Here is a 167150-nt window from a genome sequence, read left to right as displayed (position 1 = left end):
GCCCAGGATCTGTCACCATTCTCAGTTGTTTAAAATCAAGGATATGTTTTGTGTAGATTTGTCTAAAAAATAGGTACTACACAAATTCAAAATGTCCTTGACAAGGGGTACAGTTTAAACCAAATCTTTAGGATATGCATACCAATGGGATTCCAGTACTCGTTTATTTACTTATCAACAACGATTTTGCAGTGGGTAATAAATGGATATGGAACGAGTATGATAGGGGCTTTTACGGCGACAAGCCAGATAGAAAGTTTAATCCAGCAGCCATTTACTGCATTGGGCACAGCAATAGCAACTTATACAGGGCAGAATATCGGGGCAGGAAATACAGAAAGGATCAGACAGGGATTGGTTGCTGCTTTGAAAATCTGTTTGGTATATTCTCTTATTCTTGTTTTGGTATTCCGGGGCTTTGGGAGAATAGTCATGAATATTTTTGTATCAGATACGTGCATTATTGATAATGCTGTGAAAGGGATTCACATTACCAGTACATTTTTTTTGGCACTCGGCATGGGACAGATACTGCGCTATCTCTTAAATGGTGCAGGAGATTCTGCTTATTCAATGATAAATGGAATCGTTGAAATTGTCTGCCGTTTAGTATTTGTTTTCTTATTGACGAACATCTCATTTATAGGTCAATGGGGGATTTGGTGGACAACGGCATTTACTTGGAGCTGCACGGCATTATTTGGAATATGCCGGTTTATAGGAGGAAAATGGAAAGATAAAGGCATAGTTTAAAAATGGAAAAGAAGTATTGGATATTGTGTCCTGCCTGTCATAGCAAGACCTGCATGAAAATAAGAATTGCTTTTGACAGGCTGTATGTCACGATTCGATGTACACTTAGACTGGTCAGTCATGTACCAGCCAGGTCTTGGCCTCCTCCATATCGGTACAGAAATAAAGCTGTCCGCTATTTAACGCAGCCTTTTTATGCAAGGCTTTCTGTAGTTTCCTCAGACTTCTTTTCTCCGTGGTAATTGCCAGCTTAACAATTCGGGGCCTTATTTTTTCAATATGTTCTGCAAGCGTTTCTGTCAGTTCCTTTGTCAAGTCAGTCTCATATAAATCAATTAATATGCGGCGCTTTTGAGGGGATTTTAATATAAATGCCTCTTCTCTGCCTATCATGGACAGCAGACCTTCGGAATCATCAAAATAACTTCCATAATGAATACCGTGAAAGCTGCCGCCTTTATAGTAGTAAGGGCTCAGCGCCCCGCTTGGGGATTTTGTTATCATAGTATTACCTTTCCCTTTCCAACAGATCTGTCAGCGGTTTCTGCATACGGATATGACGACACCAGCGGATGGTTTCCTCCGTAATGCAGATTCCGTAATAAAGAGTGGAGAGTTTATAATAAAAGCATTCTTTGTTATCCAGTTCGGTAAATCCTTTTTCCAGCTCCCTGAGCTTTTTCAGATAATTTCTGTTATTGATCTCATATTCCAGAAGCTGCTGACTGCGAATTTCAGCCTCCAGATGGTCGAAGAAGTAAACCTTTGCCAAATGGGTATTGGTGCCTTCAAAAATATCCATGGGGGAGGAGAGCCAGTGGAAAAATTGTTTCCGTCCCTCCTCTGTTATATGGTAAAAAATTTTCTTTCTGCTGCCCTGCGGTTTATCCCTGGTTGTCAGATATCCCTTTTCCGTTAATCTTTTTAATGCGGGGTACAGGCTTCCGAAACTTGCCTTATAGAAGACACCGATTCCGTTTTCTATGAACTTTTTTATATCATAGCCTGTCAGGTCCTTTTCCAGCAGCATGCCGAGTGCAATGGATTCCAGCATAATAGTCTCCTCTCATATATATCTATTAGATATATTATAACGCTATATATAGAGATTGTAAAGCACTGTTTCTCGGCGGTAATGTTTCTATGTGAAATGTGAAAGCACATCCGTTGACTTTAGTGCACTGAGGTAATATAATGCTTTTTATAGACTGTTTTTCAGGCTATAGTACATAAAGAGAGGTACAGCTTAGATGAAAGCACAATTGGTGACGGACATACAGAAGTATTCTATTCATGATGGGGAAGGAATACGAACTACCATATTTTTTAAGGGATGTCCGCTTTCCTGTGTCTGGTGTCACAACCCGGAGACACAGGAGTACCGTCAGCAGTTTATGTGGAATCAGGAAAAATGTACAGGATGCGGGGAGTGTGCCGCGGCCTGTCCCGGCGGCGCTGTTTCCATGGAGGGGCCAAGACCGGTGACGGATCCAGAAAAGTGCAGTGTATGCCATACGTGTGAAGAATACTGTCTGCAAAATGCCAGGGAATTTGCAGGCAGAGAATATACGGTCGAGGAGCTGGTTAGGGAGGCATTAAAAGACCAGCCTTTTTACGAGCAGTCCCATGGCGGGGTCACCCTCTCGGGAGGAGAGGTACTGGCCCGGGATAAGGGATTTCTGGAACAGCTCATGCGCGGTCTGACAGAGCGGGGAATACGTGTGAATGTGGATACCTGCGGTTATGTCCCATGGGAAAATATAGAGAGTGTGATTCCTTATACGGATACTTTTTTATACGATATAAAGCTCATGGACTCCGGTCTGCACGAGAAAATGACAGGAGCGGGAAATGAGATGATCCTGGATAATCTCGTAAAACTGTCAAAAAGCGGAGCCGCTGTCTGGATACGGATTCCGGTTGTGGGCGGTGTCAATGATACGGACAGGAACATGAAAGAGACACTGGACTTTCTTGACGCCCATTCCATTGGGCAAAAATGGATTCACCTGCTTCCCTATCACAACACAGGGAGTGGAAAATATTCAAGGCTGGGACAGGAATACAGGGGCAGAGATTTTACGACTCCTTCTAAGGAACGCATGCAGGAGCTGTTGGATATGTGTCTGAAACGGGGATTTCAGGCCAGGATAGGAGGTTGATACAGATGGAACGGGGAATGAACGAGAGAATCCGCAGGCTTCGCAGGGAAAGCCTGGAGACAGAAGCGCATATAGATATGGAGCGGGCAAAAATAGAAACCGAAGTATACCGCAGATATGAGGGCACTGTATCTGTACCGGAATTACGGGCACTGGTTTTAAAACACTATTTTGCCGAGAAGACGCTGTACATAGGGGAAGGCGAGCTGTTGGTGGGAGAGAAGGGAAACGGGCCGCAGGCAGCACCGACCTTTCCGGAATTATGCTGCCATACAGTACAGGATCTCCATGTGATGAATGACAGGGAGCTGATCAGCTTTAAGGTACGTGAAGAGGACTATGGGTTTCAGGAAAAGGAAATGATCCCTTTCTGGGAGAGACGTTCCATCCGGCACCGGATACTGGAAAAAATGACTCCGGAGTGGAAGAAAGCCTATAGATGTGGTATTTTTACTGAATTTATGGAACAGAGAGGTCCGGGGCATACCGTGGGTTCCGAAAACATTTATAAGCGGGGGCTTCTGGACTATAAGGAGAAGATACGGGAAGCGCTTGGACATCTGGACTACAGCCGGGACCCGGAGGCGCTGGATAAAGAGAATGAGCTTCGTGCCATGGATATTGCTTGTGATGCGGTGATCCTTCTGGGAAAACGGTATCATGACTATGCCCTTAAGCTTGCCCAAAAAGAAGAAAATCCGGTACGCAGAGAGGAACTTCTGCAGATTGCCGAAAACTGCAAGGTTGTGCCGGCACATAAGCCGGAGACATACTGGCAGGCACTTCAGATGTATTGGTTTGTGCATCTGGCTGTGACAAGTGAGTTAAACCCGTGGGATGCCTACAGCCCCGGAAGACTGGATCAGCATCTGATATCTTTTTACAGACACGATGTCAAGGAAGGGATTCTTAACCGGGAGCAGGCAAAAGAACTGTTGGAGTGTCTGTGGGTAAAATTCAACAATCAGCCGGCACCTCCAAAGGTGGGGATTACACTGAAGGAAAGCGGCACATACACAGACTTTGCCAACATCAATACCGGCGGAGTGACACCGGAGGGACATGACGGTGTCAATGAGGTGAGCTATCTGATCCTGGAGTGTATGGATGAAATGAAACTTCTGCAGCCCAGCTCAAATGTGCAGATCAGTAAAAAGACTCCTCAGGAGTTTCTCATAAAAGCCTGCGAGATATCCAGAAAGGGATGGGGACAGCCTGCTTTTTACAACACAGAGAGTATAATTCAGGAGCTTTTAAACGCAGGGAAATCCATTGCAGATGCAAGAAAAGGCGGCACCAGTGGATGTGTGGAGACGGGCGCTTTTGGAAACGAGGCATATATTCTGACCGGTTATTTTAATCTGCCAAAAATCCTTGAGATCACCCTTCACAACGGATATGACCCGGCCGCCGGGGAACCGCTTGGCCTGGCGCTTGGAAAAGCGGAGGATTTTAAATCTTATGAGGAGCTTTTTGAAGCCTATAAAAAGCAGATTTTGTATTTCCTGGATATCAAAATGCGCGGCAATCATGTCATTGAGGGGATTTATGCCCGCTATATGCCGGTACCGTTTCTCTCCGTGATCACCAATGACTGTATTGCCAAGGGAAAGGACTACAATGCCGGGGGAGCCAGATATAACACCAACTATCTGCAGGGCGTGGGAATCGGAACCATTACAGACAGTCTTGCTGCCATAAAATACAATGTTTTTGACAAACAGAAATTTACCATGTCTGAGCTGATGCAGGCGCTGAATGACAATTTTGAGGGACATGGGCGAATCTGGAATCTTGTCAGCAATAAGACGCCGAAATACGGCAATGACGATGACTATGCAGATGATATTATGAAGGATGTATTTTCATTCTACTATGAGAGCGTGACCGGACGGCCGAATATGAAAGGCGGAAAGTACCGCATCAATATGCTGCCAACCACCTGTCATGTCTATTTCGGGGAAGTGATGATGGCAAGCCCCAACGGACGTCTGGCCCATAAGCCTGTATCCGAAGGGATATCCCCGGAGAAAGGGGCAGATGTGCACGGCCCTACAGCGGTAGTGAAATCCTGCTCCAAGATGGATCATCTGAATACAGGGGGAACTCTGCTGAACCAGAAGTTTACGCCTCAGGTGGTATCCGGTGAAAACGGACTGATACAGATGGCAAATCTGGTCCGGACATATTTTAACCTGGACGGGCACCACATTCAGTTTAATGTGATTGACCGCCAGACACTTTTAGACGCGCAGGCACGTCCCGAGGAATACAAGGATTTGATCGTGCGTGTGGCTGGATACAGCGACCATTTCCGCAATTTAAGCAAAGCGCTGCAAGATGAGATCATCGATAGAACAGAGCAGTCCTTTGGATGATTTTGAACGCCCCGGAAGGGCAGGAACGGTACATTTTCTGCGGGAACCTTCCGGGGCGGATTTTTGTCTGCCCAGGTATTTTCACACCTTCGGCCTGAAAACACCTGGAAATACAGTGGTATATGGACGGCAGAGGACAGATTCAAAAAACATAAAACTTTTATAAAGTCATTGCATCCGCCGGAAAATAAGAATATAATAAGTCTGCATTTGTTGTTTACATGTAACGATTCAGTGAATACCTGTTGCTGGTACTCTTATGCTCGGTCAGCGAAGCAAATGGGCCGACTTAACTGAACAGTTACATATACATTTCTAAATACAAGTTTCTATTTATCAATGGCGTTTCAGCCAAAAGTTCAGTGTGAAACATATGGAAGGCAGATAGGAAAAACAGAATTGAAATGCAACGTTATATATTGTATAATAAAAGAAAAAAACTGCATGATTTTCGCCATGTCATATCAGCACAAAAACTGTCTGCTTTCCTGAAGGAGGCCGGATGGAAAAACAAAGGTTAGCTGCATCAGTATTAAATGCAAAAGATGAAGATGTTTACAACTGTCTGTCAGATAATGAAGTATTTGCGGATTTGTTTAACGGTGCAGTCTTTCAGGGAGAGCAGGTGATCAAACCTGAATATCTGGAAGAAATGAATGAGAAAAAACAAATGAAAGTACCGGGGAAAGACGGACAGCCGGCAGTGATCAAAAGGCTGCGCGATGTACAAAAAGGAAGCGGACTGGAAGAGAGCATTCTCGGTATTGAGCTTGCTGTTGAAGGGCAGCGAAAGGTCCATTATGGAATGCCGGTCAGACATATGCTCTACGATGCGGTTGATTACACGAAACAAATACAAAACCTGGAGAAAAAGCACAGAAGCAACAGGGATTTGTCACCCGGCGCGGAATTTCTGTCAGGATTAAAAAAGGAAGACAAGCTGCGCCCCATAATAACACTGGGATTATTCTACGGAGAAGATCAGTTGTGGGACGGCCCTATGTGCCTTCATGATATGCTGGAATTTCCCAAGGTATTGGAACCCTGGAAACATTACATTCCAAATTATCCGCTGAATCTGGTGTACAGCGGAAATGTCAATCCCGGGAACTTTAGAACCGGTCTGCAGGAAGTCTTCGAGCTGCTGCGGGTGGCAAAAGATAAAGATGCCATGGAGGAATTCCTTAAGAAAAACCAGGAGCATTACAAAAACTTAGAGTGGAAAAGGGGCAGGCTGGTTGGGAATTTTTTGGATATTCCATTGATCAAAGAAAATGCAGAGGTCATACGAACAGAAGAAGGAGGGATAAATATGTGTACAGCGTTTCAGCAGATGCGTATGGAAGGAGTACGGGAAGGAATCATTGAAGGGGAACGAAGAGGCAGAAATTTTGGAGAAGAAAAATTAACAAGGCTAATACAGCTTCTTTTTCATGATAACAGAATAGATGATTTACAGAGGGCTTCTTTTGATACAGAATACAGAGAAAAGTTATATAAAGAGTATGGACTGGAAAATGAGAATTTATAACCGTTCAGAAAAGCTGAACCGTTACGAGAATTTGCTGAATCAGGACATTAAAATGCAAGATAAAGTATACAAATATTCCTTCCTGCGTTATGATATAAAGGTTAAGAATAAATGAGAAAAGGAATATGATGTAACAATGAAGAAGGATCTGACAACAGGAAATATTATTAAAACCATGCTCATATTTGCAGGCCCCATGATTATAGGAAATCTCCTGCAGCAATTTTACAATATAGCGGATACGCTGATCGTGGGCAGATTTGTAGGAGCCGATGCCATGGCATCTGTGGGGGCGGCCTATACACTTATGACATTTCTGACTTCTATCCTGATCGGATTATGTATGGGCAGCGGTTCTCTGGTTTCCTTTTATTTCGGAAAACAGGATAAGGAAAAGATGGAAGTATGTGTGCAGGGATCTTTTCTGCTGATAGGCGGAGTTACGGTAGTCATAAATGTTCTGGTGTTTGTATTTATAAATCAGATTTTACGGATACTGCAGATACCGGCAGAAATATTAGAGATGTCACATGAGTATGTAAAAATAATATTTGCCGGAATATTTTTTGTGTTCTTATATAATTATTATGCCTATCTTTTGAGGTCTATCGGAAATTCTGTGATACCGCTGGTCTTTTTGGGAACAACATCCGTTCTGAATGTTGTGCTTGATATTATTTTTGTTGTGACTTTTGGCTGGGGTATCGGCGGTGCTGCGCAGGCCACTGTCATATCCCAGGCTATATCCGGGGTTGGTATATCCATCTATGTGTGGATCAAGGAACCCGTATTCAGGCTCCGGCTGTTTGGAAAGAACCGGATATTCCTGACCAGGGAATCTATGCAGGAAATAACAAGATTTTCATTTGCAGCATCTATACAGCAGTCTGTAATGAATCTGGGTATCCTCATGATTCAGGGGCTGGTAAACAGCTTTGGCGTTGCCGTTATGGCTGCCTTTACAGCCGCAGTCAAGATTGATTCTTTTGCCTATATGCCTGCACAGGAATTCGGCAATGCCTTTTCCCTGTTTATTTCCCAAAATCACGGTGCCGGAAAAGAAAACAGGATCCGGAAAGGAACAAGACAGGCGTTTGTGGTTTCGGCACTGTTTTGCGGAGTGATTTCTGTGTTGGTATTTTTGCTTGCAAAAAATCTTATGCTGTTTTTTGTATCTTCCTCTGATACGGAAATCATACAGATCGGTGCGGGATATCTGCGGATTGAGGGCGCATTCTACATAGGTATCGGCATTTTGTTTTTATTGTACGGTTATTACAGGGGAATAAATATTCCTGAGATGTCCCTGGTTTTAACCATCATTTCCCTGGGTACCAGAGTGATTCTGGCTTATATACTGGCACCGATAGAAGCAGTCGGTGTTGTGGGAATCTGGTGGGCGATACCCATCGGATGGTTTTTAGCAGATATTACGGGGATTATTTATATGCGGCACAGAGAACGTAAAAAACTTCTGAACTGAGGATGGAAATCCTGGGGTTAGTTATACAGTTGCGTAAATCAGACACAGAACAAAAACAGGCACACCAATTTATCCATCAATGGTGTGCCTGTCCAAGTTATCCTTTGACCCGTTTAAAACATACACTTCCCTTAGCCTTTTCTCCCGTTATCGTTATGTTATAAGTTCCGCTTTCTTCAATAGGAACCTGAAACGTAGTGGAGAGATCAATCTTATCTTTTTCATATATGGGTGTTTCATCATCTTTTTGTATTTTGACAGAAAGCCTGCCGGAATCACACACGATTTCGGCGTCAATGACATCCCCTTTTTCAAGTTTCAGCGGCTGTGAATCCGTAGTATTGAATATGCGGTATTCCATAATGAGATGATTCTCATTTCCGAGTCTGCTGCCTTCATAAGCCGAGCCAGTACAGGATGTCAAAGCAAAAGTACATAACAGTGTGAAAAAAACGATTATAATTTTTTTCATATCCTCACCCCCATTATGAAAGCATATCCTGATTTCTTAAAGAACCGTATCATATAAATCTAAAGTTTTCCTAAAGAAAGACAGTAAAATTGAATATTTATTAAAATACACAAAAACAATGTTTTTGTGAGAAAAAATATGATTTCTGCAATAATTTTATGGACATCGGAAAATATAATGTTATAATTAATACAAGAAAATGAATGAAAATGCATGGCTTATTCAGAAATGGGGTGTAATTGGAATATGGCAGAATACAGGAATGATATAATGAAAAACGATGATTTTATTTGCCGCTATAAATCTGATGACTTCGCTTACTGGAATTGCAATTACATCTGCAGGGAAGCCTTCCTTTCAAGACAGCAGGCTTTTTTACTTACCCAGCTTCAGGAAACGAAATGGCTGCCGGTATTTCGCCTTGTAGTCTTGTATGAGACAAGCCATATACATGTGCAGGAATATAAAAATGTTTTTTATATGTCCAGCGGAATGGAGACGGAGGAGGAGATAAAGGAGTCAGGGGATAATCTGAATTATTTGTTTCAACTGGGGCTTTTAAAAGCTGATTTTTCAGAGCGGAACCGGTTATACATATATCACTTTTTGGAACAGGGAGATATTTTCCGGACATTTTACTCTAAATATAAGGGAATCCCGGATACGCGTCCCATAGTGGAACGAGGTACGGTTATACTGACAGAAGCGGGGAAAACGGCTGTCTTAGTTGGCAGAGAATAAACGGTGCCGCATAAAAATCCGATTATAAAAATCCGATATCGGTGGATCATAACCGATATCGGATGCATTTTACAAGTCTGAACTCTTTTTCTATTCAGTGAATTCTTTTAGAGCTTTGCCCATACGCATAATTCCATCAGATATTTTGTCTTCCGGCATATTAGAAAAGTTTATCCGAAGGGTATTGCGCTTTTTCGTGTTGGGGAAAAAGGAGTTTCCGGGGACAAAGGCCACGTTGTGTTCAAGACATTTTTCGAGCAGCTTTACAGTGTCTGTTTTTTCATTCAGCTCAATCCAGAGAAACAGTCCGCCCTCGGGCCTGGTGAATTTAATATCTGAGGGAAAAGCGCGGTGTATGGCTTCTATGGCTGTGTCGCGCCGTTTCCGGTATACTTCACGTATTTTATCAATATGAGCGTCAATATCATATTTTTCCAGATAGGCAGAGATGACCATCTGGGCTATGGTGTTGCACTGTAAATCTACGCCCTGTTTTACCAGGACATATTTGCGGATGACTTCTTTTTCTCCCGCGATCCATCCAATCCGGTAACCGGGGCAGAAGATTTTTGAAAAGGTACCGGTGCACAGGACATTGCCTGTTCGGTCAAAGGATTTGATGGAGGGCAGGAATTCACCTTCATATCTCAGCTCACCATAGGGATTATCCTCTACAACTGCCACATTGTACTTTGCGGAGATTTCAGCAAGCTGCTGTCTGCGCTTGAGACTCCAGGTCCTTCCTGTGGGATTTTGGAAATCAGGGACCACATAGATCAGCTTTGCGGTGGGGTTTTCCTTCAAAGCTTTTTCCAGTTCAGATATGATCATTCCGCTGTCATCTGTGGGAACCTCCGCAAAGCTGCATCCATATGCCTTGAACGCACTGATGGCGGCAAGATATGTAGGACTTTCGCACAGTACCACATCTCCTTCATCCAAAAATACCTTTCCCGAAAGATCCAGGGCCTGCTGGGAACCGTGCGTGATCAGTATGTTTTCATGGCAGAAGGAAGTGCCAAGCTGTGCGTTCATACGTGCGGCGATCCACTCCCGGAGGGGCTGATATCCTTCTGTGGTCGCATACTGCAGAGCGTGTTCTCCGTTGTGGTCCAGCACATAATTGTTGGCAGCTTTGATCTCCTCAATGGGAAACAGTTCAGGAGCCGGCAGGCCTCCTGCAAATGAAATGACTTCCGGCTGTTCTGTGAGTTTTAAAAGCTCCCTGATCTCGGAAGCGGTTACATATGACATTCTTCTTGCGTATTTATATTCCATGGAAATACTCCTTTAAAAATAATTATAATATTGGGTTTATTTCGTTTTCTGTTAAGGGATCACTCTCTGCGTGGGCTATGATCAGTTCCCTCATCACATCACATAAAATTTTTACGCCGCGGACGATCCTGTCCCTGGGAGGAAAGGTATAGTTTAACCGGATATAGCCTTCCCCTTTCTGTTTGGTCAGATAGGCAGGCATGCCGGGCAGAATGGCAACACCGTTTTTGGCAGCCTGTGAAGCCAGCTGGTCGGCTGACAGGCCATCCGGAAGTCTGCACCACAGATAGTATCCGCCGTTTGGTATATTCCAGGAAAGCCCGCGGGGAGTATATCGGTTCAGGGCCTCCACCATCATATCCCTTCTTTCCCTATATTCCTTTCGTATGAGTTCCACATACTTTTCCATCTCCCCATTGACAATAAAACGCTCCACGATCTGTTGTGAAATGCAGCAGGAATGTAAATCTATAAGCTGACGGATACCGGAAAAATGGTGGATCAATTTCCTGTCTGCACAGATCCAGCCCAGACGCAGCCCGGGATAGATGGTTTTGGAAAAAGAACTGAGATAAATCACATTTCCGTTGGTGTCCATGGATTTTAAGGGGGCTGTGGTCTGGCCTTCAAAACTCAGTTCACTGTAGGGGTCATCCTCCAGAACGGGCACAGAATATTTGGTCGCCAGCTCCAGCAGCCGGACTCTCTTGGCAGTGCTCATGGTCACGCCGCAGGGGTTATGATAAGTGGGCATGGTGTAGATCAATTTCGGATGGTAGCGCATTAAGAGCTGTTCCAGAATCCTTACATCCATTCCGTCATGCTCCATGGGGACTGCCATAAGCCTGGCACCCATGGAACGGAAGCTCTGAATCGCCGGGAAAAAGGACGGTTCTTCAATCAGCACAATATCGCCGGGATTCAGAAAGGCACGTGCCGCAAGGTCGATACCTTCCTGGGCACCGGAAACGAGCATGATCTCGGAAGGATGGCAGAAACAGGAGCGCTTCTGCATGTATGAGGCCATGACCTTGCGCAGGGATGAAAAACCTGCCACAGGAGAGACCAGCATTCCCTTCGGGTTGGATAACAGCTCATGTTCAATTCCTTTGAAAGCCCGGACAGGCGGATTTTCAAAAGAGGCAATACCGGCGGCAAAGGATATGACATCCTTTTGATTCGCCATTTCCAGATATTTGTTGACATCAAAGGTGTCGCGGTTTTTTAGATAGTCGCTGAACAAATACTCCCACATGGGTTCTCTGCGGGAATCCGTTTTGCGGATTTTTTGGTCAGTTCCTCTGACGGCTGTGGTGCCCCTTCCCACATGGGAGGCCAGCAGACCATCCGCTTTTAATTCTTTATACGCGTTCAGTACAGTTGTCCGGTTCACGCCCAGTGTATCCGCTAACTGACGTTCCGATGGGAACTGAAAGCCATCCGGGATCTCACCGGAAATGATCTGGGCCTGAATTTGTTCTGTGATCTGTCTGTATAAAGGTGTCTTTTTTGATTTGTCTATTTGAATTTGCATGGGTTCCTCCAATTGGTTTGGTCCAATTTGTATTATATACAAGGATTGGTGGGGCATCAACCACCAATTGAACTTAATTTTTTACAACCAATTTGAAAGATGGGAGGGGGACTTTTGTTTTATATGCCGCCTTTATGCAAAAGCAGGACCATATTTTCGCTGAAGAAAGTAAATCCGGACCGGAGTATGACCAGCGTTCTTCAGGGGATTGTTTTATTGCAGACAGAAAATATGTATGCTATATTTTATATAATCCTAAGGATCGTAAATGTAATATATACAGCATGATTTTTTATCCGAAATATGAGTGAAAGGGGTGTATTACCGTTCTCTATGCCGCTGCCGGAATGCAAAGTGCGCTGGTGTATGCGGGGTGAACGGTAATAGTGGTATTTTATTATGTATGAACTGATACAGATCGGAGAGCGGAGTTATTATATCCAGAGTCCGGCAAAAATCGGGATCTATCTGGCAAATGATCAGGAGGTTTATCTGATCGACAGCGGCAATGACAAGGATGCAGGGAGAAAAATCCGTAAAATTCTGGAGCAGAACGGCTGGTCATTGAAAGCTATCCTAAACACACATTCCAATGCAGACCATATCGGCGGCAACCGTTATCTTCAGCAGCAGTACGGCTGTGACATATTTGCAAATGGGATGGAGGCTGCCTTCACAAAATACCCGCAGCTGGAGCCGGCGCTTCTGTATGGCGGATATCCCTTTCAGGATTTAAGGCATAAATTTTTGATGGCAGTCCCCAGTGAGGCGAAAGAGCTGACAGACAGCGGTTTTCCAAAGGAGATAGAAGTGATTCCTCTGCCGGGGCATTTCCTTGATATGGTAGGGTTCAGAACTCCGGACCAGACAGTGTTTCTCGCTGACTGCCTAAGCAGTGCAGCTGCTCTGGAGAAATATCAGCTCACTTTTATTTATGATGTGGAAGCGTACTTAAATACACTGGAACGAGTAGCGGCTATGCAGGCGGAGATATTTGTCCCGTCTCATGCAGAGCCTGTAAAAGATATCCGTCCGCTGGCAGAATGCAACAGGAAGAAGGTTCTGGAGATTGCAGATCATATCACAGAGATCTGCCGGGAGCCAATCACATTTGAAGCATTGCTGCAAAGGCTCTTTTCCGATTATCAGATTACCATGACCTATGAGCAGTATGTGCTGGTTGGAAGTACAGTCCGTTCTTATTTATCTTATTTGAAAGACAGTGGAAAAATAGAGGGATACATTGAGAATAACAGTCTGTTGTGGAGAAAAATTCGGGAGGAAGGATAACCATGTCGGAAAAACATCTGAAGTTCAGATATGCGGAAAGAAAAGACACAGCTCTTATACTGAAGTTTATAAAAGAGCTTGCCGCTTATGAAAAGATGGAGCATGAGGTGATCGCCACAGAAGCAGTTTTGGAGGAATGGATATTTGACAAAAAGAAAGCGGAAGTGATTTTTGCAGTGGTAGATAAGGAAGAGATAGGATTTGCGCTGTTCTTTCATAATTTTTCTACCTTTTTGGGGCGTGCGGGGCTTTATCTGGAAGACTTATATGTAAAGCCGAAATACCGGGGAAATGGCTATGGAAAGGGAATATTGAAAAAACTGGCTCAAATTGCAGTGGAGAGGGGATGCGGGCGCCTGGAATGGTGGTGTCTGGACTGGAATAAACCAAGCATCAACTTCTATTTATCATTGGGAGCGGAGCCAATGGAAGACTGGACCGTATATCGTATTGCCGGTGACACGCTGAAGCAGTTATCCGTAAAATAGAAAAAAGTTACTTTTATCACGGCCCAGAGGGCTGCCGTACCACCACGGCAGTCCTTTTCTCAATGTTTTGGGCACCTCGTATAATGCAGTTATTTTTCTGTGCATGAAATGTCACAAGGAAAATTAAGGCCCAGTATGGTTCATTTTACAGGGAACCGGTATCAAAAACCGGCTCAATATATTCTTTGATCAATCCAATCCTGTCTTTTGCCTTTGGTGTAAAAAGAGCGGCGATGGAAACCACCAAGTTTTTCTCTTTGTTCACATAGATCGTATTTCCCCCGTCTCCCATGGCAGCAAAAGTATTCGCATTCTCGTCACAGAGCCACCATAAATATCCATAGGGAAGATCCTGTTTTTTCCATCGGCTGTGTTCTTTTGTACTCTCGTCTATCCAGCTTTTGGATACGATTTCCCGGCCCTCCCACATGCCGCCGTTTAAATATAATTGTCCTATTTTTGCCATGTCAGCCGGTGACAGGGTAAGCCCCCAGCCCGCTGCGTTGTTGCCGGCTTCATCCGAGACCCAGCCGCTTATATTCGTGGCGCTGTTGAACGCCATCTGTTCCTCTTTGCTGTGAAAAATAATATTTTTTTCAACAGTGATTCCCAGAGGAGAGAATAAATGTTCGGATGCAAAGGCAAAGACAGAGCAGCCCGAGGTCTTTGCGAGGATACCGGATAAAAGGTCCGGCCCGATGAGCGGTGCATAACGGAATTTACCGATCTGTCCTTTGCCGCCCAATTGCTCAAGGCTGAATTTCACCCAGTCATCGCTGGTAAAATATTTTAGGTAGGGGGCAAATTTGTATTTGTAGGGTGCAGTCATTGTGAGCAGGTTTTCAAGGGTAATGTTCCGGATGGAGTCCATAGTATTCTTCACAGTGTATTCCGGGAAAAAATCCAATACCTTCTGATGGATGCTTTTGATATATCCCCGGTCCAGCGCGATTCCGATCAATATGGACAGAATGCTTTTGGTGACTGAGTAAACATGAATGCGGCAGTTGGATGTGCAGCCGTTAAAGTAGTTTTCATATTCTGTTCTGCCGTTTTTTAAAACAACGATGCCTGCAGTATTGCTGTAATCCCTGCAGATGGTTTTTTCAAGTTCTGTAATCTTTTCCTGATTCATTTTTTCTCCTTACTGTTTGGGTGAAATGATGCCTTTTTCTTAACGGGATAATAAATTTCCGTGGTCAGTTCGCTTTCCGATGAGACCTGGGAGGGGTCGGTGATGTACACTTCGCAGAGCGGGCCGTTTCCCTCGTATCCTTCCATCTCTGCCCATCTCCGCTGCTTTGCATAGACAGAGGGCAGCGCGGAGTAGGTACCGTGCAGGACGGTTTTTAGGCAGAGGCCGGGAGTGTGGTTCCTTGTCCCTGTGACATATTCTTTAACCGGAATGGCAAATTCGGTATCCAGGCCAAAGGGACTGAATTCCTCACTGTGGAACAGTACCATTGGGGGCGCGGTGACTGTCAGTTTATTCTCCCGGATCACTTTGAATAATTTTCCGTAGCATTTTGCATATTCCTGTGGATACTCGCCTTCCCGTACCATCTTCCGGACAGACAGAAGATACATTTGGGGAACCTCCGTGAGCTGGATCTCAATGGTATCCAGATAGGACATAATGGATTTTCCCTGCTTTAGGTTTTCTATATCCTGATTCATCTGTTTCAGGGTTTTTTCATATTCCAGGAGCTGTTTTTTCATGTCCTGCTCCTTTTTTATAAGCGCGAGGCAGAGAGCTTCCTCCGGCAGTTCTTCGGAATGAAGAATGGATTTGATCTCATCCAGAGAAAAGCGGTAGGATTTCAGACGGTTGATGAAGAGCATGGTTTCCAGCTGGCTGATAGAATAATACCGATATCCGTTTTCCGGATCGATCTCTTCCGGATGGATCAATCCGATTTCCGCGTAGTAGCGGAGTGTCTTGGCAGACACCTTGCAGATGGATGAAAATTCACCTATTGATAACAAAGCATATCCTCCTTGCGGCGTGTTTCTGATCACCCTTATGTTACACCTTGCCCTAAGGGCAAAGTCAACAGGGAATATAAAAGAAAAGATGTAAATTTCTGCCAATATTTGTTATAATGAATCTGTTACAAATTATGTGGTAAAGTAGATGAGAAGATGGGATTATTAAAGTTTGAATCAGAACCGGAGTTTGGGAAACTGGCGGAATATGTATCTGCCTGTCAGCCCTGCGGCGCATTAGAGGCAGAAGGATACTGTGCGCCGGAGAAAAGGCTTTTTCGGGAATATACCGGGTTTACTGTGGATTTTCTGTATGCATCTGTGCAGTTGGATGACAAAAAGATATTTGAGGACTACGTTTTGTGGTTTTATGAGCTTCTCTGTCCTGTTATGGCAGATATGCCGAAACATAGAGTGCGTGCCCTTCTTCTGAGCCACTTTTCAGTAGTCGAAAACGGCGCGGAGCAGATTTTTGCCGGGGCAGGGCTGAAAAAACTGAAAAGGTTTATCGGGTACGGGAAGAGGGCTGCAGCAGACGCCGAAGTGACAGGGAAATCTCCGGAGCCGTTAAGGTACGGGAAATACGAAAAAGAGCGGCAGCGGTACTTAGATGCGCTTATGCGGTCAGATACAAAAAGTGCAGTCGCTGTGGCAGCGGAGTTTTTACAGACCGGAATTCCTGTTGAGGATATTCTGGTGGAAATCCTGGGGGAAACCATGAGAGGGGTGGGAGAGCTATGGCACAGCCATCAGATTTCCGTGGACATGGAACATTATTGTACATCCACCACCCAGCTTGCGTCAGCGCAGCTGTATCCTGTTATTTTTCGGCAGAGGCGGAAGAAGAAAAAGGTACTGGCAGCATGCGTGGGAAGTGAGCTGCATGAAATGGGAGCCCGCATGACAGCGGATCTTTTTGAATACAATGGATGGGACAGTATCTATCTGGGGGCGGGGGCAGATATTTCTTATGTCCTGAAACAGATACAAGACCACAGGCCTGATCTGGCGGCGTTTTCAGTGACTATGCCTCAGTATTTGGTTCAGTGCCAGGAGATGGTTGACAGGCTGAAAGCATGTTATCCTGACCTGAAGATCGCAGTGGGAGGCAATGCGTTTCAGAGTTTGAGTAAAATACAGGGGAACTGGAGGATAGATGTATATGCCCGGGATGCAAGGGAACTTGTGCGGTGGGCGGATGATACATTTGCAGATGAGATATGATTGGTTATCTTGCATTATGTGATTTGCACTGGAAGATTACGAAAGTAATCCGCAGCATTCCTGTAAGCCTGGCAGAGCCGGGACAGGATGCAAGGGAGATTTTTGCGGACAGGGAGGTTCTGGACAGGCTTTTGGAGCAGGATACAGAACAGATGGTTTCTGCCCGCAGGCAGCTTCGTGGAAAAGAGCACCTATCTGTGTTTGTCACAGTAAAGCCTGTCAGGGAACAGGTACTTCTGTCTGTATACGATATGGAAAATGCAGACTGGCTGCCCCGGATGGCAGAGCTGCAGCTTTCTGCCCTGGATGAATTGGCTTCTCTTGGAACAGGACCTTACGGGGAGTCATATTTTGAAATCCAAAAGGTAAACAACCGGCTCATCAATTCCCAGAGAGCGCTTGCAAAAGCAAATGTACTGCTGAAAGAGACGCTTGAGGAGATGCGCAGGGCGGAAAACACCATTGAGATCCTTAAAAGAGATCCGGTTACCAATCTTCTCACGGAGAAGATATTTTATGAACGGGCACAGGTAATGCTTGAGGAGAATCCGGGACAGGCGTTTGATATAATCGCAGTGGATATAGAGCGGTTTAAAATTATCAATGATGCATTCGGAACGGCTGCGGGAAACCAGCTTCTCAGCGATCTTTCCGTCTGCTTACTGGATATCAGAGTGGACGAAAAGTCTCTGTTTGCAAGGATAAGGGCAGACCTTTTTGCGGTGCTGGTTCCCCGTGAAGAAGGGGTGTATGGAAGGCTGGAACACAGTCTTAACTGTTTTTTGAAAAATTATCCGCTGCCTATGCGCCTCACTGTAAAAATCGGCGTTTACCAGATTGAAGAGCGGGATATTCCTGTGGAAAGAATGTGTGACAGGGCATTTATCGCAGCAGGCAGCATTAAGGGAATGTATGCGAAAAAGATAGTCTTCTACAATAATGCCATGCGGGAAAAAATGCTTTTTGAACAGAAGATTTTAGATACCATGGTTGAGGCGCTTGAACAGGGACAATTTCAGATCCATCTGCAGCCAAAGGTCAGAGTAAACACAGAGGAAGTAGTTGGCGCTGAGGCTCTGGTGCGATGGGAACATCCGGAGCTGGGGCTGCTGTCACCGGCTGACTTTTTGCCTGTTTTTGAAAGGAATGGATTTATCTATTCCCTGGATCTGTATGTCTGGCATAAGGTCTGCTCTGCCATGCAGCGGTGGAGGCAGATGGGAGGAGCGGATATTCCTGTGGCCGTAAATGTTTCACGCATGGACATCTATCATGGAGACCTTCCGTCCCTCTTTACTGAACTGGTAAAGGATTACGGCCTGGAGCCGAAAAACCTTCATCTTGAGATAACGGAATCCGCATACATATCAGATTCCAGGCAGCTTCTTTTGGTAGTGGAACAGCTCAGAAAAACAGGATTTGTGGTTGAGATGGATGATTTCGGAAGCGGATACTCGTCCTTGAATATGCTGTCAGAGCTGCCGGTTGACGTGTTGAAGCTGGATCTTAAATTTCTGCGCACAGGGACAGATGCCGGTCGAAGACACCGGATCATGCAGGCGGTCATTGACTTGGCCCATACGCTCCATCTTCTGGTTATAGCGGAAGGTGTGGAGACAAAAGAAGAATCTCTGCTCTTGGAAGAGATGGGCTGTCAGTATGCACAGGGATATTATTATGGGAGGCCTGTGCCGGAAAATGAATTTGAGAAACGTTTTCTTCATTTGGAGTGCCAAAAGAAAGAGTATTAAATCCCGGAAGGTATATAATAAGAATATGGATTTATTACGGTACCCTGAATAAAAATGGAGGAAACAATGAGTAAGAAGCTTAAAATAACAATACGTTTGGTTTTACTGTTTTTCATATTAGCGGTGGGAGCGGTCATTCTGTATATAAAAAAGACAGCGCCGCCCGGTGAGGAATGGATCGCATACAACAATGATAAGGTCATAGAAGCCATTGACAGACAGCTTCAGGCCATAGATACGGATTCCCTGATCAGAGAAAAAGAGCAGTATGTGGTAGGAAAAAGTATTGAGGAGATCCAGAAGGCTGTAAAAGAAGGGCAGATCACCTATGAGGAGCTTACAGCGGTGTGCTTATACCGTATAAAAACGCTGGATCAAAAGGAAAAGGGGTATAATTCGGTCATATCCATCAATGAACATGCTATGGAGGAGGCAGTAAAAAGAGACTCCGGTATCAGGGAAACAGGGAAAGAGACCTCCGGAATTTACGGTATCCCTGTCATGCTTAAGGATAACATCAATACTTCTGACATGCCGACCAGCGCCGGAGCGGAGGCGTTTTCCGCTTTCCGCCCGTCTGAGGATGCCGAACTGGTAAGAAAGCTGAAGGAAAATGGTGCGGTTATTTTAGGGAAAAATAATCTGTCTGAGTTTGCAAACTATGTATCCAGTGTTATGCCATCCGGATACAGCGGAAATAAAGGGCAGACGGTCAATCCATTCGGGCCGCTGAAAATATCTCCCTCCGGTTCAAGCAGCGGCAGTGCGGTGGCGGTTACAGCGGATTTGGTTCCGGTTTCCGTAGGTACAGAGACGGATGGCTCGATTGTGGCTCCGTCCTCCGCTAACTCAGTGGTAGGATTCAAGCCCACCAGAGACAGCATATCAGGGGAGGGAATCTTGCCCCTGATCAGGAAAATAGATACAGCCGGGCCCATTGCAAAAAGTGTGAAGGATGCCGCCATCGCTTACGAGGGGGCGACAGGTGCACAGATATCCCAGGATTTTGACAAAGATGCTTTGTCAGGAAAAACCATCGGCATTGTCTCATATGAATATAACGATGCCGGGATGCTGTCAGAATTAAAAAAGAAACTGCAGGAACTGGGGGCAGACACTGTTGACGTGGAATTAGATGCCGGTAAGGTTACTGTTTTTAATCTCATCCATCTTACCTTCCGAAAAGATTATGAGGATTACGCGGCAGAGTATGGCCTTCCCATGAAGACTTTAAAGGATTTGCTGAGATACAATGAAGAAGAACCAAAGAGAAGAATCAAATACGGGCAGGACTGGCTGGAAGAAGCGGAAAATGCTCCGGGTACGGATGATGAGATCAGCAAATCCATTCAGACTGCAGATCAGGTATTAGACACACTGTTCCGGGAAAAAAATCTGGACGGAATCGCCTTTTTGAACAGTACGGCTTCCACATACCCCGCAGCGGCCGGATATCCGGAATTGACGGTACCGTTTGGTACGGATAAGAACAACGTACCGCAGGGAATAACCTTTGCGGCTCGGCCGGGAGAGGATGAAAAGCTGTTAAATTTGGGGTATAGTTTTGAGAGCCATGTAAATGGACGTTTAACACTTTAGGGAAGAAAGCCGCCGCGGGGAAGTAAAACATGTCCCCATGGCGGCTGTTTTCATACTGTTTTATCCACGTTCCAGAGATTTTCTGAGGTATCTGGCGGTGATGGTATCGGCGTTTTGGACCATTTCCTGAGGTGTTCCGGTAAATACCACTCGGCCTCCGCCTGTTCCGCCGTCAGGCCCCACATCAATAATATAATCTGCCTGTTTCATCACGTCCAGATTGTGCTCGATCACAATGACTGTGCTGCCGCGCTTTACAAAGCTGTCCAGAAGTCTCATGATATTCTTCACGTCTGAGGCATGCAGACCTGTGGTGGGTTCGTCCAGCAGATAGATGTTTCCCTTTTTATCCAGGTGTTTTGCCAGCTTTACCCTCTGACGTTCTCCTCCTGAGAGGGTGGACAGGGGCTGGCCGAGGGTCAGATAGGACAGTCCTGCCTCTATCATGGCCCGGAGCTGTTTATGGATTTTTTTGTTGTCCCAAAAGAACTCTGCAGCCTCCTCAGCGGTCATATTTAAAATGTCCAGTATGTTCTTTCCCCTGAAGCGGTAGGACAATGCCTCGTCGCTGTACCGGCTTCCCTCGCAGACCTCGCAAACAGTGGTGACAGGGTCCATGAAGACCAGTTCTGTTACAACCACACCTTTGCCCTTGCAGGCAGGGCAGGCTCCCTTGCTGTTAAAGGAGAAGAGGGCGGCATCTACTCCGTTTTCGGCAGCCAGCAGTTTGCGGATATCGTCAAAAAATCCCAAAAAAGTGGCGGGAGCGGAGCGGCCCGTGGCAGTGATGGGAGACTGGTCCACCAGTACCACACGGTCTTCGTACTGCTTTGCGAATACATCCCGGATAAGACTGGATTTGCCGGAGCCGGCCACGCCTGTGACCACGGTCAGTACATTGGTTGGAATGTCAACAGATACATGCTTCAGGTTGTGGATATCCGCGTTCCTTACGGGAAGGAACTCTTTTGCTGTTCTCGGATTTTGTTTGACGGGAATGTATTCTGACATGGCGTTTCCCGTCAGGGTTTTTGACCGGAGCAGTCCTTCATAACTGCCCTGGTAGAGAATCTGTCCGCCGTTTCTGCCTGCCAGAGGGCCTACATCAATGACCTCATCGGCTATGGAGATCACATCCTTGTCGTGCTCCACCACGAGGACCGTGTTGCCTTTGTTCCGCAGGCTCTGCAGAAGTTTGGTCATGCGGTGGACATCCCGCGGATGCATTCCGGTGCTTGGCTCGTCAAAAATGTAGGTCATGCCTGTAAGAGAACTTCCCATATAGCGCACCAGCTTCAGACGCTGTGCCTCACCGCCGGAGAGCGTTGTGGATTCCCGGTTCATGCTCAAATAGGGAAGTCCGATCTCAATCATGCGTGTCAGGGAAGCAGTCAGGGTATTGACAATGGTTTCGCCTCTGGGGTCTTTGATCTCCTGCAGGACGGTGCAGAGTCTGGTAAATTCCATATCACACATTTCATCAATGCTGTACCCGTTTATGCGGCAGGAAAGCGCTGCGGGATTCAGGCGCTTTCCACGGCAGACAGGGCATTCACGTTCTTTTACCAGCCTCTTCAGACGGAGGAGGGAGCGGTCACTGGAGTTTGACAGGTCACGTTTGATGAGCAGACGGTTCAGGTGGTTGTAGATGCCTTCTATCTTTTTGTTTACCTGTGTTCCGCCTTTTTCATATGCTCCGTACAGCAGCAGGTTTTTCTCTTCTTCGGAATAATCCCCCCACTTTTTATCAAGATCAAACAATCCGCTCTGTGTGTATTGCTTCCAGTACCAGTTGCCGGAATGGAAGGCAGGCAGTTCCACCATACTTTCATTCCAGCTCTTATCCGGATTCAATACCTGGTCCATGTCCAGATCCAGGATCTTTCCGATACCGGAACATTCCGGGCACATACCGTTGGGGTCATTAAAGGAAAAATAAGATGCCGTCCCCACGTAAGGTTCTCCGATACGTGAAAAGAGCAGGCGCAGCGCAGAATACATATCACTGATGGTCCCCACTGTGGAACGCGCGTTCCCGCCCAGCCTCGTCTGGTCTATGATAACAGAGGCAGTGAGATTGTCTATAAAATCCACTCGCGGTTTTTTGTATTTGGGCAGCCTGCCCCGGATAAATGCCGTGTAGGTTTCATTCATCTGCCTTTGGCTTTCCGCGGCTATGGTGTCAAATACAATGCTGGATTTGCCGGAACCGGAAACACCGGTAAAGACAACTATCTTTTCTTTTGGTATTTCTAAAGATACGTTTTTTAAGTTATTCTGCTTTAATCCCTGGATGATGATCTTATCCTTATGAGACATATCGTTCCTCACTTTCATTTAGACATATGATCCATTATAACAGCATAAGAAATAAATATCCTGACTTTTTTTGCTGTTTTATGACAAGAGCAGAATAAGCCTCCGGTCAGACAAGGATTCCGTCCTGTACGGTTATGATCCGGCTGCTGCTTTTGGCTGCTTCGGGCGAATGGGTCACCATAAGGATCGTCTGCCCGCTTCTGCGGTTGATATCACGAAGCAGGTCCATGATTTCCGCTCCGGTTTTGCTGTCCAGATTTCCTGTGGGTTCATCCGCAAAGAGGATTTCAGGGTTTCCGATCAAAGCGCGGGCGATGGCCACACGCTGCTGCTGGCCTCCGGATAATTCCCGGGGCGTATGCCTGCGCCGGTCCGTCAGACCTGTGACCTCCAGAATCCGGGAGAGCTGTTCTTGGTGATTCGCTGTCTTTTGGCCGTCCAGAAGCAGGGGGAGCATAATGTTCTCTTCCACATTCAGATTGGGGATGAGATTGTAGAACTGAAAGACAAATCCAATTTTCCGCCTTCGTATCCGGCTCATCTTTTCATCATCAAAGCCTGAAATATCGGTTCCGTTCAGATATACATGGCCGCTGGTAGGCGTGTCCAGCCCGCCGAGAATATAGAGCAGTGTGCTTTTCCCGGAACCGGATGGTCCCATAATGGAAACAAATTCACCGCGTGTCACCTGCAGGGAAATATCTCTCAGCACTTTTGTGACCGCATTTCCCATGGGAAATTCTTTTATGAGATGTCTGCCCTCAATGGCAGTTTCGCTGACTGTATGTTTCATGTTATATCCTCCCGTTAATATATTATTCACTTTTGATCTCCTCCACCAGTTTCATCCGCCTGCTTTTGATGATGGGCACAACTGAGCCCAGCAGTGTGATTACAATTCCCATTGCTGCGGAAAAAAAGAAAGTGCCGGCATTTAGTTTGGGAACCATTGAGATTTTGGGTCCGGCTACCAAAAAGATGGTTTGTATTTCAAGATAAGAGACAAAGACAGCTATGGCAGCACCGATCAGTCCGGAAGAAAAGCCTTCTGTCAGTGTCATTTTTATATTCTGGCGGCTGCTTAACCCTACAGATTTATACATGGCAGTAATTCGCCGCTTTTGGATATAGTTGATCAGCAGATTATTGATGATACCTACGGCGGCCAGCAGTAAAATAAAATAAGTCATGCTGTGCATGGGCTGTAAGAAGGTGCCCACAGTGGAAAGGGCGTCGGTGTTGAATTCCTTCACCGTCCGGCTCCAGTTTGCCGTTTCACCAAACAGACTGCGGATCTGTACCATGACTGCATCCGGGTCAGCGGCAGTGTAGGCGAGAAAGTCATATGCCTGAGCTCCAAAATCCGAAACTGCGCAGACAGAGGGAATGACTGCCTCCGCATCGGTAGCCCTTGATTTGAAACTGCCGATCACCAGATAATGATACCGGTTTGTGCCGTTTGACAGAACAAGGGTATCTCCCTTTGAAAATCCGGTCTGCTTCATACAGTCTTCGCTGAGAAGGATGACGCGTTCAGACCCAAAAGCAGCGGCAGCCCGGGACTGCTCTGTATTTTTCGTATAATGGATGGCAAGCATGGAGCTGTACAGGTCCAGGTCATCCGCCGCCTCCACACGTCCCAGGGCGATACCTTCTGCCTGCAGCCGGTTATCCAGGATATGGAGCGGGAGCACTTTTTCAACCCCATCCAGCCCTTTTACCTGTTCTACAAATGCCGGTTCCATATGCCCGTCAGCAAATCCCTGAAGTTCGGCGCCCCTGAATACATCGCTGACGTAAGTGGTTACAAAATCCCCCACAACGGATATGGCAATCACAGCGGAAATGCTGATGAACAGAAGTGTGATATTTTGTATCACATTTTTATTGCCGCGCATATTGCGGGCAGCCAGTTTCCCTTCGTTTCCTAGAATGATTCCGTAAATACGCTCCAAAACCACGGCAGTCCGATCTGTGAGCAGGGGTACAAGGATAATGGCAGCCGCGATCAGTCCCAGAAGGGATATGCCTCCCATGAGGTACAGCATATTTCCGGAGACAGTCCTTGGAAGGATGACAGAGAACAGGAATAACAGGATGCCGGCCGCGGCAGTCAGGCGTCCGGATATCTGCTTTTCCTCCGTAATACCCAGAACCACTTCTTTTACAGGCAGGCGGTTTGTCCTGTGTATGGGCAGCCACGCAGATAAAAGAGAGGCGCTTACAGCCACAGCAAATGAGAAAATAACGCTGAAAGGGGTGATGACAGCCGGAATCTCAATGCCTTGTGAGAGGGAGCGGCTCATGCCCTGCAGAATGCATTTCAGGACCAGTATCCCTGTCGGAATGCCGAGCAGTCCGCCGATACATCCGTACAGGCTGCTTTCCAGCATGAGAATGCCTGTGAGGTTTTTTTTTGCTGCCCCGATGCTGCGGAAGGTTCCGATTATGGGGAGTCGTTCCAGGGTTATCACTTTGTAGCTGCTGTAAATGATGAATATACTCATGGTCAGCGAGAAAAAGCTGATGAGGAAAAAGGGCATGGACTTTTGCCGTGCATCGGCGGTTACCTGGTCTTCGCTGAACGTTTCGGTTATCCGGTATGTTTCAGCCGGCAGGGCTGTTTCCAGATCTTTTTTCAAAGTTTCTGCGGAAACTCCCTGGGAGGGCTTAATCAGAATCTCACTGTATCCGTCTGTATAACCCAGGAGGCTGTGCAGAAAGGAGAGGGGAAGCAGCGCGGTGGCCCCTCTTGTATGCCGCAGGAAGAAGGTGTCATAGGCGGCAATCTCAGCTACATCCAGTTTTATGGATTCCCCGTTTATCTGCAGGGTTATGGCATCTCCTTTTTGAATGCCGTATTTTGAGGTGAATCGGTCCGGCAGAATGATTCGGCTGCCGGAAAAATCCGAGATATCTTTCCCGTCAGCGAGCCGCGGGGGATTGATCTTTTTAAGTTCTGAAAGCTCGGCGGCTGCCAGGTCAATGGTCTCGTAATAACCGTTTTCGTGGTACAGAGCACTGCCCTTTAGTATACCGGCTTTCGCGTCAATGGACAAAAGATCGGGAATCTCATCGGTATGGATGAGACCTTCTTTTGCGGACACGGAAACCGCCGCGCTTCCCGCCATTCCCCGTGCCATTTTTTGCTGGGCACTTTCATAGGAAGCGCCAATGGAGAAGGAGACAAACAGCAGAGTGGACGACAGGAGTATGGACAGGATCATAACGCCTGTCCTCATCTTTTTTTCTTTCACATTTGTCAGAATGTATTTTATAATAATCTTCAAGATACACCTACTTTCTGCCGGAGGAATCCTTTGATTCCTTCAGAGCGTTTAGAATTGTTGTATGTAGTTTCCAGATGCATACGGCGGTCTTTTTCCATTTCACTTTCTCACCTCCCGGTATTAATGAAAAAGGCTGACAGTTATCATAGATACATGATAAACTGTCAACCTTAACGGGAGTTGCAGATAACCTTAATTAACCTTAATGCAGAGGAAATGCGATCGTAAATACAGTTCCCGTGCCGGGAGAACTGGAGACGGAAATCCTTCCGCCGTGGAGTTCCACAATATCTTTTGCTATGGCAAGGCCAAGCCCGGTTCCTTCTCTTTTCTGGTCTGTGGAGGTTCCACGGTAATACCGCTGGAAGATCTGTTTCGTTTCCGCGGCGGTCATCCCTTTTCCGTTGTCACTTACAGTTATCTGCAGTGTGGAATCGGGGACAGAGACGGAAATGGCAGCTTCCGTATCCGATGTTCCGTGGGCAAAAGCATTGAGAATCAGGTTTTGGAATGCTCTTGTGAAAAGTGTCCGGTCAAAGGAATAGGGAATCGTCTCCGCGGCAGCTTCAAAGCGGATCGTGCGCTGTTCATATTCCGGGGAGTTGAGAAGATCGATCACCAGCTCTTTTAAAAAGCGCACAATATTTTCTTCCCGGGGGTCCATGGGAACCATATTGTTTGTCAGCTGATAAGTGAGCTTCAGGTCATTGATCAGTGTTTCCATGTAGGCGGAGTTTTTCAATATGATGTCTGCATACTGCCTGCACTGTTCTTGGTTTATACTGCCGGAGTCCAGAAGCAGTTCCGCGTAACCTTTTATCGGTGAGAGGGGTGTTTTCAAATCATGGGTGATATTGGCGATCCATTCCTCTCTCATCCGGTCCGTTTCAGCCTGTAGGCGGTCGCTTTCCCTGATTTCTTGGTCCATCCGGTTCAGACTGTCATAAATCTCGAAAAAAGTTCCCTTTCCCTGAACGGGAAGATAGCTGCGCGCAGCGATCTCCCGGATGGAGTCAGTGAGCTGCTTCACGGCCTCAGCGGTCCGAAAGCCGTAGAGCATGCCGGATATAGAGAGGACGAGAAAGAGTATGGCTGTCACCGGCAGGATCACAGCCTTACCGGCAGTAAAATGCTCTCCGTTCAAATACATGGTGACTTTGGAAACTTTCACAGGAAAGAAAAGGATGTAACTGTATTCTCTGTCCTTAAGTGACAGGGTTTTTATAACTGCTGTAAGGCTGCTGCTTTTGAGCCTGCCTGTCTTGGAGATGGAAAGCAGGCTTGCAGCAGAGTAGGATTGCTCAGCCTGACTCGGTTTTTGATAATGAAAAAGCTCAAAACCGGTGGAGTCGAGAATCTGAATGCCGATTTCATTTTCCCGAAGAAGTTCCAAGCCGTTTTGCTTAACCCCGGGGCCATCCTCTTTAAAAATGATCTGCTCCTGGAAGCTGTCGGAAAACTTCACGGGCCAGTCACTCCGCACAAAGGTACCGTCGGGTTTTCGTAAGGTGATAAGCCAGCAGATGAGCGCTGCCGCTGCAAGAAGGGTTCCCAGCAGAGACAGGAAAAAAATGAGATACATATGAAACATGGTGCGGCATCCTGATTTTTTCATCTAATCAGTCCTTTTCCTGAGCTTGTATCCCAGGCCTTTCACTGTGATCAGTTGTCTGGGTCTGGAAGGGGCATCCTCTATTTTTTCCCGCAGATGGCGGATGTGTACCATAATGGTATTGTCACAGATGCTGCTGTACTCCCCCCATACCTGTTCATAGAGACGCTCTTTGCTGATGATTTTATCCGTATTTTCCATAAAATAGGCGAGGAGAAGAAATTCCCTTCCTGTCAAGGGGAGCTCCGCACCGGATTTGTATGCCCGTCCGCTCTCCCTGTCAATGGTAAGAGGACCCGCACTCAGAACAGCGGTGCTGCAGGAGAGACCGGCCGCATATTTCTGCCGGCGCAGCTGAGCCTTGATTCGGAAAACCACTTCCCGGGGACTGAAGGGCTTGGTGATATAGTCATCACCGCCGCAGGAGAGCCCTAATATTTTATCAATTTCATCGTTCTTTGAGGAGAGGAACAGGATGGAACAATAAGAGAATTCCCGGATCTTCCTGCAAACCTCCAGTCCGTCAAGGTCCGGAAGCATAATGTCCAGAATCATCACATCGGGCTGAAATTCCCGGCAGACTGCCAGCGCATCCATTCCGGTACAGGCCTTCCGGATGTTTCGGAAACCGTCCTGTATCAACACCTCTTCCAGCAAATCAGCGATATCTTTTTCGTCATCTACCAATAGGATCTTTTCGTCCATAATTTCCACCTGTTCTTTCTGCGTAGGGATTTGTGCTGCTGTTATGCAATATTATATTTCGTAAATGAAAAAGATACAAGACTAAAGATGCGCGGAATGCAAGACCTGTGGATCAAGCAGAAATTATGCCATAAATCAGGGTATCCGAAGCAGCACGTCTCACGGACTTTCCATGATATAAGTCCGTTTATATCGCGGTGGAATGTCAGGAGAGACTGGATATGAGCTGTTTGGAGACAGCGCGGACGGTTCTGTCATCTGGCATGAGGTGGCAGAAGCAGGAAAAGAATTTGGCCTTCGCCAGCTGGGAATGCGCAGTCTGATGCTGAATCATCTGCAGGCGTATTTTCCGACTATCTGGGTAGATTTTATTCCGGCGGTTGTTCCTGGCGCAGAAGCACTCCATCGCTCTCCTGTGGACTTTGGCTGGGAACATCTGGTGGATAAAACCCGGGATTTTCCGGGTAAGGATGCTGTTTTAGAGGAAGCGGCTGATCCGAAAACAAAATGTGTGACCCTGGAATGGAATACAGAGGACTGTATAACTATCTTCACATCTCTTTTTGATGAAGACGAGGAACCTTTTGAACAGATGGGGCTGCCAGTAAATACCTCTGATTTTTCAAGTGCAATCCCTCAGTTTATTCCGGCATTTAATAAGAAACATGAAATGATAGGTCTTGTATCCAACCGGGGATACAGCTGCCAGTTCAGAAAGGTAATCTCCTTGGCAGACCTTGACATCCGTTATACTCAGGAAGGAACCGAAGTTTATGTGCTGTACGGTTCTGAGGGCTGCCGTCAGATGATGGTCCGCGCAGTAGTTACCCGCACACCGTACAAAAAGGATAATCGAAAATAAAGAATGCAGGATGGGACAGAAAGGCGGATGGTTTGCATCCGCCTTATATGATTTGTAAATGATCAGAGCCCCGTTACTTTTTCCGTCTTTTGCCAGCTTAAGAATCGGCTATGTATCCATTTCAGAACGAATTCCCCAATCGTCATAACCAATAGAGTCTATGCACACTGTTACTGCACATGACTTAACCCGGCATGCCCTGCTGGGTTTTTAGGGGCTTTTTGCTGTTATATCTGCAGAACCATTTCTGCCGGAGCGCCTCATGAACTTGCGGGAGAAAAGCAGAGCATAAAGAAGCCCATAGTATTTCCTCCCCCGTTTTGGTATAATAAATACACTTACATAAAACTAGTTCAGTTAGCTGAACAGTCAGATAATACCAATGAAATATGAAAGTGAGAGCAGAAAAATGATAGATCTGTATTACGCGGAAGATGACGAGACTGTTGCACAGGCGGTAAAAGAATATCTTGAGCAGGAAAACTTCCGGGTAACGGTTTTTTCCATGCTTGCGGGCATGAAACAGGCATTGAGAAGCAGGCAGCCGGACCTGGTCCTTTTAGACTGGAACATGCCGGATGGGCAGGGGAGCGAACTGTGCGGCTGGCTCCGCGCGAGATGGCCCTGGCTGCCTGTGATCTTCCTGACTGTCCGCGGCGATTCCCATGACGTGGTTGGCGGATTTCAAAAAGGTGCCGATGATTATGTTGTCAAACCCTTTGAACTAGAGGTGCTGCACTCGCGTATCCTTGCTTTGCTGCGCCGTACAGGCCAGGTGAAAGTGAACTGTTATCATTGCGATTCCCTGACACTGGATATGGATAAGATGTCTGTTTTCTGTGATGGCGAGGAACTTGTTTTAAGCCAGCCGGAATACCAGATTCTTCTTCTTTTGATGGAAAACAAAGGAAAGACCGTAACAAGGAAACAGCTTCTGGAAAAAGTATGGGACAGCAACGGTAATTATGTGAATGATAACACACTGACGGTGACCATAAAACGTTTACGGGAAAAACTGCATCAGCCTGCATGTCTGAAAACCATAAGGAGTTTTGGCTACCGTATGGAGGATACGCTATGACACAACAAAAGAAACAGATGCTGATGACCATACTCCCCATAGTGGTCTGCGCAGCAGGAATCCTGTTTTTGAACAATATGTGGCAGTGCCGGTATGAGAGGGATTCTTACAGGGGTATTTCAGCGCTTTGCCAGACCATACTGGAAAATGACCCGGGAGCAGAAGAGCTTTTACTTTCTTCTCTGAAAGAATATCAGTCACAGGAAGAGTGGAAAACCGGCGGAAATGTATTCCTGGAGCAGTTCGGATACACGGAGGAGGATTTTTCCGGCAGTAAAGGCTGCGGTGTATTATTTGCAGTCAATGCTGCTGTTTTAATATCGGCAGCATTTTTTCTGTCCTTCCGGTCTGCAAAAAAGCACATTGAGGCGAGGGTATCCGGGCTTACGAAATATCTGGAACAGGTTAATGCGGGAAAAACAGGGACCATTGTTCAAACTATAGAAGATGAATTTTCTCATCTGCAGGATGAAATTTATAAAACCGTCACCAGCTTGTATGTAACAAGAGAAAATGCATTAAAAGCAAAAGAACGTTTTGCGGATAATCTGGCCAACATTGCTCATCAGCTTAAAACACCGCTTACAGCGGCACTTCTATCCCTGCAGCTGATGGAGAAAACAGCTCCGAATACTTATACAAAACCTATCAAGAATCAGTTAGAGCGTCTGAACCGGCTGGAAGAATCCCTGCTGACTCTGTCTAAGATTGATTCCGGGGCACTGCTGCTGGAGCATTCACCTGTGGATGTTTACACTGTACTGAATCTGGCTGTCGAAAATCTGGAAGAGCTGATGCGCAGGGAAAAGGTCATGGCAGACATTCCGGACAAAGGATGCGTGGAATTTCAGGGGGATATGGAATGGACCATGGAGGCTTTGATGAATCTGATAAAAAACTGTGCGGAGCATTCTCCAGAGGGAGGCAGGATTCACTGTGATTATTCCAAAAATCCACTTTATACGGAAATTTTAATCTGGGATGAGGGGCAGGGGTTTGCCCCGGAAGATATTCCCCATCTTTTTGAACGGTTTTACCGGGGGAAGAGAGCCGTTAAGGGCGGAATCGGAATCGGGCTGGCGCTCGCCTGCTCTTTATTTGAACTGCAGGGCGGCACCCTTTCAGCCAGGAATCTGCCGGCAGGAGGCGCTTGTTTTGAAATCCGGTTTTACAGTCACTGAGATGTCATCTTTCTTTGTTATAATATAGCTGCGGGGCAATACAACTGCTTTCCCGCAGTTCGCAGACATATTTTACAGAAGGGAGAGATGAACTTTGGAAGTGTTAAATTGTATTGGAGTAAGGAAAATATACGGCAAAGGCAGCAGTCAGACAGCGGCTCTTAACGGGATTGATCTGTCAGTGGAAAAAGGAGAATTCGCAGCTATCGTGGGGGCCTCCGGTTCCGGAAAATCCACTCTGCTGCATATTCTTGGCAGTGTGGACCGGCCCACAGAAGGGAAGGTCATTGTGGAGGGAACGGATATCTCTTCCATGAATCCCACGCAGGCCGCCATTTTCCGGCGGAGAAAAGTGGGGCTGGTCTATCAGTTTTATAATCTGATTCCAACGCTTACGGTCGAAAAGAATATTCTTATGCCGCTTTTGCTGGATAAAAGAACTGTGGACAGGGAGTATTTTAAACAGGTCATTACCTCACTGGGGATTCAGGACAAACTGGATGCCCTGCCCAGCCAGCTGTCCGGCGGGCAGCAGCAGAGAACGGCCATAGCGAGGGCGTTGATTTACCGTCCGGCTATCCTTTTAGCTGATGAACCAACCGGAAGTCTGGATCGGAAAAACTCCAGGGAGATCATTGATCTGCTGAAATTATCCAACCGGAATCTGGAACAGACGATTCTGCTGATTACCCATGATGAAAAAATAGCACTGGAAGCAGACCGTATCATTGCCATTGAAGATGGCCGCATTGTCAGCGACCGGAAGCGGGGGTAAAAGGTTATGTGGAAAGAATATTCCAGGAGTTACATAAAAAACAACCGGTCATCCGGTATCTCCGTCATGGTGGCTGCTTTTATATCCGCGTTGTTTCTGTCACTGCTCTGCAGCCTGTTTTATAACCTTTGGAAATATGAGGTCGAGAGGATTCAGATAGAGGAAGGAAGCTGGCAGGGGCGTATAGAAGGGAGTTTCGATGAGGATACGCTGGCTGCTGTGAAGAATTTTCCCAATATAGAAAAAGTGGTCATAAATCAGGAAGGGACAGAAGGGGAGAAGGCTGCAGTTGATCTTTATTTTGAAGATATGGGAACGATTCTTGAAGATCTTCCAAAAATTGCCAAATTAGCAGAGGTACCGCCGGAGGCAGTTTCCTGCCATCATTCCCTTTTGGCCATGTATCTCATTCGGGACCCGCAGGATACTGCTCCCAGACTGATCTTTCCGCTTTTTCTGGCGATAACCGCTATGGCCTGTATATCTCTGGTCATGATCATACACAATTCCTTCGCTGTGACTATGAATGCCAGGGTGCATCAGTTTGGCATATTTTCCAGTATAGGAGCTACACCGGGACAGATTCGGACCTGTCTGCTGCAGGAGGCTGCCGCATTGTGTGCAGTACCGGTAGTGTCCGGTAATTTACTGGGTATTATGATTGCAATGGGGCTATTGAAACTGGCAAATATCATGGCGGGAAATCTGGCAGAAGGACGCCATGAAGCAGAATGGGGATATCATCCTCTGGTATTTATATGTACATTTGCTGTTACTGTTTTTACTGTCTGGCTCTCGGCCTGGTATCCTGCAAGAAAACTGAGCCGGCTGACACCACTGGAAGCCATCAAAAATACCGGTGAACTTCCTCTGTACAAGCGGAAGAATTCACGATTATTGTCCTTTTTCTTCGGGTTGGAGGGCGAACTTGCCTCCAATGCGCTGAAGGCACAGAAAAAAGCATGGCGTACTGCTACTTTATCTTTGACCTTTTCTTTTATGGCTTTTACGTTAATGCAGTGTTTCTTTACCCTTACTGATATCAGCACGCGAATGACGTATTTTGAAAAATACCAGAATGTCTGGGATGTGATGGTCACGGTAAAGGATACAGAGATGGATACATTTGGCGGGACAAAACAAATGCAGGAGCTTTTGGATGTGAGAAGCTGTACCGTATACCAGAAAGCGGAAGCAAAACGGTTGATCACAGAGGAAGAAATAAGCGGGCAGTTCCGTGCTGCGGGCGGTTTTGAAAACGCAGATCAGACCTTTGTGTCAGATACAGACAGCGGATGGATGATCCATGCGCCTGTGGTCATATTAGATGATGCCAGTTTTCTTTCGTATTGTGAACAGATTGGTGCAGAACCAAGACTGGATGGCGCTGTGATCCTGAATCGGATCCGGGACAGCAGGAATCCCAATTTCCGCGATCCTGATTACATTCCGTACCTGAAAGAAGACCGGGGAATTACTGTCCTGAGAAGTACAGCAGATGATAAGATGGCAGCAAAGATCCCTGTGATCACCTATACACAGGAGGTTCCTGTTCTGCGGGAGGAGTACGGTACATTGGATTATTATGAACTGGTACATTTCCTTCCGGTTTCCCTGTGGAAGCAGATAAAAACGCCGATTGGCGGAGCAGAGGAAGATTTTTATATCCGGGTACTTGCCGGGGAAAATGCGGCGATGGATGAACTGGACAGATTGGAAAAGGAGGTCACCCGGCTTGTGGGCAGCGGATATACAATAGTAAGCGAAAACCGCATACAGGAAAAGCTTTCCGATGATAAGATGAAAGATGGCATGATGTTGATCTTTGGCGGCTTTTGTGTACTGCTTGCTTTCATTGGAATCGGCAATGTGTTTTCCAATACGCTGGGGTTTGTGCGCCAGCGAAGACGGGAATTTGCCCGTTATATGTCCGTGGGGCTGACACCCGGAGGGATAAAAAAGATGTTCTGTGTTGAGGCTCTGATCATTGCCGGGCGCCCGGTATTGGTGACCCTGCCGCTTACCATCCTTCTGGCTGCGCTTATGCTGAAGGCAAGTTACCTGGAGCCCATGATTTTTATAAGAGAAGCTCCGTTCATACCTGTGCTGGCATTTATAATCGCTGTTTTTGCTTTTGTGGCGCTGGCTTATTATATTGGCGGGAAAAAAGTTCTGCGGTATAAGCTGGCTGATATTTTGCGGGACGATACCATGAACTGAACCGGCAGAGTGTTCACATGATCCCTGTCAGGGTTTCCTCTCGAATCCTGTCAGTCCAGGGAAGACAGCAGGAGTTTTCAGCTGATACCCACCGAAAAAGCGGTGGATTTGGCAGAATACACCTATATGGAGTATTATAAAACAATGGAGAGCATCGCTGTTATTATCAAAATAGCAGCGGTGCTCATTTTATTATCCGCCGGATAAACTCATCCATTGTAACTTCCCTGCCATTATCATATAATGTTAACACAGATACAAGCAGAATGACGACTACATACAGCAAAGGAAGGGCGGAAAACATATGAAAAAATCATTCAGGGGACTGCAGAAATACCGTATAAGATTAAAAATATTTATACTGTTCTTGATATTTGTTGTGATACCATATATTGTTTTGATTTTTGCTACATACAAAGTGTTTCAGGACTATGCGGGGGACAATTTCGGAAGCAGTATGCAGGAGACCATGATTTCCGTATCCAATCAGGTTTCCTCCTCTTTGAAGACATATGAAGACAGTACCATGTCTCTGTATCACAATGGAAGTATCGACCAGCTGGAGTCAGGAAATGCGGACAGGGATTTTATCGAACATTCCCTTGCGGCCTGTTGTTATTCCTACAGTGGTATTAAGGCAGCCTATCTGTCCAGTGGGGACGAGATATATTTCAGCGGAACCAAAGTGTATAAAAATCTGACAGATATCATGAAGAAATACAGCCGGGATATTTCGGAAGGCGGCGGGAAATACATGTGGTTTACATCAAATGAACTGTACGGCAAGGCCAGTACAAGACAATATATCCTTGCCAGGTCTTTAAACGGAAAGGAAGAGAAGAATATAGGTATCTTGTACTATATCATCAGTGACCAGATGATCAGAAGGGCATTTGACCGTCTGCAGATGGAGGATAATACAAAATATATGCTGGATGCGGATGGTACGGTTTTGTACAGTTCAGATAAGTCTGCAGTGAATCAGATAATGCAGACAGAAATTTTGGATTCAAAAAATAAGAATGGATATCAGATAACCGATGACGGCAGTGGAAAAAACGTGGAAGCTTACAGCAGAATGGAGAAGACAGGATGGGTTTTTATGGGGAGCGCCTCCATGGCATCTATGATGCGCTCCATGAAGCCATTGAAACAGGTGGTGGTGGTTATTTCCATTGTTTACTGTCTTTTTCTCATTTTGGTATTTTACACATTTCAAAGGTATTTTTTGAAACCGATCAGCGAACTGAAGTATGCGATGGATCAGTTTGCCAAGGGAAACAGAGAGGTACAGATGGGGGAAATAAGCAGCGGGGAGCTGAAAAGCCTGTCCGGTCATTTTAACAGTATGACAAAAAGGATCAATGAACTTATTCTGAACAATGAAAAAGAAGTAAACGAAAAAAATAATTTTAAAATGCAGGCTCTGGTAGCCCAGTTACAGCCTCATTTTCTGTATAATGCTCTGAACACCATCAAGTGGATGGCAGTGATTAATAAACAGGAAAATATCAGGAATCTGACGGAAGCCCTGATCTATATTCTGATGAATGCTGCGAAAAGTGATAAAGAGAATTATACTTTGAAAGAAGAGATAGAACTGATCAAGCGTTATGCTGTGATTCAGAAAGCCAGATTTATGAATTTTGAGATGGATTTTAACATTGAGGAGCAGGCGCTTTCGTGTCGAATCTTCAGATTTCTTATACAGCCAGTGGTGGAGAACGCTATCATACACGGGTTTAAACGGGGAATGACCCGGGGAGGGAAAATATCAGTATGTGCGTGGGTAGAGGGAGAAATCCTGAAGATCAGGGTTTCGGATAACGGATGCGGGTTCGATATGACAGAATGGAAAAACAGAGGCGCAGTGAGAGAAAACCACACCAATATCGGTCTTACTAATATCGAACAGATTATCAGTCTGGAATATGGCGGGGAATACGGAATGGAGATTACCAGTGAGCTGGAAAGAGGAACTGTGGTGGAATATAGACTTCCGGCTAAAGGAGAGGAGAGCAAATGATTCGTGTAATTATCGTGGAAGATGAAATTTTGTCCAGAATAGGGATTCAGTCTCTTCTGGAGGAACAAAAGGATATAGAAGTTGCCGGGACATTCGGATTTGCAAAGGATGCTCTTGAATATCTAAAAACCAATCTGGTGGATATTGTCATTACAGATATAGAGATGCCGGAGATGAATGGTCTTGAATTCATCCGTGAGATCAGGAAACAGGAACTGGCTGACGGAATTATTATTTTAAGCTGTTATGACAAATTTGAATATGCCAGGGAAGCCATCGCACTGGGGACAGATAACTATATTTTAAAGCAGGACATCAATGAAGAAAACTTAATGAAAGCTATCTGTGAGGTCAGGGAAAAAATATCCGGCAGGACAGGAGAACGGAGGAGGCTGCACAGTCTGGATGAAATACCGGCTGATGAAACAGACATAAAAGCAGTAGGCGTCATCAGATTAGAGCAGGATCATGTAGATGAAAAGATGATTCTGCATCTTTTAGATGGAATCATCAGCAGATATCACATGGGTTCCCTGATAGACTCCTATAACAGAAATCCCTTTATTGTTTTCAGGCTGCCGGCGTCCGTTCCAAAAGAGGAAAGGAAACGTATACTGGATGATTATATAGAAGAAATTCAAAAAAATATACTTCAGTATACAAATAAACATCTTCTAATGGGAATCAGCAGAGAATTCAGGGATATGCAGGGAATCCCCGCAGGATATCAGGAAGCTGATGAGGCGGTGGAGATGAGATTTTATCATGAATCTATATCTGTATATTACAGCGAAGATATCTGCTGGTCCCGGGAGACACCGGAGTTTATGTTCAGCACCAAATCCTTTATGGAAAAATCCGGCCTGGAGATATTTGAAAAAGAACTAAACCAATTTTTAAGTACATGCAGAAGGAAGCAGATATGGGTGAAGACAGCCAGGGATGCGCTGAGTCAGGCTGTGAGCATTTTTGTCTACAGTATTTTGAAGGAATATCTGTATGATATGGCGATTGTCAGGAGATGGAGCGGAAAATACCCCTTTGTAGATGCGGTCACGACATCTGCATCGTGTACAGAAGTGAATAGAAAAGTTCAGGAACTGATCGGGCAGTTCAAAGAGGCGCTCACAGAGATTTTTGAAGAAGATGATTTTGGCAGGATACTTTCCTATATTGACAAAAATATCAGCACAGGTCTTCCCCTGGAGGAACTTGCTGAGCTGGGAAATATGAGTATCTCAGCGTTCTGCAGAAAATTTAAGGATAGAATGGGTGTGACCCCGGTACAGTATATCAACCAGAAGCGGATAGAGAAGGTAAAAGAAATGATAAAAAAATCCGGCTGTACTTTAGGTGAAATTGCTGCAGCCGCAGGCTTTTCCAATGAAAATTATATGGTGCGGGTCTTCAAAAAAATCACCGGAAAGACCATAACAGACTACCGCAGGGATATGGGAAACGTAAAATTTTGAATCAGGAAAGCAGATTTTGAACCAATAGGTGAAAGCGGTATAAATATTTGAATCAGACGGGGAAGATAGTTGATGGTTCTCTGCGTGATATTTTCCTATAATTATCGTAGATGAAAACAAAGGAAAAGTTTAAGGAGGTAAATTATGAACTGGAAAAAAACAGTATCATTCATCTGCGCAGTATCTGTGATGGGGGTTTCCCTGACTGGGTGTGGTGAAAATTCACAGAGTACAAAAGGAAAAGGAAATGCCGATGGTGAATCAAAAGAAAACGATGGCGGGGTGTCAGGTACCCTGACAATCTGGGAACATGGCTACGGTTTTGAGGCCAGCCTTCAGCAGATTATTGAGGGATTTCAGAAAAAGTACCAGGACGTGGAAGTGGAGTATGAAATCAAGGACGGGGACAACTATTACAGTCTTCTGTCAACCGCAATTCAGTCAGGGGAAGGGCCGGACATTTTCTGGACAAACGGAACTGCTACGGCAAATATGAAAGATTATGTATCAAACGAAGTGTGTATGGATTTAACGGATAAGGTAGATTACAGTCTTTTTGGTGAAGATGCAATGAAACTGACTGAGGTAGATGGAAAAAATTATTCAGTACCGTGGCTTACTATGGATACCAGAGCTGTATATTACAACAAGGATATATTCGAGGAAAACGGCTATGAAGTACCGGAGAAATTCAGTGAATTTGAAGAATTGCTGGAAAAGATCAAAAAGGCCGGGTATACTCCCATATCCTTGTCAGGGGTAAATGTCTATTCCCTGCTGTTTACTTTTGAACCGATTCTCTCTGCAATGGATGTGGAATATACCAAGGGGCTGTCAGGCTATTCTGTAAAAGCCACGGACAAGCCTGCAGCGGATGCATTAAATAAAATGCTGGAATGGGCAGACAAGGGATATTTCGGAGATAACTGGCTGGGTGTTGCAGACAATAATGCCCAGACACTGGCGTTTACTTCCGGAGAGGCCGTGATGGATATTGCAGGTTCCTGGGAAGCGGCAACGATCAGTGAAAATAATCCGGATCTGAATTACGGGGCGTTTGAAATTCCATCAGAAGAAGGCATCAGAGGTATGGTAGGAACACCGGCAAATGGTTTTTCAGTCAATACTGCAACAGAAAATGAAGCGGCGGCTGTTGCGTTTATGAATTATTGTGCTTCTCTGGATGCCCAGACTGTCTGGGTCCAGTCTCAGGGGGCAGTGTCTGCCAGTGACGAGATTGAGGCTTCCACTGAAATTGCCAAAGAAATCTCAGAGAGTGGCGCAGGCAATATTTATACAAGCTGGCAGTCTGTTCTTGTAAACCACTCAACAGACGGCACGGCGGTGAGTCTCTGGGACGAGGATTTTACAAAAATTTTCTCAGGGGACATTACAGTAGAAGAATTCATGGACAACATAAGCAAAGTTATGCAGTAAAGGCTGTGCTGCCGGTCCTCAAAAGAGAACCGGCAGTATTTTTAAGGAGACGGATGTATGAATAAAAGACATAAACAGGTTAAATTTATCCTGCCCGGGTTTATTTTTTATACCTGCTTTATTATCCTGCCGATTATCTATGTGTTTTATCTGAGTTTTTTCCAGTGGTCAGGGTTGGGCGAAATGAAGTTTAATGGGATTCAGAATTTTGTCACCATCTTTACGGATGAGAGATTTTCACCGGTGTTTTTTAATGCGTTATGGAACAATATAAAATATCTGCTCTGTGTTTGGCTTATTATCACGCCTTTTCAGTATTTGATGGCATATCTGTTTTTTATCAAAATTCCGGCTTACAAGTACCTGAAATTTATGATATTCATGCCATATGTCATCAGTACAACGATCATAAGCTTTTTTGCAACTCTGATTTTTAACCCCAATATAGGTTTCCTGAATAAATTCCTTGAGGCGGTTGGTCTTGAGCATCTGCAGGGAGCATGGTTCGGAGATCCGAACTGGGCCTTCAAACTGATGATCTTATTGATCCTATGGCAGGGAGCCGGTTCGGGAGTTATGATATTTTACTCGAATTTTATGGATATCTCCAAAGATGTCATGGAAGCCAGCAGGATTGACGGTTGTACGGAATGGCAGCGGTTTACAAGGATTCTGGTTCCGCTTTCTCTGCCGTCCTGTGCGTCGGTCATCACTATGAGCACAATCTGGGCTCTGGCTCTCTTTGACCTGCCCTTCATTCTGGGCGGTGCAAAAGGCGGGGTCAGCGGATCTCTTGATTTTGTGAATCTGGTATTTTACCGTTACACTTTTGGCAGTGCTTTGAATGGTAAGTCCGAAATTGGATTTGGAGCATCCATCTGTGTGGTGATGTTTGCTGTCATGCTGATCATCACGACAATTCAAAACAAAGTCCTTAAAAAGTTTGAATATGACAATTAGGAGAATGGATATGAAAAAGGAGAAAAATACAGAAATACTTTCGCCGGGCGCCAGGGTTGTCAGATGGGTCTTGTCCATTATTCTGATGATATATACCGGAATCACTATTTTTGCACTGTCTATTACAGTGATGGATTCCCTGAAATCAAAAGGGGATATTGTAACTAATTTTGTCGGATTTCCGAAACAATTGACTATGGAAAGTTATTTCCGGGTTCTGAAGGAAGCAAACCTGCTACTGTATCTGAAAAATAGTGTGGTGCTTACGGTAGGCGGCACTCTGGGCTGCATTTTGCTGGCGGGACTGACCGCTTATGGAATTTCCAGATTTGATTTTAAAGGAAAAAATTTTCTGAGCGGATATTTTCTGATGGGTATGATGGTGCCGGTACAGGTCAGTGTACTGCCTCTGTTTCTGATTTTGAAAAGAATCGGCCTTCTGAACAACATTTTTGGAATGATGTTAGTGTATGCTTCAGGTATTTCCATGGCCTGCTTTATTTTCCAGAAATTTTTCCACACGATTCCTGTGGCACTAGAAGAATCAGCGCGGATAGACGGAGCAGGGGACTTCCGTATTTTTTTTCAGATTATTGCGCCGTTATGTAAACCGGTCGTAATGACGGTTGCGTTGATCACAGCAATTTCTCAGTGGAACGATTTCTATATGCCCATGGTGCTTCTTGGGAAGAAGACTTCAAATACCCTCACATTAGTTATCTATCAGTATATCGGCCAGTTCACAAAATATATGAGTGAATCCATGGCAGCCGTAGTTATCACGTTGATTCCTGTCATTGTGCTGTATTTCCTGTTCTCATCTAAAATTGTGGAAGGCCTGACAGGAGGAGCCGTCAAAGGTTAGAGGAAAATATATGGAAAGAAAAGAATTTGCACCGCTTAGCTTCTGGGCATGGAATGAGTTTATGGATGACGAGAGTATATGCCGCCGAATAGAGGAATTTCATGAGGAGGGCCTGCGTGGATTTTTCATGCATTCCAGGGCCGGACTTATGACTTCCTATCTGTCAAAAGAGTGGTTCCATGCCTGCCGGACAGCCGTGAAAAAGGCGGAAGAGCTGGGAATGGAGGCCTGGATTTATGACGAAGACGGATGGCCCAGTGGTTTTGCCGGCGGTCTGGTAAATGGCTGCGGACAGGAATATCAGGCAAAGTATATAAAAATCTGCAAAGCAGATGATGAAACAGCAGGACACCGCATATTGGCGTCCTTTCGAAAAACTTCCCACGGCTATGATTTTACAGAGCCGGCAAAGGCGGATGTGCTGTTTGTTTGTGTCACAGAACCGAATTATGTGGATTTACTGTCTAAAAAAGTTACGGAAAAATTCCTGGAAGTGACACACGAACGTTATAAAGAGGAGTTGGGTGAATTTTTCGGTACAGTAGTCCCCGGATTTTTTACGGATGAACCGCAGTATGACCTGCATGGGTTTCCTTACAGTGATGAATTGGAAGAATATTTCCGGAAACGAAATGGGTATTCCTTTTTAAAGTCCATGTATCTTTTTTTGGAAACAGAATCCCCGGAAACGGGGAAATTCCGGAAAGATTACTGGGATACGGTGCAGGAGATGATGGAATTTCATTTTGCACGGCAGATTTATGACTGGTGCGAAAAAAATCATGTGAAGTTTACGGGACATTTTCCGGGGGAGGACAGTTATATCCAGCAAATGCAGAGCACGGCAGGCGTGATGCCAAAATATAAGTATATGCAGCAGCCGGGCATTGACCATTTGGGAAAGAGAATCACCTCTGTGCTCCTGACAAAGCAGGTTACCAGTGCGGCAAAGCAGTATGGGAGAAATAAAGTGCTTTCCGAGACTTTTGGCTGTGCGGGGTGGAATATTACTTTTGAGGAGATGTGTTATATCTGGGGCTGGCAGGCAGCCTCAGGGATCAATATCCCTGTATTGCATATAGGTGCCCACACAATGAAGGGAATCAGAAAAAGAGATTATCCTGCCTTTTATTCTTATCAGGAACCCTGGTGGGAGCAGTTTCATCATGTTGCTCATTGGATGGAAGGCATAGGCTATTTTATGGAAAAAGGAGAATGGACTGAGGATACATTGGTATTGAGTCCTTTAAAATCCATATATCTGCTCCACAGGGAACGAAGATCAGAGGTGGAACAAGAGTATGCGGCTTCCTACCGCAGCCTCTTGGAGAATTTGATGGATATTCAGGTAGGGTATGATATTGGTGATGAAGAAATCATACGTGACTGCGGAGCAGTGGAAGACGGGAAATTTATAGTTGGCAAATGTGTTTATCATACCGTAATTGTACCAAAGTGCCTGATATTGGAAGAAAATACGGTATGTCTCCTTAAAAAATTCAGGAGCCAGGGCGGAACTGTCTTGTTTACAGGGGAACTACCAAAATGCGGGCCTGCTGATATGACATGGGCCAAAGATTGTCATGTCATTCAAAATAGAAGAGGATTTTGGGATAAATGCTTCGCAGCATTACACAGTAAAAGGGATATGGTTGTCTTTGAGAAAGAAGGACTTCATATAGCGAAAGACCTTTGTGTATCGGTAAAACAGGCAGAAAAAAAATATATTTATATATGGAACCGTCATCAGGACAGCGTAAGGAAGCTGATGCTAAAGATATCCGGACAGCAAAAGGTTTGCGAAATAAATCCGGAGACTGAGGCCAGAACTTTTATGGAGGTGCAGTACAGCGGCGGAGATTCCATGGTGTATTTCCAGATGGAAGGCAGACAGTCCATACTTCTGGAAGCCGTGGAAGGGATGTCACATTACAGGGAGCCGGAAGAAATGTATACCTGTAGCCTCAGAGGAAACTGGAAGCTGTCCGGAAGAAATGCCCTGACTCTGGACTATGCGGCTTTCTCTTTTGACGATAAAATCTATTCAGAAGAAATGCCGATGGTAAAAATGCATCCTGAATTATACCGCAGGGCAGCAGAGGAAAAGGCAGATAAGTTTTATATTCGTTACAGTTTCCATAATGAAATGGAACATCCTGTTACGCTTCAGGCAGCAGTAGAAGATGATGACTGTATAGGAGTGTGGTGCAACGGAACTGAAATCACCTCATCCAGAGCAGACTGGTATATGGACGAAAAAATCCATGAATATTCTCTGGAGGGAAAATTGAAAGAGGGATGGAATACAGTAAAAGCAGCTTACCGTATCCCGTCGGAGGAAGTCAGGGACGTGGACGGACTGTTTGAGACGGAAGTAAACAGATTTTTTTATCCGGTTGAACCGGAGGCCATTTATATACTGGGAGACTTCTGGGTCCAGCCGCAGGCACTGCCTGTTCAAAAGCCGGCATATATACAAGTAAAGCGCTGTACTTTTAGTCTAAGGGACAGAAAAGAAATTTCAGGATTCCAGAACGTAACTACTCAGGGATGCTGGTTTTACAGAGGAAATCTGAAGACCGTGCTTGAGATTGATAAGATGGAGGAATGCATACAGTATCTGAAATTTTCTGACCTGAGGGCAGCAGCCGTTTTGATTCGATGCAACGGGCATTCTGAACTGCTTTATATGTCTCCTTTCAGGGTGAAGCTTACTCCAATGCTGAGAGAGGGGAAAAATCATGTGGAGGTAATACTGTATGGCACCAACAGGAATCTTTTAGGCCCTCACCATCACTGCAAAGGGGAAGTGTGCTTTGTGGGACCCAACACCTTTAAAGGTATTCGGGGATATGAGGATCATGTAGTAAGCCCGGATATAGATTTTGAGGATACCTGGACAGATTCCTATTCATTTCAGCCTTTTGGCGTGGGCAAAATTATACTTGAACAGAAAAAAGCGGTACGATCAGAAGGATGCTGATCAGTTAAGCTTCCGAAACCCCAAAGGCGTGACCCCGGTTATTTTCCTGAAGATAGAGATAAAATGGCTCGCATCCGCAAACCCCACCTTATGCGCAATATCCTGCACTTCCATACGCGGATTTGTGAGCAGATACTCCTTTGCCTTGTTGATCCTGTAAATAGTCAGGTATTCATAAGCGGAGCATCCCAGAAAACGGTGGAACAGCCGTGACAGGTACTGGGGCGAGATGTATACCTGGCGGCTGAGTTTCTGTACGGTCAGCTCGGAATGATAATTTGTTTCGATTTCCCGTATCACCGGGGCCACATACCTCTGATACAGGGAATCTTCCAGAAGGTCGCGGGTATTGATACCGTCTGCAAGAAACATCAGGAGCCGATAGCAGTCTGCAGATAAGGCTTTGACATCCATGGGCGGGTTCTCATATTTCTTTACTATGCCGGAAATAAAAGACGCTATCTCGGCGCCCTGCTCCTTTCCGATAAAGATAAACGGCCTGTTTCCTAAAAGTCTGGGAATGCTGCTTTCAATAGTCCCTGTAAAGGTGGCAAACAGGGTGAGCCATTCCTCTGTCTCCTTTCCATAGGAATGCTGGATGAACGGCGTGATCAATACACCTTCTCCCTCCAGCAGAAGGTATTCCTTTCCCTGTATGGTGATTCTGCCGCTTCCCTTTTCGGACTGGAGATAGTGGCAGAGCGGATAGCCCTTGGGACGGGAAGTGTGTTCCTGTACCCAGTGGTTTCCTATGGAATCAAAAGTAAACGGTTCGCTGACCGGTGTATTTCTAAAATAAATCGGCATTGTTCTCACCTGTTTCAAAATGTTATATTATTTAGCTTAACATATTACACAATCCTTTGTCTATCTATAATATAATTAAACTAACCGTAAGAGAAAGCAGAAGTAACGGTTCAGCTTGTCTGAATTGTTGCAAGCAGAAATAAGGAGACAGGTGACATGAAAGGTAAATTTAAAAGAATTTTATACGGCGGGGATTATAATCCAAACCAGTGGCCAAAGGATATCTGGCAGGAGGATATGAGGATATTTAAGGATGCGCGGATCAACAGCGCCACCATCAATGTATTTTCCTGGGCAAAGATCCAGCCCTCAGAGGAAGTCTATGACTTCAGTGAACTGGACGAGATTGTGGAGATGCTGAGCCGGGAGAATTATGACATTGTGCTTGCCACATCCACGGCTGCGCTTCCCGCATGGATGGTGAAGCGGTATCCTGAAGTTGCAAGAACAGACTATGAGGGAAGGCATCACAAATTCGGACAGAGGCACAATGCGTGCCCGAATTCTCCGGTCTATCAGAAGTATGCGGAGGCGCTTGCAAAAGAACTGGCAAAGAGATACGGAAGCAATGAACATATTGCGTGCTGGCATATTAATAATGAATACGGCGGCGAATGTTACTGCGAGAATTGTGAAAAGGCATTCCGCGTCTGGCTGAGGAAAAAGTATGGAACCATAGAAGCTCTGAATAAAGCGTGGAATCTGGAATTCTGGGGACATACCATTTATGACTGGGATGAGATCGTACTGCCTAATGCGCTGAGTGAAGGGCTGGGGAGCGATAAGACGGCATTTGCGGGGATCTCTGTGGATTACCGCAGATTTATGTCAGACAGCATGCTGGGTAATTATGTGATGGAGCGGGATGCGGTACGCTGTTATGATAAAGAGACTCCGATCACCACGAATCTCATGGGAACCTACAAGGGGCTGGACTATTTCAAATGGGCAAAAGAGATGGATGTCGTGTCCTGGGATAATTATCCCAGCTATGACACACCATGGAGTCAGACCGCTATGTGCCATGATCTCATGCGCGGTCTGAAGGATGAATCTTTTATGCTGATGGAGCAGACACCGAGCCAGCAGAACTGGCAGCCATATAATTCCCTGAAAAGGCCGGGACAGATGCGGGCCCAGAGTTATCAGACCATTGCCCATGGTGCGGATACCATCCAGTTTTTCCAGCTTCGCAGAAGCGTTGGCGGATGTGAAAAGTTCCACGGGGCAGTCATTGCCCATGTGGGTACTGAGGATACGAGAGTATTCAGGGAGGTACAGCAGCTCGGACAGGAACTGGAGATGCTGGGAGACCGGACACTGGATTCCGTCAATGAGGCAGAGGTGGGCATTGTCTTTGACTGGGATAACTACTGGGCACTGGAATATACCAGCGGACCGAATGTGGATCTGACATATGTAGACCAGATACACCAGTATTACCGGTATTTTTATGAGCGCAATATTCCTGTCAATATGATACCCTTTGACGCGGATTTTAGCAGGTATAAAATGGTTGTAGCGCCTGTTCTTTACATGGTGAAAGCCGGTATGCAGGAAGCCCTGGAGGATTTCGTAAGTAAAGGCGGCGTTCTGGTCACTACATATATGAGCGGAATCGTGGACCAGTCGGATAATGTATATCTCGGCGGCTATCCCGGAGTTCTGAGCAAAATGGCCGGAGTGTGGGTGGAAGAGATTGACGCCCTGGCACCGGAGCAGGAAAATACGGTGATCTTTGACGATGGTGTCAGTGTGCCCGGCAGATTGGTATGTGATATCATACATCTGAGAGGGGCAGAATGCATCGGCCGTTACGGAAAAGATTTCTATGCAGAGAGCCCGGCAGTGACCAGGAATCTGTTCGGGGACGGATCCGTATATTACATCGGAACAGAAATGAACTGCCGGGGGCTTGCGAAGGTCCTTGACATGGCAGCAGAAGATGTAAGCGTTAAACCGGTTGTGGAAGAGAAGACAGGTCTTGAAATCACCTGCAGGAAGAAAGACGGACAGAGATATTATTTTGTGATCAATTTTAAGGATGAAGATTTTGAAATTCCCTCCTGCTTTGTGGGAAACACAGATGTGCTGACAGGGGAATGTGTGAAAAGCGGCGAGATGCTTTCAAAATATGATGTTAAGATCATCTGCACAGAAGATTAGATATTAGAATTATTATAAAGTTTCTGCTAAAAGAGGACAGTGGCACTGAGAAGTGTGTGCAGTCCTCTTTTGGCATAGACGATGTATGGCCCAAATGGATTGACAAAACCGAAAGATGGGATATAATGAAAATAGATTTTAACATAAACGAATTTATATAAATACATTTTTAGAGAAGGTGAGAGATTGCCGCGGACACAAATCCCAAAAGAAGCCATATTGAAAGCCGCCCTGAGGAAACTGATCCGGGATGGGTATTCCAGCTTGAACATTAAAAGTATTGCGGAGGAGATTGGCTGTTCCACACAGCCCATTTCCTGGCATTTTGGCAATATGGAGACACTGCGCAGAGCGCTGGCAGAATTTGCTTTGAACTATGCCGATGAGAAAATGTACAGAGGCGGGAAACAGGGGATGGATGCCTTCTTTCATGTGGGCAGGGCTTACATAGAGATGGCATTTGATGAACCTAATCTTTTCCAGTATCTGTTTATGAACGGCGGAAGCGGAAACCGTGGAATCGGATTTAAACAACTTGTAAATACGGATGAGAAAAAAGAGATGATACAGCAGATCACAGTTGATCTGCAGATACCGAAAGAAAAGACCAGCCAGTTTTTTCATAATATGATAATCTACACACACGGTCTGGCCTCTTATATTGCCACAGGACAAATCACAGCACCCAAAGAAGAGGTGTGGGATATGCTCAAAAAAGCCGTCTTTTTGTTTCATGAGGAACAGGCGCAGTCAGAGAAGGGAAAAGAAGGATGAAAAAAACAATTTTATTTGTAATACTGGAGCAGTATGCGGATTGGGAATCAGCCTACCTGGCATCAGCGCTCTATATGCTGGGACAGGGAAAATATGAGGCAAAGACAGTATCCCTGACAACAGACAGGGTGGCATCCATCGGCGGTTTTCATGTGGTACCGGATTATGATATCTGCTCAGTGCCGGAGGATTATGAAGCTGTCATTCTGGTTGGAGGCATGTCCTGGAGAAATGCAGAGGCCGGGAAAATCGCGCCTCTGGCAAAACAGTGCTTTGAAAAGGGAAAGGTTCTTGGTGCAATATGTGACGCGTCAGCTTTTCTGGGAACCATTGGCCTTTTGAACCACGTTGAACACACAAGCAATAATTTAAATGACTTAAAACAATGGGCAGGTGAGGCATATACAGGGGAAGCGAATTACATTGCAAAACAAGCTGTGAGCCATAAAAATGTGGTTACCGCCAACGGCACAGCAGCGCTGGAGTTTGCAAAAGAGGTACTGCTCGCTTTAGAAGCGGCACCGGAGGAGAAGATAGTGGAATGGTTCCAGTTTCACAAACTGGGATATTATGCTTCCGTAGTGCCTAAGGACGCCAATAGCTGGAACGACTAGAGAAGAGGTGAGGTGCGGTGAAACGTTGTATTGCAGCAGCCGGAATAGCTGATAAACCAAATTATGATTACAGGAGGATTTTTTATGACTATTCCGGAGAAAGAAATTTATCCCAGAACAGGCGATAAACAGACGATTTATTTAAAGAACGTGATCCATGATCCCAATATAACGGTTGGGGAATACACGATGTATAACGATTTTGTCAATGACCCGGTGCTGTTTGAGAAAAATAACGTATTATACCATTATCCCATCAACAGGGATAAGCTTATCATCGGGAAATTCTGTTCCATTGCCTGCGGCGCAAAATTTTTGTTTAACAGTGCAAACCACACATTCCGTTCGTTGTCCACATACCCGTTTCCTCTTTTCTTTGAGGAGTGGGAGCTGGATAAAAAGAATGTAACGGATTCCTGGGACAACAAGGGAGATATTGTGATCGGCAGTGATGTGTGGATCGGTTACGAGGCTGTTGTAATGGCCGGCGTAACCATCGGTGACGGGGCAATCATAGGGACCAGGGCAGTGGTGACAAAGGACGTTCCACCCTATACGATCGTAGGGGGGATACCTGCGAAACCTATACGAAAACGTTTCTCGGAGGAAACCGTTCAGGCACTGCTTGACTTAAGGTGGTGGGACTGGCCGAAAGAAAGGATCATGCAGAATCTGCAGGCCATTCAGTCCGGCTGTATAGAGAAGCTTTGAAAGTGGGGCCCTTCGGGGCCCTGCATGAATATCTCTGCCTGCCGGGGTATGGAACCGGCTGCCAGGGAAATATCAGCGAACGGCAGAGCTGTCCGCAGCGTTTTGCAGATATGGAGTGACTATGGAAAATGAGAGAAGAAACAGACTGACGGATCATCTGGATAAACTGCATACAACAGAGTTAGGGGCAATGCGGATCAGAAGGAATCTTGCCCTGGATACGGATCAGGTGACTGCATGGTGCAAAGAAAAAATAAGGTCGCCCCATGCTGTTATCACCAGAAAAGGAAAGAACTGGTATGTAAGCGCTGATGGCTGCGTCATTACGGTTAACGCCGGCAGTTGGACAATCATTACAGCACATCGGGAAAAACATAGAGCGGATACATCCGTAAATTATATCAGCGGAAATAAAGCGGCATGGGAGGAAGCCTTTGAGCACAGGCATCCCGGCTGGGGAGAGGAAAACCATGTAAAATTAATGCATGAGAGGCTGCCGTTTTTCTGTCCGGATGTTATAAAAGAACTGGAACAAATAGATTTTAAAGAGAAAACCATATCCCAGTTTTGCTGCAACAACGGACGGGAACTGCTGTCCCTGATGCAGCTTGGGGCCAAAAATGCGGTGGGGTTTGATATTGCGGAAAATATTATAGAGCAGGCAAGAGACACCGCGGAGAAGGCCGGCATGGACAACTGCCGTTTTGTCTCATGCAATATACTGGAGATTCCTGAAACATATAACGGTCAGTTTGATTTTATTCTGTTCACCATAGGAGCGCTGACGTGGTTTGAGGACCTAAAACCGCTTTTTCGGAAAGTATCAGACTGCTTAAAGCCAGGGGGAATCCTGTTAGTCCATGATTTTCATCCGGTGATGAACATGCTGCCATTGCCGGGGGAACCGGAATTTGACGAGAAACATTTGAATAAAACAGCGTATTCTTATTTCAGAAAAGAGCCATGGAAAGAGAATGAAGGGATGGGATATATGTCAGAGACATACGAATCCAAAACCTTCACCAGCTTTTCCCATACAATGGCTGATATTATCAGTGGGGTAAGCTGTGCAGGGATGCGCGTGCTGAAGCTGGAGGAGTTCGATTATGATGTGGGCTTGACTGAGGCATATGATAAAAAAGGATTACCGCTGTCTTTTCTTCTGACCGCGGAAAAATAACGGCAGGAGTGGGGCAATGCAGGAAAATAAAGAAGCAGAACGAAACAGGATCACATATTTGATATGGATCATAGTGACCATGATACTCGGCCTTTCATCAAGAAAATTCGGTCCTTATCTACCGGCATTTGTCAGGGATTATGCGGGGGATACTCTCTGGGCATTGATGGTATTCTGGGGGATTGGATTTCTATTTGTAAAAATGTCCACAGGAAAGGTGATGGCCGCAGCGCTTCTGCTTTCCTACGCCATAGAATTTTCTCAGTTATACCAGGCAGATTGGATCAACGCACTGCGCCATACCACTTTGGGCGGTCTGGTATTGGGGTTTGGTTTTTTATGGAGTGATCTTGTGTGTTATACTGCCGGAGTCCTGGCAGGCGGGCTGATGGAATATACCGCTGCCCCTTTCTTCTTCCGCAGTATCGTTTGCCTGAGAAGAGGAAAGGGGCGGCGGGAGTAAAACAATATTAGGCTATAGCGTTTCGGAGGCAATGACTGCGGCTCCTATGGCTCCGGCATATTGTGCCATTTGATGGGTATGTACCTCTAATTGCAGATATTCTTCAAGGGTCTTTCGGAATATTTCATATTTAGACAGGCCGCCTGTGAAGAAAACTTTTCCTTCCAGATTCATCTTCTGGGCAAAAAACGAAGTTCGTTTGCAGATGGCGTGTATCATTCCCAGTGCGATATTACCGGCATCCTCTCCTTCAGCCAGGAGACTGACAATCTCACTTTCAGCAAAAACTGTACACATACTGCTGATACTGGCTGGCTTTTTTCCTTGTACAAAAGTATCGATACTGTCCAGCGGTGCATCCAGAGTACGCATCATCATTTCTATAAATCGTCCTGTTCCTGCCGCACACTTGTCATTCATCAAGAAGTCTGCTACCTGCCGCTGTTCATTGAGCAGAATAGCTTTACAGTCCTGCCCTCCGATGTCTATGACAACCCGGATGGAAGGATCCAGCCAGGCAGCTCCTCTGGCATGGCAGGTGATTTCCGTGATTTTCTTGTCCGCCTGCTCCAAAAGTCCCCTTCCATAACCGGTAGATATGGTGAAATCCACACCATTTTGGGATAAGGCTTTGTATACGGTGTTCAGGCTTTCCTTTGGTCTGGCAGTTGTAGGCACCAGCAGGGCAGACACGATTTCGGTTCCGTCAAACAAGATTCCCTTTGTGGTTGTAGAGCCTGAGTCGATTCCTAGACTTAACATATGGTCCCTCCTACAACATTTCAAGAAATGCAGCCATTCTGGTATTCAGCTGTCCGATATCACTGACGGAATAGTCAGTCTCCAGAGACATGTATGGCAGATGATAGGTTTCCGTCACGAACCGCTTGATTCCAATGGTTTCCACATTATATGTATGACATGCCTGCAGTACAACATCAACGACTGCGTCCGGCCGGAATTCTTCGATAAGCTGTCCCATCAGTTTATATCTGCTGGGGTTAGGTGACATACAGGAACATCCTATATTCAGATAGCGTTTTGCCAACGCTTCATATACATCAGGATTTTGTTCATCTACCAATTCCTCCACAGATTTGGCTCCCCCGCAGTTTTCAAATACAACAACCACTCCGCCATTGTCTTCAATGGCCTTGATAACCTTTGAGGCCCCGCCGTTGACAGGGGAACCGGTGATCATGATTCTCGGTCTTTTTTCCAGGTGATTTCCTTCCTCATATTCTTTTTCGATTTTGTCACAGATGGCGTGAATTTCCAGGGCAGACTGTTTTTTGTCAAATTTAAAGGTGGCGCCGTAGAGTACTTTATATAAATCGTCTCCAAGCATGGGGGCAGGGTCTTTTTTCATGAGTTTGTAAAGACGCTTCAGTGCTTCCCGTTCCCGGTTTCTCTCTTTTATGGCAGCTCTGATTTGACCTTCTGTTATGATAACTTCAAATTTTTCCTCCAGGACTTTTTTGAAACGGATGATCTCATTTTTATACATGGTACATCCGTCCTCGCTCTGTCTGTTCGGCAGTTCCATCACGTGCACAGGTTTAAAATTTGCCAGATATTCGTACATCTTCTTTTTTCCGTCGCATGTGGTTTCCCCTACTACCAGGTCGGAGAAATAAAAAAACGGGCACTTATCTGTTTTGGCAAATCCATAACTGGATTTGATCAGCGGACAGAGATTTCTTGGCAGGTCTTTTTCGGCATCGGGAATGGTTTCATCAGAAGTTGAGCATAATCCTACTACAGCGGCGCCCATGGCGGCAGGAATTTCCTGTGGGAAGTAGGTACAGAAAACACCGACGATGGGGACACCTTTTTCCTTTAGACTTTTTATTCCCAGGAAAGATTTCTTTCTCTGCTCTGCAAATTCTTCGTATATTTCCGGTAAATCCTTGATTAATTCCATGTTTTTTCTCCTTCATGTTCTATGTTATTTTTAAGCTGTTCCAATTCGTTATTCTTTTAAAAATATAACGAAGGATAAATAAAAAAGTCCGGTATATGAAAACCATATATTATTCCGAAGCAATTTTCCTGACAGCATCTATGGCTGCCTGCACTTCCTCCTCTGTGTTATAATAGGAAAAGCTGAACCGTACAGCGCCCTGTTCGGCTGTTCCCAGTGCCTGATGCAGTCTGGGGGCACAGTGTGCTCCGGGTCTGGTGGCAATATCATAGACCTGGGACAGTTCATCACTGACTTCTGACGAATCATAATCCCAAATATTCAGAGCTACAATAGGAGCGCGCATCCATGTGGAAAAGTCCCCGTATACCGTTACACCATCTATATCCTTTACCCCCTCATAAAAGGTTCGGGTAAGTCTCTGCTCATGTCTGAAAATACGGTCCATCCCGGTTTTTTCAATAAATGCGGCGCCGGCGCCTAAACCGGCGATCCCATGTCCGTTCAGAGTACCCGCCTCAAGGCCTGTCGGCAGTTCTTTCGGATGTATCCTGTCAAAGGTCCGGATTCCGCTTCCTCCCACTTTTAAAGGTCTGATCTCCAAGTCACCGTACACAGCCAGTCCGCCTGTCCCCTGAGGGCCGAAGAGACTCTTATGTCCGGTAAAACACAATACATCAATGTGCATTTCCTCCATGTCAATGGGGAACACACCTGCAGTCTGGGAAGCGTCCAAAATAAAAAGCGCGCCGTATGTATCCGCAATTTTACCGACTCTGGCAATATCGACTAAATTACCTGTAAGATTTGAGCCGTGTGTACAGACGATCGCTTTTGCGTTATCTTTTACAAGAAGCTCCAACCGGTCATAGTCAATACATCCCCTTTTGTCTGCTTCTGCAAAAGAAAGCCGGATATCCTTTTCCTGTTCCAGCCGATAGAGGGGTCTGAGAACAGAATTATGCTCCAGATCTGTAGTGACAACATGCTCTCCGGGTCCGATCAAACCCTGTATTGCAGTATTTAATGCCTCTGTAGAGTTTAGAGTAAATACAACATTCTGAGCCTGCGGACAGTGAAACATCTCTGCCAGGATCTCCCTGGTTTCGTAAATCCTTCTGGAAGCTGTAAGTGCCTCCTCATGGGAACCTCTGCCGCTGTTTCCCATATGCATCATAGCCTGCAGCACTGCCTCTGCCACCTCCGGGGGTTTATGCAGTGTAGTAGCCGCATTATCAAGATAAATCATTTCCTTCTCCTTTTACCAATATTTTTTGAACAGTTCCTCCACGATCAGGCCGGATTCCCTGTCAAAAGCCTCGTATTTTTCCAAAAAGCTGCGTCCTCTGGGAGTCAATACCGAACCTCCGCCATTCTTGCCCCCACTTTGCTTTTCTACCAGTTCAAACCCAAGCTGTTCCTCTGCATTGTGGAGTATCTTCCAGGCTTTGCTGTATGCGATTCCCATCTTTTTGGCGGCCGCATTCAAGGAGCCTTCCTTATCGATCAGACGGAGAAGCTGAGCGACTCCCTTTCCGAAAATCTTCTCCCCTTCCTCATTGCACAGCCGCAGTGACATACTGATTTTCAAGTAGTGATCCTCCCCTTCCGGTATACTGCTTATTTTTACATTATACCAACATCACCGTGCAGGAAGCAATACCTTTGGCATATTCCTTTCATGATATATTACGATCGTACTTCGTTTGTTTCCTTTAAGTGCTTGACTCTCACCTTACGTGATACAGTATAATCAGAAAAAAGAACAGACACACCGGTGTATGTTTGAAAGGCGGGATGTAATTATGAAGGAAAATCTGGATATGAGCAGGTATTTTGCTGCACTGGAGGCATTCAAAGAAGAACATCATGATGAGGTGATTAAATACTGGAAAACGGAGAAAGCCTTTGACAACATGATAAAACAATTCAGGAAAAAAGAAAAACAGATGGCCAGGGACGCCATAAAAAGCTTTGGGAGCATAGACAAATACACGGATGCCATGATAGAAAATCTCGGGCATCTGACAGAAGTCGTTGAAGAACTCATGCGTATGTGATAAAATAACCCTCCACTATAACACCAGACTTGATATCTATGTTACGGTAGTCTTTGTAAGGAGGCATAAAAAAATGAACACATACAGGACTTCGGAAATCGCAGAAATCATCGGCGTACATCCCAATACGGTGCGTTTGTATGAAGAGCTGGGGCTGATTCCAAAACCCGGACGGCTTCCAAACGGCTACAGAGTATTTACAGAGCTTCACATAGAGCAGTTCCGCCTTGCCCGTCTCGCATTTCAGATAGAAGTGCTGCAGAACGGGCTGCGTAAGAAAATAGTACAGATGGTAAAAGTGTCTGCGGCAGGTGATTATGAGAAGGCACTGGAACTCACACGGGAATATCTGCTGCAGATTCGGCAGGAGATTGCCAACGCGGAGGAGGCCACCCAGATCGCTGAGCAGATTTTAGACGGCAGAACAGAAGAAAATCTGCACACCATGAAACGGAAGGAAGTGTCCGAATACTTAAATGTTTCCATGGATACCCTGAGAAACTGGGAGATGAACGGTCTATTGACAGTCAGACGCAGGCAGAACGGGTACCGCGTTTATACAGATGGAGATATCAAGCGCCTGAAGATTATCCGTTCCCTTCGGTGTGCCAACTATTCGCTGGAAGCTATTTTGACCATGCTCGGGCAGGTATCAAAAAATCCGGGGATAGATATCAAAAAAGCGCTGGATACACCGAAGGAGGATACTGAGATCATTACAGTGTGCGATAAACTGGTGACCTCCCTCACCGCGGCAGAGTTAAATGCGGAAAAAATGATGGAGAAGCTCACGGAAATGAAAATCAGATTTTCTGAACCCTCCATTTAACCACCAATGTTTTTTCCTGTGATATCCTTGTCCTTGATAAAACAAGGAGGTAAAAGATATGCAGGAAGTAATCAAAGTAGAACAGCTCACCAAATCCTACGGTAAGCTGCATGCAGTGGAAAATATAAGTCTGTCCGTTGACAGGGGAATGGTATTTGGCCTGCTCGGAGCAAACGGCGCAGGAAAATCCACCACGATCGAATGTATCCTGGGAACGAAAAAAGCCGACACAGGGACGATTCGCATTCTGGGAGCAGACCCTTTTAAGGACCGGAAAAAACTCTTTGAAAGGGTAGGGGTACAGTTCCAGGAGAGCAGCTATCAGGAGCAGATCACAGTGGCAGAGCTGTGCCGGGTGACTGCCTCATTATACAAAGAAGCCGCTGACCCTTTTGCACTGCTTGCGCGGTTTGGAATTGCGGATAAGAAGAAAAGCCCTGTCAAAGATCTGTCCGGTGGACAGAAGCAGCGTCTGTTTATTGTTCTTGCGCTGATACCTGATCCGGAAGTAGTTTTTTTGGACGAACTGACAACCGGGCTGGACGCAAAAGCACGGCGGGAGGTATGGAAAATACTTTCTGACCTGAAAGAAAAAGGTCTGACCATTTTTCTGACTTCACATTTCATGGATGAAGTGGAAGCTTTATGTGACGGTATCTGTATTTTTAAACGAGGAAAGATCGTTTTCTATGGAACAGTTTCAGAGGCGATAGAAAAAAGCCCGTATGAGAAATTTGAGGACGCTTATCTTTGGTATACAGACGAGGAGGAACAGGCCAATGAAAACATTTAGAACCATGCTTAAGACAGAACTGAAATTATCACTGCGGGGAATGGATATGTTCATATTTGCCATCTGTGTCCCTGTTGTGGTGTTGGTGATACTGGGAATTATATACGGAGAAAAGCCGGCCTATCCGGGGGCAGACTATACCTTTTTGGAACAATCCTTTGGCGCCATTGCCACTATATCTATTTGCGCCGGCGGGGTAATGGGACTGCCCTTGGTGGTCTCGGATTACCGGAGTAAAAAGATTCTGAAGCGCTATCAGGTCACCCCGGTCAGTCCGGCCATGATCCTGTTTGTGCAGGTAGTCATTTATACCTTGTATGCAGTGGTTTCTTTTTTGCTGCTGTATCTTACAGGTGCGCTCTTTTTCGGGTATCGGTTTAACGGGTCAGTGCTTCATTTTCTGGGAGGCTACCTGCTGGTGCTGGTATCCATGTTCAGCATCGGCATGATGGTGGGAGGCATAGCGCCGAATACGAAAATAGCGGGTGTGATCGCCAGTATTCTCTACTTCCCCATGCTGATATTTTCCGGGGCAACACTTCCCTATGAAGTTATGCCGGCAGCCATGCAGAAGGCAGCCAATATCCTGCCTCTTGCACAGGGGATAAAATTACTGAAAGCAGCATCTCTTGGGCAGGGCACAGAAAATGTGACGGTATCGGTCCTCATTATGATCGTGATCGCGGTACTCTGTACAGGGATAGCTTTTCGATACTTTAAATGGGAATAAAGCGGATGCAGCAGTGCTTTGTATAGATTTTGCAGACCGTCTATGATACAATGAAGAATATTAGAAATTCAGAACCCGGTCCTATACAGGAAAAGCCGGTATGACTTTTTGATGTTGGAACTGTGGTATCTTATAGAAAGCGAGACTGCATTATGAGCGAACCTATACTTTTTAAGACACGTGAGGAGTTCAGAGATTGGCTGAAAAACAATTGTATGACCAGCGGCGGCGTCTGGCTGCTTTTCGGAAAAACGAAGGAGCTGGTAACCGTCAAAGCCGGAGAAGCACTGGAAGAGGCTCTTTGTTTCGGCTGGATTGACGGCCTTATGAAACGGGTCGATGAGAAATCTTATGTGAAATACTTTTCTGCCCGCAGAAGCGGCAGCAAATGGTCAGAAAAAAATAAGGCGCTGGCAGAGGCTCTTGAAAAACGTGGTTTGATGACGGATTTCGGAAGAGCAAAGATTGAGGAAGCGAAGAAAAACGGGCAGTGGGAGGGCACTGCCCCAAAAGTGGTTATAGGTAAAGAGCAGATAGACTCTGTGGCGGAACTGCTGAAAGGAAATGAACAGGCATATGCAAACTTCCTGAATATGTCCCCGTCAGTGCAGAAGACCTATACCAGAGCATATCTGGATGCCAGGACGGAGGCCGGACGCGTCAAACGGCTGGCGTGGATGACTGAGAGGCTGGAAAAGAATTTAAAACCCATGTGAAGGTTTTGCTCCGGACTGCCTGATCTGTCAGATAAAAAACTTTTTAATTCTCAGCGGGAATCAAATTACTGTTGTATTTGGTTTTGCCCGACATAACATCATCATAAAAGGTCTGTTTCCAATCTATGTAGTCAATGGAATCCTGAAGTTCCTGCATAGAGAGGAGCAGGTCTTTTCTTTTTTGCTCCAGAATGACTTTCCGCTTAGGTATGGAAGACTGCCCCTGGAGGCACAGAGCGAGATATTCTTTCATTTCTTTCAGGCTCATACCGCATTTCTTCAGACAGGTCAGGCTTTTGATCCATGCAATATCATGCGCATCAAAGACACGGCGATTTGTCTTGTCACGTTTTACATTGGGAATCAGACCCTCATTGCAATAGAATTTCAGTGTTTCATAATGCATGCCTGTTTTCTCACAGGCCTGTTTCATTGTATACATGATAACCTCCGTAAAATAGGAAAACTTAAAAAAGCTATTGACCGGTAGCAGCTACCGGAGAGTACAATGCAAATGATATCAATGGAAATGCAGAATGTCAAGTTTGCAGTATGTTAAAAAACAGGAGGATTTGCTGATGTATAATATTAAGAAAAATTTTGGCTTCGGATGTATGAGGCTTCCCATGATTGACGGGGAGGTGGACCAAAGGCAGTTTTCAGAGATGGTGGACACTTTTTTGGAGGCCGGATTTAACTATTTTGATACGGCACACGGGTATCTGGGAGGCAAAAGCGAATTGGCACTAAAAAGCTGCCTGACCAGCCGGCATCCCCGGGACAGCTATATCCTTACCAATAAACTGACGACGTTTTTCTTTGAAAAGGAAGAGGAGATCCGGCCGTTTTTTGAAAACCAGCTTGCGTGGTGCGGCGTGGAATATTTTGATTTTTATCTGATGCATGCCCAGAGTGCGGAAAACTTTGCAAAATTCAAACGCTGCCATGCGTATGAAACGGCATTGGAACTAAAGAAAGAGGGAAAAATCCGCCATTTCGGCATATCCTTCCACGACCATGCAGATGTGCTGGAACAGATTCTGACGGAATACCCGCAGATTGAAGTCGTACAGATTCAATTCAATTACCTAGATTACGATGACCCTGCAGTACAGAGCCGGAAATGCTATGAGGTCTGCCGCAAATATGGAAAGCCGGTGATCGTTATGGAGCCGGTAAAGGGCGGTAATCTTGTCAATCTGCCGGATGAGGCCAGAGCCGTATTGGATGAGTTAAAGGGCGGCAGTCCGGCCAGCTATGCAATCCGGTATGCAGCCGGATTTGACGGTATGATGATGGTGCTTTCCGGTATGAGCACCCTGGACCAATTGGAAGACAACATCAGTTACATGAGAGAGTTTCAGCCTCTTTCCCAGAAAGAAATGGACGCAGTGGATAAAGTACGGAATATTTTCCGCTCCATGAATCTGATCTCTTGTACTGCCTGTCGGTATTGTACAGATGGATGTCCGAAACATATATCTATCCCTGATTTGTTTGCCTGCATGAATACAAAACAGCTCTATCATGACTGGAACGCGGATTATTATTACAATAACGTCCACACAAAGAAAAACGGAAAAGCATCTGACTGCGTAAAATGCGGAAAATGTGAGGATGCCTGTCCGCAGCATCTGCAGATCAGGAATCTCCTGGAAGATGTTGCAAAAGAGTTCGAGAAAACCTGCCGTTAGGCAGCAATTATCTCCAAGAGACAACAGCGGGTTAGCAGTGTGGCACAGCACGCTGCGCCTGAACCATCCGATTTTTGAGCAGACAGTTGTAGATGGAAGAATAGGATTGCAGTGATTGTGTGTGATAATGTATAATAAAGATAGTAAAAGATAGAAACAGAAATTCAAGAATGGAGTTTTTCGGATTATATGAGTATCTTCAGGACGAATTCCAGAAATTATTTTAGGAGATTGCTCATATGGAGAATTATGGAAGTATTGAAGTGAAGATTGATGAAATGCTCGAAAAGAGAAATTTAAGTAAAAATAAATTATGTTTTAAAGCACAATTAGAACGGAAGCAATTAAATAAACTTTACAAAAACGAAGCGGTAAGAATTGATTTCGGTGTTCTTTGTCGAATATGTTTTGCTTTGGATTGCGACATATCAGATATATTGATATATAAAAAGCCTGAGTAAAGGCCAATAATAAAAAGATGTAAAGAGGGGATTCTACCTAATGAAGATACTAAGTATATCAGCAACCAATATTCAACATTCCAAAAAGAACAGCATGTCACTATTACTATGCAACAAAATAGCGGAATTTTTGAATTGTAAAGAAATACAATGTGAAGTAATCGATTTAAGAGACTATACTTTGCATCCGTGTATTGGATGTGGTAAATGTTTTAGTAGTAAAAGATGTAGTGCTGATTCAGATTTCAATAAGATTTACAATAAAATTACCAGGTCAGACGGAATCTTTTTTATTTCACCTCATTATGCTCCCATTCCTGCCAAACTTAGTATGGTGCTGGAGAAAATGGAGCAGATCACCTTTTTACATTGGTGGAAAGATAATACATATAAGTCTGAATTATATGGACTGCCCGCGGGAATAATTTCGCATGGTGGTGGGTCTGATTGGGCATTAAAAAGCTATAAAGCAATGGTTAATGATACAATCGCAAATGCTTTAGACACAATTCAATGTAAAGTAGTACCATATGACGAAGAATGGAATACTGGAATTTCCATACCAGTACAAAGAGTTATGGAAGATAGCGATATCTTCCCAATACAAGAATATGATTGGCCTATGATCGATCAAAAAATAAAAGATTATATCGAAATTTTCTTGAGAAAGATTTAATATTAATGAAAGACAGATGTTATTGTTGAATGTGTATCAGACGGCAATAATATTTAAAAAGAAGATAGGAATCACCGTTTCTACTGTTAATTGATTCGGTGATTCCTGTCTTGTTTATCTGTAGTTCTCGCTACATAATTCTTTCGGCATCTGTATGAAGAGGTGCAAAAAGTTGTTTTAACCCCATCGGATATATCGGAAATCTTAAGCGGAGGCGCAGGTTCTATTGAGGTAAAATAAAAGCAGGCTATCTATGGGTGGTGTATAACATGGCATAATGCATCTGACAGCGCTTCAGAAAACTCTTTTTTCCTGTCAATGAATGGAATATGTCCGGTGTTCCTTATTGTTATAAATTTCTTATAAGGTGCGGAAATAGCATTAAAATATTTAACTGCCATAGGATAAGGTGTTGTCCAGTCGCAGTCACCGGCAATGATGATAACCGGAGTTTCATACTGCAGTGTATAATCGTACATGGTTGATTTTTGGTCCGCTAAAAGTGTCTCATAAAGCGCACTGTTTGCTGCAATGAGACTACCAAAACTGAACATCCATCTTAAATTTCGGAAGGTCATATACGGAGAAAAAAGCTGTAGGATGAGCATTTTACTGCTGTATTGGGAAGGCAGATACTTCTCTTTTAACTGACGGAATTTCAGCAGTTTTGCTGCTTCCGGTTTATCAAATTTTCGGCACTTCATTATCGGTTCAAGCATTTTTTCTATTTCATATGCATCCTGAGGGCGGCCCGCTGCATAAGCCAAGTGGACGGCTTCCTGTGCGGATACCTGTTCTGATTTTTTAAAATCCAGCATTTGGCTGACGGAAATACAGGCCAATACCTTTTCAGGGTGCTGACCCGCATAAATAGCACCGGGAAAGGTTCCCCACGAGTGCCCCATGAGGATAACCTTTTCTTTTTGAAACTCCAAACGAATATGATCGACAAGCTCATCTAAGTCCGACAGCAGTAAATCCAGAGTAGGTTTTGCGGCTGTTTTATTCTGATAAAAGGTATTTCCACAGCCCCGCTGGTCCCAGTGGATCACGGTATAATCCTGTTCCAGCTCTGCCTGCCAATCATAGGAATAATATGCCATCGGATTGCCTGGCCCTCCGTGCAGCATAAGAATAACCGGATTGGAACTATCCTGTCCCCGGATTTGTATGTACTGTTTTATTTTGCCTATGGTTATATATTCAGATCTTTGAATCCCTGTTTTTGAACGGATTTTATATTGATGGGCAAAAGTGATTTTGCCTGTCATGATCGTGAGTACAAATAATAATATACATCCCATCAATAGGAGCAGTATGCTTTTCATTGACTTTCATCCTCTAATACCCTTAATATTTCTTCAATAAACTGCTGCTGCCTGCGGATAATGGCAAACATGTTTTCTATAGTGATCCTGGAGATTGGAGAAATCGGTTCATTAGCATTTTCGTTACTCTTTTCCCCCTGTTTCAGTTCGCTGTATTCCATTTGCAGCTTCTCTTTTTGTGATTCCAGGGCCTGCCGGGCATTTTCGCGGGGGATTTTATCGATGAGAGATAATCCGCTGTACAGTGTTGTAGGATATAGGACAGAGGAAGCGCCCAGTGCATCAAATATTAAGGATTGCAGATAAGCTGTTCCCTTGTCTGTGATTTTATATACAGCTTTTTGCCGGTGGCCCGTGTATTCCACATCAGCTATCTCAATATAGTTATCCTGTTCCAGTTTTTTTAACGCATGATATATGGAACCAACCAATACACCGCCCCATCTTTCAGCATCTGCCATGCTTATCTTTTGCTGAATATCGTAGCCGGACATAGGGTGTTCCTCTAATAAGCCGAGTACCAGTAACTTTGTCACAGTTTCTTTACCTCCGATTCATATACTCAATATTGAGTATACAATAATGAGGAAATTTGTCAAGGTATTTTACAAGACTGCATTATCCGTAATACTTTATAGGATTACTTGACAGAATCCACATTAGAATTTACAGTTAAAGACAAATGATAAGTTTTTCTAAAGGCTGTTAATATAGTGGAAGAACTGATAGGAAAAATGCTATATGCTTATATTTGACAGAGCATGGAAAAATACGGGTAAAGGATGAATATTATGAAAACAAAACTGGTTTGTTTTGATTTAGATGATACATTGATCAGAGGAATCCATTCAGTTATGCTCCCCTGCATCTTGAACGGCAAAGAGGAGGAACACGCCATAATCCAGAAACAGGAAGAAAACTGAAAAATAAGCAGGAGCAGAAATATATTATATGAATGTTTATGACAATATTTTCAAATTCAAAGGTTCCTGGAGATCCTACCAGGAACGGGTATTAAAACATGCGGATACATATCTTCAGGATGGAAAAATACATATTGTGGCGGCTCCGGGGTCAGGGAAGACAACCCTTGGTATTGAGCTTATAAGGAGACTGGGGTGTCCGGCGCTTATCCTGTCGCCCAGGCTTGTTATCCGGGAACAATGGCTGGAACGTATTCGGGAGGCGTTTTTGACAGAAGATGCGGAACACGGAAATATTCTGTCAAATGATCTGAAGTCTCCGGGATTGGTGACCTCCATAACATATCAGACCCTGTACAGCGGAATGAACCGTTATAAGGGTGAGCTGCAGGAGGAAGATACGGCGGGGGGCAGCCAGTCTGTGGATTTTTCCGGATTTGATCTGCTGGAGGCAGTCAGGACAGCCGGGATACGGGTGATTTGCCTGGATGAGTGCCATCATCTGCGCAGCGAATGGTGGGCTGCGCTGGAACATTTTATGCATGAGATGGAAAACGCCGGGGTGAAGGTCATATCTCTGACTGCAACACCGCCCTATGATTCCACACCGTCCCAGTGGGAACGGTATATACAGCTCTGCGGACCGATCGATGAGGAGATCATTGTTCCGGAACTGGTTCGGGAAGGGAGCCTATGCCCGCATCAGGATTATGTCTATTTTAATTTTCCTACCGGTGAGGAGGAAGAAAAAGTCAGGGACTTCAGAAACCAGGCGGAATCATTGCTTCAGAGCCTGATGGCAGACCGTGAATTTTTAAATATCATGGCTTCCCATCAGAAAATGCTGGATTATGATACATATGCGGAAACGATGCTGGAGGAACCGCCGTATGTATCCGCAATGCTGATTTTTTACACCGCAGCCCGGATTCCTTTTGATACAAGATGGAAAAAGCTTTTAGGCGTCAGGAATTTTCCGGAAATGGATGTGCACTGGATGGAAATATTACTGCAGAAGCTGCTGTTTGATGACAAAGACAGTTTTGTATGCGATGCGTATTACCGGGAAACACTTACGAAACAGCTGAAGAAGCAGCAGTTCCTTGTACGGCAGAGAGTCGGTCTTGTATTCAACAGTGGGATACAGAAATTACTCACAAACAGTCTGGGAAAGCTGGAAAGTATCAAGGCAGTTGTGAAAACAGAATTCAGGTCCATGAAATCAGAGCTGCGGATGCTGATACTTACCGATTACATACGGAAGGAATTTAAAACAATCATTGGAAACCCGGATGCGGAGGTCAAAAGTATCGGCGTAGTTCCCATTTTTGAGATGCTGCGCAGGGAAGTGGCACCGGACTGCAGACTGGGGGTTTTGTGCGGCAGCATGATCATTCTTCCGGTCACAGCGCTTCCCTGCCTGGAGGCCCTTTTGCGGGGAAGCACCGAAAACTGCAGTATGTCTGCCAGGGAGTTCGCAGACCGGGAAGGCAATCCGACGGGATATGCCCAGATAGATATCAGCGGCAGAACCTCTGATACGACAAAATGGATCACACAGGTTTTTGAAGCAGGATATGTGCAGGTTTTAATTGGCACAAAGTCACTGCTGGGAGAAGGATGGGATTCCCCGGGAATCAATTCCCTGATTCTGGCCAGTTTTGTGGGTTCCTATATTTTAAGCAACCAAATGCGCGGAAGAGCGATTCGTGTGATGCAGGGCAATCCGGAAAAGACAAGCAATATCTGGCATCTGGTCTGCATTGAAAACCAGAAAGAAGTGCGTGCAATGCGCAGGCTGGGATGCGATGAAGAAATGCTGTCGGAGGACTTTGCCACACTAAAACGGCGTATGAAGGGATTTATCGGGGTCAGCTATGATGGGACCAGTATTGAGGACGGTATGGAGCGTCTGGATATTATCCAAGGTCCTTTTGACAGGAAACGAGTTTTGGTGATCAATCAAAAAATGGAGGAACTGGCCGGGAACCGTGAGGGGCTGCGGCAGAAATGGAACGATGCCATCTTGATGTATGACGGTATGGAGGTCATGGATGAAGTGGAAGTGGAACAGGGAAGGTTAAAGACAAAAGCTGTATTTTTCAATATTATGGGGCTGGTTTTTCTGGATGTAGCTTCTATGGTTATTATCCAGGGCATCCATATATGGGGAGAAAGTGCCGGCAAAAAAGATGTTTTTTCCCTGCTCCTGTATCTTGCTGCTATGCTGTTTCTCTCAATAGGCATGATTTTTCTGGTGTGGAAAGGGATAAAATATCTGACGCCGCTTCGATATTTACAGCTCATTGGAAATGGGGTGCTTAAGTCCCTGGAGTATAAAGGGCTGATTTTATCAGCGGCGCGGGTGGAAGCCAGTGACTTAAACGGCGCGTTTTATGAAGTATATCTAAAGGGCGGAAGCGTACGGGAAAAAGATATTTTTTCAAACTGTGTGGAAGAGTTTTTTGGTGTAGTGGATAACCAGCGCTATCTGCTGTACAGAAGGCACGCGGGTGTGGGAATGATGAAATATTTCTGTGTGCCGGAAATCTTTGCAAAGTCAAGGGAAGATGCCCTTTTGTTTTCAGAGTGTATGAAAAAGACAATGGGAAGTTATAAGCTTATTTATACCAGAAACCCGGAAGGGCGGAAGATTTTAATACAGGCCAGGGCCCATGCCTATGCAAACCGGGCTGACCGGGAACTGCAAAGGCTGGTAACCGGGAGAAAGCGGAAGGTGAAGAGCAGGCTGGAATAAAAATAACCGATATACGAAAGTTTCCTATAACAGATATTCGTAGAGCATGTAGTCCGTCAATCCGGTGTCTTCATAAAACAACTGAATGGTATCCCTATATTGAAATCCCATGCTGCTGTAAAGTTTCTGCGCAGGGATATTGGTGCCGAGCACGTCTAAGCGGACTGCTTTTTGGCCGTTTTCCCCGGCAGTCCGAATGGCTTCCCGTACCATGAATTTCGCGATGCCCTGTCCCTGAAAAGCGGGAAGTACACCCAGTGCGTGCACTACGGTTACTTCCCGGGGATTGGCGGAAATACTCCACTGTATTTTTTCATATCCCTCTGTACTTTTATGATTTAAGATCATTGCAGCCGCATAAGTGCTGCCGGAGAGAAGTACATACAATTCTTTCCCGCGGATCGAGCGCATCAGAAGTTCATCCGATGGATAAATCCCCTTTTTCCATCCCGGTTTATATAAGGCAGAGTCCATCGAATCAATCAGCTGCCAATAAAAATCCCTCACTTTTTCCCATTCCGTTTCGTTTGCTGTATACAGTTCCATATGCAGAATCCCTGTCCCTTTAATTTTATACAGCAATTGTATCACAACAGGTAATGGCAAAACAAGTACGGAACTTTTTCATTTTGACTGAAAATTGACTTTTCTGTGTTATAAGTCAGGTTATCATTTATAAGAAAAGGAATGTGATAAATATGAGCAGAACATACAAAATATTACTGATTGATGATGAGCAGTCAATCTTAGATATGCTGGCGCTGCAGCTTCAGTCAGAGGGATATAAAGTCTATACAGCGGCAAATGCAGATCAGGGACTGGAAAAGCTTTCCTGTGAGCCGGATATGATTCTTCTGGATATTAATATGGCCGGTATGAATGGGCTGGATCTATGTGCAAAGATCAGAGGATTTGTTGTCTGCCCCATTCTGTTTCTAACAGCGAGAATAACCGAACAGGATAAGGTAAACGGTCTGCTTGCGGGCGGTGATGACTATATCACAAAACCTTTTTCCATGGATGAGCTGCTGGCAAGAATGACAGCACACTTACGGCGGGAGGAGAGATATCACACAAAAACACAGGGCAGGTTCTCAGAAGAAATGATGATCGATTACGGTAAAAGAAAGATTTATATCAAGGGAAGTCCTGTAGAACTGTCAAATAAGGAATTTGAGATCATTAAGCTGCTATCCAGGAATGCGGGACAGGTATTTGATAAAGAACGGATCTATGAACATATATGGGGATTTAACGCGGAGGGTGACTGCAGTGTTATCAAAGAACATATCAGGAAGATCAGGATAAAGTTTGCCGAATATACCGATAAAACTTATATTGATACCGTTTGGGGAGTGGGGTACCGATGGAAAAATTAAACGGAATGATACAAAAAATGTCATTAAAAAAAGCACTTTTATCTATATCAGCCGTCAGTATTATTCTGATAGCGGCTTTATCTGTTGTGACCATCTTTTTACTGCTGAATTTGAATCAGAAAATTTTAAATACCAGGCCCATCACCATCAGAAATTCGGATATACAGTATGAAGCCGGCGAAAAGGAAGAAGGTGATTCACTGCAATATATCGTAAAACCGGATCAGTATGTATATGGAAAACTGACAGCGGAAAATCAATTGAAATATAATGTAATAACGTTTCTCATGGCAGCACTGCCGGTGTTGTATGTGGCCATCGGTTCCCTGGCAGTTGCCGTTTTTTATTATCAGGTAAAGCTGCGCGTTCCCATAGAAACCCTGAAGCGGGGGATCAGTCATATAGCTGACCAAAACCTGGATTTTGAATTGCATTACCATGCGGAAGATGAACTGGGTATGCTGTGCAGTACCTTTGAAAGTATGAGAAAAGAGCTGTACAAAAATAATCAGAGGATGTGGGAGGCGATGCAGGACAGAAAGGCTCTGACAGCTTCCGTATCCCATGATCTGAGAACACCGATTACGGTGATCAAGGGATATCTGGATTATCTCTCTAAAACCATGCTTAGAGAGCAGCTGACCGAAGAAGTATTAGAAATGACGCTTCATAACATGATGCAGTCAACAGAACGCCTTGAAAGATATGTAAGCTGTATCCATGACATTGAAAAAATAGAAGAAATAGAGATTGAAAAATCTTCTGTCTGCATGAAGGAGCTGATGTCATGTCTGGAAAAAGATTTTTCACTTATGGCTGAACAGCGAAATATCACTTTTGTGCTGGATAATAAAGCAAAACAGGAAGTGATATACACAGATAAGAATATGCTGTTTAAAGTACTGGAAAATCTGTTCAATAATGCCTTACGGTTTACAAGAGACAGAATTCTGCTGACCATCACGGAGCATGAGGATGCGATCGCGTTTGTCATGGAGGATAACGGAAACGGTTTTTCACAGGATGAACTGGAGCATGCCGCTTCTCTGTTCTACACTTCCAATGGAAATGCAGATCATTTTGGACTGGGACTGTCAATATGCAAAATCCTCTGCGGGAAACTGGGCGGCAGCTTACATTTGAAAAATTCCCCGGACGGTGCCAGTGTCATAATTAAAATCAAAAAGCAATAGAACTTTTCGAAAAATTGACTTTTCTATGAAAAAATCTCCTTATACAAAGCGTAAGGAGGTTTTTTTATGGAAATCAGAATCGAACATTTATACAAAAAATATGGCGGACAGGAAGTTTTAAGAGATGTCTCTTTCAGGATTCCCGCAGGCATGTATGGCCTGCTGGGGAGCAACGGAGCCGGAAAAACGTCGTTCATGCGCATTCTTGCCACCATTTCAGAACCTACAGCAGGAGCGGTGACAATAAATGATATGGATATCCGAAATAAAAAAGAGATCAGAAAAATAGTAGGGTATCTGCCCCAGGAGTTTTCTGTTTACCCATCCATGAAGGTTTATGCTGCGCTGGATTATCTGGGTATTTTAGCTGAATTACCGAAAGCAGTGCGGAGACAGAGAATAGATACGGTTTTAAAACAAGTGAACCTGGAATCAGAGAAAAATAAAAAGTTTAAAAACCTTTCCGGCGGTATGAAAAGACGCTTCGGCATTGCGCAGGCGCTGCTGAATGAACCGGAAATACTGATTGCCGATGAACCGACAGCAGGTCTTGACCCGGAAGAACGCATACGGTTTTATAATCTTTTTTCCGAACTTGCAAAGGACAGAATCATACTTCTGTCAACACACATTGCCGGTGACATTGAGGCGGCCTGCTCCCGAACGGCGGTACTGGACCATGGAAAAGTCATGTTTGAAGGAAGTATTGCTGAAATGCGGAGGCTCTCAGAGGGAAACGTATATCTGACGGAAATAAAGCCCGGGGAAATAAATGATTTTAAAAAGAAATATAAAGTGATTCATCTGCAGCAGAATGGTCCTGATATCCTGTGCAGGTTCCTTTCCGACACAATACCCGCTGTAACACATGTTTTGTGTGAACCGACAGTGGAAGACAGTTACATGTATCTGCTGAAACAATGCGGGGAGGGAGAATGATATGCTGTACTTCAAAGAGTTGAAGAGAATTTGTTTTAGTGTTGTGTATGGTCTGTTTTTATTTCTGCTTGTTTTCGGATGGTATCAGAATTTTTATCATGTGACAGATAAGGAAATTCTCGCCTCCAAAGATAAGGATACCTCTTACCAGTTACAGATCACTGGAGGCTCCATTCTGGAAAAACCGGATAAAAATGCAGAATCATTCGGCAGGAAGAGGAAGGAGGTGCCGGATACCGTTATGCTTGGCGGAACAGACCATCTGCTGATGGAGTACCGTGAAAATTCTTATGCGGTGTATCCTTTTGGGTACTATAAAGAAGTTGTCTTAAATGACGCGGAACAGGATGAAATATTAAAAATATTATGTGAGATAACAGGACTTGACGAAGAGAGTCTTTGGAATCTTCCGGATGATTATTTCCCGTATGTAAACGGTAATATCGTTCATTTTAAAGAAGATAACCCGGATGAAAACGGAACCATAACCATAGAGGCAGGGGAAAAAGAAGAACGTATACAAGAGGCAGAGGATAAGACAAAACATTTTGTTCCACAGGTATCCTATGACAGGTTTAAAGAGCTTATGAAAAAAGCGGAGGATATGATCGGCAGAGGTTCTAATTACTCCATGGATATGCTTTTGACATATTATGGGCAGGCAGAAATGAATTATGAAGAGGCAGCAGAAGAGTACCGTAAGACGATTTATGAGGATAAAGTCAGCAGAGCTTTTGCAAGATTATTTTGTGATTATATAACGCGGTCTCTGGGGCTGTATCCTGTATTTGTGGCTGTTGTGTTCTGGATGAAGGACAGAAGAAATAAAATGAATGAGCTGATTGACAGCAGGCAGTTCGGTACTGCCAAATTTGTCATGGTAAGGTTTCTGGCTATGCTGACAGCGTGTATGCTGCCTGTATTCTTATTGAGCTTTGAATCCCTGCTGCCGCTCCTGCAATACTCTTCGGAATCCGGGATTTCAATAGATGCGCTTGCTTTTGTAAAATATATTCTCTGGTGGCTGCTGCCCACAGCGGCAGTTGTCCTATCACTGGGAACATTTTTGACGATTCTTACATCTGCCCCGGCGGCTGTTTTAGTCCAGGCCGTATGGTGGTTTATGGATACCGGTATGACCGGATTGTGGGGAGATACAGGGTATTTTACATTGATGATACGCCATAATACACTGCGTGGTTCTGAACTGATAAGGCAAAACCTTACAATCCTGTGGGTGAACAGAGGGATCATGCTCCTTTTTACTTTTATTTTTTTACTGCTTTCCTGTGTCATTTATGAGAGGAAAAGAAAGGGGAAATGCAGTCATGGGTATCAAGGGCAGAGATATTACAGGATTCTTAAAAAGAGATTTTTTACTGGCATTCAAAAGTAGTGTGATACTTGCACTCCTGTATCTTTTCTGCATTCCGATAATAAGAGGAGTGAAAAACCTGGACAGCATACAGTCAGCCCAATGTCTGGAACAGTCGGTATCCCTTATTGGAATCATTCTGTTTGTTCCGGTTACGAGATGGGAACACAGTCTGGAAATTAAGAAATTGATTTTGTCTAAGCCATGGACGTATGCAAAGACAGTTTTTATCCGTCTGCTGTCTGCATTTTTTCTTGTTTCCTCCATGGTATCCGGATTCGCTTTCATGATGTGGCTGAACCATTGTGAATTTCCTTTTTGGAGGTTTGTATCTGTGGTGATCCTGCTTTCCTGTTTTCTGGGAATCTCCGGACTTTTTGTATCACAGATATGTCAGAATGTGGTTGTTGGGTACTTGTGGGCACTCGGATATTTTGCACTGTGCAAAATGGATGTTCTGAGCGAAGGAGATACGCTGTATTTATTTGGGCTGAGCGAAAGTGCGGAATCCGGCGGCAGGTTATGGTGCTTTTTGAGCCTGTCGATACTATTTTTGTTTTCGCTGCTGCTCCTTATCCGAATACAGAAAAGATGAGCTTTTCCTGTGTTCATTTCTTGACGCAGAACGGTAAAAGGATATAGAATGAAAGTAAAGAAAGGAATCAAAAATATGATATACACAACAGAATATAACTCACCGGTGGGACGGATCATGATAGCGGCGAAAGATGAAGCACTGACTGGTCTTTGGATAGAAAATCAAAAATACTATCCGGCATCTGTGAAAGAAGAAATGAAACAATGCGATGATCTGGCAGTTCTCGTACAGGCCAAAGACTGGCTGGACCGTTACTTTGCCGGAGAAAAACCGCAGATCAGGGAATTAAATCTGGCGCCTGTCGGAAGTGAATTTCGCAGAGCTGTATGGGAGATTCTCACAGAGATCCCATACGGTGAGGTCACTACATACGGAAAAATAGCCGGGAAGGTAGCAAAAAGACTGGGGCTGGACCGGATGTCTGCCCAGGCTGTAGGCGGAGCTGTGGGACATAACCCTATCTCTATTATCATACCCTGCCATCGCGTGGTTGGCACAAACGGCAGCCTGACGGGTTACGCCGGGGGAATAGATAAGAAAATAGCATTGCTGACACACGAGGGCATTTCCATGGATCGATTCTTCGTGCCAAAGAAGGGAACTGCTTTGTAGAGAAAGCGAAATGAATAAGGAGGATAAGATATGTCCATAGCAGTTGTATGGTCAAGTGCAAATACAGACGGGCTGACCGCGTCGGCAAAGGATGCATTTATTGAGGGAATCCGGGAAAACGGTACGGATGTGGAGGAAATCTATTTAAATGGACTGAAGCTGGAGCACTGCCGCGCCTGCGGCAATGGCTGGGGCGCCTGCCGGGCTAAAGGCGTCTGCATTATAAAGGATGATTTTGAGGAAACCTATAAAAAACTGGCAGAGGCAGACGGTATTGTGTGGATCACTGCCGTTTACTGGCATGATACAACAGAGGTCATGAAAGCATTTGTGGACCGCCTCAGAAGATGTGAAACGGCACATAACGGCTATTTAAGCCAAAAGAGATGCTTCCTGGCTGCCTGTGCAGGAGGAACCGGGCTTGGGGCTGTGGAATGCCTTCACAATATGGAGGAAGCACTCAAGCATATGGGAATGCGGGCTTACGACCGTGTTCCGGTGATTCGCTTCAATAAGGATTATATGCTGCCTGCACTCAGGGAGGCAGGAAAGATATATGCCGGGCGTCTTGTGGAAGGGTTTGATATGAGATATTAGGACTGCTGTACAGTGGGGGAAACTATGAGGCTATATAATTATGATACAAAGCTTCTCTTAAACATGCAGATACTTGTTGATAACCTGGAAGAGGACTATAATATCTCTTTTTTCTGCAGATGGCATGATGAGCAGAGACTGACCGGTGCTTCTATTTACTATGGGCAGAAGGAGCTGTCTTCCGACCTGGTTTATGTGGCAAAAGCAGAGGTATATGCCCGATTTCCGATTACAGAAAAAGGTATATGCCGGGTTATTGTGGGAAAATCGAAAGAAAAACCGGACGCTCTGTTGTGTTCCGTCATTGAACTTGAGGAATCTGTATGCTGGGAAAGTGTTTTTAACTATATACAGGAAATTTTTATTCGATACGCCTCCTGGTCCCAAAAGCTGGAGGATATATTAAACAGCGGCGGCGGACTCCATGAATTGTGTGTTTCTGCCATGGATTTTTTCCAGAATCCACTTTATATCCATGACAATAATTTTTATGTTCTTGCCATGCCTACTTGGGTCGTAGGTATGGGGAATATTCAGGTAGATGAGAATTCCGGTAATATTTTCTTCTCCCAGGAGAAAATACAAAAGCTGCAGAAGAGTCCGGCCTACATACAGACGCTCTCCACCCGCGGCGCACATATATGGGAACCTTCTTACGGAACCCATCGCATGCTTTATACAAATATCTGGACAAGTGACCATCATTACTGCGGTCGTTTTTTGCTCCATGAGCTGAATCGTTCCCTAAAGCCGGGTGATTTTCTTATGGTCAATCATTTTGCGACCTTTCTGCGCATGGCATTTGACCGCAATCTTTTTAAGCGAAACGATGTGACCTCTTTTGAAAAAATCATATTGAAGTTGATCAAAGGAGAGGCGATCGAACAGAGGTATTTGGTAAAACGTCTGGAAATGCTGGGGTGGGAGCTTACACACGAATATATCTGCTTGAAAATAGAAATACAAAAAGAAAGCAAAGAAATACTAAGACATCAGAAAATATGCAGTTCTGTGAATATCATATTAAAAGATGCACTTTCCATATCCGTAGAAAACGGAGCTTTAACCATCTGCAATCTGACGCTGTCACAATATTCTCGTACAGAACTTCCGGTCAAATTGGAGGGCCTGTGCAGAGAGATGAATCTGACCATGGGGTGCAGCAATCATTTTTATGATTTTACGGAAGTAGGAGAATACAGCCGGCAGGCAGAAAAGGCGATTCAACTGGGCCTGCAGCGGAAGCCCAAAGAATATTTTTTCTATTTCTCTGACTATGTACTTGATTACATTATCGGACATTTTACGGAAGAATTCAGCATTCGTTCCATATGTTCCGATTCTATACTTGCCCTGGTCGAGATTGACCGGCAAAAAGGAACGGAATATATGGAGACTCTGGCCAGCTATTTTAAAAACGGAGGAAACCAGACGCCTACAGCAAATGACCTTTTCATACACCGCAGTACGCTGATGTACCGTCTGGAACGTATTCAGAAGCTGATCGGAATAGATTTGGAGGATTCGGATACCAGACTCTTTATTCAAATCGCTATGCGTCTTCTGGGGTATCTGAATTAATTTATAAGGGATAACAGTTCAGGGGCTGTTGTTCCTTATTTTTTTGACTTTAATGTTCTCCGCATTTTGCGGAAATTTAAAAGTTATTTTAAAAATTCGGCGGATTTACATCGCTTACATGCGAAGATATAATGCAGTTATAAAAATTCGACGAGCGGAGGTAACATTATGGCGATTCCTTTTCATGAAGATGAGCTGACTGTAGTAGAAATATCAAAGGCATTCCGAGATGCCAGTGTACCGGTGTTTCATTATCCGATCACCATGAGAGAGGCCTGGAAAAGAATGGCTTTAGACAAAAAACCGGTATGGATGTGTACCGGTGTGGAAACTTTTAGCTTTTATCCGGATATCATTCCCGATAATCGTGCCAGAGGCTATGTCAATGACGGCGGAAGACGTATCAAAGAGGAAGAAAAGGGCGGAAGAGATATGTTCGGCATTGAATGGATTTATGTTCCTGTGGCAGAAGGTTCTATGGAAAAGCCGGGATGTCCCCACTTATTTGAGGATGCCAATGATTGGAAGGCAGCCGTCAAATGGCCGGATATAGATTCCTGGGACTGGGAAGCAAGCAAAAAAGAGAATGCAGAGTTCCTGAAAAATGACCAGTTCCGGTATATAACATTCCTGAATGGTTTTGGTTTTGAGCGTCTCATTTCTTTTATGGGATTTGAAGCGGCTGCCATGGCACTGGTTGACGAGGAGCAGCAGGATGCTTTAAAGGAGCTTTTTGACAGGCTGTCCGATTTATATTGCAGAATCATTGACAAATGCTGTGAGGCATATGATATTGACGGATTCATAATCCATGACGACTGGGGAACCCAGAGAGCGCCGTTTTTTTCTTTTGATACAGGCAGGGAACTGCTCGTTCCTTATATGAAAAAGGTGACGGACCATATCCATGCAAAAGGAAAGGTGGCCGAACTGCACAGCTGCGGTTGTAATGAAATGCAGATTGAAAATTATATTGCCGGCGGATGGGATATATGGGGGCCTATGAGCAATATAAATAATACACAAAGACTTTTTGAAGATTACGGAGATAAGATTATTCTGGGAGTAATGCCGGATCTTTACGATCCGAAGGTTGATTCTGAGGAAACCATCCGTGAAAAGGCGAATGCCTTTGTTCAAAAGTTTTGTTCTGACCCAGATAAAATCTGTATTATCAATCGGTACTTCGGGCCATATCTGCAAGGGGTATATGCAGAGGAACTTTATAAAGCATCTCGTATGAAATATGAAAACTGCTGAAACAGACTTAGGGAGGGGTAAATATGGGTGACGCTATCCGCATTCTTGTTACACTAGTCATGATTGCCATGATCTTGATCATTGTGGCAAGAAAGTATTATACTGCAACAGCTTTTCTTGGTATTGGATTTGTGGTTCTGCTGGTGACAACACTGATAACCGGCCAGAGTGCCATTGCCGAGGGCGGTTCCGGTAACGCGGTTGTAGATGTTTTTGAAGTAATGGCAAATGCTATTACCACATCGCTTGGTTCTACAGGCCTTGTAATTATGGTAGTCATGGGATATGTGGGCTATATGACGCATGTAAAGGCAGCAGAATTGTTCAGCATCGTAGTGGCAAGACCGCTGCGGAAAATAAAACATTCGGAAATATTGATTTTTGCCACTTTTGTGCTGGTCGTAATCGTGAAGCTTGCCATTCCTTCCAGCTCGAGCGAAGTTTCTCTTCTGATAGCAACTGTCTTTCCGGTTTTGATAGCTGTGGGTATCAGTAAAGAGACATCGGCATCCCTTTTAATGGTTGCAACAGCTATTGTCTGGGGGCCTTCCAACACGCTGGCGCTTACTGCTTTTAACGGTGCAGGACTGGAGAATATTTCTATTCCCGTTTATTTTGTGACAAAAGAGATTCTTCCGGTGATTTGTATGATCGTAGTGGGGACCATTGTATTTATTCTTGTGAACAAATACTTTGATAAAAAAGAAGGAGTGCTGGTAAGCCGTTCAGAACTTCCGGAATTAAAGGATGTGAAAGAGCTTGGGATTCCTAAATTCTATGCAGTTTTTCCGGTACTTCCGGTATTACTGGTGATTGTTTTCAGCCCTATTGTACAGCAGTATATTACAATCTCCGTAGTAGCTGCCAATTTTATGTCGTTCCTTTTGGTCATGATCATTGAAATTATCCGGAAACGTAATATACGCCGGACTTTTGAAGATTCCAAGGCTCTTTTTGAAGGAATGGGTAAAGCATTTGTCAGTGTCGTATCTATTCTTATCGGTATCAATGTATTTTCGGCGGCGCTGAATCAGGTGGGTGGTTTGAAAATACTGGCCGGAGCATTTGCGGGCGCCGGGGGAGGGACAATTACCATTGCAGTGATCGGTGCCATTGCGGCATTTATCCTGATAGGTATCGGCAGTTCCATCAGCGGAACACTTCCTTTGTTTTCATCACTGTATGCGGCTTTTGCTGCATCAGAAGGCGAACTGGTCAATATGGTGCGTATCCTGATTTTTGGCGGAAGCCTTGCCAGTGCTGTCAATCCCATTGCGCCTACGACCATGATCGTCAGCGGCGGCTGTAATGTACCTATTACGACAATTATCAAGAGAACCATTATTCCTGCACTGGCATGTCTGCTTACAGAAATGATCGTGTGTATTCTGATTCCCTAAACAGAAGGACGTAAAATTTTCCGGAGGTAAAGTGTTATGAATACAGAAATTCTGATCACGTTGGTCATTCTGCTTTGCGCAGTGGTTTTTTATTCCACAACCTGGATGAATATGACTGCCACATCCCTGCTTATTCTGGCTGCACTTTATCTCTCCGGGATTGTATCTGTATCGGAACTGTTTGTCAATCTGGTAAACAGTTCTACGCTTCTGGTCATCTTTATGTTTATCATCAGTGGTTCGCTTTTGAAATCAGGAGCCTCCGCATTTATCGGAAAATGCCTGCTTTGGCATGCAGTGTCTGAAAAACAGATCGTTATGCGCCTGCTGCTGCTTTCCATGCTGCTGTCTGCATTTTTCAGCAATATGGCAACCGCGGCAGTGGTGGCTACCTTTGCAGTAGGTATAGCGAAATCAAGCAAAGCATACCGTCTTCCCAAAATGACAATGAGCATAGCGGTGGGGAGCATCCTTGGAGGCATGCTTACTATTATAGGTGTTTCCGGGAATGTAATGGTAAGAACATTTTTGGAAGAGGCGGGGGCAGGTACTGTCGGATTCTGGGATTTTGGGAAGATAGGTCTTCCTCTCTGCATTACGGGTTATATTTATATGTATTTTATCGGCTACAGGCTGTCGCCTTCTCAGTCTGTAACGGAGTCTGCCATAAACGACACAGAAAAGCAGGATAATGTATACAGGAAAGGACAATGCATATTTACTTTGATGGTATTTGCATCGGTGGTTATCTGTATGATGTTGGAAAATATAATCCATCTTCCAATCCACATGGCGGCATTTTTCGGAAGTCTGGTACTGATCGTCAGCAGGACGGTAACGGAGAAAGAGGCGTTTTCCTATGTGAATTGGCCTACAACACTTATGTTTGCAAGTCTTCTGACTCTGGGCGCTGCAATTTCCAAGTCCGGAGCAGCCCCTTTGATTTCCGACACTTTTTTGCGGTTGTTTGGGGAGGAGACGAATAAGACATTTATTTTGGTCGTTTTCTTCGTTTTTATTGTGATCATCACGCAGTTTATGTCCAACGGTGCCACGGCAGCCGTTTTTTATCCCATTGGTCTTTCTGTTGCACAGCAGTTGAATGTCAGTCCTGTGGCAGCCCTGATGATGGTCTGTGTGGCAGCGGGCAGCTCTTTTGCAACGCCGATGGCGACACCGCTGAATGCATACTTAATGTCGGTTTCCGGATGTCGTTTTTCTGATTATATGAAAGTAGGAGTACCTTTATTGCTGCTTACAACGATTGTCTGTGTGATTTTGTGTCCTTTGATTTGGCGTATTGGCTGAATCGAAACGCCTCCCCGGGAGTACGGGGAGGCGCCAATATTAATAGTTTTCTTTCCTTACTTCAAAATAACTCTGTGAATACTTGCAGACAGGGCATACCTCAGGTGCCTTTTTCCCCATAACCAAATGTCCGCAGATACGGCATTCCCACATGGTTTCCTCCCCTTTTTCAAATACCTGCTGCATCTCTACATTTTTAAGAAGGGCACGGTAACGCTCTTCATGGGACTTCTCGATTGCGCCTACTCTGCGGAATCGTTCTGCCAATTCCGGGAAGCCTTCTTCTTCGGCGTCTTTGGCCATGCGGTCATACATGTCCGTCCATTCATAGTTTTCTCCTTCGGCTGCTGCCAGCAGATTCTGGGCGGTGTGTCCCAGATGCCCCAGCTCCTGATACCAGATCCGGGCATGCTCCTGTTCATTGCGGGCCGTTTTAAGGAAGATTTCCGATAACTGGTCATAGCCTTCCTGACTTGCAATATTGGCAAAATAGGTGTATTTGTTGCGTGCCTGGCTTTCACCGGCAAAAGCTTCCATCAGGTTTTTCTCTGTTTTCGTTCCGGCATAAGGATTTTCGGATGAAGCCTGTTTTTCTTCGATTTTTTCAAATGCGGTTGCCGGCTGTTTGCACACAGGGCAGGTAAAGCCTTCTGTTAATGGTCCTTCATGTATATAACCACAGATTTTACAGCGATATTTCTCCATTGTTTTTCCTCCCAGATCTTTGCTTCTGTCTATATAGTTTGTATGTAACATTTCTTCTGCCAGCCTGCTGAGCGGCTGGCCGTAAAATTCTCGATACAATTGCTGGATTTCAGCATTGTCATGGCTGTTGCGCAGCTTCATCTCATCATCGCGCTTATATAATCCGGCAATCCGTTCTTTGCGCAGTTCGTCTCCCTTTAACAAAGTTCCCTTTGGCTGACCGCCGCCGCCGATGCAGCCGCCCGGACAGGTCATGACTTCGATAAAATGATAGGTTTGTCCGCTGCTGCGCCATTTTCGGATGAATTCTGTGGCTGCCTTTGTGCCAAAGATGACAACAGCTTTTAATTTGAGCGGGCCGATGGTCACTTCTGCTTCTTTTACGGATTCCATACCGCGGACGGGTTTTAGATTATAAAAATCAGCAGGGGCGGGATTGCCTGTAATGAACTGATGGGCAGTGCGCAGAGCAGCCTCCATGACACCTCCTGTATTTCCGAATATGACACCTGCGCCGGAGGCCTCCCCCATAAAGGAATCGTAGTCTGAGTCTTTCAGGGACGCAAAATCAATGTTCTCTTCTTTCGCCCATTTTGCCAGTTCCCTGGTGGTGATCACATAGTCCATATCGCGCATATCCTCAATATCAAGATATTTGGAGGCTGCGTTCATTTCCCCGCGGCGGATCTCGAATTTCTTGGCAGTACAGGGGGTGACAGCTACATTGACGATTTTTGCCGGGTCCAGCCCCATTTTTTTCGCAAAATAAGTTTTGACTGTGGGACCCTGCATACCGATAGGACTCTTGGATGAAGAGATATGTGCCAGGATATCCGGATGATAGGTTTCTGCGTATTTTACCCAAGAAGGGCAGCAGCTTGTGAACTGGGGGAGAGGCGCAGTCTTCTTTGTAACACGCTCAATTAACTCACTGGCTTCCTCCATGATTGTCAGGTCGGCTGCAAAATTGGTGTCTAATACATAATCACCACCCAATTTCCGCAGTAAAGCGATCATTTTTCCCTGTACAAAACTTCCGCCGGACAGATCAAATTCTTCCCCTAAAGCGATTCTTACGGAGGGGGAGGTGTTGAAAATGACAATTTTATCCGGATCAGCGATTGCATTTCTTACATCCTGGTATTCATATTTTTCGGTGATACTGGAGACAGGACAGACATTTGCGCACTGACCGCAGTTGATACAGACTGCCCGGTTGTTCGTATCTTCTAATTCGTAGGTATCATGAACACCTATATAATCTGTGCAGATGATCTTGCACTGTCCGCATTTTATGCACAGCGATTCGTCACGCATAATGGATGGGTTATCCGGCTCGATGGGGACACGCACACTCTTTGGTAAATGATTCATGGAAACCTCCTTTGATAAATGATAATTGTTACTGTTATTATTATATTATACCAAAATTATCCAGTTTGTCAATGAAAATGGATAAAATTAGTTAGGTAAAAGTGAACGCTGAAAAGCGCTTGCTTTTTAAGCGGGTTATTGTATACTACTTTATAAAGTCGTACATAACAGATAAACTTTTAAAACCCAAAAGAGGAGAATGCAAATGAATACAAAAATTTTTCAGGAGGCCATGGAAATACAGGAGGAATTGACAAAATGGAGACATGAGCTGCATAAGATACCGGAAATCGGTCTTGTACTTCCAAAGACCAGTGCCTTTGTTCAGAAAAAGCTGGAGGAATTTCAAATTCCTTTTGAGACGAAAGTAGAAGGAAATTGTGTTGTGGGATGTCTGGGAAAGGGAGAGCAGTGTCTGATGCTCCGGGCAGATATGGATGGGCTGCCTATGCAGGAGGAGACAGGACTGCCTTACGCCTCAGAGAATGGGAATATGCATGCCTGCGGTCATGATCTGCACACAGCAGCCCTTCTGGGAGCAGCAAAATTGCTGAAAGTGCATGAGAGGGAACTGAAAGGATGCATCAAGCTTTTATTCCAGCCTGCGGAAGAAACTTTTCTCGGAGCAGAGGCAGCCATACATGACGGTGTATTGGAAAATCCTAAAGTGGATGCAGCGGTTGGTCTCCATGTAGCCTCCGAGTTTCCGGTAGGTGTTGTGGCATATGGAACACAGGAATACGCTTCTGTCTATGGATTTAAGATCATACTGACAGGAAAGGGAACTCATGGAGCCATGCCGCAGAATGGTATCGATCCTATCAACGCAGGGGTCCACATTTACCTGGCTCTGCAGGAATTGATGGCGCGTGAGTGTGATCCTGCGGAAGAGGCGGCGCTGACGATCGGACAGTTTATCGCCGGAAATGCAGCGAATGTGATTCCTGAGCAGGCAGTCCTCCAGGGTACGCTCCGGACATTTGATGAAAAAACGCATGTACAGATGATCCGGCGCATTGAAGAAGTTGTCAGCGGGGTAGCGGCCACTTACCGTGTCCGGGCTGAAATTGAAGTGCTCAGTGATGTTCCGGTCCTCAACTGTGAGGAATCACAAAATGAACATTTTGCCAAAGCGTTTAAGGAAATGTCTCCGGAGCTGAAAATCTTCCCCGATGTTCATACCATGGGCTCCGAGGATTTTGCATTCTACGCACAAAAAGTACCCTCCTCCTATTTTATGGTGGGAGCAAAGCAGGAGGAGACTGCTATATCCTATGCGCATCATAATCCAAAAGTCTGCTTCAGTGATAAAGCGCTTCCCATAGCGGCATCCATCTATGCCTGCGCTGCGCTGAACTGGCAGATTGAGTAAGAGAAGCTAACCGTTTCCCCATTTCAAACACCGTTTGGCGGACAATGAGATGACATGCAAAAAGCTGCCGGGCTCTCCGAAAAAGAGCGGCAGCTTTTTGCTATTTTATAAAGGTTTATTCTGATTTGCGACTACCGCCGGTTTTTAAAACATTCCGGCCGCTATATGTACAAGCAGTGCCGCAATCCAGGCGATCACGCATTGCCCGGCAACAACTGCACAGGCCCATTTTCCGCCAAGTTCCCTTTTGATGGAGGCAACCGCCGCTACGCACGGCGTATACAACAGACAGAAGACAAGAAGAGCAGCTGCGCCTGCGGTTGTCAGTGTGCCGAGCAGCATATCTGTCCTGCCAAAAAGAACGGTCAGCGTAGAAACAACGCTTTCTTTTGCCATAAATCCACTGACCAGAGCTGTGGAAATCCTCCAGTCTCCAAACCCAAGGGGTGAAAAAACAGGAGCGATCACACCGGCAATGGCAGCAAGAATACTGTCTTTGGAGTCTGAGACCATATTCAGACTCATATCAAAGCTCTGCAGGAACCAGATGATAATGGTTGCAATAAAAATAACGGTAAAAGCCCTTTCAAGAAAATCCTTTGCTTTCTCCCAGAGCAGCTGTCCCACGTTTTTTGCTCCCGGCATGCGGTAATTGGGAAGCTCCATCACAAAAGGAACCGGTTCTCCCCTGAACATGGTACTCTTAAAAAGCAATGCCATCAGTATGCCTGTCAAAATCCCGAACACATACAATCCGATCATTACAAGCGCTGCCCGATCCGGGAAAAATGCCTCTGTAAAAAACGCATATATGGGGAGCTTTGCAGTACAGCTCATAAACGGGGTCAGTAAAATGGTCATCTTCCGGTCTCTCTCTGAAGACAGAGTCCGGCTGGCCATCACGCCGGGAACCGTACAGCCGAATCCGATCAGCATGGGAACGATACTTCTGCCGGATAAGCCGAGTTTACGCAGAAGCTTATCCATAATAAACGCAACTCTTGCCATATAGCCGCTGTCCTCCAGAAGGGACAGAAAGAAAAACAGAGTCACAATGATGGGAAGAAAGCTTAGCACGCCTCCCACACCGCTGAAGATACCGTCAATGATAAGAGAGTGTACAGCTTCATTTACGTGTGCTGCCGTCATGGCGCTGTCTGCAAGTTGTGTCATCCATGTGATCACCGCTTCCAGCGCACCCTGAAGCCATGCGCCTATCACATTGAAGGTCAGCCAGAAGACCACAGCCATGATTCCGATAAAAGAGGGAATCCCTGTGTATTTTCCGGTAAGTATGCGGTCCATTCTTTTGCTCCGCAGCCGTTCCCTGCTTTCTTTTGGTTTCATGACTGCTGTGTCACAGGCGCGGTTAATATAGGCAAAACGCATGTCCGCCACTGCCGAGGCGCGGTCCATCCCTGTCTCTTCCTCTGTCTGGATCACAATGTGTTCCAGCATTTCCTTTTCATTCCGGCTTAAATCAAGCTGCTCCAGAATCCGGTTATCGCCTTCCATGATTTTGCTGGCTGCAAAACGTATGGGAATGTTTTCGGTCCTGGCGTGGTCTTCGATCAGATGCATCACTGCGTGGAGTCCTCTGTGAATGCCGCTTCCGGTGTCTGCGCAGAAATCTGTTTTGGCAGGAGCTTCCTGATATTTGGCAACATGGACTGCATGTTTTACCAGTTCTTCGATGCCTTCTCCCTTAGATGCGGAAATGGGCACTACCGGCACACCCAGAAATGCTTCCATATCATTGACCTTCACGGAACCGCCGTTCTCCAACAGTTCATCCATCATGTTTAACGCTACGACCATGGGCATGTTTAACTCCATCAACTGCATGGTCAGATACAGGTTGCGCTCCATATTGGTGGAATCCACGATATTGATGATTCCTTTTGGTCTGTCTTTCAACAGAAATTCCCTTGTCACAATTTCTTCGCTGCTGTAAGGCGACATGGAATAGATACCCGGGAGGTCTGTGATCCGTGTGTTTTTATGGCCTTTTATCACCCCGTCTTTTCGGTCTACGGTAACACCGGGAAAATTTCCCACATGCTGATTGGAGCCGGTCAGCTGATTAAACAAGGTGGTCTTGCCGCAGTTCTGGTTGCCCACAAGCGCAAAGGTAAGGATTTCACTGTCCGGAAGGGGATTTTCCTGCTCTTTTGCGTGGTATTTTCCGCCTTCTCCGTATCCGGGATGGGGTGCTTCCGTGATCTTTATTTTTTCCTCTTCTTTTTCAGAAGTGCGGTGGATTTCTTCTACCTGGATTTTTTCCGCGTCATCAAGCCGGATGGTCAGTTCGTATCCGTGGAGCTTTAATTCGATGGGGTCTCCCATGGGTGCGTATTTGACAACCGTTACCTCCGTCCCCTGAATCAGTCCCATATCCAGAAAATGCTGGCGCAGCGCCCCGCTTCCGCCGACAGAATGTATAATGGCTGTTTTTCCAATCTTCAGTTCTTTTAAAGTCATTTCGTTTCTCCTTATGTTAGCGTCTTCTAACTTTATGTTCCTACTATATTTCAGCGGCTTTGTTTGGTCAACTGATTCCGGTGTCATCCTTCCATTTGGGTAAAAAGTATTTCCGATTGGATTAATATTATATTTTTTCTCATAAAAATCAGATGACGGAATAAAAACCATATGGTAGAATTGAGCCTGAGAATACGAGGGAAAGAGGAGAGATTATGAAAGATAGTTTAGAGGTCCTTCCCGGGATTGAATTGTCTGTCATCCATTTTCATTCTGAAAGGTTCACCATGCACCATGAGCTGTTTTCTGATGTTCTGGAGGTAAATTATTGCCATAGAGGAAGGATCGGATGGGATATGAGGGACGGTTCCTCTGTCTTTTTAGGCGCCGGTGATCTGGAAATCCACACAATGGACTGCTGTGCTGACTCCACGATCACTCTGCCCCTGGGAGGCTATGAAGGGATTACCGTTCTGTTCGATATGGAAGTTCTGGAAGATCATGTTCCGGAATTGCTCAAGGATGCCGGCCTGAATGGCAGGGCACTTTTGAAGAAGCTCTGTCCCGGGCAGACACCGCTGTCCCTGCCTGCAAGTCCTGAAATCTCCGGCATTTTTTCCTGCCTTTTTGAAGTTCCCCAAAAGCTGCTGCCTTCCTACTACAGGATCAAAATGCTGGAGCTTTTACTTTACCTGGAGCAGCTTAAACCGTCCCATGTGAACAGGCTGACATCCTATCAGTCAGAATTAACGGTTCTGATCCGGGAAATCCATGATTTTATAACCGCTGACTTATCAAAGCGATTTACCATAGAGGAATTGTCAAAAAAATATCTGATCAATACCACCACTCTGAAAAAGATTTTCAAAGCTGTGTATGAGAAACCCATAGCTGCTTATATGAAAGAGTACCGCATCCGCCAGGCCATGCTCCTGCTTTCTCAGACGGATGACAGCATGGCGGATATTGCCGGGCAGGTAGGATATGTGAATCAGGGAAAATTTACGCAGGCTTTTAAAGAGCAGACGCAGATGCTTCCAACGGAATATAGAAAACGCTGCCGGTTACGCAAAGTGGGGCGTGCAGATTGTCGAAATGAATTTTCAAACACACTCTAGATTAGAAATGATCTTGTTGTCGAAAATCTTAAGTATGATTTGAAACGGATATCTGCTATACTTATAAAAAAGATGCTGTTCAAAACAGGACGAACGGATGAAAGATGCTGGCGTGTATATGCGCTGATAGTAGGATAAGGAGCGTACGCGATAGATGGATATCAGAAAAAAGAAGCTTCCAATCGGGATTGAAGACTTTGAAAAGCTCCGCAAGGAAGATTTTTACTATATCGATAAAACAGGACTTATCAAAGAACTTTTGAATAATTGGGGGGAAGTGAACCTATTCACTCGCCCAAGGAGATTTGGAAAGTCTCTGAACATGAGTATGCTGAAATGTTTTTTTGAGCCGGAAAGTGATAAAAACATTTTTGAAGATTTGGAAATAGGCAGAGACAGAGAGTTATGTGAAAAGTATATGGGAAAATTTCCGGTGATATCTGTGTCACTAAAGGGTATCAATGCGGATTCCTATGAGAAAGCCTGCAGGATGGCAGCTCAGATCATAAATGGAGAAGCCAGGAGATTACAGTATCTCCTGGAAAGCAATCAACTTACACAATACGACAAAGATGCTTTTTCTGTACTGCTGAGAGATGATATGGATGAGCCGTCCTTATGTTATTCTTTGAAAACTCTGTCAGAACTTCTCCAAAAGCACCATGACAGTAAAGTGATCCTTCTGATTGATGAGTATGATGTGCCGTTGGCAAAAGCCTTTGAACAGGGATTTTATGACCAGATGGTTCTGCTGATTCGTAATCTCTTTGAACAGGTGCTGAAGACAAACAGCAGCCTGCAGTTTGCGGTACTGTCCGGATGTATGCGTATCTCAAAGGAAAGTATTTTTACTGGTCTTAATAACCTGAGGGTATTGTCTGTAGCGGATGTGGATTTTGATGAGTATTATGGGTTTACAGATGAAGAAGTAAGAAATTTGCTGGAATATTATCAGCTCTCATCCAGCTATGGCACTATTAAGGAATGGTATGACGGATATCGGTTTGGCAGCGTGGAGGTATATTGTCCGTGGGATGTGATTTGTTATTGCAGTAAGCTCCGCACAGATAGGGACGCCCGGCCGGAGAATTACTGGTCCAATACCAGCAGCAATGATGCGGTGAGACATTTTCTTCAGGAATCGGATAAAGGTACAACGAAACGAGAGATTGAAAGGCTGGTCGCCGGAGAGGTGATTGCAAAGGAAATTCATCAGGAACTTACATATAAAGATATGTATGATTCCGTTGAGAATATATGGAGCGTTCTGTTCACCACTGGTTATCTCACACAGAGAGGAAAGCCGGAGGGGAACAGTTTGCAGTTAGCTATTCCCAATATGGAAATCCGAAAAATATTCACAACTCAGATAATGGATTATTTTAAACAAAGCGTTCAGAAGAATGGAAAAGCTTTGGATAAATTCTGTGAAGCCTTGAAAAATGGAGATGCAGGCGGTGTTGAGAAACAGTTGAATGAATATTTAAGGAAAACGATCAGCATCCGGGATACTTTTGTCAAAAAACAGATGAAAGAAAACTTTTATCATGGTATTTTGTTAGGACTTTTGGGGTTCAAAGACAGCTGGAGTGTTTCTTCCAACAAGGAATCAGGAGATGGATACAGCGATATCCTTGTGGAGATTGAGGAAGAAAGTATCGGAATCGTGCTGGAAGTCAAATATCCGGAGGATGGCAATCTGGAGGCAGGCTGCAGGGCGGCCTTAGAACAGATAGAAAAGAAAGGGTATGTGGAAGAACTTCGTGATGAAGGCATGGAACAGATTTTGAAATACGGGATTGCATGTTACAAGAAACGCTGCGGTGTTATGCTTGCAGTGACCGGACAGGATTAAGTTTGAGATAAATAAAGATAGCAGCAAAAGTGTATAATAGTTTATAAAAAGGTTTGCAAGATGGTGTTTATTAACCAAGTTGCAAACCTTTTTAATTGTATTTTTCTAAGTGATTTCCGTTATAAATCAAGAATCAAAGAAGTCGATACATCCTTTTGTAACACCTAATTCGTATTCTAACATAGATGACAGTACTGCCAGTTTACGTTTTATCTGTTCAGGTCTCCAACTGAATATTCCGGGATCTAATAAAAAACAAAAAGCAGATAAAATAGTTTCACTTACCTCAAGAGGATAAGTACAATGAAATATTCCCTCCTCATTACCTTGCTGGATTATTTGCGCAATGATTGGGGAAAGACTGACTAAAATTTTTGCCAAAGATTTCTGATGTATATATGCATTTTGTGGTTTATGCAGATAGGCATCTAAATCTGTTGATATAATAGAACTTCGGTAATGTGTATATAAATGTTTTAATTTTTCAATAGCATTTTCTCCATTTTGCGAAGCAATTTTTTGACAGTCATCAATGATATCTTGATAAGTCCGTTCTACTAAGGCGTCAAAAACTTCTTCTTTGGACTTAAAATAATAATACATTCCACCCTTTGCGATTCCGGCTTTTTTTGCTATATCTCTGACAGAACAGCTTTCGCCTTTTTTTTCTGCCAGTAATTCCAGCATAGTATCTAAGATTAAATCTTTCTTTTCCATAGAATCACCACCTTTAGAAAAGATTATATCATAATCTGTCCTACTTGAACAGCGGTCAAATTTGTGTTATGATGATGTTGAACGGTGGTCAAAAAATAAAGGGGGAGTAAAAAATGGTGGAAACAATTATTTTTTTAGGGTTATTCGGTTGTATGCTTATTCTCGTAGTAGCTGAGATTTTTTTGGGAATTAGCTGGTTATTGAGGAAACGAAAAAAATCATCATCTATAAAAAACCGAGGACGTTTAAAAAGAAACGCTATTTTATTAATTGTAACAGTTATATTAATGGGGGGTCTTATGCTATATAGTCAAATAACCGTAAGTACACCCAAAATAAAAGATAAAAACGGAAAGATAATGGATCATAGTATTGCAAAATTAGAGAGTGTTGATTTAAACAATAGAAGAGAGTGGATAAGTATTCGTGGACAAGATAAAGAAAATCCGGTTCTTCTTTTTTTGGCGGGCGGTCCGGGTGGTTCACAAATGGCTGCGGTCAGGCACGAACTTTCAGAACTGGAAAAGCATTTTGTAGTAGTTGTTTGGGACCAGCCCGGTTCTGGTAAATCATTTTCGGTTGGAAACGAAAAACTGACTGTGGATACTTATATTAAAGATGGATTAGCTTTAACAGAATATCTTCGTAAACAATTCGATCAAGATAAAATATATCTGGTTGGCGAATCTTGGGGAAGTGCGCTTGGAGTATTCCTTGCATCTGAATCACCTAACTATTATCATGCCGTGATTGGAACAGGACAAATGGTTGATTTTCTGGAAACAGAGAATTTAGATTATGATAAAGCATTTGAAATTGCAGAAGAAAAAGGAGATACAGATAAAATCAAGAAATTAAAAGAAAATGGCCGTCCTCCTTATTTTGGTTCAGATGTTACATGGAAAAGTGCTGAATATTTAAACTACCTTTCATCATATATGAGCAGTAATCCCGAGATTCAAAATGGGGGCTATCATACTTTCCGTGATATATTTTCGTCCGAATATAGTATAATTGATAAAATCAATTATTTACGTGGCATTGTAACCACCTTTAATCATGTTTACCCACAATTATACGATATGGATTTACGCAGAGATTATTCAAGTATCAATGTGCCGGTTTACTTTTTTCTGGGCAGACATGATATTAATGCACCTACTTCTTTAGCAGAAGATTACTTGAATATTTTGGAAGCTCCCCACAAGGAAATTGTATGGTATGAATATTCAGGACACAGTCCATGGATAAACGAAAGCGATAAATTTGTTTCTGAACTGCTTTCAATACGAAATAAGGCAGGTGTTTAAGTATGGAAAACAGGTGCATGTTCGGTATATCGGGCGAAGACACATTTGATGCTTCGCAATGTGCCGGCACTGTTGATAAACTATGGGCTGACAAGTATGCTCCTGCAGGCAGAAAAGAAATGACTTTATTGTATGCTTATGATAAAATATGACTAACCGACAGACAGAAATTTTGAGAGGAGCGATTATTTTGAAAATGCCCATAGAGAATATAGATACCAGTATGTTCGCTCCTTGCGGAATGAATTGTAAAGTTTGCTACAAGCACTGTTACCACAAAAAGCCATGTGCAGGGTGCTTGAACAGTGACAAGGGAAAACCGGAGCATTGCCGTAAATGTAAGATAAAGGATTGTATCAAGATCAAAGAATTATCTTATTGCTTTGAGTGTTCTGATTATCCGTGTAAGCTGATAAGGAATCTTGAAAAAAGTTATAACAAGAGGTATCAGGCAAGCCTTATGGATAACAGCGAATTTGTTCGACAATATGGTTTGGAAAAATTCATGGAGAAACAGAAAGAAAAATATACCTGCTCTAAATGCGGTGGTATTATCTCCATCCATGATAGAGAATGCAGTGAATGTCAAGAAAAAGTAAAGTAGAGGTATTGACCTTTCGTTGAGTTCGGGGTTTATAGTCATTACAGAATCTATTCTAAGAACAGGAGGCAGGTTATATGACGATTAAAGAGGCGTCTGAAAAACAGGTATATCGGTTGACAATCTCCGCTACTATGAGAGGATAGGGCTGATTCCGGAAGTGCCGAGAAATGCTTCGGGAATCAGGAATTATGATGACGCAGCTTTGAACTGGATCGATTTTGTAATGCGTTTTAAAAAGGCAGGAATGGCTCTGGAGGCAATCCGTGAATATGTCCAGCTTGCGTCGGAAGGGGAAAGCACCATATGACCAGAAATGCGGACCGATCACAATGGTAATAAGGGGTATCTTATTTTGTTGACCACGTTGTTCCCGCCGGGGAAGAAAATCCACACCGCAGGCCGGAATCTATCCTCCGGTGCGTCAGATCCTTAAGATACGGCTAATGCCTTCCTTCGTTATAGTTATCCGCTGACGAAATATAATGTGTTTTCCGTTTTAGACGATAATCAAAGTAAGCGGCAAAAAAAGCCATGACAACAAAGGTAAGGCATTTCGTTATTAAGGCAGGTATGGGTATTGAAATACCTGCGGACAGTTGGAAAAAAGTCTGAACAGGGAGCATAATACCAACACACATACATATTTTAAAAATCATTCGGAGAAAAACATATCCGATAAAATCTCCATGTCTGACTAAATAATATGTAATGAATATTAAGGGACTTATAATGCCCATATCGAGTACATATGTGATTTCCGTTGTGTATACTTCAATCAATTCCAGCGATGTTCCTTTTGCAATGGATATTATAATATCGGGAAGCCATGCAGCAAACAGTGATATGCCTGCCGCCAGTAAAAATACCTTCATTCCTTTTGTAAAAGGATATGAGCAGACCTTTCCCTGCCGGACACCGGCTGCATGCAATTTTGCAAATAATACACTTACGCTGAAAGAGCACATACCAAATAGTGCGATATATATTAAATGTAAACGGTTATAGGTAACACCAAAGGCCAGACTTGCAGAATAGTAAAGCAGCAAACTGATAATTCCAAAACTGCGTATATCATATTCCATACTCTGTTTTTTCTTTGCTTTAAAAAAAGTGACAATTGACAGCGGAACAACAAATAACAGGATTGTAAAATCAGAGCCAATAAAAATAGGTGCTTTAAAATAAGAATCATGAGCATAGATACCGGCTCCCCACATTTGTACTTTCTGGCCATATTGATTCACAAACTCATAGGAAAATGAAGTATGAAAAGAACATACACCTAAAATTGTTACAATCAACAGCAGCAGAATTATGAGTACATCTAAATACTTAATGATTGGTTTCGTATTATCCATATCTTTACCTGTCCTTCCCATAAGTTTCAAAACAACCGAGTAATTTTTCAAGAGCATAAATGAAACTGTCAATTTCATTGACTGAAAATGATGAAAATAATCGGTTGGCTTCACAAGCAGTGGGTTCATTATTTTCAGCAAAATACTGATATGCTTTTTCTGTCAGTTCAACTTTTAAAGCCCTCGCATCTTTCTTGGATTTTCCAATCATCACATATCCCTTGTTTTCCAATGGCACCAGCATTTTTTTGACATTTTGTCTTGTGGTTCCTACAAATTCAGCAATATTATTGAGATTCTTATCCTGGAGTTCCATTTTAGAAATCATCATCAGCAAGAACCATTGCTTGAAAGTGATATCAGGGAATATAGAATCCCCAAACAGTGTTATTTTATTTGAAAGCAAAGAAATACTTCCGATTATAAACTCTTCTTTTTCTGTTCTGTTCATAAACACGCCTCCGATATGCAACTGGTTACCTATTCATTATATGCAACTAGTTGCACAAAGTCAAGACTTATATAATAAAACCATTTAGCTGACTTTATATTGAATATTGTGTCATCTTCCGGTGTGGGAACACAATACAGTTTAAACATGGAGAAAACAGACAGCAGAACCGTAAGAATATTCATTGGTAAATGTAACGCAATCGGATGAAAATAAGCTCTGTATATGTTATCATAGAGTTAGCCGTATCAAGGGCAGTATGCCGGAAAAGGAAGAGATAACAGAGGCAAGATACCCCGGTTGGAGAAGGAGAATTTCAGAATGAAAGAAATTATTAACTTTATTGAGGCGAATGTGAATGGCAGAACGCTGTTTACAGAGGAACTGATTTACAAATTGGAAAACGGTGCGCTGCAGGGCGTATACTCGGATCAAATATCTTTTTCTAATCTGAAATATTCTCAAAGTGGATTTCAGTTGGATATGTTTATCATATCAAATGAGAAAATATGGCTTATGGGAGAGGATGGCCAACGGGAGGAACTGCGAAAGGATTTTAGTGCGGTATCCTTGTTCCGATTTGAATTGGCAGAACGGAAGAGCACGAATGCTGTGACCGGATTTTTTCGGTTTGTTTCAGCTTCAGGAAAAAGTGTGGCGGCAGAGGCTGTGGTAAGTGGGATTTATGATGTCCGTCTTGAAGATAATGTGCTGAAATTATCAGAAGATCAGGTGCTGTATCGGGATCAGCCCATACAAGGTGAGCGCTTCAAACCTGTGGCGTTTCAAGCGGAACATCGTTTTTATAATGAAGACGGAAAACTGCACTATGAATACAATGGCAGATGTTTTGATGTGCACACAGAAACAATGCAGCGCAGCCGGAGTTCCGATACCTTTCCCCCGTTTCTTTCAGTCGAAAAGTAAACGGAGGCATTGTCAGACAATATTAACTTGCAGAACAGGAAAATCGTGGAGGCAGCAGGATGAGAAAATGTATTAGATGTGAGGTTGAACTAAAAGAGAATTTTGATGTAAAAGTGGAAGGCGCGGCATATGGACTAAAAATAACAAAGCCCGGTATTTTTAAAGAAACTCTGGGTAAGGTACATTGTGCAGTATGCCCGTCCTGCGGATACATTGAGTTTTATTTGGATGATCCTTCTAAAATATCAGAAAGTTAAATATCCGTGAGAACAGGTGCATAGCAGACTTATAAATGCGAAGACAGCAGCGAAGAAGATTTTGGAACACTGCCAATAACAGTTTCGTGTGGGTTCACATTGTTTGATTCCGAAAACAGCCGCTATGATCTTTATAGAAAACCATGATATAAAAGCGGAAATTCGGGAAGGATGGAAAGCAATGAGGAAAATGTGGAAGTTCATTTGAGCTGTCGGCATTATAGAACATAAGGTGTAGCGAAAATGGGTAAATTGTGAAAGGGGCAATAGATGATTGGAATATATTTTAGCGGAACGGGAAACTCGAAATATTGTATTGAGAAGTTTCTACAGGAATATGATTCGGGAGCAGAGGCGTTCAGTATTGAAAATGAAGAACTGCTCATAAAAATCAGAGAACATGAGGATCTCGTATTCAGTTATCCCGTACAGTTCAGTAATCTTCCGAAAATCGTGAAAGATTTTGTGGATCAGCATCATCAGCTGTGGAAGAACAAGCGGGTTTTTGTCATTGCAACAATGGGCCTGTTCAGCGGTGACGGAGCCGGCTTGCTGGCACGTATGTTACATCAGCACGGTGCTGTGATCACTGGTGGGCTGCATTTGAAAATGCCGGACAGTATCAGCGACGAAAAAGCACTCAAACGTTCAATTGAGAAAAACAGGCATCTTGTTGCAGATGCGGGAAAAAAGGCCGCTGAAGCCGCATACAAAACAAAGAATGGAACTCCGCCTCAGGAGGGCATCGGACCCTTTTATCATCTGGCAGGCCTATTTGGACAACGGCTTTACTTTTATAACCGGACAAAGCACTATACAGATCAATTGAAAATAAATACTCATAAATGTACCGGCTGCGGACTATGCGCGGCAGTGTGTCCCATGAAAAACATTACTCTGGTGGATGGCAGAGCTAAGTCGGGTAATCAATGCACAATGTGCTATCGCTGCATCAACCGCTGCCCCAGACAGGCCATCACATTGTTGGGAAAACGCGTTGTAGAGCAATGCAGGATAGAGAACTATCTCTGATAGAAAGCGTATCTCCTACAGCGGAATAGAAGTATGAGCCATGAAGCTATAGAAGTGATTTTCAGGTTAACCGGTTGAATATTTGAAAGTGTGAGGATAAAATATGTTCCATGATAAGAGAAGTAAAAAAGTTGTTTTTATTGCACATTGCCTTTTAAACCAAAATTCTATTTCCGATGGAACGGCGGTATATCCGGCAGCATTTAAAGAGGTTATTGATTTTTTCTTAAATTCTGATGTTGGTATCGTCCAAATGCCTTGTCCGGAGTTTTGCTGTTTAGGACTTGACAGGGGAAATATCTACGGAGCAGATAGTCCGGTAGTGGTAGAGAATACAAGAATACGTTCAGCAATGAAAAATGACAGCTTGAATATAAAACTGGCAGGGCTGGCAGATCTTGTAGTACAACAAATTGTGGAGTATAAAAAATACGGATTTGAAGTTATCGGCATGATTGGGGCAAACCGATCTCCAAATTGTGGTATAGACACAACATCAGACTATAATGCAGAAATCAATGGAATGGGGTTATTTGTAGAAAAAATTGTTAAGCGGCTTTCGGAAGAGAACATATCTGTTCCTATGATAGGTATAAAAGGAACTGACAACATTCGGGAAAAACTTCAGCAGTTAATATAGGAATAGTGTTGCATGCTATTGCCATGCAGAAAAAGAATGAAAATGTGATCTCAATTGCTGCCTTTTTGACCAATTCTAATATTTCTTCAATATCTCATCTGCTTGTTTGCACAAGGTCATTCCTTCTTCTGTCAGAGTGACCTTTCGTGAATCGTTTGTTCCCCATATCAGAAACTGCTTGCCAAATTCCTCCTCCATATTTTTAATTTATGTCGAAAGTATTGAAAGTGCTGGCTGGGAGAGGAAGCGATGCAGCTGTCCTTACAATACTCTATTTTCTTGCTATCTCCAGAAAATCATGAAGTATCCGTAATTCCATCTGGAAATTTCCTTTACAATTAGATTTATAATACATTAACACAAAATAGTATAGGTTTTAACTATAACAATCAATATAATATAAGTATTGGCTATTTTATTATTTACAGATTATACTGATATGGAGAACAGAATTTGCCGTATATTGCCTGAAAGATCAGAGAGAAGGTGACGATAGTAGAATGATAAATCTTGAGACCAGAGAAACAGTTGTTCAAAATCTCAAAGATGCGGGATGCAGTATAGATATGATTGAATATTTCATGAAATGCTATGACTCGGAAAATTTGAGTGAACAGCTGTTTTTACTGGAAAAACACAGAAAGCAGCTTCTAAGCAAGGTACATAAAGAGGAAGAACATATCTCCTGTCTGGATTACCTTGTTTACCAGCTGAAAAAATAAACAGCTTATAGAGTGAGTAGAAAGAAGGGCATTTATGAATATCTTAGTGTTGAACGGCAGCCCCAGAAAGAATGGGAATACTGCCGCATTGGTCTCGGCTTTCTTAGAAGGAGCGGCAGAGAAACATCACAATATCACAGTTATCCCGGTCTGCAGCAAACATATATCCGGATGTCTGGCATGTGAATACTGCCATACAAAAGGAAACGGAGTCTGTATACAGAAGGATGATATGCAGGAGATCTATCCCCTTTTATCAGAAGCTGAAATGATCGTACTGGCATCCCCTGTTTATTACCACAGCTTTACCGGACAGCTGCAATGCGCCATTAACCGCATCTATGCCTTAGATAAACCAAAGAACCTGAAAAAAGCGGCGCTGATTTTAAGCTCCGGCAGCGACAAGGTTTATGACGGAGCAGTCTATGAATATGAGAATTCATTTCTGGATTATCTGAATTTGAAAAATATGGGAATCTTTACGGCATTTGACAAGCAGAATAAATCCGAAGAGAAGTTGGACGAATTAAGAGCGTTTGGAAGAAGCTTGTAAACAGGAATTCGGCAGATTAAAAAAGGAGCTTTGAATATTATGGAAGCAAAAATGTTAGATGGAAAAGTGGCAATGATTACCGGGGCAAGTTATGGAATGGGGCAGTCTATGGCGGAACTGTTTGCCGAAGAAGGCGCCAGTGTTGTGCTCACTGCCAGAGGAAGAGAAAAACTGGATCAGGTAGTAGAAGGAATACGTCCACAAAAGGGGCACTCAATACCCTGACAAAAAATGTTGCTATGAGGCTGGTGGATACCAATATCAGATGCAATGCGGTGGCTCCGGGGGCAACGGTTACGCCGGCGCATCTGGCAAACAGGGCTGGTGAGCAGCCGGGCGGAGCAAAAATGCTGGAATACAGCGGACATTATGTGTATTTTCCGGGACCGGAATGCGACCCTTTGGATCAGGCGTATGCCTGTTTATATCTTGCGAGCAAAATGGGAAAAGCAGTCCGGGGACAGGTGCTGCAGGTCTGCAATGGGGCATTTCTATAAAATTGGCATTTCCGTGATGAAGCTCAGGTTCCGCCCTTTTGTATTGACCGGGCGGCCAAGGCAGAGCACAGAGCCGATTCCGTACACCACTATAAATGCCCGGAAAAGGTCTGCTCTGCCGGAATCAGGAGGATGGATATGAAAAGAATGATAATTTTAATCGCTGTAATATTCCTGCTGCTTGGGATGACCGGATGCGGGAATTCAAACAGCACGGGAATCCCGTATAACACATCCGCGGATCCGGCACAGCAGGACAATCCGGAAAATCATAAAGCAGTTGAAAAAAATGATATACAGCAGACGGAACAGAATGAAAGCGGACCAACAGACAAAGAGGAGAACAATACTATGAAAATATCTGTAAAATCAGCGAATTATGAAATGATTTATGAACTGAACAACAGTCAGGCTGCCAAAGCATTGTATGCACAGCTGCCGCTGACAATGGAAGTGAAGCCTTTCAGCAGCAATGAAATGACTTTTTATCCTACGCAGAAGCTGGATACATCGGGTACCCCGTTAAGCGGTGGTGAAACTGGGTCTTTGTCCTACTACGAACCGTGGGGAGATGTAGTGATGTTCTATGCTCCCTGTGACCCGAACAGCAGCCTGTATGAGCTTGGAACTATTCTCTCCGGTAAAGAGGATATTGATAAACTGAATGGTACCATTACAATTTCAGTTTATAAGGAATAGGATATCCCTTCCGATTCGGAAACCGTGACATCGGAAAAGGCCGGGGAAGTCTATTACTCGGACCCTAACCGTATTGTATTGTTTTACCGGGACGCTGAAATTACGGGAGAATATACCAGGATAGGGACATTTGATGCAACGGATGACTTTGTGACCGCGGTAGAAGAAAAACAAAATGATAATATTTCAAAATAAAAGGAGAGACAGGAAATGAAAGAAATCAGACAGGAGTATCTAACAGGGGAACGTGCACTTTTTAATGGTGAGAATTTAAAAATATACGACACCATATTTGCAGATGGGGAGTCACCGCTGAAGGAAAGTCATGATATTGAACTTTACGGCAGCATGTTCAAGTGGAAGTATCCCTTATGGTACTGTAAGAATATTACCGCTGAGGACTGTACATGGTTTGAGATGGGCCGCGCTGGTGTTTGGTATACAGACAATATCACGGTAAAGAATGCAGTTATTGAGGCACCGAAGAATTTCCGACGATGTCATGGCGTGACCCTTCAAAATGTGAATTTTCCCAATGCAGCAGAAACTCTGTGGAACTGTGAAGATGTTATTATGGAGCAGGTAACAGCCAGGGGTGACTACTTTGCCATGAACAGCCGGAATATGAAGCTTCGGGATTTTCAGTTAGTTGGTAATTATTCCTTTGACGGGGTTAAAAATATGGAAATCCATAATGCCAGACTGCTTTCAAAAGATGCTTTCTGGAATAGTGAAAACGTGACTGTATATGATTCCTTTATTTCAGGGGAATATCTGGGCTGGAATGCCAGGAACCTGACTCTGATCAACTGTACGGTAGAAAGTCTGCAGGGAATGTGCTATATCGACAATCTTGTCATGAAAAACTGCAGACTGCTGAATACCACCCTTGCATTCGAGTATTCTACTGTGGATGCAGAAATTAACGGGAAGATTGACAGCGTCATGAATCCGTTGGGAGGAAGCATCCGGGCGGATTACATTAAGGAATTGATCATTGAAAAAGATAAAGTAGATCCGGATAAAACAGTCATTACCTGCATAATGGACCAAGATTCGGAGAAGATGGCGGTTTAGCAAAAAAAATCCGGCAGATGAACAGACAGGAATGGAGAGGAAGGAACAGATGGGCATTTTTTCTGCTTCAGCATGAAAGTGTTATGAACATGATCGGAAGCTGTTTGATTCTGGGCATAGGCATCAGCATGTTCACGAAAATAAACGCAGGATCCCAGGATATGCCGGACAACGCCGGAGGTTTCCGGATGTTCGCGGCTTTCTTTGCAGTGGGAATCACAAACCCGGCAGCCATCCTTACGTTTCTGTTTGCGTTTTCCTGGTTTGGTATTGATGGACGGATAGAACCAGCCGATGGGATCGGATTGGTTTGCGGTGTGTTTATCGGAACTTATATTTGGTGGGGAACGCTTTCCGGTGTGGTTACCTTATTAAAGAAAAAAGCCGGGAACAGTCATCTGTCAGCCATGAACCGGATATTTGGAACGATCCTGATCTTTTTTGGGGCAGTGGTGTTGGTTCGTAGTTTTCTTCACTGAGGATATGAGTTTGGCAGTATCCATACAGGAGACATTATGCTCTTTGGCTCTGACTGCCTTGTCCTTTTTTTGAGGACTTCAGCACATCTTACAGCTATACCAGGATCGGCCATATCGAAGATGCAGGATGCAGCACCCTGACAAGCGGAACCGTAGAAGTCACGTTTGAGACAGGGGAACAGGGGGAGAAGAAATGAAATTTCTATTTGATGAAAAGATAGACCGCAGAAATACAGGATCCATGAAATGGGATGTGAATGAAAATGAACTTCCCATGTGGGTGGCTGACATGGATTTTCAGACAGCGCCGGAAATAACGGCAAGTATGATGGAAAGAGCCGGACAGGGAGTATTCGGATATACGATAGTGACAGATGGGTGGTACGAGGCTTACAAGAATTGGTGGAAAAACCGGCATCAGTTTGAAATCAGAAGAGAGTGGCTGGCTTTTTGTACCGGTGTCGTACCCGCTATATCCAGTATTGTCCGTAAGATTACGACTGTCGGGGAGAATGTGATAGTAATGACTCCGGTATATAACATATTCTTTCATTCCATCGTGAATAATGGCAGGAATGTACTGGAGAATCGACTAAAATATGATGGAGATGCCTATCAGATCGATTTTACAGATTTGGAAGAAAAGCTCCAAGATACCCAGACGACTCTTCTGCTCCTTTGCAATCCCCATAATCCGGTAGGAAAAATCTGGGACAGAGAAACACTTCAGAGAATTGGAGACTTATGTGTCAAATATCACGTGACGGTTTTATCGGATGAGATACACTGCGATATTACAGAGCCTGGTTATGATTATACACCGTTTGCCTCTGTATCGGAGAACTGCCGGAATAACAGCATCACATGCGTATCCCCTACAAAGGCATTTAATCTGGCGGGGATTCAGACGGCTGCTGTGATTGTTCCGAATGACAATCTGAGGCATAAAGTTGTTCGAGGACTGAATACTGATGAAGTGGCAGAGCCTAATGTATTTGCAGCCATAGCCCCGATCGCGGCATTTGGCAGGGGCGGTGAATGGCTGGATGCCCTGAGAGAATATCTGTGGGAGAACAGGAGGTATGCAGAGGAGTACATAAAAAATGAGATTAAAGGTGTATCCGCCGTTCCCGCCAGGGCAACGTATCTGCTCTGGATTGACTGCAGGTCTATAACTGGAGATTCATGGGAACTCTGTCGTTTTATCCGCAGCCACAGCGGCTTATACCTGTCAGACGGAAACGATTACCGGAACGGGAGTGGCTTCCTGCGCATGAATCTGGCATGTCCAAGGCAGCAGGTGGAAGATGGAATGAAACGTCTGAGGGACAGTGTGAAAGCTTACGAGTCATGGGTCTGTGAACCGAGTTAAAACCATGCGTGTATTTTAATAAAGATAGAACATATATTCGACAAAGCCTTGATTTAAGTGAATAAATATACTATGCTATATAATATAAAAAAACTATTCAGATATGCCTTATACATTGTGTAATCAGTATGGAAACACTGAGGCAGAAAATGAAGGAGGAATTTTATGTGACCGGTAATCGTACTTATATAGCTATAGATCTTAAGTCCTTTTACGCTTCGGTGGAATGCCGCGAAAGACAGCTTGACCCATTGACCACAAATCTTGTTGTAGCGGATGCAGGCCGCACGGAAAAGACCATATGCCTTGCTGTGTCACCATCCCTAAAAAACTATGGGATTCACGGACGGCCAAGATTATTTGAAGTAGTGCAGACCATGCGAAAGGTTAATGCCCGACGTTTAAGTGCATCGCCCGGGCACACCTTCACAGGTTCCTCATATGATGCGAATGAATTAGATGCGTCACCGGAACTTTCAGCGGACTATATCATTGCTCCGCCGAGAATGTCCTGCTACCTGGAATACAGTACACGTATTTATGATATTTATTTAAAATATATTGCCCCCGAGGACATCCATGTCTATTCGATTGATGAGGTTTTTATGGATGTTACAAATTATTTGAGCACATATGCCGTTTCACCCCGTAAACTTGCAAAAAGTATCATGCAGGATGTGCTTAAAAATACCGGTATAACGGCAACGGCGGGAATCGGAACTAATATGTATCTGGCGAAAGTTGCCATGGATATTGTTGCCAAGCACATCCCCCCGGACAAAGAAAGGGTCCGTATTGCAAGCCTGAATGAAATGTCTTACAGAAAAATACTTTGGGACCATCAGCCGTTGACAGACTTTTGGAGAGTCGGAAAGGGTTATGCAAAAAAACTGGAACAAAATGGACTGTATACCATGGGAGATATCGCGCGCTGCTCCATGGGAAAACCAAATGAATACCATAATGAAGAGTTGCTGTATAAGCTGTTTGGAGTTAATGCGGAATTATTGATCGACCATGCCTGGGGATGGGAACCCTGCACGATCGCTGATATTAAAAATTATAAACCGGCTGAAAAAAGTATCGGTTCCGGCCAGGTGCTGCCGTGTCCATATGCATTTCAAAAGGCAAGGCTTGTCGTTCGTGAGATGACGGACCAGCTGGCACTTGACCTGGTTGACAAAGAGCTTGTGACAGACCAGCTTGTGCTGACTGTTTCCTATGATATAGAGAATCTGAAAGACCCTGACATTAAAAAGATGTATAAGGGTGAAATTTCTGCAGACCGCTATGGCCGGAAGGCTCCAAAACATGCCCATGGCACAATAAATCTAAAGAAAAAGACGTCTTCTGCAAAGCTGCTCCTGAATGCGGTTACTGAGCTGTATGACAGAATTGTTGACAGAAATCTGTTAGTAAGAAGAATGTATATTTCTGCAAATCGTTTGGCTGCAGAAGGAACAGCAGAAATGGGAGAGGAAGAATATGAGCAGCTTGACCTATTCACTGATTATGAGGCACTGAAAAAAAAGAAGGAAGAGGAAGAAGCGGAGCTTCAGCGGGAAAAGAAAATGCAGCAGGCGCTGCTGAGTATTAAAAAGAAATACGGGAAAAATGCAATTCTGAAAGGCATGAACCTGGAAGAAGGAGCGACAGCGGTAGAACGCAATAAGCAGATTGGCGGCCATAAGGCATAGAAGGGAGATAAATGATGTTAAATAGAAATTCACATGCTTATGACGATATTATCAGTCTGCCGCATCATATCTCATCCCACCATCCTCAGATGCCGATACATGACAGGGCAGCGCAATTTGCTCCGTTTGCAGCTCTCAGTGGACATGAAGACGCTATTTGGGAGACGGCAAGACGGACAGAAGAAAGAATGGAGCTGGATGAGGATGCAAAGGCTGTTTTGGACGAAAAAATGGCAATGTTACAGATACTGCTTCCCAGACAACCACAGATAACCGTGACTTATTTTAAGCCGGACGAAAAAAAGAGCGGTGGCTCCTATATTACGGTAACCGGGAATATAAAGAAGATAGACGAGTATGAGGATACCATAATGCTGGTTGATGGTTTGAAGATTTTTGTGAAAGAGATATGTAATATCGAAGGGGATATATTCACCGGGAAACTGCCGAAAACGCACAACATACGCTGAAAGAAATTATAAATGAAAGTCTTGAAGAAACTAAAAAATTTTACTATGAAAGATATGCAGCAAAATATGAATTACCACAAGCATACGCATACGCCATTTGCCTTAAAAGTGATAACCTTCCGATCGGTTATATTAAAGTTGATATGGAAGAACATCACGACTTTGGTTATGGACTCCGAAAGGAATTTTGGCATCAGGGAATTGTGTCAGAGGCGGCGAAAGCTGTTATTGAGCAGGTAAAAAAGACGGTCTTCCCTATATCACGGCAACTCATGACAGGAAAAATCTGAGAAGCGGAAAGGTTATGCAAAAAGTGGGCATGAAATATTGTTATTCGTATGAAGAACGGTGGCAGCCCAAAAATATTCCCGTAATATTTAGAATGTACCAATTAAATTTTAACGGCAATGAGGATTTTGTATATAAAAAGTATTGGGATATGTATGAAAATCATTTCATTGAAGAATTGTAAACGGACCGCGTAATACAAAGCCCGGCTTTTCGGGATTAAGAGTTAGAATTTTCGTTAATAACTGCCGGACCAGGAAAGATTCCGGCAGTTGGTGTAAGATCCATTCTTGTTTTATACTTTATATTGTTTTCTTATTTCCGGCGAATCCAATCACCGTAAATGCCACTGCCAGTACAAGTAATATAATAATAGAGAACAGCATGGCTCCCTGTGTTCCGGATAGTTTCCCGGAAGCTGCAAAGGCTGCGCCGCCGGCTGTCACCAGGTACGGGCACACGGTCATACCTGCATTCTGCATGCAGGTGGCAATGGAAACTGCCATACCGGAAGAAGCCTGTGGAACCGCTCCGCCTGCGCCGTTTAAGATGCACGGCATACAGATGGAGAAGGCAAGTCCGCAGATAAACGCGCCCAGATAGGACATGGGAAGGTTAGCGGCAAATGTCATGATTAGGAAGGATAATGACAGTACCACACAGCCAACGGTAAGCGTAAGTTTCTTGAATATATCTGCAATTTTGCCGAAAATAAATCCCATAACAAATCCGCCAAGGGCGAAACATGCCAGTGAATAACCGGCTGCCACCGTGTCACCCAGACCTTGTTCCGTGATGAGGGAGGACGCAAAGTTGGCATATGTCTGTGCACCGGACATATAGACAAAGAACGCCGCGCACCATACCCACATCATAGCGGTAGGCCGAAATTTCCCCTTTTCACCGGAAGAACTTGTCTTAACCGGCTGCTTGTAGGGGATACAGGTGACAGCGGCTATCAGGGATACTATTGCGATGAGATGAACTAAAAACGCAATATTCCAGCTGATTCTGCCCAGGTTGCCTGATACCAATGAAAAGAAGATCGCACCGAGCATCTGGAATGCGGTCATATTCCCCATGACTTTCGCCCTCTCGGCCGGGTCTTCAAAATTCTCAATAACCAGTGCCGGACAGAGGGACTGGACGATTCCCACGCCTACGCCGAAGATAAGGCGCATGACAAGGATCAGCCCCAGACTGTCCATAAAGTAAGGCAGAACTCCCCCCACAAGCCAGAAGAGAACGCCTGCAATCATCAATGTCTTTTTCGGGACAAAATCCATCAGTTTTCCTGTAACCAATGTGACCAGTATAACCACCAGACAGGGCGCGGAAATCAGATATGCGACAACTTTTGTCTGGCCTGCCTCGGGGAAGGCTGCGGCAATACTTGCAATATTGCTTGCCACAGCGATAGCCCCCATCATCAGGATGGCACACAGGTAAATGGCGGTTTTCACCCTTCGGTTGCTGCCTTTTTCCATAATGTTAATCCTTTCATGTTCCAATATGGAGTAGTTAAGTCATAAATCGAGTCTTTAAATATCAATTGCCCGGTAATAACCCGTAGTGACAGCTTCCACAACACGTCCTGCCTTGATACAGTCACCTGTTTCAAATACACGCGGTGCTGCATTGTAAAAGCTTTCGGCAGTTTTTCGGTCAGCTCTCATTCCGGCTGCCAGCAGGATGTTGTCTGCGGGGATAACAAGCTCGCCCTCAGGAGTCTGGCATACAAGGCCTTTGTCAGTGATTGCCTTTGCAGTGGTGTTCACATGGATCTTGATGTTGCTGTCGCGCATATAAATCTTCATGGCATTTTTGTGCATGAAATAGGAATCTGCTGCCCAGTCCTCTTTCATTTCTACGATCGTTACGTCTTTGCCGAGTCCGTCCAGGTAAATGGCGCATTCGGAACCGACAAGTCCTCCGCCGAGGATGACAACCTTCTGTCCAAGGGCCGGTTCCGGCTGATGAAGAGCGGTAAGCCCCACAACTTTTTCATTGTCAATTCCCGGAATCGGCGGAACAATGGGTTTGGCACCGATGGCAGTGATGATAACGTCAGCATTTTCTGCGGCTGCCTGCTCTGCGGTCAACTCTGTGTTCAGGCGTACATCCACACCTGATTTGGCAAGGCGGCCTTCCAGTACTTTGACAAAATTATACATATCCTGTTTAAATGGTATGTACTGCTCGGAGAGAAGCTGTCCTCCGAGACGGCTGTTTTTCTCGTAAAGGGTGACAGAATGTCCCCGTCCTGCGGCTGTGATGGCCGCTTCCATACCGCCGGGGCCACCGCCCACTACGATGACTTTCTTCGGTGTTGTAGGCGGAAAGGCATGTTTGTGTTCCAGCTCATTGCCGACAACCGGATTGAAAGCGCAGCAGAAGGTTCTGTTTGTCAGGTAGTTGTAGAAGCAGGTGAAGCAGCGGCAGCAGCGGGTGATGTCGTCTTTGTTGCCGGAAAATGCTTTTTCCGGGAAGTAGGGGTCACAGATGGACTGACGGGCAATCTCTATGATATCCGCTTTGCCTGTGGCGATGATTTCCTCCATCATATCCGGGTCGTTGAGGCCGCCCAGGGTAGCCACCGGTGTCTTGACGTGCTTCTTGATCTCTGCGGCCAGATATACGTTGCAGCCGTGCTCAATGAACATGGACGGATGTGTACGCACAAATACTTCCGGGTCTTCGTGAACGCCGGCGGATACATGGATAATGTCAACTTTGCCGTCTATGGCTTTTGCCATCTCGATTCCTTCTTCGATACCGTATCCGCCTTTGGTAAACTCGGCACCGCTCATACGGAATTCGATGGGGAAATCAGGACCTACGGCTTCCCTTACTTTTTCAATGACAAGAAGAGAAAAACGCATACGGTTTTCCAGGCTGCCGCCCCATCTGTCTGTTCTGTGGTTCATAGCCGGGGAGCTGAACTGTCCAAGGAGCCAGCCGTGTCCGCCGTGAATCAGTACCATATCGAATCCGGCTTCCTTTACCAGTTTGGCAGCCTGACCAAAGCAGTCGGCAACTCTGTAGATGTCTTCTTCCGTCATGCTGCGGACCGGATGTCCTTCTCCGTTGATCTCGTCGTTGGGGCCGATATTGACACCTTCTGCGCTTCCATGGCCCCGGGCATTGGCGAATTTGCCGCCGTGGGCAAGTTCCATAACGGCATTGCAGTTATGGCGGTGCATGGCGTTAGCAGCTTCCTTCAGGGAGGGAAGCGACATAACATCGTAGAGCTTGACTTCCTTCGTGTGGGAACGTCCGATGGCATCCACGATGCCAAGACCAATGGCAACCCCTGCCAGGCCGCCGCGGGCACGGTTCTCGTGAAATGCGATTTCTTCCTTGCGCATATTACAGTCAGAGTCTAATTCGGGATTAGACATGGGAGCGCCCAGGATTCTGTTCTTGAATGTCAGGTTGTTGATGGTGATTGGGCTGGCAAGATGCGGATAATACTTGTTTTTCATTGAGAAACCTCCTTAGTTTCGTTTACGTTTGTTTGATAAGTTAAATATATAACAAATTCCGCGATTGAAAAAGAAGAAAAAACATTGTACTATTACAAGGAAAAGGTTGTAGTGGTAAAGGGAGCCTCAATATCTTTTCCGGCAGAGCGTTAGAGGCATTCTTTCTGATTTAGACAGGAGATTAGGACATGACATTCAGGCAAATGGAGTTATTCGTAGCGGTATGTGAATATAAGAGCATTAATAAGACATCTGCGGCGTATCATATTTCGCAGCAGGGGATATCAAAGACCATCCGGGAAGTGGAGGAGGAGCTTGGTTGTGTGCTTCTGAACCGGGATATTAACGGTGTGTCGCCGACAAGGTTTGGGACGTATTTTCTGAATGAGTGCCGTATTATTCTGGAGAGGAAGAATTATGTGTGCTCCCATATCACGCAGATTGAGGATATGCCGCAGGAAACGATTTATCTGGGTATGGCATTCGGGGTGGTTTCTTCGCTGCCTTACCGGCTGATAGGGGATTTTGAAAGGCTGCATCCCCATGTGAAGATCGAGTATTCAGACCATACGGATTACTATCTGGAAAGTCTTGCGAAGAAGGATGAATATGATTTTTGTATCACGACGGGAGTGGTGGATAGGGAGAGGCTTTCATCGGAGCTGTTGTTTCAGGAGGGCGTGTATCTGTGTATACCGTGTATCCATGAATTGTATGAAAAAGAAAAGATTACCATGGAGAATTTGAAAGGGCAGAGATATGCCATGTTCAGCACGCAGTTTCATATCCGCCATAATTTTGACACTGCCTGCAGGAATGCGGGCTTTGAGCCGGAGATAGTGATTGCGTCCAGTGATTTTAATTCGCTGAAAGAAATTGCCCAGCACAATAATCTTCTGTTTGTGGTTCCGGGCCATACGATTCGGCCGGATGATGCCAGGCTTCGGTATGAGAAGTTCCCTGATGACAGATTTACCTGGGATGTGAATTTTGTTAAGAAAAATAATAAAGTGCTGACAGAGAATATGATGGCATTTTACCGTTATCTGAAAGAACAATTTCCGAAAAAAAATGTGCCCCCTTTGGGGGAGGAATCTCCGGTAAGTAATCTCCCTGCGGATTGTTGATGATTCCGGTGTTTTGCCTGCACAGACCAAATTTTACTTGAAGTTCTTCCTCAAACTGCGTATAATTGAACAAGCATGCATCACAGTGATACAAATTGTGTTTGTGAGGCAGCATTCATATGGACAGTATACTGCATGGAGCTATAATTGTGTCGGCCTGTGTTGAGATGTGGGCTGAAGGAATAGTTTGATATTGTGTATATTTATAAAAAATATCAAGGAGAAATAATGAGAAAATTAGCTTTAAGTGATGAAATATTACTAAAAATCGAGAAACCCGCCCGCTACATTGGTAATGAGGTAAACTCGGTAAATAAGAACAAAGATGAGGTGGATATACGTTTTGCCATGTGTTTCCCGGATGTGTATGAAATCGGAATGTCCCATCTGGGAATACAGATATTATATGATATGTTTAATAAAAGAGAGGATGTATGGTGTGAACGTGTCTACTCTCCATGGCCGGATTTAGATGCGGTTATGCGCAAAAAGCAGATTCCGTTATTTGCGCTGGAATCCCAGGATCCCATAAAGGACTTTGATTTTCTCGGCATAACCATCCAGTACGAGATGTGTTATACGAACATTCTGCAGATTCTGGATCTGAGCCATATGCCCCTTCGCGCGAAAGACAGAGGGGAAGAATACCCCATCGTCATAGGCGGAGGTCCTTGTACCTATAACCCGGAACCGCTGGCCGAGTTCTTTGATGTGTTCTATATCGGTGAGGGCGAAACGGTTTTTGATGAATTTCTGGACATCTATAAGGAATATAAAAAAGTTGGAAAAAGCAAAAAAGAATTTTTAGAACGTGCTGCCGAAATACCGGGTATTTATGTTCCGGCATTTTATGACGCGTCGTACCATGAGGATGGGACACTTGCGTCCTTTACCCCCAATAATCCGCATGCCAAAGAGATAATTGAAAAACAGGTTGTCATGAACCTCTCAGATGTCTGTTATCCGGAAAAACCGGTGGTGCCGTTTATCAAGGCCACACAGGACCGTGTTACCCTGGAAATCCAGAGGGGATGTATCCGGGGATGTCGTTTCTGCCAGGCAGGGATGATTTACAGACCGACCAGGGAGCGCGATGTGGAATTCCTGAAAAAGACGGCCCAGGCTATGCTTGAAAGTACCGGGCATGAAGAAATTTCCCTGAGTTCCCTAAGCTCCAGTGATTATTCCAAACTGCCGGAATTGATAGATTATCTGATTCAGGAGTGTTCCGCAAGAAATGTGAACATCTCCCTTCCTTCCCTGCGTATTGACGCCTTTTCTCTGGATGTTATGAGCAAGGTTCAGGATATCAAGAAGAGCAGTCTGACTTTTGCCCCGGAGGCGGGAACACAGCGTATGCGCGATGTGATCAATAAAGGACTGACAGAGGAAGTTATCTTAAACGGTGCGGCAGAAGCATTTGCGGGAGGCTGGACCAGAGTGAAGCTGTATTTTATGCTGGGACTCCCCACGGAGACAGAGGAGGATATGAAAGGCATTGCCCATCTTGCTGAAGAAGTCGCCAAGAAATATTATGAAATACCAAAAGAACAGCGCCGGGGCAGATGCCAGATCGTAGCCAGTACGTCCTTTTTCGTGCCGAAACCGTTTACCCCTTTCCAGTGGGCTTCCATGTGCCGCAAAGAGGAGTATCTGGCAAAAGCAAAAGTTGTGAAAGATGAGATCCGTGCGCAGCTAAACCAGAAGAGTATCAAATACAATTACCATGAGGCAGATGTCACGGTGCTGGAAGGGATTTTGGCAAGGGGTGACAGACGTATCTGTGATGTTCTGGAGCTGGCCTACAAAAACGGGGCTGTTTTTGATGCATGGTCCGAATATTTCCGTTATGATATCTGGATGAAGGCCTTTGAAGAACTGGGCATTGATCCGGAATTTTATACGCTTCGTGAGCGTCCGGCTGATGAATTGTTCCCCTGGGACTTTATTCACGCGGGGGTAGCAAAAAAATTCCTTCTAAAAGAATGGGAGAGAGCAAAAGAGGGAGTTGTGACACCAAACTGCCGGGTAAAATGTTCCGGCTGCGGAGCAGCTTCTTATAAAGGAGGTGTCTGCATTGAAGGTTAGAGTGAAATTTGCAAAAGAAGGGGCCATGAAATTTATCGGTCATCTGGATATCATGCGGTATTTCCAGAAAGCTGTAAAACGCGCAGGACTGGATGCGGCATTTTCAGAAGGATACAGTCCTCACATGATCATGTCCTTTGCCTCACCTCTGGGTGTGGGGATAACCAGCACAGGTGAATACTTTGATTTAGAGCTTAAGAGTGCCTCTTCATCAGAAGAAATGGTAAAAAGGCTGAATGATGCCATGGTGGAGGGAATGCGCATTTTAAGCATCCGCCAGGTAGAAGAAGGCAAGGCGGGAAAGGCCATGTCTCTTGTGGCTGCTGCTGACTATGTACTCACCTTTCGGGAGAGAAAAGAGCCGTCAGAGGACTGGAAGAAGAAAATTGCGGAATTTACGGCCCAGCCATCCATCACAATCTTGAAAAAGACAAAGAAAAGTGAAAAGGAAGTGGACATCCGCCCCTTTATATATCATATGGAAGAAAATGAGGGGAGCATTTACCTGACTCTGGCGGCGGGAAGTTCCAACAACACCAAGCCTGAGCTTGTAATGGAAGCTTTCTGTGCATTTTTAGGTGTGCCTTACGATGAATGGGCCTTTATGGTGCATAGAAGCGAACTTTATGCCGACAACGGCACAGAGGAGGAGCGGCATCTCGTGCCGCTGGAAAATTTAGGTGAGGAAATTGAGTAAGCTGATTCTGACGCCTATGGATATTTCCGGCAGAAAACGGCTGGCGGCGGCCCTTGTGCAGGACGGGCGTGTCTGCCAGCTTGACTTGTGCCGGTTTGAACATAAGAATATTTTGGGCAATATTTATGTGGGAAAAGTAAAAAATATCGCTGAAAATATACGTGCGGCCTTCATAGAAATAGCGGATGGCATCATGTGTTATTACTCTATGGACGAAAAGGCAGTCCCTATCTATACCAACCGGAAAAAAAACGGTAAGCTGAAGCCGGGTGATGAACTCCTGGTGCAGGTGTGCAGAGAGCCCATCAGGGGAAAGCTTCCCTGTGTGACCTGTGATCTGAATTTCTCGGGAAGATATCTGGTTGTGACCGCTCTTAAGGCTGTGCCGGGGTTCTCGGGGAAATTAAACGCAGAGGAGAAAAAGAGGCTGAAGGAAATACTCAGTCCCATTCTGCCGGATGATGCCGGTATCATTGTGCGCACTAACAGCAGAAACGCATCGGAGGAAGAACTGCAGTCCGAGCTGGAACGGCTGATGAAATGCCTGCATCAGGTAAAAGAAAAAGCCCTGACAAGAACCTGTTTTTCCCTGATACATGAAAATCTGCCGGAATACCTGCAGGTTTTGCAGAATGTGTATGAACAGGACCTGGATGAGATCGTCACAGACGACAGAGAGCTTTGTGACCAGGTTTCACGCTATCTGGAATACTATGGAATGCCGGCTGATAAGCTGCGTTTCTATGAGGATAAGCTTCTGCCTCTGTCACGCTTATATTCACTGGAATCAGTACTCAAAGAGGCGGTTTCTGAAAAAGTGTGGCTGAAATCAGGGGCGTTTTTAGTGATCCAGCAGACAGAGGCATTTGTCTCCGTTGATGTGAACACCGGAAAATATACCAGTAAAAAGGATTCCCAGGAGACCTTCCGGAAAATTAATCTGGAGGCAGCCAAAGAGATCGCAAGGCAGCTTCGTCTCCGCAATCTGTCCGGAATGATCTTAATAGATTTCATTAATCTGAAAGAGCAAAAAGATAAAGATGAGCTGCTGCAGGCCCTGCAGAGATACCTGAATCAGGACCCGGTCAAGGGGAATGTGGTGGACATTACGAAACTGAATATTGTGGAAGTGACCCGCAAAAAAATAAGGAAATCCCTGGCAGAAGAGCTTCGGGAAGAATATCAGGAAAGTGTAAGGTAATCATAGTTATGAAAGTAAAATCCATGCTTACAACGCTGTGTTATATTGAGAAAGGCGACAGCTATCTGATGCTGCACCGGATTAAAAAAGAGTCTGATGTAAATAAAGACAAATGGATTGGTGTGGGCGGACATTTTGAGGAGGATGAAAGTCCGGAGGACTGTCTTTTACGGGAAGTAAAAGAGGAAACGGGCCTGACGCTTACTTCCTACAAATTCAGAGGCATTGTCACCTTTATTTTCAAACCCCTGACAGGGGAACCGGACACAGAATATATGTGTCTCTACACAGCAGATGGATATGAAGGCACTCTGTGTGCCTGCAATGAGGGCACTCTGGAATGGGTACAGAAAAAAGAAGTGCTGAATCTGAACCTTTGGGAGGGGGACAAGATATTCTTCAAGCTTTTAGATGAGGACCATCCTTTCTTTTCCCTGAAATTAATGTATCAGGGAGATACATTACGTGAGGCGGTGTTAGATGGAAAACGGATACGATGATTTCGGAAACCTGCAGAAGAAAAAACTGAAGCCTGTACACGGAATACTCCTGTTTGTACTGGTTATGGCTTCCTACTATACAATTATTGCCTGGATGCAGATGAAGTTCGGTATGTACGGGCTGGCAATGACGGAGCTGTACCTGCTTTTGCTGTCCGTGGGAATCACGGTGCTTTGCGGTGCGGATCTTGCAGAGGTCTTTCCGGTCAGAAAACTGGCATGGAGCAAAGTCTTCGGGACACTGCTTTTGTGGGCAGGAGTCTACGCCCTGGTTCTGCCGGCTACCATGGTGATCGCATGGCTGTTTCCAAGGCAGATGTTCGGTACCGGCAGCGCTCTGAATGATATGATCGCCAGTGTGCCGCTGCTGCTTTCTGTATTCATAACGGCTGTAATGCCTGCTGTCTGTGAGGAGGCAATGCACAGAGGCGTGATTCTGCACAGCCTGAAAAGCCTGAAACGCGAATGGCTGATCGTGCTGGTCATGGGAATCCTTTTCGGCCTGTTTCATGGCAGTGTATGGCGCTTTGTGCCAACTGCGCTGCTGGGCGGAGCCTTGTCCTGGCTGATGCTTAAAACAGAGAATATGGTTTATCCGGCACTGTTTCATTTCGCAAATAATTTTCTGCCGACGCTTCTTACTTTTGGACAGACTGAAAATGATGCAGCGGCAGGTGCGGAATACCTCATGGAAGCAGGTATCCCCATGGCAGCACTGGGAATCTATGTGGCGATCGGCTGCGTGGCACCATTTGCCATTTATACGGCGGGTTATCTGATACGAAGGGAAAAAGGAAGAAAAGTGCCTTATTTTCCAAAAGAACATCAGACATTCTGGATCGTATTTCTCACCATCTGTTCCGTGATACCGGCAATGATAGGCGGCGTGTTATTTTTGTATGGGATTTTCTTTGATGACTCCCTGTGGGAGATGATAAGGCAGAGTCCGGTGGAAAATTTCACCGTTTTTCTGAAATACCTGTAACGGTTCGGTACAAACTTCCTTTGGTGATGGTTTTTTTGTACAAAATTCTTACAAAATTTTCAAGAATATATTGACGAACAGATATTCTTGTGCTATTATAAGCGAGTATGCCGCACAAAGAGGTTTGAAGCGCTGTGAAATAGTCAGCCACCATAATTTGGCGAGTAATGATAATAGGAGGTGCCATATGTACGCAATTATTGCAACAGGTGGTAAACAGTACAAAGTAGCCGAAGGCGATGTTATCAGAGTAGAAAAACTTGGAGCAGAAGCTGGAGAAACTGTTACATTTGACCAGGTCCTTGCCGTAAACAATGATGGGTTAAAAGTTGGTGAAGACGTAGCAAGCGCTACTGTAACCGCGTCTGTAGTTGAAAACGGTAAAGCAAAAAAGGTTATCGTTTACAAATATAAACCGAAAACCGGATACCACAAGAAAAACGGTCACAGACAGCAGTACACCAAAGTTAAGATTGAAAAAATCAACGCTTAATTATGACGTACATTACGTTTTATCAGGACAGTGACGGTGTTGTGACAGGCTTTGACACCAGTGGACATGCCGGGTATGCCAAGCAGGGTGAGGATATCATCTGTGCAGCTATTTCCGCTCTTGTCATCAATGCGGTGAATTCCATTGAAGAGTTTACAGAAGATGCTTTTAAAGTGGATGTAGACAGAGAAAATGGCGGTATCGTATTCAGGCTGGAGGCAAAACCTTCCAAAGAAGCAGCATTGTTGCTGAATTCCCTCATTCTCGGATTGCAGAGAATGGAAGACGAAGAAGAAAACAGACAATATATTGATGTCATATTCGAGGAGGTGTAAGGACATGTTAAGAATGGACCTTCAGTTTTTCGCTCATAAAAAAGGTGTGGGTTCTACCAAGAACGGTAGAGATTCCGAATCCAAAAGACTGGGCGCAAAGAGAGCAGACGGACAGTTTGTAAAAGCCGGAAATATCCTTTACAGACAGCGCGGAACAAAAATTCATCCGGGTGTGAATGTAGGACGCGGCGGCGACGACACTTTATTTGCATTAGTAGATGGTGTTGTTCGTTTTGAGAGAAAAGGCAGAGACAAAAAACAGGTTTCTGTAGTACCGGTAACAGCAGAGTAACAATGGAATCTGCGCTTGCAGGTTTTCTATTGTCATGAATTAAGGGAGGCTTCAAATCGTTCTGGTTTGAAGCCGCTTTTTTTAGCAATATATCTGCTAAGGCAGATTTAGAAAGTCAGAGGTTTTTATGTTTGCAGACAGAGCAAAAATCACAATCCGTTCCGGAAAAGGCGGTGACGGCCATGTGAGCTTCCGAAGAGAACTTTATGTTCCAAACGGCGGTCCTGACGGCGGCAACGGCGGCAGAGGCGGAGACGTTATCTTTGAAGTGGATAAAGGTCTGAATGCCTTGACCGATTATCGGCATAAACGAAAATACGCGGCAGAGAACGGACAGGAAGGCGGCAAGAAGAGATGTCATGGCGCCGACGGAAAAGATATTATTTTGAAAGTTCCGGAAGGAACCGTGATCAAGGAAGCAGCTTCCGGAAAAGTCATTGCTGACATGTCCGGAGAAAACAAAAGACAAGTAGTGTTAAAAGGCGGAAGAGGCGGCAAAGGAAACATGAACTATGCCACAGCTACCATGCAGGTGCCAAAATATGCCCAGCCGGGACAGCCGTCCCAGGAGCTTGAGGTGATGCTGGAACTGAAAGTGATAGCAGATGTGGGACTTATCGGATTTCCAAACGTTGGAAAATCCACCCTGCTGACAAGAGTGAGCAATGCCAGGCCGCAGATAGCCAACTATCACTTTACAACTATCAATCCTCATCTGGGAGTTGTAGATCTGGAAGGCTGTGACGGATTTGTCATTGCGGATATTCCGGGTCTGATCGAGGGTGCATCAGAAGGTGTGGGACTTGGCCATCAGTTCCTGCGTCATATTGAGAGGACCCGCGTACTGATCCATCTGGTGGATGCAGCGTCCACAGAGGGAAGAGATCCCATAGATGATATTTATAAAATCAACAAAGAACTGGAAGCTTATGATCAAAAACTCATGGAGCGTCCCCAGGTGATCGCTGCCAACAAGACAGACATGATCTACAGCGAGGACGAAGATCCGGTTGAACGCATCAGACAGGAGTTTGAACCTCAGGGAATCCGAGTGTTTTCCATTTCCGCAGCTACAGGAAAAGGTCTGAAGGAACTTCTCTATTATGTGAAGAGTCTTCTGGACAAGATCGACAAAGAACCGGTTATATTTGAACAGGAATTCTTCCCGGAAGATGTGCTGATCACAGAGAATCTTCCGTATACCGTAAAACAGGATGAAGAGGACGAGCACTTGTTCTATATAGAAGGGCCGAAGATTGAGAAGATGCTGGGATATACCAATCTGGATTCAGAGAAAGGATTTTCTTTCTTCCAGAAGTTCCTTAGGGAGAGCGGTATTCTGGCTGACCTGGAAGCAGCGGGAATTGAAGAAGGCGACACTGTACGGATGTACGGCTTTGATTTTGATTATTACAAATAGGAGATAACATGACAAGTAAACAGAGGGCGTATTTAAAAGGTCTTGCAATGACCATGGACCCCATCCTGCAGATTGGGAAATCCAGCCTGACACCGGAAAACACGGCGTCTGTCGCTGAGGCGCTGGAGGCCAGAGAACTGATCAAGATAAATGTTCTCCAGAACTGCATGGATGATCCGAGGCAGATTGCAGAAATGCTGGCTGAGAGGACTAAATCCCAGGTGGTACAGGTGATTGGCAAGAAAATTGTTTTATATAAAGAAGGAAAAAAAGAAAAGAAGAAAATATTTCTTCCATAATAGGATATCCTGATAAGAGGAACAGTCATGTGCGAGAAAAGAAAACGAGTGGGCATCATGGGCGGGACTTTTGATCCCATCCATATTGGACATCTGATTTTGGGCGAGACAGCCTATGAGCAGTTTGACTTAGACCAGGTACTTTTTATGCCTGCAGGAAATCCGCCCCACAAGAGGAATCGTCTTCACCGGGCAACGGATGAACAGCGCAGTGAAATGGTGAGAAGGGCGATCGCTTCCAATCCGCACTTCTCCCTCTCTTTGGAGGAGATGAATGAGGATGGATTCACCTACACTTACAGAACGCTGGAACGTCTGAGGGCTGAGCACCCGGATACAGATTATTTCTTTATTCTGGGGGCTGACTCTCTCTTTGATTTTGACAAATGGAGAGAACCGGGCAGAATATGCAGAGCGTGTACTGTGGTGGCGGCGACCCGGAATCATACCAGTCAGGAACGGCTGGATGAGGCGATTCGTTTCCTGGAGGAAAAATACAGCGGAACCTTCCGCAAACTGAATTCCCTGAACATAGACATTTCATCGGCTATGCTCCGCTCCTGGATAGCAGGGCAGAGGACTATAAAGTATTATGTGCCTGACAATGTCATTGCATATATCAGGGAGAACCATATTTACGAGGAATGTGATACGGATGAACTATGATTTGAAAGCCTTTTCAAAAAAGCTGAAAAAGCATCTTGATGAAGAACGGTATGTGCATACTCTTGGAGTTATGTACACAGCGGCAGCGTTGGCTGTGGCCCACGGCTGTGATTTGGAAAAGGCGCAGACAGCAGGCCTGCTTCATGACTGTGCGAAATGCATACCAAATGAGAAGAAGCTGAAGCTGTGTGAAAAAAAGAATATTCCGGTATCTGAGATAGAAGAGAAGGCACCCTTTCTTCTTCACTCGAAACTGGGAGTTTATATAGCAAGAAAAAAGTATGAGGTAGAGGATAAGGAGATTCTGTCTGCTATCCGCTGGCATACCACAGGCAGGCCGGAGATGACACAGCTTGAAAAGATCATCTATCTGGCAGATTATATTGAACCGGGCAGGGATAAGGCACCCAATCTGGATAAAGTGCGCAGGCTGGCCTTTGAGGATTTGGATGTGTGTATGTATGAAGTGCTGAAAGATACCCTGGATTATCTAGGGAGCAATCCGAAGACACTGGACCCGGCTACAAAAGAAGCATTTATCTATTATGAAGAAATTTATAACAGAAAAACACAGAAGGAGGCAAATATATGAACAGCAAGGAAATTGCACGGATGGCGTGTGAAGCACTGGAAGACAAAAAAGCGCTGGAAGTAAAGATCATTAATATAGAGAAAGTCTCCACTTTGGCAGATTATTTTATTATTGCCAGCGGCAGCAACCGGAATCAGGTGCAGGCCATGGCGGATAATGTGGAAGAAATTCTTGGAAGAGCGCAGATTGAGCCAAAACAGATTGAGGGATACCAGAACGCAAACTGGATTCTCATGGATTACAGGGATGTGGTGATTCATATTTTTGATGAGGAAAACCGCCTTTTCTATGATTTGGAGAGAATCTGGAGAGATGGCGCCCTGATCGAAAAGGAAGAACTGGATAAATAAAAAAGTTTCGTGTTTTGGATAATTTAGTATTTTAAGGGGCTGCCGTACAGATGGTTATTTCTGTACGGCAGCTTTTGCTGTCCTGTAAAACGATTATCACCCAACAGGACTTTTTGTTTATTTGATAACTCTGCTATATGTATATCCTTTAGATAGTACGGATTCTGAACCTTTATTTCATAAAACGGAATACTCCGATCACTTTGCCGAGAACCTGAAACTGCTGGTCCGGTGATATGACAATGGGGTCCATAAAATCATTTTCCGGCTGCAGACGGATATGATCTTTTTCTTTGTAGAAGGTCTTGATCGTTGCGGAATCCTCCACAAGTGCAACAACCTTATCGCCATTTTCGGCATTCTCCTGCTTCTCCACCACTACATAATCCCCGCTGAATATTCCGGCATTGATCATGCTGTCACCCTGTACGACCAGCATAAAAGTCTGCTTGTTGGGCATGTATTCGGACGGAATAGGGAAGTAGCCTTCTACGTTCTGTACTGCCAGAAGCGGTTCGCCTGCGGCAACCTTTCCGATGATGGGTACATTTACGGTCTCTCTTCTCACCAGATTGAAGTTGTCATCCACAATTTCGATTGCCCGCGGTTTGGTGGGGTCCCTTCTTATATAACCGTTTTTCTCCAGCGTCTCCAGATGGGAGTGGACAGAGGAAGTGGATTTTAAATTGACTGCCTCGCAGATCTCGCGTACAGACGGCGGGAAACCGCGGTTCAGGATTTCATTTTTCATATATTCTAAAATTTCGGATTGTTTTTTACTGATTTTTCCATATGACATAAGTGATACCTCCGGTTCTGTTTGAGTGGGGTTTATGATCGATGTGATATTGTCTGATACTCTCACAGTTATTTAAAAATATAATAACATATTTCGGCATGAAATGCAAACAGATATTCGGAATATTTGTTCGATTCCTATTGACAAACATGTGTTCTTGTATTATGATGGGTTATAGAAAAAGAACGCATGTTCGCGAACATATATTTGCATGTACGGAGGAGAAAACTATGAGGGAAAACAGGAGAAGAGTAAGAAAACAAAGGGCAGACAGAGCAAAACTTTTGGGGATTGGTTTTTTGGCTTTGGTGATAACATTGTTTTTTTCTGTCAGGGCAGCCGCTACAGCCAATGCGGGAACCGCTGACAGCAGCCGGACCAAATATTATACCAGTATTCAGATTGAAAAAGATACCAGTCTGTGGGATATTGCCGGGGATTATATGACAGAAGAATACGCCTCGCAGCAGGAATATATTGATGAAGTCATGCAGATGAATCATCTGAAAAGTGATGTAATATATGAAGGGGCTTATCTGTGCGTTCCATATTATTCCGCCGAACAAAAGTAAGACTAGAGTGTGTTTGAAAATTGCTTTCAGCAAACTGGGGCGTGCAGATTGTCGGAATGAATTTTCAAACACGCTCTAGCAATGACTATTTGACTATTCAGTAAGTCTGCGCATTTACTGCGCTGACCGTAAGAAAACATTTAGGAGTCAGGCGAAACCCCATCGCCAAAGGCGATTTTTCTTGGATTTTGTTTTGTGACTGTGGGGGGGACATAACCGTTACGACTTACAGAAAATATGCGGGAGAACATGTAATGAAAAGAGAATTAGGTATTGCAAGGTGCGGACTTGCCTGCTGTTTGTGTTCTGAGAATGTAAATTGCGCAGGCTGCAATTCCGGTGAATGTCCGGATAAAGAATGGTGTGAAAACCGAAAGTGTTCATTTGATAAGAATATCAGTCATTGCTTTGTGTGTACTGAGGATTGCAAGAAAGGGTTATTGGAAAAAATCAAGCCGTATGGATTTACACGGTTTATGAAACGATATGGGGAAGAGGGATTGCTTGATTGTCTTGAGAAGAATGAAAAGAATGGTATTGTTTATCACCGGGAGGGCTTAAAGGGTGACTATGATGATTTCGATGATGTGGAGGAGCTGATCGAATTTATCAAAACAGGAAAGAGATAACTTTTATCTTTGAGATAACACAATAAAATATCAGTTTATATACATATGATTCTGGTCACGCCTGCTTTTTTGTGATAATATAAAAACCAAAGTAGAGAGCAGTCTGCGGCGGCAGCCATGGAAAACGATGGGTTTATGGTATGCAGACAAAGTATGACACAGAAAAGAACACAGTATAAAAAGAGCTGACGAGTACAGAGGAAAGTTTATGAATCGAAAGAAAGTGACATCAACGGATGTGGCAAAGAGAGCAGGGGTTTCTCAGGCCACGGTATCTATGGTTCTGAATCAGAAGTATAACGTTTCTTTTTCTAGGGAGACAATTAAGAAGGTGGAACAGGCAGCAAAAGAGCTGGGATATACCAATGAGAAAAAGCCGCGTACCTCCAGAATACGCATGCGCGGTACCATATTTGTGGTCTGTCCGAACTTTACGAACCCCTACTATTTTTCTCTGATACAGGGGATTGAAAAAACGGCACAGAAAAATAAATTTGATGTTTTTTTGTGTAATACCAGAAGGGATTACCAGACAGAGGAGAAATATCTGAAAAAAATAGAAAAGCTGAATCCTTCAGGGGTTATCTATACATTTGCCCCCACTTTTCCGGAATCGCTGCAGCATGTGGCAAAGAAAATACCTGTTGTTCTGATTGGTGAGAAGGATGTGGTTTCCGGGATAGATACCGTGGAGCTCAACAGCGAAAAAATGGGACGTATGCTTGCCGAATATTTGCTGGGATTAGGGCATAGGAAGGTTGGCTTTATTTCCACACCCTTGACAGAACGCCAGTCTGCCAGGAGGGCAAGGATCAAAGGGTTCTGTGATGCTTTTGCAGATGCGGGCTGTTCTGATGGTGTGTATGTGAGAAGTCTTCCAAAAGAGATGGATATTATGTTCCAGGAAATTGATATGGAGTACAGGACCGGATATGAACTGACGCTGGAGCTGATTCAGCAGGTGCCCCAGATCACAGCTATTGCAGGGACAAACGATATGGTCGCTCTCGGTATCAGGGATGCACTGCTAAAGGAAAAGTACAGAATACCGGAAGATATTTCAATCATAGGCTGCGATAATCTTCTTTTTTCCGGGTTTAGAGGAATTGATCTGACGACAGTGGAACATTATGTGTCAAAGAAGGGCGAGGATGCCTGTGAGATCCTGATTCAGGAAATGGGGGAGCAAAAAACGAAAAAGAGCAGCAGTGAAGAGAATATGGTCCATCACATCGAATATGAACCAAGGCTGGTTGTGAGAGGGAGCAGTTCCTATCCGAAAGTATAGAAATGTCTGTAACTGCCTAAAAAGATTCCGTTGTTAGAATGGCTATCCATATAGTAATGAATGATTCGTACATGAAATATATCTTATATTATAAATGAGCATTTTCCAAACCGGATTTTCTGCATTATATTTTATGAATGCAGAAGGGTAGGGTTGGAAGATGCTTTTTGTTTTGGAGAATTCATATTTGTTTGGGCATGGAAACAAATTATTTATACTGCGATGTGATTTGCGGTGAGGGGAATCAATTGGTGATTGATGATTTACAAATGAAAAAGATGAATTTAAATTTTGAAAGAATTTAGGGCGCTTCTTATTTGTGCTTGAAAACAAATGAGATTAGGCGTATGATATTCTTGTATTTATTCATAAATAAGGACAAAATAGCACAAACAAATGTGTATGAGAATATATTCGTCAAAATAAGATGAAAACAAGTACAAATGGGAAAAAATAAATACAAACAAGAAAGCAAAAAATAAACAATAAATCAGAGCCAATTATAACAGGCAATTATAGAAAATAGCAAGTGGAATCGGTATCATATAAAAGTAAAGTTACTTCATTTTCAGTCTGCAGTCAGAATTACCCAGGATGCGAAGCATGTATTCAGGTATCACATGTAGGTACCACATGGCAGAGATATGCCGGATATGGTTTTCTGCCTGCAGAATCACAGAAAGGAGCGGTAAGGCATGTTTATGGAAGAACGGCAAAAGCTGATTGTGGATATGGTTAATACGTCCGGTCACATTACAGTGGCGGAAATACAGGAACGTTTTCAAATATCTTCGGACTGTGTCAGAAGGGATCTGCGTTCTTTGGAAAGCAGAGGGCTTTTAAAGAGGACGCATGGCGGGGCAATTAGTGCCGGTCCCAAGGGAAAGTATCCAAAAGAGCAGTACAATCCCAAAGAGAATACAGATACGGATGAGGCATGTCTGGCGGCAGCTAAAAAAGCGGTGGAGTATATTTCGGAAAATGACGTGATATATCTGACTACCTCTGCAGTCGGCTATTACATGGCACAATGTCTGCCCACAGAGTTTTCATTTACAGTTGTGACGAATTCCGTGACGGTGGCCGATGAACTGCGGAAACATCTGAATGTGTCCACGATTTTACTTGGGGGTGAGATGTCTCACCGTGGACACTGCCATGATTACTATACAATGCAGATGATGAAAAATATAAGTCTGGACAAAGCGTTTCTGTCCCATACAGCGCTGTCCATCGAAAATGGTGCTTCCATACACAACAGTGCCGGTGTGGAGCTTGGAAGACTGATCATGAAAAACAGTTCCATGAATATAGGGGTATATCCGTCCGAGAAATTGGGAAGAAAGTCTATCCACTCAGTCTGTCCGATCACAGCCTATAATCTTCTGATCACGGATGACCAGGTTTCTGAGGATTTTGTTATGCAGGCGGAAAAGTTGAAGGTGAAAGTAGATATTGCCATGCTATAAATCGGCTGATTCACAGAAATACACTCTGATATGAGGAGGAGGAAAATGTATTGTATATTAGTGACCGGGATTCCTGCATCCGGCAAAAGCACCATGGCAGAGTACCTGTCTGAGGCTTTGTGTATTCCTATGCTGTCAAAGGATAAAATCAAAGAAATTTTGTTCGATACCATCGGATTTCACTCCAGAGCAGAGAAAGTGGCGCTGGGAACCGGGGCGATGGGAATTATGTATTACTTTGCCGAACAGATGATGAAGACCGGGCAGCCCTTCATACTGGAGAATAATTTTGAAAATGTCTCAAAGCCGGGTATCCAAAAGCTGCTCAGCAGATACGGCTGTCAAGCAGTGACCGTACGCCTTTCTGGTGACGACTCTGTCCTTTATGAGAGAATGGCAAGAAGAAATGATTCCCCGGACAGACATATGGGCCATATTGTCAATGACTGTTACCCTAGACCGGAAGGGGAAACGGGGAGTATTATCCATCCGGTCCCCGCACAGGAGGACTTTATCCGTGGAATCACAGAGCGGGGCATGGTGGATTTCCGGCTTCCGGGTCCTCTTATGGAGATTGACACCACGGATTTTTCCAAAGTAAATCTGCAGAATATCGCAGAGGAGCTGCGGGGGATCATCTCCAATCTTTCACTGTCAGAAAACAGCAGCGAAGAAGAAAGAAGAGCCATGGGTATTAATAATTTAAAATATTAATAATACTATAAATTAATAATTTGATTCCCGGTTTGACATTCTGTTGGAATCTGCTATAGTAAAAACAGAAATAAAGTGTCCTGCAGTCTGTGTTCCGGCTGTAAAGGATGACTTTTTATCCAAAGCCCTAATAATATAGAACCAGGCTTTCAAAAAAGAGAATCTGACGGAAAGGATTAGAACAAAATTATGGAAAAGACAAATTGGAAAAAATACCTGGAGAAGCCCTATCACTGTTCCTGTGGGAAGACCCATGTGTGCAGCATAGAAGATATTATCATTAAGGAGAACGCAATTGAGCGTCTGCCTGAAATTCTCGGCAGGCACGATTATAAAAAACTCTGCATTGTCTGTGACATCAATACAAAAAAGGTGGCAGGGGATAAGGTCTGCGCAGTGCTGGATGAGACCGCGTATATATATCAGACAATCGTCTTCCAGGACAAGGAACTTGTGCCGGATGAGGAGGCAGTTACCTATTTTCTGACAGAGATTGACAGGGACTGCGATTTGATCATTGGGGTAGGCTCCGGTACGATTAATGATTTGTGCCGTTTTATCAGCTACAAGATGAATCTGGATTATTATATTGTGGGTACCGCACCGTCCATGGACGGCTATGCATCCAATGTATCACCGCTTATTATAAAGCATCTGAAAACCACATATGAGGCACATACGGCCAAAGTGATCATCGGAGACCTGGATATTCTGGCTCAGGCACCTTTATCCATGATCGCGGCAGGTGCCGGCGATATCCTGGGAAAATATGTCTGCCTGACAGACTGGCAGCTTGCCCATATCATGAATGGGGAATATTATTGTCCGGAAATGGCAGATATGGTGAGAGAATCTATCCAGAAGGTAGTGGACAATGCAAAAAAAGCGGCCGAAAGAGACAAAGAGGCCGTTGCAGCCATTATGGAAGGGCTTGTTCTGAGCGGTATTGTCATGAGCTATATCGGCAATTCCAGGCCGGCGTCCGGCAGTGAGCACCATATGTCACATTACTGGGAAATGATGTTTTTACTGGATCAGCAGCCGGATCCCCTTCACGGTACAAAAGTAGGGATCGGAACGGTAGCAGCCATTAAAATGTATGAAAAACTGAGAGTTCTTGGCAAAGATGCAGTGCCGGACAGTGCTCCTCATTTTGACTACAATACCTGGAGCGGTGAAATCGAGGCAGCTTACGGACCGGCAGCACCCGGTGTGCTGAAGCTGGAGCAGTCCATCGGCAAAAATAAGGATGAGGAAGTCGCAAGAAGAAGAGAGGCGTATCTTGAGAATCTGGATAAGATCCAGGCACTGATCGATGAATTGCCAAAGGCTGAAACCATCATGGATATTCTGAAGTCCATGGATGCACCGTATTATCCCGATCAGATCAAGGTGACAGCAGATGTTTTCAAGAGAAGCATCTATTATGCAAAGGATTTGAGAAACCGGTTTGGTCTTCTGCAGCTCTTATATGACCTGGAGCTTCAGGAGGAATTCAGCAGCAGGCTGATCGAAGAAATATATCAGGCATAAATCACATTGCACGGTCCGTCCTGTTTGTGATAAACTGTAAGCAAAGAACTGGAAAAAGGAGCTTAGAGTTTATGAGACGGGTTTTAGAAAATGAATATCTGAAAGTATCCGTGGAAGACCATGGCGCTGAACTGGTCAGTGTATATGATAAGGAAAATGAAAGAGAAGAACTTTGGCAGGCAGAGCCTCCTTACTGGAATCGCCATGCGCCCATTCTCTTTCCGAATGTGGGAAAACATCATGACAATACATATCGTCTGAACGGAAAGGAATTCCGCACCAGCCAGCACGGGTTTGCCAGGGACAGAGAATTTGTATGCATCAGCAAAACAGCATCGGTTCTCACCCACAAACTGGTTTCAGATGAGGAGACCAGAAGTTACTTTCCTTTTGATTTTGAACTGTATATCACCCACCGCCTGGAAGAAAGGCAGCTTTCGGTAGAGTGGAAAGTGGTGAATACGAGCGGAGAAATCATGTATTTTACCATTGGCGGCCATCCCGGTTTTCGGGTTCCCATATGGGAGGGCAGCAGACAGACGGATTATTATCTTCTGTTTCAAAAGGGACCGGCACTTAAGTACAAACTGGTATACGGTGACAGCGGTACAGCAGACGCTGCCGGAGAATATACACTGAATCTGGAGGAGGCGGATGGATATTACAGATGCCCCATCACAGAGCATATGTTTGACAGGGATGCCCTGATTTTTGACGATACCCAGGTTGAATGGGTGGGAATCGGTTATCCTGACGGGACGCCTTATGTAGTTATGGAATGTGAAGGATTTACAAATTTCGGAATCTGGACAATGCCGGGAGGACCTTATATCTGCCTGGAGCCGTGGATGGGACGCTGCGATGATTATGGCTTTGCAGGAGATATTTCCGATAAAAAGGATGTTATCACCCTTAAAGAAGGGGAGACTTTTGATAAAAGTTATCGTATGACATTTTATAAATAGACCCGCTTCATGAACAGACAGAACCGTAGAAAAAAGCATAAACCAGAAATGAAAAAGCTGCAGAGCAGAAATGTTCGGCAGCTTTTTTAGTCCGGCAGAAAGTGCGAAAAATTTGTAGGGATTTTATAGAGAATTTTTTGTTATCCTTATTACAATATCTGTGTATCGCGAAACGTGTTGCCGGGCATGCATTGTCTGTGCATCGCGAAACGTGTTGCCGGGCATGCATGGAACAGTAACCATACCGGCTCCGGATGAGATACAGGCAGACAATAAGTGCAGGATGGGAGGAAATATGGCTGAGAAAATTTTGATCGTGGATGATGAAAAGGATATCCGCTGCATGCTGAGAGATTATTTTGAGCTGCAGGGATATGAGATTTATACTGCAGCAGACGGGGAGGAAGCTCTGGATAAAATGAAGATACAGCCGGACATGATCCTTCTGGATATCAATATGCCGGGTATGGACGGCTATGAGGTGTGCAGAAGGATCAGGGATTACGTGAGCTGTCCCATTCTCTTCCTCACAGCAAGGGTGGAGGAACAGGACCGGGTCAATGGCCTGATGATCGGCGGAGATGATTATATTATGAAACCGTTCAGCATGGATGAACTGGATGCCAGGATCATGGCGCACCTGCGGCGGGAGAAGCGTATGGCATCCAGAGAACAGCTTCAATTTCAGGGAAAACTGGTTATCAACTACTCGCAGAGAAAAGTATTTTATGACGGGGAACAGATTCCCTTCACCAAAATGGAGTTTGACCTGATAGAATTTTTGTCCATGCATAAAAAGCAGGTCTTCAGCAAAGAACGCATATATGAAGCAGTTCGAGGCTATGACGGGGAGGGGGACAGCAATATTATCATGGAGCATATCAGAAGAATCCGGCAGAAACTGAAAAAACATACAAATCATGACTATATAGAAACCGTTTGGGGAGTGGGATACCAATGGATTGGATAGAGGAATACCTGGAGAATCTGGGAACAAGGATCAGAAACCTGAATCTGAGAAAGTCTCTGCGCCTTTATATCTTTGTGGCTGTGCTGGCAATCTGCCTGGCTTCTGCCATGACCATACAGACCTGTAATGGATGGAAACGGATCATCGAGACACCATATGGGCATAAGACATCAGAGAACGTATTCAATAAAGACCAGAATGCTGTCTTTACTTTGGAATATTTTGTACCGGAAAAAGAACTGACGAAAATGGATGTCATTCTTCTTGAAATCATCAATCTTCTGCAGTATGGATGTGTGCTGCTGTATTCCGTTCTGGCTATCGCCTTTGTGTCCAGGCTGTACTACAGAAATAAATTGAAAAAGCCCATTACCATCATGACCGACGCAGCACAGCACATATCCAGAAATGATATGGGGTATTCCTGCAGATATGACAGTGCAGATGAAATGGGGCAGCTCTGCAGATGCCTGGATGACATGCGTCTGAAAATCATCTCATATCAGGAGAATCTCTGGAAACAGGCGGAAGATCAGAGAACACTCAATGCGGCGTTTGCCCATGATCTGCGCACGCCTCTGACGGTTATGCAGGGCTATGTTGACCTGCTGCTTCGCTTTTATCCGGATGGACGTCTGCCAAAGGAGAAGGTCATGGAGATTCTTAAGACCATGCAGGAACAGCTTGGACGGCTTAAAAACTTCGGCGGAACCATGAAGGAAATCCACAGTATGGAGGAGCGGGCTCCCCAGTTAAAAAAGATACCGCTTTCCTTACTTTACGACAAGACCCGTGAGACGGCAGCTGCGCTTGAAGAGACCGGCGGTATGGAGATTGAGGTGAAGCTGAAGGGAAATCCCGCAGCAGAACTGCTGGCAGATGAGTTTTTTGTGCTGGAAGTGGCCGAGAATCTTTTGTCCAATGCGCTCCGTTATGCGGATAAGAAGATAGAAGTGCTTCTGGAAGCAGAACGTGAGGAAGGACCTCTCAGGCTGTATGTAAAGGACGACGGAAGAGGATTTTCAAAAGAGGAGCTTACAAAGGCTGTCTCCCCGTATTACAGGGAGAAAACAGAGGACGACGGTCAGGACAGCAGCCATTTCGGCATAGGCTTGTCCATCAGTGCCCTGCTCTGCAAAAAGCACGGGGGAGAGCTGGAGCTTGCCAACAGCATTCACGGAGGTGCCATTGTCTGTGCAGTATTTTCCTGTATGTAGGGAAAATATAGAGATTTCTCTTTTATGATAAGACGCAGACAAGAAGAAAGGAAGTAGGGATATTGTATGGATACGAAGATCGTGATCAAAAATCTGAGTAAAAATTATGGGAAAAAGCAGGCTCTGAAAAATGTGGACCTTACCATCCGCCAGGGTATGTTCGGCCTTTTGGGACCTAACGGTGCCGGCAAGACGACGCTTATGAAAATCATAGCCACTCTGCTGCAGAAGACAGAAGGAGATGTGCGCGTATGCGGCATTGATATTAACAATGACAGGGAAATCCGGCGGATCATCGGGTATCTGCCCCAGGACTTTTCCATGTACGGAAACATGTCCGTGTACGAGGCCATGGATTATCTCGGCGTATTGTCCGGGCTGTCCAGGCAGCAGAGAAAGGATCGAATACCGTCTCTGCTCGAACAGGTGAATCTGACAGATGATGTGAAAACAAAAGTGCGCGCCATGTCAGGCGGGATGCGAAGAAGGCTCGGCATTGCCCAGGCGTTGATTCATGATCCTAAAGTGCTGATCGTGGATGAACCCACTGCGGGACTTGACCCGGAGGAGCGGGTGCGTTTCCGCAATCTGCTCAGTGAGACGGCAAAGGACAGAGTGGTCATCCTGTCCACACATATTGTAGGGGATGTGGAGGCTACCTGTGAGGATATCGCCGTTCTGAACCGGGGGTGCGTGCTCTTCCAGGGAACAGTCACAGAGCTTCTGGAGGAAGCCAGCGGCAGGATATACAGCGCCCAGGTGTCCAGAATGGAACTGGAGAGTATTCGGAACAATTATACAGTCACCAGTATAATGATGCAGGGAAATCATGCGTATGTCCGCCTGATCTCTGATGAAAAACCTTTCGCTGATGCACAGATATGCGATGCCAATGTGGAGGATGCCTATATGTATCTGATGCAGGAGGAGAGGAGGGGAAAATAATGTTTTTGAAACTCTTTGCCAAAGAATGCGGGCAGATGTTAAAAAGCCTGATCTATTACCTGTTTCTGGCTGCAGTCGTGTTCTTCTATGTAAGTCAGGTGGGAAGCTTTACCCCCTATTCGGAACCTTTAAAGGGACAGGAGGAGAGCTATGGTATAAAAGCAAGTTCTGATAAGCAGCAGATCATGGGAGCCACGCTGGCCTTACTTGCGGGAGAGTATGAGGCGAACAGTTACACGGCTTATCCGGTGGGATTTTATAAAAATGTAGTTCTGACAAAAGAAAAACAGGAGAAGATCCATCAGATCCTCATGGACTGTACCGGTCTGGAAGAAGGCTACACAGATGCCATACGTGAGTCATCAGAGGAGGCGCCGCAGACAGAGGACGGTTCTTATATACAGATCGCAGGAATCAATCCGCCGCTTCTGCCTCCCGCAGAGGATCTGTCCTATGACAGGTTTTTGAGATATATGACAAAAGCGGATAAGATCATCGGAGGAGGTACCAGCTACGCTGCTGATAATGTGAAAAACAATGCCAAGACGTATGCCACATACGAGGATGCGAAAAAAGTATATGACGCCAGCCTGTACACGGACCGTATTTCCAGAGGAAAGGCAAGGCTTTTCTGTGATTATATGGGCATTGTCCTGGGACTACTCCCTGTATTTCTGGCGGTTACCAGAACACTCCGTGACAAACGTTCCATGGCACAGGAAGTGATCTATGCCAGGAGAGCGTCCTCTGTGACCATTATCGCGGCCCGGTATTTTTCAGCCATGTTCTTGACGATCATGCCGCTGTTTCTGCTGTCTTTGACACCTATGCTGCAGTGTATCTACTATGGACACCAGCTTGGTGTGTCCGTGGATGTGCTGGCCTTTGGAAAATATATTCTGGGATGGCTTCTTCCGGAAACCGCCTTTGTACTGGCCTGCGGATTCTTCCTGTCTGAGTCAGTGGGAGGGCCTGCAGCCATACTGGTGCAGGTGGTCCTCTGGATGGTGAGCATCAGCACAGGCGGAACCAAGCTTGTCGGCACGGTAGGATGGAATCTGATACCCAGGTTTAACAATGACCAGGCCACAGATGTATGGCTGTCCGTGTTCGGGCAGATGGTCAGGAACCGGCTTCTGTATGCCGGGCTTGCTCTGCTTTTTATGGCAGGTACGGTGTTTATTTATCACATGAAGCGGAAAGGAGTGCTGGGCGGACGTGGAAAGAATTTTATCCATAGAAATAGAACACTTTAAAAACCATTATGCGGGGCATTTGGCAGCAGCTCTTCTGCTTAGTCTGCTGGCTCCGGTGATCATGGGAATGGAGGCGCTGAACCAGTATCAGGCAGGCCAGATTCTGGATGTGTACTTTTCCCTGCTGGGGATCGTGCTTCTGACACCGCTTTTTATGCCGGAGCAGAATAAGGATATCCGGGATCTGCTGGCGAGCAGGGAGTATCCGCTGAGAAACATCCAGCTTCTGCGCCTGCTGCAGGCAGTTGTCATTCTGGCAGTGCTGAACCTGCTGGTCTTATTTCAGATGAAACTGGGGGAGTGCACCTTTCCTTTTGGAACTTATTTTTGGTGCGCCATGGCGAACTGTCTTTTTCTGGGGGGCCTTGGCATCTTCGCTTACGGGATCACGGACCATCTGGTGATTGCCTATATGATACCGGTATTTTATTATATCTGCTGCTACGGCGCAGGACAGAAATATCTGGGCAAATTTTATCTGTTCTCTCTCATGACCGGTGATCTGGAAAATAAGATATGGCTGGGGACAGCAGGCATTTTGCTGACTGCAGCAGGTATTGTGATAAGAAACAGAAAGAAATAGAACTGTAAAAGCCGCTTCTGACAGGCTAATCCTGTTGGAATGCGGCTTTTTCTGTTGTCAGTTCAGGGACATCCATACATCCCACATAGCGGCCTACGCGGCGGTATTGGTAATAATCTGTGACCGAAATATCGTCAATTGTCCCGTTTAAGGATTTCAGGAGGACATTTTTATGATTTTTATAAAATCTTCCGATGAACAGCAGGCCGTTATGGAGCACCATCCATATTTCGCCGTTTTTGGGGCGGAGGCAGTCATTGCGGTGGAAGCCCAGGACAGAATTTCTGAAGAATTTCGGCTCCAGCAGATCGGTTCGTATCCAGACAAGAAAGGTGCAGTCCTCTGTCAGCGGATTTTTATCTACCGTAACGTTATGCGTCTTAACACTGTCAAATTCGGCCCAGCCGTTAACAATATTGGTGAATTCATAACACCTCAGGGTCATCTTTTCATTGGTTTTCAGACGTGTCATACGGTCGTATTCCAGATCAATGACATATTTGATATATTCCTTCTGACAGACGGGCAGTTGTTTGAAACGGCGGAGATATTCTTCGTAATCATAGGGAATGGTGACAGGCCGCCCTGAAAATTCATCCAGTGAGCAGTTGAGGGCCGTGGCTATGGCAGACATGGTTTCAAATCCCGGATTGGCGGTGATGCCGCTTATGATTTTTGAAAGTGTTCCCACAGGGATATTACTGATAAGGGACAGCATCTCAATGGTATAACCCTGTGCCTTCATGATTTCTTTGATTTTTTTATTGTTCATGTTCCGTTCCTTCCAAATATGGAATAATATGGCAGCAAGCTGCGTTGACAAGTATATGCCGGTTTCATATAATAGAAACATTCGTGTTTTACTGAGCCACTGAGAAATATTCTATTTGGGAGGAAATATACCATGAATCGTGAAAATTTTCAAGAACTGATGTCTGAGGGAAGGCTGCTGGAGATAGCTCTGCAATATCTGCTGGAGTCAGAAACCCAGGAGAAAAAGGAAAGGCATACAGAACATATAACCGGTTACATTCAGGAACGGATGGAAAAGGATGTGGGGGCATGTACAGGGGTCCTGCTGAACAGGCTGGGTATCACTCCGAATCTGAAAGGGCATACATATCTGAGGAAAGCCATCGAACTGGAGGTGGAAAGCAACAGCAGCATGGAGGGTATGATGAAATGTCTGTATCCCCAGGTAGCTGCTGACTGCAACGCGTCACCGGCCAGTGTGGAGCGGAATATCCGCCACGCCATAGAGGTAATGTGGGAGCGGGGCAACCAGGAGCTTTACCGGGAAATTACAAACCATTATGTGCAGAAGCGTCCCAGCAACGGACAGTTTATCACCTCCATTGCCGCATATTTCCGGGACGGACGGATATTTATACACTGAAAGACAAAAACTTAGGATAAACTTAATAAATTCTCAACGATTTCCTGGTATGATAGCGAAAGGAGGAGGATTAGAAATGGCAGAAAAGATACTGGTAGTGGATGACGAGAAAGAGATTGCTGATCTGGTAGCGCTTTATCTGGAAAATGAGAATTATCAGGTCTATAAATATTATACAGCAGAGGAGGCAGTGGCCTGTATTGAAAGGGAAAAGATAGACCTGGCCCTGCTGGATATTATGCTTCCCGGTATGAGCGGTCTGGAAATATGCAGAAAGATCAGGGAAACATACACATTTCCTGTGATCATGCTGACCGCAAAGGGGGAGGAACTGGATAAGATCACCGGCCTGAGCCTCGGAGCTGACGATTATATCACAAAGCCATTCCGGCCTCTGGAGCTGGTGGCAAGAGTGAAGGCCCAGCTCCGCAGGTATAAGAGGTACAACTCCGGTTATGAAGCGGATGCAGATATTCTGGAGCATTCCGGCCTTGTGCTGAATATCAGGACACATGAATGCACACTGGATGAAAAACCTCTTTCCCTGACACCTACAGAATTTTCGATCCTGCAGATTCTGTGCAGGAAGAAGGGAAAAGTGGTGAGCGCGGAGGAATTGTTCCATGAGATCTGGGGTGATGAGTATTTCAGCAAGAGCAATAATACCATAACAGTGCATATCCGCCACCTGAGGGAGAAGATGAATGACTCTTTTGAGAGTCCGAGATATATCAAGACAGTCTGGGGGTATGGATATAAAATTGAAGGATAAGATTTTGTTTCTTTTAAAAATCATCATTGGTGCTAGTGTGATATTTATGATATGTTTCGGTATTTTTTATGTTGTGGATATTTACGGGAACGGCCTGGTGCTGGACTGGATCGCTGATAAATTTGTATCCACTTCCGTGCAGACCAATACAACGACAGGAGCGGAGTTTTACAAACAGGAGATTTCCTGGTTCGCGGTGAAAGATTTTCTGCTGAAGTGTTTTTGTATCGTTTCGCTATTTATTTCAGCAGTTATCTATTTTACCATTCATTTCTATACAAAGCGTAAAGTGGCAGACACAGAAAAAGAAGCGGGAAAGCTGATCCGCAGGTATATGGATACTGAAAATGCCCGGGCGGAAGATGTGTTTGCACAGCAGTACGCAGAGATCGGAACGGAGATGGAGCGTGTAAAGTCGGTCATGCGGCATCACGAACAGGTATTAAAAGAGGAAAGCAGGCGCAAGAGCGATCTGCTGACATATCTGGCCCATGACTTGAAGACTCCGCTTACCTCTGTGATGGGGTATCTGAGCCTGCTTAACGAGGCGCCGGATATGCCGGAGGCACAGAAGGAAAAGTATGTGGGGATTGCTTTTGACAAGGCCTGCCGTCTGGAAAGCCTTTTAAATGAGTTTTTTGAGATCACCCGCTACAACCTACAGGAGATACCCCTGGAAAAAGAGACCATTGACCTGTATTATATGCTGGTGCAGATGATGGATGAATTTTATCCGATTCTCACTGCCCACGGAAATACAGCAGAGCTGCGCGCAGATGAGGAACTGAAACTGTACGGAGATTCGGAAAAGCTGGCAAGGGTCTTTAACAATATCCTGAAAAATGCGGTGGCGTACAGCTATCCGGACACAGTGATCCGGATCACTGCCCGGGAGGCAGGGGAAAATATGGAAATCTCTTTTGCAAATAGGGGAAAAACCATACCAAAGCAGAAGCTGGAATCCATCTTTGAGAAATTCTTCCGTCTGGATGAGGCCCGGGGCAGCAACACAGGAGGCGCAGGGCTGGGACTGGCGATCGCAAAGGAGATCGTGGAACAGCACGGAGGAACCCTGCGGGCAGAAAGCAAAGATGAACTGACGGTATTCTATGTGTCACTCCCTCTTCGCCAATCCTGAAAAATGGCAGCATCTTAGGATTTTCTTAGGAAAATATCAACTGAATATTAAAGTAAAGAACTCCCCGGACAGATATAATGTTATTAAGAACAGGGGAGTTCTTTATATATACGCAGAGAGGAAGTGCTGACCTAATGGAAAAGAGAGAGAAGACGGCCAAAAGGATGACAAAAAGACAGAGGAGGAGAAGGCAGAGAAGGAGGCGGATACTGGCGGCAGTGATGCTGTCCGTGGTTTTGTTAGGCTTTTCTGCATATTTTGTTTTGGGACAGGACAAAGGGGAGATGTCTTCATGGACAGAGCAGACTGATACAGAAAGCCTGAAAGGGATCAACAGCAGAAATGCCATTCTGGAGGAGCTTAAGACAGGGAAGATATTGGCGGATAAAGGGGCAGATGACAGAATCTATCCGGCATCCCTGACCAAGATCATGACAGCGGTTCTGGCAATCGAAAATATTCCGGATCTTAAGGAGAGCATAACAGTCCCGGAGAGCATATTTCCCGGCCTCTACGCGGAAGGGGCGTCCATGGCCGGGTTTTGCCCGGGGGAAGAGGCTGTGGGGACAGATCTTCTCTACGGGGTGCTGCTTCCCTCAGGTGCGGAATGCTGCCTGGCTTTTGCCGACCGAATCGCCGGTTCGGAGGAGGATTTTGTGAAAATGATGAATGATAAGGCCGGAGAGCTGGGAATGGAGCATACGCATTTTACCAATTCCACGGGGCTTCAGGATGAGAACCATTATTCCACAGTGAGGGACATCTCTGTACTGCTTCGGTACGCTCTGGAATCGGATACCTTCCGCCGGGTATTTACCAGCAGCAGCCACAGCACCAATCCATCGGCATGCCATCCGGATGGATTTACCTTTGTCAGCACCATGTTCCGGGAGATGAACAGCGCGGCAGTGTCAGGCGGCGAGATCCTGGGAGGAAAGACAGGATACACCAAAGACGCGGGACTCTGCCTTGCCAGTCTCGCAGTCATAGACGGAAAAGAGTACATTCTTGTGACGGCTCATGCAAGGGGAGACCATGAGACGAAGCAGTATCATGTGGAAGATGCGGTGAAGATATACAGTCAAATAGGGAAATGAAGTATGGTTCCCAAAGTGCAGAAAAAATCAGAGAGTGTAAATTCTCTGATTTTTTCTGCATTTCATAATTAAATAAATATGGAAAGCAAACTTGACATTGTGGGAAAGAGTGCTATAATTAATGTATGGAAAGCAAACTTTCCATACAGAGGTGATAACATGAAAAATCGGCTGGAAGAATTGAGAAAACAAAGGGGAATCAAACAGGAAGAACTGGCGGAGGCAGTGCAGGTATCCCGTCAGACAATAGGTTCTCTGGAAAATGGACGATATAATCCGTCTATCCTGCTGGCATTTAAGCTGGCAGGATATTTTGGAGTCACAATTGAAGATATTTTCATATATGAGGAGGATGCAGAATGACGAAAAAAGAAAGAAACAGACATTTTATTAACATTTCAATCGGATGTGTTCTTTTTATCCTCGGAATTACCGGAATATCGGATGAATATTATGCGTTAATGGCATGTGTCGGGGGAGCCACATTTTTTGCAAACGGAGTACTTCCTTTTTTTTCAAATTTTTATTATCGGTCGCCGAAGCGAAGAAAGAAGTATGAAGAACGGCTTCATAAAAGAAAGATTAACTACATTGACGAACGTAAAAAGTTTCTTCGTGACAAAGCAGCCCACGTGTCGTATATGTTCATGTGGATGATTTTACTTCTTCTGGCCTTCATACTCACTCTGTTGAAGGTGGAATGGTGGGTGGCGGCAATGCTGGCAGGGCTCAGTGTACTGCAGTATCTCATTGCCAGTGTGGCCTTTTTCTATCTGGAGCGAAAAATGTAAAGAAAGGCTTGAAATGTATATCCGGCTGTGATATGCTGTCACCAGTATATAAAGAGAGGTGCTACGATGAGAAAATAATCTATTTTTTAAAAACATGCGGAACTGGAAGAACGATACCATGGGTATCGGAGGTTTGTCATGTTATCAGAAGATAGATTATATTCATCCAATACAAGCTTAGCTGCAGTGACAGCGGGAGAGAGATCGATACTCTTACTGTCTGCATAAGGTTATGCTGTGCGCCTTTTTAAGATGTGGTCATATTCCGTAAATTGATTGAGCGTGTATGGAAAGCATGGATATAAAAAATCGTCTGGTAACAGGCGATTTTTTTATGGCGGCAGAATGGCAGAGAGCAGCATTCTGCGCCCACTGGGAGAGTGATCTATTATGGCAAAAATAAGCGCATCGGGATTGACTTTTTGTTACGACGGAAGTTATGACGACATATTTTATGAGGCATCCTTTATCATGGATACCAATTGGAAACTTGGCCTGATCGGACGAAACGGCAAGGGCAAGACCACACTGCTCAGGCTTTTGATGGGGCAGTATTCCTACAGGGGAAGTATCAGCAGTTCGGTTTTATTCGATTATTTTCCTTTTCAAATACAAAAGGAGGATATGGAGCGTGATACGATAGAAGTGATCGAACGCATACAGCCTGACTATGAGCAGTGGAGAATCTGCAGGGAACTGGAACTTCTGCATGTGGAGGCAGATATTCTCTACCGTCCGTATCAGACACTGAGCCACGGAGAGCGAACAAAGGTCATGCTGGCAGTGCTTTTTTCCAGGGAAAATTATTTTCTGCTCATTGATGAGCCGACGAATCACCTGGATATGGAGACCAGAGAGCTGTTGTGTGCGTACCTGAACAGGAAGAAGGGATTTATACTGGTATCCCATGACAGATGGCTGCTGGATTCCTGTATTGACCACGTGCTGGCCCTGGAGCGGAATCAGATCGAGGTGGAAAAAGGAAACTTTACTTCCTGGTGGGAGAATAAGCAGAGAAGAGACCAATATGAGATATCAGAAAACGAAAAGCTGAAACAGGAGATCAAAAAGATGGAGGAATCCGCCAGAAAGGCTTCTGCCTGGGCAGAGAAGGCGGAAAACACCAAGATTGGTTTTAATCCTTTGAAGGAACATGACAGGTTCCTGGACACAAGAGCTTACATCGGGGAAAAAGCCAGGCGCATGCAGCAGAGAAGAAAGAACCTGGAGCGCAGGCAGCAGACTGCCATCAGAGAAAAGGAACAGCTTTTAAAAAATCTGGAGCAGCCCGCACAGCTCAGACTGACACCCCTTACCCATCACAAGGAGACCTATATCAGAATAAAGGATGCTTCTGTTTCTTACGGCAGCCATCAGGTGATCCGAAACTTCAGTATGGAGCTGAAACGTGGAGAACGCATTCTGCTGCAGGGAAAAAACGGCTGCGGAAAATCCAGTATTCTGAAAATGATCCTGCGCGACGCAGGCATGCGCCTTCCCCGGGAGAAGGATTTCTGTGTACAGGGACAGCATGAGCTGGCAGCGGGGCTGGAAATTTCTTATATCAACCAGGATACTTCCTTTTTAAGGGGCAGTCTGGATGCGTATATGGAGCGGGAATCCCTGGACGGCAGCCTTTTCAGGGCAATTCTGCGGAAGCTGGATTTTGAAAGGATACAGTTTGAAAAGCCCATGGAAGAGTATTCAGAAGGCCAGAAGAAGAAAGTCCTCATAGCCTCCAGCCTTCTGAAGCCGGCCCATCTCTACATTTGGGATGAACCTATGAACTACATTGACATATTTTCCAGAATGCAGATTGAGGAACTGATCCTGGAGTATGAACCAACCATGCTGTTGGTTGAGCATGACAGGGATTTTGGAAACCGCTGTGCCACGCAGGTGATCACAATCTAGAGCCTGAGATTCAGCTCGGCAAACTTTTCTGTGAGTATTCCTGTGGACCAGTCGTACATCTGGGTGGTTTCATACTGCCTGTAGGTGTACTCCTGGGCAACCAGTACCATCAGATAGATATCATACCAGAGGGCCCGGAGCTGTTCCTCTGGTGTTAAGCATTCCTTACCGTACCCCTGAAGAAAATCCGGGTCCTGTCCGTAGGTGCGGAAGCCCACTTCCATAAGCGGGTCAGCCCAAAGACTGCGTTCCCAGTCAATGAGGCCGGAAATCCTGCCGTTTTTCACGAAGATGTTGCCGTCCCATAAGTCCCAGTGAACCAGGCAGGGTACCGTAACCTGTTCAAACAGGGACCTGCTGTTTTCAAGAAAGCTTCTGAGGGTTGGGACGGGGATTTTCAGATCCACAGACATGGCCTTGGCGTCGGAAAAGGCCATGTCCATCATGCGGCAGAAGACCGTGTACCAGTCGTTGCCCTGCATTTGGGGCTGGCCGATATAGCCGAAGGACTCCCCGGTGATGCTGTTTATTTTGCGGTTGAGCATTCCGGTATCCCTGCGAATCTGTTTTTTGACGGATTCCGGTACGGAATCTGCCAGGGAGAAGAGACTGTTTCCTTCCAGCTTTTCCATGAAAAAGTAGGGGGAGCTGCACAGGGTGAGACTGTCATCAAAAAAGAAGATTTTTGCCACAGGCACATCTGTTTTCTCGGCGGCAAGTCTCATGGCAGCCACTTCACTGTACATGATATTCTTTTCGTAGGACATGATACAGGCATCCCTTGGGGGTGCTATTTTTAAAACGGATTCCCGTCCGCTGTCAAAACGCAGAAGATAAGCCACGTTAAAATATCCTTCCGTAAGTTCCAGAATCTCTGTACAGGTTTCACCGGGAAAGGCTTTTTGTGCCATTTGTTTCAGCGTTTCAGCGGACTGTGTGTTTTTTGTCATACTTTTCATATTGATACCTCACATTTGTTTTTTTGGTATATCCGGACGGCCCAGGCAGCAGTCACAAGATCACCTGCCGCGCATGCAGCCCAGAGAACGGTTATATTTCCTAAAAAGCCGGCAGCAAGCAGGATGGGAAGCTGGATCAGGCAAATACTTCCGATGGAAAGAAGGAAGGCTGTCCTTGCATTTCCGGTTGACTGGAAATAAGCTGCGGCTGTCTGGACAAAGCCTTTCACACAAAAGGAAAGGCTCATGATCCGCAGAGCCTGCATTCCAATCCTGCGGATTTCTTCCTGGTCTGTGAAGAAGCGGAAGATAAGGCCTGCTCCGGCCAGGGAAAGCAGGGTGATGGCAAGGCCATAGAAAAAGTCAGCCTTCAGGGCACACCGGACCGTATCCCGGACTCTTTTGTAGTTTCTGTCCCCGTAATTGTAGCCGATAATGGGCTGGATGCCCTGCATGATACCGGTAAACGGTGTGAAGAGGACAGAGGTGATGCGGCTTAAGATAGAGTAAGCGCCAAGGGCCATGGTACCGCCTGCTGCAACCAGCATATGGTTGAATACCGCAATGATAAAGCTGCTGCCCAGGTTATTCAGAAAGGAGGGCAGGCCCACAGAGACGATTTCCCCTGCCAAAGCTCTGTGAAAGCGGATATGGCGCAGGGAAATCCTGCAGGGTGTCTTCTTCCGTATAAAGAAATAATACAGGCTGGTAAGCATGGAAACAGCCTGGGAGGCCAGAGTTGCCAGGGCAGCTCCGGATATTCCCATATGAAAGACATAGATGAAAAGCGGGTCCAGCACCATATTCAGCAAAACAGGGAGAGACCACTGCAGGGTGGAATAGGAGATGTCTCCGTTGGCCCGCATTACGCCGGAAAATCCGGTGCTTATAATGGTTCCTGCCAGCAGAATCCTGCCGTAGTCACGTATGTAGGGCAGAATCTGCCCGGAGGCGCCCAGAAGTCTGACCAGAGGCTCGAACAGGCCAAGGCCCGCAAGCGTGACCAGCCCGGCGCAGATGAGCCAGAGAAAGAACATGCAGCCAACAGCGTCGGCAGCCTTCTCCTTTTCCTTTGCACCAAGCTTTCTGGACAGCACAGAGCCGGTTCCTGAGCCGACTGTGGTGGTGATGCCCCCGATCAGGACGGTCACAGGGGAGAAGACGCCGACGGCTGCGCTTGCATACCCGCCCACACCCCGGGACACATAGAAGGCATCGGTCAAGCCGTACATGCTGTATAAGATCAGGGAAAATGTGGTCTGGGAGCACATAGTGAGCAGCAGGCTTTTCAGCGGCTGCTGTCCCAAACGGTTTTCTGTCAATCATATCACCGCCTTAATAGGATTTTTTGTAACTGTTCAGCCAGGTCTGCGCATTTACTGCGCTGACCGTGTATAAGACCGGTTACGTTCTCTTTATGGTATCAGTATACAGAAAAATATTTAAAATAGCTATAGCCTGTACAACCAATCTGTAAAAAAGGAGGTATTCATGAATACGATCAAGATAACAGGCGCCTGGGAGGGCTGCCTGAAAAACATTTCCCTGGAAATACCGAAGAATAAACTGGTGGTTTTCACCGGATTGTCAGGATCCGGAAAATCCACGCTGCTGATCGATGTCCTGTACAATGAATGTCAGAGACAGTATCTGGAAGCCATGGCCTTTCAGGGAATAAACAAACCGAAAGTGGAGCGCATACAGGGCGCGTCCCCCGCCATTGTGATACAGCAGACAGCCTCAAACCGCAATCCGCGCTCCACAGTGGGAACCATGACAGATGTCTATACTGACCTGCGGATGATCTATGAGAAGCTGGGGGTCAGGACTTGTCCCCACTGCGGCAGCGTGATCTCCTCCTCTTCATGTAAGGAGGAGACTGAGAAAAAAGGAAATGATTTTTATGTTTATATGTACTGCAGTACGTGCGGCAGAAGGATGGATAAGATCACACGCACTTATTTTTCTTTTAACACCAGGGAGGGCGCATGCCCGGCCTGCGAAGGCCTGGGGAAGATACATTCCATAAAAAAGGAACGGGTGACAGACGAGTCCCTGTCCCTGGAGGACGGAGCGGTACGTTTTTTTGAAAAACAATATGGAAAATACCAGTGCTCTGTACTGAAAAAGGCCTTTGCCCACTATGGGCTTGACCAGGACTTAAGTGTACCTGCAGAGCGGTTTAGCCGGGAACAGAAAGCAGTTTTGTACGAGGGAGCTGACAGCAGCGCGGTAAAAGCGCTTTTTCCGGACCGTGAACCGCCGAAAAGTGTCACGCAGGGCAGGTTTGAGGGGATTTACCCTATTTTGTGGAGACGTCTGGCAGAAAAAAACGGGGATACAAAGCAGCTCGGGGAATATTTTGACGTGGTGGAGTGTCCCCGGTGTAAAGGAGAAAGGCTTGGAGAGATCAGCCGGAAGGTGACTGTGCGGGGCATCCGTCTGCCGGAGCTTTCCCTCTTTTCCCTGGAAAAATTATACGGATGGGTGCAGGAGCTGCGGAGTTTACTGACAGAGCATGAAAAAGAATTTGTAGATGCCTATCTGCTTGATATAGAGACAAAGCTTGGACGTTTTATGAAGGTGGGGCTTGGATACCTGTCCTTAGACAGGCAGATCCTTACACTGTCCGGAGGGGAGATGCAGCGTCTCCGGCTGGCTGCAGCGCTGGATTCGGAGCTGTCCGGTATTCTATACATTCTGGATGAACCCACTGCAGGACTGCATCCGAGAGATACAGAGGGGCTGCTGGCAATCCTGAAAAGGCTCCGTGATATGGGAAATACGGTGCTTGTCATAGAACATGATGTGGATGTTATGGCAGGCGCGGACTATGTGATGGATATGGGACCCGGATCAGGAAAATACGGCGGGGAGGTGATTGCCGCAGGTACTCTCGCTGAGATCATGCAGCAGAGTGCCTCTGTGACCGGAACCTATCTGCAGAACCCCCAGCCCGGGAAGATGAGATTCAGGGCGCCTGACGGAGCTGTCCGGATTGAGAATGCGGATATTTTTAACCTGAAGCATGTGTCTGTGGAGATTCCCACAGGGTGCCTTGTCTCCGTCACCGGCCCTTCAGGTTCGGGAAAATCCACGCTTATCTTTCAGGTGCTTGCAAAGGGGAGAACCGATGCGCAGCAGAATCGTGTCACAGGGCTTGAGCGGTTTGACAGGATCGTGGAGACGGACCAGTCGGCACTTGCCAGGATGAAACGGTCCAATGTGGCAACATTTTCAGAGGTTTATACAGAGATCAGGAATGTTTTCGCCGGCACGGAGGATGCAAAAAAGGCCGGTTTCTCAGCAAAACATTTTTCCTTTAACACACCGGGAGGCAGATGTGAAAACTGCGGAGGGATGGGATATGTGGAGAATAACATGCTGTTTTTTGCTAACACGGAAGTGGTCTGCCCGGTGTGTAACGGCAACCGGTTTGACAAGGGTGTGCTGGCTGTGACTTACCGGGGATACTCCATTAAGGAGATTCTGGATATGTCCGTAGATGAGGCGCGCCATGTCTTTGCAGACCATAAAAAAATCTTAAGGATATTGGCGCTGCTGCAGGATGTGGGGCTTGGTTATCTGCAGCTTGGGCAGTCGCTGACCACCTTGTCCGGCGGCGAAGGGCAGCGGCTGAAGCTGGCTAAGGAGCTGATCGAAAACCGTGGGAATAACCGGTGTCTGTATTTAATGGATGAGCCTACTACTGGGCTTCATCCGAGAGATATCGAACATTTTTTGGTACTTTTAGACCGGCTGACAGATGCCGGGAATACTGTCTTTGTGGTGGAGCATAACCAGCAGCTCATCAGAAACAGTGACTGGGTGATCGACCTTGGGCCGGAAGGCGGGGAAAAGGGCGGATTCGTGATTTTTGAGGGAACGCCGGAGGCCATGAAAGCCTGTGCTGCCAGTGTTACGGCAAAATATCTCTGAATTAAAAAATCCCCTGAAAGCCGGTAAAATACAGCCGGTTTTCGGGGGATATGGTATGTCAGAATTCTGCTTTTTTAAAGATGCCGAAGCTTATCCGGTACATGGCTGCCGTCCACAGAAGGAGGATAAGAGGAGAAATGCAGGTGAGCAGAAGGACAACGCTGTCTGTAAGCTCAATACCAAAACTTCTCAGAAGATAATACAGTCCCAGGCAGAGCAGTACGGGAAGCAGAAAGGCGGCGAGCATAAGTGTGCGGGCTTTTTCCGCTCCGAATTTAAAAAGCAGAGGAATGACAAGGCTGCCGAGAAAGAAGGAGATTGCCACGCCCGCAAGGCAGACTGCCAGCAGTTCCTGCCATTCAGATACGGAGGTGATATGAAATCTGCCGATTATGGCGCTGCCTGCGATTCCCAGGACACCGCCGAATACCGTGCCAAACAGACAGAAGCAAAGAAGGATCACAAATTTGCTGAGGACCAGGTCTTTTCTTGAGATTGGCATGATCATGGCGTATTTTTCCCATTTGGCGTTCTCATCGAAGCTGAATGTGGTGACAACCATCATGGCGCAGAGGATGCAGCATGTGATGACATAGGCCGCGGCGCCGCCCTGCGGGATCGTAATGAACAGAAAGATAAAGAGCATCAGGACCAGGGCTTTCATATTATGCATGATATTGTATATATCTTTTAAGATCAGACTCTTCATGACAGGACATCCCCCTTTACATACAACAGAAGTATATCGTCAATAGTTGCGTTGTCTATGACAAAATCTTTATATCTGCGTGCAGCTTTCTCTCTGTCGGCAACCAGTACATCCCACTGGTAATCCTTCTTTCTGCAGGCTAAAATGTCTTCTTTATCCAGCTTTTCAAACTGGGAGGAGCTGCAGCGGATGATACCGTAACGGTAGATCAGTTCGTCCTTTTCTTTGTCGAAAATAATTTTCCCGTTGTGTAAAAATGCAATATAGTCAGCCACCTTTTCCAGGTCTGTGGTAATATGGGAGGACATGAGAATGGAATGGTTCTCATCCTGGACAAAATCCAGGAACACATCCAGGATATCATCCCGCATCACCGGGTCAAGACCGCTTGTGGCCTCATCCAGAATGAGGAGTTTTGGGTCATGGGAGAGGGCGGCTGCGATGCTGAGCTTCATTTTCATTCCTTTTGAAAAGGTTTTGATCTCCTTATCTGCAGGGAGGGCAAACTGTTTCAGGTAGTCATGGTAGGTTTGGGTATTCCATTTTTTATAGGCGGCTGCGGAAATTTTTTCAATCTTGGCCGGTGTGAGGGATTCGTGGAAATGGATTCCGTCAAATACAACCCCGATATCTTCTTTCATGTCTTTTCTGTCTTCCGTCAGCTCTTCTCCGAAGAGGCGGACGGTTCCGTCATCCTTTCGGATCAGATCCAGGATCCCTTTCAGAGTGGTGCTTTTTCCCGCGCCGTTTTCTCCGATCAGCCCCACAATGGTTCCCCTTGGAACTGAGAATGATATATGGTCCAGCGTAAAATCAGGATACTGTTTTGTCAGATTCTCCACTTGTAAAATTGGCTCCATAGTTATTCCTCCTCCTCATAAAAAATAGATAAAAGTTCGGTCAGTTTGTCAAGCGGGATTCCGCTTGTGCGTCCGATATCCGCGGCAGCCTGCAGGTGTTCCTCTGCCTGGCGCTGCTGTTCTTCCTGATAAAAGTCTTTGTTTCTGGCGGAGACAAAGCTTCCTCTGCCTACCGTTGTCTCAATAAAACCGTCTCTTTGAAGATCTTCATAGGCTTTCTGAACCGTAATGACACTCACATGCAGAGATTTCGCCAGTGCCCGCATGGAGGGGATCGGCTCGCCGGTCTCTAATTCCCCGCTCATGATCAGAGCTTTTATCTGGGAAGTGATCTGTTCATAGATAGGCTTGCTTGTATTGCTGCTGATAATGATCTCCATGTATCAGGTCCTTTCTGTTTTATAGTGTACTTGTTGTATAAGTACATTATAGACACACGATGACATACTGTCAAGCATTTTCTGAATCGGGCGCAATACAGGATAGAAGCGCTTTCTGGGGTGCAGGCAGAAACTTGTCCCTGTGCCATACAGCAAACAATTCATTTTCCAGAGAAAGCCCATCTACGTGAAGAGGAATCAGGGTACCCTTTTCCAATTCATCCTTTACCAGAAGATCGGGAAGGACCGTGATGCCAAGCCCGGCTTTAGCCGCTTCTATGAGGGCAGGGGAATTGACGCTTACCCACAGAGGGTGTACGGAATGGCCCAGGAGCAGGAGCGTGCTGTCCAGCACATCGCGGATGGCACTTCCCTTTTCCCGCAGAAGCAGATTTTCTGAACAGAAGGTTTCCATATCCATGGAGGTATGTATACAGGGATATTGGGGAGCGCAGACGATTTGAAGCGAGTATCTGTCAAAAGAAACGTGGGAAAATGGCCCCTGGGGAACAAAGCCTTCCAAAAGAGCCAGATCCGCCTTTCCGCTTCGCAGAGTCTCCAGTGCGTTGGCAGCACTCACCACCTCCACCTGTACCGTCACATCGGGCCACTGCTTCCGGAAGGAGGCAAGGATGGACGGAAGCCAGTGGATCGCAATGGTGATGCTGGATACCACATGGATGGGAGCCTGTTTTTCCAGGCTTTTTATGCGGCTGTCCAGGGACTCACAGGCAGCCAGTACGGGAAGGATTTCTTCCAGAAGCAGTTCTCCGCTTCTGGTGAGCTGGACACGTTTGGAGAGCCGGTCAAAAAGCGCGGTCTGGGCGTATTCCTCCAACTCCCGGATGGCGTGGGAGACGGCGGACTGGGTGATGTATAGTTTCTGTGCGGCTTTTGTGAAATTCTTTGTTTCGCATACAGTTTTGAAGATGTAGAGATGGCGCAGTGTCATCATAAAGTGTTCCTCCCTGTTTTATCATGAATAAAATTAATGATTATCACAATATTATATCGTTTTACAGATTGCTGTACAAGGGTTATACTGTCTTCTTAGGGAGGATTTCAGTATGAGAGAGAAAATAAAACTATGGCTGTGGCTGGCCTGTATCAATCTGTTTATCAGCGCCTTTACCTTTGGAGGCGGATATGTGGTCGTGCCCATGATAAGAAAATATTTTGTTGAGAAAAAGCATCTGTTTGATGAGGAGGAGCTGATCCGCATGGCTGCCATTGCCCAGTCCACCCCGGGGGCGATCGCAGTCAATATGGCTTCTCTGGCGGGATACCGGGCGGCAGGGATGGCAGGGCTTGTCATCAGCGGTATCTGCTCTGTCATTCCGCCTCTGGTCATTTTATCGGTCGTCTCAAAATGGTATGCGGCGGTGGCAGCCAATACCATCATAGCTGCTGTACTGAAAGGAATGCAGGCAGGTGTTGCCGCTCTTATTGTGGACTTTGTGGTGGATATGACACGGGCGGTGCTGAAGGAGCGTTCGCCGCTTTTGAGTACCATGACCGCTGTGGTATTTGCCATAAGCTTTCTGACAGATACCAATATTGCGGTGATCCTGCTGGTGTGCTGCGGTCTTTGTGCCGGGCGTGTATGGTTCCGGAAGAGGGGTGAGATATATGGGTAGACTTCTGCAGCTTGCAGTGACATTTTTCCAGATCGGGCTTTTCAGTATCGGAGGCGGCTATGCCATCATTCCGCTCATACAGGAACAGGTGGTAGAGCGGTTCGCATGGGTTTCCCAGAAGACATTTACTGATATCATCACCATATCCCAGATGACACCGGGACCCCTGGCTGTAAATACATCCACATTTATCGGCATACAGATAGCCGGTATACCGGGAGCGGTTCTGGCAACCTTTGGGTGCGTGATCTCCGGCATCAGTATTTCCGCCTTTTTGTACCGGCTGTTTCAGCGCTATCATAAATCAGAGTATATTATGGAGATACTAAACGGACTGAAGGCGGCTTCTCTGGGACTGATCATCTCTGCCGCCCTGACCATCCTTCTTCTGTCCTTTACCGGTACATCAGTTATATCAGAAATAAAAACAGCGGACTGGACAGCAGCGGTAATCTTTCTGTGTTCCTTTTTCGTGCTGCGCAAATGGAAGGCAAACCCCGTAGCAGTCATGATCGGAACGGGAATCGTGGGAGGCGTAATCTATACACTTTTCTAATGCCGGGAAGAATTTTCAGACACACGCTGACGCAAGTATGATATAATGACAGCAACGAGCCAAGTGGGAGCTCGCTCACATTTGGCGACTGCGACAAGCGTTAGCAAGGGAGGCAGAATATGGATAAAAATTATGATGTGATCATTATCGGCGCAGGCCCTTCGGGAATCTTCTGTGCCTATGAATTAAAGCGCCAAAATCCGCGGCTCAAGGTCCTGATGATTGAAAAGGGAAGATGCATAGAAAAACGCCGCTGTCCCAAACGGACCACCAATGTCTGCGCAGGCTGCAAACCCTGCTCCATCACAACAGGGTTTGCCGGAGCAGGGGCATTTTCAGACGGTAAGCTTTCCCTGTCACCGGATGTGGGCGGCACGCTGCCGGAAATCCTGGGCTATGAAAAGGCGGAGAAGCTGATCCATGAGGCGGATGAGATCTACCTGAAATTCGGAGCGGACAGGAAGGTATACGGAATAGATGACCAGGCAGCCATCTGGGATATCCGTACAAAAGCCATCCGCGCCAATTTAAAGCTTATAGAATGCCCCATCCGCCATCTGGGTACAGAGGAAGGTTATAAGATCTATACACGCCTGCAGGAGCATCTTCTGGCGGAAGGCGTGGAAATTCTGTTTATGACCATGGTAAAGGATATACTCATTGAGGACGGGAAAGTAAAAGGTGTGGTGACAGACAAACAGGAGACCTTTTACGCGCCCCAGATCGCAGCCGGTGTGGGCCGGGAAGGTTCGGAGTGGTTTGCAGGTGTCTGCAGCGGACATCACATAGAGACGAGAAACGGTACCGTGGATGTGGGTGTCCGTGTGGAAGTCCGGGATGAGATCATGAAGGAATTAAATGAAAAGCTGTACGAAGCGAAACTGGTCTACTATACCCCAACCTTTGATGACAAGGTGAGGGTTTTCTGTACAAACCCCTCCGGTGAAGTTTCAGCGGAATACTATGAGAACGGCCTGGCCGTGGTCAACGGTCATGCGTACAAATCCAAGGACAAAAAGACGCACAACACAAACTTTGCCCTGCTGGTTTCCAAGAATTTCACAGAGCCTTTCCGCTCTCCCATCGAGTACGGCAAGCACATTGCACAGCTCGGCAACATGTTAAGTGACGGAAAAATCCTGCTGCAGAGATACGGAGACTTTAAGAGAGGCAGGAGAACGACCGCTGAGAGGCTTACAAGAAACAATATTATCCCCACACTGAAGGATGCGGTTCCCGGGGATTTATCTCTGGTACTACCCCACAGGATCATGGTGGCAGTGGTGGAGATGATCGAGGCGCTGGATAAGGTGACACCGGGGATTGCAAGCGATGAGACTCTGCTCTATGGGGTGGAAGTCAAATTCTATTCCAACAAAGTCCTGGTCAACACAGAATTTGAGACAAATATCAAAGGGCTGCGTTCTATGGGAGACGGCGCATCCATTACAAGAGGACTGATGCAGGCATCTGCCAACGGTCTGAGTACAGCGCGTGCCATATTAAAGACATTTGGGGAGCAGCAGGAAGGAGACAGGGCCAATGATGAGACTTCTGATCGCGGAAGATGATGAGGTGCTCAGAAGAGAGTTGTCCAGGGACCTGGAAAGCCATGGATATGAGACGGCGGTGCCTGAGCGCTTTGAAGATGTGGAGGATATTGTAAAAGAAGGGAAGGTCCATCTCGTTCTCCTGGATGTAACGCTTCCGGGAAGGGACGGATATGAGATATGCAGAAGTATCCGGCGCTTTTCCAGAATCCCCATTCTCTTTCTGACCAGCAGGGATACGGATATGGATGAGCTGTACGGCATGACCATGGGCGGGGATGACTTTGTCCGCAAACCTTATAAAATGCCCATACTGCTTGCCAGAATTGAAGCCCTTATCCGCCGCAGCTACCCGGATGCGGGGACAGAGAGGGAAATCCTGTGGCAGGACTTCCGCTTACTGCCCGCCAAGGGAAAACTGTGCAGGGGAGAGCGGGAGGTCATACTGACCAGGCAGGAGACACTTCTCTTATCCTGCCTTTTTGCCCGTCCCGGTGAAGTGATCCGGAGAGTGGATTTTATAGAGGAGCTGTGGGACAACCAGGTTTTTATTGATGACAATACGCTCAGCGTCCATATGACCCGGCTCAGAGGGAAATTAAAGGAACTGGACGCAGGAGACCTGATCGTTACCCGGTACGGGCAGGGGTATTTGATATGAGCGGGCGTATGTATTGGCGGCAGCAGGCAGTACCTGTATTGGTGCAGGTGCTCTGCCTGTGTGCTGCCTCTTTGTATCTGCGGGCCCTTGGTCTTACATGGCTGCAGCTCATCCCTCTTGCAGGGGCCTATATGGGTGGTATTGTGCTGTGGAACCTGCTGCATTTTTTGAGAAAACGAAAGTATTTTCATAAAATGGCAGTTTTAATGGAAAGCCTGGATAAAAAGTATCTCTTTCCCATGGTATGGAAGGATGCGGATACCTGGGAGGAGGCAGGCTATTACTGTCTGATGAAAGAATGTACGAAATCCATGCTGGAGGAGACAGAGGAGGCCCAAAGGCTGCAAAAGGAATACCGGGAGCGGCTGGAAACCTTTGTCCATGATATGAAGCAGCCTATTTCTGTAGTCTCTCTCATTGCGGGAAGGGAAAAGACGCAGGATAACAGGGCCATACTTCTGGAACTGGAAAAAATGAACCACCTCTCAGAGCAGATCCTGTATTTCGGGCGCAGTGAAAGCTCCCACTCGGACTTTCGGATACAGAAGGTGGATACAGGGGCGGTAATCCGGGAGTGCCTGTCCATGAACAAGCAGCTTCTGATACAAAACCGGGTTTCTCTGGATATTCCGGAGGACATACCAAAAGTCTATGCAGATGAGAAGGCACTTTTATTTGTTTTAAACCAGATCGTTTACAATGCGGTCACTTATAAAAAGGCAGGGGAGGTTCCCAAAATAGCCTTCTCCTTTCTCGCCGCCGGAGACAATAAGCTGCTCCTGCACATCCGGGATAACGGCTGCGGCATTTCTTCGGAAGACCTGCCCAGGGTTTTTGAGAAAGGATTTACAGGAAAAAACGGCAGGGAGAATCGCCGCTCCACAGGTATGGGGCTTTATCTGTGTAAAAAAATATGTGACGGGCTCGGCATTGGCCTTAGTGTCTGTTCCGAGGAAGGGGTCTATACCCGGTTCACCATCTGCCTTTCGATTCTTACGGAAAAGTAAGATTTTGGCAAGAATGTAAGATACATTGAAAAAAGCAGATATGATATTCTGTACCTGAGGTGATAAATATGGAACCATTACTGAATATTACACACGTCTCCAAATATTATGGGGAGAACGCAAATGTGACCAAGGCATTGGATGATGTCTGCTTTACGGTGGAACCCGGCGAATTTGTGGGGATTATGGGGGCCAGCGGCTCCGGAAAGACCACCATGCTCCAGTGTATCTCCACACTGGATGAGCCAACCGGCGGACAGATCCTGCTGGACAAAAAAGATATTACAAAGCTGACAGAGCGGGAGATCGCGCATTTCAGAAGCAAAAACCTGGGCTTTGTATTCCAGGAATACAATCTTCTGGATACCCTGACCCTGGGGGAAAATATTGAGCTGGCACTTACCATACGCAGAGCGCCGAAGGAAGAGATCGGAAAGAAGGTGGAGGCAGTTGCCGGCAAGCTGGGAATCCTCTCTGAGCTGAACAAATTCCCCTATGAGGTTTCCGGAGGACAGAAGCAGCGCTGTGCCTGTGCCAGAGCCCTGGTCAATGAACCGCGCCTGCTGCTGGCAGATGAGCCTACCGGGGCCCTGGATTCCGCATCCAGCGCCATGCTTTTGGAGACCATGGAGGAACTGAACCGGGATATGGGGATCACGATCCTCATGGTTACCCACGATGCATTTACAGCCAGCCACTGCAGCAGGATCCTTTTCCTTCGGGACGGGCGGATCTTCACAGAGATGCGGAAGGGGAAAAAAGACAGAAAAGCATTCTTCCAGGAAATCCTGGATGTGATGTCCATGTTAGGCGGTGATGTTGCCCATGTACGCTAAACTGGCTATACGAAATGTAAAACGGAGTATGGGGGACTATGCCATCTATGTGCTGACCCTTGTCCTGAGCATCACCCTGATCTTTGCCTATAACTCCCTGCTGTTTTCCGATGCCATAAATTCCTTCAGCAAGCTGATGCGGCCTATGATGTCCATTCTCGTATGCGTGACGGTGATGGTGGTGCTGATTCTGGGATGGCTGATCACTTACATCACTCATTTTATCTTTGAGCAGAGAAGCCGGGAATTTGCCTGTTATATGACCATGGGGATGGAGCGTCCGGCCATGAGCCGCCTTTTTCTCATTGAACAGCTTTTGATCGGCAGTGCGGCGCTGGCAGCAGGCATTCTGCTGGGAAATGTCTTTTATCTGGCACTTAGCCAGGTGATTTTTAAAATGTTTGACAGAGCCTATTATATGGACCTGTCCTTTCAGTTCCCGGCAATTGGTCTGACAGTCCTGTGCTTTTTTCTTATGTTTGTATTCTGCCTTTTCAAGCAGAACCGGATTCTTAAAAAAGTGAAAATAAAGGAACTGATGAATTACAGCAGGCAGAATGAAGGCGGAGGGGCAAAAAGCGGAAAACACATCCGATTAAAAATGACAGGAGCCGTGGCCCTGGGATTACTGGGCCTGATTTGTCTGTATGTGGCGTTTACTGTAAGAATTGATGTATTTTCAGGCTTTGCCAACATGTTTCTTATGGCAGCAGGTATTATTCTGCAGGGGGCAAGTCTTATGCTTTTTTACCGGCATCTTGCCAACTGGATACTGCTTCGGTATAAAAAGAGCAGAAAGAGGCTGCATCATCTCAATATCTTTTTCTACCGCCAGCTTACGGCCCGTCTGAACACCAACGGCAGACAGTTGGGGGTCCTATCCATTTTGCTGCTGTTCACCTTTATGGGGCTTGGAGGCGCCTCCTTTATGGCAAATGCCTATGAGGACGCCCTGGAGAAAACGGTGCCCTTTGACGTGGAAGTTACACAGCATTACGGCAGACTGGATGCAGAGACATGCCGGAGTTTTGTGGGAAAACACAGCGAGATCACAGAAGACCTGGCCTATGACATCTATCAGATGGAGGACAGCACCATCATCGTGGAAATGCTCGGCCGCAAGCAGGAGGAAGTGGAGGGATTCGAGGATTGGGCGGCGGAGACCAATATGGACCGCTGCATTCGATTATCGGATTACAACAAACTCAGGGAACTGCTCGGGAAGAAGCCCATCTCTCTTTCTGAGGATGAATACGCGATCCAGACCCAGGAAACCTATTATAAAAAGAAGCTGGAGAAGGCAGAACGCACCCTTTTAACAGGGGGCAGAAAATACCGTCTAAGCGAAGTGCTGGAAGGGCCTTTTGCGCAGGCTAATATGAATGAGAGCGGATTCGGCACGAGCACTATTCTGATTCTGCCGGATGCTGCCTGTGCTTCCATGACACATTCCAGAGGATGTTATGTGGCAATGGTAAAGGACAGAGAGGACACGGATTATCAGGATGCCCTTCAGAAAACCATAGAAAAGACCGCAGGCCACGACGGCCCCAGCTTTATTATGGCGTGTACCTATAAAGGCCAGAAGCAGGAGCTGCAGTCTATCTATATGATGACAGCCTTCATCTGCTGTTATGCTGCATTTATCTGCATCTTTATCTGTGCCACAATTCTGGCAGTACAGCTTTTGAGCAGCAGCAGGAAATACCGTTATCAGTATGACCAGTTAAGAAGAATGGGGACCACAGACACCGAGATCCGAAAACTTACGGTAAGGCAGAGCGCCGTGTATTTCTTTCTTCCCATGGCACTTCCCCTGTTTTTCCTGTTTCTCTATATGGCCGGCATCGGTTTGGCCTTTCCGGTACAGCGCAGTATGCTCATTGCCTCCTTTGGGGCAGCAGTGGCGATCTTTCTGGTGGTGTACGGGTGTTATCTGCTGGTCACCTGCCTGCAGTACCAGAAAAATGTGCTGAAAGGCACAAAGCAGTACCACATCCGTGATTTTGTCCTGAATGACAGGAAATAGATTGTATTTTCTGCGGAAAAAAGTTATAATGAATCTGTAGTATGTTAAATTAATGACAAACAGGAGGTATGTAAGATATGGCAAAAATATTGAGCAGTCCCGGAAAATATGTGCAGGGCGCAGGAGAGCTGAAAAAGCTTGGCACCTATGCGGAAGGTCTTGGGAAAAACGCGCTTATATTGATCAGTAAGGGCGGCTATAAAAGAATCGGCAAAGAGATTGAGAAGAGTTTTGCGGATGCTGACTGTACCCTGTATTTCGACTATTTTAACGGGGAATGCTCCAAAAACGAGATCAACCGTCTGAAAAAGATCATGGAAGAAAAAGGCTGTGACCTGGTCATCGGTATCGGCGGAGGCAAGATTTTTGATACCGCCAAAGCTGCCGCGTATTATGAGAACACGCCGGTGATCATCTGCCCGACCATTGCCTCCACAGATGCGCCCTGCAGCGCATTGTCAGTGATCTATACAGATGAAGGGGTATTTGAGGAATACCTGTTCCTGCCAAAGAACCCGGACATGGTGCTGATGGATACAGAGGTCATCACAAAATCCCCGGTGCGCCTGACCGTAGCCGGCATGGGAGATGCCCTGGCTACATATTTTGAGGCCCGTGCCTGTGCCGCAAGCGATGCCCAGACCTGTGTAAATGGCAAATCCACAGGCGCAGCCATGGCTCTGGCAAAATTATGCTTTGACACACTGATGGAGGAAGGTGTGAAGGCTAAAATCGCTTTGGAGGCAGGTGCCTGCACAGAGGCAGTGGAAAAAGTCATTGAGGCGAACACACTGCTCTCCGGTATCGGTTTTGAGAGCGGCGGACTCGCAGGCGCCCATGCCATCCACAACGGATTTACCGTACTGGAAGAATGCCATTCCATGTACCACGGGGAGAAGGTGGCTTTCGGCACCATCACACAGCTTGTGCTTGAAAACATCCCTGCAGAGGAGCTGGAGATGATCATTGACTTCTGCATCGAAGTGGGCCTGCCTGTCACCCTGAAAGAGCTGGGCGTCAAAGAGGTGACTCCTGAAAAAGTCATGGCAGTGGCGGAGGCTGCCTGCGCAGAGAACGATACTCTCCACAACATGCCTTTCCAGGTGACACCGGAGACCGTGTCCGCTGCGATCCTGGCAGCCGATGCCTATGGACGCTATTTCCTGGGAGAGTGATCAGGAGGTAAACTGCCGGACACCGTATGTGTTCCGGTACTCACTGAGGGTGAAGCCGGTGAGCTTTTTGAACTGCTTTCCAAGGTGGCTCTGGGAGGAAAACCCCAGGTATGCGGCAATTTCGATATAGGAATATCCGGAATAGGTCAGCATATTTTTGGCCAGACCGATCTTCTCACGCAGAATAAAATTTTTGATGGACATTCCCTCGCATTTATGGAACAGTTCAGAGAGATAGCCCGGGTTCATGCCCAAAAAGTCAGCTATCTCCTGTATAGTGATCCTGTCGTGCAGATGGGAAAAGATATAATCTTTGCAGCGGCGGACATGGGGATTCTTTTCTTTGTTCCCTGTGCCGCTTAGCTGCTCTTTCTGTTCTCTCACCATATTGGTATACTGGTACTCAGCCTGCCGCAGCAGATGGGTGATGGAAGCCATATCAGAAGCCTCCTCCACTTTATTGATATAAATATCACTCAGGGAAAAGGAGATTTCAGGCAGGATGCCGCCGCGTATGGCCGCCCGGCTTGCCAGGGTGATCACCACGATACCGATATTTTTCCAGTTGCGCAGCTTGTCTTTTGCCAGAACACCGACATTTCCCGTGTAATCCTCAGCCCAGCTTTTTTCCAGCTGTTTTACATCTCCGTTCTCAATACTGGAGAATTCCCGCAGCTCTTGGTCATAGGGGTTATGTCCTATGGAAGCCTCCTGATTCTCAAACAGCAGATCTGAAAAATGTCTCTGAATCTCTGTATCCAGGGTTTCGTCTATACAGTTAAATACGATCAAATCCCGCTCATTCAAAGTCTGTTCCCAGAAAAGATTATGTATAAGAAGAATATTTACCGATAACTCCGCAAAGTCACAAAACGGCACCGTATCCAGGAAACTCTCATCATAGACAGGCTGTTTATCACAGTGGATGAGACGCACCGGCGTCTTGAGCTTAACCGGGCCGATGATAAACCGGTGCCCCGGAACCGTAACTTTCGCATATATCAGTTTATCTCCGGCAGACAACAAAAGCGGCAGCGTCCCGGAATCCCCAAAGAGCAGATGTTCTTCCAGAGAACCTTCATAAAAACTGCTGTCCGTAAAGTCAGGACGTCCGCAGAATCTCTCCGTCACTTCCTCTTTTTCCCCGTAATCCCGCACGATGGTGTGCAGGCTGTATGAAACGTGCCGCATCAGATAAGGGATATTCATAACAAAGTACCTCCTGTATGGGAATCTATATCCATTATAACAGATAATCCGGGAAAAATGATAAAAAACCGAAAAAAGTGATATATAAACCGCTGATTTTGTCATAAAATCAAGGCAAATAAAGACAAAGTCCGAAAAGGAGAATGGATTATGTATGTAAAAGGCGTAAATCTGGGAAACTGGCTGGTACTGGAAAAATGGATGAGTCCGGCGCTTTTTGAGGGAACCACAGCGGAGGATGAATACTATCTTCCCAGGCAGCTCTCCAAAGAGGTATATGAGGCGAGAATAAAAATCCACCGTGCGGAGTATATCACGGAAAGGGATTTTACAAGGATCAAATCCATGGGGATGGATGCGGTCAGGATTCCGGTGCCGTATTTTATCTTTGGCGACAGGGAACCTTTCATTGGCTGTGTAGAGGAGCTGGACAAAGCATTTTGCTGGGCAGAGAAATACGGGCTGCAGATATTGATCGACCTGCACACTGCGCCGGACAGCCAGAACGGATTTGACAACGGGGGAATCTCCGGCGTCTGCAAATGGTCCCAGGAGCCGGACGAGGTGGAATTTGAGTTAAGCGTTCTGGAACGGCTGGCGAAGCGCTATGGAACCAGACCGGGTCTGTGGGGCATTGAAATTCTCAATGAGCCCATCCTGGAGGATATGTGGACAACCATGGATGTGGCAAACCGTTATAAACCGGCCGACCCGGAAAAGGCGCGGGGCAGCAGGCCGAACACCATGGAATTTATCCGCAGCTTCTATCTGGAGGCATATGACAGAATCAGAAAATATATGCCGGATGAAAAATATGTGGTGATCCATGACGCCTTTGAGTTAAAAGCCTGGAAAGAGTTCATGCGCGAAGACAAATACAAAAATGTGGTGCTGGATACACACCAGTATCTGATGGTGGCGGAGGCCCTTGGCTGTGAACAGAACGTGGAATCCTACACTGCCTACATCCGCGGGACACTGGCAAAAGACATAGAGGAAATGCAGCAGTATTTTCCGGTCATCTGCGGAGAATGGTGTCTGTTCAACTCTCTTGCCTGCGGCTGTGACACAAAGGGCGGCCAGAGTGTGTTAAACGGTGTGGAAGGATCACCTGCGGAGGTTGTAAGCCCGGAGGAAAAAAAGCGTATCTACAGTGCGCTTGCCAAAGAACAGTTAGATGCCTGGAAAAAAGGCTCCGGATATTTTTATTGGAGCTATAAGCTTCTGGTGGATACCGTGAACGATGCCGGATGGATCGGATGGGACAGCTGGGATTTCGGAAGATGTACGGATTTCGGATGGTTTCCTAAGGAAGGATAAGCCTTTTAGATAAAATAAAATGCAGTTAAAGGAGAAAAACAGATTATGAAGACAGATATGAATCCCAATGCAAAGTTGTCATTTGTGGAGCGGTTTGGTTACGGAGTGGGAGATTATGCGGGGAACCTGGTGTACTCAGCTATCAGTGCATTCCTGCTTGTGTATTATACCAATGTAGTGGGTGCAAACGCGGCGGCAGCGGCTTCTATCATTGCCATATCGAAAATATTTGACGGGATCTCAGACCTGGTCATGGGATATATCATTGACCATACACACAGCAAATGGGGCAAGGCCCGCCCCTGGATCGCAAGACTCTGTATTCCCCTGGCGGTCTGCACGGTCCTCATGTTCAGTGTGCCTTCCTCCTTTGTGGGAAAAGCACAGCTTGCCTATATGTTTTTGACTTATAATCTGGTTTCCACCATTTTCTATACCGGAATCAACGTGCCTTATGCCACCATGAACGGCCTGATGACTACCAACCAGTATGAGAGAGGGCTTCTGGGCAACTTCAGGATGCTGCTGGCAACAGCAGGGACCATGACCATCAACACAGTGGTACTGAAACTGACCACAGCCTTCGGCGGCGGTGACGCTTACAGCCAGAAGGGATGGACACTGACCTTTGTGCTCTTGATGCTGGTATTTATAGGGCTGAACCTTTTCATGTTCGGTGTCTGCAGAGAACGCGTGGTGGAACAAAAGAAGACAGAGCAGGCCGAAAAGGAGCAGGTGTCTTTTGTAAAAGGGCTGGCAGGCCTTGTGAAGAACAAATACTGGGTCTTACTTGTCATTGCCCTGTTTGCCATGTATTTCATGATGTCAAGCTTCTTTGGCTCCGCTGTATACTATGCAAAATACAATATGGGGGATGAGAGCTATTATGCGTCCATCTCCAACTGTCTGTCTGTGGCGCAGATCGCCACCATGTTTGTGACGCCTTTTATCATGAAAAAGACAGGGAAACGCAATGTGTTTCTCATGGGCATGCTCATATCCATGGCAGGTTTCCTGCTGACAGGGTTTACCACGGATCTGACGCTGGTATGTGTGCTTTCCGTTGTAAAAGGAATCGGATTCGGGTTCGGTGCTGCCACTATGTTCGGTGCCCTGCAGGATGCCATCACCTACGGGGAGTGGCTGAACGGCTACGGAACAGCCGGCATGGGAAATGCAGCCTCCTCCTTCTGTATGAAGGTGGGCTCCGGTTTCGGAACCGCGGTTCTCGGATGGGTGTTAAACGCAGGCGGATTCAAGGCGGAGGCAGCCGTACAGTCTGCGGCATCACAGTCCGCGATCACCTGGTCTTTTGTGTGGATCCCCGCTGTATCCGTCCTGATCGCAGCCATCTGCCTGTGTTTCTTTGACCTGGATAAAAAGTACGAAAAGGCAGTAACAGACCTGGCAAAAGGAATACATAAAAGTGATTATGAAAAATAGGAGGGAATGCTATGATCCAAAATCCCATACTTCCCGGATTTCATCCGGACCCCTGTATCTGCAGAAAAGGGGATGATTACTATCTGGCGGTTTCCACCTTTGAATGGTTTCCGGGTATTCCCGTATACCATTCAAAGGACTTAAAGCACTGGGAACTGCTCACACATGTACTGACAGATGATGAGAAAGTGGATTTGAAAAAACTGCCCTCGGCAAAGGGCATCTGGGCACCCTGCCTGACTTACTGTGAGAAGGAGGATATGTTATATGTGGTCTACGGGGTGATGAACTCCATGAATGCCAGGTACTTTGATGTGGACAATTACCTGATCTGTGCCAGTGACATAGAAGGGCCCTGGAGTGAGCCGGTCTATCTGCATTCAGCCGGATTTGACGCTTCTTTGCTGCACGATACGGATGGGCGCAAATGGATCGTCTCCCTGGAGTGGGAGACCAGAGAGGGCTATGAGAAACCGGGCGCCATCTGTCTGGCAGAGTATTCCCCGGAAAAAAAGGCAGTCATCGGTTATCCAAAACGTATCTGGAACGGCGGGACAGACAGGGGATGTATCGAAGCGCCTCATCTTACAAAAAAAGACGGGCGGTATTATATCATGTGCGCGGAGGGCGGCACGGGATACAATCACTGTGTGACTATGGGAAGGGCAGAGAATGTCTGGGGACCTTATGAGAAAGATCCTGAAAATCCCATTGTGACCTCCGCTCCCGGTGTATCCAATGAGCGTCATGACCCGGACCACTTAAAGCCCCAATACTATAACCCGGATTCCGTACTGCAGAAATCAGGTCACGGAAGCTATGTGGAGACCCCAAATGGGGAAGTGTATCTGGTGCATCTGACCGCCAGGCCGTTTGTACCGGAGCTTCGCTGCACACTGGGCAGGGAGACGGCTGTCCAGAAAATGGTATGGACAGAGGATGGCTGGCTTCGCATGGCTGACGGCGGCAGGCTGGCAAAGATGCAGGTGCCTGAGAGCGGCCTTCCAAAGTGTGAGATGCCGAAGATACCGGATTACGACGACTTTGACGCGGACACCCTTGGAAACTGGTATTACGCACCCAGGATCATGCCCCAGTCCTTTGCGGATGTGACAGCCAGGCCGGGATATGTGCGGCTGAGAGGCCAGGAATCCAGAACCTCCTTAAACCGCGTCAGCATTCTGGCAAGAAAACTCACCTCCCTTCACGCGCGCATCACCACGAAAATGGAGTTTCATCCTGAGATTTACCAGCACAGCGCAGGTCTTATCCTCTATTATGACAATATGAACTATATCAATCTGAGAAAGTATTACAGCCAGACCCTGGGACAAAGTGCCCTGTCTGTTATTTGCCTGGAGAACGGGGAGAAGACGGAATTTACAGATACCAGAACACCTGTGGGGGAAGGACCGGTCTATCTGCGGCTGTATGTGGAGCAGAGGAAGACATGGTTTGAGTGGAGCTGTGACGGAACGGAGTTTCAGAAGATCGGCCGGGTATTCGATACCTCCCGTTTTTCTGATGAATACTGCAGGTACGGGGAATTTACCGGAACCATGGCAGGTCTGACCTGTGCGGACAGGATGTTTCACAGACATTACGCGGATTTTGATTTCTTTGAATACACGGAATCCTATTCCTGATAAAGATAGATTCACTGCCACATGGGCGTCCGGTCTGCCGGGCGCCTTTTGACGGTTTTCTTTTGACTGTGTGTAAGGTATTCATTGTAATTACAGAATAATTATATTATAATAATATCATATTTTTTGGTAATGCGCGCGGTGGAGAAAGCGTATGTTGGAGGTTTTATATGGAGGCAAAAGCAGTAGTCAACAGTAATAATATCAGCGGTCTGATCGAACGGACGCTGAACTATGTGGACCCGAGGCTGGTGGACCACGGAAAAAGGGTGGCATCCCTGGTCTACGGAATGCTGGCAGTGCAGAAAAAGTATTCTGCAAAAGATATCCAGGACATTTGTATCCTTGCCATGCTGCATGATATCGGCGCTTACAAGACCGAGGAGATCAACCGGATGGCCCAGTTTGAATCCGAAGATATCTGGGAACATTCCATCTACGGATATGTGTTTCTTGATAATCTCTCTCCCTTAAAAAACTGGGCCAGGGCAGTCATGTTTCATCATGTGGCAGCAGTCCATCTGCCGGATACGCTGGAAGACAGAATAAGGGAAGCAGCCCAGATGATCAGCCTTGCTGACCGAGTTGACATATACCTTCAGGAACATCCGGATTCCCATAACCTGTTTGGATATCTTGACCGGGTAAGAGGAAGCAAATTTGACGGCAGCATTCTGGATCTGTTTTATGAGGCGGATAATCAGTTCTCTATGCTTGCATGTCTGGATGAGGAGAAAGACTTTCATAAAATCCTTCCGGATGTCCGTCTGTCAGAGCAGGAATGTGAAGATTATTTGAGAATGATGATATATGCCATTGATTTCAGGAGCCAGCATACAGTGACCCACACCATCACAACGACACGCATAAGCTGCTGTGCTGCCAGACATATGGGACTGTCAGAGGAACAGATACATAATATTTTCTATGGGGCGCTTCTGCATGATCTGGGGAAGATCGGAATCCCGGTGGAGATACTGGAGTACCCGGGAAGGCTGAGCAATCAGGCTATGGCTATCATGCGGACCCATGTGGACCGGACGGAGGAAATCCTGGGAGGCACCATAGAGGAAGGGATAACAAGAATCGCCCTCAGGCATCACGAGAAGCTGGACGGAAGCGGATATCCCAGAGGGCTTTGCGGGGAGGAGCTGACCATAGAGGAGCGGATCGTGGCGGTATCGGATATTGTCAGTGCGCTTTTGGGGACCCGCAGCTACAAGGAGGCATTTTCCAAGAACAGGACTCTGTCTATTATAGAGGAGCAGGCCCGGGAAGGAAAGATTGACAAAAGTGTGGTGGAGGTTCTGAGGGAAAACTTCGATGTGGTTCTGGAGGAAGTGGAAGAAAGCTGCAGACCGATTCTGGATACCTATTACGGCCTGCGAAAGGAATACCAGTATCTGCTTGGAAAATATCTGTATGACGGTGCCAAGACCGCAGATAAGGGCAGGAAGGAGTCATAATGCATTGGGACAGGACATAGAATATACTATCCAGAGAGAAGGAGGCACTGCCCATGTCCGTAAATTATAAAGTATCTTATTTTCTCGACCGCTTTGATTTCCCGGTTCCGCAGCAGCTTGTGGAGAAGTATTACAGGTATAAACTGGGACACCCCTGTTTTCTGATGAAACAGAACGGAAGATGGACGATCGTGCCTGTCCGGCAGTAGCAGACAAAAACGGGAGACAGCTATCAGCTGTCTCCCTTAAAATACTTTATTTTTCATGTAAAGACCGCTGTGCCAAAAGCTCCTGGAGATTTTCAATCTCCTGTTCGCTTAATCGGTCTTTTTCAATAAAATTGGCCAGCATGGAGGACAGGCTTCCGTTATAAAATCGTTTTAAAAAGGAACTGTTCTCATGATCCAGATATTCGTCCTTCTGAACCAGCGGTGTGTAGACAAATACGCGTCCTTCCTTTACATATGTCAGAGCACCTTTCTGGACCAGCCTTTTGATCAGTGTCTGGATGGTTTTGGGGCTCCAGCTTGTAGTCTTTAACAGCATTTCTGTGATTTCATTGGTGTTAATGGGAGCATTCTTCCACACAACCTTCATAACTTCATATTCGGCCTCAGATATCTGGGGTAAATCTTTCATGGTTCAGCCTCCTGGTTTGATAAAGAGATTATAAATATTATATTCTTACGGCATAAGCTTGTCAATCGCAGACGCGTATGGCGATCCTGCCCTTCTAATCCGGCAGAAGCTGCATCTGAGCCAGAATCTCAAGGGCGATCCTGCTGGCAGTCGCCCCGTCAGCGTGGTCTTCCCCCCGGATGTTTACGGCAAAGAAGCTTGGAACACCATGGGTCTCCACATAGCCTGTGAACCAGCCGTTTTTGTCTTTGCCATCAATATTGCCGGTCCCCGTTTTCCCGTAGAGCGTATAGCCGTTTTCCTCTGCAATGCACAGGGCCTCCTTCACTGCCTGTATGGAGGATTCCTGAAATCCGAATGTATTGTCATAGAGATCAGCAAGCAGTCTGACCTGCTCAATAGGTGAGATTTTCAGGGAGGATTCCATCCAGAAGGTTTCGGGACCTGCCGACACATCGCTGTTTCCGTACCCGATCTGATCTAAAAAGCCCTGTATGGAAGATAGACCGGCTCTGCTGTCTAACTCCTGAAAATACCAGTTGACTGAATTTTTCATAGCAGATTTTAGATCCTGGTCCTGATTCCAGCTCTCAAAAGGATACACCTCTTCCTTCCAGGGCAGGATTGAAGAATCCGGGGTGATGGTTCCTTTTTCAAGGGCGAGCAGTGCGCTGTATATTTTGTATGTGGAATCCGGAGATATACGTGTACGGCTTTCCTCCTCCCCATAGATGCTCCAGGTATCCGAGGAGGGCTGATACAGCACGAAACTGCCTGCATAGCCTTCAAAGAAAGTATCCAGTTCCAGGGCTTTCGTTTTGCCCTTGGGGGATGTGGAAACGGTCTCTCCCCATGTGGTCACAGACAGGAAAGGCGTGTTTGCCAGTACAAGTATGGCTGCCAAAAATAAAAAGGCAGTGTTCTTTATCCGGACGGTTCCTGTTTCTTTTCGATAAGTGACAATGCCCAGGATTCTTTTCTTCATCTGTTTTTGATTCTCCGCGAATCCGGTGGTCATGGAATATACAGAGCGGGAGGCATTTGCCGTGTGATGTAAGAGCACAGAGCCATATTCCCGGTAACACCCCTCCTGCAGGATTCCCAGCACGGACGCATCGCAGGCCAGTTCCCTGTCCGCCCGCATCTTCCTGCCTGCCAGCCATACTGCGGGGTTAAACCAGTAAATGATACAAAACAGATTCATAAAAAGATTCACCGCGTGATCCCTGCGGCGGCAGTGCTGGATCTCATGCAGCAGGATATAAGAAAGCGCTTTTGAATCTTCCTCTGACAGATACGCCATGGGAAGAATGATACAGGGGCGAAAGGCCCTGGCAGATACAGGAGATTGGATAAAAGCGCTGGCAAGCAGAGGGAACGGCCTTTTTTGGCCGCATTGCTTCAGGCATTTTTTATAAAGCGTGCGTACCGCCTTATTTTGCACAGGGAGGGCGGTTTTGAAAAGCTGATGCAGCTTTTTTGCCGAACGTGCTGTATACCAGAGTATCAGGCACGCACCCAGGAGCCAGACAGCAGATAAAACCAGCAAAAGCGTACTCCCACCGGATTTTTCTGCCTCCAGCGCGTAATCCTGTATCTGCAGGGTGCTTTTTGCTGCAGGCGCGGCAGCGGCAGTCAGAGATTCCACAGCTCTGCCTGCATTTGAAGATAATCTGTTCAGAAAGCCTGCCGGGAAAAAGGTCCGGTTCCGAAATGGCAGAAAAGGAATCGTGAGCATTATAAGATAGATGATCCAAATCTGATATTGTCCCCGTGCCGGAATCTGCTTTTTAAAAAGGCGTTTCATAAGGAAAAAGACCAGGGTGACCAGCATAATGATCACATTGCTGAGCAGAAAACGGAAAATAAATGCCTGTGATATCACCATAATTTCACTCCTTTCGGGGTGCCCGTTAATCATAACGGAGTCCTGTTATATTACATTCGTAATAACAAATCTGACTCTATTATAATATAAATGCCGGAAAAGTCAAACGGCATCTGCGGCCAGGTGTTTTTTTACGGTTCAGTGCCCTTACATTTACAGGCAGTCATCCATGCAAAACGCCCTGGTGCCATGGGATGACAGCTACACCTTTTCTACTTAAAACATCGAAAGAGTTTAAAGCAGACAGAGATGGTAAGAACCAGAGCGCCTGCGGTTACAAGAAGATACTGTACCGGAACATAATCAGCCAGAGGGCCGAAAAAGGCCATACCCAGAGGCAGCGCGCAGGAAGTGGAGATCTGCATGAAACTGAAAATCCTGCCATGCATGCCTGGTTCCACTTTTTCCTGGATGGTCACATTGATGGGGGTGTTGTAGCAGGGGGAGGTAACGCCTATCATGGTATTCATGACCAGGTATATGAAAAATACAGGCGCCGTCCCCAGACCAATCATGATCGCCCCGTACACACCTCCGGCCAGAAGAGTGGTCTGCAGATGGTTTTTAAATCCGCCCCAGGAGGCGATGAGGATGCCGCCCAGGACCATGCCGAGGCTGTAGGTCATTTCACTGACCGTGAGCCGCCATACCTCCGATCCGAAGGTCCTGCTCACCATAAGAGGTGTGAGGAAGGCGGAGGGGCTGATCAGAAACAGGATGATGATCTGAAACAGCATCAGTCTTCTGATAAAAACATGGTTCTTAATGTAGGAAATACCGCCTGTTATTTTCTGCAGACTGGATTCCTCCCCGGCAGATGATTTTGCGTAGGGCGGTATTTTAATGGTAAAAGTGATACTGATGCCGATCATGGCTGTGATCACGTCAATAAAAAGTGCCGCCTCCAGAGGCGCTGCGGAGAGAACGGCACCTCCGGCTGCCGGTGATAAGAACATCATGAAGGAGGACAGGGTACTGTTGATTCCGTTCATCCTCATGAGATGTTCTTTGGGAACAAGCTGCGGAAAGATGGCGTTCACCGCAGGTGTCTGGATTCCGGTGCCGGCTGAACGGATGATCAGCACAGCAAACAGAAACCAGATGTTCTTATGCCCTGACAAAAAAGCCAGAGCCAGTATAAGCGTGGAACAAGCAATAACGCCGTCTGAGAGCATGATCAACAGCTTCCTGTCATAGCGGTCAATCCATACCCCCGCAAAAAGGGAAATGATGATCTGGGGAAGGAAGCCGCAGAGGGTGGAGATGGTGAGCATTTTTCCTGAAGATGTTGTCAGTGTAATATACCAGACGATCGCGTACTGAACCAGGGAGGAACCGAACAGGGAGATAGTCTGGGCTGTTAAAAATCGAAAGGTCTTTCCTTTCCATGTATTCAAATTCATATTGTAAATACCTCTTTCTGTAAATGATAAAATCTGCTGCCACCCGCATACGGGTACTGTACAGATGCCTCTGCCGGGCAGCAAAAAAGGCAGAGGACATCATAAGCCTCTGCCTGTCAGTCTGCAGACAAAAGGCTGCGGCGAACACATCGCCGCAGCCAGATACAGAACAAGGGTATTCACGGAAAACAGGTACACAAACAAACGCATCAGATAATCCGATACGCACCATACCTGTTTCCCGGTGAATACAGCAGCTCTGCCGCTATCTGAACTCCGTACAATGTTTCACCGGAAACGTTATCTGTACGGAGCTGATTCGTCTTCTCAATTTATCAGTCAAAATAAAGTTCATAAAAGCCACCTCATTGGGATGATTTGCTTGTCCTAATGATTACTATAGCATGTAAAAAAGTTCCTTGTCAATGAAGAGTTCGTATATGTTATAATGGACGAAAACGGACACCAGGTGTCATATCGTTCAAGATTTCTTTTTTCCGAAATGCTACAATAGTGAAAATGAAAGGAGGAGGACAAGAAATGCACGCGGAACAAGAACAAAGGCATGTGTATTATGACCATGACCTGGGAATAGAAGCATATAATTTGAGCGGGATTGTCCAGAAATTTCCAAACCATTTTCATGATTATTATGTGATTGGGTTTGTGGAGGGAGGAAAGAGGCATCTCTGGTGCAAAGGAATGGAGTATGACCTGAATGCCGGAGATCTGATCTTGTTTAACCCCAGAGACAATCACTTCTGTGCGCCCATCAATGGTGAAATTTTAGATTACCGTGCGGTCAATATTAATATGGATGTGATGCAGAGAGCTGTTAAGGAAATTACGGGAAAGGAGTTTATCCCGCATTTTACTAAAAACGTGGTATATCAAAGTGACATTACGCAGTCCATCGGTGATCTGTATGATGCCATTCTCGCCCACGAACCCAAGCTGAAAAAGGAGGAGGCATTTTTCTTCCTTCTGCAGCAGATCCTGCAGGAACACGCAGCGCCTTTTGACGAGGCGGATATATCAGAGCCGAATCAGCAGATCAAGACGCTCTGCAGTTATATGGAGGAGCATTTTTCGGAAAATATCACGCTGGATGATCTGCTCTCCATGACCAGTTTCGGAAAATCGTACCTGCTGCGTTCTTTTACCAAACAGGTGGGAGTTTCTCCGTACCGCTATCTGCAGACTGTGCGCCTTAAGAAAGCCAAGGAGTTCCTGGAACAGGGTGTGGCACCCATTGACGCGGCAGATATGGCCGGTTTTGCGGACCAGAGTCATTTTACTAATTTTTTCAAAGAATTTATCGGATTGACACCAAAACAGTATCAGAAAATCTTTACAGATAAACCGCTGCCTGTCACTCCGGCAAAGGAGTGGCCGAATGAATAAGACAATACATGGGCATATAGCAGCCCTTCTTACCATTTTAATCTGGGGAACTACGTTTATCTCCACAAAAGTGCTTCTTATAAGTTTTGAACCGGTGGAAATATTATTTATCCGTTTTATGATCGGGTATTTTGCGCTCTGGTGTGTCTGCCCCCGCAGGCTGAAGGTACGCAGGAGGAAACAGGAATGGTACTTTGCCGCAGCAGGACTCTGCGGTGTGACACTGTATTATCTGTTTGAAAATATTGCGCTGACCTATACACTGGCCTCCAATGTGGGTGTCATCATCTCTATTGCGCCTTTTTTTACAGTGATTTTTTCTTGTCTGTTTCTGCACGACAGGAGGCCGAATATACGGTTCTTCGCCGGGTTTTTGATTGCCCTTGCGGGTATCTTTCTGATCAGTTTCGGAGGGGAGAAGAACCTGCAGTTAAATCCCGTGGGAGATTTGCTGGCTGTGATAGCGGCAATGATCTGGGCTGCGTTTTCGACGATCACGAAAAAGATCAGTGGGTTTGGATATAATACCATTCAGACTACAAGGCGTACGTTTTTCTATGGGCTTATCTTTATGGTCCCGGCCTTGCTTCTGATGGATTTTCATATGGAACTTCAGCAGTTTGCCAGCCTGAAAAACGTGCTGAATCTGCTGTTCCTGGGATTCGGAGCTTCTGCGCTCTGCTTTGTGACCTGGAATCTTGCGGTTAAGATCCTGGGTTCCGTGAAGACCAGTGTCTATATTTACATGGTTCCTGTCATCACGGCAGTTACGTCGGCTCTTATCCTGCATGAGAAATTAACACGGACGATCGTCTCAGGCATTGTCCTGACACTGATTGGCCTGTTCTTATCTGAGGACAGAAAAACTGAGAAGAATACAGCAAAGGAGTATAAGGCATATGCAGGCACAAAGTGATAAATGCGTCATGGTACTGGACAAAGACCTGCCCCTTGGCATTCTGGCCAACACCGCGGGAATCATGGGAATCACACTGGGAAAACACATCCCGGAGACAGTGGGGCCGGATGTGATGGATAAAAGCGGGAAGGAACATCTTGGGATCATAGAGCTTCCTGTTCCGATTCTGAAGGCGGATCAGGAGAAAATCAGAGAGATCAGGGAGCAGCTCTACCGGCCGGAATACGCGGACCTGGTGGTGGTGGATTTTTCAGATGTTGCGCAGAGCTGTAACGTCTATGAGGAGTATATAAAAAAAGCAGCAAGTGTGGCAGAAGAGGAAATGACTTACTTTGGCATCGGTATCTGCGGTGCCAGGAAGCTGGTCAATAAACTGACAGGCAGTCTGCCGCTGCTGAGATAAATAGAAGACAGAAGATAATGAGCCGGTCACGTCTGCGCGGACCGGCTCGTCTGTTATGTGCGCCTGGCGGCGCACGTTTCCAACGAGTGAAAGTCTCGAATCCGCCCGGTAGTGGGAAGGATATAGCCGAAAGCAAGGGTGTCCGCCGTGAGACGGAATCGGAAGGAAGCTG

General features: G+C 45.6%; 162 protein-coding genes and 1 pseudogene. 123 read left to right on the top strand and 40 right to left on the bottom strand.

Annotated features, from left to right (window positions below; translation table 11 throughout):
* Positions 1 to 144 precede the first annotated feature (144 nt).
* Positions 145 to 753: an MATE family efflux transporter gene (locus MUB35_RS19790; RefSeq protein ID WP_244806680.1), complete on the top strand. Its 609-nt coding sequence runs from the start codon at positions 145 to 147 to the stop codon at positions 751 to 753.
* Between the two features lie 114 nt (positions 754 to 867).
* Here the strand turns inward: MUB35_RS19790 and MUB35_RS19785 are convergent, their stop codons facing one another.
* Positions 868 to 1257 (bottom strand): hypothetical protein, encoded by a 390-nt coding sequence (locus tag MUB35_RS19785; protein ID WP_054351318.1) that lies wholly within the window; start codon positions 1255 to 1257, stop codon positions 868 to 870.
* Positions 1258 to 1261: 4 nt separating this feature from the next.
* Positions 1262 to 1807, bottom strand: a complete 546-nt coding sequence (locus tag MUB35_RS19780; RefSeq protein WP_244806679.1) for a PadR family transcriptional regulator — start codon at positions 1805 to 1807, stop codon at positions 1262 to 1264.
* A gap of 196 nt (positions 1808 to 2003) precedes the next feature.
* Here MUB35_RS19780 and MUB35_RS19775 point away from each other — a divergent pair, with 196 nt between their 5' ends.
* The 4 genes from MUB35_RS19775 to MUB35_RS19760 all read left to right on the top strand — a co-directional run bounded on the left by MUB35_RS19775 (position 2004) and on the right by MUB35_RS19760 (position 8307).
* Positions 2004 to 2915 (top strand): glycyl-radical enzyme activating protein, encoded by a 912-nt coding sequence (locus MUB35_RS19775; RefSeq protein WP_244806678.1) that lies wholly within the window; start codon positions 2004 to 2006, stop codon positions 2913 to 2915.
* A 5-nt stretch (positions 2916 to 2920) separates the two neighbouring features.
* The gene (hypD, locus tag MUB35_RS19770; protein ID WP_033139490.1) at positions 2921 to 5293 is read left to right on the top strand and encodes a trans-4-hydroxy-L-proline dehydratase; all 2373 of its coding nucleotides are present in this window, start codon (positions 2921 to 2923) and stop codon (positions 5291 to 5293) included.
* 502 nt (positions 5294 to 5795) lie between these two features.
* Positions 5796 to 6824 carry a hypothetical protein gene (locus MUB35_RS19765; RefSeq protein WP_244806677.1) on the top strand — a complete coding sequence of 343 codons (1029 nt, stop codon included), beginning with the start codon at positions 5796 to 5798 and terminating at the stop codon, positions 6822 to 6824.
* A 136-nt stretch (positions 6825 to 6960) separates the two neighbouring features.
* Positions 6961 to 8307 carry an MATE family efflux transporter gene (locus tag MUB35_RS19760; RefSeq protein WP_227244688.1) on the top strand — a complete coding sequence of 449 codons (1347 nt, stop codon included), beginning with the start codon at positions 6961 to 6963 and terminating at the stop codon, positions 8305 to 8307.
* Positions 8308 to 8404: 97 nt separating this feature from the next.
* On the opposite strand, the gene MUB35_RS19755 is transcribed toward MUB35_RS19760, so the two are convergent.
* The gene (locus MUB35_RS19755; RefSeq protein ID WP_227244691.1) at positions 8405 to 8779 is read right to left on the bottom strand and encodes a hypothetical protein; all 375 of its coding nucleotides are present in this window, start codon (positions 8777 to 8779) and stop codon (positions 8405 to 8407) included.
* Between the two features lie 246 nt (positions 8780 to 9025).
* Here MUB35_RS19755 and MUB35_RS19750 point away from each other — a divergent pair, with 246 nt between their 5' ends.
* On the top strand, positions 9026 to 9520 hold the full coding sequence (locus MUB35_RS19750) for a hypothetical protein (protein ID WP_033139493.1): 495 nt from the start codon (positions 9026 to 9028) through the stop codon (positions 9518 to 9520).
* 90 nt (positions 9521 to 9610) lie between these two features.
* On the opposite strand, the gene MUB35_RS19745 is transcribed toward MUB35_RS19750, so the two are convergent.
* Positions 9611 to 10798: an aminotransferase-like domain-containing protein gene (locus tag MUB35_RS19745; RefSeq protein ID WP_244806676.1), complete on the bottom strand. Its 1188-nt coding sequence runs from the start codon at positions 10796 to 10798 to the stop codon at positions 9611 to 9613.
* A gap of 22 nt (positions 10799 to 10820) precedes the next feature.
* Positions 10821 to 12332 carry a MocR-like pyridoxine biosynthesis transcription factor PdxR gene (gene pdxR, locus MUB35_RS19740; RefSeq protein ID WP_244806675.1) on the bottom strand — a complete coding sequence of 504 codons (1512 nt, stop codon included), beginning with the start codon at positions 12330 to 12332 and terminating at the stop codon, positions 10821 to 10823.
* A gap of 399 nt (positions 12333 to 12731) precedes the next feature.
* Between pdxR and MUB35_RS19735 the strand changes: the two genes are divergently transcribed.
* Both MUB35_RS19735 and MUB35_RS19730 read left to right on the top strand, forming a co-directional pair.
* A complete protein-coding gene (locus MUB35_RS19735; RefSeq protein ID WP_244806674.1) occupies positions 12732 to 13622 on the top strand; it encodes an MBL fold metallo-hydrolase in 891 nt (296 codons plus the stop codon).
* A gap of 2 nt (positions 13623 to 13624) precedes the next feature.
* A complete protein-coding gene (locus MUB35_RS19730) occupies positions 13625 to 14110 on the top strand; it encodes a GNAT family N-acetyltransferase (RefSeq protein WP_033139497.1) in 486 nt (161 codons plus the stop codon).
* A gap of 145 nt (positions 14111 to 14255) precedes the next feature.
* Here the strand turns inward: MUB35_RS19730 and MUB35_RS19725 are convergent, their stop codons facing one another.
* Together MUB35_RS19725 and MUB35_RS19720 are read right to left on the bottom strand one after the other, a co-directional pair.
* Complete coding sequence (locus tag MUB35_RS19725) at positions 14256 to 15245, bottom strand: serine hydrolase domain-containing protein (RefSeq protein ID WP_244806673.1); 990 nt, start codon at positions 15243 to 15245, stop codon at positions 14256 to 14258.
* Positions 15242 to 16096: a MerR family transcriptional regulator gene (locus MUB35_RS19720; RefSeq protein WP_244806672.1), complete on the bottom strand. Its 855-nt coding sequence runs from the start codon at positions 16094 to 16096 to the stop codon at positions 15242 to 15244. Before MUB35_RS19720 ends, MUB35_RS19725 begins: the two co-directional genes overlap by 4 nt.
* 156 nt (positions 16097 to 16252) lie before the next feature.
* On the opposite strand from MUB35_RS19720, the gene MUB35_RS19715 reads away from it, so the two are divergent.
* The 3 genes from MUB35_RS19715 to MUB35_RS19705 all read left to right on the top strand — a co-directional run bounded on the left by MUB35_RS19715 (position 16253) and on the right by MUB35_RS19705 (position 20670).
* Complete coding sequence (locus MUB35_RS19715; protein WP_227210464.1) at positions 16253 to 17320, top strand: cobalamin B12-binding domain-containing protein; 1068 nt, start codon at positions 16253 to 16255, stop codon at positions 17318 to 17320.
* Positions 17317 to 19071: a putative bifunctional diguanylate cyclase/phosphodiesterase gene (locus tag MUB35_RS19710; RefSeq protein WP_244806671.1), complete on the top strand. Its 1755-nt coding sequence runs from the start codon at positions 17317 to 17319 to the stop codon at positions 19069 to 19071. The genes MUB35_RS19715 and MUB35_RS19710 overlap by 4 nt, the downstream gene beginning before the upstream one ends.
* A gap of 66 nt (positions 19072 to 19137) precedes the next feature.
* Positions 19138 to 20670: an amidase family protein gene (locus tag MUB35_RS19705; protein ID WP_244806670.1), complete on the top strand. Its 1533-nt coding sequence runs from the start codon at positions 19138 to 19140 to the stop codon at positions 20668 to 20670.
* Positions 20671 to 20730: 60 nt separating this feature from the next.
* Here the strand turns inward: MUB35_RS19705 and MUB35_RS19700 are convergent, their stop codons facing one another.
* The 5 genes from MUB35_RS19700 to MUB35_RS19680 all read right to left on the bottom strand — a co-directional run bounded on the left by MUB35_RS19700 (position 20731) and on the right by MUB35_RS19680 (position 28596).
* Entirely contained in the window at positions 20731 to 22989 is a 2259-nt protein-coding gene (locus MUB35_RS19700) for an ATP-binding cassette domain-containing protein (protein ID WP_244806669.1), read from the bottom strand.
* Between the two features lie 106 nt (positions 22990 to 23095).
* Entirely contained in the window at positions 23096 to 23782 is a 687-nt protein-coding gene (locus MUB35_RS19695) for an ABC transporter ATP-binding protein (protein ID WP_033139503.1), read from the bottom strand.
* A 22-nt stretch (positions 23783 to 23804) separates the two neighbouring features.
* On the bottom strand, positions 23805 to 26231 hold the full coding sequence (locus tag MUB35_RS19690) for an ABC transporter permease (RefSeq protein ID WP_412242395.1): 2427 nt from the start codon (positions 26229 to 26231) through the stop codon (positions 23805 to 23807).
* Between the two features lie 250 nt (positions 26232 to 26481).
* The gene (locus MUB35_RS19685; protein WP_244806667.1) at positions 26482 to 27894 is read right to left on the bottom strand and encodes a sensor histidine kinase; all 1413 of its coding nucleotides are present in this window, start codon (positions 27892 to 27894) and stop codon (positions 26482 to 26484) included.
* Positions 27895 to 28596, bottom strand: a complete 702-nt coding sequence (locus MUB35_RS19680; RefSeq protein ID WP_054351336.1) for a response regulator transcription factor — start codon at positions 28594 to 28596, stop codon at positions 27895 to 27897. It lies immediately after the preceding gene.
* Between the two features lie 196 nt (positions 28597 to 28792).
* Between MUB35_RS19680 and MUB35_RS19675 the strand changes: the two are divergent.
* The 11 genes and pseudogenes from MUB35_RS19675 to MUB35_RS19625 all read left to right on the top strand — a co-directional run.
* Positions 28793 to 29458 (top strand): annotated as a pseudogene (locus tag MUB35_RS19675) (hypothetical protein); the annotation flags it as partial.
* 409 nt (positions 29459 to 29867) lie between these two features.
* On the top strand, positions 29868 to 30539 hold the full coding sequence (locus MUB35_RS19670) for a response regulator transcription factor (RefSeq protein WP_033139626.1): 672 nt from the start codon (positions 29868 to 29870) through the stop codon (positions 30537 to 30539).
* Positions 30536 to 31720 (top strand): sensor histidine kinase, encoded by a 1185-nt coding sequence (locus tag MUB35_RS19665; RefSeq protein WP_244806666.1) that lies wholly within the window; start codon positions 30536 to 30538, stop codon positions 31718 to 31720. The genes MUB35_RS19670 and MUB35_RS19665 overlap by 4 nt, the downstream gene beginning before the upstream one ends.
* A 94-nt stretch (positions 31721 to 31814) precedes the next feature.
* Positions 31815 to 32495 carry an ABC transporter ATP-binding protein gene (locus tag MUB35_RS19660; RefSeq protein WP_227210473.1) on the top strand — a complete coding sequence of 227 codons (681 nt, stop codon included), beginning with the start codon at positions 31815 to 31817 and terminating at the stop codon, positions 32493 to 32495.
* A 6-nt stretch (positions 32496 to 32501) separates the two neighbouring features.
* Positions 32502 to 34715, top strand: coding sequence for an ABC transporter permease (locus MUB35_RS19655; RefSeq protein WP_244806665.1), 2214 nt, complete (start codon positions 32502 to 32504; stop codon positions 34713 to 34715).
* Positions 34716 to 35019: 304 nt separating this feature from the next.
* Positions 35020 to 36741, top strand: coding sequence for a cache domain-containing sensor histidine kinase (locus MUB35_RS19650; RefSeq protein WP_244806664.1), 1722 nt, complete (start codon positions 35020 to 35022; stop codon positions 36739 to 36741).
* Positions 36738 to 38213, top strand: a complete 1476-nt coding sequence (locus MUB35_RS19645; RefSeq protein ID WP_033139511.1) for a response regulator — start codon at positions 36738 to 36740, stop codon at positions 38211 to 38213. The genes MUB35_RS19650 and MUB35_RS19645 overlap by 4 nt, the downstream gene beginning before the upstream one ends.
* A 144-nt stretch (positions 38214 to 38357) precedes the next feature.
* Positions 38358 to 39650 carry an ABC transporter substrate-binding protein gene (locus MUB35_RS19640; RefSeq protein WP_244806663.1) on the top strand — a complete coding sequence of 431 codons (1293 nt, stop codon included), beginning with the start codon at positions 38358 to 38360 and terminating at the stop codon, positions 39648 to 39650.
* Between the two features lie 57 nt (positions 39651 to 39707).
* On the top strand, positions 39708 to 40610 hold the full coding sequence (locus MUB35_RS19635) for a carbohydrate ABC transporter permease (RefSeq protein ID WP_033139513.1): 903 nt from the start codon (positions 39708 to 39710) through the stop codon (positions 40608 to 40610).
* Positions 40611 to 40620: 10 nt separating this feature from the next.
* Positions 40621 to 41475 carry a carbohydrate ABC transporter permease gene (locus tag MUB35_RS19630; protein WP_033139514.1) on the top strand — a complete coding sequence of 285 codons (855 nt, stop codon included), beginning with the start codon at positions 40621 to 40623 and terminating at the stop codon, positions 41473 to 41475.
* 10 nt (positions 41476 to 41485) lie between these two features.
* Positions 41486 to 44458 carry a glycosyl hydrolase gene (locus tag MUB35_RS19625; RefSeq protein WP_244806662.1) on the top strand — a complete coding sequence of 991 codons (2973 nt, stop codon included), beginning with the start codon at positions 41486 to 41488 and terminating at the stop codon, positions 44456 to 44458.
* Here MUB35_RS19625 and MUB35_RS19620 read toward each other — a convergent pair whose 3' ends face one another.
* Positions 44459 to 45265, bottom strand: coding sequence for an AraC family transcriptional regulator (locus MUB35_RS19620; protein WP_227244719.1), 807 nt, complete (start codon positions 45263 to 45265; stop codon positions 44459 to 44461).
* Between the two features lie 156 nt (positions 45266 to 45421).
* Here MUB35_RS19620 and MUB35_RS19615 point away from each other — a divergent pair, with 156 nt between their 5' ends.
* The 6 genes from MUB35_RS19615 (at position 45422) to MUB35_RS19585 (ending at position 51173) form a co-directional block, all read left to right on the top strand.
* Positions 45422 to 47431, top strand: a complete 2010-nt coding sequence (locus MUB35_RS19615) for a beta-galactosidase (RefSeq protein WP_244806661.1) — start codon at positions 45422 to 45424, stop codon at positions 47429 to 47431.
* Positions 47432 to 47617: 186 nt separating this feature from the next.
* Positions 47618 to 48205 (top strand): TetR/AcrR family transcriptional regulator, encoded by a 588-nt coding sequence (locus MUB35_RS19610; RefSeq protein ID WP_052098916.1) that lies wholly within the window; start codon positions 47618 to 47620, stop codon positions 48203 to 48205.
* Positions 48202 to 48819 (top strand): DJ-1/PfpI family protein, encoded by a 618-nt coding sequence (locus MUB35_RS19605; RefSeq protein ID WP_033139518.1) that lies wholly within the window; start codon positions 48202 to 48204, stop codon positions 48817 to 48819. Before MUB35_RS19610 ends, MUB35_RS19605 begins: the two co-directional genes overlap by 4 nt.
* A gap of 84 nt (positions 48820 to 48903) precedes the next feature.
* Positions 48904 to 49530, top strand: coding sequence for a CatB-related O-acetyltransferase (locus MUB35_RS19600; protein ID WP_033139519.1), 627 nt, complete (start codon positions 48904 to 48906; stop codon positions 49528 to 49530).
* A gap of 121 nt (positions 49531 to 49651) precedes the next feature.
* On the top strand, positions 49652 to 50710 hold the full coding sequence (locus MUB35_RS19590) for a DUF3781 domain-containing protein (RefSeq protein WP_331477588.1): 1059 nt from the start codon (positions 49652 to 49654) through the stop codon (positions 50708 to 50710).
* 16 nt (positions 50711 to 50726) lie between these two features.
* Positions 50727 to 51173 carry a ribosomal maturation YjgA family protein gene (locus MUB35_RS19585; protein ID WP_244806660.1) on the top strand — a complete coding sequence of 149 codons (447 nt, stop codon included), beginning with the start codon at positions 50727 to 50729 and terminating at the stop codon, positions 51171 to 51173.
* Positions 51174 to 51185: 12 nt separating this feature from the next.
* Here MUB35_RS19585 and MUB35_RS19580 read toward each other — a convergent pair whose 3' ends face one another.
* The 4 genes from MUB35_RS19580 to MUB35_RS19565 all read right to left on the bottom strand — a co-directional run bounded on the left by MUB35_RS19580 (position 51186) and on the right by MUB35_RS19565 (position 54688).
* Positions 51186 to 51935, bottom strand: a complete 750-nt coding sequence (locus tag MUB35_RS19580; protein ID WP_244806659.1) for an acyl-CoA dehydratase activase — start codon at positions 51933 to 51935, stop codon at positions 51186 to 51188.
* 10 nt (positions 51936 to 51945) lie between these two features.
* Positions 51946 to 53097 (bottom strand): double-cubane-cluster-containing anaerobic reductase, encoded by a 1152-nt coding sequence (locus MUB35_RS19575; protein ID WP_244806658.1) that lies wholly within the window; start codon positions 53095 to 53097, stop codon positions 51946 to 51948.
* Positions 53098 to 53206: 109 nt separating this feature from the next.
* Positions 53207 to 54346 carry an aminotransferase class V-fold PLP-dependent enzyme gene (locus tag MUB35_RS19570; protein WP_244806657.1) on the bottom strand — a complete coding sequence of 380 codons (1140 nt, stop codon included), beginning with the start codon at positions 54344 to 54346 and terminating at the stop codon, positions 53207 to 53209.
* A gap of 12 nt (positions 54347 to 54358) precedes the next feature.
* The gene (locus tag MUB35_RS19565) at positions 54359 to 54688 is read right to left on the bottom strand and encodes a winged helix-turn-helix domain-containing protein (RefSeq protein ID WP_225305311.1); all 330 of its coding nucleotides are present in this window, start codon (positions 54686 to 54688) and stop codon (positions 54359 to 54361) included.
* Positions 54689 to 54902: 214 nt separating this feature from the next.
* Here MUB35_RS19565 and MUB35_RS19560 point away from each other — a divergent pair, with 214 nt between their 5' ends.
* The 5 genes from MUB35_RS19560 (at position 54903) to MUB35_RS19540 (ending at position 58225) form a co-directional block, all read left to right on the top strand.
* A complete protein-coding gene (locus MUB35_RS19560) occupies positions 54903 to 55157 on the top strand; it encodes a hypothetical protein (protein ID WP_148393628.1) in 255 nt (84 codons plus the stop codon).
* Between the two features lie 73 nt (positions 55158 to 55230).
* Complete coding sequence (locus MUB35_RS19555; protein WP_103731869.1) at positions 55231 to 55986, top strand: MerR family transcriptional regulator; 756 nt, start codon at positions 55231 to 55233, stop codon at positions 55984 to 55986.
* Positions 55987 to 56044: 58 nt separating this feature from the next.
* Complete coding sequence (locus MUB35_RS19550) at positions 56045 to 56779, top strand: ABC transporter ATP-binding protein (protein ID WP_244806656.1); 735 nt, start codon at positions 56045 to 56047, stop codon at positions 56777 to 56779.
* Positions 56766 to 57509: an ABC transporter permease gene (locus MUB35_RS19545; protein WP_054353646.1), complete on the top strand. Its 744-nt coding sequence runs from the start codon at positions 56766 to 56768 to the stop codon at positions 57507 to 57509. Before MUB35_RS19550 ends, MUB35_RS19545 begins: the two co-directional genes overlap by 14 nt.
* A gap of 152 nt (positions 57510 to 57661) precedes the next feature.
* On the top strand, positions 57662 to 58225 hold the full coding sequence (locus MUB35_RS19540; RefSeq protein ID WP_148393630.1) for a YdeI/OmpD-associated family protein: 564 nt from the start codon (positions 57662 to 57664) through the stop codon (positions 58223 to 58225).
* Between the two features lie 43 nt (positions 58226 to 58268).
* Here the strand turns inward: MUB35_RS19540 and MUB35_RS19535 are convergent, their stop codons facing one another.
* Entirely contained in the window at positions 58269 to 58667 is a 399-nt protein-coding gene (locus MUB35_RS19535; RefSeq protein ID WP_148393631.1) for a MerR family transcriptional regulator, read from the bottom strand.
* Between the two features lie 136 nt (positions 58668 to 58803).
* Here MUB35_RS19535 and MUB35_RS19530 point away from each other — a divergent pair, with 136 nt between their 5' ends.
* The 3 genes from MUB35_RS19530 to MUB35_RS19520 all read left to right on the top strand — a co-directional run bounded on the left by MUB35_RS19530 (position 58804) and on the right by MUB35_RS19520 (position 61056).
* The gene (locus MUB35_RS19530; RefSeq protein ID WP_081960124.1) at positions 58804 to 59919 is read left to right on the top strand and encodes an aldo/keto reductase; all 1116 of its coding nucleotides are present in this window, start codon (positions 58804 to 58806) and stop codon (positions 59917 to 59919) included.
* 239 nt (positions 59920 to 60158) lie between these two features.
* Positions 60159 to 60380, top strand: coding sequence for a helix-turn-helix domain-containing protein (locus tag MUB35_RS19525; RefSeq protein WP_033139530.1), 222 nt, complete (start codon positions 60159 to 60161; stop codon positions 60378 to 60380).
* A 40-nt stretch (positions 60381 to 60420) separates the two neighbouring features.
* Positions 60421 to 61056 carry a flavodoxin family protein gene (locus MUB35_RS19520; RefSeq protein WP_244806655.1) on the top strand — a complete coding sequence of 212 codons (636 nt, stop codon included), beginning with the start codon at positions 60421 to 60423 and terminating at the stop codon, positions 61054 to 61056.
* Positions 61057 to 61307: 251 nt separating this feature from the next.
* Here MUB35_RS19520 and MUB35_RS19515 read toward each other — a convergent pair whose 3' ends face one another.
* Both MUB35_RS19515 and MUB35_RS19510 read right to left on the bottom strand, forming a co-directional pair.
* The gene (locus MUB35_RS19515) at positions 61308 to 62384 is read right to left on the bottom strand and encodes an alpha/beta fold hydrolase (RefSeq protein WP_244806654.1); all 1077 of its coding nucleotides are present in this window, start codon (positions 62382 to 62384) and stop codon (positions 61308 to 61310) included.
* Positions 62381 to 62920, bottom strand: coding sequence for a PadR family transcriptional regulator (locus MUB35_RS19510; RefSeq protein ID WP_033139532.1), 540 nt, complete (start codon positions 62918 to 62920; stop codon positions 62381 to 62383). Before MUB35_RS19510 ends, MUB35_RS19515 begins: the two co-directional genes overlap by 4 nt.
* A gap of 255 nt (positions 62921 to 63175) precedes the next feature.
* Between MUB35_RS19510 and MUB35_RS30515 the strand changes: the two genes are divergently transcribed.
* Both MUB35_RS30515 and MUB35_RS19505 read left to right on the top strand, forming a co-directional pair.
* Positions 63176 to 63307: a hypothetical protein gene (locus MUB35_RS30515; protein ID WP_255786172.1), complete on the top strand. Its 132-nt coding sequence runs from the start codon at positions 63176 to 63178 to the stop codon at positions 63305 to 63307.
* 28 nt (positions 63308 to 63335) lie between these two features.
* Positions 63336 to 66065, top strand: a complete 2730-nt coding sequence (locus MUB35_RS19505; RefSeq protein WP_244806653.1) for a DEAD/DEAH box helicase family protein — start codon at positions 63336 to 63338, stop codon at positions 66063 to 66065.
* Positions 66066 to 66089: 24 nt separating this feature from the next.
* Here MUB35_RS19505 and MUB35_RS19500 read toward each other — a convergent pair whose 3' ends face one another.
* Positions 66090 to 66611, bottom strand: a complete 522-nt coding sequence (locus MUB35_RS19500) for a GNAT family N-acetyltransferase (RefSeq protein ID WP_033139534.1) — start codon at positions 66609 to 66611, stop codon at positions 66090 to 66092.
* 152 nt (positions 66612 to 66763) lie between these two features.
* Here MUB35_RS19500 and MUB35_RS19495 point away from each other — a divergent pair, with 152 nt between their 5' ends.
* The 11 genes from MUB35_RS19495 to MUB35_RS19445 all read left to right on the top strand — a co-directional run bounded on the left by MUB35_RS19495 (position 66764) and on the right by MUB35_RS19445 (position 78307).
* On the top strand, positions 66764 to 67444 hold the full coding sequence (locus MUB35_RS19495) for a response regulator transcription factor (protein WP_033139535.1): 681 nt from the start codon (positions 66764 to 66766) through the stop codon (positions 67442 to 67444).
* Complete coding sequence (locus MUB35_RS19490; protein ID WP_244806652.1) at positions 67432 to 68637, top strand: HAMP domain-containing sensor histidine kinase; 1206 nt, start codon at positions 67432 to 67434, stop codon at positions 68635 to 68637. The genes MUB35_RS19495 and MUB35_RS19490 overlap by 13 nt, the downstream gene beginning before the upstream one ends.
* Before the next feature lie 66 nt (positions 68638 to 68703).
* A complete protein-coding gene (locus MUB35_RS19485; RefSeq protein ID WP_118594163.1) occupies positions 68704 to 69576 on the top strand; it encodes an ABC transporter ATP-binding protein in 873 nt (290 codons plus the stop codon).
* 1 nt (position 69577) lies between these two features.
* Positions 69578 to 70972, top strand: a complete 1395-nt coding sequence (locus tag MUB35_RS19480) for an ABC transporter permease (protein WP_244806651.1) — start codon at positions 69578 to 69580, stop codon at positions 70970 to 70972.
* A complete protein-coding gene (locus tag MUB35_RS19475; RefSeq protein WP_244806682.1) occupies positions 70905 to 71546 on the top strand; it encodes a hypothetical protein in 642 nt (213 codons plus the stop codon). Before MUB35_RS19480 ends, MUB35_RS19475 begins: the two co-directional genes overlap by 68 nt.
* Positions 71547 to 71621: 75 nt before the next feature.
* Complete coding sequence (locus MUB35_RS19470; protein ID WP_244806681.1) at positions 71622 to 72161, top strand: methylated-DNA--[protein]-cysteine S-methyltransferase; 540 nt, start codon at positions 71622 to 71624, stop codon at positions 72159 to 72161.
* Between the two features lie 30 nt (positions 72162 to 72191).
* On the top strand, positions 72192 to 72758 hold the full coding sequence (locus tag MUB35_RS19465; protein ID WP_033139539.1) for a flavodoxin family protein: 567 nt from the start codon (positions 72192 to 72194) through the stop codon (positions 72756 to 72758).
* 24 nt (positions 72759 to 72782) lie between these two features.
* Positions 72783 to 74339 carry a PucR family transcriptional regulator gene (locus MUB35_RS19460; protein WP_033139540.1) on the top strand — a complete coding sequence of 519 codons (1557 nt, stop codon included), beginning with the start codon at positions 72783 to 72785 and terminating at the stop codon, positions 74337 to 74339.
* A gap of 168 nt (positions 74340 to 74507) precedes the next feature.
* Positions 74508 to 75599, top strand: coding sequence for a uroporphyrinogen decarboxylase family protein (locus MUB35_RS19455; RefSeq protein ID WP_033139541.1), 1092 nt, complete (start codon positions 74508 to 74510; stop codon positions 75597 to 75599).
* Between the two features lie 23 nt (positions 75600 to 75622).
* Positions 75623 to 76999, top strand: coding sequence for a C4-dicarboxylate transporter DcuC (gene dcuC, locus MUB35_RS19450; protein WP_033139542.1), 1377 nt, complete (start codon positions 75623 to 75625; stop codon positions 76997 to 76999).
* Positions 77000 to 77035: 36 nt separating this feature from the next.
* Positions 77036 to 78307, top strand: a complete 1272-nt coding sequence (locus MUB35_RS19445; RefSeq protein WP_033139543.1) for an SLC13 family permease — start codon at positions 77036 to 77038, stop codon at positions 78305 to 78307.
* A gap of 39 nt (positions 78308 to 78346) precedes the next feature.
* Here the strand turns inward: MUB35_RS19445 and rbr are convergent, their stop codons facing one another.
* A complete protein-coding gene (gene rbr / locus MUB35_RS19440; RefSeq protein ID WP_033139544.1) occupies positions 78347 to 80386 on the bottom strand; it encodes a rubrerythrin in 2040 nt (679 codons plus the stop codon).
* 205 nt (positions 80387 to 80591) lie between these two features.
* Between rbr and MUB35_RS19435 the strand changes: the two genes are divergently transcribed.
* Positions 80592 to 81758 carry a M20 metallopeptidase family protein gene (locus tag MUB35_RS19435; protein ID WP_033139545.1) on the top strand — a complete coding sequence of 389 codons (1167 nt, stop codon included), beginning with the start codon at positions 80592 to 80594 and terminating at the stop codon, positions 81756 to 81758.
* Between the two features lie 144 nt (positions 81759 to 81902).
* Here the strand turns inward: MUB35_RS19435 and feoB are convergent, their stop codons facing one another.
* Positions 81903 to 84239, bottom strand: coding sequence for a ferrous iron transport protein B (feoB, locus tag MUB35_RS19430; protein ID WP_244806650.1), 2337 nt, complete (start codon positions 84237 to 84239; stop codon positions 81903 to 81905).
* A gap of 215 nt (positions 84240 to 84454) precedes the next feature.
* Between feoB and MUB35_RS19425 the strand changes: the two genes are divergently transcribed.
* From MUB35_RS19425 to MUB35_RS19420, 3 genes are all read left to right on the top strand, one after another.
* The gene (locus tag MUB35_RS19425) at positions 84455 to 85357 is read left to right on the top strand and encodes a helix-turn-helix domain-containing protein (RefSeq protein ID WP_052098932.1); all 903 of its coding nucleotides are present in this window, start codon (positions 84455 to 84457) and stop codon (positions 85355 to 85357) included.
* Complete coding sequence (locus tag MUB35_RS31050; RefSeq protein WP_442863164.1) at positions 85320 to 85400, top strand: hypothetical protein; 81 nt, start codon at positions 85320 to 85322, stop codon at positions 85398 to 85400. Before MUB35_RS19425 ends, MUB35_RS31050 begins: the two co-directional genes overlap by 38 nt.
* 111 nt (positions 85401 to 85511) lie before the next feature.
* Positions 85512 to 87212 carry an AAA family ATPase gene (locus MUB35_RS19420; RefSeq protein WP_244806649.1) on the top strand — a complete coding sequence of 567 codons (1701 nt, stop codon included), beginning with the start codon at positions 85512 to 85514 and terminating at the stop codon, positions 87210 to 87212.
* Positions 87213 to 87338: 126 nt separating this feature from the next.
* On the opposite strand, the gene MUB35_RS19415 is transcribed toward MUB35_RS19420, so the two are convergent.
* A complete protein-coding gene (locus MUB35_RS19415; protein WP_033139548.1) occupies positions 87339 to 87929 on the bottom strand; it encodes a TetR/AcrR family transcriptional regulator in 591 nt (196 codons plus the stop codon).
* Positions 87930 to 88042: 113 nt separating this feature from the next.
* On the opposite strand from MUB35_RS19415, the gene MUB35_RS19410 reads away from it, so the two are divergent.
* The 3 genes from MUB35_RS19410 to MUB35_RS19395 all read left to right on the top strand — a co-directional run bounded on the left by MUB35_RS19410 (position 88043) and on the right by MUB35_RS19395 (position 90150).
* Positions 88043 to 89239: an alpha/beta fold hydrolase gene (locus MUB35_RS19410; RefSeq protein WP_244806648.1), complete on the top strand. Its 1197-nt coding sequence runs from the start codon at positions 88043 to 88045 to the stop codon at positions 89237 to 89239.
* Between the two features lie 190 nt (positions 89240 to 89429).
* On the top strand, positions 89430 to 89843 hold the full coding sequence (locus MUB35_RS30850) for a DUF3795 domain-containing protein (RefSeq protein ID WP_033139549.1): 414 nt from the start codon (positions 89430 to 89432) through the stop codon (positions 89841 to 89843).
* 106 nt (positions 89844 to 89949) lie between these two features.
* Positions 89950 to 90150, top strand: a complete 201-nt coding sequence (locus MUB35_RS19395; RefSeq protein ID WP_331477590.1) for a MerR family transcriptional regulator — start codon at positions 89950 to 89952, stop codon at positions 90148 to 90150.
* Between the two features lie 133 nt (positions 90151 to 90283).
* On the opposite strand, the gene MUB35_RS19390 is transcribed toward MUB35_RS19395, so the two are convergent.
* Together MUB35_RS19390 and MUB35_RS19385 are read right to left on the bottom strand one after the other, a co-directional pair.
* On the bottom strand, positions 90284 to 91201 hold the full coding sequence (locus MUB35_RS19390) for a hypothetical protein (protein ID WP_033139550.1): 918 nt from the start codon (positions 91199 to 91201) through the stop codon (positions 90284 to 90286).
* A gap of 4 nt (positions 91202 to 91205) precedes the next feature.
* Entirely contained in the window at positions 91206 to 91652 is a 447-nt protein-coding gene (locus tag MUB35_RS19385; RefSeq protein ID WP_052098935.1) for a MarR family winged helix-turn-helix transcriptional regulator, read from the bottom strand.
* Positions 91653 to 91973: 321 nt separating this feature from the next.
* Between MUB35_RS19385 and MUB35_RS19380 the strand changes: the two genes are divergently transcribed.
* The 16 genes from MUB35_RS19380 to MUB35_RS31045 all read left to right on the top strand — a co-directional run bounded on the left by MUB35_RS19380 (position 91974) and on the right by MUB35_RS31045 (position 102364).
* The gene (locus MUB35_RS19380; protein ID WP_033139551.1) at positions 91974 to 92579 is read left to right on the top strand and encodes a hypothetical protein; all 606 of its coding nucleotides are present in this window, start codon (positions 91974 to 91976) and stop codon (positions 92577 to 92579) included.
* Between the two features lie 59 nt (positions 92580 to 92638).
* A complete protein-coding gene (locus MUB35_RS19375; protein WP_033139552.1) occupies positions 92639 to 92836 on the top strand; it encodes a hypothetical protein in 198 nt (65 codons plus the stop codon).
* Positions 92837 to 93106: 270 nt separating this feature from the next.
* A complete protein-coding gene (locus MUB35_RS19370) occupies positions 93107 to 93868 on the top strand; it encodes an EFR1 family ferrodoxin (RefSeq protein ID WP_033139553.1) in 762 nt (253 codons plus the stop codon).
* 103 nt (positions 93869 to 93971) lie between these two features.
* Positions 93972 to 94508 carry a CD3072 family TudS-related putative desulfidase gene (locus MUB35_RS19365; RefSeq protein ID WP_033139554.1) on the top strand — a complete coding sequence of 179 codons (537 nt, stop codon included), beginning with the start codon at positions 93972 to 93974 and terminating at the stop codon, positions 94506 to 94508.
* Between the two features lie 500 nt (positions 94509 to 95008).
* On the top strand, positions 95009 to 95230 hold the full coding sequence (locus tag MUB35_RS19355) for a hypothetical protein (protein WP_033139555.1): 222 nt from the start codon (positions 95009 to 95011) through the stop codon (positions 95228 to 95230).
* A 34-nt stretch (positions 95231 to 95264) separates the two neighbouring features.
* Complete coding sequence (locus MUB35_RS19350) at positions 95265 to 95783, top strand: flavodoxin family protein (RefSeq protein ID WP_103732761.1); 519 nt, start codon at positions 95265 to 95267, stop codon at positions 95781 to 95783.
* A gap of 39 nt (positions 95784 to 95822) precedes the next feature.
* Positions 95823 to 96008 carry an SDR family NAD(P)-dependent oxidoreductase gene (locus tag MUB35_RS19345; protein WP_033139557.1) on the top strand — a complete coding sequence of 62 codons (186 nt, stop codon included), beginning with the start codon at positions 95823 to 95825 and terminating at the stop codon, positions 96006 to 96008.
* A 14-nt stretch (positions 96009 to 96022) separates the two neighbouring features.
* Positions 96023 to 96280 (top strand): SDR family oxidoreductase, encoded by a 258-nt coding sequence (locus MUB35_RS19340; protein WP_197064073.1) that lies wholly within the window; start codon positions 96023 to 96025, stop codon positions 96278 to 96280.
* Positions 96281 to 96418: 138 nt separating this feature from the next.
* Positions 96419 to 96979, top strand: coding sequence for a cyclophilin-like fold protein (locus MUB35_RS19335; RefSeq protein WP_033139558.1), 561 nt, complete (start codon positions 96419 to 96421; stop codon positions 96977 to 96979).
* Positions 96980 to 96982: 3 nt separating this feature from the next.
* Positions 96983 to 97174: a cyclophilin-like fold protein gene (locus MUB35_RS30845; RefSeq protein ID WP_187370685.1), complete on the top strand. Its 192-nt coding sequence runs from the start codon at positions 96983 to 96985 to the stop codon at positions 97172 to 97174.
* A gap of 15 nt (positions 97175 to 97189) precedes the next feature.
* On the top strand, positions 97190 to 98056 hold the full coding sequence (locus tag MUB35_RS19325; RefSeq protein ID WP_033139559.1) for a DUF3737 family protein: 867 nt from the start codon (positions 97190 to 97192) through the stop codon (positions 98054 to 98056).
* Between the two features lie 83 nt (positions 98057 to 98139).
* A complete protein-coding gene (locus tag MUB35_RS19320; protein WP_156120801.1) occupies positions 98140 to 98535 on the top strand; it encodes a LysE family transporter in 396 nt (131 codons plus the stop codon).
* Between the two features lie 193 nt (positions 98536 to 98728).
* Positions 98729 to 99907 carry a MalY/PatB family protein gene (locus tag MUB35_RS19310; protein WP_033139560.1) on the top strand — a complete coding sequence of 393 codons (1179 nt, stop codon included), beginning with the start codon at positions 98729 to 98731 and terminating at the stop codon, positions 99905 to 99907.
* A gap of 149 nt (positions 99908 to 100056) precedes the next feature.
* The gene (locus MUB35_RS19305; protein ID WP_244806647.1) at positions 100057 to 101604 is read left to right on the top strand and encodes a Y-family DNA polymerase; all 1548 of its coding nucleotides are present in this window, start codon (positions 100057 to 100059) and stop codon (positions 101602 to 101604) included.
* Positions 101605 to 101615: 11 nt separating this feature from the next.
* Positions 101616 to 102074, top strand: a complete 459-nt coding sequence (locus MUB35_RS19300) for a hypothetical protein (RefSeq protein ID WP_033139562.1) — start codon at positions 101616 to 101618, stop codon at positions 102072 to 102074.
* Positions 102035 to 102364, top strand: a complete 330-nt coding sequence (locus MUB35_RS31045; protein ID WP_317430616.1) for a GNAT family N-acetyltransferase — start codon at positions 102035 to 102037, stop codon at positions 102362 to 102364. Before MUB35_RS19300 ends, MUB35_RS31045 begins: the two co-directional genes overlap by 40 nt.
* A 300-nt stretch (positions 102365 to 102664) precedes the next feature.
* Here MUB35_RS31045 and MUB35_RS19290 read toward each other — a convergent pair whose 3' ends face one another.
* On the bottom strand, positions 102665 to 103849 hold the full coding sequence (locus tag MUB35_RS19290; RefSeq protein WP_033139563.1) for an MFS transporter: 1185 nt from the start codon (positions 103847 to 103849) through the stop codon (positions 102665 to 102667).
* Between the two features lie 54 nt (positions 103850 to 103903).
* Entirely contained in the window at positions 103904 to 105847 is a 1944-nt protein-coding gene (locus tag MUB35_RS19285) for an oxidoreductase (RefSeq protein WP_033139564.1), read from the bottom strand.
* Positions 105848 to 106035: 188 nt separating this feature from the next.
* On the opposite strand from MUB35_RS19285, the gene MUB35_RS19280 reads away from it, so the two are divergent.
* The 14 genes from MUB35_RS19280 to rsfS all read left to right on the top strand — a co-directional run bounded on the left by MUB35_RS19280 (position 106036) and on the right by rsfS (position 116892).
* Positions 106036 to 106974 (top strand): LysR family transcriptional regulator, encoded by a 939-nt coding sequence (locus tag MUB35_RS19280; RefSeq protein ID WP_052098944.1) that lies wholly within the window; start codon positions 106036 to 106038, stop codon positions 106972 to 106974.
* A 228-nt stretch (positions 106975 to 107202) separates the two neighbouring features.
* The gene (locus MUB35_RS19275) at positions 107203 to 109062 is read left to right on the top strand and encodes a TIGR03960 family B12-binding radical SAM protein (protein ID WP_033139565.1); all 1860 of its coding nucleotides are present in this window, start codon (positions 107203 to 107205) and stop codon (positions 109060 to 109062) included.
* Positions 109052 to 109759: a TIGR03936 family radical SAM-associated protein gene (locus tag MUB35_RS19270; RefSeq protein WP_033139566.1), complete on the top strand. Its 708-nt coding sequence runs from the start codon at positions 109052 to 109054 to the stop codon at positions 109757 to 109759. The genes MUB35_RS19275 and MUB35_RS19270 overlap by 11 nt, the downstream gene beginning before the upstream one ends.
* Positions 109743 to 110960 carry a ribonuclease E/G gene (locus MUB35_RS19265; RefSeq protein WP_033139567.1) on the top strand — a complete coding sequence of 406 codons (1218 nt, stop codon included), beginning with the start codon at positions 109743 to 109745 and terminating at the stop codon, positions 110958 to 110960. Before MUB35_RS19270 ends, MUB35_RS19265 begins: the two co-directional genes overlap by 17 nt.
* An 8-nt stretch (positions 110961 to 110968) precedes the next feature.
* Entirely contained in the window at positions 110969 to 111460 is a 492-nt protein-coding gene (locus MUB35_RS19260; RefSeq protein WP_033139568.1) for an NUDIX hydrolase, read from the top strand.
* The gene (locus MUB35_RS19255; RefSeq protein ID WP_033139569.1) at positions 111441 to 112445 is read left to right on the top strand and encodes a CPBP family intramembrane glutamic endopeptidase; all 1005 of its coding nucleotides are present in this window, start codon (positions 111441 to 111443) and stop codon (positions 112443 to 112445) included. The genes MUB35_RS19260 and MUB35_RS19255 overlap by 20 nt, the downstream gene beginning before the upstream one ends.
* A gap of 187 nt (positions 112446 to 112632) precedes the next feature.
* Positions 112633 to 112938: a 50S ribosomal protein L21 gene (gene rplU / locus MUB35_RS19250; protein WP_033139570.1), complete on the top strand. Its 306-nt coding sequence runs from the start codon at positions 112633 to 112635 to the stop codon at positions 112936 to 112938.
* A 2-nt stretch (positions 112939 to 112940) separates the two neighbouring features.
* Positions 112941 to 113273 carry a ribosomal-processing cysteine protease Prp gene (locus MUB35_RS19245; protein WP_033139571.1) on the top strand — a complete coding sequence of 111 codons (333 nt, stop codon included), beginning with the start codon at positions 112941 to 112943 and terminating at the stop codon, positions 113271 to 113273.
* A 4-nt stretch (positions 113274 to 113277) separates the two neighbouring features.
* Complete coding sequence (gene rpmA / locus MUB35_RS19240; protein ID WP_018598162.1) at positions 113278 to 113565, top strand: 50S ribosomal protein L27; 288 nt, start codon at positions 113278 to 113280, stop codon at positions 113563 to 113565.
* A 127-nt stretch (positions 113566 to 113692) separates the two neighbouring features.
* A complete protein-coding gene (gene obgE, locus MUB35_RS19235; protein WP_033139572.1) occupies positions 113693 to 114985 on the top strand; it encodes a GTPase ObgE in 1293 nt (430 codons plus the stop codon).
* Between the two features lie 8 nt (positions 114986 to 114993).
* Positions 114994 to 115284 carry a ribosome assembly RNA-binding protein YhbY gene (gene yhbY / locus MUB35_RS19230; RefSeq protein ID WP_033139573.1) on the top strand — a complete coding sequence of 97 codons (291 nt, stop codon included), beginning with the start codon at positions 114994 to 114996 and terminating at the stop codon, positions 115282 to 115284.
* A 27-nt stretch (positions 115285 to 115311) separates the two neighbouring features.
* Positions 115312 to 115950, top strand: coding sequence for a nicotinate-nucleotide adenylyltransferase (gene nadD, locus MUB35_RS19225; RefSeq protein WP_033139574.1), 639 nt, complete (start codon positions 115312 to 115314; stop codon positions 115948 to 115950).
* The gene (yqeK, locus tag MUB35_RS19220; protein ID WP_244806646.1) at positions 115940 to 116542 is read left to right on the top strand and encodes a bis(5'-nucleosyl)-tetraphosphatase (symmetrical) YqeK; all 603 of its coding nucleotides are present in this window, start codon (positions 115940 to 115942) and stop codon (positions 116540 to 116542) included. Before nadD ends, yqeK begins: the two co-directional genes overlap by 11 nt.
* Positions 116539 to 116892, top strand: a complete 354-nt coding sequence (rsfS, locus tag MUB35_RS19215; protein WP_033139576.1) for a ribosome silencing factor — start codon at positions 116539 to 116541, stop codon at positions 116890 to 116892. The genes yqeK and rsfS overlap by 4 nt, the downstream gene beginning before the upstream one ends.
* A gap of 172 nt (positions 116893 to 117064) precedes the next feature.
* On the opposite strand, the gene lexA is transcribed toward rsfS, so the two are convergent.
* Positions 117065 to 117691 (bottom strand): transcriptional repressor LexA, encoded by a 627-nt coding sequence (gene lexA, locus MUB35_RS19210; RefSeq protein WP_033139577.1) that lies wholly within the window; start codon positions 117689 to 117691, stop codon positions 117065 to 117067.
* A gap of 230 nt (positions 117692 to 117921) precedes the next feature.
* Here lexA and MUB35_RS19205 point away from each other — a divergent pair, with 230 nt between their 5' ends.
* The 13 genes from MUB35_RS19205 (at position 117922) to MUB35_RS19150 (ending at position 129832) form a co-directional block, all read left to right on the top strand.
* Complete coding sequence (locus MUB35_RS19205) at positions 117922 to 118263, top strand: LysM peptidoglycan-binding domain-containing protein (protein WP_244806645.1); 342 nt, start codon at positions 117922 to 117924, stop codon at positions 118261 to 118263.
* Positions 118264 to 118283: 20 nt separating this feature from the next.
* The gene (locus tag MUB35_RS31040; RefSeq protein ID WP_353964003.1) at positions 118284 to 118367 is read left to right on the top strand and encodes a DUF6783 domain-containing protein; all 84 of its coding nucleotides are present in this window, start codon (positions 118284 to 118286) and stop codon (positions 118365 to 118367) included.
* 150 nt (positions 118368 to 118517) lie between these two features.
* A complete protein-coding gene (locus MUB35_RS19200; RefSeq protein ID WP_244806644.1) occupies positions 118518 to 118892 on the top strand; it encodes a DUF3795 domain-containing protein in 375 nt (124 codons plus the stop codon).
* Between the two features lie 208 nt (positions 118893 to 119100).
* On the top strand, positions 119101 to 120180 hold the full coding sequence (locus MUB35_RS19195; RefSeq protein WP_103732666.1) for a LacI family DNA-binding transcriptional regulator: 1080 nt from the start codon (positions 119101 to 119103) through the stop codon (positions 120178 to 120180).
* A gap of 695 nt (positions 120181 to 120875) precedes the next feature.
* Positions 120876 to 121649, top strand: coding sequence for a DeoR/GlpR family DNA-binding transcription regulator (locus MUB35_RS19190; protein ID WP_033139581.1), 774 nt, complete (start codon positions 120876 to 120878; stop codon positions 121647 to 121649).
* A 45-nt stretch (positions 121650 to 121694) separates the two neighbouring features.
* A complete protein-coding gene (locus MUB35_RS19185) occupies positions 121695 to 122363 on the top strand; it encodes an AAA family ATPase (protein ID WP_052098946.1) in 669 nt (222 codons plus the stop codon).
* Positions 122364 to 122552: 189 nt separating this feature from the next.
* Positions 122553 to 123896: a sn-glycerol-1-phosphate dehydrogenase gene (locus tag MUB35_RS19180; protein WP_033139582.1), complete on the top strand. Its 1344-nt coding sequence runs from the start codon at positions 122553 to 122555 to the stop codon at positions 123894 to 123896.
* 71 nt (positions 123897 to 123967) lie between these two features.
* The gene (locus tag MUB35_RS19175; RefSeq protein ID WP_033139583.1) at positions 123968 to 124861 is read left to right on the top strand and encodes an aldose 1-epimerase family protein; all 894 of its coding nucleotides are present in this window, start codon (positions 123968 to 123970) and stop codon (positions 124859 to 124861) included.
* A gap of 295 nt (positions 124862 to 125156) precedes the next feature.
* Positions 125157 to 125831 (top strand): response regulator transcription factor, encoded by a 675-nt coding sequence (locus tag MUB35_RS19170; protein ID WP_033139584.1) that lies wholly within the window; start codon positions 125157 to 125159, stop codon positions 125829 to 125831.
* The gene (locus MUB35_RS19165) at positions 125819 to 127048 is read left to right on the top strand and encodes a HAMP domain-containing sensor histidine kinase (protein WP_033139585.1); all 1230 of its coding nucleotides are present in this window, start codon (positions 125819 to 125821) and stop codon (positions 127046 to 127048) included. The genes MUB35_RS19170 and MUB35_RS19165 overlap by 13 nt, the downstream gene beginning before the upstream one ends.
* Before the next feature lie 66 nt (positions 127049 to 127114).
* Positions 127115 to 127993 (top strand): ABC transporter ATP-binding protein, encoded by an 879-nt coding sequence (locus tag MUB35_RS19160; RefSeq protein ID WP_033139586.1) that lies wholly within the window; start codon positions 127115 to 127117, stop codon positions 127991 to 127993.
* On the top strand, positions 127993 to 129249 hold the full coding sequence (locus MUB35_RS19155) for a hypothetical protein (protein WP_033139587.1): 1257 nt from the start codon (positions 127993 to 127995) through the stop codon (positions 129247 to 129249). The genes MUB35_RS19160 and MUB35_RS19155 overlap by 1 nt, the downstream gene beginning before the upstream one ends.
* Positions 129212 to 129832 (top strand): hypothetical protein, encoded by a 621-nt coding sequence (locus tag MUB35_RS19150; protein WP_033139643.1) that lies wholly within the window; start codon positions 129212 to 129214, stop codon positions 129830 to 129832. The genes MUB35_RS19155 and MUB35_RS19150 overlap by 38 nt, the downstream gene beginning before the upstream one ends.
* Positions 129833 to 129857: 25 nt before the next feature.
* On the opposite strand, the gene MUB35_RS19145 is transcribed toward MUB35_RS19150, so the two are convergent.
* Positions 129858 to 130604, bottom strand: a complete 747-nt coding sequence (locus MUB35_RS19145; RefSeq protein ID WP_033139588.1) for a helix-turn-helix domain-containing protein — start codon at positions 130602 to 130604, stop codon at positions 129858 to 129860.
* Between the two features lie 132 nt (positions 130605 to 130736).
* On the opposite strand from MUB35_RS19145, the gene MUB35_RS19140 reads away from it, so the two are divergent.
* From MUB35_RS19140 to abc-f, 7 genes are all read left to right on the top strand, one after another.
* Entirely contained in the window at positions 130737 to 131228 is a 492-nt protein-coding gene (locus tag MUB35_RS19140; protein WP_103732030.1) for a sporulation initiation factor Spo0A C-terminal domain-containing protein, read from the top strand.
* A gap of 76 nt (positions 131229 to 131304) precedes the next feature.
* Positions 131305 to 132000 (top strand): VanR-ABDEGLN family response regulator transcription factor, encoded by a 696-nt coding sequence (vanR, locus tag MUB35_RS19135; protein WP_033139589.1) that lies wholly within the window; start codon positions 131305 to 131307, stop codon positions 131998 to 132000.
* The gene (locus tag MUB35_RS19130; protein ID WP_244806643.1) at positions 131978 to 133138 is read left to right on the top strand and encodes a sensor histidine kinase; all 1161 of its coding nucleotides are present in this window, start codon (positions 131978 to 131980) and stop codon (positions 133136 to 133138) included. Before vanR ends, MUB35_RS19130 begins: the two co-directional genes overlap by 23 nt.
* Positions 133139 to 133272: 134 nt before the next feature.
* Positions 133273 to 134235, top strand: a complete 963-nt coding sequence (locus MUB35_RS19125; RefSeq protein ID WP_225305316.1) for a D-alanyl-D-alanine carboxypeptidase family protein — start codon at positions 133273 to 133275, stop codon at positions 134233 to 134235.
* A gap of 159 nt (positions 134236 to 134394) precedes the next feature.
* On the top strand, positions 134395 to 134598 hold the full coding sequence (locus tag MUB35_RS19120) for a helix-turn-helix transcriptional regulator (protein ID WP_033139591.1): 204 nt from the start codon (positions 134395 to 134397) through the stop codon (positions 134596 to 134598).
* Positions 134595 to 135026 carry a hypothetical protein gene (locus tag MUB35_RS19115; protein ID WP_033139592.1) on the top strand — a complete coding sequence of 144 codons (432 nt, stop codon included), beginning with the start codon at positions 134595 to 134597 and terminating at the stop codon, positions 135024 to 135026. The genes MUB35_RS19120 and MUB35_RS19115 overlap by 4 nt, the downstream gene beginning before the upstream one ends.
* A 390-nt stretch (positions 135027 to 135416) precedes the next feature.
* On the top strand, positions 135417 to 136940 hold the full coding sequence (gene abc-f / locus MUB35_RS19110) for a ribosomal protection-like ABC-F family protein (RefSeq protein WP_244806642.1): 1524 nt from the start codon (positions 135417 to 135419) through the stop codon (positions 136938 to 136940).
* Here abc-f and MUB35_RS19105 read toward each other — a convergent pair.
* Together MUB35_RS19105 and MUB35_RS19100 are read right to left on the bottom strand one after the other, a co-directional pair.
* A complete protein-coding gene (locus MUB35_RS19105; protein ID WP_244806641.1) occupies positions 136937 to 137899 on the bottom strand; it encodes a phosphotransferase family protein in 963 nt (320 codons plus the stop codon). The genes abc-f and MUB35_RS19105 overlap by 4 nt on opposite strands.
* Entirely contained in the window at positions 137896 to 139221 is a 1326-nt protein-coding gene (locus MUB35_RS19100) for an MATE family efflux transporter (RefSeq protein WP_244806640.1), read from the bottom strand. Before MUB35_RS19100 ends, MUB35_RS19105 begins: the two co-directional genes overlap by 4 nt.
* 169 nt (positions 139222 to 139390) lie before the next feature.
* Here MUB35_RS19100 and MUB35_RS19095 point away from each other — a divergent pair, with 169 nt between their 5' ends.
* Positions 139391 to 141838, top strand: a complete 2448-nt coding sequence (locus MUB35_RS19095) for an ATP-binding cassette domain-containing protein (protein ID WP_244806639.1) — start codon at positions 139391 to 139393, stop codon at positions 141836 to 141838.
* Between the two features lie 58 nt (positions 141839 to 141896).
* Here the strand turns inward: MUB35_RS19095 and MUB35_RS19090 are convergent, their stop codons facing one another.
* From MUB35_RS19090 to MUB35_RS19075, 4 genes are all read right to left on the bottom strand, one after another.
* Positions 141897 to 142547 (bottom strand): ABC-2 transporter permease, encoded by a 651-nt coding sequence (locus MUB35_RS19090; RefSeq protein ID WP_148393884.1) that lies wholly within the window; start codon positions 142545 to 142547, stop codon positions 141897 to 141899.
* On the bottom strand, positions 142544 to 143407 hold the full coding sequence (locus MUB35_RS19085; RefSeq protein ID WP_033139598.1) for an ABC transporter ATP-binding protein: 864 nt from the start codon (positions 143405 to 143407) through the stop codon (positions 142544 to 142546). The genes MUB35_RS19090 and MUB35_RS19085 overlap by 4 nt, the downstream gene beginning before the upstream one ends.
* A 2-nt stretch (positions 143408 to 143409) precedes the next feature.
* Positions 143410 to 143787 (bottom strand): GntR family transcriptional regulator, encoded by a 378-nt coding sequence (locus tag MUB35_RS19080; protein WP_227210522.1) that lies wholly within the window; start codon positions 143785 to 143787, stop codon positions 143410 to 143412.
* Positions 143788 to 143857: 70 nt separating this feature from the next.
* Positions 143858 to 144742: a LysR family transcriptional regulator gene (locus MUB35_RS19075; RefSeq protein ID WP_244806638.1), complete on the bottom strand. Its 885-nt coding sequence runs from the start codon at positions 144740 to 144742 to the stop codon at positions 143858 to 143860.
* 112 nt (positions 144743 to 144854) lie between these two features.
* Between MUB35_RS19075 and MUB35_RS19070 the strand changes: the two genes are divergently transcribed.
* The 8 genes from MUB35_RS19070 (at position 144855) to MUB35_RS19035 (ending at position 153238) form a co-directional block, all read left to right on the top strand.
* Positions 144855 to 145424, top strand: a complete 570-nt coding sequence (locus MUB35_RS19070) for a chromate transporter (protein WP_227210524.1) — start codon at positions 144855 to 144857, stop codon at positions 145422 to 145424.
* A complete protein-coding gene (locus MUB35_RS19065) occupies positions 145417 to 145980 on the top strand; it encodes a chromate transporter (RefSeq protein WP_033139601.1) in 564 nt (187 codons plus the stop codon). The genes MUB35_RS19070 and MUB35_RS19065 overlap by 8 nt, the downstream gene beginning before the upstream one ends.
* Positions 145981 to 146099: 119 nt before the next feature.
* Positions 146100 to 147551, top strand: a complete 1452-nt coding sequence (locus MUB35_RS19060; protein ID WP_033139602.1) for an NAD(P)/FAD-dependent oxidoreductase — start codon at positions 146100 to 146102, stop codon at positions 147549 to 147551.
* Positions 147523 to 148191, top strand: a complete 669-nt coding sequence (locus tag MUB35_RS19055) for a response regulator transcription factor (protein ID WP_033139603.1) — start codon at positions 147523 to 147525, stop codon at positions 148189 to 148191. The genes MUB35_RS19060 and MUB35_RS19055 overlap by 29 nt, the downstream gene beginning before the upstream one ends.
* On the top strand, positions 148188 to 149198 hold the full coding sequence (locus MUB35_RS19050; RefSeq protein WP_033139604.1) for a sensor histidine kinase: 1011 nt from the start codon (positions 148188 to 148190) through the stop codon (positions 149196 to 149198). The genes MUB35_RS19055 and MUB35_RS19050 overlap by 4 nt, the downstream gene beginning before the upstream one ends.
* Positions 149199 to 149266: 68 nt before the next feature.
* Positions 149267 to 150034, top strand: a complete 768-nt coding sequence (locus tag MUB35_RS19045) for an ABC transporter ATP-binding protein (protein WP_033139605.1) — start codon at positions 149267 to 149269, stop codon at positions 150032 to 150034.
* Positions 150024 to 152063 (top strand): ABC transporter permease, encoded by a 2040-nt coding sequence (locus MUB35_RS19040; protein ID WP_244806637.1) that lies wholly within the window; start codon positions 150024 to 150026, stop codon positions 152061 to 152063. Before MUB35_RS19045 ends, MUB35_RS19040 begins: the two co-directional genes overlap by 11 nt.
* Before the next feature lie 77 nt (positions 152064 to 152140).
* Entirely contained in the window at positions 152141 to 153238 is a 1098-nt protein-coding gene (locus tag MUB35_RS19035; protein WP_103732431.1) for a glycerol dehydrogenase, read from the top strand.
* Here MUB35_RS19035 and MUB35_RS19030 read toward each other — a convergent pair whose 3' ends face one another.
* Positions 153239 to 154447 (bottom strand): AraC family transcriptional regulator, encoded by a 1209-nt coding sequence (locus MUB35_RS19030; RefSeq protein WP_227244827.1) that lies wholly within the window; start codon positions 154445 to 154447, stop codon positions 153239 to 153241. It abuts the gene before it with no gap.
* Between the two features lie 150 nt (positions 154448 to 154597).
* On the opposite strand from MUB35_RS19030, the gene MUB35_RS19025 reads away from it, so the two are divergent.
* The 5 genes from MUB35_RS19025 (at position 154598) to MUB35_RS19005 (ending at position 160531) form a co-directional block, all read left to right on the top strand.
* Complete coding sequence (locus MUB35_RS19025; protein ID WP_244806636.1) at positions 154598 to 155767, top strand: glycoside hydrolase family 5 protein; 1170 nt, start codon at positions 154598 to 154600, stop codon at positions 155765 to 155767.
* Positions 155768 to 155812: 45 nt separating this feature from the next.
* The gene (locus tag MUB35_RS19020; RefSeq protein WP_244806635.1) at positions 155813 to 157210 is read left to right on the top strand and encodes an MFS transporter; all 1398 of its coding nucleotides are present in this window, start codon (positions 155813 to 155815) and stop codon (positions 157208 to 157210) included.
* Positions 157211 to 157221: 11 nt separating this feature from the next.
* Positions 157222 to 158856, top strand: coding sequence for a glycoside hydrolase family 43 protein (locus MUB35_RS19015; RefSeq protein WP_244806634.1), 1635 nt, complete (start codon positions 157222 to 157224; stop codon positions 158854 to 158856).
* A gap of 170 nt (positions 158857 to 159026) precedes the next feature.
* A complete protein-coding gene (locus tag MUB35_RS19010) occupies positions 159027 to 160322 on the top strand; it encodes an HD-GYP domain-containing protein (RefSeq protein ID WP_103732552.1) in 1296 nt (431 codons plus the stop codon).
* A gap of 53 nt (positions 160323 to 160375) precedes the next feature.
* A complete protein-coding gene (locus MUB35_RS19005; RefSeq protein ID WP_156120802.1) occupies positions 160376 to 160531 on the top strand; it encodes a hypothetical protein in 156 nt (51 codons plus the stop codon).
* Positions 160532 to 160577: 46 nt separating this feature from the next.
* On the opposite strand, the gene MUB35_RS19000 is transcribed toward MUB35_RS19005, so the two are convergent.
* The 3 genes from MUB35_RS19000 to MUB35_RS18990 all read right to left on the bottom strand — a co-directional run bounded on the left by MUB35_RS19000 (position 160578) and on the right by MUB35_RS18990 (position 164252).
* A complete protein-coding gene (locus MUB35_RS19000) occupies positions 160578 to 160961 on the bottom strand; it encodes a BlaI/MecI/CopY family transcriptional regulator (protein ID WP_033139611.1) in 384 nt (127 codons plus the stop codon).
* Positions 160962 to 161055: 94 nt separating this feature from the next.
* Positions 161056 to 162849: a BlaR1 family beta-lactam sensor/signal transducer gene (locus MUB35_RS18995; protein ID WP_244806633.1), complete on the bottom strand. Its 1794-nt coding sequence runs from the start codon at positions 162847 to 162849 to the stop codon at positions 161056 to 161058.
* Between the two features lie 212 nt (positions 162850 to 163061).
* Positions 163062 to 164252: an MFS transporter gene (locus MUB35_RS18990; protein WP_244806632.1), complete on the bottom strand. Its 1191-nt coding sequence runs from the start codon at positions 164250 to 164252 to the stop codon at positions 163062 to 163064.
* A 540-nt stretch (positions 164253 to 164792) separates the two neighbouring features.
* On the opposite strand from MUB35_RS18990, the gene MUB35_RS18985 reads away from it, so the two are divergent.
* From MUB35_RS18985 to MUB35_RS18975, 3 genes are read left to right on the top strand one after another with little or no spacing between them, the layout of a single operon-like run.
* Entirely contained in the window at positions 164793 to 165656 is an 864-nt protein-coding gene (locus MUB35_RS18985; RefSeq protein ID WP_033139614.1) for an AraC family ligand binding domain-containing protein, read from the top strand.
* On the top strand, positions 165649 to 166572 hold the full coding sequence (locus MUB35_RS18980) for a DMT family transporter (RefSeq protein ID WP_244806631.1): 924 nt from the start codon (positions 165649 to 165651) through the stop codon (positions 166570 to 166572). Before MUB35_RS18985 ends, MUB35_RS18980 begins: the two co-directional genes overlap by 8 nt.
* Complete coding sequence (locus MUB35_RS18975; RefSeq protein WP_033139616.1) at positions 166556 to 166978, top strand: DUF2000 domain-containing protein; 423 nt, start codon at positions 166556 to 166558, stop codon at positions 166976 to 166978. The genes MUB35_RS18980 and MUB35_RS18975 overlap by 17 nt, the downstream gene beginning before the upstream one ends.
* Positions 166979 to 167150 lie beyond the last annotated feature (172 nt).

Origin of the sequence: Blautia sp. NSJ-175 (assembly GCF_022867815.1) — a bacterium.
GTDB classification, from domain to species: Bacteria; Bacillota; Clostridia; order Lachnospirales; family Lachnospiraceae; genus Blautia; species Blautia celeris.
The sequence above is the reverse complement of the archived record's forward strand: the minus strand, read 5'-3'. Positions and strand labels throughout refer to the sequence as shown.

Excerpts from the sequence above, each read along its gene's own strand:
- MUB35_RS19790 (WP_244806680.1), top strand. The coding sequence starts at position 145 with ATGGGATTCCAGTACTCGTTTATTTACTTATCAACAACGATTTTGCAG.
- MUB35_RS19785 (WP_054351318.1), bottom strand. The coding sequence starts at position 1,257 with ATGATAACAAAATCCCCAAGCGGGGCGCTGAGCCCTTACTACTATAAA.
- MUB35_RS19780 (WP_244806679.1), bottom strand. The coding sequence starts at position 1,807 with ATGCTGGAATCCATTGCACTCGGCATGCTGCTGGAAAAGGACCTGACA.
- MUB35_RS19775 (WP_244806678.1), top strand. The coding sequence starts at position 2,004 with ATGAAAGCACAATTGGTGACGGACATACAGAAGTATTCTATTCATGAT.
- hypD (WP_033139490.1), top strand. The coding sequence starts at position 2,921 with ATGGAACGGGGAATGAACGAGAGAATCCGCAGGCTTCGCAGGGAAAGC.
- MUB35_RS19765 (WP_244806677.1), top strand. The coding sequence starts at position 5,796 with ATGGAAAAACAAAGGTTAGCTGCATCAGTATTAAATGCAAAAGATGAA.
- MUB35_RS19760 (WP_227244688.1), top strand. The coding sequence starts at position 6,961 with ATGAAGAAGGATCTGACAACAGGAAATATTATTAAAACCATGCTCATA.
- MUB35_RS19755 (WP_227244691.1), bottom strand. The coding sequence starts at position 8,779 with ATGAAAAAAATTATAATCGTTTTTTTCACACTGTTATGTACTTTTGCT.
- MUB35_RS19750 (WP_033139493.1), top strand. The coding sequence starts at position 9,026 with ATGGCAGAATACAGGAATGATATAATGAAAAACGATGATTTTATTTGC.
- MUB35_RS19745 (WP_244806676.1), bottom strand. The coding sequence starts at position 10,798 with ATGGAATATAAATACGCAAGAAGAATGTCATATGTAACCGCTTCCGAG.
- pdxR (WP_244806675.1), bottom strand. The coding sequence starts at position 12,332 with ATGCAAATTCAAATAGACAAATCAAAAAAGACACCTTTATACAGACAG.
- MUB35_RS19735 (WP_244806674.1), top strand. The coding sequence starts at position 12,732 with ATGTATGAACTGATACAGATCGGAGAGCGGAGTTATTATATCCAGAGT.
- MUB35_RS19730 (WP_033139497.1), top strand. The coding sequence starts at position 13,625 with ATGTCGGAAAAACATCTGAAGTTCAGATATGCGGAAAGAAAAGACACA.
- MUB35_RS19725 (WP_244806673.1), bottom strand. The coding sequence starts at position 15,245 with ATGAATCAGGAAAAGATTACAGAACTTGAAAAAACCATCTGCAGGGAT.
- MUB35_RS19715 (WP_227210464.1), top strand. The coding sequence starts at position 16,253 with ATGGGATTATTAAAGTTTGAATCAGAACCGGAGTTTGGGAAACTGGCG.
- MUB35_RS19710 (WP_244806671.1), top strand. The coding sequence starts at position 17,317 with ATGATTGGTTATCTTGCATTATGTGATTTGCACTGGAAGATTACGAAA.
- MUB35_RS19705 (WP_244806670.1), top strand. The coding sequence starts at position 19,138 with ATGAGTAAGAAGCTTAAAATAACAATACGTTTGGTTTTACTGTTTTTC.
- MUB35_RS19700 (WP_244806669.1), bottom strand. The coding sequence starts at position 22,989 with ATGTCTCATAAGGATAAGATCATCATCCAGGGATTAAAGCAGAATAAC.
- MUB35_RS19695 (WP_033139503.1), bottom strand. The coding sequence starts at position 23,782 with ATGAAACATACAGTCAGCGAAACTGCCATTGAGGGCAGACATCTCATA.
- MUB35_RS19690 (WP_412242395.1), bottom strand. The coding sequence starts at position 26,231 with ATGAGGACAGGCGTTATGATCCTGTCCATACTCCTGTCGTCCACTCTG.
- MUB35_RS19685 (WP_244806667.1), bottom strand. The coding sequence starts at position 27,894 with ATGAAAAAATCAGGATGCCGCACCATGTTTCATATGTATCTCATTTTT.
- MUB35_RS19680 (WP_054351336.1), bottom strand. The coding sequence starts at position 28,596 with ATGGACGAAAAGATCCTATTGGTAGATGACGAAAAAGATATCGCTGAT.
- MUB35_RS19670 (WP_033139626.1), top strand. The coding sequence starts at position 29,868 with ATGATAGATCTGTATTACGCGGAAGATGACGAGACTGTTGCACAGGCG.
- MUB35_RS19665 (WP_244806666.1), top strand. The coding sequence starts at position 30,536 with ATGACACAACAAAAGAAACAGATGCTGATGACCATACTCCCCATAGTG.
- MUB35_RS19655 (WP_244806665.1), top strand. The coding sequence starts at position 32,502 with ATGTGGAAAGAATATTCCAGGAGTTACATAAAAAACAACCGGTCATCC.
- MUB35_RS19650 (WP_244806664.1), top strand. The coding sequence starts at position 35,020 with ATGAAAAAATCATTCAGGGGACTGCAGAAATACCGTATAAGATTAAAA.
- MUB35_RS19645 (WP_033139511.1), top strand. The coding sequence starts at position 36,738 with ATGATTCGTGTAATTATCGTGGAAGATGAAATTTTGTCCAGAATAGGG.
- MUB35_RS19640 (WP_244806663.1), top strand. The coding sequence starts at position 38,358 with ATGAACTGGAAAAAAACAGTATCATTCATCTGCGCAGTATCTGTGATG.
- MUB35_RS19635 (WP_033139513.1), top strand. The coding sequence starts at position 39,708 with ATGAATAAAAGACATAAACAGGTTAAATTTATCCTGCCCGGGTTTATT.
- MUB35_RS19630 (WP_033139514.1), top strand. The coding sequence starts at position 40,621 with ATGAAAAAGGAGAAAAATACAGAAATACTTTCGCCGGGCGCCAGGGTT.
- MUB35_RS19625 (WP_244806662.1), top strand. The coding sequence starts at position 41,486 with ATGGAAAGAAAAGAATTTGCACCGCTTAGCTTCTGGGCATGGAATGAG.
- MUB35_RS19620 (WP_227244719.1), bottom strand. The coding sequence starts at position 45,265 with ATGCCGATTTATTTTAGAAATACACCGGTCAGCGAACCGTTTACTTTT.
- MUB35_RS19615 (WP_244806661.1), top strand. The coding sequence starts at position 45,422 with ATGAAAGGTAAATTTAAAAGAATTTTATACGGCGGGGATTATAATCCA.
- MUB35_RS19605 (WP_033139518.1), top strand. The coding sequence starts at position 48,202 with ATGAAAAAAACAATTTTATTTGTAATACTGGAGCAGTATGCGGATTGG.
- MUB35_RS19600 (WP_033139519.1), top strand. The coding sequence starts at position 48,904 with ATGACTATTCCGGAGAAAGAAATTTATCCCAGAACAGGCGATAAACAG.
- MUB35_RS19590 (WP_331477588.1), top strand. The coding sequence starts at position 49,652 with ATGGAAAATGAGAGAAGAAACAGACTGACGGATCATCTGGATAAACTG.
- MUB35_RS19585 (WP_244806660.1), top strand. The coding sequence starts at position 50,727 with ATGCAGGAAAATAAAGAAGCAGAACGAAACAGGATCACATATTTGATA.
- MUB35_RS19580 (WP_244806659.1), bottom strand. The coding sequence starts at position 51,935 with ATGTTAAGTCTAGGAATCGACTCAGGCTCTACAACCACAAAGGGAATC.
- MUB35_RS19575 (WP_244806658.1), bottom strand. The coding sequence starts at position 53,097 with ATGGAATTAATCAAGGATTTACCGGAAATATACGAAGAATTTGCAGAG.
- MUB35_RS19570 (WP_244806657.1), bottom strand. The coding sequence starts at position 54,346 with ATGATTTATCTTGATAATGCGGCTACTACACTGCATAAACCCCCGGAG.
- MUB35_RS19560 (WP_148393628.1), top strand. The coding sequence starts at position 54,903 with ATGAAGGAAAATCTGGATATGAGCAGGTATTTTGCTGCACTGGAGGCA.
- MUB35_RS19555 (WP_103731869.1), top strand. The coding sequence starts at position 55,231 with ATGAACACATACAGGACTTCGGAAATCGCAGAAATCATCGGCGTACAT.
- MUB35_RS19550 (WP_244806656.1), top strand. The coding sequence starts at position 56,045 with ATGCAGGAAGTAATCAAAGTAGAACAGCTCACCAAATCCTACGGTAAG.
- MUB35_RS19545 (WP_054353646.1), top strand. The coding sequence starts at position 56,766 with ATGAAAACATTTAGAACCATGCTTAAGACAGAACTGAAATTATCACTG.
- MUB35_RS19540 (WP_148393630.1), top strand. The coding sequence starts at position 57,662 with ATGAGCGAACCTATACTTTTTAAGACACGTGAGGAGTTCAGAGATTGG.
- MUB35_RS19535 (WP_148393631.1), bottom strand. The coding sequence starts at position 58,667 with ATGTATACAATGAAACAGGCCTGTGAGAAAACAGGCATGCATTATGAA.
- MUB35_RS19530 (WP_081960124.1), top strand. The coding sequence starts at position 58,804 with ATGTATAATATTAAGAAAAATTTTGGCTTCGGATGTATGAGGCTTCCC.
- MUB35_RS19525 (WP_033139530.1), top strand. The coding sequence starts at position 60,159 with ATGGAGAATTATGGAAGTATTGAAGTGAAGATTGATGAAATGCTCGAA.
- MUB35_RS19520 (WP_244806655.1), top strand. The coding sequence starts at position 60,421 with ATGAAGATACTAAGTATATCAGCAACCAATATTCAACATTCCAAAAAG.
- MUB35_RS19515 (WP_244806654.1), bottom strand. The coding sequence starts at position 62,384 with ATGAAAAGCATACTGCTCCTATTGATGGGATGTATATTATTATTTGTA.
- MUB35_RS30515 (WP_255786172.1), top strand. The coding sequence starts at position 63,176 with ATGAAAACAAAACTGGTTTGTTTTGATTTAGATGATACATTGATCAGA.
- MUB35_RS19505 (WP_244806653.1), top strand. The coding sequence starts at position 63,336 with ATGAATGTTTATGACAATATTTTCAAATTCAAAGGTTCCTGGAGATCC.
- MUB35_RS19500 (WP_033139534.1), bottom strand. The coding sequence starts at position 66,611 with ATGGAACTGTATACAGCAAACGAAACGGAATGGGAAAAAGTGAGGGAT.
- MUB35_RS19495 (WP_033139535.1), top strand. The coding sequence starts at position 66,764 with ATGAGCAGAACATACAAAATATTACTGATTGATGATGAGCAGTCAATC.
- MUB35_RS19490 (WP_244806652.1), top strand. The coding sequence starts at position 67,432 with ATGGAAAAATTAAACGGAATGATACAAAAAATGTCATTAAAAAAAGCA.
- MUB35_RS19485 (WP_118594163.1), top strand. The coding sequence starts at position 68,704 with ATGGAAATCAGAATCGAACATTTATACAAAAAATATGGCGGACAGGAA.
- MUB35_RS19480 (WP_244806651.1), top strand. The coding sequence starts at position 69,578 with ATGCTGTACTTCAAAGAGTTGAAGAGAATTTGTTTTAGTGTTGTGTAT.
- MUB35_RS19475 (WP_244806682.1), top strand. The coding sequence starts at position 70,905 with ATGGGTATCAAGGGCAGAGATATTACAGGATTCTTAAAAAGAGATTTT.
- MUB35_RS19470 (WP_244806681.1), top strand. The coding sequence starts at position 71,622 with ATGATATACACAACAGAATATAACTCACCGGTGGGACGGATCATGATA.
- MUB35_RS19465 (WP_033139539.1), top strand. The coding sequence starts at position 72,192 with ATGTCCATAGCAGTTGTATGGTCAAGTGCAAATACAGACGGGCTGACC.
- MUB35_RS19460 (WP_033139540.1), top strand. The coding sequence starts at position 72,783 with ATGAGGCTATATAATTATGATACAAAGCTTCTCTTAAACATGCAGATA.
- MUB35_RS19455 (WP_033139541.1), top strand. The coding sequence starts at position 74,508 with ATGGCGATTCCTTTTCATGAAGATGAGCTGACTGTAGTAGAAATATCA.
- dcuC (WP_033139542.1), top strand. The coding sequence starts at position 75,623 with ATGGGTGACGCTATCCGCATTCTTGTTACACTAGTCATGATTGCCATG.
- MUB35_RS19445 (WP_033139543.1), top strand. The coding sequence starts at position 77,036 with ATGAATACAGAAATTCTGATCACGTTGGTCATTCTGCTTTGCGCAGTG.
- rbr (WP_033139544.1), bottom strand. The coding sequence starts at position 80,386 with ATGAATCATTTACCAAAGAGTGTGCGTGTCCCCATCGAGCCGGATAAC.
- MUB35_RS19435 (WP_033139545.1), top strand. The coding sequence starts at position 80,592 with ATGAATACAAAAATTTTTCAGGAGGCCATGGAAATACAGGAGGAATTG.
- feoB (WP_244806650.1), bottom strand. The coding sequence starts at position 84,239 with ATGACTTTAAAAGAACTGAAGATTGGAAAAACAGCCATTATACATTCT.
- MUB35_RS19425 (WP_052098932.1), top strand. The coding sequence starts at position 84,455 with ATGAAAGATAGTTTAGAGGTCCTTCCCGGGATTGAATTGTCTGTCATC.
- MUB35_RS19420 (WP_244806649.1), top strand. The coding sequence starts at position 85,512 with ATGGATATCAGAAAAAAGAAGCTTCCAATCGGGATTGAAGACTTTGAA.
- MUB35_RS19415 (WP_033139548.1), bottom strand. The coding sequence starts at position 87,929 with ATGGAAAAGAAAGATTTAATCTTAGATACTATGCTGGAATTACTGGCA.
- MUB35_RS19410 (WP_244806648.1), top strand. The coding sequence starts at position 88,043 with ATGGTGGAAACAATTATTTTTTTAGGGTTATTCGGTTGTATGCTTATT.
- MUB35_RS19390 (WP_033139550.1), bottom strand. The coding sequence starts at position 91,201 with ATGGATAATACGAAACCAATCATTAAGTATTTAGATGTACTCATAATT.
- MUB35_RS19385 (WP_052098935.1), bottom strand. The coding sequence starts at position 91,652 with ATGAACAGAACAGAAAAAGAAGAGTTTATAATCGGAAGTATTTCTTTG.
- MUB35_RS19380 (WP_033139551.1), top strand. The coding sequence starts at position 91,974 with ATGAAAGAAATTATTAACTTTATTGAGGCGAATGTGAATGGCAGAACG.
- MUB35_RS19375 (WP_033139552.1), top strand. The coding sequence starts at position 92,639 with ATGAGAAAATGTATTAGATGTGAGGTTGAACTAAAAGAGAATTTTGAT.
- MUB35_RS19370 (WP_033139553.1), top strand. The coding sequence starts at position 93,107 with ATGATTGGAATATATTTTAGCGGAACGGGAAACTCGAAATATTGTATT.
- MUB35_RS19365 (WP_033139554.1), top strand. The coding sequence starts at position 93,972 with ATGTTCCATGATAAGAGAAGTAAAAAAGTTGTTTTTATTGCACATTGC.
- MUB35_RS19355 (WP_033139555.1), top strand. The coding sequence starts at position 95,009 with ATGATAAATCTTGAGACCAGAGAAACAGTTGTTCAAAATCTCAAAGAT.
- MUB35_RS19350 (WP_103732761.1), top strand. The coding sequence starts at position 95,265 with ATGAATATCTTAGTGTTGAACGGCAGCCCCAGAAAGAATGGGAATACT.
- MUB35_RS19345 (WP_033139557.1), top strand. The coding sequence starts at position 95,823 with ATGGAAGCAAAAATGTTAGATGGAAAAGTGGCAATGATTACCGGGGCA.
- MUB35_RS19340 (WP_197064073.1), top strand. The coding sequence starts at position 96,023 with ATGAGGCTGGTGGATACCAATATCAGATGCAATGCGGTGGCTCCGGGG.
- MUB35_RS19335 (WP_033139558.1), top strand. The coding sequence starts at position 96,419 with ATGAAAAGAATGATAATTTTAATCGCTGTAATATTCCTGCTGCTTGGG.
- MUB35_RS19325 (WP_033139559.1), top strand. The coding sequence starts at position 97,190 with ATGAAAGAAATCAGACAGGAGTATCTAACAGGGGAACGTGCACTTTTT.
- MUB35_RS19320 (WP_156120801.1), top strand. The coding sequence starts at position 98,140 with ATGAACATGATCGGAAGCTGTTTGATTCTGGGCATAGGCATCAGCATG.
- MUB35_RS19310 (WP_033139560.1), top strand. The coding sequence starts at position 98,729 with ATGAAATTTCTATTTGATGAAAAGATAGACCGCAGAAATACAGGATCC.
- MUB35_RS19305 (WP_244806647.1), top strand. The coding sequence starts at position 100,057 with ATGAAGGAGGAATTTTATGTGACCGGTAATCGTACTTATATAGCTATA.
- MUB35_RS19300 (WP_033139562.1), top strand. The coding sequence starts at position 101,616 with ATGATGTTAAATAGAAATTCACATGCTTATGACGATATTATCAGTCTG.
- MUB35_RS19290 (WP_033139563.1), bottom strand. The coding sequence starts at position 103,849 with ATGGAAAAAGGCAGCAACCGAAGGGTGAAAACCGCCATTTACCTGTGT.
- MUB35_RS19285 (WP_033139564.1), bottom strand. The coding sequence starts at position 105,847 with ATGAAAAACAAGTATTATCCGCATCTTGCCAGCCCAATCACCATCAAC.
- MUB35_RS19280 (WP_052098944.1), top strand. The coding sequence starts at position 106,036 with ATGACATTCAGGCAAATGGAGTTATTCGTAGCGGTATGTGAATATAAG.
- MUB35_RS19275 (WP_033139565.1), top strand. The coding sequence starts at position 107,203 with ATGAGAAAATTAGCTTTAAGTGATGAAATATTACTAAAAATCGAGAAA.
- MUB35_RS19260 (WP_033139568.1), top strand. The coding sequence starts at position 110,969 with ATGAAAGTAAAATCCATGCTTACAACGCTGTGTTATATTGAGAAAGGC.
- MUB35_RS19255 (WP_033139569.1), top strand. The coding sequence starts at position 111,441 with ATGGAAAACGGATACGATGATTTCGGAAACCTGCAGAAGAAAAAACTG.
- rplU (WP_033139570.1), top strand. The coding sequence starts at position 112,633 with ATGTACGCAATTATTGCAACAGGTGGTAAACAGTACAAAGTAGCCGAA.
- MUB35_RS19245 (WP_033139571.1), top strand. The coding sequence starts at position 112,941 with ATGACGTACATTACGTTTTATCAGGACAGTGACGGTGTTGTGACAGGC.
- rpmA (WP_018598162.1), top strand. The coding sequence starts at position 113,278 with ATGTTAAGAATGGACCTTCAGTTTTTCGCTCATAAAAAAGGTGTGGGT.
- obgE (WP_033139572.1), top strand. The coding sequence starts at position 113,693 with ATGTTTGCAGACAGAGCAAAAATCACAATCCGTTCCGGAAAAGGCGGT.
- yhbY (WP_033139573.1), top strand. The coding sequence starts at position 114,994 with ATGACAAGTAAACAGAGGGCGTATTTAAAAGGTCTTGCAATGACCATG.
- nadD (WP_033139574.1), top strand. The coding sequence starts at position 115,312 with ATGTGCGAGAAAAGAAAACGAGTGGGCATCATGGGCGGGACTTTTGAT.
- yqeK (WP_244806646.1), top strand. The coding sequence starts at position 115,940 with ATGAACTATGATTTGAAAGCCTTTTCAAAAAAGCTGAAAAAGCATCTT.
- rsfS (WP_033139576.1), top strand. The coding sequence starts at position 116,539 with ATGAACAGCAAGGAAATTGCACGGATGGCGTGTGAAGCACTGGAAGAC.
- lexA (WP_033139577.1), bottom strand. The coding sequence starts at position 117,691 with ATGTCATATGGAAAAATCAGTAAAAAACAATCCGAAATTTTAGAATAT.
- MUB35_RS19205 (WP_244806645.1), top strand. The coding sequence starts at position 117,922 with ATGAGGGAAAACAGGAGAAGAGTAAGAAAACAAAGGGCAGACAGAGCA.
- MUB35_RS19200 (WP_244806644.1), top strand. The coding sequence starts at position 118,518 with ATGAAAAGAGAATTAGGTATTGCAAGGTGCGGACTTGCCTGCTGTTTG.
- MUB35_RS19195 (WP_103732666.1), top strand. The coding sequence starts at position 119,101 with ATGAATCGAAAGAAAGTGACATCAACGGATGTGGCAAAGAGAGCAGGG.
- MUB35_RS19190 (WP_033139581.1), top strand. The coding sequence starts at position 120,876 with ATGTTTATGGAAGAACGGCAAAAGCTGATTGTGGATATGGTTAATACG.
- MUB35_RS19185 (WP_052098946.1), top strand. The coding sequence starts at position 121,695 with ATGTATTGTATATTAGTGACCGGGATTCCTGCATCCGGCAAAAGCACC.
- MUB35_RS19180 (WP_033139582.1), top strand. The coding sequence starts at position 122,553 with ATGGAAAAGACAAATTGGAAAAAATACCTGGAGAAGCCCTATCACTGT.
- MUB35_RS19175 (WP_033139583.1), top strand. The coding sequence starts at position 123,968 with ATGAGACGGGTTTTAGAAAATGAATATCTGAAAGTATCCGTGGAAGAC.
- MUB35_RS19170 (WP_033139584.1), top strand. The coding sequence starts at position 125,157 with ATGGCTGAGAAAATTTTGATCGTGGATGATGAAAAGGATATCCGCTGC.
- MUB35_RS19165 (WP_033139585.1), top strand. The coding sequence starts at position 125,819 with ATGGATTGGATAGAGGAATACCTGGAGAATCTGGGAACAAGGATCAGA.
- MUB35_RS19160 (WP_033139586.1), top strand. The coding sequence starts at position 127,115 with ATGGATACGAAGATCGTGATCAAAAATCTGAGTAAAAATTATGGGAAA.
- MUB35_RS19155 (WP_033139587.1), top strand. The coding sequence starts at position 127,993 with ATGTTTTTGAAACTCTTTGCCAAAGAATGCGGGCAGATGTTAAAAAGC.
- MUB35_RS19145 (WP_033139588.1), bottom strand. The coding sequence starts at position 130,604 with ATGAACAATAAAAAAATCAAAGAAATCATGAAGGCACAGGGTTATACC.
- MUB35_RS19140 (WP_103732030.1), top strand. The coding sequence starts at position 130,737 with ATGAATCGTGAAAATTTTCAAGAACTGATGTCTGAGGGAAGGCTGCTG.
- vanR (WP_033139589.1), top strand. The coding sequence starts at position 131,305 with ATGGCAGAAAAGATACTGGTAGTGGATGACGAGAAAGAGATTGCTGAT.
- MUB35_RS19130 (WP_244806643.1), top strand. The coding sequence starts at position 131,978 with ATGGATATAAAATTGAAGGATAAGATTTTGTTTCTTTTAAAAATCATC.
- MUB35_RS19125 (WP_225305316.1), top strand. The coding sequence starts at position 133,273 with ATGGAAAAGAGAGAGAAGACGGCCAAAAGGATGACAAAAAGACAGAGG.
- MUB35_RS19120 (WP_033139591.1), top strand. The coding sequence starts at position 134,395 with ATGAAAAATCGGCTGGAAGAATTGAGAAAACAAAGGGGAATCAAACAG.
- MUB35_RS19115 (WP_033139592.1), top strand. The coding sequence starts at position 134,595 with ATGACGAAAAAAGAAAGAAACAGACATTTTATTAACATTTCAATCGGA.
- abc-f (WP_244806642.1), top strand. The coding sequence starts at position 135,417 with ATGGCAAAAATAAGCGCATCGGGATTGACTTTTTGTTACGACGGAAGT.
- MUB35_RS19105 (WP_244806641.1), bottom strand. The coding sequence starts at position 137,899 with ATGAAAAGTATGACAAAAAACACACAGTCCGCTGAAACGCTGAAACAA.
- MUB35_RS19095 (WP_244806639.1), top strand. The coding sequence starts at position 139,391 with ATGAATACGATCAAGATAACAGGCGCCTGGGAGGGCTGCCTGAAAAAC.
- MUB35_RS19090 (WP_148393884.1), bottom strand. The coding sequence starts at position 142,547 with ATGAAGAGTCTGATCTTAAAAGATATATACAATATCATGCATAATATG.
- MUB35_RS19085 (WP_033139598.1), bottom strand. The coding sequence starts at position 143,407 with ATGGAGCCAATTTTACAAGTGGAGAATCTGACAAAACAGTATCCTGAT.
- MUB35_RS19080 (WP_227210522.1), bottom strand. The coding sequence starts at position 143,787 with ATGGAGATCATTATCAGCAGCAATACAAGCAAGCCTATCTATGAACAG.
- MUB35_RS19075 (WP_244806638.1), bottom strand. The coding sequence starts at position 144,742 with ATGATGACACTGCGCCATCTCTACATCTTCAAAACTGTATGCGAAACA.
- MUB35_RS19070 (WP_227210524.1), top strand. The coding sequence starts at position 144,855 with ATGAGAGAGAAAATAAAACTATGGCTGTGGCTGGCCTGTATCAATCTG.
- MUB35_RS19065 (WP_033139601.1), top strand. The coding sequence starts at position 145,417 with ATGGGTAGACTTCTGCAGCTTGCAGTGACATTTTTCCAGATCGGGCTT.
- MUB35_RS19060 (WP_033139602.1), top strand. The coding sequence starts at position 146,100 with ATGGATAAAAATTATGATGTGATCATTATCGGCGCAGGCCCTTCGGGA.
- MUB35_RS19055 (WP_033139603.1), top strand. The coding sequence starts at position 147,523 with ATGATGAGACTTCTGATCGCGGAAGATGATGAGGTGCTCAGAAGAGAG.
- MUB35_RS19050 (WP_033139604.1), top strand. The coding sequence starts at position 148,188 with ATGAGCGGGCGTATGTATTGGCGGCAGCAGGCAGTACCTGTATTGGTG.
- MUB35_RS19045 (WP_033139605.1), top strand. The coding sequence starts at position 149,267 with ATGGAACCATTACTGAATATTACACACGTCTCCAAATATTATGGGGAG.
- MUB35_RS19040 (WP_244806637.1), top strand. The coding sequence starts at position 150,024 with ATGTACGCTAAACTGGCTATACGAAATGTAAAACGGAGTATGGGGGAC.
- MUB35_RS19035 (WP_103732431.1), top strand. The coding sequence starts at position 152,141 with ATGGCAAAAATATTGAGCAGTCCCGGAAAATATGTGCAGGGCGCAGGA.
- MUB35_RS19030 (WP_227244827.1), bottom strand. The coding sequence starts at position 154,447 with ATGAATATCCCTTATCTGATGCGGCACGTTTCATACAGCCTGCACACC.
- MUB35_RS19025 (WP_244806636.1), top strand. The coding sequence starts at position 154,598 with ATGTATGTAAAAGGCGTAAATCTGGGAAACTGGCTGGTACTGGAAAAA.
- MUB35_RS19020 (WP_244806635.1), top strand. The coding sequence starts at position 155,813 with ATGAAGACAGATATGAATCCCAATGCAAAGTTGTCATTTGTGGAGCGG.
- MUB35_RS19015 (WP_244806634.1), top strand. The coding sequence starts at position 157,222 with ATGATCCAAAATCCCATACTTCCCGGATTTCATCCGGACCCCTGTATC.
- MUB35_RS19010 (WP_103732552.1), top strand. The coding sequence starts at position 159,027 with ATGGAGGCAAAAGCAGTAGTCAACAGTAATAATATCAGCGGTCTGATC.
- MUB35_RS19005 (WP_156120802.1), top strand. The coding sequence starts at position 160,376 with ATGTCCGTAAATTATAAAGTATCTTATTTTCTCGACCGCTTTGATTTC.
- MUB35_RS19000 (WP_033139611.1), bottom strand. The coding sequence starts at position 160,961 with ATGAAAGATTTACCCCAGATATCTGAGGCCGAATATGAAGTTATGAAG.
- MUB35_RS18995 (WP_244806633.1), bottom strand. The coding sequence starts at position 162,849 with ATGGTGATATCACAGGCATTTATTTTCCGTTTTCTGCTCAGCAATGTG.
- MUB35_RS18990 (WP_244806632.1), bottom strand. The coding sequence starts at position 164,252 with ATGAATTTGAATACATGGAAAGGAAAGACCTTTCGATTTTTAACAGCC.
- MUB35_RS18985 (WP_033139614.1), top strand. The coding sequence starts at position 164,793 with ATGCACGCGGAACAAGAACAAAGGCATGTGTATTATGACCATGACCTG.
- MUB35_RS18980 (WP_244806631.1), top strand. The coding sequence starts at position 165,649 with ATGAATAAGACAATACATGGGCATATAGCAGCCCTTCTTACCATTTTA.
- MUB35_RS18975 (WP_033139616.1), top strand. The coding sequence starts at position 166,556 with ATGCAGGCACAAAGTGATAAATGCGTCATGGTACTGGACAAAGACCTG.